At 42.0% G+C, this 230,686-nt stretch carries 215 protein-coding genes, 1 tRNA gene, 2 pseudogenes and 1 riboswitch (1 of these 219 cut by a window edge); of the genes and pseudogenes, 178 read left to right on the top strand and 40 right to left on the bottom strand.

All coding sequences use genetic code 11. The features are described 5' to 3' along the window. A protein-coding gene (locus tag V3595_RS15885; protein WP_485908219.1) for a Cof-type HAD-IIB family hydrolase crosses the window boundary here: on the top strand, positions 1 to 771 show its 3' portion. Its footprint begins 96 nt before the window's first position; the window shows 771 of its 867 coding nt (coding positions 97-867); its start codon lies off the left edge, out of view; its stop codon occupies positions 769 to 771. A gap of 27 nt (positions 772 to 798) precedes the next feature. Next, positions 799 to 1,887 (top strand): PQQ-dependent sugar dehydrogenase, encoded by a 1,089-nt coding sequence (locus tag V3595_RS15880; protein WP_485908217.1) that lies wholly within the window; start codon positions 799 to 801, stop codon positions 1,885 to 1,887. Positions 1,888 to 2,033: 146 nt separating this feature from the next. Here V3595_RS15880 and V3595_RS15875 read toward each other — a convergent pair whose 3' ends face one another. After that, positions 2,034 to 2,405 carry a hypothetical protein gene (locus tag V3595_RS15875; RefSeq protein WP_485908215.1) on the bottom strand — a complete coding sequence of 124 codons (372 nt, stop codon included), beginning with the start codon at positions 2,403 to 2,405 and terminating at the stop codon, positions 2,034 to 2,036. A gap of 190 nt (positions 2,406 to 2,595) precedes the next feature. Between V3595_RS15875 and V3595_RS15870 the strand changes: the two genes are divergently transcribed. Continuing rightward, complete coding sequence (locus V3595_RS15870) at positions 2,596 to 3,015, top strand: MarR family winged helix-turn-helix transcriptional regulator (protein ID WP_485908213.1); 420 nt, start codon at positions 2,596 to 2,598, stop codon at positions 3,013 to 3,015. A gap of 18 nt (positions 3,016 to 3,033) precedes the next feature. After that, positions 3,034 to 4,239 (top strand): MFS transporter, encoded by a 1,206-nt coding sequence (locus V3595_RS15865; RefSeq protein WP_402904606.1) that lies wholly within the window; start codon positions 3,034 to 3,036, stop codon positions 4,237 to 4,239. A 149-nt stretch (positions 4,240 to 4,388) separates the two neighbouring features. Here the strand turns inward: V3595_RS15865 and bshB2 are convergent, their stop codons facing one another. The 3 genes from bshB2 to pdxK form a co-directional block, all read right to left on the bottom strand. Then, the gene (bshB2, locus tag V3595_RS15860; RefSeq protein WP_101223880.1) at positions 4,389 to 5,054 is read right to left on the bottom strand and encodes a bacillithiol biosynthesis deacetylase BshB2; all 666 of its coding nucleotides are present in this window, start codon (positions 5,052 to 5,054) and stop codon (positions 4,389 to 4,391) included. A 97-nt stretch (positions 5,055 to 5,151) separates the two neighbouring features. After that, positions 5,152 to 5,499: a YojF family protein gene (locus V3595_RS15855; RefSeq protein WP_096339115.1), complete on the bottom strand. Its 348-nt coding sequence runs from the start codon at positions 5,497 to 5,499 to the stop codon at positions 5,152 to 5,154. A 124-nt stretch (positions 5,500 to 5,623) separates the two neighbouring features. Beyond that, a complete protein-coding gene (gene pdxK, locus V3595_RS15850; protein ID WP_402904600.1) occupies positions 5,624 to 6,451 on the bottom strand; it encodes a pyridoxine/pyridoxal/pyridoxamine kinase in 828 nt (275 codons plus the stop codon). Between the two features lie 367 nt (positions 6,452 to 6,818). On the opposite strand from pdxK, the gene mobA reads away from it, so the two are divergent. From mobA to V3595_RS15830, 4 genes are read left to right on the top strand one after another with little or no spacing between them, the layout of a single operon-like run. After that, positions 6,819 to 7,454, top strand: a complete 636-nt coding sequence (gene mobA / locus V3595_RS15845; RefSeq protein WP_485908211.1) for a molybdenum cofactor guanylyltransferase — start codon at positions 6,819 to 6,821, stop codon at positions 7,452 to 7,454. Then, a complete protein-coding gene (locus tag V3595_RS15840; RefSeq protein WP_260358804.1) occupies positions 7,444 to 7,908 on the top strand; it encodes a molybdenum cofactor biosynthesis protein MoaE in 465 nt (154 codons plus the stop codon). Before mobA ends, V3595_RS15840 begins: the two co-directional genes overlap by 11 nt. Beyond that, positions 7,901 to 8,134, top strand: coding sequence for a molybdopterin converting factor subunit 1 (moaD, locus tag V3595_RS15835; RefSeq protein ID WP_402943257.1), 234 nt, complete (start codon positions 7,901 to 7,903; stop codon positions 8,132 to 8,134). Before V3595_RS15840 ends, moaD begins: the two co-directional genes overlap by 8 nt. Positions 8,135 to 8,158: 24 nt before the next feature. Beyond that, positions 8,159 to 9,178, top strand: coding sequence for a MoeB/ThiF family adenylyltransferase (locus V3595_RS15830; protein WP_485908209.1), 1,020 nt, complete (start codon positions 8,159 to 8,161; stop codon positions 9,176 to 9,178). A 77-nt stretch (positions 9,179 to 9,255) separates the two neighbouring features. Here the strand turns inward: V3595_RS15830 and V3595_RS15825 are convergent, their stop codons facing one another. Together V3595_RS15825 and V3595_RS15820 are read right to left on the bottom strand one after the other, a co-directional pair. Further along, positions 9,256 to 9,603, bottom strand: coding sequence for a YflT domain-containing protein (locus V3595_RS15825; protein ID WP_053536921.1), 348 nt, complete (start codon positions 9,601 to 9,603; stop codon positions 9,256 to 9,258). A gap of 135 nt (positions 9,604 to 9,738) precedes the next feature. Next, positions 9,739 to 11,172 (bottom strand): phospholipase D family protein, encoded by a 1,434-nt coding sequence (locus V3595_RS15820; protein ID WP_485908206.1) that lies wholly within the window; start codon positions 11,170 to 11,172, stop codon positions 9,739 to 9,741. Between the two features lie 151 nt (positions 11,173 to 11,323). Between V3595_RS15820 and V3595_RS15815 the strand changes: the two genes are divergently transcribed. From V3595_RS15815 to V3595_RS15805, 3 genes are all read left to right on the top strand, one after another. Then, entirely contained in the window at positions 11,324 to 12,004 is a 681-nt protein-coding gene (locus V3595_RS15815) for a uracil-DNA glycosylase (RefSeq protein WP_485908205.1), read from the top strand. Between the two features lie 150 nt (positions 12,005 to 12,154). Beyond that, positions 12,155 to 12,532 carry a YwdI family protein gene (locus V3595_RS15810; protein ID WP_485908203.1) on the top strand — a complete coding sequence of 126 codons (378 nt, stop codon included), beginning with the start codon at positions 12,155 to 12,157 and terminating at the stop codon, positions 12,530 to 12,532. 23 nt (positions 12,533 to 12,555) lie between these two features. Then, positions 12,556 to 12,924 (top strand): DUF423 domain-containing protein, encoded by a 369-nt coding sequence (locus V3595_RS15805; RefSeq protein WP_098370223.1) that lies wholly within the window; start codon positions 12,556 to 12,558, stop codon positions 12,922 to 12,924. Between the two features lie 108 nt (positions 12,925 to 13,032). Here V3595_RS15805 and gerQ read toward each other — a convergent pair whose 3' ends face one another. Together gerQ and hemQ are read right to left on the bottom strand one after the other, a co-directional pair. Continuing rightward, positions 13,033 to 13,548, bottom strand: coding sequence for a spore coat protein GerQ (gerQ, locus tag V3595_RS15800; protein ID WP_485908201.1), 516 nt, complete (start codon positions 13,546 to 13,548; stop codon positions 13,033 to 13,035). 413 nt (positions 13,549 to 13,961) lie between these two features. After that, positions 13,962 to 14,711 (bottom strand): hydrogen peroxide-dependent heme synthase, encoded by a 750-nt coding sequence (gene hemQ, locus V3595_RS15795; protein WP_063234194.1) that lies wholly within the window; start codon positions 14,709 to 14,711, stop codon positions 13,962 to 13,964. Positions 14,712 to 14,968: 257 nt separating this feature from the next. Here hemQ and pta point away from each other — a divergent pair, with 257 nt between their 5' ends. From pta to V3595_RS15780, 3 genes are read left to right on the top strand one after another with little or no spacing between them, the layout of a single operon-like run. Continuing rightward, positions 14,969 to 15,955: a phosphate acetyltransferase gene (pta, locus tag V3595_RS15790; RefSeq protein WP_485908198.1), complete on the top strand. Its 987-nt coding sequence runs from the start codon at positions 14,969 to 14,971 to the stop codon at positions 15,953 to 15,955. Positions 15,956 to 15,990: 35 nt separating this feature from the next. Beyond that, positions 15,991 to 16,839, top strand: a complete 849-nt coding sequence (gene lipL, locus V3595_RS15785; RefSeq protein WP_137023604.1) for an octanoyl-[GcvH]:protein N-octanoyltransferase — start codon at positions 15,991 to 15,993, stop codon at positions 16,837 to 16,839. Between the two features lies 1 nt (position 16,840). Further along, positions 16,841 to 17,014, top strand: a complete 174-nt coding sequence (locus V3595_RS15780) for a hypothetical protein (protein ID WP_485908196.1) — start codon at positions 16,841 to 16,843, stop codon at positions 17,012 to 17,014. 62 nt (positions 17,015 to 17,076) lie between these two features. On the opposite strand, the gene V3595_RS15775 is transcribed toward V3595_RS15780, so the two are convergent. Further along, entirely contained in the window at positions 17,077 to 17,823 is a 747-nt protein-coding gene (locus V3595_RS15775; RefSeq protein ID WP_485908195.1) for an RsfA family transcriptional regulator, read from the bottom strand. Between the two features lie 269 nt (positions 17,824 to 18,092). Between V3595_RS15775 and V3595_RS15770 the strand changes: the two genes are divergently transcribed. The 3 genes from V3595_RS15770 to V3595_RS15760 all read left to right on the top strand — a co-directional run bounded on the left by V3595_RS15770 (position 18,093) and on the right by V3595_RS15760 (position 20,400). Continuing rightward, positions 18,093 to 18,314, top strand: coding sequence for a YuzB family protein (locus tag V3595_RS15770; protein ID WP_048683566.1), 222 nt, complete (start codon positions 18,093 to 18,095; stop codon positions 18,312 to 18,314). 236 nt (positions 18,315 to 18,550) lie between these two features. Continuing rightward, positions 18,551 to 19,858, top strand: a complete 1,308-nt coding sequence (locus V3595_RS15765) for an HD domain-containing protein (protein WP_485908193.1) — start codon at positions 18,551 to 18,553, stop codon at positions 19,856 to 19,858. Between the two features lie 32 nt (positions 19,859 to 19,890). Continuing rightward, positions 19,891 to 20,400, top strand: coding sequence for a YwgA family protein (locus tag V3595_RS15760; RefSeq protein WP_098185024.1), 510 nt, complete (start codon positions 19,891 to 19,893; stop codon positions 20,398 to 20,400). 29 nt (positions 20,401 to 20,429) lie between these two features. Here V3595_RS15760 and V3595_RS15755 read toward each other — a convergent pair whose 3' ends face one another. Continuing rightward, the gene (locus tag V3595_RS15755) at positions 20,430 to 20,615 is read right to left on the bottom strand and encodes a 2-hydroxymuconate tautomerase (protein WP_034315897.1); all 186 of its coding nucleotides are present in this window, start codon (positions 20,613 to 20,615) and stop codon (positions 20,430 to 20,432) included. 139 nt (positions 20,616 to 20,754) lie between these two features. Between V3595_RS15755 and V3595_RS15750 the strand changes: the two genes are divergently transcribed. Next, entirely contained in the window at positions 20,755 to 21,429 is a 675-nt protein-coding gene (locus V3595_RS15750) for a site-2 protease family protein (protein ID WP_485908191.1), read from the top strand. Between the two features lie 41 nt (positions 21,430 to 21,470). Continuing rightward, a complete protein-coding gene (locus V3595_RS15745; RefSeq protein WP_230176101.1) occupies positions 21,471 to 21,980 on the top strand; it encodes a YwhD family protein in 510 nt (169 codons plus the stop codon). Positions 21,981 to 22,130: 150 nt separating this feature from the next. Here the strand turns inward: V3595_RS15745 and V3595_RS15740 are convergent, their stop codons facing one another. Next, entirely contained in the window at positions 22,131 to 24,200 is a 2,070-nt protein-coding gene (locus V3595_RS15740) for a transglycosylase domain-containing protein (RefSeq protein ID WP_485908189.1), read from the bottom strand. Positions 24,201 to 24,407: 207 nt separating this feature from the next. Here V3595_RS15740 and speE point away from each other — a divergent pair, with 207 nt between their 5' ends. The 4 genes from speE to argS all read left to right on the top strand — a co-directional run bounded on the left by speE (position 24,408) and on the right by argS (position 28,523). Further along, entirely contained in the window at positions 24,408 to 25,235 is an 828-nt protein-coding gene (gene speE, locus V3595_RS15735) for a spermidine synthase (RefSeq protein ID WP_101223866.1), read from the top strand. 14 nt (positions 25,236 to 25,249) lie between these two features. After that, positions 25,250 to 26,128, top strand: coding sequence for an agmatinase (speB, locus tag V3595_RS15730; RefSeq protein ID WP_106027204.1), 879 nt, complete (start codon positions 25,250 to 25,252; stop codon positions 26,126 to 26,128). Between the two features lie 280 nt (positions 26,129 to 26,408). Beyond that, positions 26,409 to 26,849 carry a YwiB family protein gene (locus V3595_RS15725; protein WP_402904572.1) on the top strand — a complete coding sequence of 147 codons (441 nt, stop codon included), beginning with the start codon at positions 26,409 to 26,411 and terminating at the stop codon, positions 26,847 to 26,849. 3 nt (positions 26,850 to 26,852) lie between these two features. After that, complete coding sequence (argS, locus tag V3595_RS15720; protein WP_485908186.1) at positions 26,853 to 28,523, top strand: arginine--tRNA ligase; 1,671 nt, start codon at positions 26,853 to 26,855, stop codon at positions 28,521 to 28,523. Positions 28,524 to 28,571: 48 nt separating this feature from the next. Here the strand turns inward: argS and uvsE are convergent, their stop codons facing one another. Continuing rightward, on the bottom strand, positions 28,572 to 29,525 hold the full coding sequence (gene uvsE, locus V3595_RS15715) for a UV DNA damage repair endonuclease UvsE (protein WP_485908184.1): 954 nt from the start codon (positions 29,523 to 29,525) through the stop codon (positions 28,572 to 28,574). Positions 29,526 to 29,553: 28 nt separating this feature from the next. Continuing rightward, a complete protein-coding gene (gene cls, locus V3595_RS15710) occupies positions 29,554 to 30,756 on the bottom strand; it encodes a cardiolipin synthase (protein WP_485908182.1) in 1,203 nt (400 codons plus the stop codon). A 292-nt stretch (positions 30,757 to 31,048) separates the two neighbouring features. Here cls and V3595_RS15705 point away from each other — a divergent pair, with 292 nt between their 5' ends. The 10 genes from V3595_RS15705 (at position 31,049) to pyrG (ending at position 44,961) form a co-directional block, all read left to right on the top strand. Further along, positions 31,049 to 33,178, top strand: coding sequence for a (Fe-S)-binding protein (locus tag V3595_RS15705; RefSeq protein WP_485908293.1), 2,130 nt, complete (start codon positions 31,049 to 31,051; stop codon positions 33,176 to 33,178). A gap of 201 nt (positions 33,179 to 33,379) precedes the next feature. Beyond that, positions 33,380 to 34,570 carry an acetyl-CoA C-acetyltransferase gene (locus V3595_RS15700; RefSeq protein ID WP_485908180.1) on the top strand — a complete coding sequence of 397 codons (1,191 nt, stop codon included), beginning with the start codon at positions 33,380 to 33,382 and terminating at the stop codon, positions 34,568 to 34,570. Positions 34,571 to 34,610: 40 nt separating this feature from the next. Further along, a complete protein-coding gene (locus V3595_RS15695; RefSeq protein ID WP_485908178.1) occupies positions 34,611 to 35,462 on the top strand; it encodes a 3-hydroxybutyryl-CoA dehydrogenase in 852 nt (283 codons plus the stop codon). Between the two features lie 35 nt (positions 35,463 to 35,497). Next, positions 35,498 to 36,634, top strand: coding sequence for an acyl-CoA dehydrogenase (locus V3595_RS15690; RefSeq protein WP_485908177.1), 1,137 nt, complete (start codon positions 35,498 to 35,500; stop codon positions 36,632 to 36,634). A gap of 27 nt (positions 36,635 to 36,661) precedes the next feature. Then, positions 36,662 to 37,801, top strand: a complete 1,140-nt coding sequence (locus V3595_RS15685; protein ID WP_485908175.1) for an acyl-CoA dehydrogenase — start codon at positions 36,662 to 36,664, stop codon at positions 37,799 to 37,801. 112 nt (positions 37,802 to 37,913) lie between these two features. Next, positions 37,914 to 38,564 carry a TetR/AcrR family transcriptional regulator gene (locus V3595_RS15680; RefSeq protein WP_101223857.1) on the top strand — a complete coding sequence of 217 codons (651 nt, stop codon included), beginning with the start codon at positions 37,914 to 37,916 and terminating at the stop codon, positions 38,562 to 38,564. Between the two features lie 11 nt (positions 38,565 to 38,575). After that, positions 38,576 to 41,842 carry a fused isobutyryl-CoA mutase/GTPase IcmF gene (icmF, locus tag V3595_RS15675; protein WP_485908173.1) on the top strand — a complete coding sequence of 1,089 codons (3,267 nt, stop codon included), beginning with the start codon at positions 38,576 to 38,578 and terminating at the stop codon, positions 41,840 to 41,842. Between the two features lie 138 nt (positions 41,843 to 41,980). After that, positions 41,981 to 42,142 (top strand): hypothetical protein, encoded by a 162-nt coding sequence (locus V3595_RS15670; protein WP_241589609.1) that lies wholly within the window; start codon positions 41,981 to 41,983, stop codon positions 42,140 to 42,142. A gap of 210 nt (positions 42,143 to 42,352) precedes the next feature. Further along, positions 42,353 to 42,943, top strand: a complete 591-nt coding sequence (gene rpoE, locus V3595_RS15665; protein ID WP_485908171.1) for a DNA-directed RNA polymerase subunit delta — start codon at positions 42,353 to 42,355, stop codon at positions 42,941 to 42,943. Between the two features lie 410 nt (positions 42,944 to 43,353). Continuing rightward, the gene (pyrG, locus tag V3595_RS15660; protein WP_485908169.1) at positions 43,354 to 44,961 is read left to right on the top strand and encodes a CTP synthase; all 1,608 of its coding nucleotides are present in this window, start codon (positions 43,354 to 43,356) and stop codon (positions 44,959 to 44,961) included. A 46-nt stretch (positions 44,962 to 45,007) separates the two neighbouring features. Here the strand turns inward: pyrG and V3595_RS15655 are convergent, their stop codons facing one another. Then, positions 45,008 to 45,535 carry a DUF2529 domain-containing protein gene (locus V3595_RS15655; protein WP_485908167.1) on the bottom strand — a complete coding sequence of 176 codons (528 nt, stop codon included), beginning with the start codon at positions 45,533 to 45,535 and terminating at the stop codon, positions 45,008 to 45,010. Between the two features lie 300 nt (positions 45,536 to 45,835). Between V3595_RS15655 and V3595_RS15650 the strand changes: the two genes are divergently transcribed. The 47 genes and pseudogenes from V3595_RS15650 to spoIID all read left to right on the top strand — a co-directional run bounded on the left by V3595_RS15650 (position 45,836) and on the right by spoIID (position 89,427). After that, the gene (locus V3595_RS15650; protein WP_485908165.1) at positions 45,836 to 46,207 is read left to right on the top strand and encodes a response regulator; all 372 of its coding nucleotides are present in this window, start codon (positions 45,836 to 45,838) and stop codon (positions 46,205 to 46,207) included. 247 nt (positions 46,208 to 46,454) lie between these two features. Next, the gene (locus V3595_RS15645; RefSeq protein ID WP_350300693.1) at positions 46,455 to 47,312 is read left to right on the top strand and encodes a class II fructose-bisphosphate aldolase; all 858 of its coding nucleotides are present in this window, start codon (positions 46,455 to 46,457) and stop codon (positions 47,310 to 47,312) included. 185 nt (positions 47,313 to 47,497) lie between these two features. Then, positions 47,498 to 48,148, top strand: coding sequence for a fructose-6-phosphate aldolase (gene fsa, locus V3595_RS15640; protein WP_034315855.1), 651 nt, complete (start codon positions 47,498 to 47,500; stop codon positions 48,146 to 48,148). Positions 48,149 to 48,357: 209 nt separating this feature from the next. Beyond that, entirely contained in the window at positions 48,358 to 49,641 is a 1,284-nt protein-coding gene (locus tag V3595_RS15635; RefSeq protein WP_352924087.1) for a UDP-N-acetylglucosamine 1-carboxyvinyltransferase, read from the top strand. 99 nt (positions 49,642 to 49,740) lie between these two features. Then, positions 49,741 to 50,703, top strand: a complete 963-nt coding sequence (gene glpX, locus V3595_RS15630) for a class II fructose-bisphosphatase (RefSeq protein WP_214744235.1) — start codon at positions 49,741 to 49,743, stop codon at positions 50,701 to 50,703. A 318-nt stretch (positions 50,704 to 51,021) separates the two neighbouring features. Then, the gene (rho, locus tag V3595_RS15625) at positions 51,022 to 52,311 is read left to right on the top strand and encodes a transcription termination factor Rho (RefSeq protein ID WP_034315849.1); all 1,290 of its coding nucleotides are present in this window, start codon (positions 51,022 to 51,024) and stop codon (positions 52,309 to 52,311) included. Positions 52,312 to 52,460: 149 nt separating this feature from the next. Beyond that, on the top strand, positions 52,461 to 52,661 hold the full coding sequence (gene rpmE / locus V3595_RS15620; protein WP_034315847.1) for a 50S ribosomal protein L31: 201 nt from the start codon (positions 52,461 to 52,463) through the stop codon (positions 52,659 to 52,661). A gap of 138 nt (positions 52,662 to 52,799) precedes the next feature. Beyond that, positions 52,800 to 53,405: a thymidine kinase gene (locus V3595_RS15615; protein ID WP_101223848.1), complete on the top strand. Its 606-nt coding sequence runs from the start codon at positions 52,800 to 52,802 to the stop codon at positions 53,403 to 53,405. Positions 53,406 to 53,596: 191 nt separating this feature from the next. Next, positions 53,597 to 54,052, top strand: a complete 456-nt coding sequence (locus V3595_RS15610; protein WP_485908163.1) for a hypothetical protein — start codon at positions 53,597 to 53,599, stop codon at positions 54,050 to 54,052. Positions 54,053 to 54,211: 159 nt separating this feature from the next. Then, entirely contained in the window at positions 54,212 to 55,282 is a 1,071-nt protein-coding gene (gene prfA, locus V3595_RS15605; protein ID WP_485908161.1) for a peptide chain release factor 1, read from the top strand. Further along, positions 55,275 to 56,144 carry a peptide chain release factor N(5)-glutamine methyltransferase gene (prmC, locus tag V3595_RS15600; protein WP_402904543.1) on the top strand — a complete coding sequence of 290 codons (870 nt, stop codon included), beginning with the start codon at positions 55,275 to 55,277 and terminating at the stop codon, positions 56,142 to 56,144. Before prfA ends, prmC begins: the two co-directional genes overlap by 8 nt. A 151-nt stretch (positions 56,145 to 56,295) precedes the next feature. Further along, positions 56,296 to 57,231: a stage II sporulation protein R gene (gene spoIIR / locus V3595_RS15595; RefSeq protein ID WP_485908159.1), complete on the top strand. Its 936-nt coding sequence runs from the start codon at positions 56,296 to 56,298 to the stop codon at positions 57,229 to 57,231. Between the two features lie 290 nt (positions 57,232 to 57,521). Further along, the gene (locus tag V3595_RS15590) at positions 57,522 to 58,571 is read left to right on the top strand and encodes an L-threonylcarbamoyladenylate synthase (RefSeq protein WP_485908157.1); all 1,050 of its coding nucleotides are present in this window, start codon (positions 57,522 to 57,524) and stop codon (positions 58,569 to 58,571) included. Positions 58,572 to 58,646: 75 nt separating this feature from the next. Then, positions 58,647 to 59,213 (top strand): manganese efflux pump MntP, encoded by a 567-nt coding sequence (locus V3595_RS15585; RefSeq protein WP_485908155.1) that lies wholly within the window; start codon positions 58,647 to 58,649, stop codon positions 59,211 to 59,213. Between the two features lie 136 nt (positions 59,214 to 59,349). Continuing rightward, the gene (locus V3595_RS15580) at positions 59,350 to 59,790 is read left to right on the top strand and encodes a low molecular weight protein arginine phosphatase (RefSeq protein WP_485908153.1); all 441 of its coding nucleotides are present in this window, start codon (positions 59,350 to 59,352) and stop codon (positions 59,788 to 59,790) included. A 73-nt stretch (positions 59,791 to 59,863) separates the two neighbouring features. Then, positions 59,864 to 59,992, top strand: coding sequence for a hypothetical protein (locus tag V3595_RS15575; protein WP_485908152.1), 129 nt, complete (start codon positions 59,864 to 59,866; stop codon positions 59,990 to 59,992). A 175-nt stretch (positions 59,993 to 60,167) separates the two neighbouring features. Beyond that, entirely contained in the window at positions 60,168 to 60,614 is a 447-nt protein-coding gene (gene rpiB, locus V3595_RS15570; RefSeq protein ID WP_101223842.1) for a ribose 5-phosphate isomerase B, read from the top strand. 69 nt (positions 60,615 to 60,683) lie between these two features. Next, the gene (locus tag V3595_RS15565) at positions 60,684 to 61,277 is read left to right on the top strand and encodes a TIGR01440 family protein (protein WP_485908150.1); all 594 of its coding nucleotides are present in this window, start codon (positions 60,684 to 60,686) and stop codon (positions 61,275 to 61,277) included. 372 nt (positions 61,278 to 61,649) lie between these two features. Then, positions 61,650 to 62,891, top strand: coding sequence for a serine hydroxymethyltransferase (locus V3595_RS15560; protein ID WP_063595710.1), 1,242 nt, complete (start codon positions 61,650 to 61,652; stop codon positions 62,889 to 62,891). Positions 62,892 to 63,127: 236 nt separating this feature from the next. Further along, the gene (gene upp, locus V3595_RS15555) at positions 63,128 to 63,757 is read left to right on the top strand and encodes a uracil phosphoribosyltransferase (RefSeq protein WP_101223839.1); all 630 of its coding nucleotides are present in this window, start codon (positions 63,128 to 63,130) and stop codon (positions 63,755 to 63,757) included. A 23-nt stretch (positions 63,758 to 63,780) separates the two neighbouring features. Then, positions 63,781 to 64,923, top strand: a complete 1,143-nt coding sequence (gene wecB, locus V3595_RS15550) for a non-hydrolyzing UDP-N-acetylglucosamine 2-epimerase (protein ID WP_485908148.1) — start codon at positions 63,781 to 63,783, stop codon at positions 64,921 to 64,923. Positions 64,924 to 65,009: 86 nt separating this feature from the next. Beyond that, positions 65,010 to 67,235, top strand: a complete 2,226-nt coding sequence (locus tag V3595_RS15545) for a S8 family serine peptidase (RefSeq protein WP_485908146.1) — start codon at positions 65,010 to 65,012, stop codon at positions 67,233 to 67,235. Between the two features lie 272 nt (positions 67,236 to 67,507). Beyond that, positions 67,508 to 67,698, top strand: a pseudogene (locus V3595_RS15540) (AtpZ/AtpI family protein). 6 nt (positions 67,699 to 67,704) lie between these two features. Further along, positions 67,705 to 68,073 (top strand): ATP synthase subunit I, encoded by a 369-nt coding sequence (locus V3595_RS15535; protein ID WP_305158707.1) that lies wholly within the window; start codon positions 67,705 to 67,707, stop codon positions 68,071 to 68,073. A gap of 22 nt (positions 68,074 to 68,095) precedes the next feature. Further along, positions 68,096 to 68,791, top strand: a complete 696-nt coding sequence (gene atpB, locus V3595_RS15530; protein ID WP_133350965.1) for a F0F1 ATP synthase subunit A — start codon at positions 68,096 to 68,098, stop codon at positions 68,789 to 68,791. Between the two features lie 64 nt (positions 68,792 to 68,855). Further along, the gene (gene atpE / locus V3595_RS15525) at positions 68,856 to 69,080 is read left to right on the top strand and encodes a F0F1 ATP synthase subunit C (protein ID WP_305158418.1); all 225 of its coding nucleotides are present in this window, start codon (positions 68,856 to 68,858) and stop codon (positions 69,078 to 69,080) included. A 165-nt stretch (positions 69,081 to 69,245) separates the two neighbouring features. After that, positions 69,246 to 69,767 carry a F0F1 ATP synthase subunit B gene (gene atpF / locus V3595_RS15520; RefSeq protein ID WP_485908291.1) on the top strand — a complete coding sequence of 174 codons (522 nt, stop codon included), beginning with the start codon at positions 69,246 to 69,248 and terminating at the stop codon, positions 69,765 to 69,767. After that, positions 69,764 to 70,300: a F0F1 ATP synthase subunit delta gene (locus tag V3595_RS15515; RefSeq protein WP_485908144.1), complete on the top strand. Its 537-nt coding sequence runs from the start codon at positions 69,764 to 69,766 to the stop codon at positions 70,298 to 70,300. The genes atpF and V3595_RS15515 overlap by 4 nt, the downstream gene beginning before the upstream one ends. Before the next feature lie 24 nt (positions 70,301 to 70,324). Next, positions 70,325 to 71,833, top strand: a complete 1,509-nt coding sequence (atpA, locus tag V3595_RS15510) for a F0F1 ATP synthase subunit alpha (protein ID WP_048685849.1) — start codon at positions 70,325 to 70,327, stop codon at positions 71,831 to 71,833. Between the two features lie 39 nt (positions 71,834 to 71,872). Next, positions 71,873 to 72,733, top strand: coding sequence for a F0F1 ATP synthase subunit gamma (locus V3595_RS15505; RefSeq protein WP_101223833.1), 861 nt, complete (start codon positions 71,873 to 71,875; stop codon positions 72,731 to 72,733). 87 nt (positions 72,734 to 72,820) lie between these two features. Next, complete coding sequence (gene atpD / locus V3595_RS15500) at positions 72,821 to 74,218, top strand: F0F1 ATP synthase subunit beta (protein WP_061465696.1); 1,398 nt, start codon at positions 72,821 to 72,823, stop codon at positions 74,216 to 74,218. 25 nt (positions 74,219 to 74,243) lie between these two features. Beyond that, on the top strand, positions 74,244 to 74,645 hold the full coding sequence (locus tag V3595_RS15495) for a F0F1 ATP synthase subunit epsilon (protein WP_034315803.1): 402 nt from the start codon (positions 74,244 to 74,246) through the stop codon (positions 74,643 to 74,645). A 346-nt stretch (positions 74,646 to 74,991) separates the two neighbouring features. After that, positions 74,992 to 75,366: an NADH-quinone oxidoreductase subunit A gene (locus tag V3595_RS15490; protein ID WP_137017336.1), complete on the top strand. Its 375-nt coding sequence runs from the start codon at positions 74,992 to 74,994 to the stop codon at positions 75,364 to 75,366. A gap of 26 nt (positions 75,367 to 75,392) precedes the next feature. Then, positions 75,393 to 75,869 carry a NuoB/complex I 20 kDa subunit family protein gene (locus tag V3595_RS15485; protein ID WP_170946902.1) on the top strand — a complete coding sequence of 159 codons (477 nt, stop codon included), beginning with the start codon at positions 75,393 to 75,395 and terminating at the stop codon, positions 75,867 to 75,869. After that, complete coding sequence (locus V3595_RS15480; protein ID WP_485908142.1) at positions 75,870 to 77,207, top strand: NADH-quinone oxidoreductase subunit C; 1,338 nt, start codon at positions 75,870 to 75,872, stop codon at positions 77,205 to 77,207. Between the two features lie 5 nt (positions 77,208 to 77,212). After that, entirely contained in the window at positions 77,213 to 78,310 is a 1,098-nt protein-coding gene (locus tag V3595_RS15475; RefSeq protein WP_485908140.1) for an NADH-quinone oxidoreductase subunit D, read from the top strand. Further along, positions 78,311 to 79,318 carry an NADH-quinone oxidoreductase subunit NuoH gene (gene nuoH / locus V3595_RS15470; protein WP_485908138.1) on the top strand — a complete coding sequence of 336 codons (1,008 nt, stop codon included), beginning with the start codon at positions 78,311 to 78,313 and terminating at the stop codon, positions 79,316 to 79,318. 33 nt (positions 79,319 to 79,351) lie between these two features. Then, a complete protein-coding gene (gene nuoI / locus V3595_RS15465; RefSeq protein ID WP_048685828.1) occupies positions 79,352 to 79,771 on the top strand; it encodes an NADH-quinone oxidoreductase subunit NuoI in 420 nt (139 codons plus the stop codon). Beyond that, positions 79,768 to 80,286 (top strand): NADH-quinone oxidoreductase subunit J, encoded by a 519-nt coding sequence (locus V3595_RS15460; RefSeq protein ID WP_402904513.1) that lies wholly within the window; start codon positions 79,768 to 79,770, stop codon positions 80,284 to 80,286. The genes nuoI and V3595_RS15460 overlap by 4 nt, the downstream gene beginning before the upstream one ends. Beyond that, a complete protein-coding gene (gene nuoK / locus V3595_RS15455) occupies positions 80,283 to 80,597 on the top strand; it encodes an NADH-quinone oxidoreductase subunit NuoK (protein WP_098371643.1) in 315 nt (104 codons plus the stop codon). The genes V3595_RS15460 and nuoK overlap by 4 nt, the downstream gene beginning before the upstream one ends. 34 nt (positions 80,598 to 80,631) lie before the next feature. Next, positions 80,632 to 82,503, top strand: a complete 1,872-nt coding sequence (gene nuoL / locus V3595_RS15450) for an NADH-quinone oxidoreductase subunit L (RefSeq protein WP_485908136.1) — start codon at positions 80,632 to 80,634, stop codon at positions 82,501 to 82,503. Beyond that, on the top strand, positions 82,500 to 84,023 hold the full coding sequence (locus V3595_RS15445; RefSeq protein WP_485908134.1) for a complex I subunit 4 family protein: 1,524 nt from the start codon (positions 82,500 to 82,502) through the stop codon (positions 84,021 to 84,023). Before nuoL ends, V3595_RS15445 begins: the two co-directional genes overlap by 4 nt. 3 nt (positions 84,024 to 84,026) lie before the next feature. Next, positions 84,027 to 85,553 (top strand): NADH-quinone oxidoreductase subunit NuoN, encoded by a 1,527-nt coding sequence (gene nuoN / locus V3595_RS15440; protein WP_485908132.1) that lies wholly within the window; start codon positions 84,027 to 84,029, stop codon positions 85,551 to 85,553. 149 nt (positions 85,554 to 85,702) lie between these two features. Continuing rightward, entirely contained in the window at positions 85,703 to 85,945 is a 243-nt protein-coding gene (locus V3595_RS15435) for a DUF1146 family protein (protein WP_101223821.1), read from the top strand. A 158-nt stretch (positions 85,946 to 86,103) separates the two neighbouring features. Further along, the gene (locus V3595_RS15430; RefSeq protein ID WP_485908130.1) at positions 86,104 to 86,853 is read left to right on the top strand and encodes a YwmB family TATA-box binding protein; all 750 of its coding nucleotides are present in this window, start codon (positions 86,104 to 86,106) and stop codon (positions 86,851 to 86,853) included. A 32-nt stretch (positions 86,854 to 86,885) separates the two neighbouring features. Then, positions 86,886 to 88,187, top strand: coding sequence for a UDP-N-acetylglucosamine 1-carboxyvinyltransferase (gene murA / locus V3595_RS15425; protein WP_034315774.1), 1,302 nt, complete (start codon positions 86,886 to 86,888; stop codon positions 88,185 to 88,187). 202 nt (positions 88,188 to 88,389) lie between these two features. Then, a complete protein-coding gene (spoIID, locus tag V3595_RS15420; RefSeq protein WP_226990485.1) occupies positions 88,390 to 89,427 on the top strand; it encodes a stage II sporulation protein D in 1,038 nt (345 codons plus the stop codon). A gap of 20 nt (positions 89,428 to 89,447) precedes the next feature. On the opposite strand, the gene V3595_RS15415 is transcribed toward spoIID, so the two are convergent. Next, positions 89,448 to 89,873 (bottom strand): VanZ family protein, encoded by a 426-nt coding sequence (locus V3595_RS15415; RefSeq protein ID WP_485908128.1) that lies wholly within the window; start codon positions 89,871 to 89,873, stop codon positions 89,448 to 89,450. Positions 89,874 to 90,026: 153 nt separating this feature from the next. On the opposite strand from V3595_RS15415, the gene spoIIQ reads away from it, so the two are divergent. The 8 genes from spoIIQ (at position 90,027) to V3595_RS15375 (ending at position 96,604) form a co-directional block, all read left to right on the top strand. Continuing rightward, the gene (gene spoIIQ / locus V3595_RS15410; RefSeq protein WP_485908126.1) at positions 90,027 to 91,004 is read left to right on the top strand and encodes a stage II sporulation protein SpoIIQ; all 978 of its coding nucleotides are present in this window, start codon (positions 90,027 to 90,029) and stop codon (positions 91,002 to 91,004) included. A gap of 434 nt (positions 91,005 to 91,438) precedes the next feature. Further along, positions 91,439 to 91,711 (top strand): sporulation transcriptional regulator SpoIIID, encoded by a 273-nt coding sequence (spoIIID, locus tag V3595_RS15405; RefSeq protein WP_034315767.1) that lies wholly within the window; start codon positions 91,439 to 91,441, stop codon positions 91,709 to 91,711. A 309-nt stretch (positions 91,712 to 92,020) separates the two neighbouring features. Beyond that, entirely contained in the window at positions 92,021 to 93,022 is a 1,002-nt protein-coding gene (gene mreB, locus V3595_RS15400; protein WP_076368333.1) for a rod shape-determining protein, read from the top strand. 279 nt (positions 93,023 to 93,301) lie between these two features. Beyond that, entirely contained in the window at positions 93,302 to 94,141 is an 840-nt protein-coding gene (locus V3595_RS15395) for a flagellar hook-basal body protein (protein WP_485908124.1), read from the top strand. 54 nt (positions 94,142 to 94,195) lie between these two features. Then, positions 94,196 to 95,038, top strand: a complete 843-nt coding sequence (locus V3595_RS15390; protein WP_485908122.1) for a flagellar hook-basal body protein — start codon at positions 94,196 to 94,198, stop codon at positions 95,036 to 95,038. 167 nt (positions 95,039 to 95,205) lie between these two features. After that, positions 95,206 to 95,460 carry a DNA-directed RNA polymerase subunit beta gene (locus V3595_RS15385; RefSeq protein WP_137016469.1) on the top strand — a complete coding sequence of 85 codons (255 nt, stop codon included), beginning with the start codon at positions 95,206 to 95,208 and terminating at the stop codon, positions 95,458 to 95,460. A 129-nt stretch (positions 95,461 to 95,589) separates the two neighbouring features. Continuing rightward, a complete protein-coding gene (gene fabZ / locus V3595_RS15380) occupies positions 95,590 to 96,018 on the top strand; it encodes a 3-hydroxyacyl-ACP dehydratase FabZ (protein WP_034315755.1) in 429 nt (142 codons plus the stop codon). 304 nt (positions 96,019 to 96,322) lie between these two features. After that, the gene (locus tag V3595_RS15375) at positions 96,323 to 96,604 is read left to right on the top strand and encodes a hypothetical protein (protein WP_485908120.1); all 282 of its coding nucleotides are present in this window, start codon (positions 96,323 to 96,325) and stop codon (positions 96,602 to 96,604) included. A gap of 116 nt (positions 96,605 to 96,720) precedes the next feature. Here V3595_RS15375 and V3595_RS15370 read toward each other — a convergent pair whose 3' ends face one another. Further along, positions 96,721 to 97,155: a YwpF family protein gene (locus V3595_RS15370; protein WP_350300666.1), complete on the bottom strand. Its 435-nt coding sequence runs from the start codon at positions 97,153 to 97,155 to the stop codon at positions 96,721 to 96,723. Between the two features lie 359 nt (positions 97,156 to 97,514). Between V3595_RS15370 and ssb the strand changes: the two genes are divergently transcribed. From ssb to V3595_RS15330, 8 genes are all read left to right on the top strand, one after another. Then, positions 97,515 to 97,877: a single-stranded DNA-binding protein gene (gene ssb / locus V3595_RS15365; protein ID WP_485908118.1), complete on the top strand. Its 363-nt coding sequence runs from the start codon at positions 97,515 to 97,517 to the stop codon at positions 97,875 to 97,877. A gap of 436 nt (positions 97,878 to 98,313) precedes the next feature. Continuing rightward, positions 98,314 to 99,318 carry an ABC transporter ATP-binding protein gene (locus V3595_RS15360; RefSeq protein WP_157831068.1) on the top strand — a complete coding sequence of 335 codons (1,005 nt, stop codon included), beginning with the start codon at positions 98,314 to 98,316 and terminating at the stop codon, positions 99,316 to 99,318. Continuing rightward, the gene (locus V3595_RS15355) at positions 99,299 to 100,267 is read left to right on the top strand and encodes an ABC transporter ATP-binding protein (RefSeq protein ID WP_485908116.1); all 969 of its coding nucleotides are present in this window, start codon (positions 99,299 to 99,301) and stop codon (positions 100,265 to 100,267) included. The genes V3595_RS15360 and V3595_RS15355 overlap by 20 nt, the downstream gene beginning before the upstream one ends. A 42-nt stretch (positions 100,268 to 100,309) precedes the next feature. Then, positions 100,310 to 101,926 carry an ABC transporter substrate-binding protein gene (locus tag V3595_RS15350; RefSeq protein WP_485908114.1) on the top strand — a complete coding sequence of 539 codons (1,617 nt, stop codon included), beginning with the start codon at positions 100,310 to 100,312 and terminating at the stop codon, positions 101,924 to 101,926. A gap of 115 nt (positions 101,927 to 102,041) precedes the next feature. Continuing rightward, entirely contained in the window at positions 102,042 to 103,046 is a 1,005-nt protein-coding gene (locus tag V3595_RS15345; RefSeq protein ID WP_137016483.1) for an ABC transporter permease, read from the top strand. A gap of 12 nt (positions 103,047 to 103,058) precedes the next feature. Beyond that, positions 103,059 to 103,961: an ABC transporter permease gene (locus tag V3595_RS15340; RefSeq protein WP_485908112.1), complete on the top strand. Its 903-nt coding sequence runs from the start codon at positions 103,059 to 103,061 to the stop codon at positions 103,959 to 103,961. 207 nt (positions 103,962 to 104,168) lie between these two features. Continuing rightward, entirely contained in the window at positions 104,169 to 107,906 is a 3,738-nt protein-coding gene (locus tag V3595_RS15335) for a S8 family serine peptidase (protein WP_485908110.1), read from the top strand. A gap of 752 nt (positions 107,907 to 108,658) precedes the next feature. Next, on the top strand, positions 108,659 to 109,084 hold the full coding sequence (locus tag V3595_RS15330) for a hypothetical protein (protein WP_485908109.1): 426 nt from the start codon (positions 108,659 to 108,661) through the stop codon (positions 109,082 to 109,084). Between the two features lie 124 nt (positions 109,085 to 109,208). Here the strand turns inward: V3595_RS15330 and V3595_RS15325 are convergent, their stop codons facing one another. After that, the gene (locus V3595_RS15325; protein ID WP_485908107.1) at positions 109,209 to 110,654 is read right to left on the bottom strand and encodes an aminotransferase-like domain-containing protein; all 1,446 of its coding nucleotides are present in this window, start codon (positions 110,652 to 110,654) and stop codon (positions 109,209 to 109,211) included. A 124-nt stretch (positions 110,655 to 110,778) separates the two neighbouring features. Between V3595_RS15325 and V3595_RS15320 the strand changes: the two genes are divergently transcribed. After that, the gene (locus V3595_RS15320; RefSeq protein WP_485908105.1) at positions 110,779 to 111,387 is read left to right on the top strand and encodes a LysE/ArgO family amino acid transporter; all 609 of its coding nucleotides are present in this window, start codon (positions 110,779 to 110,781) and stop codon (positions 111,385 to 111,387) included. Between the two features lie 159 nt (positions 111,388 to 111,546). Here V3595_RS15320 and V3595_RS15315 read toward each other — a convergent pair whose 3' ends face one another. The 3 genes from V3595_RS15315 to V3595_RS15305 form a co-directional block, all read right to left on the bottom strand. Further along, on the bottom strand, positions 111,547 to 114,519 hold the full coding sequence (locus V3595_RS15315; protein ID WP_485908103.1) for a DEAD/DEAH box helicase: 2,973 nt from the start codon (positions 114,517 to 114,519) through the stop codon (positions 111,547 to 111,549). Further along, complete coding sequence (locus V3595_RS15310; protein ID WP_485908102.1) at positions 114,512 to 116,137, bottom strand: hypothetical protein; 1,626 nt, start codon at positions 116,135 to 116,137, stop codon at positions 114,512 to 114,514. The genes V3595_RS15315 and V3595_RS15310 overlap by 8 nt, the downstream gene beginning before the upstream one ends. Before the next feature lie 699 nt (positions 116,138 to 116,836). Then, entirely contained in the window at positions 116,837 to 117,730 is an 894-nt protein-coding gene (locus V3595_RS15305; RefSeq protein ID WP_485908101.1) for a helix-turn-helix domain-containing protein, read from the bottom strand. Positions 117,731 to 118,275: 545 nt separating this feature from the next. On the opposite strand from V3595_RS15305, the gene V3595_RS15300 reads away from it, so the two are divergent. Then, on the top strand, positions 118,276 to 118,593 hold the full coding sequence (locus V3595_RS15300) for a hypothetical protein (protein WP_101223795.1): 318 nt from the start codon (positions 118,276 to 118,278) through the stop codon (positions 118,591 to 118,593). A 28-nt stretch (positions 118,594 to 118,621) separates the two neighbouring features. Here V3595_RS15300 and V3595_RS15295 read toward each other — a convergent pair whose 3' ends face one another. Beyond that, positions 118,622 to 118,765, bottom strand: a complete 144-nt coding sequence (locus V3595_RS15295; RefSeq protein ID WP_157831067.1) for a hypothetical protein — start codon at positions 118,763 to 118,765, stop codon at positions 118,622 to 118,624. 458 nt (positions 118,766 to 119,223) lie between these two features. On the opposite strand from V3595_RS15295, the gene V3595_RS15290 reads away from it, so the two are divergent. From V3595_RS15290 to V3595_RS15280, 3 genes are all read left to right on the top strand, one after another. Next, positions 119,224 to 120,660 carry a hypothetical protein gene (locus V3595_RS15290; protein WP_485908099.1) on the top strand — a complete coding sequence of 479 codons (1,437 nt, stop codon included), beginning with the start codon at positions 119,224 to 119,226 and terminating at the stop codon, positions 120,658 to 120,660. A gap of 371 nt (positions 120,661 to 121,031) precedes the next feature. Beyond that, the gene (locus tag V3595_RS15285; protein WP_485908097.1) at positions 121,032 to 123,038 is read left to right on the top strand and encodes a penicillin-binding transpeptidase domain-containing protein; all 2,007 of its coding nucleotides are present in this window, start codon (positions 121,032 to 121,034) and stop codon (positions 123,036 to 123,038) included. 263 nt (positions 123,039 to 123,301) lie between these two features. After that, positions 123,302 to 125,377: a SpoIID/LytB domain-containing protein gene (locus V3595_RS15280; RefSeq protein WP_485908095.1), complete on the top strand. Its 2,076-nt coding sequence runs from the start codon at positions 123,302 to 123,304 to the stop codon at positions 125,375 to 125,377. 82 nt (positions 125,378 to 125,459) lie between these two features. On the opposite strand, the gene V3595_RS15275 is transcribed toward V3595_RS15280, so the two are convergent. Next, on the bottom strand, positions 125,460 to 125,681 hold the full coding sequence (locus V3595_RS15275) for a hypothetical protein (protein ID WP_485908093.1): 222 nt from the start codon (positions 125,679 to 125,681) through the stop codon (positions 125,460 to 125,462). Positions 125,682 to 125,806: 125 nt separating this feature from the next. Further along, the gene (locus tag V3595_RS15270) at positions 125,807 to 127,222 is read right to left on the bottom strand and encodes an alkaline phosphatase (RefSeq protein ID WP_485908091.1); all 1,416 of its coding nucleotides are present in this window, start codon (positions 127,220 to 127,222) and stop codon (positions 125,807 to 125,809) included. A 256-nt stretch (positions 127,223 to 127,478) separates the two neighbouring features. Here V3595_RS15270 and secA (V3595_RS15265) point away from each other — a divergent pair, with 256 nt between their 5' ends. The 3 genes from secA (V3595_RS15265) to V3595_RS15255 all read left to right on the top strand — a co-directional run bounded on the left by secA (V3595_RS15265) (position 127,479) and on the right by V3595_RS15255 (position 132,345). Beyond that, positions 127,479 to 129,857: a preprotein translocase subunit SecA gene (gene secA / locus V3595_RS15265; protein WP_485908089.1), complete on the top strand. Its 2,379-nt coding sequence runs from the start codon at positions 127,479 to 127,481 to the stop codon at positions 129,855 to 129,857. Continuing rightward, entirely contained in the window at positions 129,854 to 130,303 is a 450-nt protein-coding gene (locus V3595_RS15260; RefSeq protein ID WP_485908087.1) for an SLAP domain-containing protein, read from the top strand. Before secA (V3595_RS15265) ends, V3595_RS15260 begins: the two co-directional genes overlap by 4 nt. Positions 130,304 to 130,548: 245 nt before the next feature. Continuing rightward, on the top strand, positions 130,549 to 132,345 hold the full coding sequence (locus tag V3595_RS15255) for an LTA synthase family protein (RefSeq protein ID WP_485908085.1): 1,797 nt from the start codon (positions 130,549 to 130,551) through the stop codon (positions 132,343 to 132,345). Between the two features lie 20 nt (positions 132,346 to 132,365). On the opposite strand, the gene V3595_RS15250 is transcribed toward V3595_RS15255, so the two are convergent. From V3595_RS15250 to tagD, 4 genes are all read right to left on the bottom strand, one after another. Next, positions 132,366 to 133,292 (bottom strand): LCP family glycopolymer transferase, encoded by a 927-nt coding sequence (locus V3595_RS15250; protein ID WP_485908083.1) that lies wholly within the window; start codon positions 133,290 to 133,292, stop codon positions 132,366 to 132,368. Positions 133,293 to 133,580: 288 nt separating this feature from the next. Then, positions 133,581 to 134,621 carry a C40 family peptidase gene (locus tag V3595_RS15245; RefSeq protein ID WP_485908081.1) on the bottom strand — a complete coding sequence of 347 codons (1,041 nt, stop codon included), beginning with the start codon at positions 134,619 to 134,621 and terminating at the stop codon, positions 133,581 to 133,583. 281 nt (positions 134,622 to 134,902) lie between these two features. Further along, complete coding sequence (locus tag V3595_RS15240) at positions 134,903 to 136,066, bottom strand: CDP-glycerol glycerophosphotransferase family protein (RefSeq protein WP_485908079.1); 1,164 nt, start codon at positions 136,064 to 136,066, stop codon at positions 134,903 to 134,905. Then, on the bottom strand, positions 136,059 to 136,457 hold the full coding sequence (tagD, locus tag V3595_RS15235; RefSeq protein ID WP_057278149.1) for a glycerol-3-phosphate cytidylyltransferase: 399 nt from the start codon (positions 136,455 to 136,457) through the stop codon (positions 136,059 to 136,061). The genes V3595_RS15240 and tagD overlap by 8 nt, the downstream gene beginning before the upstream one ends. Before the next feature lie 925 nt (positions 136,458 to 137,382). Between tagD and V3595_RS15230 the strand changes: the two genes are divergently transcribed. From V3595_RS15230 to tagH, 5 genes and pseudogenes are all read left to right on the top strand, one after another. Continuing rightward, positions 137,383 to 140,712, top strand: coding sequence for a CDP-glycerol glycerophosphotransferase family protein (locus tag V3595_RS15230; protein WP_485908077.1), 3,330 nt, complete (start codon positions 137,383 to 137,385; stop codon positions 140,710 to 140,712). A 102-nt stretch (positions 140,713 to 140,814) separates the two neighbouring features. Continuing rightward, the gene (locus tag V3595_RS15225; RefSeq protein WP_485908075.1) at positions 140,815 to 142,353 is read left to right on the top strand and encodes a glycosyltransferase family 2 protein; all 1,539 of its coding nucleotides are present in this window, start codon (positions 140,815 to 140,817) and stop codon (positions 142,351 to 142,353) included. A 137-nt stretch (positions 142,354 to 142,490) separates the two neighbouring features. Beyond that, positions 142,491 to 143,696 (top strand): annotated as a pseudogene (locus V3595_RS15220) (CDP-glycerol glycerophosphotransferase family protein); the annotation flags it as partial. Between the two features lie 3 nt (positions 143,697 to 143,699). Then, the gene (locus V3595_RS15215; RefSeq protein WP_101223780.1) at positions 143,700 to 144,497 is read left to right on the top strand and encodes an ABC transporter permease; all 798 of its coding nucleotides are present in this window, start codon (positions 143,700 to 143,702) and stop codon (positions 144,495 to 144,497) included. Positions 144,498 to 144,514: 17 nt separating this feature from the next. Beyond that, a complete protein-coding gene (gene tagH, locus V3595_RS15210; RefSeq protein WP_485908074.1) occupies positions 144,515 to 145,312 on the top strand; it encodes a teichoic acids export ABC transporter ATP-binding subunit TagH in 798 nt (265 codons plus the stop codon). A 39-nt stretch (positions 145,313 to 145,351) separates the two neighbouring features. Here tagH and V3595_RS15205 read toward each other — a convergent pair whose 3' ends face one another. Genes V3595_RS15205 through V3595_RS15195 form a run of 3 tightly spaced genes read right to left on the bottom strand, consistent with a single transcriptional unit; the run spans position 145,352 to position 149,504 of the window. Next, positions 145,352 to 146,518 (bottom strand): glycosyltransferase family 4 protein, encoded by a 1,167-nt coding sequence (locus tag V3595_RS15205; protein WP_485908072.1) that lies wholly within the window; start codon positions 146,516 to 146,518, stop codon positions 145,352 to 145,354. Between the two features lie 24 nt (positions 146,519 to 146,542). Then, complete coding sequence (gene murJ / locus V3595_RS15200; RefSeq protein WP_485908070.1) at positions 146,543 to 148,069, bottom strand: murein biosynthesis integral membrane protein MurJ; 1,527 nt, start codon at positions 148,067 to 148,069, stop codon at positions 146,543 to 146,545. Between the two features lie 4 nt (positions 148,070 to 148,073). Then, positions 148,074 to 149,504 (bottom strand): O-antigen ligase family protein, encoded by a 1,431-nt coding sequence (locus V3595_RS15195; RefSeq protein WP_485908069.1) that lies wholly within the window; start codon positions 149,502 to 149,504, stop codon positions 148,074 to 148,076. Positions 149,505 to 149,615: 111 nt separating this feature from the next. Here V3595_RS15195 and V3595_RS15190 point away from each other — a divergent pair, with 111 nt between their 5' ends. From V3595_RS15190 to V3595_RS15180, 3 genes are all read left to right on the top strand, one after another. Beyond that, positions 149,616 to 150,359: a WecB/TagA/CpsF family glycosyltransferase gene (locus V3595_RS15190; protein WP_137016528.1), complete on the top strand. Its 744-nt coding sequence runs from the start codon at positions 149,616 to 149,618 to the stop codon at positions 150,357 to 150,359. Positions 150,360 to 150,377: 18 nt separating this feature from the next. Then, positions 150,378 to 151,481: a glycosyltransferase family 4 protein gene (locus V3595_RS15185; RefSeq protein WP_485908067.1), complete on the top strand. Its 1,104-nt coding sequence runs from the start codon at positions 150,378 to 150,380 to the stop codon at positions 151,479 to 151,481. Between the two features lie 94 nt (positions 151,482 to 151,575). Then, on the top strand, positions 151,576 to 152,634 hold the full coding sequence (locus V3595_RS15180) for a glycosyltransferase family 4 protein (protein WP_485908290.1): 1,059 nt from the start codon (positions 151,576 to 151,578) through the stop codon (positions 152,632 to 152,634). Between the two features lie 152 nt (positions 152,635 to 152,786). On the opposite strand, the gene V3595_RS15175 is transcribed toward V3595_RS15180, so the two are convergent. Next, entirely contained in the window at positions 152,787 to 153,809 is a 1,023-nt protein-coding gene (locus tag V3595_RS15175) for an LCP family protein (RefSeq protein WP_485908066.1), read from the bottom strand. A gap of 178 nt (positions 153,810 to 153,987) precedes the next feature. Next, positions 153,988 to 154,623: a YigZ family protein gene (locus V3595_RS15170; protein ID WP_241594678.1), complete on the bottom strand. Its 636-nt coding sequence runs from the start codon at positions 154,621 to 154,623 to the stop codon at positions 153,988 to 153,990. A gap of 615 nt (positions 154,624 to 155,238) precedes the next feature. Here V3595_RS15170 and V3595_RS15165 point away from each other — a divergent pair. From V3595_RS15165 to V3595_RS15065, 21 genes are all read left to right on the top strand, one after another. Beyond that, a complete protein-coding gene (locus V3595_RS15165) occupies positions 155,239 to 156,381 on the top strand; it encodes a sensor histidine kinase (RefSeq protein WP_101223771.1) in 1,143 nt (380 codons plus the stop codon). A gap of 47 nt (positions 156,382 to 156,428) precedes the next feature. Beyond that, positions 156,429 to 157,112 (top strand): response regulator, encoded by a 684-nt coding sequence (locus V3595_RS15160; protein ID WP_101223770.1) that lies wholly within the window; start codon positions 156,429 to 156,431, stop codon positions 157,110 to 157,112. A gap of 192 nt (positions 157,113 to 157,304) precedes the next feature. Continuing rightward, positions 157,305 to 158,147 (top strand): DegV family protein, encoded by an 843-nt coding sequence (locus V3595_RS15155; protein ID WP_485908063.1) that lies wholly within the window; start codon positions 157,305 to 157,307, stop codon positions 158,145 to 158,147. Positions 158,148 to 158,270: 123 nt separating this feature from the next. Then, positions 158,271 to 159,662, top strand: a complete 1,392-nt coding sequence (locus tag V3595_RS15150; protein ID WP_485908288.1) for an ATP-dependent helicase ComFA — start codon at positions 158,271 to 158,273, stop codon at positions 159,660 to 159,662. After that, positions 159,655 to 160,347 carry a ComFC family protein gene (locus V3595_RS15145; RefSeq protein ID WP_485908061.1) on the top strand — a complete coding sequence of 231 codons (693 nt, stop codon included), beginning with the start codon at positions 159,655 to 159,657 and terminating at the stop codon, positions 160,345 to 160,347. The genes V3595_RS15150 and V3595_RS15145 overlap by 8 nt, the downstream gene beginning before the upstream one ends. Positions 160,348 to 160,446: 99 nt before the next feature. Continuing rightward, positions 160,447 to 160,866: a TIGR03826 family flagellar region protein gene (locus V3595_RS15140; protein WP_485908059.1), complete on the top strand. Its 420-nt coding sequence runs from the start codon at positions 160,447 to 160,449 to the stop codon at positions 160,864 to 160,866. A gap of 219 nt (positions 160,867 to 161,085) precedes the next feature. After that, on the top strand, positions 161,086 to 161,349 hold the full coding sequence (gene flgM / locus V3595_RS15135) for a flagellar biosynthesis anti-sigma factor FlgM (protein WP_063595755.1): 264 nt from the start codon (positions 161,086 to 161,088) through the stop codon (positions 161,347 to 161,349). 76 nt (positions 161,350 to 161,425) lie between these two features. Continuing rightward, entirely contained in the window at positions 161,426 to 161,914 is a 489-nt protein-coding gene (locus V3595_RS15130) for a flagellar protein FlgN (RefSeq protein WP_485908057.1), read from the top strand. Between the two features lie 30 nt (positions 161,915 to 161,944). Next, entirely contained in the window at positions 161,945 to 163,504 is a 1,560-nt protein-coding gene (gene flgK / locus V3595_RS15125; RefSeq protein ID WP_485908055.1) for a flagellar hook-associated protein FlgK, read from the top strand. A 15-nt stretch (positions 163,505 to 163,519) separates the two neighbouring features. Beyond that, complete coding sequence (gene flgL / locus V3595_RS15120; RefSeq protein WP_485908053.1) at positions 163,520 to 164,398, top strand: flagellar hook-associated protein FlgL; 879 nt, start codon at positions 163,520 to 163,522, stop codon at positions 164,396 to 164,398. A 44-nt stretch (positions 164,399 to 164,442) separates the two neighbouring features. Continuing rightward, positions 164,443 to 165,027 carry a DUF6470 family protein gene (locus V3595_RS15115; protein WP_485908051.1) on the top strand — a complete coding sequence of 195 codons (585 nt, stop codon included), beginning with the start codon at positions 164,443 to 164,445 and terminating at the stop codon, positions 165,025 to 165,027. After that, positions 165,028 to 165,471, top strand: a complete 444-nt coding sequence (gene fliW, locus V3595_RS15110; RefSeq protein ID WP_485908049.1) for a flagellar assembly protein FliW — start codon at positions 165,028 to 165,030, stop codon at positions 165,469 to 165,471. It begins immediately after the preceding gene. Beyond that, positions 165,471 to 165,704, top strand: coding sequence for a carbon storage regulator CsrA (gene csrA, locus V3595_RS15105; protein WP_485908047.1), 234 nt, complete (start codon positions 165,471 to 165,473; stop codon positions 165,702 to 165,704). The genes fliW and csrA overlap by 1 nt, the downstream gene beginning before the upstream one ends. 137 nt (positions 165,705 to 165,841) lie before the next feature. Continuing rightward, positions 165,842 to 167,107, top strand: coding sequence for a flagellin N-terminal helical domain-containing protein (locus V3595_RS15100; RefSeq protein ID WP_485908045.1), 1,266 nt, complete (start codon positions 165,842 to 165,844; stop codon positions 167,105 to 167,107). 776 nt (positions 167,108 to 167,883) lie between these two features. After that, on the top strand, positions 167,884 to 168,231 hold the full coding sequence (gene flaG, locus V3595_RS15095) for a flagellar protein FlaG (protein ID WP_485908043.1): 348 nt from the start codon (positions 167,884 to 167,886) through the stop codon (positions 168,229 to 168,231). Positions 168,232 to 168,245: 14 nt separating this feature from the next. Further along, positions 168,246 to 169,757, top strand: coding sequence for a flagellar hook-associated protein 2 (locus V3595_RS15090; protein WP_485908042.1), 1,512 nt, complete (start codon positions 168,246 to 168,248; stop codon positions 169,755 to 169,757). 24 nt (positions 169,758 to 169,781) lie between these two features. Further along, a complete protein-coding gene (fliS, locus tag V3595_RS15085; RefSeq protein WP_485908040.1) occupies positions 169,782 to 170,183 on the top strand; it encodes a flagellar export chaperone FliS in 402 nt (133 codons plus the stop codon). Then, positions 170,183 to 170,527, top strand: coding sequence for a flagellar protein FliT (fliT, locus tag V3595_RS15080; RefSeq protein ID WP_485908038.1), 345 nt, complete (start codon positions 170,183 to 170,185; stop codon positions 170,525 to 170,527). Before fliS ends, fliT begins: the two co-directional genes overlap by 1 nt. Positions 170,528 to 170,779: 252 nt before the next feature. Continuing rightward, the gene (gene hpf, locus V3595_RS15075; RefSeq protein ID WP_137016562.1) at positions 170,780 to 171,337 is read left to right on the top strand and encodes a ribosome hibernation-promoting factor, HPF/YfiA family; all 558 of its coding nucleotides are present in this window, start codon (positions 170,780 to 170,782) and stop codon (positions 171,335 to 171,337) included. Between the two features lie 301 nt (positions 171,338 to 171,638). Continuing rightward, a complete protein-coding gene (locus V3595_RS15070; protein ID WP_485908036.1) occupies positions 171,639 to 171,839 on the top strand; it encodes a hypothetical protein in 201 nt (66 codons plus the stop codon). Positions 171,840 to 171,990: 151 nt separating this feature from the next. Beyond that, positions 171,991 to 172,076: riboswitch (cyclic di-GMP riboswitch) on the top strand. 31 nt (positions 172,077 to 172,107) lie between these two features. Further along, positions 172,108 to 172,248 carry an anti-repressor SinI family protein gene (locus V3595_RS15065; RefSeq protein WP_485908035.1) on the top strand — a complete coding sequence of 47 codons (141 nt, stop codon included), beginning with the start codon at positions 172,108 to 172,110 and terminating at the stop codon, positions 172,246 to 172,248. A 149-nt stretch (positions 172,249 to 172,397) separates the two neighbouring features. On the opposite strand, the gene V3595_RS15060 is transcribed toward V3595_RS15065, so the two are convergent. After that, positions 172,398 to 172,721, bottom strand: a complete 324-nt coding sequence (locus V3595_RS15060; RefSeq protein ID WP_063233922.1) for a helix-turn-helix domain-containing protein — start codon at positions 172,719 to 172,721, stop codon at positions 172,398 to 172,400. Between the two features lie 420 nt (positions 172,722 to 173,141). Between V3595_RS15060 and secA (V3595_RS15055) the strand changes: the two genes are divergently transcribed. The 9 genes from secA (V3595_RS15055) (at position 173,142) to V3595_RS15015 (ending at position 184,652) form a co-directional block, all read left to right on the top strand. Next, the gene (gene secA, locus V3595_RS15055) at positions 173,142 to 175,655 is read left to right on the top strand and encodes a preprotein translocase subunit SecA (RefSeq protein ID WP_485908033.1); all 2,514 of its coding nucleotides are present in this window, start codon (positions 173,142 to 173,144) and stop codon (positions 175,653 to 175,655) included. A 169-nt stretch (positions 175,656 to 175,824) separates the two neighbouring features. Continuing rightward, positions 175,825 to 176,923 (top strand): peptide chain release factor 2 gene (prfB, locus tag V3595_RS15050; RefSeq protein WP_485908031.1). Its coding sequence is split into 2 segments (ribosomal slippage): positions 175,825 to 175,887 and positions 175,889 to 176,923, totalling 1,098 coding nucleotides; the frame shifts between segments, so codons are not numbered across the junction. 154 nt (positions 176,924 to 177,077) lie between these two features. After that, positions 177,078 to 177,941 (top strand): YitT family protein, encoded by an 864-nt coding sequence (locus V3595_RS15045; RefSeq protein ID WP_485908029.1) that lies wholly within the window; start codon positions 177,078 to 177,080, stop codon positions 177,939 to 177,941. Positions 177,942 to 177,990: 49 nt separating this feature from the next. Further along, complete coding sequence (gene cccB / locus V3595_RS15040; protein ID WP_427653828.1) at positions 177,991 to 178,332, top strand: cytochrome c551; 342 nt, start codon at positions 177,991 to 177,993, stop codon at positions 178,330 to 178,332. 291 nt (positions 178,333 to 178,623) lie between these two features. Then, the gene (gene ftsE / locus V3595_RS15035; protein ID WP_063233927.1) at positions 178,624 to 179,310 is read left to right on the top strand and encodes a cell division ATP-binding protein FtsE; all 687 of its coding nucleotides are present in this window, start codon (positions 178,624 to 178,626) and stop codon (positions 179,308 to 179,310) included. Beyond that, positions 179,300 to 180,193: a permease-like cell division protein FtsX gene (gene ftsX / locus V3595_RS15030; RefSeq protein WP_101223748.1), complete on the top strand. Its 894-nt coding sequence runs from the start codon at positions 179,300 to 179,302 to the stop codon at positions 180,191 to 180,193. The genes ftsE and ftsX overlap by 11 nt, the downstream gene beginning before the upstream one ends. A gap of 95 nt (positions 180,194 to 180,288) precedes the next feature. After that, positions 180,289 to 181,677: a murein hydrolase activator EnvC family protein gene (locus tag V3595_RS15025; protein ID WP_137016572.1), complete on the top strand. Its 1,389-nt coding sequence runs from the start codon at positions 180,289 to 180,291 to the stop codon at positions 181,675 to 181,677. A 143-nt stretch (positions 181,678 to 181,820) separates the two neighbouring features. After that, positions 181,821 to 183,245, top strand: a complete 1,425-nt coding sequence (locus V3595_RS15020; protein WP_485908026.1) for a S41 family peptidase — start codon at positions 181,821 to 181,823, stop codon at positions 183,243 to 183,245. Positions 183,246 to 183,428: 183 nt separating this feature from the next. After that, complete coding sequence (locus tag V3595_RS15015) at positions 183,429 to 184,652, top strand: PDZ domain-containing protein (protein ID WP_485908024.1); 1,224 nt, start codon at positions 183,429 to 183,431, stop codon at positions 184,650 to 184,652. A 68-nt stretch (positions 184,653 to 184,720) separates the two neighbouring features. Here the strand turns inward: V3595_RS15015 and V3595_RS15010 are convergent, their stop codons facing one another. Next, on the bottom strand, positions 184,721 to 185,710 hold the full coding sequence (locus tag V3595_RS15010; RefSeq protein ID WP_413019963.1) for an ABC transporter substrate-binding protein: 990 nt from the start codon (positions 185,708 to 185,710) through the stop codon (positions 184,721 to 184,723). Between the two features lie 180 nt (positions 185,711 to 185,890). Here V3595_RS15010 and V3595_RS15005 point away from each other — a divergent pair, with 180 nt between their 5' ends. Both V3595_RS15005 and V3595_RS15000 read left to right on the top strand, forming a co-directional pair. Next, the gene (locus tag V3595_RS15005) at positions 185,891 to 186,895 is read left to right on the top strand and encodes a FecCD family ABC transporter permease (RefSeq protein WP_402904369.1); all 1,005 of its coding nucleotides are present in this window, start codon (positions 185,891 to 185,893) and stop codon (positions 186,893 to 186,895) included. Further along, positions 186,892 to 187,947, top strand: a complete 1,056-nt coding sequence (locus V3595_RS15000; protein ID WP_402904366.1) for a FecCD family ABC transporter permease — start codon at positions 186,892 to 186,894, stop codon at positions 187,945 to 187,947. The genes V3595_RS15005 and V3595_RS15000 overlap by 4 nt, the downstream gene beginning before the upstream one ends. A 55-nt stretch (positions 187,948 to 188,002) precedes the next feature. On the opposite strand, the gene V3595_RS14995 is transcribed toward V3595_RS15000, so the two are convergent. Next, complete coding sequence (locus V3595_RS14995) at positions 188,003 to 188,536, bottom strand: YceI family protein (protein WP_485908022.1); 534 nt, start codon at positions 188,534 to 188,536, stop codon at positions 188,003 to 188,005. 472 nt (positions 188,537 to 189,008) lie between these two features. Further along, positions 189,009 to 191,198 carry an MMPL family transporter gene (locus V3595_RS14990; protein WP_485908286.1) on the bottom strand — a complete coding sequence of 730 codons (2,190 nt, stop codon included), beginning with the start codon at positions 191,196 to 191,198 and terminating at the stop codon, positions 189,009 to 189,011. Positions 191,199 to 191,518: 320 nt separating this feature from the next. Here V3595_RS14990 and V3595_RS14985 point away from each other — a divergent pair, with 320 nt between their 5' ends. From V3595_RS14985 to V3595_RS14940, 10 genes are all read left to right on the top strand, one after another. Then, positions 191,519 to 193,102, top strand: coding sequence for a catalase (locus tag V3595_RS14985; RefSeq protein WP_485908284.1), 1,584 nt, complete (start codon positions 191,519 to 191,521; stop codon positions 193,100 to 193,102). A 191-nt stretch (positions 193,103 to 193,293) separates the two neighbouring features. Continuing rightward, complete coding sequence (locus V3595_RS14980) at positions 193,294 to 193,524, top strand: CsbA family protein (protein ID WP_101223739.1); 231 nt, start codon at positions 193,294 to 193,296, stop codon at positions 193,522 to 193,524. 218 nt (positions 193,525 to 193,742) lie between these two features. Next, on the top strand, positions 193,743 to 195,728 hold the full coding sequence (gene uvrB, locus V3595_RS14975) for an excinuclease ABC subunit UvrB (RefSeq protein WP_485908020.1): 1,986 nt from the start codon (positions 193,743 to 193,745) through the stop codon (positions 195,726 to 195,728). A 6-nt stretch (positions 195,729 to 195,734) separates the two neighbouring features. After that, positions 195,735 to 198,614 carry an excinuclease ABC subunit UvrA gene (gene uvrA / locus V3595_RS14970; protein WP_485908018.1) on the top strand — a complete coding sequence of 960 codons (2,880 nt, stop codon included), beginning with the start codon at positions 195,735 to 195,737 and terminating at the stop codon, positions 198,612 to 198,614. Between the two features lie 230 nt (positions 198,615 to 198,844). Next, positions 198,845 to 199,945, top strand: a complete 1,101-nt coding sequence (locus tag V3595_RS14965; protein WP_485908016.1) for a DUF4097 family beta strand repeat-containing protein — start codon at positions 198,845 to 198,847, stop codon at positions 199,943 to 199,945. Positions 199,946 to 200,497: 552 nt separating this feature from the next. Beyond that, positions 200,498 to 201,433 carry an HPr(Ser) kinase/phosphatase gene (hprK, locus tag V3595_RS14960; protein ID WP_137016681.1) on the top strand — a complete coding sequence of 312 codons (936 nt, stop codon included), beginning with the start codon at positions 200,498 to 200,500 and terminating at the stop codon, positions 201,431 to 201,433. A gap of 27 nt (positions 201,434 to 201,460) precedes the next feature. Then, positions 201,461 to 202,273 carry a prolipoprotein diacylglyceryl transferase gene (lgt, locus tag V3595_RS14955; protein WP_485908014.1) on the top strand — a complete coding sequence of 271 codons (813 nt, stop codon included), beginning with the start codon at positions 201,461 to 201,463 and terminating at the stop codon, positions 202,271 to 202,273. Positions 202,274 to 202,300: 27 nt separating this feature from the next. After that, positions 202,301 to 203,245: a nucleoside recognition domain-containing protein gene (locus tag V3595_RS14950; protein ID WP_485908012.1), complete on the top strand. Its 945-nt coding sequence runs from the start codon at positions 202,301 to 202,303 to the stop codon at positions 203,243 to 203,245. Next, positions 203,235 to 203,903, top strand: coding sequence for a pyrophosphatase PpaX (ppaX, locus tag V3595_RS14945; RefSeq protein ID WP_485908010.1), 669 nt, complete (start codon positions 203,235 to 203,237; stop codon positions 203,901 to 203,903). The genes V3595_RS14950 and ppaX overlap by 11 nt, the downstream gene beginning before the upstream one ends. After that, on the top strand, positions 203,900 to 204,418 hold the full coding sequence (locus V3595_RS14940; RefSeq protein ID WP_485908009.1) for an acyltransferase: 519 nt from the start codon (positions 203,900 to 203,902) through the stop codon (positions 204,416 to 204,418). Before ppaX ends, V3595_RS14940 begins: the two co-directional genes overlap by 4 nt. Before the next feature lie 36 nt (positions 204,419 to 204,454). On the opposite strand, the gene V3595_RS14935 is transcribed toward V3595_RS14940, so the two are convergent. The 3 genes from V3595_RS14935 to V3595_RS14925 form a co-directional block, all read right to left on the bottom strand. Next, positions 204,455 to 204,598: a YwzD family small protein gene (locus V3595_RS14935; protein ID WP_485908007.1), complete on the bottom strand. Its 144-nt coding sequence runs from the start codon at positions 204,596 to 204,598 to the stop codon at positions 204,455 to 204,457. Between the two features lie 77 nt (positions 204,599 to 204,675). Then, positions 204,676 to 205,305, bottom strand: a complete 630-nt coding sequence (locus V3595_RS14930; protein WP_485908005.1) for a class D sortase — start codon at positions 205,303 to 205,305, stop codon at positions 204,676 to 204,678. A gap of 1 nt (position 205,306) precedes the next feature. After that, positions 205,307 to 206,365 carry a processed acidic surface protein gene (locus V3595_RS14925; RefSeq protein WP_485908003.1) on the bottom strand — a complete coding sequence of 353 codons (1,059 nt, stop codon included), beginning with the start codon at positions 206,363 to 206,365 and terminating at the stop codon, positions 205,307 to 205,309. A 487-nt stretch (positions 206,366 to 206,852) separates the two neighbouring features. On the opposite strand from V3595_RS14925, the gene V3595_RS14920 reads away from it, so the two are divergent. The 15 genes from V3595_RS14920 (at position 206,853) to V3595_RS14850 (ending at position 220,428) form a co-directional block, all read left to right on the top strand. Further along, a complete protein-coding gene (locus tag V3595_RS14920) occupies positions 206,853 to 208,037 on the top strand; it encodes an ATP phosphoribosyltransferase regulatory subunit (RefSeq protein WP_485908001.1) in 1,185 nt (394 codons plus the stop codon). Then, the gene (hisG, locus tag V3595_RS14915; protein ID WP_485907999.1) at positions 208,030 to 208,659 is read left to right on the top strand and encodes an ATP phosphoribosyltransferase; all 630 of its coding nucleotides are present in this window, start codon (positions 208,030 to 208,032) and stop codon (positions 208,657 to 208,659) included. The genes V3595_RS14920 and hisG overlap by 8 nt, the downstream gene beginning before the upstream one ends. Positions 208,660 to 208,685: 26 nt before the next feature. After that, positions 208,686 to 209,972 (top strand): histidinol dehydrogenase, encoded by a 1,287-nt coding sequence (hisD, locus tag V3595_RS14910; RefSeq protein WP_485907998.1) that lies wholly within the window; start codon positions 208,686 to 208,688, stop codon positions 209,970 to 209,972. A 93-nt stretch (positions 209,973 to 210,065) separates the two neighbouring features. Then, positions 210,066 to 210,653 (top strand): imidazoleglycerol-phosphate dehydratase HisB, encoded by a 588-nt coding sequence (hisB, locus tag V3595_RS14905; RefSeq protein WP_063233950.1) that lies wholly within the window; start codon positions 210,066 to 210,068, stop codon positions 210,651 to 210,653. A 2-nt stretch (positions 210,654 to 210,655) separates the two neighbouring features. Next, complete coding sequence (hisH, locus tag V3595_RS14900; RefSeq protein WP_485907996.1) at positions 210,656 to 211,288, top strand: imidazole glycerol phosphate synthase subunit HisH; 633 nt, start codon at positions 210,656 to 210,658, stop codon at positions 211,286 to 211,288. Next, complete coding sequence (gene hisA, locus V3595_RS14895) at positions 211,285 to 212,019, top strand: 1-(5-phosphoribosyl)-5-[(5-phosphoribosylamino)methylideneamino]imidazole-4-carboxamide isomerase (RefSeq protein WP_144478118.1); 735 nt, start codon at positions 211,285 to 211,287, stop codon at positions 212,017 to 212,019. The genes hisH and hisA overlap by 4 nt, the downstream gene beginning before the upstream one ends. After that, entirely contained in the window at positions 212,020 to 212,778 is a 759-nt protein-coding gene (gene hisF / locus V3595_RS14890) for an imidazole glycerol phosphate synthase subunit HisF (protein WP_485907994.1), read from the top strand. Continuing rightward, complete coding sequence (hisIE, locus tag V3595_RS14885) at positions 212,775 to 213,431, top strand: bifunctional phosphoribosyl-AMP cyclohydrolase/phosphoribosyl-ATP diphosphatase HisIE (RefSeq protein WP_241593139.1); 657 nt, start codon at positions 212,775 to 212,777, stop codon at positions 213,429 to 213,431. Before hisF ends, hisIE begins: the two co-directional genes overlap by 4 nt. 208 nt (positions 213,432 to 213,639) lie before the next feature. Next, entirely contained in the window at positions 213,640 to 215,142 is a 1,503-nt protein-coding gene (locus V3595_RS14880; RefSeq protein ID WP_485907991.1) for a tetratricopeptide repeat protein, read from the top strand. A 103-nt stretch (positions 215,143 to 215,245) separates the two neighbouring features. Further along, a complete protein-coding gene (trxB, locus tag V3595_RS14875) occupies positions 215,246 to 216,193 on the top strand; it encodes a thioredoxin-disulfide reductase (RefSeq protein ID WP_350300537.1) in 948 nt (315 codons plus the stop codon). 556 nt (positions 216,194 to 216,749) lie between these two features. Then, on the top strand, positions 216,750 to 217,208 hold the full coding sequence (locus V3595_RS14870; RefSeq protein ID WP_063233957.1) for an NUDIX hydrolase: 459 nt from the start codon (positions 216,750 to 216,752) through the stop codon (positions 217,206 to 217,208). A gap of 45 nt (positions 217,209 to 217,253) precedes the next feature. After that, complete coding sequence (rapZ, locus tag V3595_RS14865) at positions 217,254 to 218,168, top strand: RNase adapter RapZ (RefSeq protein WP_485907990.1); 915 nt, start codon at positions 217,254 to 217,256, stop codon at positions 218,166 to 218,168. Next, the gene (locus tag V3595_RS14860; protein WP_063233959.1) at positions 218,143 to 219,129 is read left to right on the top strand and encodes a gluconeogenesis factor YvcK family protein; all 987 of its coding nucleotides are present in this window, start codon (positions 218,143 to 218,145) and stop codon (positions 219,127 to 219,129) included. Before rapZ ends, V3595_RS14860 begins: the two co-directional genes overlap by 26 nt. A gap of 67 nt (positions 219,130 to 219,196) precedes the next feature. Further along, positions 219,197 to 220,150: a DNA-binding protein WhiA gene (gene whiA / locus V3595_RS14855; protein ID WP_101223718.1), complete on the top strand. Its 954-nt coding sequence runs from the start codon at positions 219,197 to 219,199 to the stop codon at positions 220,148 to 220,150. 20 nt (positions 220,151 to 220,170) lie between these two features. Further along, a complete protein-coding gene (locus V3595_RS14850) occupies positions 220,171 to 220,428 on the top strand; it encodes an HPr family phosphocarrier protein (RefSeq protein WP_101223717.1) in 258 nt (85 codons plus the stop codon). 96 nt (positions 220,429 to 220,524) lie between these two features. Here V3595_RS14850 and clpP read toward each other — a convergent pair whose 3' ends face one another. Continuing rightward, entirely contained in the window at positions 220,525 to 221,130 is a 606-nt protein-coding gene (gene clpP / locus V3595_RS14845; RefSeq protein ID WP_034309977.1) for an ATP-dependent Clp endopeptidase proteolytic subunit ClpP, read from the bottom strand. Between the two features lie 289 nt (positions 221,131 to 221,419). On the opposite strand from clpP, the gene V3595_RS14840 reads away from it, so the two are divergent. From V3595_RS14840 to eno, 9 genes are all read left to right on the top strand, one after another. Then, positions 221,420 to 221,491 (top strand) — tRNA-Arg (locus V3595_RS14840). A gap of 317 nt (positions 221,492 to 221,808) precedes the next feature. Further along, positions 221,809 to 223,146 (top strand): RNA polymerase factor sigma-54, encoded by a 1,338-nt coding sequence (gene rpoN / locus V3595_RS14835; RefSeq protein WP_485907987.1) that lies wholly within the window; start codon positions 221,809 to 221,811, stop codon positions 223,144 to 223,146. A gap of 5 nt (positions 223,147 to 223,151) precedes the next feature. Continuing rightward, complete coding sequence (locus tag V3595_RS14830; RefSeq protein ID WP_137023278.1) at positions 223,152 to 223,403, top strand: glutaredoxin family protein; 252 nt, start codon at positions 223,152 to 223,154, stop codon at positions 223,401 to 223,403. Between the two features lie 139 nt (positions 223,404 to 223,542). Then, the gene (locus tag V3595_RS14825) at positions 223,543 to 224,577 is read left to right on the top strand and encodes a sugar-binding transcriptional regulator (protein WP_402904291.1); all 1,035 of its coding nucleotides are present in this window, start codon (positions 223,543 to 223,545) and stop codon (positions 224,575 to 224,577) included. A gap of 32 nt (positions 224,578 to 224,609) precedes the next feature. Beyond that, complete coding sequence (gene gap, locus V3595_RS14820; protein ID WP_485907985.1) at positions 224,610 to 225,617, top strand: type I glyceraldehyde-3-phosphate dehydrogenase; 1,008 nt, start codon at positions 224,610 to 224,612, stop codon at positions 225,615 to 225,617. 248 nt (positions 225,618 to 225,865) lie between these two features. Then, complete coding sequence (locus V3595_RS14815) at positions 225,866 to 227,050, top strand: phosphoglycerate kinase (protein ID WP_485907983.1); 1,185 nt, start codon at positions 225,866 to 225,868, stop codon at positions 227,048 to 227,050. 45 nt (positions 227,051 to 227,095) lie between these two features. Further along, entirely contained in the window at positions 227,096 to 227,857 is a 762-nt protein-coding gene (tpiA, locus tag V3595_RS14810; RefSeq protein ID WP_458343139.1) for a triose-phosphate isomerase, read from the top strand. Beyond that, complete coding sequence (gene gpmI / locus V3595_RS14805) at positions 227,850 to 229,385, top strand: 2,3-bisphosphoglycerate-independent phosphoglycerate mutase (protein ID WP_241593149.1); 1,536 nt, start codon at positions 227,850 to 227,852, stop codon at positions 229,383 to 229,385. The genes tpiA and gpmI overlap by 8 nt, the downstream gene beginning before the upstream one ends. A gap of 30 nt (positions 229,386 to 229,415) precedes the next feature. Continuing rightward, a partial coding sequence (gene eno / locus V3595_RS14800; RefSeq protein ID WP_485907980.1) for a phosphopyruvate hydratase occupies positions 229,416 to 230,686 on the top strand: 1,271 nt, incomplete at its 3' end.

Below are 230,686 nucleotides of genomic sequence, written 5' to 3'. Positions count from 1 at the left end.
AGTGAGGGAGTGGAAGTGATCATTGCTACTGGAAGATCTTATGTGGAAGCAAGGTTCGCTTTAGATGAAGCAGGCATCGTTTGCCCTGTCATCTGTGTAAATGGGGCTGCCCTCTTCACGGAGGACGGAAATATTGCCGCTTCCAATCCAATGTCAGCTGCCACTGCTAAAATGGTCGCCGGATTCCTAGAAGAACAAGGGATTTATTTCGAAATATATACGAGTCAGGGAATTTATTCTAAAGACTATGAAAACGCAATATCTGTTTTGGTTGATGTATTCGTTACAGCCAATCCGGACATTGACCCTGAGAATATGCGGAAATATGCGGAGGAGCGTTTACAGCTTGGACAGGTAACTTCCATTTCCGATTATTCCGAGTTATTCAGCCGTTCGAATGAGGAATATTATAAAATTCTCAGCTTCTCAAAGGATTTAAATTTATTAAATGAAATTGCTTCGAAATTGAAAGGACAGGGAGTTACAGTCACTTCATCGGGACGTGAAAATGTGGAAATCATGAGTGAAACAGCTCAAAAAGGTACGGCACTTGAAACATATGTGAATGGAAAATCCGGCTCGATGCAGGAAACGATGGCTATTGGGGATAATTATAATGATGTATCCATGTTTGAACGGGTAGGATTGTCTGTCGCAATGGGAAATGCCCCGCTTGAAATAAAAAAACTGTGTGATGAAGTAACAGGCAAGAATGATGAATCCGGTGTAGCGGAGGCCATTTTAAAGGTACTTAAACAGTCAGCCTATTAAACTCATGAATCGAAGGGGGAAAGACTTTTGAAAAAATTGCTCTTATTTTTCCTTATGGCTGCATTGATTTTAACTGGCTGTAACATGAATGATGATGACAGTAAAACCGAGCCGAATCCTGACAAGGAAGTGACAGGCACTTTAGGTGAAGATCCGGATGTGCTGGTAACGAACTTGCATGTCCCATGGTCGATTCAGAAGAATGGGGACACAATGTATGTTTCGGAGCGGACAGGAACTATCGTTGAATGGGACAAGGGTGAGATGACACGGCAAAAGGTCAACCTAAAAAAGACATTGTCATCTAAAGCGGAAGCTGGGTTGCTTGGATTTTTATTAGCTCCCGATTTTTCTAACAGTGGGCAAGCTTTCGCTTATTATACGTATGAAGAAGGCGGGAATTCCATTAATCGAATCGTCATTTTAGAAAAAAATGATGATGAGTGGCAGGAGATGGAGACCTTAATCGACGGAATACCAAGCGGGGACTTCCACCATGGCGGCAGGATCATGATTGGTCCGGATGATAAGCTATATGCAGCGACAGGTGACGCAAGAAGGGCTGAGATCGCACAGGACACAGATTCTTTAGGCGGGAAAATTCTGCGCATGAACCTGGATGGCACCATTCCGAACGATAATCCTTTCGCGAATTCATACGTCTATTCATACGGTCACCGCAATCCACAAGGCCTTGCTTGGGACGAAGCAGGACAGTTGTATGAAAGTGAGCATGGAGATTCGGCTCACGATGAATTAAATAAAATTGATCCGGGTAAGAACTATGGCTGGCCAGAGATACAGGGCGATGAGCAAAAAGCTGATATGGTAAAACCATTGATTCATTCCGGTGAAAATACATGGGCTCCTTCTGGCATGGCCTATTTTGACGGAAAGCTCTATTTTGCAGCCTTAAGGGGCGAAGCACTTAAGAGTTATGATGTGAAAAGCGGAAAACTGACTAATATCATCACAGGCTCAGGAAGGATACGCGATGTATTCGTTGATGAAGAATTTCTTTATTTCATAAGCAACAATACGGACGGCCGAGGAAATCCTGATGAAAAGGATGATAAACTTTATCGTTTGCCGCTATCTCGGTTAAATATGCCTTGATGTAATTAATGAGAAGAAAGGAAGCATATAATCGGAAACCTAGCTAATAGCGGGGTTTCCTTTTTGGTTTATGTCCTATAAACTTACGAGTAAAAGCGCGAAACTCACGAGTATTTGCGCAAAATTCACGAGTAAAAGCACCAAACTCACGAGTAACGCCCAAATTCACGAGTAAAAGCGCAAAACTCACGAGTAAAAGCGTGAAATTCACGAGTAAAAGCGCAAAACTCACGAGTAAAAGCGCGAAACTCACGAGTAAAAGCGTGAAACTCACGAGTAACGCCCAAATTCACGAGTAAAAGCGCAAAACTCACGAGTAAAAGCGCAAAATTCACGAGAAAAAGCACCAAATCACGAGTAAAAGCGTGAAACTCACGAGTAACGCCCAAATTCACGAGTAAAAGCACCAAATCACGAGTAAAAGCGTGAAATTCACGAGTAAAAGCGTGAAACTCACGAGTAACGCCCAAACTCACGAGTAAAAGCGCAAAATTCACGAGAAAAAGCACCAAAATCACGAGTATTTCCTCCAAACTCTCAAATAAAAGCCCGAACCTCCTGAAAAGAGGTTTTTTTTGTTGTGTTTGAAGCGGTGGAGAAGCTTAGGAAACAGTGTGTCTACGATTATTTTCGTTCATCCGAAGGCTAGACATTTTTAATGAATAGGTGTATAGTTACCTAGGTAACTACTTTACAGGAGGAATACCTTTGTCCTTTCAAAATGGTTTTTTTCATCATAACTTACAATTTTCAAGGTCATTTACCAAAAAGTTAAATGAACAATTGGCCAAGGTTGATCTTTTTCATTCCCAATGGTCGATTGTATATTATCTGTATCAGTTTGGCTGTTCTACGCTTGTTGAAATAAGCACTTATCTAGATGTGGAGAAACCGACGGTAACCAGGACGGTAAACCGGTTGGAAGAACTTGATTTGATTGAACAAGTCCCAGGAAAAGATAAACGGGAACGGAGAATACAGTTAACGGAGTCAGGTTTAAGGACTTATCAAGAGGCCAAAAAGGTAGTTGAAGAATTTGAACTTCAATTAATGAGCGGTTTGGCTGAAGAAGACCGGGAGGCAACGTTACGTACGTTGATTTTCCTGAAGGAAAAATTAAAACAATAGTAAGGAAGAAGGATTGAAATGAATCACAAACCGAAATTGTGGACGAAAGACTTTCTGATTGTCTCGTCTGCGAACTTTTTTCTATTTTTAACTTTTTATGTCTTGATGGTGACATTGACCATTTACACGATGGATAACTTTCATGCGTCGCAAGCACAAGCAGGGCTTGCTTCGAGTATTTTTGTTCTTGGGGCTGTGCTTGTCAGACCGATTGCAGGGAAAAAAATTGATAAGATCGGCCGCAGAAGGATGTTGCTTGGCTCGTTGGTGCTATTCCTGATTGCATCCATTGGCTATTTCCTGGTGAATGGTTTATCCCTCTTATTGATCGATCGGCTTATTCACGGTTTTGCTTTTGGCCTTGCCACTACGGCAACTGGAACGATTGCTGCAGATATCATTCCGAATGAAAGACGCGGGGAAGGCACAGGTTACTTTGCCATGAGTACAAACTTGGCAATGGCTTTCGGTCCGTTTATTGGATTGCTGATAACACAGCATTTCAGTTATTCCATCATTTTCTATGCAGCCTCCTTATTTGCCGCGTTTTCTTTAGTCGCATCGTTATTCATGAATGTGCCTGAAGGGGAAAAGGTCGGAGCTTCACCACAAAAAGGATTTAAAATCAGTGATTACTTTGAAAAAAGGGCACTGCCCATATCCATTTTTATCGGATTTGCCGGATTTACCTATTCGAGCATCTTGTCCTATTTAACGTCTTTTGCAAAAGAAATGGATTTAATGGATGCGGCGAGCTTTTTCTTTGTCGTATTTGCTGTATTCCTTTTGGCGTCCCGTCCGTTTACAGGCCGGATGTTTGATGTGAAGGGGGAAAATGCAGTTATTTATCCATCGCTCTTGCTATTTGCCGTCGGTATGGTCATCCTGAGCCAATCCCATCATGGTATCACGCTTCTGATTGCCGGCGCCTTTATCGGAGTGGGGTATGGTACGTTCCAATCAAGCAGTCAAGCGATTTCCATCAAGGAAGCCCCCTCAAATCGGATGGGATTAGCCACATCCACGTTTTTTACAATGTATGACTTCGGTATTGGTGTGGGCCCATTCCTATTGGGATTCCTTATTCCATATACAGGGTTCAAAGGGTTATTCATAGGAATGTCGATCTTTGCGTTCATACTTATTGGCATTTATTACTTGGCGCATGGAAAAAAAGCCTCGGCAAGAGTGAAAATGCAGCATGAGGAACGCTTGTCTGCCTAATTTTTTGAATATGATTGTATAAAATGAAGAATTTTGGGGATGCTTATATTATGATTGATTTTCCAAAGTATCCCCCTTTTCTCCGCCTGTATCCCACAGGCGTTTTTTTTATGCCATAAACAAAGAAAACCGCCATATTGGCGGTTTCTTTAAAACTTATAGGTCCATAATCGTTCTTTGCGGATCCAGTCTAGAAAATCGGCATCCTGATTTTCGAATTTCTCTTTCCAGTCGATCACCATTGCCTGAGTTTGTGAACGGTGGGCAGTGAATGTGGCTACCTTTTTTTCTTCGACGGCAGAGATATCATGGATGATGTCAGGTTGCCCTAATTCGTCAATGCAGTTATTCGAGAAGGCGACACAATGAAGTTTAGGCCTCTCTTTCGCTTCCATTCTTTCAACGGCCCTAACCACAGCCCGTGCTGTCGCTTCATGGTCTGGATGGACACTGTATCCTGGGTAAAACGTAATGATCAATGAAGGATTCAATTCATTGATGGCATCGGTAAATAATGAAGTCAGCTTTTCATCATCTTCGAATTCAATTGTCTTATCACGCAATCCAAGCATGCGTAAATCTTGGATGCCAATCGCATTTGCTGCATCGATTAATTCCTTTTTACGAATTTTAGGGAGCGATTCCCTTGTTGCAAATGGAGGGTTTCCTAAATTACGTCCCATTTCTCCTAAAGTTAAGCATAAATAGGTGACAGGAGTGCCCGCTTCTCTATGAAGGGCAAGCGTTCCGGAGACCGAGAAGGCTTCATCATCGGGATGTGGGAATATAACTAATACATGGCGTTCTTTTTCCAAGGTATATTTCTCCTTCCGTTCTACTTACAGTGAGTATGGTTATCGGTGAATGGGAGTTTTCATCGGAATTATATGATATATATCAAGCAAGTTGTCATCATTCAAAAGGAGTGGGACTGAGCTGCATGGAGACAGCAAGCTTTCCGGAAAAATCAAGGCCTGCCAATAGCAATCTCCCTTGTTCATCCATTTCGAAGTGGTTAACGCCTTCTGCATATACCCAGCCAATATTGAGCTTCAAGCCGATGCGGTAGGGTCCATCCCCAACTATCTTCCCATGTTCATACTGTATAAGAGCATTACGAATATAAGCACCTGCCGAAAAGAAAGCTTCATCTACATGAGTGGCATAGGCACCATTTGTCGTTTCAAGGTGAAGATATACATCTTGTCCGGCGAAAGAATCAATGGCATTTTGCACCTCTGTACGGTCTATAGGTTTCATTCTATAATTTCCTCCTTAACTGGGCGGCTAGATAAGCTTTTCCTTCTTTCTATTTTACTAAATAAAAACAAAAAAAGCGAAAAAGGCCGCTCGATGAATTTGAGCGGCCATTAAACTTGATGTTTTATTTTTGTGTTTTTTCAGCGATTCCATATTTATGGTATGCACCATGATTGACAGGTCCAACATAGTCATTCATCTTCCAAGAATGGCGAACGGCCTCGGTGATGAAGTCTTTAGCAATGAGGATAGCCTCACGCGGGCTTTTCCCTTCAGCCAATTGAGCTGCAATGGCTGCTGAAGATGAACAGCCGGCACCATGTGTATTGGTCGTTTCGATTTTTTCTGATTCAAGGATTTCAAATTCAGTTCCATCATATAAAAGGTCAATGGCTTTATCATGATCCAGCTTATTACCGCCTTTGATCAAGACATATTTTGCACCAAGTGCATGAATCTTTTCGGCTGCAGCCCTCATATCGTCAATCGTCTTGATAGGCGCAGTTCCCGCTAACTGAGCGGCCTCGAACAGGTTTGGCGTGACTACAGTTGCACGTGGAACAAGCAGTTCGCGCAGAGCTACAGCTGTTTCAGGGTGCAACACTTCATCTTCACCTTTACATACCATAACTGGATCGATTACGACCTTGTCCAGCTTCAACTCGTCTATTTTACGGGCAACAAGTTCAATGATTTCCACTGATCCAAGCATTCCCGTTTTCATGGCATCAATGCCGATTGATAGAATCGTTTCGATTTGGGCTTCCAAAACCTCGACCGGTGTAGGGAATACATTATGGGACCAGCCATTCTTAGGATCCATCGTCACGATTGTCGTTAAAGCGGACATACCGTAAACGCCGAATTCTTGGAATGTCTTTAAATCTGCTTGAAGACCCGCACCGCCGCTCGAATCCGATCCGGCAACTGTCATAGCTCTTTTCATAGTCATTATGTGACCTCCTCAGGAGAATTAGATATCGATATTATCAGCATACCAGTTAATATCCTATTTTTAGAATATACCAAAATTTCTTTTATGTAAAACTTAGTTTTCACCTTAATATGAGTACCTTAAGAAAGGTAATGGAATTGCCACGCATGAGTCATTTTTCGGACCTGGAATTCAGAAAATAAAATGGGTGGGTGGCCTGCTTTTTAGCTTTTTGATCCTACTTTCCACCTTTTATTACAAAGCAAAGTTTGTGAAGGTGTCATTATTTTCAAAGTTGATTTAAAATATTTAAATATAGTGGATACATTTAGTATAGCTTTACCGTTCGATGCAGGATTAAACCCAAAAAAGGAGGGTGATTTCTATGGAATGGACAATGTTGCTTTTAGCTGGTGGGAAATCAAGCCGTATGGGCGTGAATAAGGCCCTGTTGACCATAGGCGGCGTTGTGAACATTTCAAGAGTGGCATCCGAATTGAAAAAGGTGTCAGAAAACATTATGGTCATTACGAATACAGTTGAAGAATATCGTTTTCTGCAGCTGGCGCTAATTCCGGATTTACATAAAGATCAAGGACCTCTTGGAGGATTGCATGCAGGGTTGACCTCATCGAAAACGGAGCTTCAGTTCCTTGCAGCCTGTGATATGCCGTTTGTGAATGCAGATGCCATAAAGGATATCATTTCCCATTATGAACCTGAATTCGATGCTGTCATTCCAGAAATAAATGGCAGGCTCCAGCCGCTTTTTGCTGTTTACCATAAAAGGTGTCTTCCTGTACTGACGGAGTGTTTATTAAAACATGAATTGAAAATGAGACTATTTTTGGAAAAGATTTCGGTGAAAATCATGAAAGAAACCGAATTTAAGTTATATCGCGAGAATCCTGAACATTTTCACTACCTTTTTTTCAATATGAATACGATGGAAGATTATAAAGAGGCAGGTTATATTGATCAAACTGAATTATATATAAAGGATGGTAGACATGAATTATAATATTTCAAAAGAGCCGATTGTCATCCAGGAAGTGATTGATAAAGTAGTCAGTCGAAATGCAGGTGCCGTCACGACCTTTATTGGTACGGTGAGGGAAATGACGAAAGGAAAAAAGACTCTCTTCTTAATATACGAAGCGTATGAACCGATGGCCATCAAGAAATTGGAGCAAATCGGATCTGAGATCAAGGAGCGTTGGCCTGATGCAGAAACGGCGATCACCCATCGTGTAGGTAAACTAGAAATCACGGATATCGCAGTGGTTATTGCCGTTAGTACGCCACACCGAAATGATGCATATGAGGCAAACAGGTATGCGATTGAAAGAATTAAAGAAATCGTCCCGATTTGGAAAAAAGAACATTGGGAAGATGGGGAGACATGGGTCGGAAACCAGTTGGAAACCGTTCCATATCCAACGGGGAAACCGGAAGAGGGGGATATTGATGATTAATGTACTTTTATTTGCCCAATTGAAAGATGAGCTAGGCAAAGAGACTGTTACTATAGAAGGAAATGGAATGAGTGTGGCCCAGCTAAAAGGAAAACTGAAGGTGGATTTTCAATTGGAAGGTCTTGAAACTGTGATGACAGCGGTCAATGAAGAATTTGCCGATGATGACACAATTCTATCTGATGGAGATACCGTAGCTTTCATTCCGCCTGTCAGTGGAGGCTAAAGCATTCGGAAGGGAGGGTTCACGGTGAAAGAGCGATTTTCAAGGCAGACTTTATTCGCCCCCATTGGTGAAGGGGGCCAATTGAAAATTATGAAGAAGCATGTATTGCTTCTTGGTGCAGGGGCTTTGGGATCTGCTAATGCCGAGGCCCTTACTCGTGCAGGAGTAGGGAAGCTTACTATTGTCGACAGGGATTATGTCGAGACCAGTAATTTACAGCGCCAACAAATGTATACGGAACGGGATGTCGAGGAGAAACTGCCAAAAGCAGAAGCGGCAAAGCGTCATTTATTTGATATCAATCATGAAGTAGAAGTGAATGCCATCATCATGGACGCAAATGCCCAGAACCTCGAGCAGCTGCTTAGTGATGTTGATTTGATATTGGATGCAACCGATAATTTTGAGACACGGATGATCATTAATGATTTATCACAAAAGCTTCATATACCGTGGATTTATGGGGCATGTGTGGGGAGTGTGGGGATGACTTTGACGATCCTTCCCGGACAGACTCCATGTTTGCACTGTTTGCTGAAAGCGATCCCCATTCAAGGTATGACCTGTGACACAGGAGGAATCATATCACCAGCTGTAACGATGGTAGTGGCACACCAAACTGCCGAAGCTTTGAAAATCCTTGTGGAAGATTGGGAATCGGTACGACCTGCACTTGTTTCTTTTGATCTGTGGAGAAATCAATACCAGACCGTTAAATTGACAAAAGCGAAAAAGAAAGATTGTCTCTCATGCGGGGAGCGAAGGACATACCCCTTTTTAACACTGGAAAATGCAACGAAAACGGCTGTTCTTTGCGGGAGGGATACTGTACAGGTAAGACCTCCAAAACCTTTGAAACTGCAACTCGAGAAATTAGCCAAGGATCTGGACGGCAGCGGCTATTCGGTGAAATTCAATCCATTTCTTCTCTCTTGTGAAAAAGCTGGGGAGCGTATCGTCATTTTCAAGGATGGAAGGGCGTTGATTCACGGTACGAAGGACATGGTCCATGCAAAGGCCACGTACCAAAGAATCCTGGGATAATAGATTATAAAAAACGAGGCTGCCTGTTAAGGAGCCTCGTTTTTTATGAATCCATATAGGGTAATGGCCATCGGGTTTTAGTGTGTAACCCCGTCTTTATTATCTTGTTTGGAAGCGACGATGACTACTTTTCCTTCGTCCAGAACTTCCTCGTAACGTTCTGCCTCCATATCACTAAGGCCAAGGTTGCTCATTCGATTACGAAGTTCATCTCCGCGTGATTTAAAGAGATTTCCGACGGTATCAAGGAAACCTTGTTCCTTCATGCCTACACCTTCTGTATTTGTATTCTCGGTAAGGTGTTTTGAACGGGTTTTGTCATGGGCAAACAAATATACATCGTCTTTCGTATAACCTGATGTAACTAATTCATCGATTTTTTCCTTTGCTTGTAAACCGTTTTCTACTACATGTACTTGATACATATAAACTCCTCCTTGAATTTTAGTAAGATTCTCTTGAAAATAGGTAAATGGAATCTTGCTTATTACAGTTGCTGATTGGCTATAGTAGTATATAACCTTGTTTGGGCACGGATAAACATTTTTATCGAAGAATATTTAGTAAGTGGTGAAGCGGAATACCTTTTGAATGCGGTAGGTCAAGTATTTGAAGACAGGCAGTTTCTTTTGGTATTCACTGTAATCCACCGTGTAAGTTCCGTTTTGATTTGTCCAAAGTCTTTGAAAATAGCTATCGACATCCTTGGAAACGTCAGCATCATTTGGAGCATGGATTTCAACATTCGCTTCAAGATTATAGTCATCTAGATTGCGGGAGGTATAATTAGCCGATCCTCCAAGGATAACCGTTTCATTAGCCTTTTGGATCATCATCAATTTTGTATGGAACTGTTCTTTATCTGTTTTGTACCAGCGGATCGAGATGTTTTCATCCCCCAGTTTTTCAAATTCGGCGGCAACCGGAAGGTTGGGAAGCCCGATTTTCTCACTTCCGAAAGCGTTTTGATTCGGATCCAATATCATTTGAATCTTCACACCCCGTTCAGCTGCATCCGTTAATGCCTCGACAACCTCGCGATCGGCAATGTAGAACATGGCAAGATGGATCTTGTCCCCCTTTTTTGCATCCTTAATTGCCTTAAGGACATGTTTATTGATTTTTCCTTCCGTTAGCAGTTGTACCGATATCGGTCCTTTATCTGCCGATGTCCCTTTGAACTCAGGAAATGACTTTGGTCCTCCCGAGAATTTCGAAGCGGCTTCTTCGGCTTTAAGAAAATCGCCGATGATATTCCCATCCATCTGGAACGCGATATTGGAATGGAATCCACTTGCGTCATGAGGATTGGCAGATGAGATGATGGCCGTTTTTTCAGTAGCGACCACTTTTCTGTGATTGGCTTTGATATTCATCAGTCTAAGATAAGAACGCAAGGTGACCTTTGGTGCGCTTTTGGCCATTGGATTCACAATCCAGCCTTTTCCGCTTTCACCGAACCATTGGAAAAAGGTCCGATACACACCTGAATAGAGAGGATTCGGATCCCGGAGGCGGTCTAAGTTGGTAACAATGACATCAATTCCATTTTTCTTCATCGTTTCCAATGCCTCTAATTGGTAGGCATTATAGGAAGTATTCACTTCATCTGTAATGAATATAACCTGGAGATCAGGTTTCCTTTTCTTCTGTTTCACCAGATTATCCTTCAGAGTCTCGGTTAACTTCGGGAAGTTTATCTTTTCATCATAAAAAGCATTAAACAAAAACATATCGATTACGATATAAGAATCAGCCTCTTCTATCGCTTGATTTATGGTTTGGAAAATTCGCTGCTCATGTTGCAGATTCCCTTGTTCATCGTGATAGGAAAGGTCATAGATGAAATCGATATCCTCGACATGATGAACTTTTCCTTCATAAGAAATACCATCGGGGAGAGGCTTGTAGCTGTTATAGACGATTACGATTGCAATGACGATCAAAATGCTGACAAGCAGATAAAATCGTTTTCTTTTGTACCATTTTTTCATAGGGAATCCTCCAACATGGTTAAATTGCTTGCTAACTTTCTTATTTCCCACTTTTGGGGTATATAGAAACATAAATCGTAATCTATGGAAAAGGCAAGGCGATTAAGTTTGATATAATATAGTTTCAAAAAGTGGAAAGGGGCTGTGGCAGATGGAAAAGCAGTTATTGACAAATGATTGGTGGCCTCTATTGAAAGAGGAATTCAAAAAAGAATATTACCAGGAGCTAAGGGGATTTATAAAGCAAGAGTACAGCCAGCAAGTCATTCATCCTGATCAGGACGATATTTTCAATGCGCTTCACTATACTCCTTATGAAGACGTAAAGGTTGTCATCCTTGGACAGGACCCTTACCATGGCCCTGGTCAAGCGCATGGCCTTAGTTTTTCAGTTAAGCCGGAAGTTCGCATCCCACCCTCTTTAAGAAATATCTTTAAAGAGTTAAACACCGATCTAGGCTATGATGTTCCGGATAATGGTTACCTTGTTGAATGGGCAAAACGGGGAGTGCTTCTATTGAATACCGTCTTGACTGTGCGTGAGGGAGAGGCGCACTCACACCGCGGAAAAGGATGGGAAATCTTTACGAATCAAGTTATTCGCCTATTGAATGACCGTCCGAAATCGGTTGTATTCATCCTGTGGGGAAAACCTGCTCAAACCAAAATCCCTTTAATTGATGAAACCCGCCATAAAATCATTAAGTCCGTACATCCAAGTCCGTTGTCGGCTTCCCGTGGTTTCTTTGGCACAAAACCTTTTTCCAAAACAAATCAATTGCTGTTGGAAATGGGGGAATCCCCAATTGATTGGGAAATCACGAACCGATGATATGGGCAGGAAAACGAAACGGGTGAATTGTATGGCGTGCAGTCATTTCTATATAACTTGGGATCCCAGTTTTCCAAAGGGCTGCCGTGCTTTTCAATTCAAAACATCAAACCAGCCTTCTCTTGATGTCTTTCATTCTTCAGGACAGCTATGCTTGAAATTTCAAGCCAAGCCAATGAAAAGGTAGGAAATATGCAAGGTGTTTTCTTCTCTGATTTTTGCTATGCTAGTTATGATAGTTTTGACCTGTATATAGACGAGGTGGTAAAGTTGGTTATTTCATCAAGACAAATGTTAGATAAAATCGAAGAGCTTGTTTTAAAAGCGAAACAGGCAAATTCAGAGGATAAGGTGCAGGGGTATGTAATCGCCATTAAGTCCCTTTGTGAAGTAATGGTGGATGAAAAAGCAGCGAACATCAGCATGCCGAAGCCAATCACATTGACCCAGCCCGTTATGTCGGCTACACCGAATGTAGAACCGGTTAAAATGGATGAGGCCAATGGGGAGTCCTTGTTCGATTTTTAAATTAGGGAAGGGGAGCGAAATAATTGAAACTGTTCATCATTTTAGGTGCATTGAATGGGTTTATTGCTGTGGCACTAGGTGCATTCGGTGCACACGGGCTGGAAGGGAAAATTCCTGATAAATATTTAGAAACCTGGCAAACCGCTGTTCAATATCAAATGTTCCATGCGGTTGGTTTATTGGTAATCGGAATATTGGCTGGGAAGATTTCAAGTCCGCTGATCAACTGGTCCGGCTGGCTTATGCTAATAGGAATTATCCTGTTTTCCGGAAGCCTATTCGTTCTAAGCGTTACGCAAATCAAAGTCCTAGGGGCCATCACACCGCTTGGCGGGGTTTCATTCTTGGTTGCTTGGGTCTTAATGATCATTGCTGCATATAAATACTTGTAATGAAGGTAGCTGATCTTCTGGGTCAGCTCTTTTTGGGAAAAAGTCATTCCAATATAAGAAGAGCCTCAGAATCAAATAGATTCTGAGGCTCTTCTATATAGGATTTTTTTACCTTGGCGAATAGGTGGTAAGCCCAGTGCCTCCAAATGGATATTCATATTCGATTTCTTCATCAAACGTTATATAATCTAAGTATACCATCGGGATTAAGTATCGTTTTCCCGTTTGAGGATCGCTTATGATTAAGTGATCGCGTCCTGCAGCCTCGATGATTCCTTTGAAGATCTTGGCATTCCATTCCTTGTTGTTTTCAAACGTTGTATAAACAGTGGCCAATTTCCCTTTATTCAAACGCAAGATGTTCTCGATGTACGACTGTTCGACCGGAAGCATGCCAGGTATCTGTGGTCCGGAAGGGGGTTGACCCATCGTCATCGGCACTTGTTGTGGTGTGCCTGCCATAGTGGGCTGTTGTTGCTGGTATGATGGCTGTTGGTATCCTTGCTGCGGGTAACCTTGTTGCTGATTAGGATTTTGCTGCCTTAGTTCAGGCACATTATTTTCATAGGGGTAATAAGGGCTTCCTCCGTACGGATAATTACCATAAGGATTATTTTGTGACATTACATTCCCTCCTAAATTCAAGGTTTAGTTGATGCTGTGGAATTTGGACAATCCGAGAGTGTGGACTGGGAGAACAGTGCGATTTATAGCGACCGGTAGTATTGTATATGTTTTCTGGACAATCCCCGGGTGGCTTAAAAAACCACAATGAATGTTAAGCGATACATAACGGCTGCCGTTCATGATATAAACCATATCCTCTTGCCGGCTAATGAATAGAAGTAACGTTCCTTCACCTCGCTGGAGTCAGGAATTGCCTTGATCAATTTTCCTGAAGCTGAATGGGACTGTGAAAAAATAAATTCATCACTATTGAAAATGTATGGGATGTGGATTGGATTTATTCCACAGCCGGGGAAAAATAAAAAGGAGGGGACGTAAAAAAAGCTTCCGGAAACCGGAAGCCCATCGTCTTATACGTATAGGAATGAAGGTACGTTTTCTTCCGGCAGGATATTGCCTACAAAGAAAGAACCAAATGCAGCGTAACGTGCACTCACTTCATCAAAACGCATTTCATAGATTAATTTTTTAAATTGAAGGACATCATCTGCGAACAGTGTAACGCCCCATTCATAATCGTCAAAACCGACAGAACCCGAAATGATTTGTTTTACTTTACCGGCATAACTGCGGCCAATCAAGCCGTGGGAACGCATTAAGCCTTTGCGCTCTTCCATGGAAAGCATATACCAGTTATCATCGCCATCACGACGCTTGTCCATTGGATAGAAGCATACATGTTTCGCTTTTGGAAGTATCGGATAAAGTCTGGAACGGACATGAGGGTTCTGGTAAGGGTCCTCACCATCTCCTCCAGCTAAGTAATTGCTTAATTCCACGACGGAAACGTATGAATAAGCGGGAACTGTATATTCGGCAAGCTTCGTTTTGTTGAATTCGTTTTCAATTGCATTCAATTCTTCCATGGTAGGGCGGGCAAACATAAGCATGAAGTCCGCTTTCTGACCTACGATGGAATATAGGGCATGGCTGCCTTCATTGTCGCTTTGTGTCATATTCCATTTATCCAGTAAACCTTGGAATTCTGAGATGGCCAATTGGCGTTCGTCGCTTGATAACGTTTTCCAAGAAGCCCAGTCGATCAGACGGAAATCATGTAAACAATACCAGCCGTCCAGTGTTTGTGCTGCTTCACTCATTACGATCACTCCTAAGTCTTATTATAACTTTAATATAACATAGTTTCAGTATAAGGAAATTTATATCAACCCGCAAACACCATCACTGTTTTTCGGTGTTCAAACAATTTTCAAATTTGCGGATTGGCAGGGTACCAAAGTGGCTGGAAATTACCTGGCTGCTAGAGTATTCTTAAAAGAAGACGGCAATGGATTTTCATCGAATGGTTAAATATAAAAAAAATGGGGGAAACGTATCTAAAAAGGAGGAAGAGCCAATGAGTGATTTATTTGAAATATTGGAATCGAAAATTATGGGGCATAATTTAAAGATCGTTTTTCCAGAAGGGTTAGATGAACGGATTTTGGGAGCGGCAGGCAGGCTTGCCAAAGCTAAACTGGTGACACCGGTATTGATCGGGGATATCGGGTTGATTCAAGAGAAGGCAAAAGATTTAAAGATCTCCCTTGATGCAATCGAAATATATGATCCGAAGAATTATATCATGATGGATGAAATGGTTGAAGCGTTCGTGAAGGTCCGTGATGGTAAAGCGACCGATGTACAAGCACGTGAAATCTTAATGGATAAGAACTATTTTGGAACCATGCTCGTCCATATGAAACTGGCACATGGAATGGTCAGCGGCGCAACTCATTCGACTGCCGATACGGTTCGGCCCGCCCTAAGGATCATTAAAACAAAGCCAGGCGTCCAAAAAACATCGGGAGTATTCATCATGGTCCGGGATGAAGAAAAATATGTGTTCGCCGATTGTGCGATCAATATAAACCCCAATTCCCAGGACCTGGCTGAAATCGCCATAGAAAGTGCGAAGACTGCACTAATGTTCGATATCGAACCGCGTGTGGCGATGCTGAGCTTTTCGACGAAGGGATCCGCAACATCCCCCGAGACCTTAAAAGTGGTTGATGCCGTCGATTTGGCAAAAGAAATGGACCCTGAAATCATCCTTGATGGGGAATTTCAGTTTGACGCGGCCTTCGTTCCTTCGGTAGCAAGAAAAAAAGCACCGGATTCCCTTATTCAGGGGGATGCGAATGTTTTTATTTTCCCAAGTCTCGAAGCAGGGAACATCAGCTATAAGATGGTACAGCGCTTGGGCGGCTTCGAAGCGGTCGGTCCGATCCTTCAGGGCCTGAATCGTCCGGTGAATGACCTTTCGAGGGGATGCAGTGAAGAGGATGTATATAAACTGGCTGTCATTACAGCGGCACAGGGGTTTGTGGCGCAGTATCAATAGGCAGCTTGAGGATTAAATGTTAGAGGGAGATTCGTATGGGTGAAACAGATTCATTATTAATGCAGCAAGAGTGGAGGATTATTGATCAATCTTCCGTCGGACCTCAGTTTCCTGCTCTGGAGTCCTTTGCGATGGATGATACATTTTGCGCTTCCGTGGGGTCAGGTAAATCAGCGGCCGTAGCCAGGGCGTGGGTACACCATCGAACCATCGTCATGGGTATACAGGATACGAAGTTGCCTTTTCTTAAAAAGGGTTTGGATCATTTAGAAGAACATGGCTTTCAGGCCATCGTGAGGAATTCCGGAGGACTGGCAGTCGTGCTGGATGAGGGTGTCCTTAATTTGTCGCTCATTTTTCCTGAAAACGAGCGGAAAATTGAAATCAATCGTGGATATGATGCGATGTGGGAGCTTGTCCAATTGATGTTTTCCGATTTCCCAGTCACGATGGAAGCAAGGGAAATCGTCGGTTCCTATTGTCCTGGAAGTTATGATTTAAGTATCAATGGGCAAAAATTTGCCGGTATTTCCCAACGCAGGATCCGCAATGGCGTAGCGGTGCAAATCTATTTGTGTGTCAATGGAAGCGGGGCTGAACGTGCCAGTCTGGTGAAGGGTTTTTATGATGCAGCTAAAGGAAATGCAGAAACCAAATTCGTTTATCCTGATATCGTCCCTTCGGTAATGGCGTCCCTAACTGAATTGTTGGGCGTGCAATTGAGTGTTCAGGACGTGATGCTCAGATTCCTGCATGTATTGAAGGAACATAGCGAAAGGATATTCTCTGACACTCTTTCCGTTCAGGAATGGCCGATGTATGAGGCATACTTGACAAGAGTGGTGGAACGCAATGATAAAGTATTTGATGCATTAAAGGATTGAAATGAAAGAAGCCGTTCCATTAAGTCAGGAACGGCTTCTTTCATTTAATACGACTTTAGTATTCACTGAAACTGTAAAAGGTCTGGATGATAGGCAGCAACGTCCGGGGAGATATTATTCCTTCTATCTTGAAACAATGAAAAAAAGAGCCTTATTGGCTCCCTTTTTCGGATAAACATGGGTGAAACGGCCTTAATCATGTGGTTGATCTATGTAACTTATCCCCACATTATCTTATTACTCGGCCATTTTTTCCAAATTGCCATTCCGGTCCATCTTGAATTTAGTTGCCGGACGTTCCTCTTCCTCTAACAAAACCAGCTTTCTTGCCCGATTCATGATATTCATCAAAGTTTCATAATCTTCCTGCATCAAGCCGCTGTTTTGTTCTAGGTGGCTGATTTTATTCTCCAATTCTTCGTTTCGCTTTTTCAGCCCTTTAATTTCAAGCTTCAATCTTTCATTTTCGGTTTTTAATACTTCGGCTTGAAGCATGCGGCCGTTCATAGATTCCAAATAGGCGATGACGGTATCAAGGCTCATGACCGTTTCCAAAGTTACTGGTGTGTGCTGTGTCTTAGGAGCGAGGGCTTCTGCCACAACGAATTCCTCTGCTGCTTCATAATTGGTAGTATCGACTTCGGATTTCAACTCTAGTTCCTCTTCTTGTACATGGGGAACCATTATGTCGGAAATCGTTGGGGATGGCGGTGTATAAAGAAGCCGTTTTTTCCCTCCTTGATCTTTTCCAAGGATCCTTTGCCGCTGCTTACGCTGTTTCTTGGCAAGGGAAAGCGCTTTATCATAATTATGGCGGACAACTGCATTCCAGCGGAATCCGCATGCTGCAGAGGTGCGATTCAACTTATCTCCTACCTCTTCAAAAGCATTGAGCTGAGTGCTGCCTTCCCGCACATGGCGCAATACCGTTTCTGCCAAAAGCAAATCATCTTCTTCTGTCCAGGCGTCTTGACGAACCTTCATTTCTACATACTCCCTTTCTGGTAATTTTTAAAATAAATAACTATATAAAATATCGTGTGGCAGTGATTTATGGAGTGTTCTACTAGCATTTTGGACAAAATATGGATTTTTTATACAAAAAGGTTAAAAGGATACTAGTTTTTTGATTATTTACATCCTTTTCACATCATCCAGCCCTCTTGATATTCATAAGTAGAAACGGTAAAATACCCTTTAGTCGTATAAATGGATGAAAAATAGTTTGTTATGGAAAGGATGGTGACCGGAGGATGTCCAATGAATTCAGAGTGTGCGATGACTGCTTGGCGGTAAACATTAAAACGTTGATCCCGCGTCTTGAAAAGCTTGATCCCGACGCGAAAATTGAAGTGGGCTGTCAATCCTATTGCGGTCCTGGCAGAAAGAAGTCTTTTGCCTTTGTCAATAACCGTCCAGTTGCTGCACCGACAGAAGACGAGTTACTAGATAAAATTAATAAAAAACTAAAGTAGGATCCATGATATATAGTTAGAGTGGATTGTTTGCTTATGATAAATGAAACAAGTAATCATCACCCAGATTCGACACACTGCGGTGATTTTTTATTTCTTTAATTTCAAGACAAAATCGGACTGAAACTTCCGTTTTCTTACAAAATGACCCCTCTTACTAGCAAGGTGGAAGTTAGGGTTTTTTGTCAAAACACGCTATAATGAGTGCATCGAGATTACGAAAAAGAGGGTAGTTCATGGAATATTCCGGCGAAAAATTACAAGAAGAAAAAGTATTCAAGGACCCGGTGCACCGATATATACATGTTCGCGACCGGGTTATATGGGATTTAATAGGGACGAAGGAATTTCAGCGTCTTCGAAGGATCAAACAGCTGGGAACGACTTATTTAACCTTTCATGGTGCGGAACATAGTCGGCTTAGCCATTCGCTTGGAGTATACGAGATTGTTCGGAGAATCGTGGATGATGTTTTCGAGGGCAGACCCGAATGGAAACCTGAGGAACGGTTACTATCCTTGTGCGCAGCACTTCTGCATGATTTGGGTCATGGTCCTTTCTCTCATTCTTTTGAAAAAGTGTTTGACCTGGATCATGAGCAATTCACGCGGCAGATAATCCTCGGCGATACGGAAGTGAATAAGATCCTCCTTAGGGTTGGACGTGATTTTCCTAAAAAAGTGGCAGAAGTCATAGCGAAAACCTATAAAGGCAAATTAGTAGTCAGCCTGATTTCAAGTCAGATCGATGCTGATAGAATGGACTATTTACAGCGTGATGCTTACTTCACTGGCGTGAGTTATGGACATTTCGATATGGAAAGGCTTTTGCGTGTAATGAGGCCAAGGGAAGAACATGCCGTCATAAAACAAAGCGGGATGCATGCGGTTGAGGATTATATCATGAGTCGCTACCAAATGTATTGGCAGGTTTATTTCCATCCAGTTACGAGAAGTGCGGAGGTCATACTTACCAAGATTCTACATAGAGCGAAACATTTATATGAATCCGGTTATGAGTTTGCCCAAGAACCACACCATTTTTATTCATTGTTCAGGGGAGAAGTGACTTTAACGGACTACTTGAAAATGGATGAATCGGTGATGCTCTATTATTTCGAAGCATGGGAAGACGAAAACGATGCGATTTTAAAAGATTTATGCACTCGCTTCGTTAACCGTAAACTATTTAAATATGTGGAATTCCATCCATCGAACAGTCAAATGAACAGGTTGATGGAGTTAAGGACGCTATTCAAGAAGGCAGGCATCGATCCGGATTATTATCTTGTCGTCGATTCTTCATCAGATCTGCCGTATGATTTTTACCGGCCAGGTGAGGAAGAGGAGAGACTGCCGATTCACTTGCTGAAAAATAATGGCGAAATTCGTGAATTATCGCGTGAATCCGAAATTGTCGATGCAATTTCAGGGAAAAGAAGAACGGATCATAAGTTGTATTATCCAGCGGATTTATTGCGTGATGAATCTACGAAGAAAAATATAAAAAAACAGATTCGAAAGCTTTTGGAGCTATCGGATTAAAGTGGTACATTTTTGGTGAGGAGTGACGAGCCTTGTTTAAGGATCATGCAAACATTATCAATGCAATTTCTACTGCCGGTGAAATCTCGGGTCGAAAAAAATTACAAAAGATCGTTTATATCGCGAAGAAGCTGTCCTTCCCATTTCATGAAAAGTTTCAGTTTCACTTTTATGGACCGTACTCGGAGGAGTTGACCTTACGTATCGAAGAGCTCTGCGAAATGGGCTACTTGAATGAAGTAAGGGAAAAAAAAGCAGGCTATTATCAATATTGTTATTCGATAACGGATGCAGGCCGGGATTTCCTATCCATACAGGAAGTGGAGATGCCGGCACTTGAGGCATGCTTACAGGATATGAACGAACAGAATGCCAGGTTTTTGGAGCTGGTTTCAACGGTATTATACTTCGACACGCTTGAAAAAGAGGAAGTCACCGAGAAAATTTTCACGCTGAAAAGCAAACAAAAATATACGCTTGAAGAAATTGATGAGGCATATGAATATATTGAGCAGCTAAAAACAAAAGCTAAGCCGAATTGATGGCTTAGCTTTTCCCCATTATGTAAATCTTATAAATCGCTTTTACGGACACCGGCTACTGCTAAATGATTTTTTGACATTTCTTCAATGAAAATCGTCACGGCTTCAGCTGGTGCTCCAGTTGTTTCCGTAACGGCTGCGGTCACCTTTTCGACTAAAGCCTTTTTTTGTTCGTCTGTACGGCCTTCAAGCATTTTGACTGTTACATATGGCATCTCTTTTCCCCCCTTCCTCTCTTATCTTGTAGTGTTTCACAATGGAAAAAGAAATGCAAGACACGGAAGTCAGAGTTTTTTCACTTCTTGCACTTTTGATGTATACTAACGGTAATAAACAATGGGGGAGAAGCTATCGATGGAATTCTTTGATCAAATAGGACGGTTTTTGGCTTATCCTTTGGAACAGCTTCCATATGTCATTGTGTCACTTTTAATAGCCTTTACGGTTCATGAATTTTCCCATGCTTATGTGGCCTATAAGTTCGGTGATCCGACTGCAAAGAATGAAGGAAGAGTCACATTGAATCCGATTTCCCATTTGGATCCGATCGGAACATTGTTGATATTAATTGCCGGATTTGGTTGGGCGAGACCTGTACCGGTTAATCGTTTTCATTTCAAGAATCCAAAATTGGCAGGAGTGCTCGTCTCTTTTGCCGGTCCGTTCAGTAATTTGATTGTTGCAATTTTGGGGTATTTAATTTTCTACGGATTGCTTGCCGCAGGCGTTGGACCTGATTTACCATTTTTCGTCGAGCCATTCTTAAGTATGCTCATAAATTTAAATGTCCTTTTATTTGTATTTAATCTGATACCGCTGCCGCCGCTCGATGGTTATAGGATCGTACAGGATCTTGTTTCAGCAGACTTGCGGGCAAAAATGACCCAGTATGAACAATACGGCTCCCTTATTTTTTTGATCCTGATCATCACACCTCTGAGTCAATATACAATTAGACCGATTTTGGATACTGGCATTAAATTTGTAGGAGGCACCTTGAATCAATTTTTTTCACTTTTGTTTTTTTAACCAATAATAAGGAATGACAAACAATAAAGGGGGATATAAGCATGGATGAACAACCAAAGAAAAAGGTAGGCTTTAATATTATAAAAAACGACCCAACAGAAGGTCATGGCGGATATGGAGCAGGGGTTTTAACGCTCGATAATATTTCCCCGGTCATCATCGATGTGGATGCAGGTGAAGCAGAGGTCGATATCGGCGCGATGCATGCAAGAAGTGCAGTGGAAAAAGGGATCAAGTTTTTAAAGACTAAAGAGGAGGTCCCGAATGCCAAACCTTACTGGCTTGTTTGGGTGACCATTGAAGCCACTCAAAATGGTCCGCACTATGCAGGTGTGACAGCATGTGAAATGATGGTCGACAGGTCAATTAGACGCGGTTACAAATCGCTCCCGGAGCATGTTAACCGGATGGATAAATCGCTAAAACGAAAAATCATCGTCGAGGACATGGACGATAAATCAAAACGTGTGCTTGCAGACTTCCTGAAAAATCATGATGCAGGAATGTGGGAGCGTTCTTCAGATCTGCTGAAGGAGTCATTGACGGTTTGAAACTCGATTAATGGGTGAAATGTTAAGTTTAGTGAAAAATGCACTTGTAGGAAAGCGATAAAATCAGTAAACTTAAAGACAGCAGTTTAGTCACTGTGGAACTAGGACAGAAAAACCCCCGAAGCCGCTGCCGGCTTCGGGGGTTTTTCGTTATCCCCAAGGTTTTAAGACTTTTTTGTACCATGGGGCCTTTTTATGTTCTTCTTCTTTTGGGGCATGTTTCGGACTCTCACCCTTAAAGTGCTCGGCACAGTATTCGACAGGTTCGGTTCCTTTAACATAATAAGTCAATCTTGAGGCAGGGCAGTCCTTTGTGGCCAATTTTCCGCTAACGGGGTTCACGTTTACCCCGATTACGTTTTCGGTTTCCTTAAACGATTTTGCCGGTTTCCCTTGCAGGCCCTTTTCCATATAGGAAGCCCAGATTTTCTTTGCAAAGCCTTTTTCAGCAGGGATCTCGATCTTTTTGCCTTGATCATATCCAGTCCATACTCCTGCTACAAGCTCCGGTGTGTAACCGATCATCCAACTATCCGTCGGGGTGGAGCCTGACTTGCCGGCATATGGGCGGGTCAGCTGGGAACTGATGGTGCTGCCGGTCACTTTCGTATAGCCATTTAAGGTTTCATCGAAAACACCTGTAAGCATCTGGGTCATGACAAATGCCTTGTCCTTATCCAGAATCTGTTCCGGTTTCTCATTTTCATCAAAAATCACTTCACCTTTTTGATTTTCAACCTTTTTGATAAACACGGGTTCAACCTTCTTGCCGCCGTTAGCCAGAATGCTGTATGCGTTCACCATTTCAATCGCCCTTACACCTGACGTACCAAGTGCCAGGGAAGGGACTGCATCCATCTTTGCTGTGATTCCGAAACGATGCGCCGTATCGACCAATGTCTGTTCCCCAAGGAACAAGTGCGTTTTTACGGCGAAGATATTATCGGAAAGAGCAATGGCCTGAGCCATCGTGATTTCGCCTTCCGCATATTGATGATTGTAATTATGCGGTGTGTAAGATGAGTGACCGTCATCGAAAGAAAATGTAGTTGTCTCGCTTTTTAAGGTGGTGGATGGTGTGAAACCATTCTCCAACGCTGAATAGTATAGCAATGGCTTCATGGTTGAACCAGGCTGGCGAACGGCCTGTGTAGCCCGATTGAATGGCGACTCGGAATAATCTTTACCGCCGACCAGCGCACGGACCTCCCCGGTATCCGGATCCATTGCCACTATCGAGGCTTGGATGCCTGAAGACTTGGGTATGGTATTGGAGAGAACCTCTTCGGCAGCATCCTGTTGGGTCTCGTCCAGTGTGGTATAGACCTTAAGGCCGCCGAGCTCGATCGTCCGGTCATCTAAATGAAGCTGAGACTTTAAAGCTTGTTTGACGGCATCCTGGAAATAGGGAGCGGTCTTCTTGGTGACCGTTCCATGCTCCCCTTTTAATGTAAGGGGTGTTCGTACCGCTTCCGCGATATTTTTTCCTGAAATGTAGTTTTTGTTTTTCATGGCTTGCAGGACAACTTTCTGCCTTGATTTGGCTTTTTCAAAGTTATCCAATGGAGAATAGTTTGACGGCCCTTTTGGTATTCCGGCCAGCATGCTCGCTTCAGGAAGGGTCAAATCCTTGGCATCCTTGCCAAAGTAATATTGACTTGCAGCTTGGGCTCCATATGCGCCATGGCCGTAGTAAATCGTATTTAAATAGCCTTCTAGAATTTCCTTTTTGGAGTAGTTCATTTCTAAACGTATCGTATAAAAGGCCTCATTAAGTTTTCGCGACCATGTTTTGTCATGCCCAAGAAACAGGTTCCTGGCATACTGCTGGGTAATGGTGCTTGCACCCTGGACTTTGGACATTGCCTTAATATCAGCAAGGATGGCACCGCCGATCCGCTTTATATCAAATCCATAATGAGTGTAAAATTGACGGTCCTCAACGGCGACAGTCGCTTTGATGAGCTGTGGTGAAATCGACTCCATACCGGCCCAATAGCGCTTCTGGCCATTATCGGTTTCACCGATCACATTTCCATTATCACTATAATAGAGAGTGGACTGCGGCACGACCAAAGGAGGCGGACCTAATATTTTTGCATAAATCAGTAAAGAGAGAAGCAATACAAAGAGTATTGTGAGCCCGATTGTGGCAAGGATAATGAAGGCCCGTACATATTTAGTTGTCCTTTTAAATCGTTCGCTTGGAATCAATTCCATTGCTTTCACCTCTCTTATCACGTAAGAATCTAGTATCTATTACTATTATGGAAAAAAAAGAAAATTTTAAACATAAGAACTGCATTTAAGAAATTTATCTTGCAATTCTGCTAGATTCGTCTATAATTTTTCTAGCTAATGACTATACCGATTTTGGGGAACCTATAAGGTGACTGACAATATGAAATGGAAAAGGAGCGTTAATAAATGAGCATTTGGTTTACTGAAAAACAAACAGAGAACTTTGGTATTACGATGAAAGTGAATCGTACTTTACATACGGAGCAAACTGAGTTTCAAAAGCTTGATATGATTGAAACGGAAGAGTGGGGCAATATGCTGTTGCTGGATGACATGGTAATGACTTCACAGCGCGATGAATTCGTTTACCATGAAATGGTAGCCCATGTTCCTTTATTTACCCATCCTAATCCAGAAAACGTTTTGGTTGTAGGAGGAGGGGACGGAGGAGTTATCCGTGAAATCCTAAAACACCCAAGCGTAAAAAAAGCTACATTGGTGGATATCGATGGGAAAGTCATCGAATACTCAAAGAAATTCCTGCCTGAAATTGCAGGCATGCTTGAAGATCCGCGTGTAGACGTACAAGTTGGGGATGGCTTCATGCACATCGCCAAAAGTGAAAATGAATATGACGTGATCATGGTTGACTCAACTGAACCAGTCGGACCTGCTGTCAATTTATTTACTAAAGGTTTTTATGCCGGGATTTCCAAGGCTTTGAAAGAAGACGGGATTTTTGTGGCACAATCCGACAATCCTTGGTTTAAAGCGGATTTAATTCGTGATGTACAACGTGATGTAAAAGAGATATTTCCAATCACCAGCTTGTATTTAGCGAATATCCCGACGTACCCAAGCGGTCTTTGGGCGTTCACGATCGGATCGAAAAAATATAATCCATTAGAAGTGACTGAAGATCGCTTCCATGAATTAGAAACGAAATATTATACAAAAGAACTTCATAAAGCAGCTTTCGTTCTGCCTAAATTCGTTCAAGATTTAGTGAAATAAGGGAGGCATGGACCATGAAATTCGATGAAGCCTATTCAGGCAATGTATTCATTAAAAGCCATCCTGTTTTTGAGGAATCGGAAGCTGTGCTATACGGCATGCCGATGGACTGGACGGTAAGCTTCCGTCCGGGTTCCCGCTTCGGCCCTACCCGAATTCGTGAAGTTTCGATTGGTTTGGAAGAGTACAGCCCGTATTTAGATCGTGAATTAGAGGAAGTTAAATTCTTTGATGCCGGGGATATTCCATTACCATTCGGCAATCCGCAGCGCAGTATCGATATGATTGAAAAATTCGTCGACAGCTTGTTGGATGCAGGTAAGTTCCCAATAGGTATGGGAGGGGAACATCTTGTAACATGGCCTGTCATCAAAGCCATGTTCAAAAAGTATCCCGATATGGCCATCATCCATATGGATGCCCATACAGATTTACGTGAGGATTATGAAGGAGAGCCGCTTTCCCATGCGTCAATCATCCGTAAATCCGCAGAACTTATCGGTCCAAAAAATGTTTACTCTTTCGGCATTCGTTCCGGTTTGAAGGAAGAATTCCAATGGGCAAAAGAAAATGGCATGCACATCTCTAAATTTGAAGTTCTTGAACCTCTGAAAGAAGTACTGCCGCAGTTAGCTGGCCGTCCTGTATATGTGACGATCGACATCGATGTTCTTGATCCTGCGCACGCGCCGGGAACAGGCACCGTAGATTGTGGAGGCATCACCTCCAAAGAGCTTTTAGCTTCGATTCATGAGATAGCACGGTCTGAAATTAATGTAGTCGGCTGCGATTTGGTAGAAGTGGCACCGATTTATGATCCATCCGAGCAAACTGCGAACACTGCGAGCAAGCTGATTCGCGAAATGATTTTAGGTTGGGTTCAAAAAGGTTAATGGATGTAAGACTTTGACTTGACTGTTCCTGTTTTTTAGCGGGAATGGTCTTTTTTATCCATTCCGGAAAAGAATTTTACGTCTGATGGACTCTATTTGAATAATTCCGCCCCGATGAGTCATTATTGTGTTAAATTCAAATGAATTGCAACAACATGATTTCGACAGTTTATCCTCACTTTTTTTGATTTACACTTTATTTTCCGCTCCAAGTTGAAACTTCCTTGAAGAATATTTATACTTATAAAGTTAAGAACGACATGATGAAGGAAGTGTAGCTTTGACTCTTCATGATATAGATAAGCAAGCGATTAAAGTGACTTTACAGACAAAAATCAAGCACGGCTCAGAAACGGAAACGTATGAGCTGGTCACATTTGGTACAAAAATGTATAAAGGTGCAGATTTATATTTGCAATATAAAGAGGAAAATGAAGCCGGTCAAACACAAACGACGATCAAGCACAAACCGGATGAAACGATCCTGCTTAGAAATGGTGCCATTAAAATGAGGCAGCTTTTCCGCCTGAAGGAAGCGACAAATGGACATTACGAAAGTATATATGGCAGGTTAGGATTACGGACGACCGCGAAGAAGATACATCATCAATGGGATGAGCAGACCAAACAAGGGAAACTCGTCCTTAAATATACGTTACATATGCAGGGAAGCGAACCCGGTCAATATGAGATGACGATTTCCTACAAGGAGGAAGCATAGCGCATGAATATAGTAAAAGAGGTACAGGAAAAACTGAAAGAAGAGATTAAAGCGGCAGTCATTAAAGCTGGTTTAGCAACGGAAGAGCAGATTCCAAATGTTGTATTGGAGCTGCCAAGAGATAAGACACATGGAGATTATTCCACGAACATGGCCATGCAATTAACGAAGATTGCAAAGAAAGCACCAAAGATGATAGCAGAGGCAATCATCGAAAACTTTGACAACTCAAAAGCATCCATCGAAAAAATTGAAATTGCAGGACCAGGTTTCATCAACTTCTACATGAATAATGCCTATTTGACAGAATTGGTTCCTGTCATTTTGAAAGTGGATGAAGCATATGGGGAAAGTGACTTTGGAAAAGGAGAAAAAATCCAAGTGGAGTTCGTTTCCGCGAATCCAACCGGTGATCTCCATCTTGGTCATGCACGTGGTGCAGCAGTAGGTGATACGCTATGTAATATCCTTTCTAAAGCAGGTTACGATGTTTCACGTGAATACTATATCAATGATGCAGGAAACCAAATCAATAATTTGGCCATTTCCATAGAAGCCCGCTATTTCCAGGCACTTGGCCTCGAAAAGGATATGCCTGAGGGCGGTTATCATGGCGAAGATATCATTGGCATCGGTAAGACGCTTGCAAGTGAATATGGGGATAAATATGTAAATGCCGATGAGAAGGAACGTTTTGAATTTTTCCGTGAGTACGGCTTGAAATATGAAATGGAAAAACTGAAAACGGACTTGGGTAATTTCCGTGTCGGATTTGATGTATGGTACTCCGAAACATCCCTCTATCAAGACGGTAAAATTGATGAAGCACTTAAAGTGTTGAGGGAAAGGGGCCATGTTTACGAGGAAGATGGTGCTACATGGTTCCGCTCTACGGAATTAGGCGATGATAAAGACCGGGTGCTTATTAAGCAGGATGGGTCTTACACATATCTGACACCGGATATTGCCTATCACCGTAATAAATTGGAACGCGGCTTTGAAACACTAATCAATATCTGGGGTGCAGATCACCACGGCTATATCCCGCGTATGAAAGCGGCGATCGAAGCATTAGGGTACAATCGCGAGCAGCTTGAAGTCGAAATCATCCAGCTTGTTCACCTGTACAAGGATGGCGAGAAAATGAAGATGAGCAAGCGTACAGGTAAAGCAGTTACGATGCGTGACCTTATTGATGAAGTAGGTCTGGATGCAACACGTTATTTCTTTGCGATGAGAAGTGCGGATACTCATATGGACTTCGATTTGGATCTTGCGGTCTCACAATCCAATGAAAACCCGGTTTATTATGCACAGTATGCCCACGCCCGTATTTCCAGCATTTTGCGCCAAGGTGTGGAACAAGGAATCAGCTATGAAGGAGTCACTGATTTCTCTGCCCTATCTACTGAAAAAGAAGTGGAACTTTTGAAGAAATTAGGAGAATTCCCGCAGGCAATAGCGGAAGCAGCCGAAAAAAGGATGCCTCACCGCATGACGAATTATATATTTGACCTGGCTTCTACATTCCACAGTTTCTACAATGCAGATAAGGTTCTGGATGTTGAAGAGATGGAAAGAAGTAAGGCGCGTCTAGGACTGGTCAAATCCGTCCAAATTACTTTAAAGAATGCATTAGCCATCATCGGGGTTTCGGCACCGGAAAAAATGTAATGGCAAAAGCGGCTGTTTCTTGCGAAACAGCCGCTTTTTTTAGGTTAATTAACACTCGACGGCACCGCCGCTCACCCTTTTTACACCACGAACCTTAGCTATATCTTCAATCAGCTGCAGCATTGCCCGGTCCTTCATCTTGGCCTCGATCATGAAATCCACGTCCTGTCCAAGATCCTTAAGCACTTTAAAGAGGGGCATGATGAACTCCAAATCGATATAATCTGCATGTGAGCGAAATTCACCTGCCGATTTTGGGGATGAAATATGAATCTTTGGTACCGCCCCTGCCTGACCCCAAGTGGTGAACACCTCGGTGAGCAGCTCGTTAAGCGGCACATCTGAAAGGTTTGCGAGATGATGGTGGTAATCGAAGACAAGTGGGATGCCTTCCATCTTACATACGCTCAGGGTTTCAGATGCTGTATAGGTTTTATCATCATTTTCCAAAGTCATTCTTTCCTTGACGTGCATAGGCAGCGATTTAAGGTTGTCATGAACCCTTACAAGGGCGGACTCTTTATCACCATAAGCTCCACCGACATGGATATTGATGAAAGAGGTGTCCGCTATGCCCATTGCATCAAGCATTTTATAATGGAACTCCATATCTTTTACGGCATTTTGTGTAATCTCGGGTTTTGGGCTGGTAAACAGCGTAAACTGATTCGGATGAAAGCTGAGCCTCATCTTGTGTGCAGTGGCCCAATCGCCAAGCTGTTTCCATTCTTTTTTAAAAGGCGTAACGAAGTCCCATTCTATTTCGGGATGTGTGGCTAAAGGAACAATGGAACTGGACATCCGGTATATTTCTATTTGGTGTGCCGTGTTATATTGAAGGACCCTTAAGGTATTTTCAATGTTCTGCCTTGTCACATCCAGGAGTTTTTCCATTCCTTTTTCTGGGCCTAGTGTGCTATATCGCTTGAAAGTAAGTGTCTTAGCCGGAGAAGCTTCCCATAAACAGGTGGCATTGGATACGAATCCAAATCTTATTTTCATTTTATTTTTCTCCTTGAGCAACAGGATGTCAAAGAAAAGGAGAAAGGATGGAAGCCAGCGATTCTTTTGCTGAACGGACTACATTCATGCTGGAAAGCGCGTCCCCGTTTAGGGGCTTGGATTCGGCCAGGTCCACTGCCAATTCCTTTTCTACATCTTTTATAAATGTCCGGTCAAATACGATGCAGTTCATTTCACAATTTAAAAAACAACTGCGTTTATCGAAATTAGCCGTACCGATATCACACATTATATCATCAATCAGTATCACTTTAGAATGGTAGAACCCTCTTTGAAATTGCATGATTTCAGCCCCGTCTTTTATTAGTACCCGGAAGTAGGGAAAAGAAGCTTCCTTGACAAGGGCATGGTCTGAAATTTCAGGTACGATGACCGTAACGGAAACATTGCGTGCAAGGGCTTCCCTTAATTCTTTAAATAAAGTTTCACTGGGAATGAAGTATGGAGTCCCGATAATGATTTTTTTAGTGGCTTGCCGAATCATGTATGACAGTGACTGTTCAAGATCACTGCCATTCGTGACGACAAACTGATGTGCCTGCGTCCCGGGAATCAATGTCGGGAAATAGGCAGGTGTTCCTCTGTAATCCTCATTTGTAGCATAGAACCAATCCGAGAGAAAGACTTCCTGAAGGTCCTTTACACCCTCACCGGTCATTTTAAAATGGTAATCTCTCCATGGGTTCAGCTTCTCCCCTTGGTTTATATACTCCTTACCGATATTAAAGCCGCCAAGATAGCCGATTTTTCCATCTATCACCGTGATCTTACGGTGATTTCTTTTTTGTATTGTATAGAAAAGGAAGGGGAGTTTCGGTTTAAAGCTGAAAGAAAAATGAACGCCGCTTTTAGTCAGCTCCTGGATGGTTTGGCGGGACATCTTTTTACTTCCTACCCAATCGACTAAAAGCCGCACTTCCACGCCTGCTTCCGCTTTTGACTGCAGTAACTTCAAAAAGTCCTTGCTGAATTTATCATTTTTTACTATATAAAAAAGGATATGGATGGAATCCTGAGCTTGCCTGACTTCCTTAATATAATCTTCAAACAGGATTTTCCCTGATGTGAATACAGTCATTTCGCTTTTCCGAGGCGGATATTTAATGTTGGTTGCGTGCTTCAAATAACGCTTATGCCCTACCTTAAGATCAACCCAGCACCAAGAGAAGATCAATAAAAATATAGAGGCAATCGTAGTGATTATCTTCAAAAAAAATCCCCCCTAAATGATTATATTTAGTTTGGCTCTAATTCCCTGTCAGTAACCATTAAAAAGCGGAGAAAGGGTCCTCATTTTTTTTGAATGAAGAAGGGTAATACACAGAATTGTCGAATTATATATTAAGTAACCGAAAAATTAAATTGATTTAGAAAGAAAAAAGTTGACTGAATGCTCATTCATTATATAATGGAGTTAATTAAATTTCAGAAAAATGCCAAATTTCCCATAATGGTACCTGGCATTTTGCAATTTACTAAAGAGGGGGAAAGACTGCATGGAAATGAATGGCTTACTGTGGATCAACTTAGTTGCATTCCTGCTTGTAACCGCTTACGCCGCCGGTTTATTTGTCTATTTGATAAAGACTCGTATAGCTTATATAAAACTTGGCAAAAAAGTGGAATTCGATAACCGTGTGAAAGATCGTCTTGTTAAAATTGGGGTTTATGTATTTGGACAGAAGAAGCTCTTTAAAGATAAAAAGAGCGGGATCATTCATGCCTTGTTATTTTATGGTTTCATCTTAGTGCAATTTGGCGCACTTGACTTTTTCGTTAAAGGCTTAAGACCGGGGTGGCATTTACCGTTTGGCCCTGTTTATCCGGCCTTTACTTTCTTCCAGGAAATTGTGACGCTTACCGTTCTTGTTGCAATCCTATGGGCGGCATACCGTCGTTATGTCGAAAAGCTCGTTCGCTTGAAAAGGGATTTCAAAGCAGGCCTGGTTGTCATCTTCATTACCGGTATCATGATTACCGTATTGCTGGGGAATGGAATGGGAATGATCTGGCATGGACACGATGCGACTTGGTCAGAGCCAGTCGCATCAAGCATCGCTTTCCTATTCGGCTGGATGGGGACAACAGCGGCAACCGTCGTTTTTTATGTAGCTTGGTGGCTGCATTTACTGATCATATTATCTTTCCTTGTTTATATCCCGCAATCCAAGCACGCTCACTTGATTGCCGGTCCGATAAACGTATTCCTGAATCGCCTGGACAATCCCGGGAAATTGAAACCGGTAGATTTGGAAGAAGAGATTCTCGACAAAGAAGGAAATCAATATTATGGTGCAAAATATATCGAAGACTTGACGCAATATCAAATGGTGGACCTCTATGCCTGTGTGGAGTGCGGGCGCTGTACGAATATGTGCCCGGCTACAGGTACCGGTAAAATGCTGTCACCGATGGATATCATAATCAAGATGCGTGACCATTTGACAAATACAGGCGCTGCCGTTACTACGAAGCAGCCATGGGTGCCATCTTTTGTTTTTGGAAATACGAAAGGAAATAAGATCGCTTTGGCTGGTGCCGCGCAGGGGGCGCAGGAATCAGCTTCAGCAATAGAAGCTTACAGTCCGAGCCTGATTGGCGAAGTCATTACGGAAGAAGAACTTTGGGCTTGTACCACATGCCGGAACTGTGAAGATCAATGCCCGGTAATGAATGAACATGTTGACAAAATCATCGATATGCGCCGTTATCTAGTGTTGACGGAAGGCAGACTTGATCCTGATGCGCAACGTGCCATGACGAATATTGAGCGTCAAGGGAACCCGTGGGGACTGAACCGTAAAGAGAGAGAAGATTGGCGAAGCCTTCGGGAAGATGTCAGCGTCCCAACCGTGAAGGAATTAAAAAAGGCAGACGAAGAATTCGAGTATTTATTTTGGGTGGGGTCAATGGGGTCGTATGATAACCGAAGCCAGAAGATTGCCCTTTCCTTTGCTAAATTATTGAATGAAGCAGGCGTTAAATTTGCAATTCTCGGAAATAAGGAGAAAAACTCAGGGGATACTCCGCGTCGATTGGGTAATGAGTTTGTTTTCCAGGAGCTTGCAATGAAAAATATAGAAGAATTCCAGAAGAATGAAATAAAGAAAATCGTTACGATCGATCCGCATGCATACAATATCTTTAAGAATGAGTATCCGGATTTTGGCTTGGAAGCGGAAGTGTATCACCATACTGAATTGTTAGCCAAACTTGTCAGTGAAGGCAGGTTGGTCCCTCAGTATCCGGTGAATGAGACGATTACATTCCACGATTCCTGTTACTTGGGAAGGTACAATGAAGTTTACAGCCCGCCGCGGGAAATCTTGCAATCCATTGCTGGTGTGAAACTTATTGAAATGGAGCGTAACCGTGAAAAGGGTATGTGCTGTGGAGCTGGAGGCGGTTTGATGTGGATGGAAGAGGAAACAGGAAACCGCATTAATGTGGCCCGTACCGAACAAGCTCTGGCCGTCAGTCCAACAGTGATCAGTTCAGGATGTCCTTATTGCCTGACCATGCTATCCGATGGGACGAAAGCAAAAGAAGTTGAGGAAAATGTTAAAACGTATGATGTAGCAGAACTACTCGAAAAAGCGGTCATTGGTGAAAATAAATCGATTGCCTCTTAATTTAAATGGAAATGCCTGCTTCTTTTATAAAGGATGAAACACAAAAGGGAGCAGGCAATTTTTTTCAATATTCATAAACTAAATATTTTAATTTTTGAGAAAAATGTGTAATATATTATAATATTAAGCGCTTACAACACTATTTTTTTACTCCAAATTGAGCGAGCGTTCAATCAATGTTACTTATAGGGGGAAATAATGATGGCGAAAACAGTGATTATTAGCGGTGTGAGAACACCTTTTGGTAAATTTGGGGGTGGTCTTAGCAGTTTGACGGCATCACAACTTGGTGGAATAGCAATCAAAGAGGCACTTGTTCGGGCAGGGATTGAAGGCAGCCAAGTAGATGAGGTCATCATGGGGAATGTGCTTCAGGCGGGCCAAGGCCAAATACCGTCCCGCCAGGCAGCCCGTCATGCTGGAATACCATGGGAAGTGAAAACGGAAACCATTAATAAAGTATGCGCATCAGGACTTCGCAGTGTGACATTGGCAGATCAGATCATTCGCTTAGGTGAAGAAGAAATCATTGTTGCCGGCGGAATGGAATCGATGAGCAATGCTCCTTATATCCTTCCGAAAGCAAGGTGGGGCCTAAGGATGGGTGATGGAGAGCTTAAGGATACGATGATTTCGGATGGACTTAGCTGCAGCTTTACAGGCGTGCATATGGGGACTTACGGAAACAGTACTGCCGAGGACCTTGAAATCACCCGTGAGGAACAAGATAGCTGGGCTTACGAGAGTCATCAAAAAGCGATAAAAGCAATCGATGGCGGTATCCTTGCAGAAGAAATCATTTCCGTACAGGTGCCGGTGCGGAAAGGCGAACCAATTACCGTTGAACATGATGAAGCCCCAAGAAAAGATACATCTGCCGGGAAGTTAGCTAAATTAGGTCCAGCTTTCAATAATGAGGGGACCATTACGGCAGGTAATGCACCAGGTGTCAATGATGGGGCAGGTGCACTCGTATTGATGAGTGAGGAACGTGCGGAAAAGGAAGGGAAAACGCCTTTTGCCTATATTTTAGCTCATGCAGAAGTGGCAGTTGAAGCAAAGGACTTCCCTAAAACGCCAGGTTTGGTCATAAATGAACTCCTGAAGAAGACAGGTAAATCGATAGAGGAAATTGATTTGTTTGAAGTGAACGAAGCATTTGCTGCGGTTGCGCTGGCCAGTGGGAAAATTGCCAACATCGAGCCGGGAAAAGTGAATGTAAACGGAGGGGCTGTAGCATTAGGTCACCCGATCGGGGCGAGTGGTGCCCGCATCATCATTACGCTGATGCATGAACTGAAACGCCGCGGAGGGGGATTGGGCATCGCAGCGATCTGCAGTGGCGGCGGTCAGGGAGATGCCATTTTAATTGAAGTGCCTAAGCAAGGATAATAGTTTCATAGATAAATAGATACATGAGGAGGGATTTTTCATGGGCATTCAAAAAGTGATGGTCATTGGTGCTGGACAGATGGGATCTGGCATTGCCCAGGTCTGTGCAATGAGCGGTTATGAAGTTCTTTTACATGACTTAAAAGATGAATATGTAGAAAAGGGGTTAGGGACAATTACCAAGAACCTTTCCCGGCAGGTTGAAAAAGGAAAAATGGAAGCCAAGGAAAAAGATGCAATCCTTTCCCGGCTGACTTCATCGACGGATTTGAATAATGCGGCTGCGGTGGATTTGGTGATTGAAGCGGCAGTGGAAAACATGGAAATAAAAACAAAAATATTCGCCGATTTGGATGAAATCACGCCACAACATGTCATTCTTGCATCCAATACTTCTTCGCTTCCGATTACAGAGATAGCCGCTGCCACGAAAAGGCCGGAAAAGGTAATTGGCATGCACTTTATGAACCCCGTTCCAGTCATGAAGCTGGTTGAGATCATCCGTGGCCTGGCTACAGCGGATGAAGTTTATAAAGAAGTTGAAGAGATGGCTGAATCCTTGAACAAGGTACCGGTGGAAGTCAATGATTTCCCGGGTTTTGTAGCGAATCGGATTTTGATGCCGATGATCAATGAGGCCATTTATACCCTTTATGAGGGCGTTGCCACTAAAGAGGCGATTGACGACGTGATGAAGCTGGGAATGAACCATCCGATGGGCCCGCTTACGCTAGCTGACTTCATTGGACTAGACACATGCCTGTATATAATGGAAACCCTTCACCAAGGGCTCGGAGACGATAAATACCGACCGTGTCCGCTGTTAAGGAAATATGTAAAAGCTGGATGGCTAGGCAAGAAATCAGGACGGGGCTTTTACGAATATAACTAATCTTAGAAAGATGTGCAGCTAGGGAGGAATGAAGGATGGATTTCAAGTTTACAGAAGAACAGGAAATGATGCGGAAAATGGTAAGCGCTTTTGCGGAGAATGAGATTACCCCTCATATTGAGGCAATGGAAACAGGCGTGTTTCCAAAAACAATTCTGCAAAAAATGGGTGAGCTTGGTTTGATGGGAATCCCGATTTCAGAAGAATACGGTGGCGCGGGTATGGACTTCATGTCTTATATCATCGCCATCAATGAGATTTCCAAAGTTAGTCCAACTCTCGGTGTTATATTGTCCGTTCATACTTCTGTTGGAACAAATCCAATCGTTTATTTTGGAACGGAAGAGCAGAAGCGAAAGTATGTGCCTAAGTTAGCCGCTGGTAAATATTTAGGCGCCTTTTGCTTGACTGAGCAAAGCTCAGGTTCCGATGCTGCGAGTTTGAAATCGAAGGCAGTGGCAGTAAAGGAAGACGGAAAATATCGAATAAATGGGTCCAAGGTTTTTATCACCAATGGCGGGGAAGCGGATGTATTCATTGTTTTTGCCTCGACCGACCCTCAGAAGGGAAGCAAGGGAATCTCTGCTTTTATTGTAGAAAAAGGGACGCCAGGCTTAATCATCGGTAAAGATGAACGTAAAATGGGCCTTCATGGCTCGAGCACCGTACAGGTGACGTTCGAGGATATGAAAGTGCCTGCAGCCAATCTCCTTGGCAAAGAAGGGGAAGGCTTTAAGATCGCAATGGCCAACTTGGATGCTGGAAGGATAGGCATTGCTGCTCAAGCGCTGGGAATTGCAGAAGGCGCCATGGAACATGCTGTCCAATATGCAAAAGACAGAGTTCAATTCGGCAAACCTATTTCAGCACAACAGGGGATTGGTTTCAAGCTTGCTGAAATGGCAACGAGTATAGAAGCTTCAAGGTTACTTGTCTATCGCGCGGCGTTTTTACGCTCACAGGGATTGAAGTGCGGTAAAGAGGCGGCAATGGCTAAGCTATTCGCTTCGAGGACGGCTGTTGATGTGGCGATAGAAGCAGTCCAGGTGTTCGGAGGCTATGGATACACGACGGAATATCCTGTCGAACGCTATTTCAGGGATGCAAAGGTAACTGAAATTTATGAAGGAACCAGTGAAATACAGAGAATGGTCATCAGTAAGAATCTATAATTCACGAAATATTTAGGAGGCATAGACATGCAATTTAAACTAACGGAAGAGCATGAAATGATCAGGAAAATGGTGCGCGATTTTGCCCAGAATGAAGTGGCTCCGACAGCTGCCGAGAGGGATGAAGAAGAACGATTTGACCGTGAAATCTTCGATAAAATGGCTGAACTTGGATTGACTGGGATTCCGTGGCCTGAGGAATACGGCGGAATTGGAAGTGATTATTTAGCGTATTGCATAGCGATTGAGGAACTTTCCCGCGTTTGCGCTTCCACTGGGGTGACTTTATCAGCCCATACTTCCCTTGCAGGATGGCCAATATATAAGTTTGGATCTGAAGAGCAAAAACAAAAATACCTTCGTCCAATGGCACAGGGTGAAAAAATCGGTGCATATGGGCTGACCGAGCCTAGCTCAGGCTCTGACGCAGGCGGTATGAGAACGACTGCAAAGCTTGTAGGTGATGAATATATTATCAGCGGTTCAAAAATCTTCATTACGAACGGCGGGATTGCGGATACATATGTCGTCTTTGCATTGACGGATCCAGCATCCAAACAAAAAGGAACGAGTGCATTTATCGTTGAAAAGGACTTCCAGGGTTTTAGTGTCGGCAAAAAAGAGAAGAAGCTTGGAATCCGTTCATCACCGACCACGGAAATCATTTTTGATGAATGCCGAGTGCCTAAAGAAAATCTCCTTGGAAAAGAAGGAGAGGGCTTTAAAATAGCGATGATGACGCTTGATGGCGGCCGTAATGGAATTGCAGCCCAGGCTGTAGGGATAGCCCAAGGTGCATTGGATGCCGCGGTTGATTATGCAAAAGAGCGCGTCCAATTCGGCAAGCCAATTTCTGCACAGCAAGGAATCGGTTTTAAATTGGCGGATATGGCAACGGGTGTTGAAGCTTCAAGGCTATTAACCTATCAGGCTGCCTGGTTGGAATCAGCGGGCCTTCCTTATGGGAAAGAGTCAGCCATGTCCAAACTTTTTGCTGGAGATACAGCCATGAAAGTGACGACGGAAGCCGTGCAGGTCTTTGGAGGTTATGGATATACAAAGGATTATCCTGTAGAACGGTATATGCGTGATGCGAAAATCACCCAAATCTATGAAGGTACACAGGAAATTCAAAAGCTGGTCATCTCACGGATGATTACTAAATAGGATTGAAATTGAGGTTTTCCGATGAGGCATTGCCTTTACCGGAATACCCTTTTCAATTTCTTCAGAATGTCTTTGGCAATTAAATGATGGGCTTATTAAAAGGAGTTTGAAAATGGAAAAAAGAGAGGTTCTTGCATCTGTAAAGGATGAACGGCTGGTTGAAAAAAGACGTACACAAATGATTAAAGGAGCGGTGACCCTTTTTAAGGAAAAGGGATTTCATCGTACGACTACCAGGGAAATTGCCAAAGCGGCCGGCTTTAGTATTGGCACGTTATACGAGTATATCCGAACAAAGGAAGATATATTATATCTCGTTTGTGACTTTATCTACGATGAAGTCCAGGAAAAGCTTCAGAAAGAAATAGATCAGAGCGATGGGACACTTGAAAGCTTGAAGCTTACGATCGCCTATTTTTATAAAGTGATGGATGATATGCAGGACGAAGTGCTGGTCATGTATCAAGAGGTGAAGGCACTGACGAAAGATGCTTTACCGTATGTATTGAATAAAGAACTTCGGATGGTCGGCATGTTTGAAAAGGTGATAACGAAATGTGTTGAGAATGGGGAGCTATCGTTGACTGCAAAACAAATAAGCCTTGTTTCTCATAATATTTTCGTTCAGGGACAGATGTGGAGTTTTAGAAGATGGGCTTTGCATAAAGAGTATACGCTTCAAGAATATGTTGAACTGCAGACGCAATTATTGATTCAAAATATATCGCTTCAGAAAAATACTGAGTTAAATTCGTTTCAATAAGGAGGAGCTCAATGGGTACAGTAGAGGTGTATAAACCAAAGAACCATATTAGATTCGTTACTGCTTCGAGTTTATTCGATGGACATGATGCATCAATCAATATTATGAGGAGAATCCTTCAGTCCAGCGGTGCAGAAGTCATTCATCTAGGTCATAATCGTTCGGTGGAAGAGATCGTGAATGCGGCGATCCAGGAAGATGTTCAAGGCATAGCCATGTCATCTTACCAAGGCGGACATGTGGAATATTTTAAATATATGTATGACCTGCTGAAGGAAAAGGGAGCCGAGCACATTCGTATTTTTGCCGGCGGCGGCGGCGTCATCATCCCAAGGGAAATTAAAGAACTCCATGATTATGGGATTGCCCGGATCTTTTCTCCTGATGAAGGGCGGGAATATGGGCTTCAAGGAATGATAAACGTATTGATGGAGGAGTGTGATTTCTCGACAGTCAAACCATCTTTACAGGAACGTTTTGATGAATTGATTGCTGGGGGAACAAATGCCATTGCTCAATTCATTACCTTTGCCGAAAACAGACTCGATGCTTCACAGGAATCAGCGGCAGCGGTGGAGAGTCTTTTTGAGCAGATCAAGACTTCCGAAAAGAAGGTTCCTGTTCTAGGGATTACAGGGACTGGCGGTGCTGGAAAAAGTTCATTGACTGATGAATTGATACGAAGGTTCATTAACGAAATTCCAGACGAGAGAGTCGCCATTTTATCTGTAGACCCGACCAAACAGAAAACGGGCGGTGCCCTGCTTGGTGACAGGATTAGAATGAACTCGATTTTTTCAGAGCGTGTTTATATGCGTAGCCTAGCCACGCGCCATTCAAAAAGTGAGTTGTCTTTGGCGATAAAAGATGCCATTTCAGTCGTGAAGGCAGCTGGCTTCGATTTAATCATCGTTGAAACGAGCGGAATTGGTCAGGGAGATGCAGAAATTGCCGAGATATGCGATGTATCCATGTATGTAATGACGAGTGAATTCGGTGCTCCTTCGCAACTTGAAAAAATCGATATGATTGATTATGCAGACTTGATAGTCATTAACAAATACGAGCGTAAAGGCTCAGAGGATGCAAAAAACCAAGTTCAAAAGCAATACCAAAGAAGCCGTACACTTTTTGATCAAGATCCATCTGAAATGCCAGTATACGGTACCATCGCTTCCCAATTCAATGACCCAGGCACCAATGCATTGTTCGCTGCACTGATTGAAAAGCTTAATGAAAAATCAGGGACGGGTTGGAGTACCGCCTTTTCGAAAGAAGCGGATGTTTACAAGCAAAATGTCATCATCCCTACTGACCGTCGGTATTATTTACGTGAAATCAGTGATACGGTCAGATCTTATCATAAGCGTGCGGCTGAACAAGTACGTATTGCCCGCAGGCTTTTCCAGCTTGAAGGAGCAATTGATGCAATTAAGGAAAATGATAACAACGAAGGTATGGTGGCTTCTTTAGAAAAACTGAAAAAGGAAACCGCTTCGAATTTATCACCTGAATCTAAAAAAATACTTTCTGGATGGATGGAATTAAAAGAAAAGTATGCAGGAGAGCAGTTTGTAACGAAAGTCAGGGATAAAGAAATCGTCACAAAGCTGAAAACTAAAAGTTTATCAGGTTTAATGATTCCGAGAGTGTCACTGCCTAAATATGTGGATTATGGAGAGATCTTAGGATGGGTATTCCGAGAGAATGTTCCGGGCTTCTTTCCTTACACAGCCGGGGTATTTCCATTCAAGCGTGAAGGGGAGGACCCGAAGAGGCAATTTGCCGGTGAAGGATCACCCGACCGAACCAACAGGCGTTTTCATTATTTGTCAAAGGATGATAATGCAAAACGGCTAAGTACGGCTTTCGATTCGGTAACTTTATATGGCGAGGATCCCGATCACCGGCCTGATATCTATGGAAAGGTAGGGGAAAGCGGAGTCAGCATCTGTACGTTGGATGACATGAAAAAGCTGTATGCAGGCTTTGACCTTTGCCACCCCTCAACCTCAGTATCGATGACCATCAATGGACCGGCACCAATCATTTTGGCCATGTATATGAATACGGCAGTCGATCAGCAGATTCAACGGAAAGAAGAAGAGTTAGGCCGTCCCCTTACGGATGCAGAAGCTGAAGAAGTGCAGGCTTATACCCTTCAAACGGTACGCGGAACTGTTCAAGCGGATATTCTGAAAGAGGACCAAGGCCAGAATACATGCATCTTCTCTACGGAATTTGCTTTAAGGTTAATGGGGGACATTCAAGCATATTTCATCGATCGAAAAGTCAGGAACTACTACTCTGTATCCATTTCCGGCTATCACATTGCAGAAGCGGGTGCCAATCCCATTTCACAGCTTGCTTTTACATTAGCGAATGGCTTTACTTACATCGAATATTATTTAAGTCGCGGAATGAATATTGATGACTTTGCCCCGAATTTGTCGTTCTTCTTCTCAAATGGGCTCGATCCGGAATATACGGTTATCGGGAGAGTGGCAAGAAGGATTTGGGCTACGGTCATGCGGGATAAATATGGTGCGAACGACCGCAGCCAGAAGCTCAAATACCATATACAGACTTCAGGGCGCTCCCTTCATGCGCAAGAAATTGATTTCAATGATATCAGAACGACACTTCAGGCTTTAATGGCGCTACAGGACAACTGTAATTCCCTGCATACTAATGCGTACGATGAAGCCATCACGACGCCTACTGAAGAATCCGTGCGCCGGGCAATGGCCATACAAATGATCATTACAAAGGAGCATGGGCTCTCAAAAAATGAAAACCCGATGCAAGGAGCCTTCATCGTAGAGGAATTGACGGATCTCGTTGAAGAGGCCGTACTGCAAGAGTTCGATCGCATCAATGATCGAGGCGGTGTGCTGGGTGCAATGGAGACGCAGTATCAGCGCGGGAAAATCCAGGATGAATCGATGCATTACGAAATGAAAAAGCATACGGGAGAATTGCCGATCATTGGTGTCAACACGTATTTGAATCCAAATCCTCCTTCCGAAGAAGCGGTGAACAGCATGGAAATTGCCCGTGCAACAAAGGAAGAAAAGGAAGGGCAAATCATAAATCTCCGGGCATTCCAGGAAAGAAATAAGGAGTTCACGGATGAGGCGCTAACTAAACTGAAATTGGCAGCCATGAATGGGGAAAATATCTTTGCTGAACTCATGAACTGCGTCAGAGTGGCCAGTCTTGGTCAGATAACGAGGGCGCTATATGATGTAGGCGGTCAATATCGAAGGAATATGTAAACTGAGAAGGGGGCTCTGAACGTTTAGGGGCCCCTTTTTTAAATAATTTCCCTCTTTTTTAACAAAATGAAGATTTTACCTTATAATTATTTGGAAAAGGGGCAAAAATGAAGAATCAGCCCTATTGGAGTTGAGAAAATGAACCTGAAAATGATTGGATTGATCATAGGGTACATTCTTGCCATCATTATTTTATTTGAGCTGTATGAGCATCAATTGGGTGCCATCTCTTTTTTTATCCTGACTATTGTCTTTTTTACGGCAGCCTATCGACAGAAGTCGAAAAAGGAAAGTGAATGATTTTTAGCTTTTGGTTTCCTGAATGATAGACAATAAGGTAAATCTGTGAAAGTATCAGATAGAACTAGCATAAACCCATTTAGATTGTTTATAATGGAGTATATGTCTAGCAGGAATTGTCGTTATTTTATCGAACTACTGTTTTAGATTATTTTTTTATGTGAAAAAACACGGAATTCAGTGTTTGAATAGAGAAGGGAAGTGCGGAATTTGAGTTTAAAACAATACTCAAAAGAGCAGTTATTGGAAATGTCCTTAATAGAGATGGCATATGATTTGTTAGTGGAAAGAAATGAACCGATTCCATTTAAAGACTTAATAAGTGAATTAGCTTCGCTGCACCATTTATCTAAAGCGGAAGTGGAAAAGAAAATTGCACAATTCTATACGGATTTAAATGTGGATGGCCGCTTCACTTCACTTGGGGACAACCGCTGGGGATTGAAAACATGGTACCCGGTTGACCAAATCGAAGAAGAAGTCGTACATGTTGTAAAACCTAAAAAGAAAAAGAAAGCCAAAAAGGCTGCTGCCGTTATCGACGATTTCGATGAACTTGAAGACGAAGATCTTGACTTTGAAGAAGATATCGATGATCTGGACGAGGATGAAGATGATGACGATGACGATATTCTAGGTTCTCCAGTCATCGACGAAGTGCTTTTGGATGATGACGTGGATGACGACGACGATCTGGAAGAAGAAATAATCGAAGATGATGCATTTGTCCTGGAAGATGATGAGGACGAAGATGAAGACGAAGATGACTTGGATGACTTGAATGAAGAGGATGAGAAATAAATAATCGCCCTTGACTTTTTAAGGCGAAATTTGTAGAATCATTTTTGGGCTCCTTAAAAAAGGACACAATGATTAAATTATATCGCTCCCTTACTTTTTTGTAAGCGGAGCGTTTTTGTTTTTAATGATGGAATGAATAAATGACATCATTTTTTTATTTTTAAAAATGATTTCTCGTAGAATTGTAAAAACTATAGAGAACATATTTATGTTAACTGTCATTTAAGGAAATTTATTCTTGTTCATGTATCCTGCATGACTCTCACTAAAGACCTTTAAGTGATTAATGGTTTGTACTGGTTTACGGTTTTTAGCTTTTAACCGCTCATGTGGCGGAAGATTTGATTCAGTTCCGATTTAATGATGTGAAGAACAGAATTGGAAGAAAACATTCTATAGGAGGATATAAAATGACAAAATATATTTTTGTGACAGGTGGAGTAGTTTCTTCCTTGGGAAAAGGGATAACGGCCGCTTCTTTAGGCAGATTATTAAAAAATAGGGGATTGAATGTTACGATCCAGAAGTTTGACCCTTATATCAACTTGGATCCAGGTACGATGAGTCCATATCAACATGGTGAAGTGTTTGTAACGGATGATGGTGCTGAAACGGATTTGGATTTGGGGCACTATGAGCGTTTCATCGATATCAACCTTGGCAAACACAGCAATGTGACTACAGGCAGAATTTATTCAACCGTCCTGAGAAAAGAACGCCGTGGCGATTATCTAGGTGGAACGGTTCAAGTCATTCCCCATATCACGAATGAAATTAAAGAACGGGTTTTCCGTTCAGGCAATGAAACGAATGCCGACATAGTCATCACTGAAATTGGCGGTACTGTAGGGGATATCGAGTCTCTTCCATTCCTTGAAGCGATTCGCCAAATCAAGAGTGATATCGGCATCAATAATGTTATGTATATCCACTGTACATTGGTTCCTTACATCAAAGCTGCAGGTGAAATGAAAACAAAACCGACACAGCATAGTGTAAAAGAATTACGCAGTCTTGGCATTCAGCCAAATATAATCGTTGCACGTACAGAAAGCCCGATTTCACAAGATATGAAGGATAAAATCGCTTTATTCTGCGATATCGATAAAAATTCTGTTATCGAATGTCTTGATGCGGATACACTTTACTCCATCCCTCTAGCGCTTCAAGCACAAAATATGGACCAAATCGTTTGTGATCACTTGCAATTGGACTGTGGCGAAGCGGATATGGAAGATTGGAAGGAACTAGTCAAAAAGGTTACTTCTTTATCAAAGAAAACAAAAATCGCCTTAGTTGGAAAATATGTTGAATTGCAAGATGCTTATCTTTCTGTAGTGGAAGCACTTAAGCATGCTGGTTACGCATTTGATGCAGATGTTGAAATCGACTGGGTGAATTCCGAAGATGTAACTAAAGAAAATGTTGCAGAACTTCTTCAAGATGCAGATGGAATCCTTGTCCCTGGAGGTTTTGGAGATCGTGGAATCGAAGGGAAAATTGCAGCGACTGAATTTGCCCGCACGACAAAAAAACCATTCTTCGGAATTTGCTTAGGCATGCAGTTGGCGTCCATTGAGTATGCACGCAACGTCCTGGGATTGCCAGAAGCACATTCAGCTGAAATCAAGGAAGATACTCCAGATCCAATCATCGATCTTCTTCCTGAGCAGAAGGATGTAGAAGATTTGGGCGGAACACTGCGTCTTGGTCTGTATCCATGTAAGCTTATCGAAGGTACTAAAGCATACGAAGCTTATAATGACGAGGTTGTTTATGAACGTCACCGTCACCGTTATGAATTCAATAACCACTACCGTCAGGCAATGGAAGAGGCAGGATTCATCTTCTCCGGTACTAGTCCGGATGGCCGTCTAGTTGAAATCGTTGAATTGAAGGATCATCCTTGGTTTGTGGCTTCTCAATTCCATCCGGAATTCACGTCACGCCCTAACCGTCCGCAGCCGCTATTCCGTGACTTTGTCGGTATGTCTTTAAAGCGCAGCGAAAAACTTTAATAAACAAAAAAACAGCCCATGTGGCTGTTTTTTTTTAGATGAATAATCATTCTTCTTCATACTCTTTTATGATTTCTTCAAGAGTGAATTTAATCCCGTAATAAGCGAAAAGAGCGGCAATGAGGGTAGGATACCCAAATCGATTTCCGGTTTCATCAGGAATCAATCCCCGTTGGATACGTAAATCAATATGAACGTCTGCCAACTCCAAAAGAGAATCTTCTTCAGAAGGGACGGATGTAGAAACCGCAACAAATGGGATATCCTTTTCCTTAAGTTGTTTTGCCAGCAACAATGCTTCTGCATCATCCGAATAGCGGCTGAATATGAGAAATCGATCTTCCCTGGAAATAGTTTCTCCTGATTCATATCTTTTTACCTTGGGAAAGGGTTCTGCCCCATCCAAAGCCTCAGCAGTGACGCCCTGCATTTCACCAAAACCGTGAATGTACACAGAACCGTCCCCAACCGCAGCCTGAGCTAGCAAGCGTCCGGCATCCTCCATTTCAAAGGCTTCATTTTCAATCATTTTCTTAAATAAACCGCTTATCTGTGTCGAAAAAATTTTTAACATGGTCAGGGACTCCTTTAAAAAATAATATACTTATTATAAAGGACTTTCCTTTGCAATGACAGGTTGCTGGGGTTTTGATCCGGAAGGGCCGAATTTACTAAATCGGTCGAAAAAACAAAAAAATTAAAATTCCTCTTAGCCATACAGCAGGAATTTTGTTACAATTATCGAATATGAACAATAAATGCGTTGGACTTAAAAGTCATATGACGCAATCTATGTAACTACCCTTTTTCGGGTAATATGGCCGAGTAGGCCAATATATTTAATGGATGAATCGGGAAGGGGAGAGGTGATAAAATGCCAGGGAAAATATTGATTGTTGATGATCAATTCGGGATTCGTATTTTATTGAACGAGGTTTTACATAAAGAAGGGTATGAAACATTTCAAGCCGCTAATGGCATTCAAGCCTTGGATGTGCTAAATAATCATTCACCTGATCTTGTATTGCTGGATATGAAGATTCCGGGAATGGATGGCATTGAGATCTTGAAAAGGATGAAAGTCGTCGATCCGGACATTCGGGTCATAATCATGACGGCATATGGTGAACTTGATATGATTCAAGAAGCAAAGGATTTAGGTGCAATGACACACTTTGCAAAGCCGTTTGATATTGATGATATTAGAAAAGCCGTTCGTGAATACTTATCGATTCAATCAAGTTAAATGTCTTGAAAATTTAATATTACTGATGGAGTAATTGCTGCGGCTATCTTTTTTTAGATGGGCCGTGTTTTTTTGGAATAAAATTTGAGGCTCGGTATAGTGTATTTGTTGCTGTTTTTTTGATGTATTGATATGCTAAAAGAGGAGAGATATTCTGATTTATAAGCGTATGCTACTTTCGTTTTAGGGAATATCTAGAAAGAATTAACTTTAAAAATAATAACATCCACTAGTAGGAGGAAATCAAATGCCTTTAGTTTCTATGAAAGATATGCTGAATAAAGCCCTTGATGAAAAATATGCAGTAGGTCAATTCAATATCAACAACCTTGAATGGACACAAGCTATTCTAGCTGCTGCAGAACAAGAAAAATCTCCAGTCATCCTTGGTGTTTCCGAAGGTGCTGCCCGCCATATGGGTGGTTTTAAAACGACTGTGATGATGGTTCAAGGATTGTTGGAAGACATGAAAATCACTGTTCCTGTGGCCATTCACCTTGACCATGGTTCAAGTTATGATAAATGTAAGGAAGCTATCGAAGCCGGATTCACTTCAGTAATGATCGATGCTTCACATCATCCGATCGAAGAAAATATCGAAACAACCAAGAAGGTTGTCGAATTCGCTCACGCACGGAATGTTTCTGTCGAAGCGGAAGTGGGCACGGTTGGCGGACAAGAAGATGATGTAATTGCTGATGGAGTCGTATATGCAGACCCTCAAGAATGTGAACAGTTGGTTAAAGAAACAAATGTCGACTGCTTTGCTCCAGCTTTGGGATCCGTTCACGGACCATACAAAGGTGAACCTAACCTTGGGTATAAAGAAATGGAAGAAGTGCGGGATTTAACGAATAAACCTCTTGTTCTTCATGGCGGTACAGGCATCCCTACGAAAGATATCCAAAAAGCGATATCGCTTGGAACTTCAAAAATCAATGTGAATACGGAAAATCAAATTGTATTCACAAAAGCGGTTCGTGAAATTCTGAATAACGATTCTGAAGTGTACGATCCTCGTAAATACATCGTTCCTGGCCGTGAAGCGATTAAAGAAACTGTCATCGGCAAAATCCGTGAATTCGGTTCAAACGGCAAAGCATAATTCAAACGTAACTTAAGGGTTCCATCCCTTTAAATGTAAGATGATAAAGGCAATATTTCCATTGGGGGGCTCCCCCCTAATGGTTTCTTTTAGATGCAGGGTTGAATCCGGGCTCTATTTTTAGAACAATTAGAATTCAGATGCTTAAAGGGAAATAAAAATCGATTACATACGGAGGATATTTTATGAAATTCTTTATAGATACAGCAAACATGGAAGAAATCAAACAAGCGCATGAACTTGGCGTTTTAGCAGGTGTTACGACTAACCCATCCCTTGTTGCTAGGGAAAAGGGAGTTTCTTTCCATGACCGGCTGAAAGAAATCACAAGCCTTGTTAAGGAATCCGTTTCTGCTGAAGTCATTGCGCTTGATTTTGAAGGAATGATGGCTGAAGCCAAGGAACTAGTTGCGATTGCACCGAATATCACGATTAAAGTGCCAATGACTCCGGACGGCTTGAAGGCTGTTTCAGCACTTACAAAACAAGGTGTCAAAACAAATGTCACCCTTATTTTCAGTGCAAACCAAGCATTATTGGCAGCTAGGGCAGGAGCAACTTATGTATCGCCATTTTTAGGTCGCTTGGATGACATCGGCCAAAATGGTTTGGATTTGATTTCAGATATTGCTGACATTTTTGCGATTCATGATATCAATGCCGAAATCATTGCAGCTTCCATCCGCCATCCGATGCATATTACTGAAGCGGCTCTTAAAGGGGCACATATTGCAACGATCCCTTATAAAGTTTTAATGCAATTATTCCACCACCCATTAACGGATAAAGGAATTGAAGCTTTTTTGAACGATTGGAATTCACGTACTGAAGCATAATGCCTTGCCGCTAAGTCGCTATAGATTGCACCGTTTAAATAAAATTAACATAAATTAGAAATTTTTCTCTTTTTTTTACATGAATTTTCTACTTTTGTGTAAACTAAAGAACTAGATAGTAAATGTTGTCGGATTATGCAATTTTCTTGTGGTAAAATATTACTTTTTGGAAGTAGCTTCTAAGTGCTTAGCGTGGAAGGGAGTTTATTATGGAAAAACTTAAAATTGCCGGTGGCTATCCTCTAAAAGGAAGCATTCGTGTCAGTGGAGCAAAAAATAGTGCGGTCGCCCTTATTCCTGCAACAATTTTAGCGGACTCTCCCGTAACGATTGAAGGCTTGCCTGATATCTCGGATGTACAGATGCTGAAAGCGTTAATGGAGGAGATTGGCGGTGAGGTATCCTTTGATGAAGGAGAAATGACAGTCAACCCCAGCAGGATGATTTCAATGCCTCTTCCCAATGGAAGGGTCAAGAAGTTACGTGCCTCTTATTATTTAATGGGAGCAATGCTTGGTAAATTCAAAAAGGCAGTGATCGGTTTGCCTGGTGGCTGCCATTTAGGACCTCGCCCGATAGATCAGCATATTAAGGGGTTTGAAGCACTGGGCGCACAAGTGACGAATGAACAAGGAGCCATTTACCTTAGGGCGGACGAGCTAAGGGGAGCACGCATATATTTGGATGTCGTTAGTGTAGGGGCAACGATCAATATCATGCTTGCCGCCGTTTTGGCCAAAGGCCGCACTGTGATAGAAAATGCTGCGAAAGAACCTGAAATCATCGATGTTGCCACATTGTTGACCAATATGGGAGCGAAAATAAAGGGTGCAGGAACGGATATCATTCGTATTGATGGTGTGGAAAGTTTGCATGGGTGCAAGCATACGATCATACCGGATCGGATTGAAGCCGGCACTTTCATGATTTTAGCGGCTGCTGTCGGAGAAGGAATTCTGATTGATAATGTCATTCCCCAGCATTTGGAGTCATTGACTTCCAAATTGAGGGAAATGGGGATTAATATTGAAGCGGGTGATGACCAGATATTTGTCTCACCGGGAGAACAATATAAATCCGTTGATATCAAGACATTGGTTTACCCTGGATTCCCAACGGATCTTCAGCAACCATTCACTTCCCTCTTAACAAAAGCAACCGGTTCTAGCATGGTCACCGATACGATATACGGGGCACGATTTAAGCATATTGATGAACTGCGACGCATGAATGCGAAGATAAAAGTCGAGGGCAGATCGGGCATCGTCGATGGTCCTGTCCAACTTCATGGGGCAAAAGTGAAGGCAAGCGATTTACGTGCCGGAGCGGCTCTTGTAATTGCCGGTTTAATGGCTGAAGGGATTACAGAAGTGACCGGGCTTGAACATATAGATCGCGGATATAGCCATCTTGTTGAAAAACTTTCAGGTTTGGGAGCAACGATTTGGCGTGAAGAAATGACGCAAGAAGAAGTGGAGCAGCTTAAAAGCTGATCCCTTTTCTTGTTACCTCATTGTGTTACTATATATGATATAATGTGTTATACTAATATATAAATAAATCATGCTAGTGTACATGAGGGGGAACCGGAAATGGAAAGAAGTTTATCGATGGAGCTTGTCCGCGTAACAGAGGCGGCGGCACTGAATTCAGCTCGTTGGATGGGAAGAGGAAAGAAAGACGAAGCAGATGATGCAGCAACAACTGCAATGCGGGATGTTTTCAACACTATTCCCATGCAAGGAACGGTTGTAATCGGTGAAGGGGAAATGGATGAAGCGCCAATGCTTTATATTGGCGAAAAACTTGGTACCGGTCTTGGGCCACTAGTGGATGTTGCGGTTGATCCATTAGAAGGAACGAACATCGTTGCATCCGGCGGCTGGAATGCATTGGCTGTATTGGCGATAGCCGATAAGGGGAACTTGCTTCATGCCCCGGATATGTATATGGATAAAATAGCTGTCGGACCAGAGGCTGTTGGTCAGATTGATATCAATGCCTCCGTGTTGGACAACCTGAAAGCGGTAGCCAAGGCAAAAAATAAAGATATCCAAGACGTGGTTGCAACAGTATTGAACCGCGATCGTCATTCGAAGATCATTCATGAACTTCGTGAGGCAGGGGCACGTATTAAGTTGATCAACGATGGAGATGTAGCGGGAGCCATAAATACGGCCTTCGATCTTACCGGTGTTGACATCTTATTCGGATCTGGCGGAGCTCCAGAAGGAGTTATTGCAGCCGTTGCCTTGAAATGCCTTGGAGGGGAAATTCAAGGCAAGCTCGTTCCTCAAAGTGATGAAGAAGTGGAACGCTGTGGAAAAATGGGCCTTGATTTAGGAAGAGTCCTCAGAATGGAAGACCTTGTTCGCGGAGATGATGCAATTTTTGCTGCAACAGGTGTGACTGATGGAGAACTTTTACGCGGTGTACAATTTAAAGGGCATTACGGCGAAACACAATCCGTAGTCATGCGTGCTAAATCTGGTACCGTTCGTTTCATTGATGGTCGTCACAGTCTTAAGATTAAACCGAATGGTTTGATTGACTGATAGCGTTTTTTAGAAAAATCACTTTTAAAAAGCGAGCGGTTTCATCGCTCGCTTTCTCTTTTAAAAAATTTAAGTTGAATAATTAAAATAAAAAAAGTAAAATAAAGCTTGGTCTACTATTAATAATTTAAAATCTGCCCTTTCACTCCAAACTTCAAGAAGCCTTCAATTAATTTTCTTCTTTACATGTAAAAATGTATCATCCTTTCTAAGAAAACTCTGGTCGGGTACATGGATTGCGGTTTTTCTTCCATCTAACAAACCATTTCTTTTTCAGTATGGGTGAAAACGTTTAATTAATAAAAGTGTGGTGTCATAATGAATTTAACTATTTCTAATTTAGAAAACATGAAACTAAAGGATCTCTATGAGCACGCGCGTGAATATAAAGTTTCCTATTACAGCAAACTTTCAAAAAAGGAACTTATTTTCGCTATCCTGAAAGCACAAGCTGAGCAGGATGGTCTCCTATTCATGGAGGGCGTTTTAGAGATCATCCCTTCAGAGGGCTTCGGTTTCCTGCGTCCAATTAATTATTCTCCTAGCTCGGAGGATATTTATATTTCTGCTTCACAGATCCGCAGATTCGATTTGCGAAATGGAGATAAAGTGTCCGGTAAGGTAAGGCCTCCAAAAGAAAACGAGCGCTATTATGGATTGCTGCATGTTGAAGCGGTCAATGGCGATAATCCGGAATCAGCAAAAGAGCGTGTCCACTTTCCAGGTTTAACACCGCTGTATCCAAACAGGCAAATTAAACTGGAAACGACACCGAAGAACTTATCAACCAGGATTATGGATGTCCTGGCACCGGTCGGTTTTGGACAGCGTGGGCTGATCGTCGCACCGCCAAAAGCTGGTAAAACGATGCTCATCAAGGAAATTGCCAATGCGATAACCACAAACCATCCCGAATCGGAATTGATTGTGCTGTTGATTGATGAACGCCCGGAAGAAGTGACTGACATTGAACGTTCCGTTGCTGGAGACGTGGTAAGTTCAACGTTCGATGAAGTGCCGGAAAACCATATCAAGGTGGCTGAGCTAGTGTTAGAACGAGCCATGCGCCTTGTGGAGCATAAACGTGATGTCATCATTTTAATGGACAGCATCACTCGACTTGCCCGAGCTTACAACCTTGTCATTCCGCCGAGCGGACGTACACTATCAGGGGGTATTGACCCTGCTGCATTCCACCGTCCAAAACGCTTTTTCGGTGCGGCGAGGAATATCGAAGAAGGCGGCAGCCTGACGATCCTTGCTACAGCATTGGTAGATACGGGTTCAAGAATGGACGATGTCATTTATGAAGAATTTAAAGGTACGGGTAATATGGAGCTGCATTTAGATCGTGCTCTTGCCGAAAGACGCATCTTCCCGGCAATCGATATTCGCCGCTCAGGCACTCGTAAAGAAGAATTGTTAATTCCGAAAGATCGCCTGGATAAACTATGGGCCATCAGGAAAACGATGTCGGATTCGCCTGATTTCTCGGAGAAATTCCTTCGCCGTCTAAAACAGACAAAGGGTAATGAAGAATTTTTCAGTAAGCTGGATGAAGAGATGTCAGAAATGAAAAAAGGGCCGGCGAGCGTAAAACGTTCTTAAACCCTGTAAGAAACAAACAGTTGCACAACTAGTCTTAAGTTGTTATAATGAGTTCATGTGTTTTTACAATAAATGTGAGGGTGTTTTTCCCTCAACTTGAAGTATATAACTCTGTTTCGAATGATTCAGGGCATAAGGAGCTGAAAAGAATGAAAACTGGAATTCATCCAAATTATAAGCTTTCAAAAGTAATTTGCTCTTGCGGAAACACTTTTGAAACTGGTTCAGTTAAAGAAGAGATCAAAGTTGAGACTTGTTCAGAATGCCATCCATTCTACACTGGTCGTCAAAAATTCGCTGAAGCTGGCGGACGTGTTGATCGTTTCAACAAAAAATACGGTATTAAATAAGCCGGACTTTTTAAAAAACAGGCAAGTATTTTTCTTGCCTGTTTTTTCTTTTCCATAAACAAGTAAGAATATATATAAAGCCGGGTCGACTTCAATTATGGCCAAGGGATCGACAGGTGGAAGGGAGTAGCTGTTTCCATGTATGTAATGAAACAAACAGGCTGGATCGAGCTTATTTGCGGAAGCATGTTTTCAGGTAAATCTGAGGAATTGATTAAACGAGTCAGCCGTGCTCAATTTGCTAAAGAGCAAATAGCTGTATTTAAACCAGCTATTGATAATCGCTATGCGGAAGAGGCTGTCGTATCACACAATGGCTCTTCTGTGATGGCAAAACCGATTGCCCATTCAACGGATATCTTTAAGTATTTGGACAAGCCCCTGGATATCATTGCAATAGATGAAGTGCAATTTTTTGATCATGAAATTATCGGGGTTGCCCAGCATCTTGCGGACAGCGGTTATCGAGTGATTATGGCTGGACTCGATCAAGATTTCCGAGGTGAACCATTCGGTCCTATGCCTGTTCTATTATCGCTGGCAGAATCGGTGACTAAGCTGCAGGCTGTGTGTGAAGTGTGCGGTTCACCTGCGAGCAGGACACAGCGCTTGATAGATGGGGAGCCGGCCTCCTATGATGAGCCGATCATCCTTGTGGGTGCATCGGAATCATACGAGCCCCGCTGCCGCCATCATCACGAAGTTCCGGGTAAGCAGCCTGTTGGGATTAAAGAACGTATTTGAATGATGGTGCCCTATGATCCAATGAGGTCGTAGGGTGCTTTTTTTGTTGGGAATAATAGGTGGAAAACTGCTGGACTTATTCAGGTGGTATGACCAATACATGGAAGCGAAATAAAAGATAAATATTGCCCTGTTTTGGGAAGGCTAACGAGGAAATGTTCTTCTTAATCAATCAAAATGGAGGTAAAAATATGAAATCAAAACTGCTTATCATGACAGCCTTTATACTTGCTGCACTAACGGCATGCGGTCAAAATGACAATGCAATAAATAATGATTCGGAATATGGTGATCAATCCCGGGATGGCAGGGATTTTGTTGGCAATGGTTTAAATCAAGTATCCAATAATGATTGGGACAATGAAGCGGAACGGCCATCGGATCAAATCCTCAACACACCGCATCACACATCCAATAATTCTCCATCCATGGGGCAGCAAATTGATGAAATCCGCGGAGTCATTGAATCGGAAACTAATTATGAGGCAGGTTCCGTTTGGTTTAATGGAAATACCATACATGTTACGGTCCATGATAAAGGCAAAATCAAGACGGAAAAAGAGAGAAATAAGGAAATGCAGCGAATACAAGGCATGATAAACAGGGTTGTGCCTCAATATAATGTAGATGTCAAATTAAACAAATAACGACATTTTTGAATCTCTTTGACGTTGATTATTCACCTATACTATAATTAACCTAGAAGTGAACTGAGCTGGGGCACTGAGCTACTTATTTATAGTTAAAAAAGATGGATTACTTCCAATTCGTTTCAGATGTTTTGGAAAATTTATGAGGTGAATAATTTGTTTGATCGATTGCAAGCTGTAGAAGATAGATATGAAAGATTGAATGAACTATTAAGTGACCCGGAGATCATTAATGACTCCAAGAAGCTAAGGGAATATTCTAAGGAGCAATCCAGCATACAAGATACCGCATCGACTTATAAAGAATACAAAGCGGTTCGTGAGCAACTCCAGGAAGCAAAGGCGATGCTGGAGGAGAAACTTGATGCGGATATGCGTGAAATGGTAAAAGAAGAGATCAATGAACTTGAAGATACCATACAAGACCTTGAGGATAAACTGAAAATATTGCTTATTCCGAAGGACCCTAACGATGATAAAAACGTAATCATGGAGATCCGCGGAGCGGCAGGCGGAGATGAGGCGGCCTTATTTGCAGGCAGTCTATACCGAATGTATAGCCGTTTTGCCGAGGTGCAGGGTTGGCGGACTGAAGTCATTGAAGCAAGTCCTACAGGGCTTGGCGGCTATAAGGAAATCATATTCATGATTAATGGCAATGGCGCTTATTCAAAATTGAAGTTCGAAAATGGGGCACATCGCGTTCAGCGAGTACCTGAAACTGAATCAGGCGGACGGATTCATACATCTACAGCCACGGTTGCCGTTTTACCCGAAGCTGAGGAAGTGGAAGTTGAAATTCATGATAAGGATATTCGTGTCGATACCTTTGCATCGAGCGGTCCTGGAGGGCAAAGTGTCAATACGACAATGTCCGCGGTGCGCTTGACTCATATTCCGACGAATACGGTTGTTTCCTGTCAAGATGAAAAATCACAAATCAAGAACAAAGAAAAAGCAATGAAGGTTTTGCGTGCCAGGGTGTACGATAAAATCCAACGCGAAGTACAGGCGGAATATGATCAAAATAGGAAGCTTGCTGTTGGAACGGGCGATCGATCTGAAAGGATTCGCACTTATAACTTCCCGCAAAACCGCGTTACCGACCACCGTATTGGTTTAACGATTCAAAAGCTGGATCAAATCATGGAAGGTAAGCTGGATGAAGTGGTTGATGCATTAATCATGGAAGACCAATCTTCAAGGCTGGAAAATGCAGATGAGTAATTCTGCCGTGAAAGTGTTTGAAGCCCTTAAATGGGCTTCTTCTTTTTTAAAGGAAAATGATCGTGATGCCAATGCTGGGGAAATCCTGTTACAGCACTTTTTAAAACAAACTCGTTCCCAAATGCTGGCCAACCTTCATGATGAGCTTAGTGAAGCGGATTTTGGGCAATTTAAGGCCGCTATTGAGCTGCATGCTGAGGGAACGCCCATCCAATATATAATCGGCAGTGAAGAATTTTATGGACGGACCTTCTTTGTTAATGAAGAAGTGCTCATACCGAGACCGGAAACAGAAGAATTGATTTATTATACATTACGTAAACTCCCGGCCATTTTTATGGAGGGACAGAAGCTTCATTTAGCTGATATTGGGACCGGCAGCGGCGCAATCGCCATAACAATGAAACTTGAAAAATCAAACCTGTTGGTGACGGCCACGGACATAGCGGAACCATCGCTTGAGGTGGCGAAGAAAAATGCAGAATCACTTGGTGCCGAAGTGCAGTTCATGCAAGGTGATTTGCTTTTGCCTTTCATGAACATGAATCAGAAGGTGGACATCCTTTTATCGAATCCGCCATATATACCAGATGATGATCATAAATCCATGTCAGTAGTCGTGACAGGACATGAACCACATCGTGCATTATTTGCCGGTATCGATGGGCTGGATTTTTACCGACGCTTTATGGAGCAGTTACCTTTGATCATGAAGGTGCCTGGGCTGATCGGTTTTGAGGTGGGCACTGGACAGGGTAAGGCGGTTGCCGATTTATTGAAACGAACCTTTCCAGCCGCAGAAGTATCCATTGTAAATGACATAAATGAAAAAGATCGAATGGTCTTTGCTGCATTAAAGTGATCCGTCTCCCTTCTGTGAGACGGATTTTTTTATGGGCACCATCCCCATTATCCTTTGGAATCTATATTTCCAGCTATCAACTTTTTTTATTTTTGCTAGTTTAAGATAGCTGGAAAATGGTGAGACTAATTCATGTGAGGGGGCGAAGGCGATGAAAACAAAACATTTAGCCATTATCTATCTATTAATCTTAACTATAGGAACGATCGTAAGTATATATATGCCTAAAGCGGAGGTGGTCGGTGCAGAAGATATGAAGGTGATCCCGGATGAGGCGATTCGTCTGCGGATACTTGCTAATAGTGATGAAGAAAAGGATCAAGCGGTTAAACGGCTTATTAGGGATGAGGTAAATGAAGATATCACAAAGTGGGTCGAGGAGCTTACTTCTTTGGATGAAGCGAGGGATGTGATCACCTCGCATCTACCGGATATCCAAGCGACGGCTGAGGCAGTTATAAAGGAACAGGGGTTGGAGCAGTCAGTAAAAGTCGATTTTGGACAAGCGGAATTTCCGACAAAACTCTACGGGCAGTATTTATATCCGGCAGGGGATTATGAAGCAGTGATTATCACACTTGGTGATGGGGAAGGCGCTAATTGGTGGTGTGTTCTATTTCCGCCATTATGTTTCTTGGATTTTTCAAATGGGACGGCTGTAAGTCAAAGTCCGATTGTCGAGGAAGAAGATGAAGGATCCCTGACTTCGGAAGGGAAGGCGTATGCTGCAACGAATGAAGAGAGTAAACCTGTTGCAGAGGGAGAAATTGAAGAAGAAGTGTTGGCTGAAAAGGAAAAAGGGCCCGAGGAAGAAGTTGAAGAAGAGGTAATGGAGGAGAGCGTAAAAGAGGAAGTAACGGAAGAAACGGTAAAAGAAGAGGTTATAGAGCAAGAGGTAAAAGAAGAAGTGATGGTAGTAAAAGATAAGGAACAAGTGGCAGAGGAAGTCAGTGATGGGAATGTTGAAGAAAACAAGGTTGAACTTGCGGCATCCAATGAACAAGGTCAACAATTATATGAAGGGGATAAGGAGCCTGAGGTGGAAGTGAAGTCCTTATTTGCAGAAATATTCAATGATCTATTTTAAAAAGGGGGCAGCGGCCCTTTTTTTTTACTTTCAGATAATTATAAAAACATATCCACAGGGTTATTAACAAAAAATCAAAAAAATCTGTCATTAATCATTAATATCCACAAACTTATCCACGGATTCGATATGGTTATCCCCAATTTGTGGATAACACTTGAATTATGTGTATACTTCTTTTATACTTTCAAAGTATCTTTTAAGTGAAATTAGTACGTTAAATTGAAAATATCGTTCATATTAAAGCGATTATATAAAATAAGAAATGTTAAAAGGCGATGATGTTCAAGATGAAAACGAAAATTTGGTCAGTGGATAAAAATGTGGATAATTTACAAAGTTATCCCCAGATTACACAATCAGCTGAATTATTAAAGGCTAACCAAGTGGTTGCTTTTCCTACAGAGACTGTTTATGGACTAGGTGCGAATGCCAAAAATGACGAGGCGGTCAAAAAAGTGTTCGAAGCAAAGGGGCGTCCGAGTGATAATCCTTTAATCGTTCATATAGCCTCTGAAGAGCAGTTGTCAGGTATTGTAGAAGAGATTCCGGAACAGGCCAGGAAGCTAATGGCAGAATTTTGGCCGGGTCCTTTGACTTTGATCATGAAACGAAAACCGGGCCAGCTATCAAATCTTGTGACAGCTGGATTGGACACGGTGGCTGTCAGGATGCCGGATCACCAGGTTGCCCTCGGCCTTATTCGTGCGAGTGATTTGCCCATTGCGGCTCCAAGTGCAAATACTTCTGGGAAACCAAGTCCCACTTCAGCTAAACATGTTGAAGATGACTTAATGGGCCGGATTGCAGGCATAGTCGATGGCGGGACTACGGGTGTGGGCGTAGAATCCACAGTACTTGATTGCACTGTTGAAGTCCCTGTTATATTAAGGCCCGGCGGAGTGACCCTGGAACAGCTGGAAGCTGTAATAGGGGAAGTCCGGCAAGATGTCGCTTTGAAGAATCAGGAAACGGCGCCAAAAGCCCCGGGCATGAAATATACCCACTATGCTCCGAAGGCCCCTCTATATTTAGTCAAGGGTAATCAAGCTTTCCTTCAGAAGCTTGTGGATGAGAAAAGAAGTGACGGGTTAAAGGTGGGCATCATAACGGCTTGTGAACATCAACAGGATTATAAGGCGGATTATGTGGTTGTCCCAGGTTCATTAGCTGATTTACATACTGTTGCGACAGGCTTATATGATGCTTTAAGACAGTTTGATGAGCTGGAGGTCGATGTCATTTTTAGTGAAATGTTTCCTGACCATGGAATAGGAGCTGCGGTCATGAACCGGCTTGAGAAGGCTGCAGGTCATCAAATCATCAAGGAACATGTGTAATAAGGACTGATTTATTCTTCTATTTCTTTTCGGACATGCATAACATGTAGTAGGCACGTCCGAGGGAGGATTGGAATGAATACATTTGCTGGAGAAATCATCACCTTATTGCTAATGGCATTCGCGTTGGGAATGGATGCCTTTTCAGTCGGCCTTGGAATGGGAATGTTTAAGCTAAGGTTGAGGCAAATTCTTTTTATAGGGCTGACAGTTGGCTTTTTTCATATTTGGATGCCCTTGCTTGGAATGGGGACAGGCCGTTTCATTTCAGAAAAATTCGGGACCTTCGCTACATACGCCGGCGGTCTATTGTTGATCATTCTTGGTATACAGATGTTTATCCCTGGTAAAAAGGATGGAGCTGGTGTCAGGGAAAATAAGATGCTGGCTCCTGTCGGGAAAGGTCTATTCATTTTTGCTTTAGGGGTAAGCCTGGATAGCTTCTCGGTAGGATTAACCCTGGGGATTTACGGTGCAAAAACGATTTTAACCATTCTTTGTTTTGGGTTTGCTGCCACCCTATTAACGTGGGCAGGGCTTTTGCTGGGTAGAAAAATGCAGGGTTTGCTTGGCGTGTATAGTGAGATTCTTGGCGGAAGCATCCTATGTGCGTTTGGATTGAAATTATTGTTCTCTTTTTGAGCCGCGTGACTTCATATCTATCCTTCCTCAACTGTTCCGATTACCGGGGCGGTTTTATTTTTTCCTAAGACATGATGAGAGTGATTTTTAATAAACGGGCGATAGCTTATAATGAATAAAAAAGGAGGCGTCATAAATGATCCGAGTATTATTTGTATGTACAGGCAACACATGCAGAAGCCCGATGGCAGAAGCGATATTGAAAAATAAGAATATTGCGGGCGTTGAAGTGAAGTCCGCTGGCGTGTATGCTTCATCAGGCCAGGATGCTTCGACGCATGCTAAAAATGTATTGGTTGAAAATGACATAGTGCATAATCATCATTCAACGCCTTTATCCGAGAAGGAGATGGAATGGGCGACTCATATTTTCACCATGACGGAAGGGCATAAATCTGTCATTACCCGTGCATATCCCCAGATGTCCGATAAGACTTTTACTTTAAAAGAATTCATTATTGACGATAAATATGATAAAGACATAATAGATCCGTTTGGCGGTTCTGAAGGCATTTATCGGGAAACGTTCAGGGAGCTGCAGGAATTAATTGAAGAATTAGTCTTAAGGCTTAAATAGTAAAGAGGATACATAATGTGGTCGCTGCAGTAAAAGATATTACTAAGCTTGTTGACCATCAATTGGAAAGTGTATGATCAAGGCAGCACAAGAAGTTGCTGCTATTGCAGAAGAAACATCTGCTGGAGCGGAAGAAGTGACAGCTGACAAGCGAACAAGCGTTGGTCATGGAAAACGTCGAAAAATCGGCAATGGAACTTAAAGTGCAAGCGGAAAAGTTGAACAGGACCATTACCCGCTTCACACTTGACATTTTACAGCAGGAAACCCAAGGCGGTTTCCTGCTTCTTTAAGGGGAAAAAAGGATGGACATCCTTTATCTTTTCATAATTTTGTGACACAATAAAATCAATTGAAAAAGCTAGAGGAGGATTATGATGAAAGTTGCGATTGCTTCGGATCATGGTGGTATACATATCCGTGAAGAAATAAAGAATTTAATGAATGAGTTACAGATTCCATTTGAGGACTTTGGCTGTGAATGCACTACTTCTGTGGATTATCCTGATTATGCCTTGCCGGTTGCTGAAAAAGTGGCACGCGGTGAGTTCGATCGGGGCATTTTAATCTGTGGAACTGGAATCGGAATGAGCATTGCTGCTAATAAGGTCAAAGGAATTCGATGTGCTTTGGTTCATGATGTCTATAGTGCGAAGTTGACCCGCCAGCATAATGATACCAATATGTTAGCGATGGGGGAACGTGTCATTGGCCCGGGTCTGGCCAGGGAAATTGCACAAACATGGCTGACTTCGGAATTTGAAGGCGGACGTCATCAAAACAGGATCGGTAAGATCGCGGAGTATGAAGGTAAACAAAGCTAATTTTTATGGTTTTTGGAGAGACCCCTTTTCTTTTGAAAGCAAGTTTTCTTATTGAAAGGATGCGTTTTCATGACAAGTGCTGCTACATTTTCAAATGAGCTTGAGATATGGGAAAACCAGTTTCGGGAGCTTTTACATGAGTTTCAAGAACAGACGGCTTTAAAAGAGAAACAGCTACTGGTAATCGGCTGCAGTACAAGTGAAGTGATCGGGAAAAGGATCGGTACTGAAGGGACGCTCGATGTTGCGGGGATGATTTTTTCCGTAGTTAGGGATTTTCAAGAAAAAACAGGTGTTCAGGTTGCATATCAATGTTGTGAGCATCTAAACAGGGCCTTGGTTTTGCGAAGGGAAACCGCGGGTCGATATGATTATGAAGAAGTTTCGGTTGTACCTGTAAGAACAGCTGGGGGATCGATGGCGACTTACGCCTATCGGCAATGGAAAGATGCTGTCGTCGTTGAACATATCAAAGCGGATGCGGGAATAGACATCGGGGACACCTTCATTGGTATGCATCTGAAGCATGTGGCGGTTCCAATTCGCTCTGCCATTAAAGAAATAGGACATGCACATGTGACCATGGCAAAAACCCGCCCTAAACTGATTGGCGGGGAGCGGGCCGTTTATCAGGACATCTCTGAAAACAAGAGTTGTACTTAATGGGTAAGTTATACAGCATTTCTCGGATGGGGAATGCTGTTTTTTAATAGAATCTGAGCAAAACCGTAAAGCTCAAGATAAGGTTCACAAGAAAAATCTTTACTTTGTAGTACTAATAGAATGGCGATTTCGCTCATGAAATATAGGGTGAAAGAGCTATTTACCATGATTTTGATGTTAAATACGAACGTTTTTAAATAAAAAAACATTTAATGTTCGATAAAAATAGACTATCACTTCTAAATTAGACATGTTAAAATGGAGTAGAATTTTCTATTAATTATTGGTAAGGCTTTTTCATGCTTATTTGATAGCATGTTGCACATAAATACTAAAAAGCGAATCACGCACAATTTGAGGAGGAATTACGGAATGAATCGTTTAGCAAAGCAAGATGAGCAAGTGTTTAACGCAATTCAACTGGAATTAGGGCGTCAAAGAAGTAAAATTGAGCTTATTGCTTCTGAAAACTTCGTGAGTGAAGCTGTCATGGAAGCGCAAGGGTCGGTCTTGACTAATAAGTATGCAGAAGGATACCCTGGAAAACGTTACTATGGCGGATGTGAGTATGTAGACATCGTTGAAGATCTAGCACGTGAGCGTGCGAAAGAAATTTTCGGAGGGGAGTATGTGAACGTACAGCCTCACTCTGGAGCTCAGGCCAATATGGCCGTTTACTTTACAGTGCTTCAAACCGGCGACACAGTGCTTGGGATGAACCTTTCGCATGGTGGTCATTTAACACATGGAAGTCCAGTTAACTTCAGTGGTGTTAACTACAATTTCGTTGAATATGGTGTAGACGAAAAAGATCACCGTATCGATTACAATGATGTATTGGAAAAAGCGCGTCAGCACAAACCGAAATTGATCGTAGCGGGTGCAAGTGCATATCCACGTGAAATTGACTTCAAGCGATTCCGTGAAATTGCTGATGAAGTCGGTGCTTATTTAATGGTCGATATGGCGCATATCGCAGGTTTAGTTGCGGCTGGATTACATCAAAGCCCAATTCCTTATGCTGACTTTGTAACGACAACTACTCATAAAACACTTCGCGGACCACGCGGAGGGATGATCATCTGTAAAGAAGAATTCGGTAAGAAGATCGATAAATCCATCTTCCCTGGAATTCAAGGCGGTCCATTGATGCATGTTATATCCGCTAAGGCTGTTGCATTCGGCGAAGCGCTTCAAGCTGATTTTAAAGTGTATGCACAACAAATCATCGACAATGCTAAACGTTTGGGCGAAGGTTTGAAGAAAGAAGGATTCACCCTTGTTTCTGATGGAACGGACAATCACTTGATTCTACTTGATGTGCGCTCTACTGGACTAACTGGGAAAATCGCAGAGCATGTTTTGGATGAAATCGGTATTACCGTGAACAAAAATGCGATTCCTTATGACCCGGAAAAACCATTCGTTACAAGTGGTATACGTATTGGGACTGCGGCAGTGACTTCACGTGGCTTCGGATTGGAAGACATGGATGAAATAGCTGCAATCATCGGACTTGTTTTGAAGAATAATGAGGACGCAGCTAAACTTGAAGAAGCAAAACAGCGTGTTGAATCATTAGCGAACAAATTTGAATTATATCCTTCATTGTAATATCGGAGCCGCTCCCTTTTTAAAGGGAGCGGTTTTTTGTGCCTTAAGAAGGTCTGTGTGTTTAGAAGAATCCGAATAGTGAAAATAGGTCTGACATCTAAACCTTTATTGAAGATTGAAACATTTTTCTGTAAAATAGGTTGAAGTGAATTTTAAAAGACACGAAAATTTTTCTATTCGATTAGGGAAATCATAAAAGAGCGCAAAACTAAGCAATGGAATTGGAGAGATGCTAAATGGGAAAAGTTTATGTTTTCGATCACCCGTTAATTCAACACAAATTAGCCTATATACGTGATATAAATACAGGAACAAAAGAATTCCGGGAACTAGTGGATGAAGTTGCATCATTGATGGCATTTGAAATCACGAGGGATATGCCGCTGGAAGAGGTGGAAATCCAAACGCCTGTAAGCACAGCGAAAGTGAAAATGCTTTCTGGTAAAAAAGTGGGGATCGTCCCGATTTTACGTGCAGGCATAGGCATGGTGGACGGAATCATTAAGCTGATTCCTGCTGCAAAGGTCGGACATGTTGGTCTTTACCGTGATCCTGAAACATTGAAACCTGTTGAATATTATGCGAAAATGCCAAGTGATTTGGCAGAAAGGGAATGCATTGTCGTTGACCCGATGTTAGCCACTGGCGGATCAGCCATCGAAGCGATCCATTCCATTAAAAAGCGCGGTGCAGTCAATATTAAATTCATGTGTTTGATTGCAGCTCCAGAGGGTGTGGACGCATTAAAAGAAGCCCATCCTGATGTTGATATTTATATTGCTGGCCTTGACGAAAAACTGAATGAACATGGTTATATCGTTCCAGGTCTTGGAGACGCAGGAGATCGTTTATTCGGCACAAAATAAGGAAAGAAGCTGAGGTGTCAAGAATGAACAAACCGATAAAAGTCATGACCATTTTCGGGACGAGACCAGAAGCTGTCAAAATGGCTCCGTTAGTACTCGAATTTCAAAAACACCCAGAACATTTCAAGCCGATCGTTGCTGTTACGGCTCAGCATCGTCAAATGTTAGATCAAGTTCTCGAACTATTTTCCATTCAGCCGGATTATGACTTGGACATAATGAAGGAAAGGCAAACGCTTGCTGACATTACAACAAGAGCATTAAATGGTCTTGATTCCGTAATGAAGGAAGCTAAGCCTGATATCGTTCTTGTACATGGAGATACAACCACAACGTTCGTCGCAAGTCTGGCTGCTTTTTATAATCAGATTGTCATTGGTCATGTAGAAGCAGGGCTGCGCACCTGGAATAAGTATTCCCCTTATCCGGAAGAGATGAATCGACAGCTTACCGGTACGATGGCGGATTTGCATTTTGCGCCGACTTCGAAAGCGGAGGAGAATCTGCTGAACGAAAACAAGAAGGATAATATCTTCGTGACGGGAAATACGGCAACCGATGCTTTAAAAACGACTGTACGGTCCACTTATTCCCATCCGGTTTTAAATGGACTTGGAGAAGACAGGCTCATTCTGCTTACCGCCCATCGCAGGGAAAATCTAGGGGAACCCATGAGGAATATCTTCAGGGCCGTTAAGAGAATCATTGCTGAACATGATGACGTTCAGGTGGTATATCCAGTCCATTTAAATCCTCTTGTTCAAGAATTGGCAAACGAAATTCTCGGGGACGATCCGCGGGTTCATTTGATCGAACCGCTTGATGTATTGGATTTCCATAACTTCGCTTCAAGAGCCTATCTGATTTTGACTGATTCTGGAGGAATCCAGGAAGAGGCACCGTCACTTGGTGTACCTGTCCTGGTTTTAAGGGATACGACTGAACGTCCTGAGGGGATTGCGGCTGGAACCTTAAGATTGGCGGGTACTGATGAACAAACCATATATGATTTGGCACATGAATTGCTCACGGATCAAGAGGTGCACAAAAAAATGTCCAAAGCTTCAAATCCATATGGGGACGGAAACGCTTCGGTCCGCATAGCTGAAGCCATCCGTTACTATTTTAAGCAAATAAATATGCCGCCAACTAGATTTGACTCATAAAAAAGGAAAAGCCATGCGCTTTTCCTTTTTTTATTTGCATACTCCAAGGTTGTTGAGAAAAGATAACTGCTAAGGGGATGATTATGTTGGGAAAGAAAACGTTTCTAGTGTTTGTTTTCCTTTTTGTATTTATTTATCAAAATGAAAAGGGATTGGCATCCGTCATTCTGCCGCCTTTACCAAAACTATCAGAATCTAAGGAAGTAACGGTTGTTGTCACGATGGATAAGGCGTTTCAACGGAAAAAGATCGATAAACTGCTTGGAAAATATCCATCCCTTCAATTACGGAATGTTTATTCGGTTGCCCTGAATGGATTTTCCCTTCATGGGAAGATGAATGAGATAGAACAACTTAAAAAGGAGGACGAAATTCAGGCTGTAACGGAAGTATCTGTTTATCAAGCCGTGTTGGATGAAAGTGTCCCGTACATAGGAGGAGGCAGGGTCAGGGGTTTCTTTGATAAGGAGAATCACCGGATTACCGGGAAAGGGGTAAAAGTAGGGATAATCGATACTGGCATCGATTATACACATCCAGATTTGCAACGAGCTTATAAAGGTGGGAAGGATCTGGTTGATGGTGATGAAGACCCGATGGAAACCAAAAATCAAGGCGACCTGAATACATTACACGGTACTCATGTGGCAGGAATCATTGCAGCCAATGGAAAAATGAAAGGTGTCGCACCAGAGGCGGAGATATATGCATATCGAGCCTTGGGACCAGGTGGAGCAGGAGATACGGATCAAGTCTTGACGGCTATTGAGTCAGCCATGAAGGATAAGGTGGATGTATTGAACCTCTCTCTTGGCAATAACGTCAATGGCCCTGATTTGCCTATCTCCCTTGCATTGAATAAGGCTGTGGAAAGCGGAATAGTTGCCGTGACATCAAATGGGAATTCCGGTCCGGCTGTATGGACCGTCGGCTCACCCGGAACAGCGGAAAAAGCGATTTCCGTTGGGGCATCGACTCCTCCCTTAAGGGTTCCGTATATGATTTACGGACTTGGATCGAAAAAGCACCAATCGCATTTAACCTTGTTTCAAGGCTCTAAAAAATGGAACCTGACGTTTTCCGAGGATGTCATATATGGGGGACTGGGTAATGAAAAAGAACTGAAACATGTTCGGGATAAGATTGTTTTGATGGAACGTGGCACACTTACCTTCCAGCAGAAAGTATCCAATGCAGAAAAGGCAGGTGCAAAGGGGGTAATTGTTTATAATAATACGAGCGGTACCTTTACTGGAAGCTTGGAAAAAGAAATGAACATCCCAGCTGCTTCTATTAATAGAAGAGATGGATTGCAGCTTAAGCAAATCATGGAGCAAGGGCAAAGCAAAACCGTTCAATTTATTTATAAGAACGAGCAGGATAGGCTCGCGGATTTTAGCTCAAGGGGCCCGGTAACCGTATCATGGGGAATAAAGCCTGACGTATTGGCACCGGGAGTGGAAATTGAAAGCACCGTTCCTAAAGGATATATGTCCTTGGATGGAACAAGTATGTCCGCACCGCATGTTGCAGGAGCAGTCGCATTAATCCTGCAAAAACACCCGGATTGGAATCCTGATCAAGTGAAATCTGCATTGATGAGCACTTCCAAGCCATTGAGGAAATCTGCGAATCAATTTTATCACACATATGAACAGGGGGCTGGACGCATTCAGATCGACGAAGCATTAAAAGCGGACACGCTCTTGAATCCAAGCTCATTGTCCTTTGGGATGTATACAAAAAAAGAAGGAATTGAAGAGCATCATGAAACGATAGTCATAGAAAATACCGGAACGAAAAGGAGGAAGTACTCTTTTATGGTCCCATTAAAAGAGACGGGACTCACTTGGGAATTGCCAAAATCCCTTACTTTGAATCCGAAGGAAAAGAAACGGATAAAAGTGGGACTGCAGGTTAACCCAGCCGTGCTTAAAAAGGGAGTCTTTGATGGATACCTCATTATAATGGAAGGAGCCAAAAGAATATCCCTTCCTTATTTATATGTAAAAGAAGAGCCTGATTATCCAAGGATAATGGGATTTGATTTTGGCCAAGGGGACAAGGAAGGCACATATCGGTACGAAATGTACCTTCCGCGTGGGGCTGAAGAATTCGGTATTGCCCTTTATGAGGAAGATAGCTTGAAATTCGCTGGATATTTGGATTGGTCGAGATCGGCACCTTCCGGATTGATCAAAAAAGATGTATTGAAAAAGGACTTGCCGCCCAAAGGAGTGTATAAAGCGATAATCTTTGCGAGGAGGGGCGGAAGGGAAGATCGGATAGAAAAGACGTTACTTATTGAGTGAACAGATGACAATAAGTAAAATAAAACGGATGTCAATAGAAGAAAAAAGATAATTTGTGAACAATTCGTTAATAATTACAAACCTGTGACAAATTTCACTAACCACTCATTGACAATGATTCTAGCCTATTGTATGCTAACAAAGGATGTAAAATGAGAGGGTTTTCAGTAGCCCGGCATGCAGATTTTTACAGCATGAAATGTTTTCTATCCTCCACCAAATTCAACCGCGAGGATGCAACTTGCGTCAAATGATCGCCGTCTAAAATGGCTATGACTTTGATGTCAGCGATTCTTTCTCAAATAGTCGGATCAGTTTTGATCGGTATCTTCTTTTTAGAAAGATGATTTGACAGAACCTTTGATTCGAACCGCTGCTATTAGTAATTGGCCTTCTTTGTGGACTTGCATTAGGTTTACAAGCAATGCTCCATTCAGTTCGAAAATATTTCTCAGGAGATTAAATGAAAATGCCAGAAATGAAAATCATATTCAACAGGCAGAGTAAATATATAATTTTTCTTCTGGCGGTTTATGTTGTTGGATGGGGACTTACGAGTTATCAAGCCGTTTTTGCTGGGCTTATACTGGGTACGAGTTTGAGTTTATACAATTTATGGCTGATCAATCAGAAAATGAAAAAATTCAGTCAGGCGCTTGATGAGGGAAAGAAAACTAAATCTCTTGGGACGATGACACGAATGGCATCCGCAGGTCTAGCGGTACTCATTGCATTGGAATTTCCGGAGCATTTTCATCTGATTAGTGTTGTATGGGGATTAATGACAGCTTATATTGTCATTTTTATAGATTTTTTCATCCAATTAATACGTCGATAGCGGGGAAGAGAGGTGAATATAGTTGAATCATGGAGCACCCTTATACGATTTTATGGGTCTAACCTTTAACTTGAGTAACGTCCTAATGATTACAGTTGCCAGTCTAGTTGTGTTCATACTTGCTGTGCTTGGTACACGTAAGCTGGCAATGAAGCCAACTGGGATGCAGAATTTCATGGAATGGATTATGGATTTTGTTAAGGGTATTATTAATAGTAACATGGACTGGAGAACAGGTGGTCAGTTTCAACTGCTTGGTATGACTTTGCTAATGTACATTTTTGTGTCCAATATGCTAGGTCTTCCGTTTGCAATTAGTTACGATGGAGTGCTTTGGTGGAAATCACCAACAGCCGACCCAGTTATCACATTGACTCTTGCAGTCATGGTTTTAGGTTTAACGCATTATTATGCTATAAAAATGAAAGGCGCCAAGGGTTACTTTAAAGCTTATAAAAACCCAATGACACTTGTAGAGGAATTTACAAACTCCTTGACACTTGGTCTGCGTCTATATGGTAACATTTATGCTGGTGAAGTTTTGCTGAGTTTATTAGCGGGAACCCTAGCATTTAGTGGAGCTGCCGGATTTATTGGTGCAATTGTGCCTACATTAGTATGGCAAGGCTATAGTATTTTCGTCGGTAGTATCCAAGCGTTTATCTTTGTCACGTTAACAATGGTTTATCTGTCTCATAAAGTCAGTGACGACCATTAATTATAAGTTCATTTAGAACTAAAAAAATAATAAATTTTGATACAATCTAAGGAGGATATTTATAATGACAGGTTCAGTAGGTCTTCTTGCAGCAGCAATTGCAATTGGTTTGGCAGCACTAGGTGCAGGTATTGGTAATGGTATGATCGTTTCAAGAACAGTAGAAGGTATCGCTCGTCAACCAGAAGCTCGCGGTATGCTTCAAACAACAATGTTCATCGGGGTAGGTTTAGTTGAGGCGATGCCTATCATCGCGGTAGTAATCGCATTTATGGTATTTGGTGCTTAATAGAACCTTTAAAAAGTTCAAAAATGGCGAAGTTCGTTCCATGTGAACCTTCGCCTTTCCTTTATGTCCACAATCCTGTTTTTATACAGTTTAAGAGCATAGTTTTCTAAAGTTCATATAATGAACGCTTTAAGAAGTGAAACTCGTGAAGGGAGTGAACCAAGCGTGTTAACAAGCAGCTTTGTACTTGGGTCAACGTCTCAGGGCTTTAATGGCGGAGACATGTTATACCAATTAGTAATGTTTATCATTTTGTTAGCGTTGCTGAAGAAATTTGCATGGGGTCCTCTAATGGGCATCATGACTCAACGTGAAGAACATGTTGCAAATGAAATTCAAGCAGCTGAAGCTAGCAGACAAGAAGCACTTAAATATTTAGAAGAACAACGTGAAATCGTAAAACAATCTCGCACTGAAGCGGGACAACTTATAGAAAACGCAAAACTTCAAGGTGAAGCACAGCGTGAAGAGATCGTGAATCAAGCACGTCTTGAAGCTGACCGCGTCAAAGAATCAGCTAAGCGTGAAATCGTACAGGAAAAAGAAAAAGCCATTACGGCATTACGCGAGCAAGTGGCATCTTTATCCGTACTTATTGCTTCTAAAGTAATAGAAAAAGAACTATCCGAAGCAGATCAAGAGCAATTGATTAATGACTACATTCAAGAGGCAGGAGAAGGGAAATGAGCGATATAACAGTAGCAAAGCGTTATGCCGTTGCCCTTTTCCAAATTGCGAAAGAGCAAAATCTCATTAACCAACTTGAAGAAGAGCTTCGCATAGTGAATGAAGTTTTCACAAATGATAATGAGCTATTAAGCTTCCTGGCTCATCCTAAAATGACTAAAGATGCAAAAGGCGCTTTGATTGCAAATGCTTTTGCAAGCCTTTCTTCTTCCGTTCAAAACACTGTGATGTTAATGGTGGAACGTCATCGTACAGATGATGTGACAGCAATGGCACAAGAGTTCATCGAACATGCGAATGAAGAAAACTCAGTAGCTGATGCAACGGTCTATACAGTTCGTCCATTGACTGAAACGGAAGTGGAAGCTGTGTCTACATCTTTTGCTGCAAAAATCGGCAAAAGAAATTTACGCATTACTAATGTTACGGATAGCAATATCCTTGGCGGCATCAAACTACAAATCGGTAACCGCATATATGACGGGACGATTAGCGGTAAGCTAGATCGCCTTAGCAAACAACTATTAGGTTAATATTCACAGATAGGGGTGAAATTCATGAGCATCAAAGCTGAAGAAATCAGTGCGCTGATTAAAAAGCAGATTGAAAACTATCAGTCGGAAATTAAAGTAAGCGATGTTGGTACGGTTATCACTGTTGGTGATGGTATCGCACGCGTTCATGGTTTAGATAATGCAATGTCTGGGGAGCTCTTAGAATTTTCCAATGGCTCAATGGGATTAGCACAAAACCTTGAGCAAAATAACGTGGGTGTTGTTATTCTTGGACCATTCAGAGACATTAAAGAAGGCAGTGAAGTTCGCCGTACTGGCAGAATCATGGAAGTGCCAGTTGGAGAAGAATTAATCGGACGTGTCGTGAATCCGCTTGGACAGCCATTAGATGGTCTTGGCCCGATCGCTACGACAAAAACTCGTCCAATCGAAAGCCCTGCAACAGGTGTAATGGACCGTAAATCAGTTCATGAACCTTTACAAACAGGTATTAAAGCAATCGATGCATTAGTTCCAATCGGTCGTGGACAACGTGAGTTAATCATTGGTGACCGTCAAACTGGTAAAACATCAGTTGCGATCGATACAATCCTTAACCAAGCTGACCAAGATATGATCTGTATCTATGTTGCTATCGGTCAAAAAGAATCAACGGTTCGTGGAACTGTTGAAACACTACGTAAAAATGGTGCTTTGGATTACACAATCGTTGTATCTGCATCAGCTTCTCAACCAGCACCACTTTTATACCTAGCTCCATATGCTGGTGTGACTATGGGTGAAGAGTTCATGTTCGCTGGCAAGCACGTTCTTGTGGTTTATGATGATCTTTCTAAGCAAGCATCTGCATACCGTGAACTTTCCTTGCTACTTCGCCGTCCTCCAGGTCGTGAAGCATTCCCAGGGGATGTATTCTACTTGCACTCCCGTTTACTTGAGCGTGCAGCAAAATTGAATGACACTTTAGGTGCCGGTTCAATCACTGCGCTTCCGTTTGTTGAAACACAAGCAGGCGACATCTCTGCTTACATTCCAACAAACGTAATTTCCATCACTGATGGACAAATCTTCTTGCAATCCGATTTGTTCTTCTCAGGTGTACGTCCTGCGATTAACGCTGGTCTATCCGTATCCCGTGTTGGTGGATCTGCACAAATTAAAGCGATGAAAAAAGTTGCCGGTACTTTACGTCTTGACTTGGCTTCATACCGTGAATTGGAAGCATTCTCTCAATTCGGTTCTGATCTGGATGCTGCAACACAAGCAAAACTTAACCGTGGTGCTCGTACAGTTGAAGTTCTAAAACAAGACCTAAACAAACCGATCAAAGTTGAAAAACAAGTCATGATTTTCTATGCATTGACTAAAGGTCATTTAGATGATATTCCAGTATCGGATATCCTTCGTTTTGAAGAAGAATACTATGTGTTCCTAGATCGTTCTCATCCGGAATTATTAGATCACATTCGCACAACTAAAGGTCTTCCTGAAGACGCTGCTATCGTTGCTGCAATTAACGAATTCAAAAAGAACTTCGTTATTTCTGAATAATAAAGGTCTAACTAATTTATAAAAGGGTGGTGAGAATGAATGGCCTCTTTACGCGATATTAAGTCTCGGATTACTTCAACGAAAAAGACGAGTCAAATTACAAAAGCGATGCAGATGGTATCTGCTTCTAAAATGAACCGTGCAGAAGCTAATGCTAAAGCATATGTTCCATATATGGAAAAAATTCAAGAAGTGGTATCTAGTATTGCGAACGGAAGCACGGATGCATCTCATCCAATGCTTACTTCACGTCCCGTTAAGAAAACCGGTTACTTGGTAATCACATCGGACCGTGGATTGGCTGGGGCTTACAATAGTAGCATCCTTCGCCACGTTCATAAAACCATTCTTGAACGCCATAAATCCAATGATGAGTTCGTCATTATCGCAATCGGAAGGGTTGGCCGTGATTTCTTTGTCAGCCGTAACATGCACGTAGAGCTTGAAGTAATTGGGGTTCCTGATCAGCCGTCTTTCGCTGACATTAGCTCCCTTGCAAAATCGACAGTGAATTTATATCTGAATGAGCTGTGTGATGAGCTTTATATGTACTATAACCATTATGTCAGCCCAATCCAGCAGGATGTAACGGAAAAGCAAGTCCTTCCGTTAGCTGACTTTAATACTTCCAATGCAACATTGACTTCTTATGAATTTGAACCGAATGCAGAAGAAATCCTTGAGGTATTACTGCCTCAGTACGCAGAAAGTTTGATTTATGGTGCTTTGTTAGATGGTAAAGCAAGTGAGCACTCTGCACGTATGACTGCAATGAAAAATGCGACCGATAATGCAAAAGAATTGATCGACTCACTTTCATTACAATATAACCGTGCACGTCAGGCAGCGATCACTCAAGAAATTACAGAGATTGTCGGCGGTGCAGCAGCTTTAGAATAAAATCATTAAAGGGGCGGTCGGCCCGGACGAAGCTTGGCCGTTCCATAAACTCGATAGTCGTTATAAGCAACGTTAGGAGGGAAAACGATGAATATAGGACGCGTTACTCAAGTTATGGGTCCGGTTGTTGACGTGAAATTCGAAGACGGACAACTTCCTAAGATCTATAACGCGTTAAGAATCGAAAATACAGCGTCTGGTACAGGACTAACTCTTGAAGTGGCCCTTCAACTAGGTGATAATACAGTTCGTACTGTAGCAATGTCTTCCACTGATGGTTTAACCCGTGGTGCAGAGACTGTTGATACAGGAGCTCCAATTTCAGTACCTGTAGGTGAAGTTACTCTAGGTCGTGTTTTCAACGTATTAGGGGAAAACATTGACCTATTTGAACCACTTACAGCAGAGGTGCGTCGTGATCCAATTCACAGACAAGCACCAACATTCGAGGAATTATCAACATCAGTTGAAATTCTTGAAACGGGTATTAAAGTAGTAGATTTACTTGCTCCTTACATCAAAGGTGGTAAAATCGGTCTCTTCGGTGGAGCCGGTGTTGGTAAAACTGTACTTATCCAAGAACTTATCAATAACATCGCACAAGAGCACGGCGGTATCTCGGTATTCGCTGGTGTAGGTGAGCGTACTCGTGAAGGTAATGACCTTTTCTACGAGATGACTGATTCTGGTGTTATCAAGAAAACAGCGATGGTATTCGGACAAATGAACGAGCCGCCAGGTGCACGTATGCGTGTCGCTCTAAGCGGTTTGACAATGGCTGAATATTTCCGTGACGAACAAGGACAAGACGTTCTTTTCTTCATCGATAACATTTTCCGTTTCACACAAGCAGGTTCTGAGGTTTCCGCCCTACTAGGACGTATGCCTTCAGCGGTAGGTTACCAACCAACTCTTGCTACTGAAATGGGCCAATTGCAAGAACGTATCACTTCAACAAATAAAGGTTCAGTTACATCCATTCAAGCGATCTATGTACCTGCCGATGACTATACGGATCCGGCTCCAGCTACAACTTTCGCTCACTTGGATGCAACAACAAACCTTGAGCGTAAACTTTCTGAAATGGGTATTTACCCTGCAGTTGATCCATTGGCGTCTTCTTCTCGTGCCCTTAGCCCGGAAATCGTTGGCGCTGAGCACTATAAAGTGGCTCGTCAAGTGCAATCGACTTTACAGAAATATAAAGAACTTCAAGATATTATTGCCATCTTGGGTATGGACGAATTAAGCGAAGACGAAAAAGTAATCGTTGCCCGTGCTCGTAGAATTCAAAACTTCTTGTCACAAAACTTCCACGTGGCTGAACAGTTCACTGGTCAAAAAGGATCTTATGTACCAGTTAAAGAAACAGTCCAAGGATTCAAAGATATCCTAGCTGGAAAATATGACGAACTTCCTGAAGATGCTTTCCGTCTAGTTGGCCGCATCGAAGAAGTTATTGCTAAAGCAAAAGAAATGGCTTAATTAAAGGGACCTAGGAGGGAATGAAATGAAGACCATTAAAGTCAATGTTGTTACTCCCGATGGCCCAGTATATGATGCAGAAGTTGAAATGGTAAGCACTAAAGCTAAAAGCGGTGAGCTGGGAATCATGGCTGGACACGTTCCAACTGTAGCCCCGCTTACCATTGGTGCTGTCCGTCTTAAAAATGGAAGCAACACAGACTATGTAGCTGTAAATGGTGGCTTCTTAGAAGTTCGCCCTGATGTGGTAACCATTTTGGCTCAATCTGCTGAAAGAGCTGAAACTATCGATCTTGCACGTGCTCAAGCAGCAAAAGCCCGTGCTGAACAAAGATTGCAGAACAATGATGGATCAAATGATGCCAAAAGAGCTGATTTAGCGCTTAAACGTGCCATCAACCGAATCCAAATTGCAGAAATGCGATAACTTTAATTGATGAAAACACCTGATCGAGCCATTCGTGGTAAGATTAGGTGTTTTTTTTAACCAAAAGGTTTTTGAGGATAGTAATATTTAATAAAAAAGGTTGTAGAATGAAAAAAAAGTCGAATTATAGAGTAAAGTATTTTCCATTTTAATCCTTAACTCGTCGACATGCTTTTAGCCTAATGTTATAATGTATACGCTTACAATTATTGCTTCATACCCCCTCCTTTCACATTGCTTCTAAAAGAATGTCACCCTGCATAATATTTAAAAGGTATCCAAAAAGAAGACAAGCAAATCTAAATTGAACCCATTTAACATGATTTATCCATAAAGGGAGATGAACATGGGACAGCTGCATATTTACCAAAATAATTATTTAATTGTATTTGTTTTCCTTTGTCTCGGCATTTTATTGCCTGTGATCGCTTTATTTCTTGGTAGACTGCTAAGGCCTTATAAACCGACAGATATGAAATATACGACTTATGAAAGTGGAATCGATCCTTTTCAGGATTCAAGGGTTCAATTCAATGTCAGGTATTATCTATTCGGATTGATGTTCGTCATATTTGACGTAGAAACGGTTTTTCTTTACCCATGGGCGGTCGCTTATGATGAACTCGGACTGTTTGCATTGATTGAAATGCTGTTTTTTGTCCTGATCCTTATGCTAGGGCTAATCTACGCTTGGAAAAAGAAGGTGTTAAAGTGGAATTGAAATTAGATGAACTTACCCCTGCAGAAATGGAAGAAATGCGACACAGTATTTTTTTATCCACACTTGAACAAATAAAAGGCTGGGCTAGAAGTAACTCACTCTGGCCAATGACTTTCGGTTTGGCATGCTGTGCAATTGAAATGATGGGTGTCGGCTCCTCTCATTATGATTTGGACCGATTTGGATCATTTTTTCGGACATCACCCAGACAATCGGATGTCATGATTGTTTCAGGAACTGTAACGAAAAAAATGGCTCCAATAATAAGCAGATTATATGAACAAATGCCAGAACCTAAATGGGTAATTGCAATGGGATCCTGTGCAACGGCTGGTGGGCCTTATGTTCACTCATACTCAGTGGTCAAAGGGGTAGATCAAATTGTACCTGTCGATGTATATATACCGGGTTGTCCCCCAAACCCAGCTGCACTTATTTATGGAATCAATAAGTTAAAAGAAAAAATCCGTTACGAGGCGAAAACCGGAAAGCGGGTGATATAGATGAGTGAAAAGGAAGACTTAGCGAAGCAAAAGGCAGCGGCAGCTGCCAAGGCGAAGGCTGTAGCTTTGGCCCGAAAACAGGCGAAAGCTGAAAGTGCGGATGCGGAAGATGAAACGGATATAGCGAAGCAAAAGGCGGCGGCAGCGGCCAAGGCGAAAGCGGCAGCACTGGCCCGAAAACGGGCGAAAGAGGAAGCTGCGGAGAAGCCGGAAGATGAAACGGATATAGCGAAGCAAAAGGCGGCGGCAGCGGCCAAGGCGAAAGCGGCAGCACTGGCCCGAAAACAGGCGAAAGCTGAAAGTGCGGATGCGGAAGATGAAACGGATATAGCGAAGCAAAAGGCGGCGGCAGCGGCCAAGGCGAAAGCGGCAGCACTGGCCCGAAAACAGGCGAAAGCTGAAAGTGCAGATGCGGAAGATGAAACGGATATAGCGAAGCAAAAGGCGGCGGCAGCGGCCAAGGCGAAAGCGGCAGCACTGGCCCGAAAACAGGCGAAAGCTGAAAGTGCGGAGAAGCCGGAAGATGAAACGGATATAGCGAAGCAAAAGGCGGCGGCAGCGGCCAAGGCGAAAGCGGCAGCACTGGCCCGAAAACAGGCGAAAGCTGAAAGTGCGGAGAAGCCGGAAGATGAAACGGATATAGCGAAGCAAAAAGCGGCGGCAGCGGCCAAGGCGAAAGCGGCAGCACTGGCCCGAAAACAGGCGAAAGCTGAAAGTGCGGAGAAGCCGGAAGATGAAACGGATATAGCGAAGCAAAAGGCGGCGGCAGCGGCCAAGGCGAAGGCAGCAGCAGCTGCTGCTGCGAAGAACAGGACCGCTGTAAAGGAAAGCGAAGAAGTTATCGTCCCTAGCGAGCTTTCCCCAAATCAGTCGAAACTCGATCAAATTGTTTCTGCTATTGAACGCCATTTAGGACAAGGGGCATTATTAGAGCACTATATTAATAGATTATCAAAAGATGTACCCACTTTAGTGGCTAATCCGGATACATATTTCTCAATAGCGAAATTTCTGCGATACGATGAACAGCTTGACTTTTCGTATTTATCGGAACTTCATGGTACGGATTTTGAATCCCATATGGAAATCTATGTACATTTACATTCATTCAAAATGAACCAATCAGTTGCCTTGAAGGTGAAGCTTGATAGGGAATCTCCCGTTATTCCATCATTGGTCTCATTATGGTCAGGAGCAAATTGGCCAGAATGTGAGGCATATGATTTATTAGGTATTAACTTTTATGAACACCCTGATCTAAAACGGATTTTACTTGGTGATGATTGGAAAGGGTATCCCCTTAGAAAAGATTATCAGCCTTATGATGTGGAGGTGTAAGCCCAATGTTAAGGACGGAAGAAATGCTTCTCAATGTCGGGCCGCAGCATCCGAGTACACATGGTGTTTTTCGGCTTGTCATCAAGATTGACGGTGAAATTATAAAAGAGGCTACACCTGTTATTGGGTATCTGCATCGCGGTACGGAAAAATTAGCGGAAAATCTGCAATATACACAAATAATCCCATATACCGATCGGCTCGATTATCTAGCGGCAATGACAAATAATTATGTGCTTTGCCATGCTGTTGAGACAATGATGGGGGTGGAGATTCCCGAAAGGGCAGAATATTTGCGGGTTATCGCAATGGAATTGGGCAGAGTTGCAAGCCACCTTGTCTGGTGGGGTACATACTTGCTGGATATAGGTGCGACGAGCCCTTTCCTATACGCCTTTCGAGAGCGTGAAATGATCGTTAATTTATTGACTGAATTGTCAGGGGCACGCCTTACATTCAATTATATGCGTGTCGGAGGTGTGAAATGGGATGCTCCTGAAGACTGGATTGCGAAGGTTGCCGAGTTTGTCCCTTATATGAGGGAGCAGCTTGCCGGTTACCATGAGCTTGTGACAGGGAATGAAATCTTTGTGAATCGGGTTAAAGGGGTGGGCATCTATACGAAGGAAGAAGCCTTGCAGTATTCGCTTAGCGGTGCCAACTTAAGGTGTACAGGTGTGAAATGGGATTTACGAAAAAATGAACCATATTCGATTTATGACAGGTTCACATTTGATGTTCCTACAAGGGAAGAGGGTGATGCCTTTTCTCGCTATCACTGTAGAATGGAAGAAATCGAAGAATCACTGAAAATCATCGAGCAGGCGGTTGAGCAATTTCCAGAAGGGCCAGTCCTTGCAAATGTCCCCAAAATAATAAAGGTTCCTAAGGGTGAAGCATTTGTCAGAATTGAATCACCAAGAGGGGAAATCGGCTGTTATATCGCGAGTGAAGGGAAAAAAGAGCCATACCGTTTGAAATTTCGCAGACCTTCATTTTATAATCTGCAAATACTTCCGAAATTATTGGAAGGGGAAAATATGGCGAACTTGATAACGATATTAGGTGCAATCGATATAGTTTTAGGGGAGGTGGATGGATAAATGATCAAGGACCTTCTCCACTCCGCTCCAAGCCTGCTGAATTTTGGCATTTTTTTTGGTTTGGCAGTCCTGCTCCTGTTCGTCGTATTAGGGTTTGTAACCTATGGAATCCTTTCAGAGCGAAAAATCATGGGATTCATGCAGATGCGTGTCGGCCCAAACCAAATTGGGGGGAAATGGGGTCTCTTGCAGACCGTTGCCGATGTTTTGAAACTTCTGATCAAGGAAGATACGATACCGAAAAAAGCTGATAAGCCGTTATATATTTTAGCTCCGGTGATTGCTTTTGCCCCTGCTTTCATGGTCCTTGCCACCTTGCCGTTCACCGATGCCTTTCAATTTGCTGATATAGGTGTCGGATTGCTTTATTATATGGCGATTTCCGGCATATCGACCATCGGCATCGTCACAGCGGGTTGGGCATCCAATAATAAATATTCTTTGATTGGCGGAATGAGGGCAGCCGCGCAAATGATATCTTATGAGATCCCTTTGGTGATGTCGCTAGTGGGAATCGTCCTCATAACAGGCAGTTTAAACTTGAATGATATAGTTGCAGCCCAGGAAAGGGTTTGGTTCATTTTTCTTCAGCCGATTGCGTTTATCGTTTTTTTTATTGCATCGGTTGCCGAGTTGAACAGGGTTCCTTTTGATCTTCCGGAAGCGGAATCCGAACTTGTTGCTGGCTATCATGTTGAATACTCTGGATTTCGCTGGGCATTCTTTATGTTATCCGAATATGTGTATATGTTTGCAATGGCAACGCTAACCACTGTATTATTTTTAGGGGGATGGAATTCTATTCCGTTTTTGGATTTTATTCCGGCAGCCATCTGGTTCGGTCTGAAGTTCAGTGCCGTATTCTATGTATTGGTCTGGATTCGTGTAACCTTTCCTCGTATAAGGGCCGATCAATTGATGGAATTCGGATGGAAGGTGCTGCTTCCGGTTGCATTGGCTAATATATTTTTGACGGCACTTATAAAAGAATTGATTAACCTTTTTTAGAAACTTAAGCTGGTCGGAAAGCGAGGGATTTATATGCTTGGTTTAGCAAAAGGTTTAACCTATACATTAAAGAACTTGACGAGGAAAAAAGTGACCTATGACTACCCGAATGAGCCGCTTCCACTTCCTGACCGATTCCGCGGAATCCAGAAATTCTATCCTGAAAAGTGTATTGTATGCAATCAATGCGTGACAATTTGCCCAACGGATTGTATTCAATTAACTGGTAAGAAACATCCGGACCCGTCGAAAAAAGGGAAAATCATCGATACGTATGACATCAATTTCGAGATTTGCATTTTATGTGATTTATGTACGGAGGTCTGCCCTACAGAAGCAATCGTGATGACGAATCAATTCGAGCTGGCCGAGTATAGTCGTGATCATCTATTTAAAAATCTGGAGTGGCTGGATGAAAATGATGAAAATATCCGGAAGGTGAATAAAGTATGAGTTTGTCGGGTGAATTAATTGCCTTCATTGGTTTGGCACTCGTCTCGATATTAGGCGGGGTGCTGCTGATTACCTTAACAAAAGTGGTGCACATGGTAATTGCACTTGTTTTTACTTTCTTGGGCATTGCAGGCATTTATATGTTGCTTTCGGCCGAGTTTGTCGCCATTGTCCAAATCCTTATTTATTCAGGAGCAATTACGATCGTGATGCTATTCGGGATTATGCTGACAAAACACCAAGAAAATGAGGCACCCGCTAAAGGGGGCTGGGGGAAGTTCTCCTTGCTGGCGGCGATTGCTGGATTTGCCGTGGCGGTTTATCTGGGGATTTATAATCTGGATATACCTGTTCAGCCAACGGCCTTGCATGAGGAAAATACAAAGCAAATAGGAATCGAACTTTTTTCAAAATATGTAATTCCTTTTGAAGTGATGTCGGTACTCTTGCTTGTTGCTTTAGTCGGTGCCATCGTATTGGCTAAAAAAGATGATGAGGAGGGAGATCGATCATGACGGGAGTTCCCTTGTCGGCTTACCTTGTATTGGCACTCGTTTTATTTTGTATAGGGCTATATGGTGCCTTGACGAAAAGAAATGCGGTCATTGTGTTGATTTCAATCGAGCTGATGTTGAACGCTGCAAATATCAATTTAGTTGCCTTCAGTAAATTCGGGGTAACGCCATCCATTACGGGTCAAGTTTTTTCCTTATTCACGATTACGATCGCTGCGGCCGAGGCGGCAGTAGGGCTGGCTATACTAATGTCCCTTTATCGCAATCGGAAGACGGTCAATGTCGATGAAATGGAAATTATGAAGAATTGAAGGTTTATATAAATGAAGAAGGGGATTTGATACGATGATGGAGTACGCATGGCTCATACCGGTCTTTCCACTCGTCACGTTTCTGGTTCTGCTTCTATCAGGCGGGCGGTTGCGGGAACGAGGGGCTTTTATAGGAATAATATGTACATTGGCTTCGTTTGTTTTATCTTTGCTCGTCCTGATGGAACGATTTAAAGAACCTACATATAATATATCGATAGATTGGCTTTCCTTCGGGGGGACGCAACTTTCAGCTGGATTCGAAATCAATCAGCTTAATGCCTTGATGCTTGTGGTCGTTTCCCTTGTCAGCCTGCTTGTCCAGATATATTCGAAGGGGTATATGAAGGGTGAAGTGCGATTCTCCATTTTTTATGCTTATCTGGGCTTCTTCACCTTTGCCATGCTTGGACTTGTCATGGCACCAAATTTATTACAACTTTATATCTTCTGGGAATTGGTCGGGATGGGTTCTTTCCTGCTCATTGGGTTTTACTTTTATAAACTTGAAGCTAAGGCTGCAGCGAAGAAGGCATTCATCATGACCAGGATTGGGGATGTAGGGCTCTTAATCGGCATCATTCTGCTATTCTGGGAAACAGGCAGCTTTGAATATGGAGAGATCTTTCAAGCCGTTCAATCGGGCATGATATCAAGTGAAAAACTGACTTTAATCGCTATTTTGATTTTTATCGGAGCGGTTGGGAAGTCTGGACAATTTCCACTTCACACATGGCTTCCGGATGCAATGGAAGGCCCGACTCCGGTTTCCGCATTGATACACGCAGCAACCATGGTTGCTGCAGGGGTTTACCTAGTGGCGGCCATGTTTCCGCTATTCATGGCAAGTTTTGCTGCGATGCAGGTCGTAGCTATAACAGGCGGAATTACAGCCATATTTGCCGCAAGCATTGCCATCGTGCAAAAGGATGTTAAGCGTGTATTGGCCTATTCGACAATCTCTCAGCTTGGCTTTATGATGCTTGCTTTGGGTACTTCGGGATATGTGGCCGGTGTGTTTCATTTAATGACCCATGCCTTTTTTAAAGCATTGCTGTTTTTGGCAGCAGGCAGTGTTATTCATGCTATACATACACAGGATATGGAAAAGATGGGCGGCCTATGGGGTAAGTTGAATTGGACTGGGCCGCTGTTCTTGACTGGCACGTTGGCGATATCGGGGTTTCCGTTGCTCTCAGGTTTTTTCAGTAAAGATGAAATTCTAATGGCAGCCTGGGAGAATGGTAGTTATATATTGTTTGGTCTAGCGGTGGTTACCTCCTTTTTAACTGCGTTTTATATGTTCCGGCTGTTTTTCATGATGTTTGCAGGCGATTCGCGCAGTCAAGTAAAACAGGTCAAGGAATCACCTTCCATCATGCTAATTCCCATGCTCGCATTGGCTTTGCTTGCTGTAATCGGCGGGTATATCCAAACACCGTGGTTTGGAACTTTCCTTGGGGAATGGCTTGTGGAGGGAAATGAAGCTGTTCTAGGCGCCAGCCATAGTGAGGGACCCGTTTGGATAATGTTGCTGGCCGTGCTTGTATCGCTGGCCGGGATATACCTTGCTTATATGATATACGCTAAAAAGAAGTTACCTCGGGACTGGCTTGTCAAAGAAAACTCCGAGGTATATCGGGTTTTAGAAAATAAGTATTATATTGATGAGATTTACCATTACACTGCAGGCTATGCAGTCAAAGGCTTTAGTATATTCCTATCTTATATAGAAAGGTTCATTGTCGGCGGCCTGGTTTCCACTGTAACAAGTTCGATAGAAGGATTGGGGAAAATAGGGTCTAAACTGCAAACAGGACAGGTACAGCAATATGGCATGATAGCCTTTCTGGGACTTGCGGTACTGTTGGTGATTTTTGCAGTAACTGGGGGGTATCTAAGATGAATGTCTATTTGCTCTCGCTTTTAGTGTTTTCACCGCTGCTGGGCATAGTGATGGTTGCCCTCATGCCGAAAAAAGAGGAAAGGACGATTAAACAATTTGGCTTTTTCGGAACACTGCCTCCTCTTTTCCTATCGTTCTTTCTATGCAGCCAATATTATTCGGGTGTGGCCCTATCCTTATTTGACATTAAGTTGAATTGGATCAGGTTTGGGAATTTGGAGATGTATGATCCCAAGCTCTTCACGGTTGACTTTGAGTTGGGGCTGGATGGATTAAGTCTCATCTTCATATTACTGACAACAATCATTTCATCACTGGCCGCAATCGCATCCATTTATATAAAAAAGGAATGGAAAGGGTATTATTTGTTATTTTTGATCCTGGAGATTGGGATGCTCGGTGTCTTCACCGCAGAAAATTTGATCCTTTTTTTCATCTTCTTTGAAATGACTTTGATTCCTGCTTTCTTTTTAATTGGCAGATGGGGCTTTCTGGAGAGGGAGAAAGCTTCTTATAGTTTTCTGATTTATAATGGCATTGGTTCGGCTGTTTTATTAGTGGCTATTTTGATTTTGTTTGCCAGGACAGGTACGACCAACATTGCAGCATTGACACAGATGATGACAATGGGCGGTGTTTCACTTTTTGCACCAATATCCGGTTCGATGAAATATGGTTTATGTCTCGCCTTTCTCGTAGCATTTGCGATAAAGCTGCCCGTCTTTCCCTTTCACAGCTGGATGGTGCGGGTCCATGCAGAAGCACCTCCATCTATAGTCATGATACATGCGGGTGTCCTATTGAAAATAGGGGCGTACGGAATCATCCGGTTTGGAATGGGGATATTTCCTGAACAATATAAAAGCTTGGCCTTTACCATTGTCCTATTTGGGGTCCTCAGTTTTTTATATGGTGCATTTCTAGCTTTGGTACAAACGGATTTCAAGCTCGTTTTAGCCTACTCGTCGATCTCACATATGGGTATCGTCATGATGGGGCTGGGAGCCTTGAATGAAGCGGGCATTCAGGGAGCTATTTTTCAAGTCATCTCACACGGACTAATTGCTGCTTTGTTGTTTTTCTTGGTGGGTGTTTTGTATGAGCGGACGGGAACCACCATGCTTCCTAAGCTAGGGGGATTGGCCAAGTCGATGCCGATTTTTTCAGGGTTTATGTTAGCCTGCGGGATGGCTTCACTCGGTTTGCCTGGCATGTCCGGCTTCATCAGTGAATTCATGGTATTTCTTGGCTTATTCAAGAGTCAGCCGTTGCTTGCGGCAATAGGCGTGATCGGGCTTGTATTAACCGCTGTCTATGTACTGAGGGCGGTCATGCTGATGACTTTCGGGAAAAATGCTAGCTTGATAGAAAAAGAGAAGCGGGACCTTGGAAGCTGGGAGTTTGTCCCTGCATTGGTTCTTCTCGGTTTGATAATATCTATTGGGGTATACCCAAATTTGTTAGGCGGGCCTCTTCAAGGAACGATTGAAGCCATGATGCTAGCTCTAGGGGGGCGATGAAGGATGGATTGGAACACGATGCTTTCTTATGATTGGGGAGCGATGATGCCGGAATTCATCATCCTTGGAACGACCATGATTCTTTCGATATTGGATTTATTCTGGCCGAAGCACTTTAATCGGAGAAAACTGGCATGGCTCGCGCTAACCGGAATCATTTTGGCATGTTTGTCACTGATTAGCCTGCTATCCTTTGAGACAGTCAGTATCTTATCCGATACGTTTCGTTTAGATTCATTTGCAAAAGCTTTTAAGCTGCTACTGTTATTCGGAGCTGCCCTAATCATCCTTCTGGCTGAAGGATATGAACCGCAAGAGGGGCTGCGGGAGCACCGGGGGGAATTTTATTATCTGTTCCTGACCGCTTTGCTTGGAGCGATGGTCATGTCCTCAAGCGGTGATTTGATAACGCTGTTCGTTGGACTGGAACTTCTTTCACTTTCATCTTATATATTGGTCGGAATACGCAAGCATGATCGGAAGTCCAACGAAGCGTCCATGAAGTATGTGATAAACGGAGGCATTTCCACAGCGATCACTTTATTTGGGATGAGCTATTTATATGGAGTGACCGGTTCGGTCAATCTAGGCGAAATGAGCCGGACGATGGCTGCGATGACGGACGGACAGCTGCAATACATCATGGGCCTAGCTTTCTTCATGGTGTTTGTCGGAGTAGCCTTCAAGATAGCTGCCGCTCCATTTCATATGTGGGCGCCGGATGTGTATGAGGGGGCACCGACACCGGTCGCAGCCTTCTTGAGTGTAATTTCGAAAATGGCGGGTTTCGTCATCATCCTGCGCATTTTTCTCTCGTTGTTCCTAACAGCTTCCGGTGATACGTTCGGAGCGCTCGACTTTTTGGAAAAAAATAATATCTATATAGCTTCGTTGGCGGGCCTGACGATCATCATTGGAAATGTGGTTGCGTTAAGGCAGCAAAATTTAAAACGATTATTCGCTTATTCAAGCATCGCCCATGCGGGTTACCTGCTTGTAGCGGTGGCTACATTGGGCGGGGGATATTTTCTCCTAGATACTGTCTGGTTTTACCTAATGGCTTATGTATTAATGAATATCGGTGTATTCGCAGTCATTCAGCTGTTATCCAGCCAAAGTGGGTCAGAAGATATTAGCATTCTTGCAGGACTGGGGAGGAAATCACCTTATCTTGCCATTGCATTCACCGTATTTATCCTGTCGCTTGCTGGAATCCCCGGAACGACAGGTTTCATTGGCAAACTTAATATTTTTCTTGGAACATTCATAACGGAGCCTGGACATTTTGTCCTTGCGGGAATCATGATTGCAGGTACCATTGTATCCTATGTGTATTATTTCGGATTATTGGTTCAGGTCTTTTTCCGACCCATTCATTCAGAGAAGGTCATTAAAATCCGTCCGGGTCTTTACATTGTGTTGATCATTTGCGTAATAGGCACCATACTTTTCGGGGTGGCGCCAAATATTGCCTTTGATTTTATTCATGATCAATTTGGCGAATTTACAGACTTTATTTCAAGTAAATGATATAATGCCTGTATCAGAGGCTTGTTCCATTGGATCAAGCCTCTATTTACAGTTTTAAAAAGATATTTTGCAATTCTTCCTTTTAAATTCCAAATATGAAGGGGTTTTGTGTTAGAATAGAATTCGGGTGTCTGTTAGGAGGTATGTACATGTTTTCAGCAATGGGACAGCAGGCTTTAACAGGAATAATTGCACACTTGTTTTTCATCGCAGTTACCTGGTGGGCTCTCCAGGCATTACATTTTGATAAAATATTAAGATCCAATTCTGTCATCAAGGCCAGGGTTTTATATATTTTATTAACGGTTGCCATCGGTTCAGTTGTAAGTAATTTCTTCCTCGACTACCTGGGATTTGCAAACCAACTTCCGTATATGTTTAGTAATGACTGATAAGCTGTAAGAATTTTCTTATAGCAAAATATGATTCTACTCTTGTATTCGCTTTTGCTTCCTGCCAGTTTAAGGGGAAGTTGTCACCAATTGTCGGAAAACTCGAAGTATGATCTCTCTCCTTGTGGAAAGAATGTGTAAAAGGGGAGGGATTTAACATGTTTAATTTAAACAAAAAAATGTTAACATACATAGTATTTCTTGGTTTGATGGTGATTTTAATTGGGAATAGTACGATTGTGGCAGAAAGCAAACCAGATATAGTTAAATTGGTGGGACTGTTACAAAAAGATAAAGATTTAGACATAGGGGATTGGTCTGTACTCACTAGAGAAATAAATAAAGAGATTACAACTAAACAAGAGTTTGAAAGCGAAGTTACAGCTTTAAAACGAAAATACCCTCAATTTCAATGGCACCGGAAAGATGATGCTTCCGGCTGGAAGGCAGAGGCGTTAACTTACAATGTCGATTCAGGTCTGACCGAGTCTATCAAAATAATGACAACGGAAGAGAAATTTGATAAAGTTACCTATGTTATTTACGAAGTGAAGGGGAAAAAGTGGAAGAAAGCCAATGCGGCATTTTTTACTGCTACGTTCCGAAACAGGGTGAATGACCTATTTATAGGAACTCCTTCAATTTTTTCTTGTATTAAAGGGTCTATCAATGATAATATGGATTCGGTTTTAAACTCTAAAACTGAAGACCTGTTAGATATGTTCCAAGCAAGGGAAATTGAGAGTGTGCACGAAACAAACTTTACATCTATATCTGCACATTCAACTTTGTTTAAACAACCTTTGACTAAAGAAAAATTAAATTTGCAGTTTGGGCTACGGACAGAAGGATTGGGTGACCGAACGAACTTTGTAGTTGGCACACCAATCATAACGTTTGAATATTAATATAGAGAAAATGGACGCGGAGGGGAATACTTTTGGAAAAAATCATCGTCCGCGGCGGAAAAAGGCTTAGCGGGACAGTTAAAGTAGAAGGTGCTAAAAACGCCGTTTTGCCAGTTATCGCTGCAACATTATTAGCAAGTGATGGGAAAAGTATCATTAAAGATGTTCCTACGCTCTCCGATGTATATACAATCAATGAAGTATTGCGCAACTTAAATGCAGATGTTGCCTTTCATGACAATCAAGTAACTGTAGATGCATCAAGAGAGTTATTAGAAGAAGCACCATTTGAATATGTACGTAAAATGAGAGCTTCCGTTTTAGTGATGGGCTCATTACTAGCAAGGAATGGCCGGGCCCGCGTTGCTCTTCCTGGTGGCTGTGCCATCGGATCACGTCCTATCGACCAGCATTTAAAGGGCTTTGAAGCGATGGGAGCAAAAGTGAAGGTCGGCAATGGTTTCATTGATGCCGAGGTTGAAGGCAGACTTAAGGGTGCAAGAGTGTATCTTGACTTCCCGAGTGTGGGTGCCACTGAAAACATCATGATGGCAGCAACACTTGCTGAAGGTATCACTATTCTTGAAAATGTGGCCAAAGAGCCTGAAATTGTAGATCTTGCGAATCTCCTTAATAAAATGGGTGCCAAAGTCAGAGGTGCCGGTACTGGTACGATGAGAATCGAAGGTGTCGATAAATTATATGGCACTGAACATACGATTATACCTGACCGTATCGAAGCTGGTACATTCATGACAGCGGCCGCTCTTACTGGCGGCAATGTTCTTGTTCAAGGAGCTGTACCTGAACACCTTACTTCCCTTATTGCTAAAATGGAGGAAATGGGCGTTAAAATTCTTGAAGAAGAAGATGGATTACGCGTTATCGGTCCAAAAACCTTGAAGGCCATTGACATCAAAACAATGCCGCATCCTGGTTTCCCGACTGATATGCAATCGCAAATGATGGCATTATTACTGCGTGCTGAAGGAACAAGTATGATTACGGAGACCGTTTTCGAAAACCGTTTCATGCATGTTGAAGAATTCCGTCGCATGAATGCCAATATTAAAATAGAAGGCCGTTCCGTTATCGTTAATGGTCCAACTAACATTCAAGGTGCTGAAGTAGCTGCAACAGATTTACGTGCCGCAGCAGCGCTCATCCTGACTGGATTGGTTGCAGATGGCATTACACGTGTTACAGAATTGAAGCATCTTGACAGAGGTTACGTGAATTTCCATGGTAAATTGGCATCTCTAGGTGCTGATGTGGAACGTATTAACGAAGATGTGCCTGCTGAAACAAAAAAAATTGCAGATTTAAACGCATAAGTAGCTTATAAAACCATTCACGTTCGAGTCTCCGAACCGTGAATGGTTTTTTTTATCATGTTCCGGATTCTTGGCCGACAGTTAAATAGTTGTCGTTTTTCTATTCATAAATGCTTGTCCTTCGACATACATTTGTTATGTAAAGATACCTGCTGGATACGATTATACGGCAGAGAAAACAAGTGTAGGGAGGCTCAGGAATTTGAAAGCAATCAAACCGATGGTCGTACTATTCATAGCAGTAGCATTCGTAATTATCATGATTCCGGCAGTGCTTGTGCTTCCATTTTCAAATGATAAGACAAGTGGGCAGTTGACCGAGCAATTGGAAAGTAAAGGCAAGAATGAGGGTAAAGAGGTAGCAGCAAATGAAATGAGTTCCGTAGAAGTTGCCGTTTATCGCACATCTGCAAAAAAGATTGAAAAACTGCCGATTGAATCGTACTTGAGTGGTGTGGTTGCAGCTGAAATGCCAGCAGATTTTGAAGAAGAAGCGCTGAAAGCACAAGCGTTGACGGCGAGAACCTATATTGTCAATCAGCTCATAAGCGAAAGTCGATTAGGCTTGCCGGATGGTGCCGATGTAAGCGATACGGTCATGCACCAAGTTTATAAGAATAATGATGAGCTGAAAAAACAGTGGGGCTCTGATTATAAATGGAAGATGCAAAAAATTAACAAGGCCATAAAAGAAACGGCGGGTCAAATCTTAACCTATGAAGGAAAACCGATTACTGCCACTTTTTTTTCGACAAGCAATGGCTATACGGAGAATTCCGAGGACTATTGGCAAGCTGAATTTCCCTATTTAAAAAGTGTATCCAGTCCATGGGATAAAGAAGAATCACCAAAGTTTTATAATAAAGTAGTAGTCGACACTGCAGATTTTGAAAATAAATTGGGTGTAAGTCTTTCTTCGGGAGCATCCATAGGAACTGTCATTGAAAGAACATCAGGTAATCGCGTAGGTGTAGTGGATATCGGAGGAAAGAAAATGACAGGAAAACAGATTCGTGAGAAGCTCGGGCTGACATCTTCCGATTTTGACTGGGAGCGTCAAGGCAACCAGATTGTGATCACGACAAAAGGATCTGGACACGGAGTTGGAATGAGCCAATACGGTGCTAACGGCATGGCCAGGGAAGGGAAAACCTATGAAGACATCGTGAAATATTATTATAAAGGCGTCAAAGTCCAGTCTTCAAGTAAGTGGCTGAATACGATGACGGCAAAAAAATGAGAGATGGGAATTCCCATCTCTCATTTCTTTTCGTTTAATTTTTCTATCAAGGTCAAAAAGCCCCGTTTACGTTTGAAATAATGATATTGGACATGAAAATAAACTGCAGCTACTCCAATAATATCTTTAATGACATCTATTAAGCTAGAGGAGCGGTACGGGACGAAAGATTGATGGTATTCATCAATCACTCCATAAAGGCAAGCTACAAGGGCAGCCAACAGGCTTAAACCAGGTCTCAGTTTTTGGTGTGCAGCAAGTGCCGAAACAAATAATATATACAAAAGGGCAAATTCGACCAGATGAAGTGCCTCTTTGATAAATCGGTCAAATGAGGATGAGGGAAGATCAAGAATCATATCATCGGGGTTGCTCGACATTATCCAAACGGCAATCATATATAGAAAAGGCAATAACGTTAACACAAGTTTAAAAGCTTTTTTCATGATTTAAACATCCTTCAACAGTAAGATACCAAACATTTTACCATTCTACGAATAAAATCGGTTTCATTTCCACAAAATAAATCCAAAAAAAATTTTTTCCTGAATGTATATAATTTTAACAAAATGTTCAGAATGATTGCTGAGGTGATTAATATGAGAGAGGAAGAAAAGAAACCAACTTCCACAATCCGACGTATACTAAAACAACGTTGGGCATTATCAGCAATCTATATCGCAAGTGCAGCCATAATCTTAGCCGCGGCCTTCTTATTACAAAATAGTTTTGATGATTCAGCTAAAGATGGCAAAGAGGAATCGGCTGAAACAGGAAAAAACTATGGTGAGCCTTCTGTAGAGGTTAATAGCAATCTTGAGACAATCAAGATGCCTGTAGCCGATGCAGACAAATCGGTTATCAAGAAACAGTTTTATGATGTGAATGCGGATGAAAAGGCACAAGAAGAAGCATTGGTTTTCTACAACAATAGATATGAGCAAAACAAAGGTATAGACATTGCAATGGAAGATGGAAAGTCTTTCGATGTAAAAGCTTCCTTAAGTGGAAATGTAACGAAAGTCCAAGACGATGCGTTACTTGGAAATTTAGTTGAAGTAGAGCATGAAGATGGCGTCGTTACTCGTTATCAATCTGTTAAAGACATTAAGGTTGCAGTCGGTGACAAAGTGAAACAAGGACAAGCAATAGCTACAGCTGGAAAAAGCCAAATCAATGAAGAGGCTGGCGTACATGTCCACTTCGAAATCAGAAAAGATAACATTGCGTTAAACCCACTTGATTTTGTTGATAAACAAGCTTCTGCGATCCAATCGGCAACTGAAGCCGAAGGCAGCGAACTTGAAGATTCAGGTAATAAAGAAGAAACACCTGCAGTCGAAGGATCTGAAGCTGATAAAGAAGAAACGCCTGCAGTCGAAGGATCTGAAGCTGATAAAGAAGAAACGCCTGCAGTCGAAGAGTCTGAAACTGGCACAGAAGAAGCGCCTGCAGTTGACGAGTCTGAAGAGGGCACTGATTTAGAGAATGGTACTGATGAGGAAGGCTCTGTCCCTGGTGAAGATACAACTGAAGAAAGCGATTCCTTAAAAGATTCGTTAAATCAATCTAATTAAAATTAAGATTTTTAATAAAATCAAAACAAAAACCTAAAGCGTTACGAATGACAACAACTGAAAATTTGGTAAAAGGAAGCCGTTCACTTTGAACGGCTTCCTTTTTTCTTTCGAGGAAATATTGGACAATATGCTGAAACCTTTGAATTTCTGACAAATTTCTCGGGAAATAATTTGCTCTTAAGGAAAAGAAACAGATGAAAATCAGAAATAAATCCAAACCTCCTGTCCCATTAGGCATATATTCTTAACCAAGCTAATAAGATGTTATAAACCATGCAAAGAGAGTGTTTGAGGTGAGGAATCGTTTATTACAAATTATCTAATAGGTGAATAATTCTATCTTTCATTGTTTATAGGGCAGCGGTATTCGATTCGAAAAATACGAATCTCATTTCACACTTCTCACATCCAATTTGGGGAGGTCGAGTGGTGTGCACGATTACATCAAAGAAAGAACTATCAAGATAGGAAAGTATATCGTGGAAACTAGAAAAACAGTCCGCGTCATTGCAAAAGAGTTCGGGGTCTCTAAAAGCACAGTGCATAAAGACTTAACTGAGAGGCTGCCAGAAATTAATCCTGATTTGGCTAACGAAGTGAAGGATATATTGGATTATCATAAATCCATTCGTCACCTTAGAGGTGGAGAAGCGACAAAATTAAAATATAAACGTTCTGAAAGAGAAGAAGAAATCGTTAAATGATACTTGAATCATTCCGGCAATTGGAAGTGAATCGGGCAATCGGGGAATGAATGAGGGGACATGAAAGTGAGTGTCAGCTCTTTTCTCAACCTTGATTGCGGTTCCATGCCGGGGTTTTTTTTATGGAAAAATGAGGAAAGGTAGTACATAAGGCACCGGATTTTTTTACATATTGGCAAATTAGGAAATAATAGTCTATATTAGTGTTTATTTATAATTCATACTTACTTGTGTCAATGCAATATGGTAAAATAAACAATTAGGACAGAAGTAGGTTATATGTGAGGATATTCAAGGAGGATTTAAGAAATGTTTGCTAGAGATATTGGGATAGACCTTGGAACAGCCAATGTTCTTATACATGTCAAAGGTAAAGGAATTGTGTTAAATGAGCCTTCGGTAGTTGCGATTGATAAGAATACGAACCGTGTTCTTGCCGTCGGGGAGGAAGCTCGTAAAATGGTAGGCCGTACTCCAGGAAACATCATCGCAATCCGACCTTTAAAAGACGGTGTCATTGCGGATTTTGATGTAACAGAATCGATGCTTAAGCATTTTATCAATACATTGAATGTGAAAGGCTTCCTTTCAAAGCCTAGAATTTTAATCTGCTGCCCGACCAACATAACAAGTGTCGAACAAAAGGCGATTAAAGAAGCTGCCGAAAAAAGCGGCGGAAAGAAAGTATTCCTTGAAGAAGAACCAAAAGTGGCTGCAATCGGTGCCGGCATGGATATTTTTCAACCAAGCGGCAATATGGTCGTAGACATTGGCGGGGGTACAACAGATATTGCCGTTCTTTCAATGGGGGATATCGTTACATCTTCTTCTATCAAAATGGCCGGTGACAAATTCGATAATGAAATTTTAAATTATATCAAACGGAAGTATAAGCTCCTCATTGGTGAACGTACAGCGGAAAACATTAAAATCCAGGTTGCAACCGTCTTCCCTGGATCTCGTAATGAAGTCATCGATATCCGTGGGCGCGATATGGTATCCGGATTGCCTAGAACCATTTCGGTCAATTCAGAAGAAATTGAGGAGGCTCTCCGCGAGCAGGTTTCCATCATTGTACAAGCTGCAAAAAGCGTACTTGAGCGGACGCCGCCAGAACTTTCTGCTGATATCATCGACCGCGGCGTCATTTTAACAGGCGGGGGAGCATTGCTTCACGGGATTGATTTACTTCTTGCTGAAGAGCTTAAGGTCCCAGTGCTCGTTGCCGAGCAGCCAATGGATTGTGTAGCAATCGGAACCGGTATCATGCTTGATAATATGGATAAATTGCCACGGCACAAATTCAACTAAAAAGCGGATGGAAATCCGCATCATAAGATAGGGGTCTAAGGTTCAGACAAACGTGAGGCATAGTGAAAGTGCGTGCAGTTCTAGTACTGTTGAGCAATAGGCCCTCTTCTTTTAGTCGAAAATTTAACACCATTCCTTTGAATCTGACCTAGCCTACGATATAGAAAAATTCTTCTGCCTAATGCTTTTCCTTTTCCTTAAGATACTGATGTTCATGTCCGATAAGATAGATATGAGAAATTGAACGGGATAAGTTATGTAGATTGAGGAGTGAAGAAGATGTTAAGAGGTTTTTATACAGCTGCTTCCGGGATGCTTACACAGCAAAGGCGCACAGAATTGCTCACAAACAGTATGTCCAATGCGAATACAACAGGGTATAAAGCGGATCAAATGAGCGTAAGGTCTTTTCCGGAAATGCTCATAAGCAACATAAGTGGTAAAACGGTTCCTACGGAGAACAAATTGAGCATGACTAACTTATCCCAGGTTGGAGGGCTCAGTACGGGTGTTTACGTACAGGAGGCGAATCCTTTATTTACCCAGGGTACATTGGAGGAAACTCAGCTTAATACGGATATTTCCTTAGTTGATGAAAATCTGCCGATCAATGAAGAAACGGGTCGGCAAGGATCGGTGTTTTTTACTGTCCAGGATGGTGATGGTGCTATCCGTTATACGCGTAACGGCAGTTTCACCCTGGATGGGCAAGGTTATCTGACCACACCTTCGGGTCATTATGTATTGAACGAAAATAATGAAAAGATCAAGCTTGATAGCGATCAGTTCACAGTAGCGGAAAACGGTGTTATTTTAGAAGGAAATGTTCAAACCGCACTTATTGGCATCGGTTATTCGGATGATCCGTCATTACAGCTCATGAAGGATGGGGAAGGCCTGTATAAGGCTGTGAATGATGGGGATTTGCCTAGCGCATACGCGGCTGCAGATGTCGGTTTTTCTACTAAGCAATGCTTTCTTGAAGGCTCCAATGTTGACCAATCGAGAACGATGACAGAAATGATGTCGGCATACCGCTCTTTTGAAGCGAATCAGAAGGTTCTTCAAGCCTATGATAAAAGTTTGGATAAAGCAGTCAATGAGGTTGGCAGGCTTTAATTGAACAGTAGGAAAAGATGATTTTGGAAATTTGAACATGTAAGGGGAAAAACCATGAATCGGACGATGATGACGGCGACGAATACGCTGAACCAACTTCAAAGTAAAATCGATCATATAAGTAATAATATCGCGAATGTGGACACGACTGCCTACAAAAAGACCCAAACGAGCTTCAATGACTTATTGACACAGAGTTTCAATAATCAACCGAGTGAGACCAAGGAAAAAGGAAGGTTGACCACGCCTGGCATCCGGCAGGGAACAGGTGCCATGATAAGCCAATCTCAATTGGTGCTTTCACAGGGAGCCTTAAAGACGACGGATCGCAACCTTGATGCTGCATTCACCCGGGAGGACCAATTCTTCACCGTAAGCGTTCAGGACGATAATGGGGTCAATACAAGGCTTACAAGGGATGGGGCCTTTTATTTATCTCCTAATGCTAACGACCAAATGATGCTCGTTACCTCTGCAGGACATAAAGTCCTTGATGAAAATGGTGAACCGATCCACATTGAGGGAAATATTAAAGACATTAAGATTTCGGAAAATGGCTTATTGATAGTGGATACGGAAGAATATGGCGAAAAGAATTTTGGACTCGGGATCGTTTCGGTAAAAAAACCCCAATTTCTTGACCGCTTAGGCGGAAATTTACTTGGCCTGCCCGAAAACTTCAATGCCTTGGGTGTTACTGAAGACGATATCATGACCGCATTAACAGGGGATTCCCGCAACCAGGCAGCAGTCCGTCAAGGCTCTCTGGAGTCCTCCAATGTCGATCTTTCCAAAGAAATGACGGATCTGATCAATGTTCAGCGGTCTTACCAATTTCAATCCCGGGCGGTAACGATGGCCGATCAAATGAGCGGATTAGTCAATGGAATCCGTTAAGGTATCTGGTAAATAAAATGTCTCCCTGCGGAATTAGAGCAAATCGGTTATAATGAAATCATAACAAAGGAAATCATTCGTGCCGATCATTTTGCATAGCTGCTGAATTTCTGGTTATAGGGAAAATCAGTCGGCGAGTTTTCTTAAAAGGAGCTTTCACATTCTATATGGAACAAAATCGTGTAATGAGACAACAAATTGAAGAAGAGATAAAGGAAGTTGAGGCGAAACCGAATCGTAGAATCAAGGTCCGTCTTTTACCGATTTGGCTTCGTTTACTCATTGTTATCGGATTGATTTTCATTGCTGTATTATCCGGGGCACTATTAGGATACAGTGTGATTGGTGGAGGACATGCAATGGATGTTTTCCAAAAATCCACATGGACCCATATTATTGATATAGTGAACAAAGGCGCGTAGTTCCATGTTTTTTTTGAAGTAGTTGCTGTCGTTAGCGGATTTATATTACAGTGCAACTACGCCTCTGTCATCATGACAGGGGCGAGTTTACGTTATGTTTGAAATATTTAAGTCATAGGAGGAAAAAGTATGCTTGATATCACACAAATAAAGGAAATTATTCCGCATCGTTACCCATTCTTATTAGTCGACCGGATCATTGAAATAGATGAAGGGAAAAGAGCGGTAGGATTGAAGAATGTCTCAGCAAATGAAGAATTCTTTAATGGCCATTTCCCCGATTATCCAGTTATGCCTGGAGTTTTAATTGTAGAGGCATTAGCGCAAGTTGGCGCTGTAGCCGTTTTGAAACAGGAAGAATACAAAGGACGGCTTGCATTTTTCGCTGGGATTGATAATTGCCGCTTTAAAAAGCAAGTAAAACCAGGTGATCAGCTGCGTCTGGAAGTGGAAATAGTGCGTATGAGAGGGTCAATGGGTAAAGGGAAAGCAGTGGCAACGGTAGATGGAGAGACAGCATGTGAAGCCGATATCATGTTTGCTTTTGGTGACAAATAAGAAATTCATTCATTTTCAGTGAAAAGGAAATGGAGTAAATTAACTAAATTAATTATTTTTCAAAAAATGGTTTAAGGAATCGTGAAGCTGTGTATATAAATAGCACTGCATGCTTTTTTAAAGCAAGCGCGGTTTTAAGAACTATCTATTCTCCCTTTGAATGCCGGACATTTTTATGTCCGGCATTTTTTAATGATTAAATTCAAATTAGAGAATTTTATTTTTAAATTTAAAATAGGACGCAAGTTATTTTCACATTCGGGCAAAATAGCTAATGATAAAGAAAGAAGGGAGGTTGCCAAAAATGATGAAGAAAATTTTTGCACTAATTGGGGGATCTTTATTATCTATTATGTTCCTTGCTGGATGTGGAACGGATAATGATGACAACAACAATCCCGCACCAGAAGAAGATAACAACATCATAGAAGATGATAACAATGGTGTAAATGATAACAACGGTACAGATGATAACGGCATGAATGGCAATGATGATGGATTGCTTGAAAACGACGATAATAACGTCGATAATGATGCCGATGAATTGATTGAAGACGCTGATAAAAATGACGACAAAAATAAGTAATTAGCACAGAATGACAAAGACTGGCTTAGGAAAGAAGAGGATCAATATCCTTCTTCATCTAAGTCAGTCTTTTTTATGTGCATTCGATTAGGGGATGGGCATTAAGGGAAGGGTTTTTATTTATTGGTTGCTAATTTAGGCTTTGAGCGGATTTTTTGCTTGAACTCATTTATTAATTCATCGCCGACGAGACCTTTTTGGACCAAATCTTCAAGAAGGAGTTCTGCATATTTGCTCCGTGTTTTTTGGATGTGACCAACGAATAGAAGGCTATAATGGCTGCCGACTTTTCTTATTGTGCGTAGTACAGTGTGAAACAAAGCCGGTTCATTATCCTTGTTGGTAATGACGGCCTGGATATACACCTCTCCGTTTATATCGGGAAGTGAAGGTTCAAGCTCTTTGAAATGATTTTCTTCTACAAAGGCTTCCAGTAACCACGATCTAGCGTCGTTTTCTTTATTTATAATCAATCCATCTGTTAATGCAATATCAATCAAGTTAAAATTTTCAGTTACAATTTGCAACGAGATCAATTTAAATGATTTCATCTAATTCCTCCGTTTCTTGCAAGAAAGAGCGGTAATTACCTCTCTTAAACGTAAATTTTGAAATGGTACATATCGATTAATCCTTTTAAAGGTAATTATATCATACTAAAAAAAAGTCCCTAAATGAAATGAATACCCAACATTTGTCTAAATTATGAAGGATTGAATAAAAATTTGCAAAATATTTAATTTTGTTAACTATTCGTTTTTTACCTGATTTTAATCAATAAAAAATGATTTTGCATCAATTAAACGGTTTTTTATAAAGAAAAATGGTGTAACAAGACCATTTCCTCCATTTTTTAATCGATGGAAGAAAGAGTATGATTAAAGCATATTAAAGAGGAAGGGGTGAAAAAATGATTAACCAAGTTACCCTCGTCGGCAGGCTTACGAAGGATCCCGAATTAAGATACACACCCGATGGCAAGGCTGTTTCCAATATCACTTTAGCAGTTAACCGGAACTTTCGTAATACTGTCGGTAACTATGAGGCCGACTTTGTACAGTGTATCATATGGAAAAAGTCTGCTGAAAATACTGCTCAATATTGTAAAAAAGGTGCCATAATCGGCATAACTGGCAGAATACAAACAAGGAGATATGAAAATCAGGAGGGTAACTATGTATATGTAACTGAAGTGGTCGCCGATAGGGTTCAATTCATTGGGTCTAAACAAAATGATGTTAAGCCCAAGGAATTTGAACATATTGGTTTATAGTTTTGGACATGACGGTCCGAATCAGGACAGAAGCAAGAGTGTTTTCAATAAAAGTGGAAAAACCATTAGTGATTTATTCCGTTATATGACCATAATGAATAATAAATGGACAGAATTTCAGCACTATTTAGTGAATATTGACAGTAGTATATAGAATTCATTTTCATCCATTCATTCCCCAAAGCTAATATAGCTTCTTCCTCGGCTGGAAACCCCGATTTACCCTCAATAAAGTCGATTTACCTGTTTCCCCTCTTGTAATGACTGCAATTTTGCAGTCTTTTTTTTGTGCCAAAAAGTGCGTAAATAGAAAAAAATAAAAAATAATTCTGTTAAATTAGAATTTTTAGAAAATATATTGTAATATCTTAATTTTGATGCAATAATAAACCCAATAATATAATTGGAAAAAAAGTTATATATAGGAAGTGATTTGATGGACGAACCAATTATTAAGGTGAATGGGCTGCAAACCAGTTTTCGTACGGACGATGGGGTGATCCCTGTCGTGAATTCAATCGATTTTCATGTCAATCCTGGTGAGGTTTTAGGGATAGTGGGAGAATCGGGGTGCGGAAAAAGCGTTACTTCTCTGTCCATCATGGGTCTGGTTTCTTCACCGGCTGGTAAGGTGGAGGGAGAAATCCTTTTTAAAGGAGAGAACATCGCAAATGCCTCTGAAGCGAAAATGAGAAAAATTCGCGGGAATGATATAGCGATGATATTTCAGGAACCGATGACAAGCTTGAATCCCGTGTTCACTATTGGCGAGCAGTTGGTCGAGACGCTTCGGATACATAAAAAATGGAACAAAAAACAGGCCCGCCAAAGAGCGGTGGAAATGTTGAAGCTGGTTGGGCTTGGCCGTGCCGAGGAATTGCTCGATGAATATCCGCATCAGCTTTCAGGCGGAATGAGACAAAGGGTCATGATAGCCATGGCCATGATTTGTGAGCCGAAACTCCTTATAGCCGATGAACCTACAACGGCTTTGGATGTAACGATCCAGGCACAAATCCTAGAATTAATGAAGAATTTAAATAAAGAAACAGACACGGCAATCATGATGATTACCCATGATCTTGGGGTAGTTGCGCAAATGTGTGAACGTGTCATTGTCATGTATGCCGGCAAGGTAATAGAGGAAGGAAATGTGCAAACGATTTTCCAAAATCCTAAGCATCCTTATACGGTCGGTTTACTTCAATCGATTCCGGATATGCGAATAAAGAAAGAACGCCTTTACTCAATACCTGGTAATGTGCCAAAACCTGGGACAAGCAACCTCGGGTGCCAGTTTGCCCCTCGGTGCTCCCATGCCATGGAGCAATGTATAAATGAGACCCCGTCTCTATTGAAATTCGATGAGGGTCAGCATGTTCGCTGCTGGCTGTATGAAGATGGGAAAGGAGCGGCCTTGCATGAGTCAAACATTGGTTAAGGTAGAAAACCTAAAGAAGCATTTTCCGATTAAAGGAGGGGTTCTGGGAAAGACCATTGGAGAGGTCAAGGCAGTTGATGGTTTGTCTTTTTCCATTTATAAAGGGGAAACTTTAGGACTTGTCGGTGAAAGCGGTTGCGGAAAGTCGACGACGGGAAGATTATTGCTTCGATTGCTTGAGCCGAGTGAGGGTAATGTTTATTTCGAAGGAAAGGACCTGACGGCTTTATCTGCCGGTGAAATGAGAAAGATGCGCCGTGAAATGCAGATGGTCTTCCAGGACCCATTCGCTTCCCTCAATCCCAGGCATACAATTGAAAAAATATTGGAAGAACCGCTCATCGTTCATGGGGTTAAAGATAAAAAGGCACGAAAAGCCCGTGTACAGGAACTTCTTAAGGTTGTTGGCTTAAGCAGTTACCATGCTAAAAGGTATCCGCATCAATTCAGTGGTGGCCAGCGGCAGCGTATTGGCATCGCGAGGGCACTTGCAGTCAACCCCAAGCTGATCATTGCAGATGAGCCGGTATCTGCACTGGATGTGTCGATTCAGGCCCAGGTCTTGAATCTGTTGCAGGATTTGCAGGAAGATTTTGATTTGACCTACTTGTTCATTGCCCATGATCTTGGAGTGGTAAGGCATATCTCCGACCGTGTCGGCGTCATGTATCTTGGACATATAGTTGAATTGACGGAAAGTGAAGGACTTTATGAAGATCCGCTTCACCCATATACGCAGGCTTTATTATCAGCCGTGCCCATCCCGGATGTGGAATACAAGGGGGATAGGGTAATCCTGCAGGGAGATGTTCCAAGCCCATCAAACCCGCCCGGCGGCTGCCCATTCCATACGAGGTGTCCGAAGGCGATGGCAGAATGCAATACGGAAAAGCCAATCCTGAATGAACATAAACCTGGTCACTACGTTGCTTGTCATTTATACAATTGACACGACGTATACATAAATTCGCAAATAATAAGGGGGAAGAATATGAAGAAAACTTTGGCATTATTGCTGACTGGTATCCTGGCTCTTTCACTAGCGCTTGCGGGATGCTCCTCGTCTACATCAAAAGAGAAAGATGATGGTAAAGGGGGATCGAGTGAAGCGAAGGGCGGCGTATTGATATACGGTAAAGGCGGAGACGCTGTCGGTCTTGACCCAGCCATCGTAACCGATGGTGAATCATTCATCGTCACACAGCAGATCTTTGAAACGCTTGTGAAATATGGGGAAGATGATACGGAAATCAATCCGGGTCTTGCAGAATCATGGGAAGTGTCCGATGACGCAAAAACATACACATTCAAATTGAAAACCGGAATCAAGTTCCATGATGGTACGGATTTCAATGCAGATGCTGTCGTAAAAAACTTTCACCGTTGGGCACAAAGTAAGGATGAGGGTAAATTTGCGTATTATGCCTCCATGTTCGGAGGATTTGAAGGTGATGAAGGCCATGTTATCAAAGAAGTAAAAGCGATCGATGCCAGCACGGTGGAATTCACTTTGAACCGTCCGCAGGCGCCGTTCCTGAAAAACCTTGCCATGCCTACATTTGCAATAGCCAGTCCGGCTGGAATTGAAAAAGAGGGTGACGACTTCACTAAAAATCCATCTGGTACAGGTCCTTTCAAATTCAAATCATGGAAACCTGGCGATACGATTGAAGTGGTGAAAAACGATGACTATTGGCAAGATGGACTGCCAAAACTTGATGGAATCACGTTTAAGGTCATTAAAGATAACTCTGCGCGTTTAAATGCTGCAATCAAGGGTGAAATCGACCTGATGGACGGGTTGAATCCAAGTGATATCAGTAAGGTTACAGGAGATGAAAAACTGCAAATATTCGAACGTGCATCCATGAACGTCGGGTACTTTGCTTTCAATGTTGAGAAAGCACCATTCGACAAGAAAGAAGTGCGTCAAGCAATCTCGCATTTGATCAACAAAAAGGAAATCATTGATAATTTTTATGAAGGCACAGCAGAGCCTGCCAAGAATCCTATGCCGCCATCCGTTTCTGGCTACAATGATAAAGTAGTAGACTATGATTACGATGTAGAAAAAGCGAAAGAACTGCTGAAAAAAGCTGGACTTGAAGACGGATTTAAAATGGACCTTTGGGCAATGCCGGTACCGCGCCCGTATATGCCAGATGGTCAAAAAGTGGCTGAAGCCATTCAAGCAAGCCTAAAACAAGTCGGCATCGAAGCGAATATCGTTTCATACGAATGGGCTGCATATTTAGAGAAAGTGCAGGCTGGTGAAGCCCAATCCTTCATGATGGGCTGGACAGGCGATAATGGAGATGCGGATAACTTCCTTTATACATTATTGGATAAAGATAATATCGGCTCCAACAACTATGCCCGTTACGCAAACGATGAAGTCCATAAACTGCTGATTGAAGCTCAGTCCACGGCAGATGAAGCCAAGCGTAATGAGTTGTATGGAAAAGCACAGGAAATCATCCATGATGAAGCTCCATGGGTTCCGCTTGTACACTCTTTACCGCAGTTAGCCGGATCTAAGACGGTCAAAGGGTTTGTTCCACATCCGACTGGTTCACAATCCCTTGTTAATGTTTCTCTAGAAAATTAACCGTACGAACCGGGTAGTATGGAGTCTTGCATGCTTCCCGGTTTTGTTATGGAATGCATTTCAAAATGATCGAGGGCGCTTTTAAGGCCCCTTATTTAAAAGGCGGGTGATTATTTTGTTTTCCTATACCGTACGACGTTTAGGATCTCTCATTCCAGTATTACTAGGAATGGCGTTTATTGTATTCATGATGATTCGGGCGATTCCTGGAAATCCAGCACAGGTGATTTTAGGGCAGCAAGCAACGGAAGAGGCAGTCGCTGCAATGACAAAGGAACTGGGTCTGGATAAACCTTGGTTCATTCAATTTTGGGATTATTTATCAGGCCTGTTAAAGGGAGACCTGGGTGTTTCCTTAAAAACGAATAGTCCGGTTTCTGAAGAGATTGGGCCATACCTCATGGCTACGATAGAACTGGCCTTGATCGCCATGATCATCGCCGTGGTCATAGGCGTTAATGCAGGGATAATATCAGCTTGGTTCCAAAACTCATGGTTTGATTATGTCGCCATGGTGATTGCGTTGATTGGTTTGTCCATGCCTATTTTCTGGCTGGGATTAATGGAGCAATATATCATTTCAATTCAATGGGATTTACTTCCGACGACAGGGCGGGACAATATCAGGGATCCTGTTGAGGCCATAACCGGACTGTATTTGATAGATACACTCATGGCTGGTAGGGTGGATCAGTTTTTCGAAGTGATCAAACATCTCATTTTGCCGGGAATTGCGCTGGCGACCATTCCGATGGCCATTATTGCAAGGATGACACGTTCGTCCATGCTGGAAGTTATGAGATCGGATTTCATTCGTACGGCTCGTGCTAAAGGAATGAGAATGTTTTGGGTTGTTTACAAGCATTCCTTTAAGAATGCCCTGATTCCAGTGGTGACGGTTATCGGACTGCAGACAGGATTACTTTTAGGCGGCGCCATATTGACGGAAAACATTTTTGGGTGGCCAGGTATCGGTACATATATTTATGATGCAATCCTATCTCGGGATTATCCGGTGATACAGTCCGGAATTCTCGTCATCGCCTTTTTGTTTGTCATGATCAATCTAGTTGTGGACTTGTTGTATGCAGCGATCGATCCTAGGATTAAGTATAAATAGGGAGGGAAACTCATGCCTGAAATAGCAACGAATACTTCGCCAATCCTTCCTCCAAAAGAGGCAGAGGAAAAAGTCATCTCTCCCTGGAAGGAAGGTTGGAAAAGCTTTAGGAAAAATAAGGTAGCCCTTGTGGGTCTGGGGATTGTTTCATTTTTCATCTTAATCGCCATCTTCGCGCCCGTTATAGCACCTTATTCATTTGAGGGGCAAAAGCTAAGTGATAAACATTTGGCACCGTCTGCGGAGCATTGGTTCGGAACGGATGAATTTGGCCGGGATATTTTGAGCAGGGTCATTTATGGCTCGCGCATATCGATAGGGGTCGGCTTTTTATCTGTTGCCGGATCTGTTGTGGTTGGCTCTTTTTTGGGAATCATTGCCGGTTATTACGGCAGGTGGATAGATACGATCATATCGAGGATCTTTGATATTATTCTTGCCTTTCCAAGTATCTTGCTTGCCATTGCTGTCGTTGCCGTTTTGGGGCCCTCCCTTCGCAACGCACTTATTGCCATAGCCATCGTCAATGTCCCGATATTCGGCCGGCTTTTACGTTCAAGGGTCTTAACGGTGAAAGAAGAGGAATATGTAACGGCTGCAAAGGCAATTGGAATGGGGGATGGCCGCATTCTCCTCCACCACGTCCTTCCGAATAGCCTTGCACCGATTATCGTTCAAGGTACCTTAGCGATTGCAACTGCTATCATTGAGTGTGCAGCACTCGGCTTTCTCGGTCTCGGTGCACAGCCGCCAGCGCCAGAGTGGGGAAAAATGCTCGCCGATTCCAGGGCGTTCATCATTCAAGCACCATGGACGGTTCTTTTCCCTGGGCTTGCGATCATGCTTACGGTACTCGGCTTTAACCTAATGGGGGATGGGCTGCGCGATGCCTTGGATCCAAGAATGAAAAACTAGAAGTAAAAGGGTGATGTTAGTTTAACATCACCATCTTTTTGTCGTTTATCTTGTAAATCTATTAAAATATGAAAAATAATAACAAAATCCTAGTTCGGAATAGGAAAATAGTGACTATTATCTCTTAAAATCACCCCAAAAGTTGTGATACTTTTATACTCAGTAAGAATATTCCAAAAATTGCTTATTTTAGAGGAGGAAAGTTCATTGATTAAACGTAGCTTGTCCATTCTAGCAATCTTTTTATTAGTTTTTACTGCAAGCGTTTCCGCAGCCAAGCCCCCAGATCCCCCGACAGGTTCGGGCGGTGCAGGTAAGAAGAATCAGGAAAGTATTATAAAGCTGAAGAAAAATGATTTGGATAAGAAATACAAAAGCAATGAGAAGGTCAGGGTCATCGTAGAGATGAAGGAAGCCCCGGCAATAGAAACAGCTTCGAAAGAAGGGAAACTTTTTAAACAGTTATCGAAAAATAAGAAACAACAATTAAAATCCGAAAAGCTAGCTAATCAGAAGAAATTGAAAAAAAAGGTGAAAGAGAAAAAAATAGCTTTCAAGGAGCTTGAAAGTTTTACGACAGTCGTCAATGGATTCAGTGGTGAACTTCAGTATGGTGAAATTAAAAAGGTGGAAGCCATGCCTGAAGTTGCTGAAGTACATATTGCGAATGAATATGAACGTCCTGTAGAAAAACCCGAAATGCTTTATAGTAAAGAACTAGTCCAAGCCCAGGAAGCTTGGCGGGAATATGGATATAAAGGGGAAGGGATGGTCGTCGGGATTATCGATACTGGAATCGACCCATCTCACCGTGATATGGTCCTGAATAATGAGAATAAGGCAGAACTGACTGAAAATGAAATTAGCGGGATGAAGGAATCTAACCATCTATTAGGCAATTATTATACGGCGAAGGTTCCTTATGGATACAATTACATGGATGAAAATGAAGAAATCCTTGATCTTGGTGAAGGTGCATCCATGCATGGAATGCATGTAGCAGGTACGGCCGGTGCCAATGGAGATGAAGAGAATGGCGGCATTAAAGGGGTTGCTCCTGAAGCCCAGCTGCTAGCTTTAAAGGTCTTCGGGAATGATCCCGACATGCAGACAACATGGGGCGATATATATATCAAGGCGATTGACGATGCCATCATCCTTGGGGCGGATGTGTTGAATATGAGCCTTGGCTCGACTGCAGGTTTTGTATCGGCAGAAGATCCGGAGCAGCAGGCGGTATCCAGGGCTGTTGATAATGGGATCCTCATGTCGATTTCAGCAGGAAACTCGGCACATTTTGGAAATGGATTTGCAAACCCATCAGCCTCGAACCCGGATATTGGCGTTTCAGGTTCACCTGGACTTGCATACGATTCTGTACAAGTGGCATCGGTAGAGAATAACTATATGGATTTGGATGCAGCGACTTATGATATAAACGGACAAGTAGGGAAAGCTCCGTTCATGTCGGCTTCAAGCGTACATCCCAATACTTTAAAGGATAAAACGCATGACTTGGTGGCTGCAGGTCTTGGGACGCCAGAGGAGCTTTCCAAAGTGGATGTTAAAGGCAAGTTCGCCCTCATCGAGCGCGGCACGCTTTCTTTTATAGAAAAGGCGCAAAATGCCCAGGCAGCAGGAGCGACAGGAGTCATTATTTACAATAATGCTGACGGATATATTTCCATGGCCACTGATCCAAGCATCACCATTCCCCAGCTGTTCATGTTGAAATCGGATGGTGCAAAGCTGAAAGCGGCCTTAACGGATGGCGAAAAGGTGAAGATTACCTTTAATGGTGATAAAACAAAAGCTGTAAATCCAGAAGCAGGGAAAATGAGCTCATTCAGTTCATGGGGAGTCGCACCGAACCTGGATTTCAAACCGGAAATCACAGCTCCGGGCGGACAAATTTATTCGACGCTGAACAACGATGAATATGGAATGATGAGCGGTACTTCGATGGCGGCACCACATGTTTCCGGCGGCTCGGCACTGGTTCTTGAAAGAGTGGATAAAGAATTTAAATTAAACGGATCTGCCCGGGCAAATCTAGCGAAGAACCTGATGATGAATACTTCAAAACCATTAGCGGATCAAGGTGTCGTCAATAAGGCCCTCGACTGGGAAAACCCTTACTCGCCTCGCAGGCAGGGAGCCGGGGTCATGCAGCTGCAATCCGCATTGTCCACACCTGCTGTCGTGACAGAGGCATTCACGAAAGAAGCGAAGGTTGCAATGAAGGAGATCGGCAATAAGTTCGCCTTTACTTTAAAGGTTGAAAACTTCAGCAACAAAGCGGTCAAGTATGATGTAAAAGGAAATATCCAAACAGACTATGCAATCCAGGGACAACTCGGTTATACCGCTAACGAGCTGGAAGCACAGGAAATTAAGAACGCTTCGATTAAAATCAATAATAAAAGCACAAATAAGATTACCGTTCCTGCAAAAAAATCGGTTACATTCGAAGTGAAAGTTGACATAACCGATGCAAAGGTACTCGGTGATGACCTTCAGACTCTTGTAGACATTGACGAGGTCTTTCCAAACGGATATTTTGTTGAAGGGTTCATTTCATTGAAGGATCCAGCCGATACGAATCCGGAACTGAATGTACCGTATGTAGGATTTAAAGGGGAGTGGGACAAAGCCCCGATCCTGGATGGCACTAAATATGACAAAGAGTCCTTCTATGGCATGGCAGGAGGAGTTTCTACAGCAGGTGAAGATTTCACTTATCTTGGCTATGACCCTGCGGGGAAAACATTCAATGGCAAAAATATTGCGATTTCCCCAAATGGTGATGGTGCACAGGATGACTTCGTGCCTGTCCTATCATTCTTAAGGAATGCGAAAAAGGTAGAATACAATATATTGAATGGTGAAAACAAATCAATCCGGAAACTTCGCACAGAGAATAATGTACGTAAGGACTATTATGATGGCGGACAAGGGACCGCGTACACCCTTGATCCGGCCCGTAAATGGGACGGTAAAATCAATAATGCACTCGCTAAGGATGGGGTCTATTATTTTGAAATCAAAGCGATGATAGATTACGAGGGTGCAAAATGGCAGACGTTTAAAATGCCTATCAAAATCGATACGGTAAAGCCGACAGTCAAGATTTCGAAAAAAGGCAATGTATTAACCATCCAAGGCAAGGATAATTTGAATGGTTCAGGACTTGCTTATTACGATGTACAAGTCGATGGAGCATCCATCATGGAAGAGCCGCTCCCGGCGAATGCGAAACAATTCACTTTACCTGATGTAAAAGGGGAAAAGGTTCAGGTTGTGGCAATTGACTATGCAGGTAATGAAAAAACGGCGGAAACTGAATTAGCAAGTGATTCAGCTCCAATCGATAATCATGCACCAGCTGTAAAGATCAAGAGTCCTGAAGCCTTGAGCGTGAACAATAAAAATAAAATCAAAATAACAGGAGAAATTGAAGAAGCGTCGGGAATAAAGGAATTTAAAATCGACAATAAAACGGTACCTGCAACGTATAACAAGGCGAATAACAAATATGAATTCTCATATGAAAAGAAATTTGAAGAGGGTGTTCAAAGCTTCACGGTTAAAGCAACAGATAAATGGGATAACACGGTTTCCTTTAAACGGACGATTATGGTCGATGCAACAAAGCCAGGTTTAAAAGTGAAGGGTGTACCGAAAACTGTGGGAGCCAAAGGCAAAAATCCAAAAGTGGACGTGACGGTGGAAGATAATTTTGATGAAATCCGCCTTTACCTGAACGGAAGCGAAGTATTCTATCATGAATTCAAGGAACCATACAAAATGCGTACCTATAAGAAGAAGATAGAGGATTTGGAGCTGCCGCTTAAAACAGGCAACAATAAGATTGAGTTTAAGGTGACCGATCTTGCAGGAAATGAATCGAAGAAATCCTTTAACATCAATAAAGCAAAAAAATAACGAAAGGAAGCCCTCTTACCCAAGAGGGCTTCAGTTTGTAGACATAATTGATTTTACCTACAGTTTTTTGAGGGTTTGTACAATTCTAACGTTGATTGGAACGTAGGGCACTCGCTTTCCGCGGGCGGTCCGGGAGCCTCCTCGGCGCTCTTTGCACTTGTGGGGTCTCCCTTGGACTCGCTTTTCCCGCAGGAGTCTCGAACACCCGCTCCAATCAACTGGAATGTTTTTTTAAAGAATACTGTAGGCAAACTCGCTTTTCTTCATACATAATGGGGTTCGGAATGGACTACCCCGAAGCATGATTATAAAAAAAAGACTTGGTTATCCTTCATGAATTTTTACCTTTAATATGGAATGAAACCCTCATTAAATTGAAGAAATTTGCGACACTCCTGCCGAATAACTGGCTAGCCGAGACCCCACAGACGCTTGCTTTGATGCGGCTTGGCAGACAGTCGGCGGAAAGGGAGTGGATTTCTGAAATAAGCTGGAACGTTTTTCAAAGAAAAAACTGTAGGCAAACTCGCTTTCTTCGAGTTTCTAAAGTATGAGCCCTCTTACCCAAGAGGGCTGTTTTGGCGTTATAAGATTTCCGGATTTTGAATTCTTTCGTGATGATTATGGAGTAGTTTGCTGCGTTTTCACCGTGCTAATATGGAAATCTATTAGTGAGGAAGTTTTTTTATTATCCGGCAGGTATATCGAATAGGATAAAAGAATTAGGTATAAAGATTGAAAGGAGGGTATCTATGAATTATAAGAAGAAATCTAGCAATAAAGTAACTAATATTGCAATTACAGTGAAATTCGAAAGGAGAGGAAGCGACAGGTCATATCTTACAAAACCGAGTTTCTTTGATGCACTTCAGCACGTCCATTCTCCCTTTGAAAAGGATCCCCGCTCAGATTCACCTTATCAGGATTTTCCTCTATGTCAGGAGGTAACCCTTTCTTTTTTTGAAGAAGGTGCTAAAACATCTATTAATTATGACCCCCACCAAGAAAAAATCATCATTGAGGAAAGTTCAGAGACATATCAGCCGAATAAGGGTGAAGCGCTTACTGCAATCCTCGATCATATCATGATCAATCATGGCTATCACCATTCTTTTTTCATCATCCAGCAAAAAGAGCGGAACGTAAAAATGAAAGCCGCTACGCCATCAAATCCCTAACATTTTTAGGCAGGGCGTTGTAAGGTATGAGATTTCCGAATAATCCATACGAAAAGTTACTTTACTCAATAAGGATGGAGCTGCCACGGCAGCTCCATTAATGCGTCTCCAATCCTTCAAGATGTCAAACCAACCGCCGAATGATCTTTGAAAGGGTTTGGATGCCATAAGCTAATTGTTCCTCCGAGGCGTATGAATATGAAAGCCGTATATGTGTATGGTTATTTGGTTCGTATATGTATCCCGGATTAAGAAGTATGTTCTCCTTTATCGCTTGCTTGAAAAGGTTTGGATTCACGATGGGTTTACATAATTTTAACCATATATAAAATCCGCCTTGAGGTATTTGCCATTCAGCCAGTCCCTTAAAATATTGATTGAGAAGAGTTAATGTAAAATCTCTGCGTCCTATCAACTCATGCCTTAGCCACTCTAAATGCTTTGAATATTGCCCATTTGCTAACCATTCTGCCACAAGGTGTTGGGAAAGTGCACTTGAACCGTAATCCATTTGCATTTTAATGTCCGCTAAACGTTCAATCACAGTTATTGGGCCAGCAATCCATCCGATACGCAATCCTGGGCTTAATGTTTTGGACATACTGCCAATATGCAATACAAGGCCATCTGCATCAAGGGATTTTAATGGAGGCGGTGGTTCATTATCAAACCACAAATCACTATATACGTCATCTTCAATAATCGGGATCTGTTCCTTTTTGCATAGTGATAGGAGGTTAAGTCTTTCTTCTTTTGACCATGTAGTATTCGTTGGATTGTTAAACGTTGGAACAGTATAAAACAGTGACGCTTTCTTCCTTCCGTTGAGGTGCTTTATTTGTGTCGGGATACTTTCCCGGCCTTGTATTGATAAACCTACTAAGTGCATGCCCGCAGATTGAAAAGGGTGAACGGAATTTAAATAGGAAGGGGATTCATGTAAAATCATTGATCCCTTTTGAAGTAAACCAACTGATATCAACTGGAGTGCCTGAAGCCCACCAGAAACGACCATGAGGGAGCTGGGACTCGCGTTGATCCCTTTTGTTTCTAAATAAGCACTTATACATTGACGAAGTCTCTTATCACCCTTGGGTTCGGAATAGCCTAATGAGTGGGCATCAAAAGAAGTGGATCGCAACGTCTTTTCGATTTGTTTTGCAGGCAATAGAGCTGGAGATAGTTCGCCCGTGCCTAATCTGATGATGGCAGTGTCCGTTTCATACTGATTAATGTCCTGAATCGTTTTTAAATTAGGTTCATGAAGGCCATTCCGGACATAGTTTTTCCAGTCAGGCTGTTTGCTGGAGACGAGCACATTCCATGAATTATTGGAAACGAATGTGCCGGAACCAACCTTAGTTTCCAATAATCCGTCTGCAATCAACTCATCTATGGCTGTGATGATGGTACTTCGGTTTACGCCAAATGAGTCGGCCAATGAGCGTTGTGATGGAAGCTTGGTACTAACTGGCCATTCCCCTCGTGTAATTTGTTGTTTTATCCAATCTACTATTTGCAGGTGAAGTGATTGGTCGGAAGTCCGGTTTGGTCTCCATTCGATAAACATACGAAAACCACTCCTTTCATGTTCTATATTCATTATAAATTGGTTGGTTTGAAAACCAACCAATTGGATGGTCAATTCCTTTGTTTTTTTAATTATACTGAATTTGAAGGGAGGGGGTATTCGTATGGGGCCATTTTTTCATGGATTATTATTGGCATTAGGGCTGATACTTCCGTTGGGAGTGCAAAATGTATTCATTTTTAATCAAGGAGCAATCCAACCTACAATAAAAAAAGCATTGCCAGCAACGATAACAGCTGCAATTTGTGATACAGTGCTCATTTTATTAGCTATTTTAGGTGTTTCGTTGGTTGTCATGCAATATGATTGGTTGCGCCTTACATTAATCATAATCGGAGTTATATTTTTATTGTATATGGGTTTTCAGATTTGGTTTGCCAAATCGAACTCACAGTTAGGTGCCCAATCCATGCAAATGTCGACCAAAAAACAAATTGTATTTGCTCTATCCGTATCATTACTGAATCCGCATGCAATCTTGGATACGATAGGTGTAATCGGTTCGAGCTCACTTGTTTATTCAGCAAAAGATAAAATGATTTTCACCGTAACGTGCATCTTTGTGTCATGGTGCTGGTTCCATGGATTATGTCTTGCGGGACGATTGCTGAAAAAGGTTGATACATCTGGTAAATTCCTTGGAATATTAAATAAAATTTCTGCAATCATCATTTGGATCACAGCTCTTTATATGGTTAAATCGATTTTTTGATAAAAGACATGTATTTGAACCTGGCTATACCAGGTATTCAATAAAGTTACAGGACGCTTATGTATAAAAAAGGGGAATGCATATCGAATTGCATTCCCCTTTTTTTACCTTATAAGTTAACAACCTGCCCTCATTCATCTTCAAACCGTGAGAGCGGGTTTATTGAAGAGCAACCAGGTCCTTGATTTCCTCTGTGGAAAGTTCGGTGATCCAGTTGTCACTGCTGATGATCTCGTCGTTCAGGGCTTGCTTTTTATCAAGCATCTGGTCGATTTTTTCCTCCAGGGTCCCTGTGCAGATTAGCTTATGAACGTGAACGAAACGCTGTTGCCCAATTCGGTAAGCACGGTCAGTGGCTTGATTTTCAACAGCTGGGTTCCACCAGCGGTCATAGTGAATCACGTGGTTTGCTTCTGTAAGATTAAGCCCAGTGCCGCCTGCTTTCAACGAGAGTATGAAAATAGGGAAATCCCCATCTTGGAATCGGGTGATCATTTCATCACGCTGCTTCTTGTTCGCACTCCCGTTCAGGAATGGCACTTCAAAGCCATATCGTTTTTCCAGCAATTCTTTAATCATATTGCCCATCCCGATATATTGTGTGAAAATGAGACAGCTTTCATCCTGTTCGCGGACAGCATCGATAAGCTCGGTCAGCTTCTCGAGTTTGCCAGATCGGTTAGGTGCCTTCATGATATTTTCCTTTTCCATTTCTTTTAAGTAAAGAGCTGGATGATTGCAAAGCTGCTTTAGCTTATTCAGCATCTGGAGGATGATGCCTTTTCTTTCAAAGGCAGATAGTTGTTCGATATCAGTGAATGTATCTTTAATCAGTTGCTCATACAACGATGCTTGTTCGGTGGTAAGCGGTACGAATTCCTTTTGTTCTTGCTTATCCGGAAGATTAAGAGCGACTTCTTTATCACGCTTTGTACGGCGAAGCAAAAATGGCTGTATCAAACGCTGCAATTCCTTGATTTTATCCTTCTGATCATCACGCTCGATGGTCGCCACATATTTTTCCTGAAACTGACCTAGCGTTCCGAGATAACCTTTGTTGATGAAGTCGAAAATCGCCCATAGCTCACTTAAACGGTTTTCCATCGGCGTACCCGATAGGGCGATATGATGTCTGCCATTTAGCTTGCGGACCGCTTTGGATTGCTTCGTTTGGGCATTCTTGATGTTTTGTGCTTCATCAAGGATAACACTGCTCCAATGGATGGAGGTCAGTTCAGCCACATCTTGGTGGGTCAGTCCATATGATGTTAAGACAATATCATGATCGGCTGCCAGTTTAGTAAATGCCTCACCTTTAGCACGATTCGATCCGTAGTGTAGGTGAACTTTAAGTGATGGAGCGAATTTTTCCAATTCTTTTTGCCAGTTGCCAAGTACCGATGTCGGGCAGACGATGAGCGCCGATTGTACAGAGACGGATTCGGGGGCAGTGGTAATGACCTCACCCTCATCACTGCTCTCTGCGCTACTATCCTCTTCGACGATGATCGGTTCACTCTTTTGTTCATCCCTAGGCGCAGTGAGCAGCTCTTTACCGGCCCTTTCTTTGCCTTTAACATGAAGTAGGTAGGCAATCATCTGGACGGTTTTTCCAAGTCCCATATCGTCGGCTAGACAAGCACCGAAACCATGCTCCCTTAAAAAAAGGAGCCAGCTCATGCCCAGTTTTTGATAGGGGCGTAAATCACCTTGAAGTGCATTAGGGACGGGCAGGATGGATATGTTTTTGGTTTCCCGGAGCCTTCCCACCATTTTACGGAGCTCTTGGTTCAATTCAAATTGAATCCGGAGCATTTCGTCGTTTTCAGAATCGACATCGCCATCTTCATTTACGCCATTCAACAGTTCCTGCTGCAGCAAGTCAGTCAGTTGGATGCCTTTTTCATTAGCTGTTTCCATCAGCTCCTGAATTTGCTTAATGAAAGCAGGGTCAAGCTTGACCCATTGGCCGCGGATGAAGACAAGCCGCCTTTTTTCATTGACGAGCTCCTCGAACTCCGCCTCAGTGAGCTCCTTGCCATTTAATGAGAACCGCCAATCAAAGTCCATTAAAGCTTTTAACCCGACATAAGAAGGGCCGCGGTTCGAATGGCTCTTCACTTTCGCCTTGACCTTCAATGAGGACTCCTTCAAGGCAAGCCACCACGATGGAAGGAGAATTTCGACGCCAAGAAACAAGAGCTTTTCGCTTGCATCGGTCAAGAACTCCCATGCATCCGTTTCTGAAATCTCCCTTTTCAGACGGCCATTCTCCCCAAGCCATGGCACGACGAGCTGCCAGCGTTTCGTAGCACGCACCACATCACTTGCATACTTATTCCAGCCGCGCGGAAGTTTTTTTCCTGTATATGTTTCAATGATATTCTCATCCCTTTTGGAACGAAGGGTAACATCGAGCATCCAAGGCCCGTTGCCATCAGGAGGCTCAGTTAAACGGAGACCTATAGTGAATGGTTTGGGATCGGGCAGGGTGCCGAGCCATTCCTGCCAGCTGTCTTTGTCAAAAAAGGCCTGCAATTCTTCGGGAGAAAGCCGTGTATCCTTTAATGCCCCGACGGCTTCACTCCATTTATGCTGCATGGGTGAATATTGTTTTAAATACATATTAGCGGCACCGTTATACCATTTTTCGATAAAAGTACGGTTGGTTTCCAGTTCAGGTGAAGGAAGATCCAAAGATATTTCTTCTTCCCAAAAGGAAGGGACGAATTCCTCTTCCACTTCTTCCGGCAGCTTCCAGCCGATGGAGTCCAATTGAAGATTAGTGAAATCCGGTACGGGGATTCCCGCTTCAATGGATTCATGAAGAACGGGCGCTGCGGACAGGCAAAGGGAGGATATCTCGGACCATTCCCATTCTATGAAGGAGTTGAAGCTTTCCCTCGCAAAAAAATTGAGAAGTCCCCAAGCGTCAAGAATGAATACTTGATTTCCATCCACTATATCCGTAGTCATTTTAGTACCATAGAAGCTTGCGTCATCCCAGTTGAATAACAGCCTGCGTATATAATTCGTAGTGAGGAAGGTATTCTCTTCATTGACGACACCAAGGGCGTAAGTTCCGTTTTCGAGAGCCGCTATTTTGATTTTTAATTTCCCTGGATTAAACATCGATAAGCTTACCCCTTTTTAGTTCTTCTTGGAAAGCGCGAAGCCGTTTAGTCGAATCTGCTACATAAAGTATATAACTTTCGAATACGTCTTCCTTTTTGCTCTTTTTATAGATGGTGCGCATCCTTTTCAAATAACGGACAGCTTGCTTATAAGCAGGCCGATTTTTTAAAGAAACTTTTTCCTGGACCGCATGATAATAAAGGGGCAGGATTAGTTCTGGTTCTTTTGAGACCACTTCTTTGATGGATTCACTGCTGATTAAGTCAATGCTGATTTCTGAGTAAATATGCATCTCCACCCATTTTTTATATTGTCCTTGTTCAAAAAGGAAGTTTGCATAGTTCCAATAGCTGTGCGGAAGGGTGGCCCTGTAAAATTTCTCAAGCAAATCGGTCCGTTTTAATTTATAACAGCAACTGTTAATTAAAGTCGTAAAGGTCCGGACGAAATCCACCCGTTTATAATAATCGGATAAACCGGCAAGGAACTCCTGGACATTATTATTGATGAATTCAATGAAAGGGATAGCCCGTGCCCGGTTGTCGGATTCAGCCAGGAGATTTAGCCAATAAAAAATGTATGGACAGGCTTCTTTCTTCAATTCATGAAGAAGCCCAATCGCTTGTTTATCATGGTTCTCCAAAAGGGATAGGTGAATCGCTGCGAGGGAATAGGACGTCCTCTCAGTGGTGCCCATATACTTCTCGGGAAGTTCTTTATGGATTCGTTCCAGTTCCTCTTTACGCCATGAGGAGTTGGAGAATAAGTAGCTCCATATCTCCCGGTAGAGGTCGATCTTTTCGTATTCGAGGCCTTCTCCTCCATCTAACAGTTTAGCTACATCTTCCTTGATGCTGAAAACGAAGGGATCAAAGGCGAAGGGCCTCGCTTGCCTGCTAAGCGGCTGTACCGTTTCATGAAGCTCCTCTGCCAGGTCGACGGCAAGTGCATAAAAGACCCGGATCGTTTGCGTCTCACTTTTATGCAGCTGAATCATTCTCAGTGTCTGCTGCATCGTGCAAAATTGGGTAACGAAATGATAAAGCAATTTCCATTCCCTTTCCATTGGAGCTTTTGAGCTAAGGCGTTTAAAGTAAGTTTGTATGTGATTTTCAATCATATAAGTAGCCTCGCCTATATGAGGCTCGACATGTTCAGCAAATGCATCATTCACGAATTGCTTCCATGATGGATAGCTTTTATCTAAGATGATGGATTTCCCTGCCGCCTGTTTAAGTAATTCACTTGCCGGTTTCACTTGCTGCAGTGCTTGGGCCGTTGAGGTGTTTTTTGGTGCTTTCCAATCGCTCAGCCATTCGGAAACACTAGCGTGTTCAGAATATGCAGAAAAGAAAACGGCCATTTGATGCCGGCAAATGAACCTTGAATCACATGTACAGCTTCCATCCTGAGGGAAGAGCAGATTCAGCCTGGCCTTAAAGCGTGTCACATCCTGTATCTCAGCCGCGATCGTATCCGCCGCTTCTTCTTTAATATCAACGAGCCCCTGACGGTATAACTGGAGCCCTTGATTCACCACATCCGAATCTTCCGGATCCCCGGCCTCCAAAAATTCCGCCAGCCGCTCCCCAACTAACAACAACTCCCGCTCCATACTCTCCTCCTTCAGGGACAAGCCCTGTATACCAAAATTATATTTTTGTATGATCATGAACCATCAGTTCTTTAACTTATCGTAATCCCGCCTTGGCTTATTTCTGGGGGTGCATATATTACATCCCAGATCGAATGCCGGACTATGGCCGTTCTCTTTACGTTCTAATCCATTTAATCGAACAAACCATCACTGCTTCTAGCCGTATATTCATAAAAACCCTGTAAAAGTCAATATCGTCAAAAATCCCCTTGAATATAAGCGGTTCTGATATAAACAGGAATAACTGGCAATCACTTTAACATGCCTCAAATCCTTCATCCTCATCACGCTTCACAATACCAAGTGATGAGGGCAGGAATCTTTTTTAAAATTGCTTTTTTGAAGCATCTCTTTATTATACTTCATTTTGGCTTGGAATTTAAAATGTAGATTAGAGGTTTTGGAAATGATGAGTGTGAGAAATTATATACTCCTGGTGAATTGCTCAGTTTGTAGACAAAAGGGGTTCTATATAAAAATTAATACAAAGTAGATTGGAACAATGTGCGAGACTCCTGCGGGGAAAGCGCGTCAAGTGGAGACCCGCAGGCGCATAGGACCCGAGAACGGACCGCCCGCGGAAAGCGAGTGCCTGGAGGCATCGAGTTTGTCTATAATTTGGAGCCATTCCCGGGGAAATGGCTCCAAATTATAGAATTAGTTTATTTTCATTTCGTTCTTCCAACTGTCCAGCTTTTTGTTGATGAATGTAACAAAGGTATGGTTTTTTTGTAATTTGAATAGAAACGCAGATTTTTCCAAGTAATCTTTTGCCTCTTCAAAGTTACCTACGAGTTCAAAATTGTATCCTAAATGGTAATGTAAATCCGCTAAAGCATATAATTGATCATGTTCGAGGCACCACTTTATGGCATCTTGGCAGCAGGCAATGGACTCTTCGTATCGGCCAAGGCGTGTTAGCACTCTGCCAAAATTATAGGATAGGCGCGTCTTTAGCGTTTTATCCGTCAAGAAGGGCAGGGCTTTCAAGTGATCTAAAGCTTTCCTTAACAAGGCAAATGCATTTTCGTATTGTTCTTCGGCAACATACATTACACCAAGACTGCTTAAGATTTCAAGCTCCCGTTCCGAATAAATTTTATCGGTCGTATGAGTAATGGAGATGGCCTTATTGATGAATTCTATGGCTTTATCTAAATCTTTATTTTTTTCATATTCGTATATTCCCTTGTGCCAAAGAATCAATTGATGATTCTTTTTATTTTGAAGAAAGAGGGGACTGTTTTCCTCAGCCTTTACAATTTGCTGCATTTCCTCATAATTTCGGGTTCTTCTGGCTATTTTTAATTGATAAATCACTTCTTCCACGTAATCCAGCCTAGGGGTCATTCCAATATCGAAAAAATAGTTTACATCAACGCCTAAACGTTGGGAAATTAAGTAGAGAGTGGATGCATATGGATAGACATCGCCCTTTTCAATCTTACTGATCTGTGCTTGTGTACAAATACCGGTTGCCAACTCTTCCTGGGAAAGCCCGATTTGTTTACGTAGCTCTTTGATCTTTTGTCCAACTGCAAAAAAATCCATTTTGATTCTCCTTAAAATATGCCTAGAGTTATATTTTGTTATGAAAAATCGGTGAAAGCGGTATGTACAGGTCCTGAACGGTTTAAATAGATTCTTTAGTCGAAATATATGATTTTAAGAATTGTGGTTAAATATAACTATAGAATTATTTTCTATTTTAACCAATATTTTTTTAAAAGAAAAGGAGGAATGACCTATGAAAAAAAGTACTAAAGCATTAGTCGTATCTTTTCTTATCATCGCTGCTTTTGTTATTGTCCCAAGCGAATTACCAGGCCTTTACGCAGAACTTCCAGGTTTATATAAATAAGTAAATGAAGCTTCCTATCAATCATTCAAGCATCTTCAATTGAAGATGTTTTTTTTATTATTATTAAATGATTATTCTTTTGCGCATATTCCTGTAGTTATAATTATCTATGAATGGGGAGTGTAAGGTCCATTTGGTAGGTGTTGAAGAAACGTGAGCGTAGTTTGTAACGCCTATTTCCTTTTAATGATTTTGTTATAGTGTATATAACAAAACGGAGAGAGGTGTAAGGTTAATGATTGATATTAATATGAAAGTTCAACCCTCTTTTTACGATGATGAATGTGCCATTGTGTTTTCTTTTTATTTTGATAAGGCAACCAGGAAAATTGGTGAAGCTGTGGTGTACACATGCAAAAAATCAGATGATAAAGAATCCAGCCAAGATCATATAGATACAGATGTACAAGAAAAAATCGCTTATCTTAAAGAGTTTTCCATTGTAGATGAATATCAGGCGACCTCGATGAAGAAGATTCAACATTTTTTGAATGTAATCGGTATCAAGAAATGTGTGAAGCACAACCTTCAAGGTAATGAAATCGCATTTTAAATGATAAAAACTCATGACATCCCATATGTCATGAGTTTTTGCCATTTAAATGACTGTTTTGAGCATTCATTTTCTTTTTGATGAAATCGCTCATTTGTTTCCGCTTACTTGGTTTAGCGTTATTTGTTCTTTCAAAAAATTTAAAGTGTTGTTTATTGCTATCGGATTTCATGATGTCTCTCCTTTGCTTTTTTTATTTACCCATTTTTTTCTTAGTTAAAACGTGATTTTAATGATAAAGGGATGAACAAAAGATCTTGCAATTATTCCTGTAGTTATATTTTCTTCTGTGAATCCCTGCATATAAGGATTTATTAGATGTTAATAAGAGGTAAAGCCCAAATATGGAGGAATTTCGTATTTTATCATACTTAAAATAAATGTTAAAATGGTCCGAATATCGGATTTTTCATTAGAAACATCAGTTTCTAGTACCCTAAAGTGAAGAGGGTTGAAGAACTCTTTTCGATGGCCCCCGTGCATATGCTTGGGGGATCTTTTTTTATTTGGATAATTTGTCCACTTTTTTCTATAATATGTTTCGTTTTGTTTGTATATACATGGGTAAATATAAGAAACAAGATGAATTAAACCTGTGTTCATCGCAGTTTAATCGGAGGAATATATTTTATGGATGTGAAAGTAAAGAGTGATCCCACGAAGCGAACTTTCCAGCAGTACATTTTTCCATTTACGCTTGAAGGAAATAAGATTGAAAAGTTTGTGGAAAAGTTGTTTGAGGACAATTTCGTTTTTTTGAACTTGAAAGATATGGAACAACAATATCAATTTTACGGTGGCCATAAAGTTTCGCACCGTAAACTGGAAAAGTATTTCATGCCTTACATCGAGCCGATTTTATTTCCGAGTAATGCCAAACAGAAGGAAGGCATGCGGCGTTTCACGAAAAAACTGGATATTGATTGTACCTTCGAATCACCCTATCTAAATACCCCATTTATTATTAACTCTATCGATATCTTCATATGCCCATTTCATATTGGCATGATGAATCTTCGTGTTACTTTACCTGAAGGGCTTTCACATGATGATGTACTCTATTTTGGCGATACATTCCGAATCCTTGAACCGATTGCTGATGATGAGGAAAAAACGAAAGTCGGCTGTCGGGAAAATCAGTATGAACAAGTTAAGGATTTCATCTTCAATGAACTATTGCCGCCAATTGAGGAATATATGGATGAAGAACAAGCGGACCCGACCTATTTTGGCAGTCTGCCCTTCTTCATCGATGAAAGAATGTACGTGATCAGTTATACGGCATTCCCTGAGGATCGTGATATATCTAAAAATGACTTATTCCGGATCAGTGAACTGAACGGGTATGACAATGATGGTGAGCCATATATAGGCTCATTAAATCCTGATTATATAGAAAAGTATTATCAAGAAAGAGTATATGACAGGTGGGGCAAGGAAACCTATTATGTAACTAGCATGTATCATTTCGCGTGTGTCACGAAAGCGACAGGTAAACTTGAACGGGAATTGGCAAGTGAAATGTATGGCCAGCATTTTTATACATTGTTGCTTTTCTTCTATTATAAGATCGTACTGCTTAAATTGGCTCATGAACATTCCCAGATTGATGTGGAAAAAGATCAATCGGATACAGAACAGCTGATTTTCATGATCACTCAGTTTTCTGCAAAGTACTTATTCACTGAAGTGAATAGTACGGCAATCGGTAAAGAGCTTTTCAAAAAAACGGATGAAACCTTCAGGATTGCCCCTCTCTACAGTGAAGTGAAGGAAACACTTTCCTACCTTTATCAAAATCAGGATAAACTGTCTGGGAAAAGAAGTAATTATCTTTTGCAAATACTAACGATTTATACGGTTGTCTCCGGGATATTCGGAATGAATCTATATATTGAAGATTGGAAAGGGAAATTACCCTGGAAAGCGTATATGGATTACACCTTATACGAATGGGTAGCTGTCATTGTAACGACAAGCGGACTCATCATTTCGGCCATCCTCGGCTTCATCTTCCTGAAAAAATGGCTGCAAGAGAAAAAAAGCCGAAAAAAAAGAATGCTTTAGAATCCTGAACATTATGTACAGGACTAGAATGTAGGCAAACTCGATGAAAATCGAGTTTGCCTACGTTTTTTTAAGGTTTGTACAATTTGAACGTTGCCTCCTGGCACTCGTTTTCCGCCTGCGGCTCTCCTTGGGTGTAGACAGCGGCGGAAAGGGAGTGGATTCCTGAAATCAACTGAATCTTTTTGCGAACTGGCCCTTCTTCTATTTTTCTAAAACAAAAGTCCTGTACATAATGTGCAGGACTTTTGTTTTAGAAAAAACATGGTTAATTAGAAAAATGAAGAAATTCGGCATGCAAAATCCCCCATTCCCCTAATATTTTGCTAAACTATAGGTATATCATTCTAACTATTCATTAGGAGGAAATCATGAAGAAACTAGCTTTATTTTCCAGCTTATTGTTGATGAGCGTATTGTTTCTGGCCGGATGCTCGGATGAGCCAAGTCCGGAAGATCGCTTTGCGGCATACACGAAGCTTTGGAATAAACAGGATTTTGCGAAGATGTACGAGTATCTGTCGCCTGAGACCAAGAAGAAAATCAGTGCGGATGAATTTGCGAAGCGTTATGAAAAAATCTATACGGGCATAGAAGCCGACCAATTAAAGGTGGACTATAAACAGCCAAAAGAAGAGAAAGACCATAAAGATGGAGAAAAGGTAAGCCTTTCATATACTGTTGATATGTCCACTATGGCGGGTGCTGTCAGCTCTGATCATAAAGCGACACTTGTCAAGGAAGGGGAAGGCGAGGAAGAAAATTGGTACATCAGGTGGGATGAAAGCTACATATTCCCTCAATTGAAAGCTGGCGAGAAGGTATCGGTTGAATCGTATCCAGCCATTCGCGGGGAAATTGTCGATAGAAATGAACGCGGCCTTGCCATGAATGGAACGGTTGCAGAAGTGGGAATCGTGCCAGAGAAAATGGCCAACGAAATCGAAACGGTTAAAAAGGTTGCTGGAATCCTCAATATGTCCACCGACGAAGTGAATCAGAAATTAAAACAATCATGGGTAAAGCCAAGCTATTTCGTGCCCATCAAGAAAATGTCAAATGATAATACTGCAACCTTGGAAAAGCTATTGAGCATTGCTGGTGTATCTGTCAATAATACGGAAGAGCGCATATATCCATATAAAGAGGCTACTGCCCATCTAATTGGATATGTCGGTGAGGCATCGGCCGAAGATCTGGAGAAATTGAATGGAAAAGGATATACCGCAAGTGATGTTATTGGCAAGCGCGGTCTTGAGGAAGTGTTGGAAGAGCGGCTTAAAGGCAAACCTGGCGGTAAAATTTTTATTAAAACCGAAGATGGCGAAGAAAAAGTGATTGCTGAAAAGCCTGCTGAAGAGGGAGAAACAATTACATTGACCATCGACGCCGAGCTTCAAAAGGATATCTTTGAACAATATAAGAACGAAGCCGGATCGGCATCGGCAATTGATCCGAAGACAGGCGAAACGCTTGCACTTGTTTCAAGTCCGTCATTCGATCCTAATAAATATATTTTCGGAATAACGAAAGCGGAACAAAAAGCGCTTGAAGAAGACCCGAAAAAACCACTTCTGAACCGCTTCAGTTCGACGTTTGCACCTGGTTCAACCATTAAGGCCATCACTGCGGCAATCGCTTTGAAAAATGGTGTGGATCCGAAAGAGTCGATCAATATTCAAGGGAAAACATGGGCCAAATCGACATGGAAAGATCATTCTATTACAAGGGTTTCGGACCCTGGGGTTCCAATCGATATGGAAAAGGCATTAATTTATTCAGACAATATTTACTTTGCCCAAAAAGCTCTGGGGCTTGGTAAGGAAAAATTCACAAATGGACTCAAGGCATTCGGATTTGATGAGTCTTTGAATTACGATTATCCGATCAAAGCATCGAGCATCGGTAAGATCGACAGTGAGGGACGTTTGGCGGACGCTGGATATGGTCAAGCGCAAGTCCAAATGAGTACGCTTCATCTCGCCATGACCTATTCAGCTTTCTTGAATGAAGGAAACATCCTGGCACCTTCGTTAATAACAGGAGATAAAATAGAAAAGAAAATATGGAAAGAAAATGCGATATCAGCAGACCAAGCAAATCAGGTCACCAAGATGCTGACACAAGTAGTGGAACATCCTAAGGGAAGCGGACATGGAATAGATGATCTTGGCATCAAAATCGCTGCTAAAACGGGAACTGCTGAAATCAAGGCATCCAAAAATGCGGACGGAACAGAAAATGGCTGGTTCGTTGCCATGGACACAGAAGACCCGGAACTTCTCATGGCATGGATGATTGAAGATGTAAAAGGCCGAGGCGGCAGCCATGTCGTTGTCGATCAAATGAAACCGGTGTTGAAGAAGTATTTGAAGTAAAGAAAAAAATCACCCATAAGCAAGCATTTACCAAAATAAAAGCAGGACATGGTTTCTTCCATGTCCTGCTTTTATTTTGGTTGTGGATTCCAATTTGTTACGACAATAAAGCTGGATTTGAAGGATAATGAGTCGTACATACAGAATGTAAAAAGAGAGTTCAGTAACCTACAAGTAAACAGTTTTCTCATGCCAATAGATTGAACAGGATTAATTCAAAAGTCTTTGAAAGATAAATAGAAAAGGAATGAGGATGAAAGGGAATGAGAAATTTAAAGTATTTGTTTATCGCTTTCTTTATCACTTTTTTTGCATTTCCTTCTCATGAATCAACGGCAGCGGAAGAGAATATAACGATGGAAGTGAAACTGAAGAATTATTTGGGGAATAGAACAAGTGTTAAAATAACGGCAACCGGGGACTACCGTAATTCAAGGGGAGAGATATTCATCAAGGCGGGTGAAAGTCTGACTTTGAAAGCGGAGTCGGCTAAACTTGCCGTTTACAAAGGTTCTAAGAAAACGGGGTCTTATGCTTCCTTTAAGGTAATGCCAGTTAAACCTGAAGCTTCATTGTCCATAAACGGCCGTCCGTATCAAGGCTCATTGTCAATTACAGTGGAGGACGGTTACATCCGGCCAATCAATGCTGTTTACATTGAAGATTATCTAAAGGGTGTTGTCCCGCTGGAGATGCCCGCACTATGGCATGCCGAAGCCTTAAAAGCACAGGCGATTGCCGCCCGGACGTATGCACTTCGCCATCAATCGACAATCATTGATGATACAGTTTCTTACCAAGTATATGGCGGGGCTGCCGGTCACTATCGAACTGATTCAGCCATTGACCAGACAAAGGGCATGGTAATCAAACATGATGGCGAAATAATCGAAGCGTTCTTTTCATCAAGCAATGGAGGGATGACCGAATCGAATTCAAATGTTTGGTCAAGAGGCAACCCTCTTGCATATTTATCTATAAAAAAAGATTTCTATGATTCGAAAACCAATTGGGCGATAACGCTGGACAAGCAGCAAATCGACCTGTCAAAAATGAATTTATCTAAACCTGAAGAATGGTGGACAAGTGTAGAGGAAAAAGATAAAACGGTTGTGCCGAAACTGAAGGCTTGGCTGAAGAATAATGGATATGCGAAGAAAGATATTAAAATAACGGAGATTCCCTTGTTAACTTTTACAGATGAAAAAACGGGAGGCCGTGTTACGAAAGGCTCCATCCAAATGAATTTCTATGTAAGGGATCTCGTTGATGACAGGGGAAAACTTTTGCAGCAAACGGTTAAGCTTACTAATGTAGCGGCTTCCAAAATCAGGGGCATGGTGGGGCAAGAGGTGATGAAAAGCTATTTGGTTGACCATTCACCTTCCGATCCTTCCAAAATTGCAATCGAAGGATCAGGATATGGGCATGGGGTCGGACTAAGTCAGTTTGGAGCGAAAAACAGAGCGGAAGCAGGACACTCATATCAAGATATTTTGGGTTTTTATTATCCTGACACAACTATAGAAAAGGAATATGGACCAAGTGCCGGATCTAAAACGGATATTGTTGTAAAGGAGGAACCGAATTCAGTAAACATGAAAGCGAAGACGAAGACGGATCATTTAAATGATGAGGTTGGAATCACATACACCCTAAAAGAAGATGCTGTGGTAACTCTCACGATTAAAGATAGTAAAGGTAATGCCTTAGCTACCCCAGTCCGTGATCAAAAAATGAAAAAGGGTACCCATTCAGCTATCTGGAACACAAAAGCGGTAAGTGACGGGAAATATGAAGCGGAATTATCAGCAATGGACCGAGGCGGGAATGAAGGTTTGGAAACAATGGCGATAAAAATCAGTAGAGATACGTCGGCACCTAAAATCACCGATGTCAATACATCGGGTGATTACAGTACCGAGAAAGCGAACATAACGTATACAATTAATGAAAACGCTAATGTAACGGTGGAAATCAAGAACAGTAAAGGTAAGGTTGTCGGCATCCTTTCTGAAAGGCAGTTCAATAAAGGCAGTCAATCGGCAACCTGGGATTTCAAAAATATGTCCAACGGGATATTTACTGTAAAGATCTCCGCTAAGGATAAGAGTGACAATCAGAAAACCATTTCAACGAAAATCCCGATTAGGAAGACGGCGGGAAAAGTGACAGCAAACGAATTATCTATTAAAGAAAGTAGAAATGCATCTTCTGAAACGATCGGCAATCTATACAGGGACCAAGCCGTAACGATACTGGCTCAACAAGATGAATGGTATAAAGTGAAAAAGGGAAGCCAAATTGGATATGTATTAAAAAAACACATAAAAAAATGAATGAGTAGGACGTCACGTATGGCGTCTTTTTTTGACCTAATAAATAGTAAATGCACCACACTTACAAGAAAACAGCACGAATTCACAAGTAAATCGCAAACTCACGAGTAAAAGGCGCAAACTCACGAGTAAAAGCACTAAACTCACGAGTAAAAAGCGCAAACTCACGAGTAAATGCGCTAAACTCACGAGTAAAAAGTGCAAACTCACGAGTAAACTCACGAGTAAAAAGCACAAACTCACGAGTAAAAGCACGAAACTCACGAGTAAATCGCAAATCAACGAGCAGATTCACCAACCTCATGAGTAAATGCTCCAAAACTTCAAAGAAATGCCCCAAAACTTGAGTAAACGCACCTCAAAAGAAAAGAATACCGAAAAAATCCAGACGGTTAATGAGAAAGAAACTTAAAAGAGGATGTAATGATTTCATTCCTCTTTTGTTTTATGCTGACCGGGTGTGAACGGAACGCCGGCGGCTTTTGTGATGATTTTTGAAATATCGGTATTTTCAATGACTCCATCAAAGGCTTCACTGCCTGGACCCGAGGCGAAAATGGGAATCATATTGGCTGTGTGTCCTCCTGTGGAACTGGCCGCCCGTATGCTTCGATCAGCTACCCCCGCCTTATAATGCCTGGCGATGGTGCTTCCGATTTCCCAATCTATTTGATGCTGGGGATAGACAAGCGTTTTATTTTTTCTTACGTTATCGATGAATTGATCGACTTCCTGTTCAGTAAGGGATATATTTGCATAATTCTTGAATGTGGAAACGACACTTTCTGGATTGATTTCATTATTTTTATCGAATGTGAGTTGTTTTGACATATATTCAGATGAAACCCTGATTTTTTTCAAAGCAGGGATATCCATTGTTTCAGAAGCGGATGTCCCCATTGTTTCGTGGTCTGCAAGGACAATAATCAAGGTATCATTACGTTTTTTTGCCCAATTGACAACCTCTTTCACGGTTTGGTCAAATTCAATCGTTTCTTTCCATATTCCAGTGATATCGGCTGCATGCTCCATATGGTCAATACGCGCACCTTCGGCCATCAAGAAAAATCCCTTACCACCCCGTGATAAAATATCCAACGCTTTGGATGTCATTTCGGTTAGAGATGGCTCTTGAGAATGTAATACTTCTTTATCCAGTTTAAAATTCATATAGGTAGGGTGAAATAATCCTAAAAGTTTTTCCGGTTTATTTATGGAACTAAGTTCTTCTTTAGTCGTCGTAATCCCATAGCCAGCTTGTTTAAATTTACCGATTAAATCCTCGCCATTCTGCTTATCCGCCTCGAAATAGCTGGCACCTCCGCCGAGGATGACGTCGATACGGTTATCAAAGAGCTGCCTCGCGATATTTGCGCCACCTGTCCAGCGGTTAGGAACACTTGCACCAAAGGCAGCGGGTGTGGCATCGACTACCATATTGGTTGAGATGATCCCGACTTTTTTTCCATTGTTCTGAAAGGCATCCAATACACTATCGACCTCGGAACCATTGGCATCGACACCGATCGATTCATTGTTCGTTTTTATACCAGTGGCAATCGCGGATCCTCCTGCTGCCGAGTCAGTGACGTAATTATTGGCGGAATACGTGCGCATCAGGGCAATATGCTCCAGTTTTTCCAAATGCAGTACACCTGTCTTTCCATATTCCAATTGCCGGGCAATTTCTATCGCCCCTAACCCCATGCCGTCGCCAATCAGCAATATGACATTCTTGGGGGTGTTTTTTGTTTCTGCTTGAATAGGGGAGATCATGCAAATAAAACAAATTATAAGAACGAATAATCCAAAGCGATGCGGTTTATGTCTGGATGTCTTATTCATCTGTAATCCTCCATTGGGTGAAAGTCTTCCTATTATTTGTCTAAATCGATAAAAAAACCCCTCCCTGATATTAAGGATGGAGCTAATCTTTTTAGCACTGTTGGCGGCATCCAGTCGGTTTTTGCGTAATTTATCTTTCAAAAAAAGAAAGAATTTCTATATAATTACAATATGAAGGTGATAATTTATAAACAGTAAATACTTAACTGATATAATTTCACTAAAGTTCAATTGAAATAATAGGAGAGAAAACCCTATGCTATCCAGTGTGAAAAAGTTCTTCAAAGAAGGTTCTAAAGACTTGAAGAGAATTTATAAGTTGGTAGAAGAAGTGAATCGGCTAGAGGGTAAATATGAAAGATATTCAGACTTAGAATTAAGAGGAATGAAGGATAGATTTAAAAGCGTATTGGATGCTGGTGATAATATATTGGATATACAAGCTGAAGCTTTTGCGGTCGTGAGGGAGGCTTCCAAGCGAGTATTGAATCTTAGGCACCATGATGTTCAGCTTGCAGGCGGTTTTGTCCTGAGTGAAGGGGGCATTGCACAAATGAACACGGGCGAGGGGAAGACGCTTGTCTCCACTTTGCCTAGCTATTTACATGCACTGTACGGTAATGGTGTGCATATTATTACGGCCAATGAATATTTGGCCAGACGTGATAAAGAGTTGATGGGACAAATTCTAGAATTTCTAGGATTGACGGTTGGTTTGAACATTTCCCAAATGGGACCTTCCGCGAAACGTGAAGCGTATGCGGCAGATATCACGTATGGGACGGCAACAGAGTTCGGTTTTGATTATTTGCGAGATAATATGGTTTACCGAAGGGAAGACAAGGTTCAAAGAGGACACCGATTTGCCATTGTCGATGAGATTGACAGCATCTTGATTGATGAAGCGAGGACCCCATTAATCATTGCGGGCAGGGCAAACGACGGAACCGAGCTTCACCAGATCACGGCGCAAATCATGAAGACATTTATAGAAAAGGATGATTACGAGATTTCCATCGAGTCAAGGTCCGCCTTTTTCACGGATCAAGGGGCTTCCAAGATTGAAGAGGCCTTTGGCATCGACAATCTGTATGCAATGGAGCATCAAGAGTTGTTACATAATGTTACACAGGCGCTGAAAGCCCGGGCAATCATGAAAATGGATGTGGACTACATTGTCATCGATAAAAAGATTGCAATCATCGATAAATTCACAGGCAGGGTGATGGAAGCGCGAAGCTTCAGTGAGGGGCTTCATCAAGCGATTGAGGCAAAAGAGGGCTTGGAGATTTCCGAAGAGAATGAAACACAGGCTATGATTACCGTTCAAAATTATTTTCGATTATATCATTCAATGTCTGGGATGACAGGCAGTGCCATGCCATCAAAGTCTGAATTCTGGGAAATATATCAGCTCCCCGTCATTGAAATTCCAACTAATGAGCCTATTATTCGAGTTGATGAGGTTGATTTGATTTATAAAGATGAAACAAGCAAAATCAACAAAATCGTCACGGAAGTAAAACGGATTCATGATGGAGGCAGACCCATTCTGATCGGAACGACCTCCATTGAGCAATCTGAAAAAATTTCGGTTCAACTAGAGAAGGGGAAAATTAAACATCAAATCCTTAATGCGAAGACGGAAGAGGATGAAGCGGAAATCATCGCGAATGCCGGGCAAAAAAATCAAGTGATGCTGGCTACGAACATGGCTGGGAGAGGAACGGATATAATACTTGGAGATGATGTCAAGGAAATGGGCGGCCTTCATATTATCGGTACGGAGCGACACGAGAGCCGTCGGATCGATATGCAGCTAAGAGGACGTTCCGGCCGGCAGGGTGATCCTGGTTCAACACAATTCATCATTTCTTTGGAAGATGATTTGTTTAATTACTATGATGAAGAAGAAATCGGACGTTATATCAAGAAAATCAAAACGGATGAAAATGGATTGGTGCTGAGCCCTGCACCCGATAAATTCGTTAAAATGGTTCAGGAAACGGTAGAGCAAATGCATCAATCAAGCCGTTACCATTTATTGAAGTTAGAGCATGCATTAAATGAGCAGAGTAAAATCATCTATGCAATGAGAAATCGGATTCTTGATATGGAGCCTGGACGGATGTCGGCCATTTTACTTGAATATATTGAAAAATACATTACTCGGCTCACAGTGAAATATTCCCCTGAACATATGATGGAACCTGATTCCTCTGCCTTTATTGAAGAGGTTTCACCTGTTTTCCAGTCGTTGGGTTGGCAGGCAAGTGATTTGCAGGATTTAGAAGGCCAAATCGAAGGAAAAGTGTTGGATGCTTTAGGTGAATTTGAATCGAGACTGGTGATCTTTCAGAACGATGCAGAATGGGGAAACCAGTTGCGCGCTTTCATACTGCAGCATATCGATACAAATTGGATGAATCACCTGGATAAAATGAACAGTGTGAAGGAAGGCGTTGGTTTAAGCGGATATGGTCAGCAGGACCCATATACGTTGTTTGAAAAAGCAGCCCTCAGTCAATTTAACCTTCTATTAAGTAAAATTGAGTCGGAGATAAGCATCCGCTTTATGGAATATATGAAAAGCAATCAGGAAGATGAAGCTGCTTTGGAGGGTGAGGAACGATGAGTTTATTTGAAAAAAGGGATAATACACAAAAGTTATCAGATCAGGATGACATCGTTCATACTGCCCTGATGTTTCACAAGGGGTGGGAAGTTTCCAAGCAAGAGGAATATGTATATAAATTCCACCATCAAAGGCTTCCTGCATTAAAACCGAACCAAATTTCATTATCCGGCATCAAGCTGACTAGGGTGGAAGATGATGTAATCATAGAGGCTTTTCTACGAAATTCAATAGAGAAAGCTGTCAGTTTTGATATCGTGGATTTACTGTTAGTTGATGGAGATGGAAAATTCCTCGCAAAAAAGGCATTCGATCTTTCAGAGCTTGGTGAGCTTCCAGCACTTTCAAGCATCCCCTGGCGTTTCTTATTCGAGGAAGGGGATATGTTGGCGGAATCGATTCCTGATGAAGGTTGGAAGATTGCTTTCGAATGGAAGAGAAAATAGGAAAACACCCGCATGAGTCTAGCGGCAACCGGCAGCTATTTTTACCGGAGATCCAAAGCAAAGCCCTCATCCTTTTAGTGATGAAGGCTTTTTGTTTATAAAGGAAGTCATTAGTGCCAAATATTTATGCCGTTTTCTGTGTGCAATTTCTCATAAATGGCAACGCTAAGTAATATTTATAAGTAATCTTCCGCAATCAGGCTTAACTAAGGCTTGGAAATAATGAAGAGGAAAGTGGCAGGAGCATGAAGAATAACCGTAATCAACGCTTGAAGGAGAGGCTATTTGAGTTATTGTCATTCTCAATCGTGGCCATACTTTTCATTTATACGAATGATAGGATGGGTAACGATCTTTCTATTGGGATAATTACGATAATCATCGGTGTTGCCGGTTTTATTGTTTATCTGAAGGAATGGATATCGAATCGAATCGTAAAAGGCATCATTTTTTCAGTTTTCCTTCTTTCGATTATGGTCTTTTTCCTTGGGGACATCTGGTTTTACCGTTATTATTCGACACCTATAACATCCTATATGTGGATGCAAAAAAGCAACCTGAATGGGCTTGGTGAAAGTATATTCAGTATGATGGAAATGAAGGATGCAATCTTTCTTCTGTTAGGCATTCCAATTGCTGAGTCATTTGTGAAGAAAAAATACCCCCTCAAGCATATGGCGCTTGTACCGGCCGTAATATTCCTGATGATAGCAGGATTGAAGCCGGTCAAGAACATCTTTATCGACAAAGTAGATATAACCAGGCGTTATGAGGCGAATACCTTCTTGCGAAACTGGGGTCCGATCGGCCATCACGCATTGGATACGTATGCCTACTTTACTGACTCGGGAAGGCATGGAATGTCTTCGCAGGAAAAGAAGGCCGTTTCTGATTACTTCAATAAAAAGAAAAGAAAGGAAAATGGGCATTCAGGCTCCTTGGAGGGGAAGAATCTCATTATCATCCAGGTGGAATCTTTACAGGCGTTTCCGCTATTTCAAAGCAGTGCCGGGCAGGAGGTCACGCCATTCATGAATGAACTGGCGAAAGGGGGTTTGTACTTCCCCCATGTTTATCCACAGACGGTATTTGGGAATTCATCTGACGGAGAGCTTATCGTGAATACCGGATTATTTCCTTTAAAGCAGGGTGCGACCTTTTTTCGATTCCCATATAATGATTTTCCGGGTCTTGCTAAGGAATTAAAAAAGTCGGATTATCAAAGTTTTGCTTTCCACGGAGATGAAGAAGACTTTTGGAATAGGCAGCATGCATATCCCTCGCTAGGGTTTGATGACTATCTTTCCATAGAGGATATGTCGCAAGATGAGATGATTTCGATGGGATTGGGAGACCGCAGTTTCTTCAAGCAAAGCTATGATTTCTTAAAAGATAAACAAAATCCCTATTACGCTTTTTTCGTTACATTGACCAGCCATGTACCTTTTTCACTGCCGAAGGAACAGATAACATTGAAGCCTGAAGTTGGAAAAGAGAACAGTTACCTGACTAAATATTTTGAAGCAATTCATTATACAGATTCAGCCATCGGGGATTTCGTAAAGAGGTTGAAGGATGACGAGAAATTGAAAGACAGCGTGATTGTCATTTACGGAGATCATGATGGGCTATTTTTAAAAGATAAACACGAGGTAGAAGCGTATTACGGTAGTAAAATTAGCGATGAAGAGTGGATTGAGAAATATATGCCCATTCCCGTGATCATTTATCAGGAGGATATGGAAGGAAGAACGATTGATAAGGTAGCGGGCCAAATCGATATTTTACCAACTCTATATGATCTGTTCAATATTAAAAGTTCTGCATATTTTGGAGAGAGCATGCTGAATGGTGAAGAGGGCGATGCTTTGATATTAAAAGGGGATTATGGTTCTCAAATGAAAATAAATGGGGAAGGCAAGGTCGAAGAATTTTCACCTGAAGAGCAAAAGGAGATTGATTTGAGTGATCAAGTGATACGCTCCAATTACTTTAAACAAATGAAGGAAGAGAAAAAAGGTGAAAAAAAAGAGGATGACTGATAAAAGCCATCCTCCCTTCATTATAATCCCAGATGCGTTTTCACACGGTTTTGGGCTTCAAGCTTTGTATCTTCCGGAACGATGTTGTACCAAACGCCATCTACCCGTTGATTGTCACCTTCAAGTGTATATTGTTCAATATTTTTGAGGGATGATTTGTAGTTATTTTGGATGCTCAACATTTCATTGAAGCTTAAGTTGGTTTCCACGTTTTTACCTAGAGCTTCGAATATATCGTCATAATTGGTAAGTGTCGATAGGCTTGCCCCTTTTTTCATGACAGCTTGGATAACCTGGCGTTGCCGCATTTGCCGTCCATAATCCCCACGGGGATCTTCCTTACGGATTCGGGAATAAATCAAGGCCTCTTTACCATTTAAGTCGATTGTGCCTTTATTGAAAGTATAGCCTTTATAGGCAAGGTCCATATCATTATCGACTGTGACGCCACCAACAGCATTCACAATATCCTGAAAGCCTTCCATATTCATTTTGACGTAATAATCAATCGGAATATCCAAATAAGCTTCCACTGTATTTATCGACATGGCAACTCCGCCATATGCATAGGCATGGTTCATTTTATCATTTATACCTTTACCGATGATCTCTGTACGAGTATCCCTCGGTAAACTCAATAACTCAATCGATTCTTTTTTAGGATTAACCGTCATGACAATCATCGTATCTGATCTACCTGAGTCATTTTCTCTTTCATCCACACCAAGAATCAGCAATGAAAATGGATCTTTGCTTTTAAACTTGATGTCCTCTACCCGTTTATCCGTTTTATGGGCTGTACCCTGCATAGTGCTAATCGCACCAGCAAATGATTGATAAACTGAAGCGCCATAAACACCTGCGCCAATGAAAAGGATAAGAAGGGTGAAGCCGATTATTTTAAACGTTTTGCGTTTCTTTTTCTTTTTTTTATGTTCGGATCTCATTTAATATTCCTCCCTTAACCATCCCACAAAATGGAAGGTGTGAAAAAGTACCTAGTCGGTATTTTTAACTATACCTTTTTTTTGTCAAAAATAGAATAGTTTCTTTTTGTAGTTAGAGTGCATATTTACCATTTTTTATCCAAAAAAAACGAAGGATTCTAGAGAAACCGAATTCCTTCGTTGGCACATCATTCGATTGTTTCGTAATTTGTATAGCCAGAGATAAAGAAGCTATGATTCTTTTACATGAAATTGCCAGACTTTAAGAGAAAGTCTGGCAAGTAAATCTTATAGACTTCTATAACCGATGATTTTACTCTTGAAATAAGAGTTTGAAGTAGTACTGATTGTTACTCCCTTGCTTGATGAGGCATGAATGAATTCCCCGCCGCCCAAGTAGATTCCCATATGGCTTACCACTGATTTATTGGAACCTGTTGCAAAGAAGATAAGATCGCCGCTTTTCGGTGAAGTAACCTTTTTACCCATATCATAATATGTGGAAGATGAAAGCCTCGGTACGTCATACCCAGCCTTCTTGAATGTATAGTAAATGAATCCGCTGCAATCGAAACCTGATGGGGAGGAACCCGCCCACGAATATGGTGTACCAATTAATTTTTTTGCTTCGGAAACGAGCTTGGCCACTTTGTTCCCCGAACTTGGGGCTTCCACTTTTCCCTCATCGTTTTTATCCGCTGGGGCAGTACTTGCCGATTTACTTAGTTTTAGCTTTTGACCCACTCTGATTAAATCGGACTTTAAAGAGTTGATTGATTTAAGCTGAGTTACAGTCAAGTTGGTTTTTCTGGAAATCTTGGAAAGGGTGTCACCTTTTACCACAATGTATGTAGACGAATTGACTGGGGTCTGTGTAACATTGGATGGTTTGGAGCTGCCGGGTAAATCAATGGTAGTGGTAGTGGTTGATTTAGATACGATAAGTTTGTTACCTGCATAAATTCTATCGGATTTTAAGTTATTCAGTTTCATCAATTCAGCAAGTGTAAGGTTATGCTTGTTTGCTATCCTGGTTAAGGTGTCACCTGAAACAATGGTATATGTGGTTTTCTTAGTTTTTTTCACGGAAACTGAAGAAGCATTGGATGTTGTTTTGGAGTTGGGTGTAATTAATTTTTGATTGATTTTCAAAAAGTCTGATTTTAAGTTATTAAGCTGTTTTAAGTCTTTTACCGTCGTATGATGCTTCTGGGCGATTTTACTTAAGTTATCACCGCTTTTGACAGTATATGTACCGGCAAGGGCAGGAGAAACAAAAGTCGAAGATAAAATGGCTAATGTCGAAAATGCGACAACACTTTTTTTCACAATTTTCCACCTCTAATATGTCTTTTTCCCTATTCTAACAAAATAAATAGGTTTAAACATATTACATTTTTGTTACAAGGGGAAAATAGTAGTATTTTACTGGTTTATATTGGTGAGGTTTGAGTAATGTAATCTACAATATTTTCTATATTGTGAGTCTTTTTTCACATTGAGGAGTTTTTCTTTTTCGTTTGTCATTATATGTAAAAATAAACCTGTTTTTGGATGTGCATCTCCATTGGAAAAAATGAAAACCCACTTCGTTTTACGAAGTGGGTGTTTTATTTAAAAAGGAAATCGACTAAATTCCTGCTTGAATTTCCTGTGGAGTATTCATTCCATTTTTGGTTAAAGGAAGCGATCATCAGTAATGAATGATCGGCGGCACGGATTTTCTTTAAGAGCTCTTCTGTGGTAGATACCACTGGTCCGGGCATGGAAGAGGAGTAATCCTCCCAGAATCCCCGTTCCTGCACATACTTTTCTAAGTCATATGCAAAGAATATCATGGGTCTTTCCAAGAAAGAGAATTCAAATGGTATCGAAGAGTAATCGGTTATTAAAAGATCCGTACTGATAAGCAGTTGATTAACGTGAAATTCACTATCGACAGGGTAAATGAATCCCGGGAATTTATCTTGTAAATCATGCTCTGCATTAACTGCTGGATGCAGTTTTAGTAATAACGCATAATTTTCGCCCTGAAGTTCCTTGTAGAGCAATTCCAAATCAAGTGCAATCTCTCCGCTGTTCAAGCCGTCATTACGGAATGTAGGGGCATACAGGATTATTTTCTTATGCTCAAGTTCTGGATACCTGTCCAGCAAAGCATTACGGGCATTTCTTCTTGATTCATCATTGAAAAAAAAATCGGTCCGAGGTATCCCGGTCCTTAGGATATGGGATGCCGGCAGTTGAAAACTTTCTTGAAAAATCTCGGCCATTCTCTCTGAACCTGCCGTAACATAATCGAATTTGTCATATACATCTAAAAATCTTTTCCTTGCACCGGCTGAACGGTTTTGAATGGAAGGGTCTTTTGCCCCGAATTGCTTAACGGCACCGGCCGCATGCCAAACTTGGACACATGTCACTTGCTTTTTGAATGCAATAGCTGAAAGAAAGCCAAAATAATTATCGATGATAATCCATTTTGATGTAGCCAGATGATAAACCGATCGGATCATGGCAACGATATTTTTTGATTCAAACGGAAGGACGATGGTTTCCCCATCGTCCTTAACTTGTATGGAACTGCTCGATTTCATTAAAAACACTTTTTGAACGGAAATGTCCTGCTTGTCCATTTCATCTGCGATATATTGGCAATTGTCCCCGAATGATGTGACAAAGGTCGTTTTGTCATATAAAGGGAAAAGTTTAAAGATAGAGAATAAAACTTTGAAACAAAAAAGATAAATCCCTATCGCGAATTCTTTAGCCATTAGTAACTTGTAAAAGGTCATCTTTAATTTGGGAAGTCGAAATGCCGATTGTTCTTGGAAGGTAGACCACTTCACAAACTTCGGATAATTCATCGAATTGGCCTTTCCAGTCATCACCCATTACAAAGATATCTACACCTTCACGAACGATGTCTTCCCTCTTTTGTTCCCAATTGTCTTCCGGTATAACTTCATCCACATAGCGGATTGATTCAAGGATCATTTTTCTGTTTTCAAAGCTATGATAAGCTTTTTTATCTTTTAAAGCATTGAATTCATCCGTGGAAATGGCAACGATCAGATAATCCCCTAAATCTTTAGCGCGTTTTAATAGATTGATATGACCCCAATGAAGCAAATCAAAGGTTCCGTAAGTGATTACTTTCTTCATTTTTATTCCTCCTTTAAAACTCTTAAACTGTTATTTAATCAAATTAATATATATTTGGTCTATTAGAATATGAAATGGAACAATAAAACAGGCAACTAGCATTTCAATTCTGCTTGTTGTTTTCCTATATTTTTAGGCAATGACTTTCTCTAACTAATTATAACTTAATAGCTTTACAAATAAACCACAATTTTTTTACAAATAAACCACAATTTTTACATTGATGATTATTAAATATTATTTTTTAAGCTAAAATTAAATGTTGAATAATTTGTAGGGCATAATAAGGTGTCTATATGGATGTATGGTTTATACTGAATGGTATTTAAAAATAATTTTTTTCACATTACTTGAAGTAAGCTGATGAACGATAGATAAGAAAAATTTCATTATTCTTGCTGCAATCAGAATAAGCCATTCACAATTTTACCACGTTTAGGAGAGAACAACTAGAGGAGCTTCATTAATCCCTGTTTTCTAATAGTGAAGGTGAAGCGGCAGAATTGTATGAAGGACAGATGATGGGCATGTATAGGCAATAAATCTATCGCCTAACATTTTTTAAGGATCCAATTAATGAAGTGCAAGTATTGTTTTGAAAGCGTTAACTTTGATGTCAAGAAGACTTCTATGCAATTAAGAGAATTGTTTTTGCTATTCCCTTTCCATTCTGGCAACATGGAAGAACGGCAGTCCTTCCTTGGAAGTCTTATATTTACGGAATGTTTTTTAGTTTTAGTATGTTCGTTTTCGACTATGAGCTAACCAATATTGTCTTTTTTGTTTATTAGAGGATTTATAGGTAATATACGGCAGTTCACCTGTTTGTTTAATGATATTGAGGAAAAAGCCAAAAAAGTTTATGATTTTAAAGTACATTGAATGATTCGTTTCTATTTAAATAATTTGTAATAGGTGGTCTAAAATGATTAAAAAGCTTCTTGGAAAAGGGAAAGCAAAAAAAACTCCTAAAATTAAGCTGAAACAAGTTCTGACCATTGCGCAAGAGAAAGATACACTGTTGATAAAAGGGGAATTTTCAATAGAACATTATTGCGCAAAAGAACTATGGCTATATTCTAGGGAGTACGAAGATCAAAAAATAAAAATAGCTGAATCGGTGAGTTCATCTAAATTTGAGTTTAAAGTAGATTTGAAAGATTTAATGCGGAAATTAGAAGGTGATGAACCGACTGTTTATGACTGTTATATAAAGGTTTCCGTTCCAGTTGAAAAGCTGAGCAAAAAAACGATACTTAATATCGAGCATAAAGCTGAATATGTAGAAGAGAACGAACAAGTTAATATCGAATATCCAATTCGTCTAGGGCGTTTTCAGGAAACGTACATGAACAATTTGAGTATTTATAACTATGAAGATAAACAAAGTATATTCTCTATAACAAATAAAGGGAATTTATCTCTTTACTTCAATAAAACCCCTAAAATTTCGATTAAGTCTCAAATTGAAAAAATCAAAAACAAATCGAAGACCATGCAAATTAATGGTCAAATTTTCACCAAGCATTCAAGGATCATAAAAGGTGAGGGCCTTGTAAAAGGAAGACAAAGTGACAAAGAATATCAGGCAAATATCTCTTTTATTCATAATAAGGAAATGAATATCAAGAAATATGGACTGAATCGTTATATATATGATTTGAGATTGGATTTAGAACAATTAGTCAGTGCGGATTTGGTAGATGATGTATATGACATTTACATGAAATTACATTTGCATGATCAGGAAGAGCCGAAAATGGTACGCGTCGGAAGACCAACCACCAGAACTAAATTATTTACTAAAGAGACCGATGTCAGCTCGAATAATGGAGTTGCTATCGTCAATCCATACTATACCTTTAAAGCATCCAATTTATCATTGGAAGTGTTTAACTTCTCTACGGAAAGTTATCGATATTTAAAAAGGATGATGGGGTGGAGGCGATTTTTGGCTTTATTTAAAAAGAAAAAGGATGTCTGGCTAATTGGAGAAAGAACGTATAAAGCCCAGGATACCGGATATCACTTTTTTAAATATATGAGGGAAAACCACCCAGAAAAAGAAGTGTATTATGTAATAGAAGAAAATTCAGTGGAAGCCAAGAATGTCGAGCCCTTTGGAAATATACTTTATTTCAAGTCAAAGGATCATATTAAAAAGACTATGGAATCGACCCGTATCATTTCATCACATCATCCGGATTATTTATATCCTTTAAGAACATCTGAATTTAAAAATCGTGTTAAGGGAGTTAAGGTATTTCTTCAACATGGTGTTATGGGCACGAAGAATATGGTGGCAAACTACGGGAAAAATGCAGTCTCAGGCTTTAGTACGGATGTTTTTCTGGTAAGTTCAGACTTCGAAAAGGATATGATTGTAACAGATTTTGGATACAACGAAAAAGAAGTATTCACGACGGGACTTTCGAGGTTCGACTCGCTGTTCAAGGATGATGTTTTAACAAAGCGGCAATTATTGATCATTCCAACATGGAGAGATTGGATTACATCCGATGAAATATTTTTGGAAAGCGAGTATTTTGAAAGGTATCAGAAATTGGTGAATCACCCGGTTTTACATGAGTTATCTAAAAACAATGGGTTTGAAATCATTTTTTGCCTTCACCCTAATATGCAGAAGTTCACGTCTTATTTTAAAGATGCCCCTGTCAGGGTGATCAGTCAGGGTGAAGTGGATGTCCAAAGATTAATTAAGGAAAGCGCGATTATGATTACGGACTATTCAAGTGTAGCTTTTGATTTTAGTTTCCTGCATAAACCGGTAATTTACTATCAATTTGATAGAGATCGTTTCATAGGGAAAAGACCGTCACATTTGGATTTGGATAACGATCTTCCGGGTGAAATCGTTGATGAATTGGATGAATTGTTAGGTGTATTAGCCGAATATGCCAACACTGATTTTGTCATGAAGAAAAAGTATATGGATAAGGCTAACCGTTTTATTAAATATCGTGATGTCCATTCTAATTCAAGGATATTCGAAGTGATTCAAAATGCAGAAAAAGATCAAAATTCACTAATTAAATTATATAACCATCCGATATCGAAACTCATTATGAATCGGTTCAGGAAAAGTGATAAGTATTTCCCTGTCATGAAAAAAGTTTATAAAATCATGTCCAAGGTTATCCCGGTTGACCGGAACCTTATTCTTTTTGAAAGTGGGATAGGGAAGCAATTTGCCGATAGCCCGAAGTATATTTATGAAGAACTGGTCAAAAGGGATAATAAATATAAAAAAGTTTGGGTGTATAATGGCAATTTACCGATAAAAGGTAAGAATACAAAGCTGATTAAACGCTTAAGTCCGGAATACTATTATTATTTAGCCAAAGCAGGTTATTGGATAAATAATCAAAACTTCCCTACCTATTTAAGCAAACGGAAGGAAACGACATATATCCAGACTTGGCATGGTACCCCTTTGAAAAAAATGCTATTTGATATAGACAATATTCAAGGAAGAGACGAGGGGTACTTAAATCGAGTGCATGGTGCAACGAGAACTTGGGATTATTTAGTATCACCAAGTCCATACGCATCCAAGGCCTTCAGAAGTGCCTTCAAATATGAAGGGGAAATATTAGAAACGGGATATCCAAGAAATGATTTGTTTTACAGGGACGATTCTTCGATAATCGCCAAGTCAGTGATGGAAAAATTGAAGATACCAAAAGGAAAAAAAGTCATCTTATATGCTCCTACATTCCGGGATAATCAAACTTCGAAAAACAATAAATTTATTTTCGAGCTGAAATTTGATTTGGAAAGAATGAAGGAAGAACTTGGGGATGAATATATCCTGTTGTTAAGGATGCATGTTGTTATAAGTAATAATCTCAGCATCCCGAGCGAATTTGAGGATTTCGTGATAAATGTATCCAATTATTCTGATATTCAGGAACTTTATCTGATTTCTGATATATTGATTACGGATTATTCTTCAGTAATGTTCGATTTTGCTAATACTGCTCGGCCGATTTTGTACTACACTTATGATTTGGAAGATTACCGAGATAACATCCGTGGATTCTATATGGATTTTGAACAGGAAGCACCAGGTCCATTTTTAAAAACAACTGAAGAGATTATCGAAACTATTACCAATATCGATGATATAAACATGCAATATAAAGAGAGATATGGTTTATTTAGAGAGAAGTATTGTGGAATAGAGGACGGTAAAGCTACACAGAGAATCGTGGATAAATTTTTTAATGATTGATTCCTAAAATAAAGGGTATTGTTGCTTAAGTAACTGGTGAATTTGGCTGCCTGAGTCGAAACGTCTATGTTACCTCTAGATATATAAAAGGAGAGGAATCGTATGAATTTCTTGGTGCGTCAAAAAGCGAGGGAACTTTTAAAGAGCGGCAATATCCTTATAAAAAATAATCCTGTAAGCTTAAGAAATAAATTTTTAGGAAAAGAAAAAAAAGTCACTGTAGTCACTGCTGCATATAATGCTGAAAAATTCATCAGGAAAACGATTGAATCAGTAATAAATCAAACCATGGGCCTAGATCAGATTGAATATATCATCATTGATGATTGTTCGACAGATGGCACCAATAAAATCATTCAAGAGTATACAGCTAAATATAACAATATCTGTTCAGTCACCCTTCAAGAAAATAATGGGTCACCTGGGACCCCGAGAAACATTGGAATAGAATTGGGAACATCCAAGTATATAACTTTTTTAGATGCGGATGACTGGCTTGCCCATGATGGACTGGAAAGCCTCTATAACATCCTGGAGGAATCCGGTGATGATTATGTGGTGGGCAAAACGGTAAAAGTCGAATCCGGGTCAGAGAGTGTTATCGGTGAGTTTGCTTCCGTTAAAGAAAGAAGAAGCATCACCCCTCTGGATGTTCCGCACTTTTTTTATCATATGGGTCCAACGGCCAGGATGATGAATCTGCCTATGGTTAAAGAAAATGAAATTGGTTTTCCGAATATGAAATTCGGTGAAGATAAATGGTTTTTTACTGATGTTTTCTTTAAAGTCAGAGCAGTATCAACTACTAAAAAACCTATTTATTATGTCAATAGGACTTCAGAAAATCCCTCTTCTTTAACACGTGTTACGAATGTGTTGGAAAAAAGAAAAGCGGATATCGACATAATAAAGTATATTCAATCCAAGGACATTGCCATTGAATTGAAAAAGGTGGCCCTTAACCGGATTTATGAGTACGATATTGTAAAAACGTTCGACAGCCAAACCTTTGTGAAATCCAAGAATAAAGAAGATTTTATAGAAATATTAAGGGAAGCTGTCGAAACTGCTAAAAACTTGTCATATGACTTTAAGAATGAATTTAAGGTGCCTATTTATAAATTGGCTCTTGAAATATTCATGGGCGATCGCATTGAGGATTTCGTAAAGTTATTTGAATGGTTAAAGCGAGATTCCAATAAAAAGTATCATATTAAAGATGGTTTACCATATTATGAACTTCCATTTCTGAAAGGCGAATATCGCTTTGTCAGGATACCGATGCTTGCCCGTGCAATGGATTCCTTTATCATGGATAATGTCTATCACCAAAGTTTTGAGATTTATGGTGATGATATAGACAACATAGATTCTGTATTGATACGTGATAGGACAAGAATCGATAATGAAATCAATTGCGGAGTTCAAATAGAAGGTAATAGAGGCCATTTCACTGTTTCATTGGATGAAATTGATAAAATGGAAAAGTCCTTATTTACGTTGTTCATTCGCTACAATGATTATCAATTGGTGAATATTAAAAGGATCCTGAAAAATAAGATGACGTATAATAAGAAAAATGTGGAGTTTTATACAACAGTGGCAAATAATTTGGGACTGGCAATTAAGTCTTTGGAGTAGCTGTTAGAAGTACGCCAAAAATAAGCTCTCCCTTTTATTGGGTGAGCTTATTTTTAGTTTGAAATTAGCATGGTTCAATGATCATTAATCAATAAAAAGGGAGATCGGATATGTCAAATGGAAAAGTACAAACCTCAAAGAGACCTTCCTTTCTATCACTAGTTAAAAATAAGGCTAAAGCAATTATTTTAAGAGGATATAAAATGGCTTTTGCATTGGCTGGCACAGTGTTGCCAGTGGACCAGAAGCTTGTCATTTTTGAGAGCTTTTTGGGCAAGCAGTATAGCTGTAATCCCCGGGCGATTTATGAATACTTGCAGAGTAACCATCCTGAATATAAAATGTATTGGAGCGTAGATAAAAAATATGCAGCTCTTTTCGAAGAGGCAGGCATTCCATATCTCGATCGTTTTTCATTCAGTTGGCTGCTCAAAATGACAAGGGCCCGTTATTGGGTGACGAACAGCAGGCTCCCGCTTTGGATTCCGAAGCCGAAGCACACGATCTATTTGCAAACGTGGCATGGTACTCCACTAAAGAAACTTGCGGCGGATATGAATGAAGTTCATATGCCTGGAACGACGACGGATAAATATAAAGAAAATTTCCATGCCGAATCAAGTAAATGGGATTATTTAATTTCACCGAATGCTTATTCAAGTGAAATCTTTGCCCGGGCCTTCAATGTCGATACCTCTAAAATTCTGGAAACCGGTTATCCTCGTAATGATATCCTTTACAACGGGAATAATCGTGATACAATCGACTCATTGAAACAGAAGTTGGGTATACCAATAGAGAAAAAGATCGTTTTATATGCCCCGACTTGGAGGGATGATGAGTTTTATAGCAAGGGAAAATATAAGTTCGAAATAAAACTGGATCTGGATCGAATGAAACGGGAATTGGGGGAGGAGTATGTCATTTTGCTCCGTCTTCATTACTTGGTTTCCGAGAACTTGGATTTATCGGCGTATCAAGGATTCGCCTATGATTTATCCAGTTACGAAGATATTAGTCATTTGTATCTTATTTCGGATTTATTAATAACTGATTATTCCTCCGTATTCTTTGATTACGCAAATTTACAGCGTCCGATGCTTTTCTATGTATATGATATTGAAAATTACAGGGACAAGCTTCGCGGGTTTTACTTTGATTTCGAAAAGAGTGCACCTGGTTTGTTAGTCAAAACATCTGATGCGGTCATTGATAGTATCAAGACGATGAAATATGAAAATACCAATGATATCAATCATTTTCACGAGCGGTTTTGTGCACTCGAGGATGGCCAGGCTTCACGCCGTGTCGTAGAAAAAGTGTTTTTAGGAAGGTCTGTGTAATTTATGAGTTCAGCTTTGACCGTTTTAAAAGAACAAATCAATAATTTTTATTTGGTAAGGCGTTTATCTGTTTATGAGATGAAAAGTGCCAACAGCAATAACTACCTGGGAGTCTTATGGGAAATCATCAATCCAATGATACAGATTGCGATTTATTGGTTTGTATTCGGATTTATAATCTTAAATCGAGGGGAAAATTTCCTTCCATGGCTGATGGCAGGGATCGTCGTCTGGTTCTTTGTGAATCCTTCGATAACCCAAACGTCCAAATCCGTCTATTCCCGACTGAATATGGTATCCAAGATGAGCTTTCCGATGAGTGTCATTCCATCGTATGTCATCTTTGCGAAGTTGTATCAGCACCTCATGCTGCTGGGAGTCATCATCATCCTATTAGGTTTTACTGGATACCTCCCTACAGTTTATATCATACAACTGCCGTATTATGTTGCCGCGACGGTCTTGCTGTTATTTTCAATTGGGTTAATCTCTTCAACATTATCAACCATTATTCGTGACGTTCATAATATAATCGTGTCCTTAATGAAAGTCTTGTTTTATTTAACACCAATCCTTTGGGTATTGGATGCTAAGGAGCACCCTATCATACTAAACATCATGAAGCTGAATCCGCTATATTATATTGTGGAAGGGTATCGGGCTTCATTGTTGGGGGAATCATGGTATCTGATAGCGCATTGGGAATATACCCTTTATTTCTGGGCAGTCGTTATCATCTTATTTTTGATAGGTTCCTCGCTGCATGTCAGGTTTAGAGATCGCTTTGTTGACTTTAAGTAAACTGGAAGTGAGAAAAATTGGAAAAATCGGTAATTGTCAAAGATATAACGAAAAAATATAAATTATATAATAAAAACTCGGAAAAATTATTGGATCTTCTTTTGCCCAAAAGCTATGGGGAAGAGTACTTTGCTCTGAGGAATGTAAGTTTTGAAGCAGAAAAGGGCGATGTAATAGGATTTGTCGGGGTCAACGGGTCAGGTAAATCCACATTGTCCAATATTATTGCAGGCATTATCCCGCCCACGGATGGAAATGTTCAAACTAACGGGAAAACGGCTTTGATTGCCGTTGCATCGGGCCTGAATAATCAGTTGACGGGCAGAGAAAACATCGAACTGAAAATGCTGATGCTCGGATTCGATAAAAATCTGATCAAAGAACTTGAGCCTGAGATCATTGAGTTTTCGGAACTTGGTAAGTTCATTGACCAACCGGTGAAATCCTACTCAAGCGGCATGAAGTCCAGGCTTGGTTTTTCCATTTCCGTGCATATCGATCCAGATATCCTGATTATTGATGAAGCCTTATCAGTCGGGGATAAAAACTTTGCTGAGAAGTGTTTAGAGAAAATGAACGAATTTAAGGCAAAGGGTAAAACGATGTTCTTTGTCAGCCATTCAATCGGTCAGATGAAGAAATTTTGCCAAAAGGCTTTATGGCTTGAATATGGAGAGTTAAAGGCATACGGTGCCATGAACGAAGTAATGCCGCAATATGAAGCATTCTTAAAAGAATATAACGCCATGTCTAAACAAGAACAGAAAAAATACCGTGAAGAACAAATGAAAAGGCGCAGTTCCGCACTGGTATGAAAGTGAAAAGCAGACCCAGGCTTCGGGTCTGCTTTTTTTTTAGTTAAGCACTTTTTCATAAGCTTTCTCAAACCGCTCGGCAGCTGAAAGATGGGAGTATTCGCATTCCATTTTATATCTTGCTTTCGAAGCTAACTTTGTTGCATATTCAGTATCATTAAGCAGGTTGGAGATGGCTTGTGCAAGTGCTTCTTCATTTTTTTCCGCTACTAACAGACCATCTTCACCATCAATCAGAATCTCCTTTAAACCTCCGATTGCACTTGCGATGACGGGTGAGCGGCAACTCATCGCTTCTAAAGCAGAAATGGAAGTCGCTTCTTCCACCCCGTGGGAATGAACGCTTGGGATGAGTACGATGTCCGATGCTTCATAGAGGTTATGCATTTTCTCGAACGGCACTGAACCGAGAAAAAGTACGGAATCTGATATTTTGAGCCTGGTTGCGGTTTCCTCAAGCCGGCTTCGCTGTTCACCCGTACCTGCATAGACCAATACTGTTTCAGGATGGTTTTCCAGCACCTCCGGGAGAGCAAGAAGCGGGTAGATGACACCGTTCTTTTCCGTCATTCTTCTCGGAACGAAAAGCATTTTTTTATGTAGCGGTATTTGAAAGTCCCGGCGAGTTTGCTCCCGCTTTGCTCTTTCCGGTTTGAAAGCAGACACGTCAATGAAGTTCTTGATTGTATCCGCCTCTATATGTGCCAAATGATTGATATAGTCTTTGATCCTTTGATCGACCGTCACTACTTTTGCAGCGGACTGATAAGCTTTTCTTTCTAGTTCGCGAATGATCAAATCTTCTTCACTGTCCGGAAGAAGGGCGCCCCTGCTGACTGCCTCGAATGAATAATACCCATGGACGGTTTGCACCGTCGGTATCCCGGATTCGATGGAGGCAAGCGTTGCGAAAATGTCTTGAGCATTAATGACATCATAGTTCTTTTTCAAGGCTTTAATAGATGAAGCCAATAATTTTTGGCGTTGCCGGTCATTGAAAAGCTGACCGCTCCCCTGTTTTACTTTATTTAATAAAAATCCTGGGGCCTGGGCGAGCATCTTCCTCTTGAAAGGGGGTAATTGAGAGAAAGATAATATGTCCACATTATGGCCCCGTGACATTAACCCCTTTTTTAACGTAGTGATATGACTCGATAGCCCTCCTTCATGAGGGTAGTTGAAAATCGTTGTGATTAAAATGTCCATTGTGGCACTCCTTCTTCTAATGCATTAATTTGATGATCTGATCCTTTTCAGCGCTTGCAGGCTGCTTACTTTAAAAAGAATGGATAATGCGAGATATAGTCCGAATACCAGCAGCGAGATGATCACTAATTCCATGATGATGGGCAACTTTAGGGTAAGCGGGTGGATCCAGAGAGCCATTCCGTAAATGACGGCTCCGATGATGGTAAGTTTGCTGCTTTCCTGAAAAACATCCCTGAAAGCGGCCTTGTCCGCTCTTGCTGTCTTCAGCCATAGGTAGACGAAAAGGTAGAGAGATTGCAGGAGCATGGAAATACCCGATGCTAAAGCGATTCCACCGACGCCGAGATAACGTGATAGGACCAAGCTGAGCAGGACGTTAAGCAATACGGCAATAAGGCAGGAATACATCGCCACTTTCGTTTTCTTCAAGGCGTAGAAGGCGTTCATCAAATAATCCCTCAGTGCAAAGAACGGGAGGCAAGCTGAATAAAAGATGAATGCCCTATAAGTCATTTCGGTTGCTGAAGCATCGAAAGCCCCGCGTTGGAAAGCCAGAGTGATTAAGCTGTTTCCGCTGATTAACATGACGACCATGAACGGAATCGCTAAAAATAACAGCGATTTCAACCCTTTTAAGGTCAAATTAAGGAAAGATTGATAGCCTATAAGCGCGCGCTCGACGATTGAAGGGTACAATACGGTAATCAGCGGCGTGAGGACAATGCTTAATGGCAGCCACAGCAGGCGATTCGCATAGTTCAGGGCCGATACGCTTCCGGTTTCGAGCGAGGTCGCAATAATCCGATCGACGACACTATTCAACTGGATCGCCAAAGCGGCGATAATGATTGGATAAAAGGTGTACAGTGTTTGTGCGATCTGCCGTTTATGAGGCAGGAAAGAGACGATGGGCCGGATTCCGTACTGCTTCAATGATGGGTATTGGATAAGGAACTGGCTTGCTGCACCGAACACAAACCCCCAAGCCAACCCTTCAATCCCAAACGGAGCAGCGAACAGAATGGTGGCTGCGATAATTACTGTGTTTTGTGCAGTTGAAGTGAGTGCCGGCAGAATAAAACGCTTATTCGCATTGAGGACCCCCGTCGCCATGTAAGAAAGCGTGAAAAATAGTAAACTTGGCAGCATGATCCGGGTAAGTGACTCCGTCAGGGCCAGCTCCGAATCAGAGAAACCCGGGGCCGTCAACATGACGAGCGGCTTTATGAAAATCATGCAGGCAATGGTCATGACTGCGGCTACCAGCATAAAGAAAGAACCTAAAACACTGATGAATTCATCAGCTTTCAACTGGTTATCCGCCTTCTTTTCCAAGTAAATGGGAATAACGCCGGCCTGAAGACCGCTGCCGAGAGCCGTAAAAAGAATGGTTGGTATGAGGCTTGCCACGAAAAAAACATCAGCCATCGATGATGCCCCGAAATAGGCGGCTATGATAGATTCCCGCCCGAATCCGAGGACTTTTCCAATGGCTGCAATAATGGTGACGAGCCCGACCGATTTAATGACATGTGAAAGAGTAGGCATATTTTCAATCCTTTAAAATGATGTCCTTCTGTAAACAGAATCCTAAACAACTATAAAATATCAGCGTAAACGTTTTATCTTCGAGAATATTGTAGAAAAGTCCTGCTAATAATGCGGCCAACATCAAGCAGATGGTGAACGCTGCCAAAGTGCCATTTCCCGATTTCAGGATTGTACGGCAGGTGAAAAAGATGAATGCAAGAACCGCAAGAAAGCCCAGCATACCAGTTTGGACCAGAATCTGGATATATTGATTATCGGTATACATCCTTTCACCAATTTGGTATTCCTGATAAATTGGTGAGGAAAAGGATAGTGTGGCAGAATCTCCGAAGGTTGCTAACCCTGTACCGATTATCGGGTGTTCTTTGAAAATTTCAATTCCCTTGATCAGGACATATAACCGGCCCCACTCTGTACTCTGGTGCAGAGTCTTATCAGAGAACATATCTGAAAAACGATTGGAGAGGGCATGTTCGTGTTCAGCAGAGGGGGTGCTGCCGATTATCACATTTTCCATGGGAATCGATGCGGATACCTCCACTTTACTTGATGCAAATAAAACTGGGTAATAAATAAGAAGCAGGCCGAGACAAAATGCTCCTACAGCATATTTGAGAAATGGTTTATTTCTGGTCCATATTATAAAGACAAGCGCCGCGAACCCGAATGCAATCATCGTGCCCCGTGAATAGGTAAGCAGTAACGTTCCGGAAAGCAGGATGGCAGCGAGAAAGACGATCCATTTATATTTTTTCAGCGACTGAAATAGAAAGAAACTAAGGAATAACTGGATGCTTAAGAATAAGGCGAATACATTGGGATTGGCAGGTGCTCCATAAATCCTCATCCGGTTTGTTGGAGAAAGATTCCACATTTCCCATGAGTGTGGAAGCAGGAACGTGCGTAAAAAGATTTTCTCCACTATGCCATGCAGGCAAAGTAACATTGTAAATATTAGGATAACCTTCAAAAAGCGAAAGATATCCTTTCTTTCTAGATTTAATTCACCGATAATGTAAAGAAGCAAGAATGTAACAAGCAATGCACGAAGTTCAAATAGGGTGGGGAGGATTCCCACTCCGTTCAAGAGTGCAGCTGCGGCGCCAATTAAACAAAACAACCAAAATGGCACAGTAAAATGATATTTCGAAAATTGCCATTCGTCCTTTTTGAATCTTTCAATAAGCAAGGAAATGAATAAGGTAAGGATGATCAGGTCACCTGTATAGGTTAAGCCGCTATTCAGTTCCATCAATAAGGGACGGGCAGGGAAATAAATGAATAGAATTAATAACAGGTTTTTTTTATTTATACCGATAAAAACGAGCATCAACGCCGTTGCCATGTAACCGGCGATAGGGTGAGGCACTGCCGATGGGACGAGCAGGCACAGTAATAGAATGGGTAATGATTGTTTTTCTATAAACTTCAATTGATTAACCACCTTTGAATCAAAAATCACGTTCTATGATGTGTATGAAAAAATTTCTTGAATAATACCCCACCCTTTAGATGTATAGTACATATGAAAGGCTGAAGTGAAATGACAGAAAAGTTTGTTGAGATACTATCCATACCATTCATTGATAGCAATATGGATGAATTCATGAATGGAATGATATATCCAAGATTGATGAATCAGGAAAAAACGTTTGTCGTTACGGCAAATCCGGAAATAGTTGAGTATGCAAATGAACATCAGGATTATAAAGGCATCATTTTATCGGCTGATTACATCACTCCTGATGGCGTTGGTATTATTATGGCCTCTAAATGGCTAAATCAACCTTTACAAGAGCGGATTACAGGATTCGACTTGATGAATGAATTATTTCGGGTCGCTGATGAAAAAGCGCTGAAGGTATACCTGCTTGGAGCGGAGGAAAACGTGATTGAAGCAGCGGCCCAGAAAGTAAAAGAACTATACCCGGCTCTCGAGTTGGTTGGATACAACCATGGTTACATTGATATCAAGGATGATACCCTGCCTAAGTCGATAGCGGAACTTGAACCTGACATCATTTTGACTGCATTGGGGTTCCCTAGGCAGGAAAAATGGGTTTCCAGGCACTATGCATTATTCAATAAGGGGTTATTCATGGGAGTTGGGGGAAGCTTTGATGTCCTGGCGGGTAAGGTGAACCGCGCCCCGGTTTTCTGGCAAAAGATGCGTCTTGAATGGTTGTACCGACTTATCCAGCAACCTTCACGGTGGAAACGGATGCTTGCGCTGCCAAGATTCGTATTAAAGGTTAGGCGGTTGAGGAAATCGGTGCAGCGTTCCTGAACATAAGGAGTGGACTGGATGAGGATCTTGCATTTAAACGCCGGTAATGAAACCGGAGGCGGTATGTTTCATATTATGTCCTTACTGAACCAATTGAATAAAGAGGAGTGTTTGCTTGGTTTATTTGAAGATGGTGAACTTTACCGGCGGGCCATGTCCTCCGGGATACAAACCGAACTTTTCAAGCAACATTCCAAATATGACCTTTCAATTTTGAAACCTTTACGGGACTTTATCCGTCTAAATAATATAGACATCATCCATACACATGGTCCTCGGGCGAATATATATGGTGCCTTTATAAAGCGCCTCATTAAATGCCCTTGGCTCCTTACTGTTCACAGTTCACCCCATCATGATTTTTTGGGGCAGGGTGTAAAAGGGAAATTTTTTACGGGCCTTCATGTAAGGTCATTTCAATATGCCGATCATATACTGGCAGTTTCCGACCGCTTTAAGCAGGACTTGATTGACCAAGGAATCCATTCGTCCAAAATAACAAAGATCCTAAACGGAATTGACTTTGAAAAGGAATTGCCTTTCCCGTTTCAAAGGGAAGATTTCGGGTTTGGGCAAGAGGATTTCATCATCATCATGCCAGCAAGGCTTGAACGTGTGAAAGGTCATGAATTTGCTTTTGCGGCATTAAGTGAAGTGGTATCGGAATTCCCCCATGTAAAGCTGCTGCTTGCAGGGGACGGGAGCAGGAGATCGGCTTTGGAAGAGATGGTCACGGAAAAGGGATTATCCGATCACGTGCACTTTTTAGGGTATCGTGAAGATTTAGATCGAATCTACCCATTGGGGGACATCACACTATTGACTTCCTTGAGTGAAAGTTTTCCACTGGTTTTACTTGAGGGAGCAAGATCGGGTCTTCCGGCAATCACAAGTGATGTCGGCGGTGTACAGGAATTGATTCCCGATCGGAGCAAGGGCTGGATTACGGATATCGGCAATGTCGAACAGCTGAAATTGGCCATCTGCAATGCTTTAGAATTAAAAAAATCCGGGGACCTGACAAAGATAGGGACGGATTTACAAAAATTTACAAAAAACAACTTTTCTATAGAGATTTTAGCCAATAACGTATATAATGTTTATTTGAGGATGAAAAATTAAAATAAGCATTTATATATAGGTTTTCTTATAGATCGTTACGGGTATTAGATTTTTAGTTGAATTGAGGTGGTTCTTGATGTTCTTGATGTTCTTGATGTTAACAGGGGCCTTGTTGGTAGCCTTTCTATTATCCATTTTTTTGACTCCTTTTGTCGGAAAGCTGGCCTTTAAGTTAGGAGCTACCGATAAACCGAATGAGAGAAAAGTGCATAGTAAAATTATGCCGCGCATGGGCGGTTTAGCTATATTTTTGAGTTTTTTCATTACCTACATTACCTACTCGCTTTTCATGAATGATTTTGGGGAGCAGCTGCCCCTTCTGGTGGGAGCCCTTGTCATCATTTTGATCGGGATGGCTGATGATATTTTTGAATTAAGAGCTGCACCCAAATTCCTGGGCCAGGTTTTGGCTGCCCTCATCATCGTATTATGGGGCGGTCTTGAAGTGAAATTCATCAATTTGCCGTTCTTTACCGATACACTTGAATTTGGTGTTTTAAGTATACCGATCACCATTTTGTGGATTGTCAGCATCATTAATGCAATTAACCTGATAGATGGACTGGATGGTCTTGCAGGCGGTGTTTCAACGATCGCATTAGTGACAATTGCAACAATGGCCCTCATTAAAGGGGACCTGTTTGTTGCCATGGTCGCATTGATCGTGATTGGAAGCACTCTTGGCTTTTTGAAATATAACTTTCATCCGGCAAAGATCTTCATGGGAGATACAGGCGCATTATTCTTAGGTTACATCATTGCCGTTCTATCCCTGCTAGGGTTTAAAAACGTTACGATGATTTCATTGATCGTACCGATCATCATTTTGGGTGTTCCCATTTCGGATACATTTTTCGCGATCATCCGCAGGATCGTCAATAAACAGCCGATCTCGGCTGCTGATAAATCCCATTTACATCACTGTTTGATAAATTTGGGATTCACTCATAAACAGACTGTCTTGCTCATTTACGCTTTAGCTGCATGCTTTGGCTTAGCGGCCATAATCTTTTCATTTGCAACGATGTGGGGAGCATTGATCCTGGTAACGGGACTCCTGCTGATCATAGAAATTTTTGTGGAGAAAATTGGTTTGGTCAATTCAAACTATCAGCCGTTGCTCAAGATGCTCAACTTTAAAAACAAGCCATGATCGTTTTGGAAATAGATTGCTAGATTAGCCAATTTATATAAAAGCCACCAGCCGTTTAAAATAGCGGCAGGTGGCTTTTTTGCTCCTAACTGGAGGGGGCGCAAAGATAACAAAAAAGGAAACCCCCACTCATGACGAGTGGGGGTTTCACTTTATTCTTGTATTTGTGATTGAACCGCTTCAGTTTGATTGCCTTCAGCTGGTCCCAGGTTCAAGTGGGATTGTAGCAACAGCTTAGTGTTCGCTAATGATGTTTCGTTCAGCTGATAATAATAGGTTCCGTTAATGGTAGAATCCTGACCTTCAAGTTTGATGGTTTCAAGATTGAGGCCTTTATCGGTAGTTACATATTTTATGAAACCTTTCATTTGTGAGAATTGAAGGTTCGTTGTCATATTGTCACCGACAGCTTCCATTACATCTGTATATTTCGTTAGTGATCCAGCCGAGGTTGCTTTGGCAATGATGGCTTTCAGGACTTCCTGCTGACGCTCACCACGTTGGATATCACTGTCCTTTTTACGTGTCCGTGCAAACGCCAATGCTTCTTCACCATTAACGGTCTGTAATCCTTCTTCGAGATGGATGGCATTCTTTCTGTCATGTGAATCAATTTCATACATTTCATAAGGGACGTCGACTTCGATACCATCCAATGAATCTACGACATCTATGAAAGCATTAAAGTTCATGCGGACATAATAATCGACAGGGACATCGAGTAACTCCTCTACGGTATCCATCGTCGCTTTTGGTCCGCCGGCTGCATGGGCCGCGTTGATTTTCGTGGTTACGCCTTTGGCTGGCACGTACACATATGAATCACGTGGAATGCTTAATAGTTTTATAGATTTTTGATCTTTATTGAATGTGGCCAGCATTAAAGCATCCGAGCGGGAATTTCCTTTTAAGTCACGGTCCTTACTATCATCGATTCCTATGAAAAGGATCGAGAAATTATCTTCGAGCGGGTCGATCGCTGCACTTCGCTTTGCTGATGCTTCCACAGGGTCATAGGAATCATTGAATACATTCTGGGCTTTCATATACAGGGTTGCAGCATACGTAGAAGCCCCCAGACCAAGTACCAGCAGGGGAACAAGCAATAACCAAAGCCTCTTTCGCCTTTTTTTCTTTGTTTTTTTAATTTTATAAACACGCCTAGTAGTAGACATCTTTTTCTTCTCCTTTTAAATAACGAACATCAGACATAAATCGCTATTTTTCAATTCCTGCAGTTTATATTTCGTCATATATTACTCCTAATTTTACAATGATTTAATAATTTCGTAAAATAAATATTTCTTTTCAATTATATTACAGCAAAAAAAAGGAAAAATATGCAGGAGTATATCAGGCGAATTCCTCTTCCAAATAAAGCATTTCTTCCTCAGTGATGTGGCCTTGACCATTTGTCAGCTCTGTAATCCAAGCGGTATATGTCTCTTTTTGTGTTTCCTCAACATATACAAGGATATTGACCTGATCCAGGTACTGAATTTCCTTTATTTGATAAATGGAAGATCGCAATTCGTTTTCCAATTTTCCAAGCCAGGTATAGTCGACGGTTGTCGAAATGACCCGCATTAGTTTTCTGATGACCACACCAGTGGTATTTATCCCTTCTGAAGTCGCTTTGCTGTAAGCGCGAATGAGACCGCCAGCACCAAGTTTGATGCCGCCAAAATACCGTGTGACCACAACAGCGGTGTCTTTCAGTTCTTTTTTCTTAAGCACTTCTAGGATAGGGACGCCTGCCGTTCCGCTCGGTTCTCCATCGTCGAGGGCTTTTTGGATTTGGTTTTGTTCCCCGATCATATAGGCAGAACAATTATGTGTGGCATCTTTGTGCTTTTTCTTGATTTCCTGGATAAAGGCCTGTGCGGCATCCTCGGTTTCGACCCGGGCGATGTGGGAAATAAAACGGGATTTTTCAATGACGATTTCGTGTTCGCCGCGACCTGCCACCGTTAAATATTTAGTGAGCATTGCTATTCCACCTTCGTACTTCCTATTAGTTGATTTATTATAAGGCTTTGCGGAAAAAGTGGCAATGACGATTCATTTACAAACAGCATGTGTAAAGAAACTTTAATATAAGATAAAGCTGTACGTGTTATAATTAATTTCATTGCCTGTTATTGTTATTAGCTGGTCATATATGCTTAAAAGAATAACATTGTAGGAAAAACATGAGTTCTGTGCCATTATCCTGGCTTTACCTTAACGTGTCCTCTCATTTCAAGGATTTTGCCATTTAATAAATGCATCTGTTTCATATGATAATCAATGGAAGGGAATATCCCATTTGATTGAAAAGGATAATTTGTATTAGGATAATAGAAATGGCTTTCTGCCTTTAAAAGGCAGACATAATGGCCAGAATATGAGATGTATAGTAAATATGTACATTTTATGGAAATCATAAAAGGGAATTAACGTATTTTTAATCTATTTTTGGTACAATATGTTCATGAAGGTTACTTCATACAAAAGTTTCCTGAAATTTAACCATTCATGAAAAAGGAAAAAGGAATTTTTTCCATATACATAGTCTTTAAGACAATAAATTGTTTAAGTCTTTTGGTAAGTGGAGGGATCTTAATGTCCATAAAAAAGGTTGATGCTAAAGCATTGGACAAGATCTTAGAAACAATGGTGAGCACTGTTAGTGAAAGTAAGGATGAAGTCTTTGATATCGGCGAACAATGCCGAAAGGATTTCGAGTCATTATCAAAAGAGCTTGATGATGTGAAAATCAGGGTTGCCATTGTGATAACCGACAGCGATGCACTGGATTCAAAAGCCAGGTTTGCTCGAAAAAGGCTTTCAGAAGTCAGTATGCACTTCAACCATTTTTCTGAAGAACAGGTGCGCGATGCTTATGAAAGGGCACATAAGCTGCAAGTCGATCTACAAATTAACCGGCAATTGGAGAAAGAGCTCCGTAATCGCCGGGATGAGCTTGAGTTAAGGTTAAGGGGTTTACAGCAGACGATCGATAAAGCGGTGCATCTCGTCTCGCAAATATCGGTAGTACAGAATTATTTGACACAGGATCTTAAATTTGTCGGGGAAGCACTTCAAGAAGCGAAACGCAAACAGGACTTCGGCCTGAAAATAATCGAAGCCCAGGAGCAGGAACGTAAAAAGCTCTCACGTGAAATTCATGATGGTCCGGCGCAAATGCTGGCAAACGTCATGATGCGCTCAGATCTGATAGAACGAGTGCAACGAGAGAGAGGTCCTGATGAAGCGTTAGTGGAAATCCGCAGTTTAAAGGTCATGGTAAGGAATGCTTTATATGAAGTGCGCAGAATCATCTATGACCTTCGTCCTATGGCGCTTGATGATTTAGGACTAGTTCCTACCCTCAGAAAGTACCTGCAAACGACGGAAGACTATAATAATGGCGTGAATCTGAATTTCGTCAACCTTGGGCAGGTCAAAAGGCTTCCTTCCGATATGGAGGTCGCTTTATTCAGGCTGGTTCAAGAGGCAGTACAAAATTCATTGAAGCATGCGGACCCAAAACAGATTCAAGTTAAACTGTCCATTTCCAAGGAGATGGTGACCGTCGTCGTCAAGGATGATGGAAAGGGGTTTGACTCTTCGATTCAAAAAGAAGGTTCATTTGGCTTGGTAGGAATGAGAGAAAGAGTCGAGCTGCTGGAAGGTGAAATGACGATAGATTCACAACCAGGGGCAGGCACTTTAGTATTTATACAAATTCCCTACCATATATAAACTATAGAGAATAGACTTTTTAAATAGAAACTAGGAGGAAGAAGCCGTTGAAGACTAGTATCATCATTATCGATGACCATCAGCTTTTCCGTGAAGGCGTAAAGCGCATATTAGATTTTGAATCATCATTTGATGTTGTTGCCGAGGGTGATGACGGAAGCGAAGCTATGGATCTCGTTGAAACACATAAACCTGATGTTGTTATCATGGATATCAACATGCCGAACATGAATGGGGTCGAAGCGACAAAAATGCTCGTGAACCGATACCCTGAAACAAAAGTCATCATCCTTTCCATTCATGATGATGAAAACTACGTACAGCACGCATTGAAAACAGGAGCACAAGGCTATCTGTTGAAAGAAATGGACGCAGATGCGTTGATTGATGCTGTGCGTGTAGTAGCTGAAGGCGGCTCATACCTTCATCCGAAGGTGACCCATAACTTGGTTAAAGAATATCGCCGATTGGCAGCTGAAGAGGGTGCTGATCGTGATTCCGTACATACAATAGAAATCAGGAGGCCGCTTCACCTATTGACTCGACGCGAATGTGAAGTGCTCCAGCTTTTAGCGGATGGGAAAAGCAACCGTGCCATCGGTGAAACACTATATATCAGTGAAAAAACAGTCAAGAACCATGTAAGTAACATTCTTCAGAAGATGAATGTGAATGACCGTACACAAGCGGTTGTCCTAGCTATCAAAAACGGCTGGGTAGAAGTGAAGTAATTAAAGCGTTCGATAAGTCCGGCTCTTCAGATTCCGCAATGCGTGCTGAAGGGCTGGATTTTTTTGTTGGAAGGATGACTAACTGGATACATATTTTTGGTAATGCAGAAAGCGATTTAATGCAAATAAAGGCATTTTCAGATAGAATGGTGAGTATGATATGAAGTAAATTTTTATAAGGATGGTACTATTATGAAAACCGCAGTCGTAACAGATAGCACTGCATATATACCTGAGGAAATGCGTGATCGTTTACATATACATATGATGCCGCTTAATGTCATTTTTTCCAATGAAGCCTACCGGGAGGAAGTTGATATCACTGCGGATGAGTTTTATGAGGAAGTAAAGAGGCAGGAGAAATTGCCGACCACTTCACAGCCTCCAATAGGGAAGTTTGTCGAGAAGTTCGAGGAGCTGCAAAAAGAATATGATGATGTTATTTCCATTCATTTATCGAGCGGCATCAGCGGAACGTTTCAAGGAGCGGTATCGGCGGGTGAAATGGTCGAGGGAATTAAGGTTCATGCCTTTGATTCGGAGATCAGCTGCATGGTACAAGGGTTTTATGTGATCGAGGCGGCAAAGATGGCACTTGATGGTAAAAGTGCAGAAGAAATCATGGTCAGGCTTGAAGAGATGAAGCCATCGGTCAGGGCATACTTCATGGCAGATGACCTTTCCCATCTGCAGCGCGGGGGACGCTTAAGCAGTGCCCAAGCATTGATTGGCAGTTTGCTTCAAGTGAAGCCGGTTCTCCATTTTGTTGATAAGGTCATCGTCCCATTCGAAAAAATCCGTACAAGAAAAAAAGCGATGAAACGGATTGCCGATTTGCTTGGAGAAGACGCTACGAGCGGCGAGAAATATAAAGCCGTCATTATTCATGCAAAACGGGAAAGTGAAGCTAAAGACTGGAAAGCAGAACTTGAAGCCCGGTTCCCGAATGTCGAGTTCGACATCAGCTACTTCGGTCCAGTAATCGGAACTCATCTGGGTGAAGGCTCGATGGGGATGGGCTGGTATAAAATTTAAGCTATAACGCCTTTCCTAAGTGGAAGGTGTTTTTTTATGAAGCAAAAGGGAATTCGGAAGTAAAAAGCGAATGATAAGGGGGAGCGTAATATATCAAGAAAAGGAGGTTGCAGTTTGGAAAAAATGAGTATTTCCCCGCCTTATTCCCCGGAACTTCAGAACCATCTCACCGGAAAACATCTTTTGGCATTCGAAATCCCCTTCTCTCAAGAACTCCTCGCAGAGCACCTCAAGAATGGGTATGTCTCGGAAACTTGCGGGGTGCAATCCGGGAACGGCAGTTATCACTGTGTACGCTGCGGTAACAAAGATCAAACTTTGTTTTATACTTTCCCTTGCAAGATTTGCGATCAAGATTGCACTTACTGCCGCTCATGCATCATGATGGGACGTGTCAGTGAATGTGCAAAGCTATATAGGTGGACCGGACCCGGCATTCAGTTTAAGATTCCTGACATTGTGATGAGGTGGGAAGGCACTTTATCGGAAGGTCAACAAACTGCCTCCGACCGTGTCGTTGAAGCCATAAACGGAAAAGGTGAACTCCTGGTATGGGCTGTATGCGGGGCAGGAAAGACGGAGGTCCTATTCCCGGCGATCGAGGCAGCCTTGCATGCCGGGAAACGGATTTGTTTGGCAACACCCCGGACCGATGTCGTTCTCGAACTATCCCCAAGGTTAAAAAAAGCCTTTCCTGCCATTGAAGTCGCGACCCTCTATGCCGGCAGTGCCAATCGACATGGATTTTCGCCACTAACCGTTTCCACGACACATCAGCTTTTCCGTTTTATTGAAGCTTTCGATGTCATCATCGTTGATGAAGTCGATGCGTTTCCCTACTCAATTGATGATTCGCTGCATTATGCGGTCAATAAATCAAAAAAAGTTTCTGCGGCAACCATCTACTTGACCGCCACACCTTCGAAACGGATGCAGCGGCTATACCGCAGCGGCAAATTGAAAGCCGTCATAATCCCGGCCCGTTATCATCGTCAGCCAATCCCTGTCCCTGAAATGAAGTGGAGCGGCAATTGGCAAAAACGCTTTCTTCAAAAAAAGATTCCCCCCGCAATCAACGGATGGGTAAGTGAACGCCTTAAGCGGAACATCCCCTTCCTCTTGTTTTTTCCAAGCATTGAAATGATGGAGCAGGTCATTCCGCTGTTTCAAATGCTGTCCCCAAAATTAACGATTGTCCACTCCCGGCACCCTGATCGAAAGGAAAAAGTAATGGCACTAAGAAATGGATTGGTTCCAGGATTACTGACCACGACCATCCTCGAACGCGGCGTGACTATTGAGAGGTTGGAGGTAGCCGTGATTGGTGCTGAACATGAAGTGTTTTCTGATAGTGCCCTCGTTCAGATTGCCGGCAGGGTAGGGAGAAGCTTTGCTAATCCTGCCGGGACGATCACCTTTTTTCATTACGGTAAAAGTAATGCGATGGTCGAGGCGGTTCACCATATACAAATGATGAATAAAGATGCCGCGAAAAGGGGGCTGCTCTATGAATAGATGTCTTGTTTGTGATGAAGGACTGAAGCAGGCATTGACATGGAGGAGCTTGCTTAAGCAGGCCGAGGCAAGAGCAATCTGCGGAGGATGTGAGGGGAAACTTAATAGGATTACCGGAGAAACATGTACAATGTGTTCAAGGGAGCTTGGTGGGGTTCATATTAACGGTGACCTCTGTCTGGATTGTTCAAGATGGGAAAGGAATAAGGAATGGCGCGGCTATTTGTCGAAGAACCTATCGCTATTTCATTATAATGAATACTTAAAAGATATAATTGCTAAATATAAGTACCGTGGGGATTATGCATTAGCTGAGGTTTTCGTCCCTTTTTTGAAAGAAGGGTTAAAGGACATGGAGTTTGACCTGGTAACGGTCATCCCGCTTAGTCATGAACGGCTTAGGGAACGTGGATTCAACCAGGTACAGGCAATGGCAGACCTTCTTGAACTTCATACGGTTGAGATCTTGACAAGAATCCATACGGAAAAACAATCAAAAAAATCACGTCAAGAGAGAATGTCATTACCGCAGGTTTTTCAGGTCATGCAATCAGATTTGCTGGAGCATAAATCAATTTTGATCATCGATGACATTTACACGACAGGCACAACTCTCAGGCATGCAGCCAAAGCCTTGATAATGTCTGGGGCCAAAGAAGTATCATCCATCACCCTGGCTAGGTGAAACAGCTTATTTTATTAAAACATCCTAAAGTATCGCCGGTATTATTCGATATATACAGTACTGAAGAATAATCGCTGTGATGGTGAAGGAGGGGCCTCGATGGAAGTGTTCAACTGTCCAAGCTGTAATTCGTTATTCGTTATGACGAAATTCCGTGATGTATGCGATGCCTGTTATAAAGAAGAAGAAGACCAATATGATAAAGTGTATGCATATATTCGCAAGAAAATAAATAGAACGGCGTCCATGATGCAGGTGGTTAAGGACACCGGCGTTGAAGAAACGTTAATTATTAAATTTGTGAGAACAGGAAAGCTGAGAATTTCGCAGTTTCCCAATCTAGGAATTCCATGTGAAAAGTGTGGCGCTAACATCAAGAGCGGAAGGCTATGCGGCAAATGCAGCGATTCACTGCGTACGGATTTGCAGGCATTTGAATATGAAGAAAAGCGCCTGACTGAAATTCAAGGAAATGATAAAAAAAATACGTACTACATGAAGGATGATCAAAAAGGATAAATCATGGAAACATGATGCGGTATTTGTTAAAATATTCGATATTGAGAACAAGATTCGACAATGGTTGTCGAAGGAAAGATTACACGAAACAATTAAAGAAATCCATTCCTTGTCGATAATAACGATAGGGAGAATAACACAGTCCAGAGCCATTTCATGTGTTAAGGAATCGAAACATTATGGGAATTATAAAATCGACCGAAGGAGAGGATCTGGAATATGAAAATCAATAACGTCGGTATGACAGGTGTTAACCCTTATAATCTTCAAGCCAATAAAACGGGGAATATCAAAGAATCCAAGGTCAAATCCTCGGATAAAGTTGAAATTTCTTCAGCGGCAAAAGAAATGCAGCAATCATCACCGATTCTTGCTGCAAGACAAGCAAAAGTGGATGAACTGAAAATCCAAGTTGAAAAAGGAAATTATAAATTGAATGCACAAGCGACGGCTAAGGGTCTCATCGATTTTTACCGGAAATGAATTTTCAATGAAAAAGCTTGAATGAGTGGACGGAGCCATTTTCCGTCCTTCATTTATGAGTGGAGGAGGCAGCAAAATGTCTGCACGGAACATCATCGGATCGCTTGAAAAATTGATAAAGCTTCATAAAAGCTTCAATCAATTGGCGATAAGAAAAACGGCCATTTTGAAAGCAAATGATACAGAGGCAATTACTGCCCTGCTGATTTCAGAACAAAAACATATTAAAGCGATCAGTCAGACGGATAAGGAAAGAGAAAGGGCAGTCGAGGAATTCCTTTCAGCCAATGGAACGGCGGGACAGCCTGCCTCCATCCATACCGTAACGGAACTGACAGGACCTGAAGAAACGGAAATCCTTGAAATGCTAAAAGCGGAATTGGTTGATGAAGTGGCAACGCTGAAGGAGCGGAACGGTTTAAATCAGCAATTGATCTATCAGTCCCTTCAATTCATCAATGTCTCTTTGGATATTTTGAGGCCGCAGCACCAGAACCTGAATTATGGGGATTCGGTTAAGAAAACGGCCAAAATCGGCATGGGAATGTTTGATTCCAAAGCATAATAAACAGAAAAAAGTTGGAGGTGCGAGCAAATGATTTCAACCTTTATGGGTCTTGAGACTGCCAAACGCGGATTATCCACCTCTCAAGGGGCCTTGTATACAACAGGAAATAACGTGGCTAATGCCAATACATTAGGATATTCAAGACAGCGGGTCAACCTGGTCCAGACGTCGGGCTTTCCTACTGTCGGTTTGAACAGCCCGCGCGTTGCCGGCCAAATCGGGACAGGGGTGGCAGCTGAAACGGTTCAGCGGATCCGGGACAGTTTCCTGGACGCACAATACAGGACACAAAGTAATAAAATCGGTTATTACGGGGCCATGAGCGAATCCCTGACGAAAATGGAAGGCGTCATGAACGAGCCGACTGACAGCGGATTAGCCGCTACGATGGAGAAGTTCTGGAATTCTCTGCAGGGGCTGACGGCGAATACGGAAAACTCCGGGGCGCGTGAGGTCGTTGCCTCGACTGGCGTCATGGTCGCGGATACCCTAAATTACTATTACAACTCGCTTACGAACGTTCAAACGGATATCGGAAATCAGATAAACGTCAAAGCGAACGAAATCAATACGCTCATCAGCAGTATTGATCAGCTTAACCAACAGATCAGCAAAGTGGAGCCTCATGGTTATATTCCCAATGACCTTTATGATAAACGTGATGTACTCGTGGACAATCTCTCACAGCTTGTCAGCATTAAAGTGAATAATGTCATTCCGACGGATTATGGCAGAGCAAGCGATGTGGCCACAGGGCTATACAACATCGAATTGATGCAAGAAGACGGTTCGTCTTTTGTGCCGCCCATCAATCTAGTCAGTGTTAACCATACCGGGATGGTGGGAACTTCGAAAGTTGAAGTTAGCCATGATAAAACGACAGGTATGGTGGACGGATTGAAGTTTGGTTCGAAAACATTGACGGATTACAATTTCTCCGGAGAACTGTCCGGTTTGATCAACAGCTTCGGCTATAAGAAGGCTGATGGCACAATCGGCGGCGCTTATCCTGATATGCTGAAAAAGCTCGATAATATGACGGCGGCTTTTGTGAATGAGTTCAATGCCATCCATAAACAAGGTTATGCCCTAGGTGATGATAACACTTCCACATTGAACTTCTTTGAACTTGAACCTGGTAAAAGTGCCGCCCAAAGCATCAAGGTGAATGGTGAAATCGTTAAGGACCCCACAAAAATTGCCGCAGGCGGTAAAGGCGGAGGGGCATCCGGTGATAATGAAAATGCCAAACTCCTGGCTGACCTTAAAAAGAGGGCGTTCAGTGAGTACTCGACTAAAGACCAAAACTCCGATGAATTGACGGGAAGCTTCGACACCTATTATTCCGGTATCATCGGAAAGCTTGGTGTGGATTCCCAAAGCGCCCAAAAGAACCTTTCCAACTCTGTCGTGCTTGCTGCCTCAGTCAATCAAAATAGGGAGTCTGTCAGTTCCGTATCCCTTGATGAAGAAATGACTGACATGATCAAATTCCAGCAGGCATACAACGCATCTGCAAGAATGATGACGATGATGGATGAAATGCTCGATAAAATCATAAACGGAATGGGTACAGTAGGCCGATGATAGGAGGAGACGAATATGCGGGTAACGCAATCGATGCTAACCAATAATATGCTGAGCAATTTAAGCAGCAGTTACGAAAAGATGTCCAAGCTGCAAGAGCAGGTTTATTCTCAAAAGAAGTTCTCCAAGCCATCCGATAACCCTGTTGCGGCCATGATGGGAATGGGGTACAGGACAAACCTCAATCAAATAGGGCAGTATCAAAGTAACATTGCCGAGGCGACCAATTGGATCGACAGCACGGATGATGCCATTACTGAAAGTGTTTCCGCCCTGCAGCGGATTCGTGAATTAACCGTTCAAGGCAGCAATGGCACGTATGAAGGGGAACAACTTAAAACAATTACTGAAGAAATTAAACAATTAAAAGAACATCTCATAACTCTTGGCGACACACAGATTGGCGGGAAGTATATTTTCAACGGCCAGGATACGAATGTGAGACCGTCGTCCGTTAAAGATGGGAATGGAAATACCGTGTATGGCACGGGGGACATAAACCTTGAAGTGTTTTCGGGGATTTCCCTTAAAATCAATACGGACGGTTCCAAGATTTTTGGTGATGCACTAGCTGCCGGCGGAAGCATCGACCAGACAATCGAGGCACTCGAAAACGGCGGGGGCGTGAGCGGCACACTGGAAGGACTTGACGCAACGATAAATACTTTCTTAGGCATGCAGGCACAGGTTGGCGCAAGGCAAAATCGGATTGAGCTGATGACGGACCGTCTCAAGCAGCAGGAGGTTTTTGCCACTGAAATCCTTTCGAAAAATGAGGATGTCGATATCGAAAAGGCGATCATGGATTTGACGACCCAGGAAAGTGTCCATAGTGCTGCTTTAAGCATCGGAGCAAAGATCATGCAGCCGAGTTTATTGGATTTTCTTCGCTAAGCTATTCTTAAATGGATAGCTTTTTTCTATAAGGAGTGTTGATGATGCAGATTCCGCAAATTAGATTGCAAACCACCCCAATGAAGATTGGAGTGAATATAGAGCAGCCTGTACAGCAAATCGAACAGAAGGCTGCGGTCCAATCAATCGAACAGCCGCAAGCGATCCTCGAGATTCAAATGACCCCAGGCAAGCTGACGATCGATCAGTCACAAGCAAGGGAAGACGTGGATTTGAAAAGTCTCTCAGTAAGAGTCGATGAATTTGCGCAGCAGGGATATCAGGATTGGCTGGCGGGTATGGCAAGACGTGCCCAGCAGGGAACTGAGCTAAGGCATATTGAAAATGGCGGTAATCCACTTGCTGAACAGGCCAGGCAAAACAGCAAAGGACCTGAGAAGCAATTCAATCTCGGCTGGATTCCCTCTCCATTCAGCGTGAAGCTTGACTACCAGCCAGCGGAAGTGAAGATTGAAGCAACCGCCCAAAAACCGATCATTGATGCTCAAATCAATAGGGTGAACCATACATACACACCAGGCAGTGTTGATGTTGAAACTCTACAAAAAAATGCGCTGGATATAGATTTCATCAATTTATTTCCGGATGAGAGGGAAGTGAAAACATAAATGATTCTACAAACAAAATTTCATGGCGAACTTGAATTGGAAGAGAAAGAGATTTATGTATTTGAAAGCGGGATACCAGGATTTTTGGGAGAAAAACAGTTTTGCTTGCTAGCTTTGGATGACACGCCATTTTTCGTCCTGCAATCGACAGAAACAAAAGAGCTTGCCTTCATTGTGACGGATCCTTTTGAAGTGTTTCCTGATTACGAAGTGAAGCTTACTGATGAGGTATTATCTTCTTTACAAATAGAAACGGAACTGGAAGTCATTACTTTGGTTATATTAACGATCCAGGACCCTTTCAATGAAACGACGGCGAATCTCCAGGCCCCCATCATCATAAATAGTTCTAAAAAAACGGGAAAGCAATTCATCATGAACGCTAGTGAATACCGTACAAAGCACAAACTTTTTGAACCTTCAGCAGAACAGGGGGGGAAATGATGCTCGTATTGACCAGAAAACCAAATGAAGCGATCATGATTGGCGATGATATCGAAATTACGATCCTGTCCGTCGAGGGAGAACAGATCAAACTGGGTATCAATGCCCCTAAAAACGTCGATATCCATAGGAAGGAAATTTACCTGTCGATCCAGCAGGAAAATAGAAAAGCCTCTATAACAGAAACCAATTTTCTGGAAAATATAAATGAGTATTTCAAGAAAAAATCTTAAAATCAGCTAAATATGTTTCCAAGCAGGTCGATATTAAGTATACAACGATGGGCAGTGAAATAGGCGGCCGACTTATTCACTGTTTTTCGTAACAACCACATGGACGTGGGAACTTAAAACTCAAGGAGGAAACATAAATGATTATCAATCACAATATCTCAGCTTTAAACACGCACCGCCAATTATCAAGTGCAACGAATGCACAATCCAAATCAATGGAGAAACTAGCATCGGGCATGCGCATCAACCGTGCAGGCGATGATGCAGCCGGTCTTGCAATCTCTGAAAAAATGCGTGGACAAATCCGCGGATTGGATCAAGCTTCCCGTAACTCACAAGATGCCATCTCATTGATCCAAACTGCTGAAGGTGCATTAAACGAAACGACTGACATCCTTCAACGTATGCGTGAACTTGCTACACAAGCATCAACGGATACTAATACAACTAGTGACCGTGGAGAAATCCAAAAGGAAATGGATTCATTAACATCCGAAATCAACCGTATCGGTAACACTACTGAATTCAATACTCAGAAACTATTGAATGGTTCTAAGGATTCAGCAACTGTAGCTCAAGCTCCAGTAGAAGCAGAAGATGCTGTTGCTGGTAGCGTAACATCAACAGGAACTTTAAGTACAACTTTAGGCGAAACAGTAGTAGTAGATGGAAAAACATTTACAGTTTCCGCTGCTGATGATGCTGCTGCAGGAGAGTTCACGGATCTTGATGGATTAGTTGCTGCTATTGGAGCAGATGCCGAATTAAGTGCTAAGTACACTGCAACTAATGATGGCGGAAAACTTAAACTTGAACAAAAGCCTGGAAATGAATCTGCAACAGCAGCAACTATCGCTGGAACTGGCGGTCTATCTGTAGATGCTGCTGCAACTGTAGATGGATCTGCTGAAGTAAAAGCTAAAGAAGCTGTTGAAGCTGGCGCAGGTCTTCAATTCCAAATCGGTGCAAACGAAAATCAAAGCCTGACACTTGAAATTGGTGACATGCGTGCAAGTGCTCTTGGATTGACTGGTACTGGAACAGGGTTCACAACTGGAGCAAATGTAAGCAATGGTACAGATTCTACAGGTGTTGAATCCGGCCTGGATGTTTCTAATGCTAAAAATGCATCAGCGGCTATCACAAAAATCCAAACTGCAATTGACACTGTATCAGCTGAACGTTCTAAACTAGGTGCTAACCAAAACCGTTTAGAGCATACTATCAACAACTTAGGTACTTCTTCTGAAAACCTGACTGCTGCTGAATCACGTGTTCGTGATACAGATATGGCTAAGACTATGATGGAGCAAACTAAAAACTCTATCTTGGCGCAAGCATCTCAAGCAATGTTGGCTCAAGCCAACCAGCAACCGCAGGGCGTTCTTCAGTTACTTCGTTAATTGAATAGTTAGCCTAACAAGAAAGGGTCTGACACTTTGTGTTAGGCTCTTTTATTTGTACTAATTGAAGTGTGCAAGGAACACTACGATGTGGAAAAAGAGATTACTGACCCTTAAAAAGTAAGGGACCATTCGTTTATGTCACCAAGGAATCTTATGGCTACAATCCTAATAGAGTATGATGGTACTACAAAATACATAGTTGAAGATATCAGTAATGTGTATGGTGAAATGACTGGTGAATACAGCTATTAATCACAAGCTGGATGGGATATATCGATTCCTAGTATGTTCGCTGATTCATTTGAATAAAAAGAGAAGTCCTATAATTAAATAGTCAGTCATAATTTTTTCCAAAAGTAGAGAAGTGATTATCACCTCAGTTTTAATCCTTCTATTTTAAAAAAAGACTTAGGTAAAAGGAGCAATCTAACTGTTAAAACAAAGTTGATTGGAACGTAAGGTGCGAGACTCCTGCGGGAATGCGAGTCCAAGGGAGACCCCGCAGGCGCAAAAGCGCCGAGGAGGCTCCCGGACCGCCCGCGGAAAGCGAGTGCCTGGAGTGGAAATCAACGGTCAAAATTTAAAAACCTAAAAAAACTGAGACTCTAGATATTTTTCTGGAGTTTTTTTAGTAGAATCTCTTTTATAGCAAAGGAGCCATTCATGAAAGTCTGCAGTTGAAACCAAAATCAAAGCTTGACTAAATATAAAACTGTAAGAACCGATATAAAAGTAAAGAGATCATATTGGGGGCTATTTAGAAGCTGGAGAGTTTGTCCACAAATATTCTTTCCTCACAACTTAGAACAGCAATTTCGGAAGGAATCAGTTCATATTATCAGCGAGAAATAAATTCTGTTGCTTATTCGGAACAAAGTGTTGAATCCAATCAGCCTACAAAGGAAAAGGTTCAAGAAGTGGTGGAGAGTTTAAACACCTTCCTGAATCCTACACATACGGCGGTTCGTTTTGAATATCACGAGAAGCTGAATGAGTATTATGTCAAGGTAGTGGATGACGTGACGGATGAGACGATCAGGGAAATTCCTCCGAAGAAGTTATTGGATTTCTATGCGGCAATGACGGAGTTTGTCGGCTTAATGGTGAATGAAAAAATATAAGCGGGTGATCAATTTTGGTACGAATCAGTGGTTTAGCAAGCGGGATGGACATTGATGAATTAGTTAAGAGCATGATGCAGGCAGAACGGGTGCCATTGGATAAATTAACACAGAAAAAGCAGTATTCCGAGTGGCAGCGGGATGATTACCGCTCGATAAATACAGCTTTATCAGAATTGGATACTCTCATTCGTGATGGAATTGGGAAGCAGTCTTCCTTCATTAAAAAGAAGGTGTCGGTATCGAATCTAGCTGCTGTATCAGTGAGAAATGTGAATTCGACCAGTGATTTTTCAGGGAATATACAAGTGAATGGACTTGCCAAAGCAGCAACCATGACAAGTACAGAAAAATCAGCTGTTACTGACCCTAAAAAGAAACTATCGGAATTGGGTTTCACGACACCACAAGATATTACGATACTGGCCATCAATAAAGATGGCGGTTTTGATACGGAAGTAAAAGATGGAGCAACAGTGGAAAAACCGTATACTCTTACCCTTAATGCGGACGATACGTTAGAGAGTGTCATAAATAAAATAAATGCTAGCTCGGGAGTGACTCTATTTTTTGATGAAACGTCCCAGAATTTTTCGATCACTGCTAAGAATACCGGTGATGTTAAAGATCGGCCTGAAATTGAATTGGGTGGTGCCGGAGATTTTTTCAATACGTTAAAAATGGGCAGTAACAACGAAGGGGCTGGCGGCTCAAAAGGGGAAAATGCGTCCATTGTTTATAATGGACTGGAAATTTCCAGGCCTTCGAATACGTTTCAGATTAATGGAGCGGAAATAACGGTAAAGCAAAAAAACACCGATACAGTCACATTTTCATCAACATCTGATGTGGATGCCATCTTGGACACAATCACACAGTTTGTGAATAAATACAATGAAGTCATTAAAAAGGCTCAAGATAAAACGGGTGAAGCGAAATATCGCTCATTTACCCCGCTTACCTCTGAGCAAAAGAAGGCAATGACAGAAGATGAAGTGAAGCTGTGGGAAGAAAAAGCGAAGAGCGGAACGTTAAAAGGCGATTCGACGTTAAAAAGCCTCCTGACCACAATGAGGTCATCCCTATACACCTCGGTGGATGGGATCACTGGAAAAAACAATCTCAGCAGTTTGGGAATCACCACCACCAAAAATTATTTGGAGGGCGGTAAATTAACGATTGATGAGGACAATCTCCGGGCAGCCATCAGTGAGGATCCCAATGCGATTTATGATATGTTCATGGCCAATGGTTCGGAAAAGAGCGACAAAGGCCTCGCGCGCCGGTTAAGGGATGATATAGAATCATCCATGAAGGCGATTACTGAAAAAGCCGGAAAGGCCGGATATGTTAATAACAATTTTACAATCGGAAAATTGGTTGATGGGCTGGATAAGAAGATTTCAACATTTGAAGCAAAGTTAACGAAATTGGAATCGCGCTATTACAACCAGTTCACGGCGATGGAAAAAGCGATTCAAAAGGCAAACAGCCAAAGTGCATCGTTAGCTTCTTATTTTAGTTAAGGTATGTCGGAAAGGAAGTTAAATATGGCAACAAGTAACCCATATCAATCGTATCAGCAAAATTCAGTCAATACAGCATCCCCGGGAGAGCTTACATTAATGCTTTATAATGGCTGTTTGAAGTTCATTATGCTTGGGAAGAAGGCCATTGAAGTAGGAAATATCGAAGCGAAGAATACGAACATCATCAAGGCGCAAAATATTATCCGCGAATTGATGGTGACGCTGAATATGGATGCGGATGTATCCAAAGATATGATGAGTCTGTATGATTTCATGAACCGGCGTCTGATAGAAGCGAATATGAAAAATGATGTTTCTGCCTTGGAAGAAGTGGAGGGCCTTGTTACTGAGTTCCGGAATACTTGGAAGGAAGTAATTCAAATCAATCGGAAAAAACAATTTACCCAAAGCGGTCAAGTGTAATGGTGATTAGGACCTTTCATGATTTGACTGCTGAATTACTTGTCGTTCTGGAAGATCACACGATCACAGAGCGTGATGATAAAATAGAAAGGATCACAAAGCTGATCGATCAGCGAGATGGACTTCTTTCTCAAATCAAACCGCCTTTTACTGCTGAAGAGCAGCGGCTGGGATGTGCAGCACTGTTGCTCAACCAAAAGGTCGATCACTTGCTGAAGCTCCAAAAGCAGGAGATACAGCGGGATATCCAGAAAATAAATAAGAAGAAACGATCCTCCAATAAATACACGAACCCGTATGAAAGTCTATCAGTGGATGGTATGTTCTACGATAAAAGAAATTGATTACACGACCGTTTGGATTCCAAACGGTTTTTATGTTAAATATTTTTAAATTTTCTGTAAATAAAATAGGCTTAATTTTTTCTTTATAGCATAGCATTTGATATAATGAAGCTAGGGCAGACATCAACCCTTTCCAAACCTTCCGACAATTGTTTCATTATTTCGACATATTTCATGATGTGTTTCTAAAAGGAACCGGAGGGGTATTGTAGAATCTAACTGTATAGTCTTAATTTAAGGAGGACTCACTTTATGAATTACAACGTACGCGGTGAAAACATTGAGGTAACTCCAGCAATTCGAGAATACGTCGAAAAGAAAATTGGCAAGTTAGAACGATATTTTAACAATACACCAGATGCAAATGTGTTAGTGAATTTAAAAGTGAACAATAATACATCAAAGGTCGAAGTGACGATTCCCATGCAGAATTTGGTTCTTCGTGCTGAAGAGGAAAATGCGGATATGTATGCTGCCATTGACTTGATCAATGATAAGCTTGAACGCCAAATTCGTAAACATAAAACGAAGGTCAATCGTAAGTTCCGGAACAATCTATCGGCTGCACCAGATGCATTCGCCTTCAATATGGAAGTTGACGAAGTGGTGGATGAATTCGAAGACGATAATGATATTGAAGTGGTCCGCAATAAGCGCTTTGATTTAAAGCCGATGGACAGTGAAGAAGCGATTTTACAAATGAATATGCTTGGTCATAGTTTCTTCGTTTACACGAATGCGGATACTAATACAACTAACGTAGTGTACCGCCGAAAAGATGGACGCTATGGATTGATTGAACCTAGTTAATTATTATTCTAAGATCACAAGCACAGCCCAGCCTTTGGGTTGTGCTTTTTTAATGCCTGTTGATAGAATTCGTTTGAAACGGAAAAAAAATGATTGCTTCTTTTGTTCTCTAAAGAATCCAAATCAACGAAAAAAATCCTTTTTAAAGAACAGTTTTTGTTCTTTATTAAGATAAATAGTCAGTTTTACCTATTTAATAACCCCCACCTTTTGCACTATACTCAAATTGTTAGTTCTTTAAAAAGAACAATTGGTTTTTTATAATAAACAATTTGATTAAGGTGCAGAGGGGTTGGATTACTTGTATCGAAAGAATTGCCATACTTGCCATAGGGCTTCTTTTAGCAGTGCGGAATATGGAAAGTGGCTTTGCCCGACCTGCGGTGAGGATTTAACTGCGCAAAAAGCCTTGGATGCACTTACAATGGAGAGAATCAATACACAGCAACGAAATATTAAGAAGAGCAATATTTACTATTATATAAAAAAAGAAATTAAATAAAAAATCACCTGGAATTCGAATTTTCTTAATATTGTAATATTTTGTCGGATAAAAGTTTTTGCATTTAGGTAGATTACCGACATAAAATAGCAATATATGGAGTGGGTATCCGTTATAATATGATTATAAGTAATGTATTTGGTAATAAATACCACGACAAAGGCAAACTTATTGAAAGATGAGGGCGCAAAGGCACAGGTCTAAGGTCCTCGAGACTATGATGGCTGGTCTGCCTGAAATACAAAGAGTATTTTAGGAGGTAGAAGAGGTGGCTAATGTGGAAATAGATCAAGAATGGGTGAAATTGATTTCAGAAGCAAGGAGCTTGGGTTTCAAAAAAGAGGAAATCAGTGCTTTTTTGAAACGGGAAAGCCTTGAGGTAACATTAGAGGAGAACAATGGAAAATAGCTTCCGAACAAGATCGTGAACATCCCTATAAACAGTAATTCGATTCATTAGCTGTTTATAGGGTTTATTCTTCCTTGAGATTCTAACAATTCTAGCTTATTCAAACTGTATTCTTCAGGATTATGTAGGTAAACTAGTGCACTACCACTCTACTCTTCTTTATCTTTTCTCCATTTATTAAACTCGATGAATTCCCTGAATTGTTGTTTTGAAACACCCGAATTCATGGCCTCCTCAACGATTTTCATCCAGTCAGTGTCCAAGGTTTCCTTATTTGGTGCATCATAAAGCAGGGCATCAACAGGAATGTTAAGTACGGCGGAGATTTTTTCAAGAAATTGAATAGAAGGATTCGTTTGTAAGTTCCGCTCGAGCGAACTTAAATAAGACTTTGCCACACCCGCTTTATCGGCAAGTTCAGTCATCGACATTTTCTTTTCTTCTCGCAGTTTTTTTACACGTTCACCAATCATCAATACCACCTCGAAACATGTTCTATTTATCTTCCGCTAATAAGTGTCAGTAGCCAATCTTATCATTCAAAACAAGACGACTGTAAGGTTGGATTACCTTGACATGCTATCGCTAGAGAGGACACACAGCATCTAGTGATGGAAGGTTATGGATAATTCTCATTTACATATGGAATAGTGGGGAGTTTGAAACATATTTTTTATACTTCCTTCTATTTTAACAGTTTTACTCCTCATTTATCCATTGTTTTTCGCAAGAATTGAATTCAGGTCTATACCAGGGAAGTGACATGAAGTTGTACCTCTATGATAGAAGTGGTAAAATTAAGCGTGCATTAGTAATAATAGAAGTGTGTTTCTTCTTACTTATATGAATTTTGTCATTGAACGATCATTACCATAATAGAGGAGCGTTATTGAATGCTTAATATATTAAATAAAGTTTTTGATCCGAATAAGCGAGAAATCAAACGTTTAGAAAAAATCGCCGATCAGGTCGAAGCGCTGGCTGATGAGACGGCGGCGTTATCGGATGAACAGTTGCGTGCCAAAACGGGTGAGTTTAAAGAGCGTTATCAAAATGGGGAAACCGTTGATGATTTGCTTGTTGAGGCTTTTGCGGTTGCACGTGAAGGGGCAAAGCGTGCTCTGGGCTTATATCCTTACCGTGTTCAAATCATGGGTGGGGCATCACTTCATGATGGAAATATCTCCGAGATGAAAACAGGGGAAGGTAAAACCTTAACATCCACCATGCCGGTTTATTTAAACGCGCTTACCGGTAAAGGTGTACATGTCGTTACTGTCAATGAATACTTGGCACACCGTGATGCCACCGAGATGGGTGTATTGTATGATTTCCTCGGTTTGACCGTCGGGTTGAATTTGAACAGTCATTCTAAAGAAGAAAAGCAGGCGGCGTACAATGCGGACATTACGTACAGTACGAATAATGAGTTAGGTTTTGATTATCTTCGTGACAATATGGTGTTATATAAAGAACAAATGGTACAGCGTCCGCTGCACTTCGCTGTCATTGATGAGGTCGATTCGATTTTGATTGATGAGGCAAGAACGCCATTGATCATTTCCGGTTCCGCACAAAAATCGGCTCAGCTTTATATCCAGGCCAATGCGTTTGTAAGAACCTTAAAAAAAGAAACTGACTACACATATGATGAAAAGACAAAAGGTGTTCAGCTGACGGAAGATGGGATGAATCGAGCTGAAAAAGCGTTTAATATCGATAATTTATTCGATATTAATCACGTTACTTTGAATCATCATATCAATCAGGCGTTAAAGGCGCATGTTTCCATGCATTTGGATGTGGATTATGTTGTCCAGGAAGGCGAGATAGTCATCGTTGACCAATTCACTGGCCGTTTGATGAAAGGCCGCCGTTACAGTGAAGGTCTCCACCAGGCGATCGAAGCGAAAGAAGGACTTGAAATTCAAAATGAAAGCATGACTCTTGCGACGATTACATTCCAGAACTATTTCAGGATGTATGAAAAACTTTCAGGTATGACCGGTACAGCCAAAACGGAAGAAGAGGAATTCCGCAATATTTATAATATGAATGTCATTGCGATCCCGACAAACAGGAATATCATCAGGGATGACAGGGCAGATCTTATATACGCGACAACTGATGGGAAATTCAAGGCTGTTGTGGAAGACATAGCCGAACGCTATACAAAGGGTCAGCCTGTGCTTGTCGGTACGGTTGCCATCGAAACATCTGAAGTCATATCTGCCTATTTATCCCAAAAAGGAATCCCTCACGATGTTTTGAATGCCAAGAACCATGAGCGTGAAGCGGAAATCATTGCGAATGCAGGTAATCAAGGCTCAGTTACGATCGCTACGAACATGGCAGGGCGCGGTACGGATATCAAGCTTGGTGAAGGTGTCAAGGAGCTTGGGGGCCTTGCTGTAATCGGTACGGAACGTCATGAAAGCAGGCGTATAGATAACCAGCTGCGTGGTCGGTCCGGCCGTCAGGGAGATCCAGGGGTCACTCAATTCTATTTGTCAATGGAAGATGAATTGATGCGTCGCTTCGGTTCGGATAACATGAAAAACATGATGGCACGCCTTGGTATGGATGATTCCCAGCCAATTCAAAGCAAAATGGTGACAAGGGCCGTTGAATCCGCACAGAAACGGGTCGAAGGCAATAACTTCGATTCACGTAAGCAATTACTGCAGTATGATGATGTTCTCCGTCAACAACGGGAAATTATCTATAAACAGCGTTTCGATGTCATGGAAAGTGAAAACTTACGTGAAATCGTCGAAACGATGATCACGGCATCCATCCAGCGAAATGTTGTCGCGTTTGCACCAATGGGAGATGAGGAAGGCTGGAATTTACAAGGCCTTGTCGATTACCTGAATGGTAACCTATTCAATGAAGGTTCAATCACCGTAGCTGATTTGGAAGGGAAAAATGAATCGGAATTGGTTGAGTTCATTTTAGCAAAAGTGAAAGAAAGCTATGACCAAAAAGAAGAAGAGTTATCTGAAGACCAAATGCGTGAATTCGAAAAAGTAATCGTTCTTCGTGCAGTCGATAGTAAGTGGATGGACCATATTGATGCGATGGAGCAATTGCGCCAAGGGATCCACCTTCGTGCTTATGGTCAGATTGACCCGCTTCGTGAATATCAATCAGAAGGTTTCGCAATGTTTGAAGCGATGATTGCTTCAATGGAAGATGAAGTCGCAAAATACATCATGAAGGCCGAAATCCGAAACAATTTGGAACGCAAGGAAGTCATAAAAGGACAAGCGGTCAATCCGAAGGAAGAAGACGGGGGAAAAGTGAAAAAAGCCCCTGCCCGTAAAAAGGAAGACGTTGGCCGAAACGCGTTATGCCCATGCGGCAGCGGTAAAAAATATAAGAATTGCCATGGCAATTTAGGCTAAAGTTAGGTGTATAATGATTATGGGACGGTTAAGTGTAAGGCTTGCCGCCTCTTTTCATGTTTAGTTTGCATAAAGCAATACATTTGCATATAGTTTGAAGAGGTTTATTTGTAATGAAGGAATCCCTCTTCAGGGATTTTTTTTAACATACTTAATGAGGTGAAGAGAAATGGAATTAGCAGAAATAAGAAATGAACTTGAACGGACAGCGCAACGATTAACGGACTTTAGGGGGTCTCTTTGACTTAGATGAAAAAGAGGCACGAATCGCACAGCTTGAAAATGAGATGACACATCCCGATTTTTGGAATGATCAGCAAAAAGCACAAACTGTCATCAATGAAACGAATGCTTTGAAAGAACAAGTCAATCAATTGTCAAACCTGAATGAATCATATGAAAATCTGGATTTGACATATGAATTAGTGAAAGAGGAGAATGATCAAGAGCTTTTGGCTGAGCTGGAAGAAGAAATCACGATTCTTTCACAAAAGATGAATGACTTTGAACTTCAACTATTACTAAGTGAAGAATATGACTCGAAAAATGCCATTCTTGAACTGCATCCTGGTGCAGGCGGAACGGAGTCCCAGGATTGGGGTTCCATGCTGCTTCGTATGTATACAAGATGGGGTGAAAAAAGAGGCTTTAAAGTGGAAACCCTTGATTACCTTCCAGGTGATGAAGCTGGAATCAAGAGTGTCACTTTAATTTTCAAAGGCCATAATGCCTACGGTTATTTGAAAGCAGAAAAAGGGGTACACCGTCTTGTCCGAATTTCTCCTTTCGATTCCTCAGGGAGACGCCATACTTCATTCGTTTCATGTGAAGTCATGCCGGAATTTGATGAGACAATCAATATAGAAATACGCACGGAAGATTTGAAAGTCGATACGTACCGTGCAAGTGGTGCAGGTGGTCAGCACATCAATACAACGGACTCGGCAGTCCGGATCACCCATATACCTACGAACACAGTGGTAACGTGCCAAAACGAGAGATCACAAATCAAAAACAAGGCCCAAGCCATGAATATGCTGAAAGCCAAATTGTATCAACGTGAAATTGAACAGCAACAAGCGGATTTGGATGAAATCCGTGGTGAGCAAAAGGAAATTGGCTGGGGAAGCCAAATTCGTTCTTATGTTTTCCACCCGTATTCCATGGTTAAAGATCACCGTACTAGTGCGGAGACCGGAAACTTGGGAGCTGTCATGGATGGCGATATCGATATGTTCATTGACGCGTACTTGCGTTCAAAATTATAAAATCAGCCAGTCGGACCGGTTTCCCGGTCCGGCTTTTTTTTTGATTTCCTTTTTAACGAATCTTCTGGCTGACATTTACAGGATTGAAAAGGGATGCTCTACCTCGTTCGGCCAATACTAGATAATAATGATGGTTCGAGGAGACTTATGCAAAATGAAGAAAAGGTACTGGGAGCAAAAGCACCCTTTAATTCAAAAGTTAACGGAGTATGGATTGGTGATTGTCGGTTCATCCATAATTGCCATTGGTTTTAATGTATTCTTACTGCCTAACCAGGTCGCATCTGGCGGGGTCAGCGGGATTAGCACGATTCTCGATTCAACTCTCGGTTGGGAGCCAGCATACGTTCTTTGGGGTTTTAATATCCCTTTGTTCATTGCGGGTCTTATTATCCTTGGTAGACATTTCGGTGCCAAAAGCCTGATTGGAACCCTGTTTCTGCCTTTAGTGGTATTTCTGACAAATGATTGGGATGCATGGACGAATGATGCATTGCTTGGTTCGATTTGCGGGGGGATGATGGTCGGACTTGGGCTGGGGATCGTCTTTCGCGGGAAGGGTTCCACAGGGGGGACCGATTTGGCGGCACAAATTTTCCATAAGTATACCCATCTGTCATTGGGGACCTGTGTGGCTGTCATTGATGGAATCATCGTTTTAAGTGCTGCAATCGTTTTTGATATTGAAAAAGGGCTTTATGCATTGATTGGATTGTATGTGACAAGCAAGACGATAGACCTCGTCCAGATTGGATTGAACCGTTCGAAAATGTCGCTAATTATCACGAATAAAGAATTGGAAGTAAGGGATGCTATCATACATGAGCTGGACCGGGGCGTAACAGGCATATCCGGGTATGGCGGCTATACGGATGATACTCGTCCAATTTTGATGTGCGTCATAGACCAGTCGGAATTCACCAAATTGAAACAATTGGTGAAACTCGTTGACCCTAAAGCGTTTGTAATTGTAATGGACGCATCGGAGGTACTCGGGGAGGGTTTTAAACTAGATTGAAATTGGTATAATGTTCTTGTGCTGGTATAAATCAGAGGGGGTAAATTCAATGAAAATGAAATGGTTAGCCTTAGTTTTGGGTACTTCTTTGGCCTTGGCTGCATGCGGTGGAAACGATGATGCTGCAGATAAAGAGCCTGCAGGTGAAAATAATGAAACGACTACGGCAGGTGCTGGTGACGCCGCAAAAATTTATGAAAACAAATGTTCAAGTTGTCATGCAGTGAATCTTGAAGGCGGCGTTGGACCGAATTTAACGAAGGTCGGTTCGAAGCTATCGAAAGCAGACATCGAAAAAGTTATTGCTAATGGCCAAGGTGGAATGCCAAAAGGAATAATCCAGGGCAAGGAAGCGAGCATGGTCGCTGAATGGCTTGCTGGACATAAGTAATGATTAATGAAACGTTCTGCTTAGCAGGCGTTTCATTTAGCCTCCATTAAACCTCGAAAAAACTCACATTTAACCCCTTATCAAGCAATCAAATCTTGGAATTATTACATAGATGTTGATATATGTCTAACTGAAATGAAACTGTAATATTTTTTATGCTTAATTTGACAAAATATGATGTTATAATGTTCCTGTGCTCAAGTAAGAGAGTTTCCTGTCAGATTTCAGTGAAAATTGTCGAAAAAGCTGTAGGTACATAGTGATAATCCAAGCAAATTAGGTGGTTTTAGAATGATAGAAATGATAGATGTGAAAAAGACATATCCAAATGGCGTAATTGCCATTAATGGAATCAATGTGAAAATAAAGGCAGGCGAGTTCGTTTATGTAGTGGGTCCGAGCGGTGCCGGAAAATCGACCTTCATCAAAATGATGTATAGGGAAGAAAAGCCTACAAGCGGTAATATCTTGGTCAATGGCCTTAGCCTGCCAAGTATCCGCAATTCGAAAGTTCCTCTATTCCGCCGTAATATCGGTATGGTATTCCAAGATTTTAAACTCCTTCAAACATTCACTGTATATGAAAATGTTGCTTTTGCCATGGAAGTTATTGAAAAGGAACCAGAAGAAATCAAAAAGAGAGTCATGGAAGTCCTTGATCTGGTTGGCATTAAACATAAAGCAAGAATGCTGCCTTCCGAGTTATCTGGTGGGGAACAGCAAAGGGTTGCAATAGCACGTTCGATCGTCAATGATCCCAAGGTAGTCATAGCCGACGAGCCTACAGGTAATCTTGATCCCGAAACATCATGGGAAATCATGAACATATTTGAAGAAATTAACAAACGCGGAACTACACTTGTCATGGCCACTCATAATAGGGACATCGTCAACAATATTAAACGACGTGTCATTGCCATTGAAAGTGGAAAAATAGTTCGCGATGAACATCGAGGTGATTACGGATATGAAATTTAGAACATTGCTCCGTCACTTCCGTGAAAGTTTTAAAAATATTGGCCGTAATGGATGGATGACGTTTGCTTCAGTCAGTGCAGTAACGGTCACTCTAACTTTGGTTGGCGTCTTTTTAGTGCTCATGATGAATTTAAATCATATCGCGGGAAATGTGGAGAAAGATGTCGAAGTTCGTGCACATATTGATAATGCGGCGAATGATGACGATATAAAAGCTATAGGTAAGCAAATTACGGAGATAAACGGCATTGAATCAGTGATTTTCTCTCCAAAAGATGAAGAGCTTACTAATTTAATAGATGATTTAGGAGATAATGGTGAGGCTTTTAAACCATTTGAACAGGATAACCCATTAAGGGACGTTTATGTTATCAAAACGAAATCTCCGCAAGATGTCATCAAGGTGGCAAAAAAAATCGAAGGTTTTGAGTATATCCAAAGTGTTAAATATGGACAAGGCTACGTCGAGAAACTATTCAGCTTTGTTAATATTGCTAGAAACATAGGGATCGTCCTTATTGTAGGTTTACTATTTACTGCAATGTTCCTGATTTCGAATACGATTAAAATTACCATTGTAGCCAGAAGGAAAGAAATTGAGATCATGAGATTGGTAGGAGCAACGAATACATTCATCCGTTGGCCATTCTTCTTGGAGGGACTTTGGTTGGGAGTCCTCGGTTCCATTATTCCGATAGGTCTGATTGCAGTACTCTACTATAATCTTTATAAATATGCAGCACCGCAGATTACGTTCAAATTCATAGATTTCTTGCCTGCAAATCCGTTTATTTATCAAGTTTCGGCCATCCTCATCGTAATTGGAGCCGTTATCGGTATATGGGGCAGCTTGATGTCCGTCAGGAAGTTCTTGAAAGTATAAAAGTGTATCTTTGCTCGAAAGCCAAAAGAAGACAGACATAAATAGAGAGACGTTACAAGGCACCGGATGTAACGGGTTGAAAGGGGAAATGAAACGTGAAAAAAAATATCATTGCCATGAATGCCTCCATCATGATCGGGTTGGGAAGCATTCTAGCGGCACCTTCGGTTTATGCTGAGTCGATTTCGGACTTAGAAAAACAGAAAGAATCCATCCAGGAAAAACGTTCGGGTGTTGAATCGAATATTTCCGACACGGAAAAGAAAATCGATAACCTGCAGGATAAGCAAATGACTGCAGAAGACCAAATCGCTGCCATTGAAGCGAAAATTGCAGAGTCCGCAAAAAAAATCGATGCTAAAAATGCTGAAATTACACAAACGAAAAAAGAAATCGAGGCATTGAAAGAAGAGATTAAAGTATTAAAAGAGCGGATCGCCAAACGTAATGAAGTACTGAAGGAAAGGGCACTTTCTTTCCAGGAGACTGGCGGGGACGTGAACTACCTTGAAGTATTATTCGGATCATCCAGTTTTGGGGATTTAGTTGACCGTGTCGGAGCTGTAGCGACAATCGCTGAAGCGGACCGCGATATTTTAAAGCAGCATGAGCTGGATAAAAAGGATCTGGAAGAAAAGCAAAATGCCGTTGAAACGAAGCTTGCCAGTTTAGAAGTGGCAAAAGCTGAACTATTGGAAATTCAAAAGCAACAAAAACAGCAGAAGCAAGAAAAGGATGCTTTAGTTAAGAAATTAAAGCAACAAACTGAAAAGCATGAACATGAGAAGATGGGTCTAGAGGAAGAAAAAGCGAATCTTGCTGCTCAAGAAAAAGCCATCAAATCAGCCATCAGCTTAGAGCATCAACGTCTTGCCGAATTGGAAGCAGCTCGTAAAAAAGCGGCAGCCGAAGCGAAAAAACGTGCAGAGCAAGAAGCTGCTCAAGCGGCAGCACAAGCAGCATCACAAGCATCCGAATCAAAAAAACAATCCACTTCTTCAGGATATAGTGCAAAAAGCAACAGTTCATCATCATCTTCACAACCTTCGTCTAATGTAAGTCAGGCGCCAGCGCCAGCAGTATCATCGGGTACTTTCACTAGACCAAGTGCAGGATATGTATCTTCAACAATGGGTGAACGTTGGAATAAACAGCATGCCGGTATCGATATCGCTGCTAGCGGGACGGTTCCAATTGTGGCTGCAGCCGACGGAGTCGTAAGCCGTTCTTACTTCTCAAGTTCATACGGTAACGTCATCTTCGTCACGCATTCGATCGGCGGTCAGCAATGGACTACGGTGTATGCACATTTAAACTCTAGACAAGTAAGTGAAGGTGCTGTTGTCGCCAAAGGTCAACAAATTGGCATCATGGGGAACACTGGACATTCGTTCGGTCAGCATTTACACTTTGAGCTACATAAAGGCGCATGGAATTATAGCAAGTCAAATGCTGTTAATCCATTAGACTATATACCTAATTAATACCCAATATATCAATTAAAAAACAGACCAGGATAAATTCCTTGTCTGTTTTTTTTTTTTTGGTGTCACCATTTTCTATAAGCATATTCTTTCCATTCCCCTCATATAGTGAAATACATATCAGGTCAGAAATGGGGATAAATATGGTCAAAAAATGGGTACTTCCTCTAGCAATCATCATGTCACTAGCCATTGGAGCAGTGGGGGGCATATATTGGACAAGCCTTCCGGCTAAGAATGAAGCAAAGGATGAAAGTCAAGAAATAACGAAGGATAAGGAATGGGCAAAAGTGGAACAAGCTTACGGTTTGATCGTAAGTCAGTATGTAGAACAGGTGGACGGCTCCAACCTTGTGGAGGGTGCCATCCAGGGCATGCTGTCAGCTTTGAAAGATCCTTATTCCGTATATATGGACAAGGAGACCGCCAAGCAATTCAATGAAACCCTGGACTCCTCTTTTGAAGGGATCGGGACTGAAATCGGAATGGAAGATGGTAAGGTCATAATTGTTTCTCCTTACAAAGACTCGCCTGCTGAAAAAGCTGGATTAAAGCCGAAAGATCAAATCCTTAAGGTGAATGGTGAAAGTGTAGAAGGTTTGGATCTGTATGAAACACGCCTGAAAATCCGCGGCGAAAAAGGGTCACCCGTCAAAATGGAAATAAAGCGGGCAGGGGTTGATAATCCACTTGAATTCAGTATGGTGCGTGCTGAAATTCCATTGGATACCGTATTTTCATCAATTAAGGAAGTCGCCGGAGAACAAATCGGTTATATCGAGTTGACCACATTCTCGGAAAATACTGCGAGTGATTTCAAAAAGCAGATGAAGGAGCTGGAAAAGAAGGGAATCAAGGGCTTGGTGATAGATGTACGAGGCAATCCAGGTGGCCTTCTTTCTAGTGTGGAAACGATTCTTGGCGAGTTTATCACGAAAGACAAGCCCTATTTGCAAATTGCAGAAAGGACGGGGGAAACACAATCGTTTTTCACAAGCCTTAAGAAAGCGAAAAGTTATCCCATTGCCGTCTTGACGGATAAAGGCAGCGCCTCAGCCTCGGAAATCCTGGCCGGCGCTATGCAAGAGGCGGGAGGCTATCCATTGGTTGGCGAGAAGACCTTCGGGAAAGGCACAGTACAGCAAGCTGTACCAATGGGTGATGGCAGTAAGATTAAACTTACATTGTATAAGTGGCTGACGCCTTCAGGGAATTGGATCCATAAAAAAGGGATTGAACCGACAATCAAAGTGAAACAACCGGAGTATTTTGATGCCCATCAGCTGGCCATTGAGAAGGTCTTGGAGCGGGATATGAATGATGAACAAATCCAGTATGCCCAAAGCATTCTGAAAGGACTCGGATTTGAACCGGGTCGTGAGGATGGATATTATGATTGGAGTACAGAAATCGCGGTGAAGGCATTCCAAAAACAATTTGGCCTGGAAGTGACTGGTAAGCTGGACGCTAAAACCGCAGCACATTTGGAATCCGCCATTCTGGAAAAGATCCAGGATGAAGATAATGATATTCAATTGCGCACGGCTTTGAATTATCTAGTGAAATAACTTGATGGCACCGTTCCCCTTGGAGCGGTGCCTCTTTTGCATTTGATCAGGCCCCGCCTGCTAACATGAGGCAGTATAGGGGAAACTTAAGATAAAGCTACTTTTTCTGCATCTTAATAGGCATGAAGGCCACATTTTTGATAGAATAGGAGGTAACTGACCAGAACGAAATTTGACAAAATTTTGATTACTTTTGAGGATGGTGGAAAGAAATTGACAACGGATTGGCTGATTGCATGCTTAATGGGATTAGGAAAACTTTTCCTTCAACCTTTACTTTATGTTTCGATTGCCTATTGTTTATTCATCGGCTATCTTCGCGTTAAACGGGAACGCCATGATTTTAATACGAAGATCTACAGTTTTTCCATGGAGCTGCGTTCCATGTTACCTCAAGGATTGATATGGGGATTGATCCTTTCCTTCCTAACGCTGGCAACTGGACTCGCCATTCCTTTGGCGGCACTGTCCATCATGGCAGTGGTTACGGTTTTGTCCATGCTATCCATGAAGAAGAGGTTTGTTTCCCCCGTTTACACAATGGGGTTCACCTTCTTTATCCTTTTCTTTTTATATGATAGAGATATCAAGCTGCCGTTACTTCAGGATGCTCTTAATCAGCTGGATCGGTCCGTATATCCGACACTTGTTATTTTGATAGGGTTATTACTGATTGCTGAAGGGTTTTTGATTGTTGCTAATGGAAGTAAAAAGGTTTCTCCTCAGTTGGAGGTATCCAAGAGGGGGCAGCCGATAGGTGTGTATGTTTCACAGCGAATCTGGCTAATTCCCATGTTCGTTATGATTCCTGGAGGACAACTTCCAGTGCCTTTCGAATGGTATCCGGTTTTTTCAATCGGAGACATGTCCCTGTCGCCGATCGTACTGCCCATTTTAATCGGCTTTAAGCAAAAAGTTCATGGGACGCTTCCGGAACTGGCCATTAGGGCGCAAGGCAAAAAGGTAGGGGCATTGGGAATTGTGATTACACTATTGGCGGCAGTTGGTTACTGGTACCCTCCATTGGCAATCATAACGGCTGTTTTAGCAATCCTTGGTCGTGAATTCCTGCATTATTCCCAAAAGGCAATGGATCAAAAGCTTCCTTTTTATTTTTCGAAAAGTAAGCTGGGTGTCCAGATCTTAGGCGTTATCCCTCAATCTCCGGCAGATAAAATGGGGTTGCTAAAAGGCGAGGTCATTTCGAAAATAAATGGGGTCGTCGTCAGGGAAGAAGAAGAGTTATACAGGGCGCTCCAAATAAACCGGGCACATTGCAAGCTTGAGGTCATCGATAATAATGAACAGATTCGTTTTGTGCAAAGAGCTCTATTTGACGGGGAGCATTACGAATTGGGCCTCTTATTCGTTGACGATCAATTGAAGGAAAGCGGACAAGTGGGTTAATGACAATATAAAAAAACGGCCTTTCTCGAATTATATCGAGAAAGGCCGTTTTCAATAGAAACGTGTTATTACTTTTCAAGCATGATCTTTTCTATATCTTCAAGCATTTTATTAGCTGCAATAACTCCGCCAGATGTATTCCATGTGGCGTCGCTAACCTCATGGGCATTTCCGTTTTTGACTGCATCAAGGTTTTTCCAAAGTGGATCATTAGTCCATTCTTTTGCTGTGCTTAGGGCTTGTTTGTCCCCTTCAGGAGCGTAAGTGAAGTAGAATAGAATATCTCCATCCATTTTAGGGATGACTTCTTTCCCAACCTCAATGGCAAGGTTGCCTAATTTATTATCTGCCGTGAACAGTTCCTTCTGTTGTTCTGCACGTTTAAATCCTAATTGATCGAAAATAACTCCAGAGAATGAATCTGTGTAATAAATACGAGTAGTTCCAGCCATGAAACGAACAATGGAAACTTCTTGATTTACTTTATCACCCAATTTAGCTTTAAGATCTTCTGTTTGTTTATCGAATTCTGCAATTACATCGTTCCCTTTTTCTTCAAGGTTCAAGGCTTTTGCATATAGTTTAAAGTTTTCTTTCCAATCTCCTCTTAGCGTTTCCGAAAAAACGGTAGGGGCGATTGCATTTAATTTATCATAAACAGCTTCTTGGCGTATCTTGCTTCCGATAATCAAGTCAGGCTTCAGTGATGCGATTTTCTCTAAATTAACTTCATGTTCAACACCAACAACTTCGACCCCATCCATATCATCTTTAATATGGTCGTACCAAGGGTCACCAAGCCATGATTGAACGGCACCAACAGGTTTAATTCCTAAAGCAAGCAATGCTTCAGTGCCTTCATTTGTTAGAACGACCACTCTTTTAGGTGTTTCTTTCAACTCGGCAGTACCCATGGCATGCTCAATTGTGTAGCTTTTTTCCTCTTTCTTGTCTTCAGCTTTATTTCCATCGGCTTTCTCATCCGAATTCCCGCAAGCTGCTAGAAGGAAGACTGCAAATATTGTAAAAATCGTTAATAATGACTTAAATCTAAACATCTATGTATCCCTCCCAATTTTCCGGCAAATGATAATCATTCGCACTTAACAGCCTCATCATAAAATGAATATACTTTTCTGTCAATATATAATTGAAAATGATTCTCAAATTCGTTGACATAATCCTGTTTAGACCAGTAAAATATTACTATACAAACGTGATTGGAAAGGTAACTGGATATGTTATTAAAAAATTCATGGCAGAAATGGATGGGGCTGTTCATTACCATTCTTTTGCTGCTGTTTTTACTGTGCTCAAGCATTGTATACGGTTATACAGATACAACATGGAAAATGGCCATCGATGCTTTTACCGATTTCAATGGGACGAATGAACACATTGTCATTCAATCAGTCAGACTTCCGCGGGCCCTGATCGCTTCGGCAATCGGTGCAAGTTTGGCCATTTCGGGGGTGTTAATGCAAACGCTAACTAAAAACCCCCTCGCATCTCCGGATATATTCGGGGTCAACGCCGGGGCAGGATTGGCGGTTGTCACTGGGGTCACCGTTTTTGGAATAAGCAATCTTCAAGTATTCACATGGCTTTCATTCATAGGGGCGGCCATAGCCGCGATAAGCATATATATGATTGGAAGCATGGGACGAGGCGGCTTGACACCTATGAAGCTGACATTGGCTGGTGCAGCCATGACGGCCATGGTAGCTTCACTTACACAAGGTCTTCTTGTTTCTAATGAGGCTCTTTTAGAGCAAGTCCTATTCTGGCTTGCCGGATCCGTCTCCGGTAGAAGTCTGGACAATTTAGTTGCCGTCCTGCCTTATCTTGTCGCAGGTTGGGGCCTTGCCTTGATCATGTCCGGTAAAATGAATGTGTTGTCCATGGGTGAGGATGTTGCAAAAGGTCTTGGATTGAATATAGTTTTCCTTAAGCTGGTTCTGGGGCTGGCAATCATCCTGCTCGCTGGCGGATCAGTGGCGGTTGCGGGTCCGATTGGCTTTATAGGAATCGTCGTTCCGCATCTTACCCGTTCTATAGTAGGCATCGATCATCGCTGGCTGATTCCCTTCTCTGGACTTTTTGGGGCGGTGCTTTTGATTGCAGCCGATGTCATATCGAGGTATATCCTGATGCCTCGAGAAGTTCCGGTCGGAGTCATGACAGCCATAATAGGGACCCCATTCTTTATTTATATAGCTAGAAAGGGGTTCAGCGGTCGATGAAGTCATATAAGAGCTTTCGTTTGTTTAATGAAAAAATATCATTCTTGATGGATAAAAAAGCTATGATCGTGATTTTCATATTATTTGTTGTCACTTCACTAGTGTTTGTGATCAGTACTGGAGTGGGTGAAATGAATATAAATCCGCTAAGTGTCCTTCAGGTCCTTTTCGGAGGGGGAGCGGAGAGCGATCGGCTTATCATCCAATCTTTCCGCCTGCCTAGAATAATTGTTGCCCTGTTGGTGGGGATGGGCCTTGCTGTAGCTGGCGGAATCCTTCAAGGGATGATTCGGAATCCACTTGCTTCGCCTGATATCTTGGGGATAACGGGAGGAGCGACAGTGGCGGTCGTTGGATTCTTGGCCATTTTTAGCGATAAGAATCATTCATTAACGGTGAGCATCAATTGGCTGCCGTTAGCTGCGTTCATTGGGGCGACAGTCGTGGCATTACTTGTTTATTCCTTAGCCTGGAAAAATGGAGTCCCCCCGATAAGGCTTGTATTGATCGGGATTGGGGTAATGGCTTTAATGAAGGCACTCACTACGATGATGATGATTCTTGGCCCAGTCTATCAAGCGAGCCAGGCAAACCTTTGGATCACGGGGTCAGTGTCTAACTCCACCTGGAATAATATCGCTGTTCTGGCACCATGGACGATTCTATTCCTGTTAATCGCCTTCCTGTATGCCAGAAATATTAATTTACAGGAGCTAGGCGATGACCTTGCAACGGGTCTTGGGGGTCATATCCAAAAACAGCGGTTTACATTATTGATGATCAGTACGGCCTTGATTGGCGGTTCCACAGCTTTTGCTGGAGGAATAGGCTTTGTTGGATTAATGGCACCCCACATGGCCAGAAGGCTTGTTGGTTCTAGTTTTGGAGTGTTACTGCCCACTTCAGCTTTGCTTGGCGGCATCCTGGTTATGGTGGCGGATTTGATTGGACGGACCCTATTCTCACCTTTGGAAATACCGGCTGGTGTCTTCACAGCGAGCATCGGGGCACCATACTTCATTTATTTACTTTATAAAACGAGGAATTCGTAACTTCGGTAAATGTAGAAAGAAGCAGCCATCCTAGGGATGGCTGCTTCTTTATTAATTAAGCTTCTTTAGCAACTTCGATTTCGATGGTAAGCGTGATTTGATCGCCGATCAGTACGCCGCCTGTTTCTAAAGCTGCGTTATAGGTTAAACCATAATCACTGCGTTTGACTTTACCTTTTCCGCTAAAGCCTGCTTTTTCATTTCCCCATGGATCTTTTCCTTGGCCTTCGAAGGTGATGCTGAAAGTTTCTTCTTGTGTGATTCCATTAAAAGTCACATTTCCAGTTACATCGTATTCATCTTCATCCGTTTTCACAATTTTTGTTGATTTGAATGTTAATGTAGGATTTTTTTCTACATCAAAGAAGTCAGCGGAACGCAAGTGATTATCCCGGTCTGCATTGCGTGTGTCAATACTGGCCACATCAACGGTAAAATCGATCTCTGCAGTTGTTAGATCCAATGGGTTTGCTAGAATGTTTGCTTCGAACTTATTAAAACTTCCTTTTACTTTAGCGATCATCATATGTTTTACGGAAAATTCAATAGCACTGTGAGTCGGGTCGACTGTCCATTTTGTATTTGTCATGATTATTCCTCCTAATTATTAATCTTGAATTTATATATCTTTAATTTGAGATATCTTAACTTAATGTAATTATAAGAGGTGGAAGCAATAGTGTCAACTGAAAGTTTTCCTTAATTTTGAAAACATGAAAAACCCTGTGCATTTATGGGGTGCAGGGTTTCAGACTGTAGACAAACTCGATGAAATTCAAGTTTGTCTCAGTTTTTATGAAGGTTTATTAAACCTCGAACGTCGATTTCAACTCCAGGCACTCGCTTTCCGCGGGCGGTCCGGGAGCCTCCTCGGCGCCTTGCGCCTGCGGGGTCTCCCCTCGACGCGCTTTTCCCGCAGGAGTCTGGCACCTTCCGTTCCAGTTCCAATCAACTTTGTTTTGGGGATTTTAGGTAAAACCCCTTTTGTCTACAAACTCAAACCCTGTGCATTTAGGCACAGGGTTTTTAATTATGAAGAAAAGTAAAGCTTACTACTTTTATTAATTGGCATGTTCTTTCTCTTCTTGATCGGTCACTTTACTTGGCCAAAAGGCACGGCGGCCAAGCAGGGCGGTGATCGCAGGAACAAGGAACGGGCGCACAATGAATGTGTCCATTAACACACCAAGAGCAGTAATGAGCCCGAATTGAACCAATACTTGAATCGGAAGTGTGGCTAGGACGGAAAAAGTGGCTGCCAAGATTATTCCGGCGGAAGTGATGACACCGCTAGTTTCGGTAACGCCTTTTCTGATGGCCTGCTTGATTGGCATCGTTTCTTTCTTACGCCAAATACTTGAAACCATGAAAATGTTATAGTCTTCTCCAAGTGCAACAAGGAATACGAAAGAATAAAGTGGAATCGTCCCCTCTATGGCATCGACACCCATGAAATAGTGGAGGATTATCCAACCTAAGCCCATAGCTGCAAAGAATGAGAGAATCACTGTCCCCATTAAATACACCATGGCTGTCACAGATCGCAAGTAGGCTAAAAGAAGCAAGGAAATCAGGACGATGATGATCGGGATGATCATGAATTCATCGGCTTTTACTGTATCCCTTTTATCGAATTGCGTCGCAGTTTGCCCGCCAATCCAAACCTTATCTTCGACGGAAGATATATTGGCTGCCTTCAATTCTTTCTCCGCAATTGTGCGGATTTCCGGAATGGAATCAATTGCCTCGATATCATATGGGTTGATGTTGAATTTGACCTCATAGGATTGCAGATCTTCATTGGATTTACTTGTGACTGGATCGGCCACACTTTCAACAATATTCATCCCTTCTAATGCCGGCGCTAAATCGATATCTTCACCATCCGTGTCGACAACCACTGTGGCTGGTGCCAGTTCACCCGGTGAGTACGAGTCGGAAATGACAGAATAGCCTTCACGGGAGTTCATATCTTCAGGAAAGGAAGAGAGAATATCATATGAATATTTTATTTGTGAAGAATATCCAGCTAATACACTGAAGATGATCAAGCATGTAAGAATGACGGTCCATGGCTTGGTTGTGACGATATGACCAATCCAGTTACCGATGCGGCCTTCTTTATGCTTTTTGACGGCTTTTCCCTTTTTCTTGGCCTGTGTTTCTTCCATTTCTGGTGTACGCGGAACGATTGGGTAGAAGGAAGCCCTTCCGAATACAGAAAGCAATGCCGGTACAAGTGTTAAAGCTGCCAGCATCATGATTAAAATGGACAAGCTGAATGGTACAGCGAAACGGTGGTAGGCTCCGTATTTCGCTACAAGCAATGTTAGCAGCGAGATGACGATCGTAAGGCCGCTCATCGCAATGGCGCCTGATGAATCTTTAAATGCGGCGATCATGGCTTTCCGCTTGCTTTCATGATTTCTTAATTCACTTCTGTAGTGAGAAATTAAAAATAGACAATAATCCGTTCCGGCACCGAATAATAATACGGTCATGATCGAAATGGCCTGTGAATCGACTGTAATCCAACCATGATCAGCCATGGATCCAAGGATCGGGCTTGTGACAATATAGGCGAAGCCTACTCCGATTAAAGGAATGATGGCTAAAAGCGGGGAACGGTAAATGAGTAATAATACGACAAGTACAAGTATTACGGTCGCTAATAGCAATTTGAAATCAGCACCCGAAAATAATCCCGTTGCATCGACGGATATCCCTACAGGGCCTGTCACTCGAAGTGATAATTCATCTGAATCTGTCGGGACCTTGAATGGGTCCGATCCAATGCGTTCCGATACTGTTTCATTAATGCTTTCAAGATTTTTTTCAAGAATTTCAGTCTCGGTCTTTTCTTTAAAGAAAAGCGGCTGTACGAAAGTCTTTCCATCTTCTGAAACCGATCCTTGAAGAGCAGGCAACGGAATTTCATGAAGCGGCGGTAAAAAAGATTGCTGTGTCAATGGGTTATCTGTCAGTTCCTTGGAAAGGTACTGGATTTCGGCCAAGTCGGCCTCTGTGAGTCCACCTTCCCGATGCCATGTAAGCAGGGCAGGTATTCCAGAGGAATTTGGAAACTCTTCTTTAATAAATTCATCAGCCACGAAGGAAGGTGAGTCTTCAGGCAAGTCAGCGGCATTATTTGCTGTTCGAGAATTAACGGCAGGCAATGTGATGGTTAATCCGATTGCTGCAATTATCCATACAGCAATGACAACCCAACGACTGATTTTTCCCGTCATCATCCTGCCAAGTCTTCCTAATATTGATTCGTCCAATGAAGGCACCCCGCTTTTTGAAATTTTTATCCTTAGTTCATTATAATGGTGTTCTGTTGACATATACAAAAATGGGTATGCTCACTCCATTTTTCTACTAAATGCTTCAAAGCTTTCTTATCATTATATGATTCAGACAAGTTGTTATTGGCATGAAATATGCACATCGATACATAGGGGAAAAGTACTTTTTTAACTAATTTCAATTAAATTCGAAGATTGAGGAGTGAAATATAGGGAATAGGGGAAAGTATAGTGGTATTGTGGAATTTATTAACAGAGGAGGGATTTTTTTGTCTGATAAATCTAAAAAAACAAATGATGAATCGAAAGAAACATTAACGAACAGGCAAGGACACCCGGTAACGAATAACCAGAGTATTAGAACTGTAGGGAACAGAGGACCTAGTACACTTGAGAACTATGATTTCCTGGAAAAGATCAGCCACTTCGATAGGGAGCGCATTCCTGAACGGGTCGTGCATGCCCGTGGTGCAGGTGCACATGGTTATTTCGTTCCGACCGGTAAAGCGGGGGACGAGCCTATTTCAAAATATACGAGAGCGAAGGTTTTTCAGGAAGAAGGTAAAAAAACCCCGGTATTCGTGAGATTCTCATCTGTTATTCATGGAGGGACGTCCCCGGAAACGTTACGTGATCCCAGGGGATTTGCCGTTAAATTTTATACGGAAGATGGCAACTGGGATCTTGTAGGCAATAACTTGAAAATTTTCTTCATCCGTGATGCCATGAAATTCCCGGATTTGATTCATGCCTTCAAACCGGATCCGGTCACGAATATTCAGGACGGCAGGAGGATTTTTGATTTTTGCGCGGGTTCGCCTGAAACATTCCATATGGTTACCTTTGTGTTTTCCCCATGGGGCATACCAGCTAACTACCGCATGATGCAGGGGTCAGGGGTCAATACTTATAAATGGGTGAATGAGGAAGGGAAAGCAGTGCTTGTCAAGTATCATTGGGAACCGAAACAAGGGATCAAGAACCTGACACAGCAAGAGGCCAATGAAATTCAAGCTACGAATTTCAATCATGCCACACAGGATCTATATGAAGCGATCGAACGCGGGGACTATCCTGAATGGGATCTCAACGTACAGATCATGAGTGATGATGATCATCCTGAGTTGGATTTTGATCCGCTGGATGATACGAAGATCTGGCCGAAAGATGAGTTCCCTTGGCTGCATGTCGGTACGATGGTATTGAATAAAAACCCTGAAGACTATTTCACTGAAGTCGAACAGGTTGCATTCGGCACAGGTGTCCTAGTGGATGGACTGGACTTTTCTGATGACAAGATGTTACAGGGACGTACATTCTCTTATTCCGATACACAACGTCACCGTGTTGGAGCGAATTATCTGCAATTGCCAATCAATGCTCCGAAGAAACGAACAGCCACGAATCAGACTGGCGGACAGATGCAATATGAAGTTGGCAGAGGCAGCCAAAGCCCCCACATCAACTACGAACCATCAACTGTCGGCGGCTTGAAAGAAGCCAAGCAGACGGGCAAGGAGTATACACCTATGGTGGAAGGGAAACTTGTTCGTGAGACAATCGATCGCCAAAACAATACGAAACAGGCCGGGGAAACATTCCGTGAATTCGAGGATTGGGAAAAGGACGATTTAATTTCCAATTTAGTGGCGGCATTGGCTCCTGCCGACAAGCGCATTCAGGACAAAATGATAGCACTTGCCGAAGAGGCCGATGAAGAGTATGGCCGCAGATTGAAAGAGGGACTGGCCTCGGCATCTGAACATACGGAATCTTCAAAACCACTTGGTGGGACGGATAACCCTGAGGCCGCCGTTAGTAAAGGACATGAAGCGGATCCATATTGATTGGACTAAAAAAGAAGCAAACTTCCCTTTAAAGGGGTTTGCCTCTTTTTTTTAATGGGCATAATTGATGGATGTGTGGAATGTTCTTCTGATGATGCCTTGAAAATCAAGTGGGAAATTGATTGGCAAAAAACTTGATAATCATTTAAACTGAAACTACTCTATTTTTCTCTTATAAAGGAGATGAAAAAATGATTAAATTTCTTTCTGCCCTTTTCCTTCCTTGTCTACTTGTCATGCTATTTTCAAGAGTCACCTATAACAATGTCGTGGGCCTTGTTTTAACTGTTGCCTTGATTACAGCTTCCGCATATAAAGGTTATACGCATACAAACTTATTGATCATCGTCGATGCCTTATCCCTAACAGTGGGATTTTGGTTATCAAAAAGAATGATGAAACGTACATCCAAGAGCGCCTGACACAAAAGGTGCTTTTTTTGTACCCAAACTTTTCATTCCCCTAAACACATCATGAAGTCCATAAAACAAAAATAGAATGGATGTTCGCTTATTGCTGGTTTGTTTTAAGGCTATTGTGGTAGAATGTGTATATATGCTTTATCAAACCGGAATAAATAGAAGGGATATAGGCATGTCCCGTTTTCATATAAAAATATTTCAATAGGAGGCTATGCTTGGTGAAGGATAAGTTTGAGTTAGTCTCAAAATACTCTCCTCAAGGAGATCAGCCGGCAGCAATTGAAATGCTGGTCGAAGGGATTAATGAAGGCAAGGAAATGCAGACGTTATTGGGGGCAACGGGGACAGGGAAAACGTTCACCGTTTCCAATGTGATTCAAAGAATCAATAAACCGACTCTTGTCATTGCCCACAATAAAACGTTGGCAGGGCAGCTTTACAGTGAGTTCAAAGAGTTCTTCCCTAATAATGCTGTTGAGTACTTCGTTAGCTATTATGATTACTACCAGCCAGAGGCTTATGTTCCATCCACGGATACATTCATCGAAAAAGATGCAAGCATCAATGATGAAATCGATAAACTGCGTCACTCGGCAACCTCGTCTTTGTTCGAAAGGAAAGATGTCATCATCATTGCCAGTGTTTCGTGCATATATGGACTCGGTTCTCCTGAAGAGTACCGGGAGATGGTTGTTTCCCTCCGAACAGGCATGGAGATAGACCGGAATGCCTTGCTGCACAGACTCGTGGATATTCAATATGAACGTAATGATATTGCTTTCCAACGGGGGACCTTCCGCGTTCGCGGCGACGTGGTCGAAATTTTCCCGGCCTCACGTGATGAACATTGCGTACGGGTCGAGTTTTTCGGGGATGAGATTGACCGTATTCGGGAAGTCGATGCCCTGACTGGCGAAATTACCGGTGAACGAGATCATATCGCCATTTTCCCGGCTTCCCACTTCGTAACCCGCGAAGAGAAAATGCGGATAGCCATTCAAAATATCGAAACGGAACTGGAAGAGCGATTGAAGGAATTAAGGGAAGATGAAAAACTCCTTGAAGCGCAGCGCTTGGAGCAGCGGACCCGTTATGATCTGGAAATGATGCGGGAAATGGGCTTTTGTTCAGGGATCGAGAACTATTCCCGCCATTTGACGCTTCGTCCCTCAGGTGCGACACCATACACTTTAATGGATTACTTTCCAGAGGATTTCCTATTGGTCGTGGATGAATCACACGTAACCCTCTCGCAAATCCGCGGAATGTTCAATGGAGATCAGGCGCGTAAGCAAGTGCTCGTCGATCATGGCTTCCGTCTGCCGTCTGCGAAAGACAACCGCCCGCTAAGATTTGAGGAATTTGAAAAAAAGGTCCATCAATCCATATTCGTTTCGGCAACTCCGGGACCATATGAACTCGAACATACCCCGGAAATGGTTCAGCAGATCATCCGTCCTACCGGATTGCTGGATCCGACGGTGGAAGTGAGGCCGATTGAAGGGCAAATAGATGACTTGATCGGTGAAATACAGGAGCGCGTCAAAAAGAACGAGCGTGTGCTCATAACGACCTTGACGAAAAAGATGTCTGAGGATTTAACTGATTATTTAAAGGAAATCGGCATCAAGGTCCAATATCTTCATTCGGAAGTGAAGACCTTGGAAAGGATAGAAATCATCCGGGAACTTCGAATGGGTAAATATGATGTTCTTGTTGGAATCAATCTTTTAAGGGAAGGCCTCGATATTCCGGAAGTGTCGTTAGTGACCATTCTGGATGCCGATAAAGAAGGGTTCCTTCGCTCGGAACGTTCGCTTATTCAAACAATGGGCCGTGCAGCCCGTAATGCCAACGGCCACGTCATCATGTATGCAGACCGCATCACGAATTCGATGGAACTTGCTATCAATGAAACGAGGCGGCGCCGTGAAATCCAGGAAAATTATAATAAAGAGCATGGAATAATGCCTCAAACCATTCAAAAGGATATCCGCGACTCCATAAGGGCGACTCATGTAGCCGAAGAAGGTGAAGAGTATAAGGAAGACCTTGCACCAAGCCTCGCGAAGCTTCCTAAAAAAGAGCGTTTAAAAGTGATGGCAAGCATGGAAAAAGAAATGAAGGAAGCGGCAAAGGCACTGGACTTCGAGCGAGCTGCCGAGCTGCGTGATTTATTACTAGAGTTAAAAGCGGAAGGGTGACGAAACATGGCAATGGATAAAATTGTGATAAAAGGCGCCAGGGCCAACAATTTAAAGAATATTGATATCACGATACCGAGAGACAAACTTGTTGTGCTGACCGGATTATCCGGATCTGGAAAGTCTTCCTTGGCTTTTGATACGATTTATGCAGAAGGGCAAAGACGTTATGTAGAATCACTGTCCGCTTATGCTCGTCAATTCTTAGGCCAAGTGGATAAACCGGATGTCGATGCGATCGAAGGTTTGTCACCAGCCATTTCCATAGACCAGAAAACGACCAGTCGAAATCCTCGTTCAACCGTAGGGACTGTTACGGAGATCTATGATTATTTAAGGCTGTTATTTGCACGGGTCGGCAGGCCGACCTGTCCGATCCATAATATTGAAATTACCTCACAAACGATTGAGCAAATGGTGGACCGCATTCTTGATTACCCTGAGCGAACCAAGCTTCAGGTATTGGCACCGCTAGTCTCAGGCAGAAAAGGGACACATGCGAAAGTTTTGGAGGAAGTTAAGAAACAAGGATATGTCCGCATTCGTGTGAACGGGGAAATGCATGATCTCAGTGAGGAGATCACTCTCGAAAAAAATAAAAAACATTCGATTGAAGTCATCATAGACCGGATCGTCATTAAAGAGGGTATCATGGCCAGGCTTGCAGATTCATTGGAAAGTGCTTTGCAGCTTGGCGAAGGCAAAGTCATCATTGACGTCATGGGTGAGGAAGAGCTGCTGTTCAGTGAACATCATGCTTGTCCATACTGCGGATTTTCGATTGAAGAGTTAGAGCCTAGAATGTTTTCCTTCAATAGCCCGTTTGGGGCCTGCCCGGATTGTGATGGCTTGGGGGCAAGGCTTGAGGTGGACCGTGATCTGGTCATCCCGAATAACGAATTAAGCCTCCGTCAACATGCAATTGCGCCATGGGAGCCGACGAGTTCTCAATATTACCCTCAGCTCCTTGAAGCGGTGGCCAACCATTATGGGATAGACATGGATGTGCCCGTTAAAGATTTACCGGAAGAGAAGATGGATAAGGTCTTGCTTGGTTCAGGTAAAGATAAGATATATTTCCGTTATAAAAATGATTTTGGAAGAGTGCAAGAAGGATATATTCCTTTTGAAGGAGTTTTAAGAAACATCGAAAGGCGCTTCAAGGAGACGAGTTCTGACTTTATTCGTGAGCAAATGCAGAAATACATGTCAGAACATCACTGTCCAACCTGTAAGGGTCATCGATTGAAAAAAGAGAGTCTTTCCGTGCTCATTCAAGGGGTCCATATAAGTGAAACGACAGCTTTATCAGTGGAAGATGCGTTAGTATTTTTCGATGAGCTTGATTTGACTGAAAAAGAAGCTGCAATTGCGAGATTGATTTTACGTGAAATTCGTGAGCGGCTCGGTTTCCTGGCTAATGTAGGTTTGGAATATTTGACGTTGAGCAGGGCAGCGGGAACATTATCAGGCGGTGAAGCGCAGCGTATAAGATTGGCGACACAGATTGGTTCCCGATTGACGGGAGTCCTATATATTTTGGATGAACCTTCAATAGGGCTGCATCAGAGGGATAACGATCGATTGATCGAAACATTGAAGAATATGCGCGAAATCGGTAACACACTCATTGTTGTCGAGCACGATGAAGATACGATGATTGCTGCGGATTATTTGATCGATGTTGGTCCTGGAGCAGGAGCGCATGGAGGAGAAATAGTGGCCGCTGGAACTCCAGAAGAGGTCATGAATAATCCTAAATCCTTAACGGGGCAATATTTAGCAGGGAAGAAATTCATTCCATTGCCATTGGAACGCCGGAAAAATGATGGCCGTGTCATTGAGATAAAAGGTGCCAAGGAAAATAATTTGAAAAACGTTAATGTGAAATTCCCGCTTGGGGTCTTTACAGCCGTAACAGGAGTCTCGGGATCAGGGAAAAGTACATTGGTGAATGAGATCCTCCATAAGTCATTGGCTCAAAAGCTGAATCGGGCAAAAGCCAGACCAGGTGATTTCCGTGAAATCAAGGGAATTGAGCATTTAGATAAAGTCATTGATATTGACCAATCACCGATCGGCAGAACTCCACGATCGAATCCAGCTACCTATACGGGTGTATTCGATGATGTTCGTGACGTGTTTGCCTCGACTAATGAAGCGAAGATCCGCGGTTATAAAAAAGGAAGGTTCAGTTTTAATGTGAAGGGCGGTCGCTGTGAAGCATGCCGTGGTGATGGCATTATCAAGATTGAAATGCATTTTCTCCCAGATGTCTATGTTCCATGTGAAATCTGTCATGGTAAACGTTATAACCGGGAAACTCTAGAAGTGAAATATAAAGGGAAAAACATATCCGACATTCTCGATATGACAGTTGAGGAAGGCGTTAGTTTCTTTGAAAATATCCCAAAAATCAAACGGAAGCTACAAACGATTTATGACGTTGGTTTGGGTTATATCAAGCTTGGACAGCCTGCCACCACTTTATCAGGCGGTGAAGCGCAAAGGGTGAAACTTGCTTCTGAATTGCATCGCCGATCCACTGGGCGCTCCTTCTATATCTTGGATGAACCAACTACCGGTCTACATGTCCACGATATAGCAAGGCTGCTTCAGGTTCTGCAGCGGCTGGTTGACAATGGGGATACCGTTTTGGTGATCGAGCATAATCTGGATGTCATCAAGACGGCGGACCATATTATTGACCTGGGACCGGAAGGCGGAGATAAGGGCGGTACGATCGTCACTTACGGAACACCTGAAAAAATATGTGAAGTTTCCGAATCGTACACGGGAAAATACTTAAAACCTGTACTTACCCGTGATCAAATCCGCATGGAAAATTGGATTGAAGAAAAAGAAACGGAGCATGAACATGCTTAAAGGAACAAGCCATCAGGCTTGTTTTTTTGTAGAAAAATGACGGTGTGCATTTAATCAATCATTTGATTAAAGAATAGGAAAAGGAGATATTTCCGGGGAAATCATACATCTTCTTTTTCGGAAATTGTCATTTTCCTTTGTCGAATGATGGGAAAAACGGTATTTATGAAACTTTTTAGATATCTAGGCGTATGTATGAATAAAATGATAGAAGAAAGCGAGGAATGTTCATGCAGGAGGAAAGAAAGAAGATTTTAGAAATGATTCAGGATGGAAAGTTATCAGCGGAAGAAGCCATGGGCCTTTTGGAAGAATTAGAAAAAGCCAGTCAGGAAAGTGAAGCTAAGGAGCAGAAATTGCAAAACGAATTATCGACGGTAGTCGTGGATAAGAAAAGCGAAGGAAGCACTCAGGATACGTTTAAAAAGAATATCCAGTCATCGAAAGAAAAGATTATTGATTTCGTTGAAAGTGCTTTTAAGAAAATCAAAGAAACGGATCTTGATTTCAATTTCGGGAAATCTGTGGAGGTCAGTCATATTTTCCAGCATGATCATGATTTCCTGGATGAGATTGATGTAGATATAGCAAATGGGAAAATAAAAATCGCCGCATGGGACCATAATGATGTCCGGGTTGAATGCCAAGCTAAGGTATACCGTGTGGAAGAAATAGAGGAAGCCAGGAAAAACTTTTTGGAAGAAGTCGATTTCACGATTGAAAATGGAAAATTGAAGTTCAAGGTTCGTGAAAAATCCATAAAGGTTGATACGATCATGTACATTCCAAGAAAGGAATATGAGGACATCCATGTAAGGATGTTCAATGGCGCAATCACGACTGAATCACTGAAATCAGAGAAGCTTAAAGCGAAAACGGCGAATGGTGCCATTCATATCATGCAGGGTACGGGTGATTTCTGTGAGCTTGAAACAGGTAATGGGATGATCACCATTTCAGATACCAACTTTAATGACTTGGAAGCCGAGACCCTGAATGGAGCGATTAATGCCGATGGATACTTCAAGAAATTGGATGTCCAAACGTTCAATGGGGAAATAATCTGTACGAATTCAGGGATGGATTGCGATTCGATCCATGCTAAGTCAGTCACTGGAAAAGTTCAGCTGACCCTGCCGCCAGGTAAGGCGATCGAAGGAGAATTGAAATCAAATTTAGGAAGCTTTAATGTAACTTTGGAAGGGATGACAATCATCGAAGAGAAAAGTGATGTGGTTCAGAAGGTCCTTAAGTTTAAGACGGTTAAAGAAGAGGTTCCTGTGCTTCATGTTTTTGCAGAAACCAAGACTGCAGCGATAACGGTTTCCTGAAGAAAGGGAAAGCCCGTTGATACCACTGGCGGCTCAAACTGTAGGCAAACTCGATGGAAAACGAGTTTGCCTGCAGTTTTTTTATGGCTTGTTCTAAATTTAATAACAAGGTTGATTGGAGAGAAAGGTACGAGACTCCTGCGGGAAAAGCGCGTCTAGGGGAGACCCCGCAGGCGCAAGCCGAGGCTGCTCCACGACCGCCCGCGGAAAGCGAGTTTCTTGAGCGGAAATCAACATCCAATTTGTATCGGAACCATACCTAAGGAGTTGCTTTGGAGTTGGTTCGGGAACATCATTTGATGAAAGATACGTTTTCCGACTCCTTTTGTCTGCAAAGTGAGCCTGCCAATATAAATTGGCGGGCTTTCTTTTATTTGGATGTAAGGATTCATGTATGTTCCTCTCATCTCTTTCCTGTTCACGTGGCCAATCCGGGTGGAGTGAATAAAAAAACAATAAATCGATAATGCTTTGTTTGGTTATTAACAGAAAAATGCTAAAATAGAAAAAGTATCTCAAAAAATAGCATCGCTCCTAAAGGAGGAAAGATATATGGCAAAAGTCCGTACAAAGGATATAGTAGAAGCGTTCGGTCTAGAACTTATCAGTGGGGAAGAAGGAATTAACAGACCAATCGTCACGAGTGATTTATCTCGTCCCGGACTTGAAATAGCCGGTTTTTTTGATTATTATCCCGCAGATCGAGTACAGCTTTTAGGTATGACGGAGATGTCCTTTTTTAATCGGCTGAATGAACCGGATCGAGTACAGAGGATGGAAGAGTTATGCAGGGACTTTACTCCAGGCATCATCATTACGCGTGGTCAGGAAGTGCCGATAGAATTGATCGAAGCTTCTGAGCGGGAATCAGTTCCTGTGATGAGATCTAATATGAAGACAACAAGGTTATACAGCCGTCTGACCAATTTCCTAGAAAGCAGGTTGGCACCAACTACTGCTGTTCATGGTGTATTGGTGGATATCTATGGGTTAGGTGTGTTGATCACCGGGAAAAGCGGCGTCGGTAAAAGTGAGACAGCCCTGGAATTAGTGAAACGGGGTCATCGTCTCGTAGCCGATGACTGCGTCGAAATCAGGCAGGAAGACCAAGATACGCTGGTCGGGAATGCCCCGGATTTAATCGAACATCTTCTAGAAATAAGAGGATTGGGAATCATTAATGTAATGACACTTTTTGGAGCTGGCGCAGTCCGCAGCAATAAAAAGATCTCAATCGTCATCAATCTGGAACTATGGGAAAAAAACAAGCAGTATGACCGGGTTGGCCTTGATGAAGAAAAAATGAAAATCATCGATACGGAAGTGACGAAAATTACCGTACCTGTCCGTCCAGGGCGAAATTTAGCTGTCATAATTGAAGTGGCAGCCATGAATTACCGCCTGAAGCGAATGGGAGTAAATGCAGCGGAACAGTTTTCAGATCGATTGAACCATGCAATTGCAGATCCGGAACATGATGAATTTTAAAAGGTTATAGGAAAAGAGGGGAACAAAATGGAACAAGGAATACAGCCGCTGAATCCGATAGCAATTGATCTAGGTCCCATCCAGGTACATTGGTATGGGCTAATCATCGGTTTCGGTGTGTTATTGGGTCTTATTATCGCATTAAGGGAGTCTGAGCGAAGAGGTCTTGATAAGGAAATATTTACTGATTTGATTTTGTTTGCTGTCCCGATCGCGATCATTAGTGCTCGTATTTATTATGTGATCTTCCAATGGGAGTACTATTCACAAAACCCGGGGGATATCATAAAAATATGGAATGGCGGAATTGCCATACATGGTGCGTTGATTGGATCGGTGCTGACTGCAATCGTTTTTGCAAAGGTCAAGAAGGTCTCATTTTGGAAGCTGGTGGATATTGCTGCACCGAGCTTATTGTTGGGGCAGGCAATTGGCCGTTGGGGTAATTTCATGAATCAGGAAGCGCATGGTGGAGAAATAACAAGGTCATTCCTTGAAAATATGCATTTGCCTGAATTCATCATAAATCAAATGTACATAAACGGTACGTATTATCACCCGACCTTTTTGTATGAATCGATTTGGAATATCCTCGGTGTCATTATTCTCTTAAGTTTACGGAAAGTGAACTTGCGCAGGGGGGAACTGTTTTTAACCTATGTAATATGGTATTCCATCGGACGTTATTACATTGAAGGATTGCGGACCGACAGTTTGATGCTGACGGATTCACTGCGTATCGCACAAGTGATCTCGATTGTATTGGTAGCTGTAGCCATCGCTTTGGTGGTCTATAGAAGGGTCCGCGGGCATGCAGACAAAAGATATTTAGATGCATAGGTAATATGTGAAAAGGGAGAGGGCATAGTGATAGTAGATTCGGTTAAAAAGGGACTTCTTTCAGGCTTGAATACAACCTGGTCTTTGGGGAAAGTGATATTTCCGGTTACTCTGATCGTCACTGTGCTTCAATATACGCCTGTATTGCCATTCATCATCAACTTGATAGCGCCTTTGATGAATCTCATCGGTCTTCCAGGGGATGCTGCAATTCCGCTTGTATTAGGGAATTTCCTGAATTTATACGCAGCGATCGCTGGCATATTAACGCTTGATTTGACTGTGAAAGAAGTTTTTATCATCGCTATGATGCTATCTTTTTCACATAATTTATTGATCGAGTCAGGTGTGGCGATGAAAACCGGTGTCAAGCTGTGGGTCATCCTAACAGTACGGATCGGGCTTGCGCTTTTGTCCGCGGTCGTCATCAATCTTGTTTGGCAGGGCGGATCTGAAATGGCCCAAGGAACGGCTATCGGGGAGGCTGCAGAGATTAACGGAGCGGGTGCAATCCTATTACATGGGGTCATCCAGGCCCTTTCAGGAATTGGCCAGCTGGCGGTCATCGTTATTCCGCTCATGGTGGCGGTTCAAATCATGAAAGATTTAAAGTGGCTGGAAGCCTTCTCGAAAGCCCTTGCTCCCTTCATGAAGGTCCTGGGGATGAAGCCGAATGCTTCCATGCCTTTCGTTACAGGCCTGACTCTCGGTTTGGCATATGGCGCAGGCGTTATGATTCAAGCGGCTAAAGAGGATAATGTTTCGAAGAAGGATATGACGATTGCATTCATCTTTTTAGTTGCCTGCCATGCTGTTGTAGAAGACACACTGATTTTTATTCCGCTGGGGATTCCGGTCTTGCCGCTGTTACTTATTCGGCTACTCACTGCCATTGTTTTAACGATGGCCGTTGCGTATATATGGAATCGGACTGATAGGGTACAGAGAAAGGAAGCTGTATATGAACAGTAACATAACTACATTATTATTTGATCTTGATGGTACGTTGATCAATACAAATGAATTGATCATCGCCTCTTTTACAGAAACTTTAAACCACTTTTGTCCTGGAAAGTTCAATCGGGAAGATATCATTCCATTTATCGGACCGACTTTGGTCGATACGTTTTCTTCCATTGATCCAAAACGTGTGGATGAAATGATTGCATACTATCGGGAGCATAATTGGAGGAACCATGATTTGCTTGTCACACAATTTGACGGGGTGTTCGAAACCGTTCAAACGTTGAAGCAAAGCGGTTATAAATTGGCAGTCGTTACGACAAAGAAGCGTGATGTCGTCGAAAAGGGCCTGCGTTTAAGCAAACTGGATCAGTTCTTTGAAGTGGTGGTCACACTGGATGAGGTGGAAAAGGCAAAGCCGGACCCAGAGCCTTTGGTAAAAGCTTTAAATCAACTCGGTTCGGTTCCTGAAGAAGCTATCATGATTGGCGACAGTTATCATGATATTATGGGCGGGAAAAATACAGGTACAAAAACGGCAGGGGTCTCATGGTCCATTAAAGGCTGTGGATTCCTGGAAAGTTATCACCCTGACTATATGCTTGAGCAGATGGCGGATTTATTGAATATCGTTGAGGTTGAAAAGCTCACGGAGGCTAGAAAATGAGACGCACGTCCCGCTATCCAGTTGAAGGGGCCAATTCACTATGGCATGTATATAAGACCGTTCCATTCTGGAAAGTCGTAAAGAATTTTATGGTGATACAGCTAGCACGTTATACGCCTTTTCTGGGCATGAAGAATTGGCTATACAGGACTTTTTTACATATGAAAGTCGGGAAGCAAACTTCGTTTGCCTTGATGGTCATGCCGGATGTGATGTTTCCGGAAAAAATATCGGTCGGAATAAATACTGTCATTGGCTATAATACGACGATCCTTGCTCATGAATATTTGATTCATGAATATCGTTTAGGAGATGTAGTCATTGGTGATGAAGTATTGATTGGAGCGAATTCGACCATTCTTCCAGGACTTTCAATTGGTAATGGGGCGATTGTCTCTGCGGGGACGCTTGTCCATAAGGATGTTCCGGAGGGAGCTTTCGTTGGGGGAAATCCAATGAAAATCATATATACCAAAGAGGAAATGCTTGAGAGAGAGCAGAAAACTTCCTTATGAAAAAAGGGACTTGCCCCTATATGCGGCAGGTCCTTTTTAATGGCATTTTGGGTATAACGGAGTCAGTTCATTCTTTAGATGCTCTATCACTTCGTTGATTGATATATTTTCCTGGTTCACCGTCGCTTCATACGTTTCTTTTAAAATTTGAAAAAACCTTTCCTGTTCCTGTTTTTCCATATTTAACTTGTCCTCCTATCATCTATTAAAGACTTATGAAGAGGGAGCTGACAACTTCAGCCCCGCAACTCATTTATCTATTCCGATTTCAATAAATCGGCAACCAATACGTACCGTTCCGGTGCACTACCAATATATGAAAAAGGGTAGCAGGTTGTTACTGTAAGTGTGGCTTTAGGCTTGGGAACGATCACGGTACGGTCATCTGCATCGACGATACGAACCTTCCTCACTTTATATGTAAACGAACCGGCTTCTGTCTTGGCAATCAGCAAGTCGCCTTCGCCGACTTCACCTAGATCTCTGAAAATTGTATCTCGGTGACCGGATAAAACTGAATTATCCTTTTCACCTGGGAGGACGGAGCCCGCATAATGACCGACGCCCTTTTCGAGTTCATCTTCGTCCGTTCCGTGATAAATTGGGAGTGTTGCCTCAATTTTTGGAATATAAAGCTCACCCATCAAATCACCTGTCTCCGGCCGTTCTTCATATAGCTCAAGCCCATCGGGAATATCTGCTTTCGTCTTCGGTTCGGGGAGCTTAGCCGTCACTTCCGTTGTGTCAGATTTCATTTTATATAGGGCATAGCCTTTGAACAGCGTATAGGCGTTTGTCGTTGTAAAATAAAAGCCTAAGGTTAAAAAGCAAACAGCAGTGATAAGTAACCACTTTTTCTTATGCCTGGATTGCCTATTTTTGTTCATCTTAATTAGTGAGTCTCGCTTTTCTAATTAATCCGAAAGCGATACCCATCAACACTAAACCGATTAAAGCATCGAATAAGTAATGACCAGCCGTTTTAGGAAGCACTCCGCCTTTTTCCGTTTTATGTTCAGGTTTTGCGGGTTTCTTCTTTTCTTTTTTTACCTCAACCACTTTAGAAATGACCTCGGTGGACTGTTTAATGTCATTACCGGTTTCTTTCACTAAATCGGAACCGATCATTTTACCTGTCAATATAAAATCGAGCAAAAAATTGCCGTTTAAATCATAAATGGAAACTAGTAAACTAGCATTCGTTAATTCCTTAAGCTGGAATAAAGCCTCAAGGGATAGGTTTGTCGTGACACCATCCTGAATTAAGGCGAATTTGAATTGAATTTGCAGCAAGCTTTGAAGATCATTATAAATAGAAAGCAATTCAGCCACTTGTTCTGCAGACAATTCATCAATTGTTTCAAAATACTCAAGTTGATTCATTCTATCGGAGATCGCCATTAAACGAGCTTCAAAAGAAGGGTCTTCGATGATAGGCAAAAGATGGTTCATGAATCTGTCGAGCTCTTCGTCTGTAAGGCCGATCTCAGTAAAGAGACCATCCATTAAATCGATGATCTCTTCATCATCATATTCTATCTCTTCCTCATCATAACCCATTTCTAAATCGATGATATCCTCAATGTCGTAAATGAAATGGAAGGTATCGATGATGGAATCTCCCTCTTCCAGTTCGCCGTATTCTATTAATAATTCCGTTAGTTCAGCTTCTGTCATTTCATATTGTTTAAGTAGATTCTGTAAGGTCTCAGGAGTGACGGCCGGTCCTAATGTATCACGCAACTCTTCTACCGATTTCAGTTCATTCAATGTTAAGTCGTAATAGGATAAATACTCTTCCAATTCTTCTTGTGTCATTCTAACTTCAGAAAGGTATGCATTAAGCTCATCCTGGTTGATCTTAGTTGCGGCAAAACCCATCGTTCCGCTTGAACCCAGTGAAAAAAGAACGATGAGTGCCACAAAAAATGAAAAATATTTCTTCATTCCCATTTCCCCCTAAAATTTTATAATATTACCAAACTCCTAAATATTATAAAACAGCTAAACCAAAAGGTATACATTAATAACAATGAATGGCTAAAGATAGGAAGAATCATCTGGGTGAAAAGGTATAATTCCTTGCGTTTGGACTTAAACCGATCATGAAGAATATTAAAGACAGCTGTGGTTTGAAGTAATGGAATTAGGCATATTTTCCTTGACGTAAGGTGGGGGCAGGGGTAAACTATTAATAACTTCAACCTGCTACCATATTAGCGAACTAAAGTGATTTGGTGGATTATTGCGAGTATTTATATAATTATGTCATTTAATTTGATACTATTTTTATATGTTATCCGAAATTTGGATTTAAGCGTGAAACCTTGGAAAGATAAAGGGATAAACAAAATAAGGAATGGATGCATCGGTTTTTGCCTACAGGCGGACCGATTGGATATAGATAGTAATCAATTCAAAAGGATGTGCAGTCGTGACAAAGCCATTTATGTTTGAAAAACCGTTAGGCATGAGAGATACATTGCCGGTGCTGTATGAAACGAAAGTGTTGGCCAGAAATAAAATGAGTGATGAAATCAAAAAGTGGGGCTATCAATTTATTGAAACGCCTGCTTTGGAATATTATGAAACGATTGGCGAGGCTTCGGCAATATTGGATCAACAGTTGTTTAAACTTCTTGATGCCCAGGGGCATACGCTCGTACTCCGTCCCGAGATGACAGCTCCCATTGCAAGGGTCGCAGCTTCCAAATTGTTAAAACAGCAAATTCCGCTTCGCCTGGCCTATTCCGCGAATGTATATCGGGCACAGCAGCGTGAAGGGGGCAGGCCGGCAGAGTTCGAACAGATTGGTATTGAGTGTATCGGAAATAAGTCTATAAGTGCCGATGCTGAAATGATTGCCCTGCTTGCGGATGCTCTAAAGGCTGCCGGGCTTCAGGAATTTAAGATTTCCATTGGACATATCGGATTTCTGCAAGAATTTTTCTTGAGCATTCTAGGTACGGAGGAAAGAGCCTCTATATTAAGGAAGTTTTTGTATGAAAAGAATTATGTTGGTTATCGCGAGCATGTAAAATCACTGCCGCTTTCATCCATTGATAAACAACGGCTTATCGAATTTACCTCATTAAGGGGTAGTGAAGGAACCCTGAAAAAGGCGCTAGGGCTGGTTGAAAATAATAAAGGGCAAGATTCTTTGGCTGAACTGAAGGAATTGTCTGCACAGCTGAAAGAATTTGGCGTTGAACAATATGTGAGCTTCGACTTAACATTGGTCAGTCATATGAGTTATTACACGGGAACTTTATTTGAAGTGTATGCCGGACAAGTGGGTTCGCCAATCGGCAATGGCGGCCGGTATGATAATCTGCTTGAGAAGTTCGGCTGGAATGCTTCGGCCACAGGTTTTGCAATCCGGGTGGATCGTCTTGCAGAAGCTCTTGGGGAGCCGATCCAGCCTGTCGCACCAGAATGTATTTTATTCAGTCCCGAACGGAGATTGGAAGCAATTGAATTTGCAAGAATAAAACGCTCCGAAGGGAAATTGGTAACGATTCAAGATATTACAGTCGTCCAAAATGTCGATGCTTTTACACGGACATTTTCTGAAGTTCATTTATTCGTAGGGAATGGGGGGAATGGAAAAGATGAATAATAGCTTTTTAACGATTGCCATGCCGAAAGGGAGAATATTTGAAGAAGCGGCAGAGCTATTAAGAAGGGCCGATTTTCGTCTCCCTCCCGAGTTTGATGATTCCCGGAAATTGATCCTTGAAGTGGAAGAGGAGAATCTGCGGTTCATTTTAGCTAAACCGATGGATGTCGTAACCTATGTGGAACACGGCGTCGCTGACATTGGAATTGCAGGGAAGGATGTCATGTTAGAAGAAGAACGTGATGTCTATGAGTTACTTGATTTGAAAATCAGTGCCTGCTATTTAGCTGTAGCTGGACTGCCTGGTACGAAAATAAGTGACATCGCCCCCAAAATAGCCAGTAAATATCCGAATGTTGCCTCTAGTTATTTTCGCGAGCAGGGGGAGCAAGTCGAGATTATAAAGTTGAATGGGTCTATTGAGTTAGCACCGTTAATTGGTTTAGCTGAACGAATCGTCGATATCGTTTCATCGGGGCGAACATTGAAGGAAAACGGTCTTGTGGAATATGCAAAAATCGCCAATGTGACTTCGAGGCTGATAGCAAACCCTGTCAGCTATCGAATTAAAGAAGCAAGGATTACTGAAATCGTGGAACGGCTAGCAGGAATTATTGAATAGTAAAGAATCGCTAATGAGGTGAAGGTATGAAAATAGAACGGTTTGCTGAAGGGATTTCACTGAAACGCTCGGTTGAAGCAGGTACTGCCGATCAAAGAAAAGCGGTTCAGGATATTATTTATGATGTCAGGAAAAGCGGAAACGCCGCTTTACATACCTATACCGAACGTTTCGATGGTGTTAGCCCAGGGGAATTACTTGTATCGGAACAGGAAATGGAAGAAGCGACAGCGGCATTAACTGCTGAGCAGCTTGATATTATTCAAGAGGCTGCGAATAATATTCGGATGTTTCACGAGAAACAAATTCGAAATTCATGGTTTACGACTGATGATACGGGAACGATGCTAGGACAAAAATTGACACCTCTTGATGCTGTAGGTGTTTATGTACCTGGAGGCACAGCGGCATATCCTTCGTCAGTATTGATGAATGCGTTGCCTGCAAAGGCCGCAGGGGTGGAACGGATCGTTATGGTTTCTCCTCCAGGGAAAGATGGGAAATTATCGCCAGCGGTTTTGGCAGCTGCCAAAATTGCCGGAGTTAAGGAAATCTATAAAGTTGGAGGGGCTCAGGCCATAGCTGCTCTCGCTTATGGGACGGAAACGATTAAGAACGTGGATAAAATAGTGGGTCCGGGAAATATATATGTGGCGTTAGCGAAGCGCGAAGTATTCGGGGATGTCGCCATTGATATGATAGCAGGTCCAAGTGAAATAGCGATATTGGCGGACGAATCAGCCATCGCTGCAGAAGTTGCGGCAGACTTGCTATCACAGGCGGAGCATGATGCCCGAGCTTGCAGTGTTTTGGTCACGACGTCAACGTCTCTTGCAGAAGAAGTGGCAGAAGAAGTGACCAAGCAGGTGGCGTTACTTCCACGCCATGATATTGCTGCAGCATCCATAAGGGATTATGGAAGAATCGTTGTATGCGGGAGTATGGCCGAAGCTGTTGAAGCGATTAATGAACTTGCACCGGAACATTTGGAAATTGTGGCTAAAGATGCACTTGAAATCATGGCTAAAATCCGCCATGCCGGGGCAATCTTCATTGGCCGCTTTAGTTCGGAGCCCGTCGGGGATTACTTTGCAGGTCCCAATCATGTGTTGCCTACCAATGGAACCGCCCGTTTTTCCAGCCCGCTGAATGTGGATGATTTCCAAAAGAAATCGAGTATCATCATGTATAGTGAAACGGCCTTCCGCAAAAATGCAGAAAAAATCGCAGCATTTGCCCGAATGGAAGGACTTGAGGCTCACGCCCGTGCGATTGAATCACGTGGTGTGAATGAATCCGGGAAAAAGTCCTGAATTATTAAATAAGTGAAATCACTGATATAAAAACTTTTGACATGCTTTTACATCTTGGGAAAAGGGGTCTTACCCCGTTGAGGAGGAGTTGTAATGGAACGTTTTGCTAGTGTGGAGCGAAAGACGAATGAAACGGAAATTAGTTTGAAGTTTGGTGTGGATGGGGAAGGTAATTCCTCCATTAAGACGGGCGTTCCGTTTATGACGCATATGCTGGATTTGTTCACGAAACATGGGAAGTTTGATTTGACAGTAGATGCAAACGGAGATACCGACGTCGATGATCACCATACAACTGAAGATATTGGCATTTGCTTAGGTCAGACGTTATTGGAGGCCCTTGGAGACAAGCGCGGGATAAAGCGTTACGGAAATGCTTTCGTACCCATGGATGAAGCACTCGCCCAGGTTGTCATCGATTTAAGCAATCGTCCGCATCTAGAGTTCCGGGCTGAGTTTCCTTCGCAAAAGGTCGGTACTTTCGATACTGAACTCGTGCACGAGTTTCTTTGGAAATTCGCTCTTGAAGCCAGGATGAACCTGCATGTAGTCGTTCATTACGGTCACAACACACATCATATGATCGAAGCAATATTCAAAGCGCTGGGACGTGCATTGGATGAAGCTACGACCATCGATCCACGTGTCAAAGGCATCCCTTCGACGAAAGGAATGTTGTAAAAATGATCGGAATCGTCGATTATGGCATGGGGAATTTATTTTCTGTAAGTAAAGGGCTTGAGCGCCTTGGTGCCGATTCATTCATTTCCGATGACCCAAAAGAACTTTTAAAGTCGAAAGGAATCATACTTCCCGGCGTTGGCTCTTTCAGGGATGCCATGAGTCTCTTGGAAAAACAAAAGCTGGATGAATTCCTGAGGGAATATGTAGCCGATGGAGGTTATCTATTAGGGATCTGCCTTGGTATGCAGCTTCTCTTTGATGAAAGTGAGGAAAATGGACCAGCTAAAGGATTATCCCTCATTCCGGGAAAAGTCGTTCGTTTTAAGGGAGTGGATGCGAATGACCAGGTTTATAAAGTCCCGCACATGGGCTGGAATCGTCTTGAATTTAAACACGCATCACCAGTGAATGAGGGGCTGGAAGAGGAGCATGTTTATTTCGTCCATTCCTACTACGTCGATACCGATGAATCATTCGTCACTGCTTCGGCAAGGTATGATGTGGATGTGCCTGCGATCGTCGGTAAAGGGAATGTGTTCGGCATGCAGTTCCATCCGGAAAAAAGCGGGAAGATGGGCATGTCACTGTTAAAAAATTATCTGTCATTAGTAGAAGGGGAGGAAGAAGCATGAGCAACTTTACTATTTACCCAGCGATTGATATGCGTGGAGGCAAATGCGTCCGCTTAATCCAGGGAGATTACAATCAGGAAACCGTTTATGGCGATTCCCCCTTCGATATGGCAAAAAGCTTTGCGGACCAAGGAGCCGATTGGATACATATGGTCGACCTTGACGGAGCTAAAGAGGGAGTGCGCATCAATGATTCATACGTAATCAAAGCTGCAAGTGAGTTAGGGGCCCGCATTCAAATCGGCGGCGGCATCCGTACGGAACGGGATATAGCCCATTACCTGGATAATGGTGTGGAACGTGTCATTCTAGGCAGCACGGCCGTTTCAGACCCTGATTTCACTAAAGATATGATTAGGAAATATGGAAGCCATATCGCAATCGGGATCGATGCGAAGGATGGCAGGGTTGCCACTCATGGTTGGCTTCAAACGTCTGGGACCCTTGCGATAGATCTTGGTAAATTACTGGCCGATGCTGGTGCAGAGACATTTATCGTGACTGATATCGCGACGGATGGCATGCTTTCAGGTCCGAATGTGAAAGGTATATTGGCCATGGCAGAGGCAACCGGTAAAAACGTGATTGCTTCGGGCGGCATTAGTTCACTCGAAGACCTTATCACCCTCAAAGAGTATGAAGCCCAAGGCATTGCAGGGGCAATCATTGGCAAGGCGCTTTATACCAATCGCTTTACTGTAGAAGAAGCACTAGAAAAGGTGCGTGGTTAAATGCTTACTAAACGAATTATTCCATGTCTCGATGTAAAGGATGGGCGCGTAGTCAAGGGGATACAATTTGTTTCCCTTAGGGATGCAGGAGACCCGGTCGAACTTGCAGCCTTTTACGACAAAGAAGGTGCCGATGAGCTTGTATTCCTGGATATTTCCGCATCACATGAAGGCAGGGAAACGATTGTCGACGTCGTTCAAGCGGTAGCGGGCAGCTTGGCAATCCCGTTCACGGTGGGCGGCGGCATTAATTCATTGGCGGATATGAAGAAGATCCTCCGAGCTGGTGCCGATAAGGTATCCTTAAATACAGCAGCCATTCTGCGCCCTGATTTAATTAATGAAGGTGCTGATTATTTTGGTTCCCAATGTATCGTGGTCGCCATAGACGCCCGATATGAAGAAGAGCTTGGGTCATGGCGCGTATATACTCACGGCGGCCGGAAACCGACTGAATGGGAAGTGATCGAGTGGGCGAAGGAAGCCGTAATCCGCGGTGCAGGTGAAATACTATTGACAAGCATGGATTGTGACGGCGAGAAACAAGGGTTTAATATCGCTTTGACAAAAGCGGTATCTGAAGCCGTTTCGGTGCCGGTCATCGCCTCAGGCGGGGCTGGCAAGGCTGAGCATTTCCAGGAAGCCTTCCAAGAAGGTAAAGCCGACGCAGCATTAGCCGCATCGATTTTTCATTATAAAGAAACATCCGTTAAAGAAGTCAAAGCGTTTCTCAAACAACAAGGAGTGGTTGTACGATGAATCTTGAAACTATTAAATACGATGAAAAAGGCCTGATACCGGCAATTATTCAAGATGCAGGAACCGGCGAAGTGCTGACACTTGCTTATATGAATCAAGAATCACTGCAATTGTCGATTGAAAAAGGTGAAACGGTTTTCTTCAGCCGTTCGCGCAATGAATTATGGCATAAAGGAGCAACCAGCGGTAATACCCAGAAAATCATCGAAATGAAGTATGACTGCGATCAAGATGCATTGGTCGTTCGGGTCGTTCCTGCAGGTCCTGCGTGCCATACAGGGGCAACAAGCTGTTTTAGCGAAACGATTTACCAAAACAGTGAAGCCGGACAAGACGTGAAGGCGAATGTGACTTTCTTGACGGAATTGGAAAAATTAATTGAAAAAAGAAAATCGGAAATGCCTGAAGGTTCATATACTACCTACCTATTCGATAAAGGCGTTGATAAGATCCTGAAAAAAGTCGGTGAAGAAGCGGCAGAAGTGATCATTGCTGCTAAGAACCGTGATGCAGAGGAACTTTCGATGGAAAGTGCCGATCTCCTCTATCACTTATTCGTTCTTCTTCAGGAGCAGGAGCTGCCTTTCCAAGCAGTGCTTGATGTATTGAAGGCTAGACATGCCGATAAGGACGAACCGAAAGAAACCGAATGAATGGTGATTGCCCTCCGTTAATAGGAGGGCTTTTTTGTGTATCTACGACTATGAGCGCAATCTTTACTTCTCATTTGACTAAGTATATTTCAATTTTTTCTAAAAGAAAGCAAGGTAATTCCCATTTTCCATTTTCTTGAATTGTTCGGCAAATTTACACCAATATGTTATAATACTATGGTTAATCAACTTGTAGATGGAGGATTACATGAGTAAAGACTCTAAATTTGGCCAACAGGCAAAAATTCTAACCTTTCACCCAACAGGTGAGTATTATTTCACCAAGGGTTTAAAAGCTTATCATAGACGAGAATTACCTAAATCAAAAAAATACCTGGAACGTGCGCTGGAACTTGAACCCGCTGAACCGATGATAGCCTGTCAATTGGCAATCACTTGCTCGGAAATCGGAGAATATAATTATTCAAACAACCTCTTGGAAAACATCTTGGATGTGATGGATCCCTATATGTCGGAATGTCATTACTTCCTGGCGAATAATTATGCCCACTTAGGCATGTTCAAGGAGGCTTATCGTCACGCCAGTGCTTATCTTGATAAAGAAGAAGACGGGGAGTTCAGCGATGACGCAGAGGACCTTCTTGAACTGATAACTTTTGAGTCGGATGAGTCAGAAGAAAATCCCTTTAAGCATGATGGGCTCATTACCAAACAGGAACAAGCCCGTGAGTACCTTGAATCAGGCAATTTCCCGAAGGCAATCGAAGTGTTGAAAGAAACGATTGCCGAGTTTGAGGATTACTGGTCCGCTTATAATAACCTGGCACTTGCCTATTTCTATCTTGGTCAAGTAAATGAAGCCTTTGAAACACTTGATGAGGTACTGGAAAAAAGTCCGGGAAACCTGCATGCGCTTTGTAACCTTGTTGTTTTTCATCATTATCAACAGGATGAAGCAAAGGTTGAAGAGCTCATACACATGCTGGAGAAAATTAGGCCGATGCTATCCGAACATCGTTTCAAGCTTGGAGCGACCTTCGCTTTGATCGGAAACTATGCTTCTGCATATAAATGGCTGAAAGTACTCCAAAGGCAAGGGTTCGAGGGAGATGGAACCTTCTACTATTGGTTAACCATTTCCGCTTACCACCTAGGCCATGAACAGGCTGCCAAAAAGGCATGGAAAAAGGTCGTGGAAATGAACCCGGAAAAGGAAGGCATGGAGCCGTGGGGAGATATGAATGCAACTTCAGATGGTTTTGAACATCATTTTCCTTCTATTATAAAAAGGCTGGAAAGTGAATTCATCGAAGAAAGGCTGTTTGCCATTTTCCTTCTGAAACATTCGGTTCATAAACAGAAGCTATTGAAAAACCAGGTCCTCAACCTTAATCAGAATTTCACTGATTTGGAACGTGATTATGCCGAACTTGTTCAAGCTCCTGCTAAAGATCGTCAATTAACACCGATTGATTTTGCTGATCGCACAGCTGAGTTATTATATCAGCATTTCCAACCGATACAATTAAATGAAGCCGGGCTCTATTTAATGTGGTTTTCCGTCTTCATCGAAGCGGTGAAATCCGAGCAGAAGCTAAATAATCCAGCAGGATGGGCATCAGCGGTGGAATACGTGTGGTATGAGCTTAAAAATGAGAAGGCGAGCAAACAGGCAATCGCAGACAAACATTTCATATCGGTGTCCACCTTATCAAAGTACGTAAAGTTGGTTCAAACCTTGCTTGGATGAGCAGATATTTGGACGAAAAATTATTTGTTATATAGGATAATAGGTAGGGAACACTAACCGTAGTGAAGGTTCCATTTGTAATGGAATATGGAGGAGTGAAAACATGTCTGAAAAAATTTATGACGTTGTTATTATTGGAGCTGGTCCTGCAGGGATGACGGCGGCTGTCTATACATCACGTGCGAACCTTTCAACATTGATGTTAGAACGCGGAGTACCGGGCGGGCAAATGGCCAATACAGAGGAAGTTGAAAATTATCCTGGATTCGACACTATACTCGGACCTGAACTTTCAACGAAAATGTTTGACCATGCAAAGAAATTTGGTGCGGAGTATGCCTATGGGGATGTTAAGGAAATCATCGACGGTGAAGAGTATAAAACGATCAAAGCCGGTTCCAAGGAGTTCAAGGCACGTTCAATCATCATTTCATCTGGTGCCGAATACAAGAAAATCGGCGTTCCCGGCGAAAAAGAATTGGGCGGCCGCGGTGTATCGTATTGTGCAGTTTGTGATGGTGCATTCTTCAAGCAAAAAGAACTATTCGTTATCGGCGGCGGAGACTCTGCTGTTGAAGAGGGTGTGTACTTAACCCGCTTTGCTTCAAAAGTGACTATCGTTCACAGACGTGACGAACTTCGTGCTCAAAAGATTCTTCAAGATCGTGCATTTGCCAATGAGAAAATTGACTTCATCTGGAATCATACTTTGAAGGAAATCAATGAAAAAGGCGGCAAAGTCGGCGGTGTCACACTAGTTTCCACTGAAAACGGAGAAGAGACAGTGATGGATGCAGACGGTGTATTCATTTATATCGGAATGCTTCCGCTAACTAAACCATTTGAGAACTTGGGCATCTTGAATTCCACAGGCTATATTGAAACGAATGACCGGATGGAAACACGCGTCCCTGGTATTTTTGCTGCTGGTGACGTTCGTGAAAAAACATTGCGCCAAATCGTTACAGCTACAGGCGATGGAAGCATTGCCGCTCAATCCGCTCAGCATTTTGTTGAGGAACTTCAAGAAAAATTGCAGCCTAAGGCTTGATTTCACTAGAATATACAATCGTAATTCCGTTTTAACGATGTTGTAACACGCGTGAAATAATGATTGGGTATAGTATGTATAGAAGTTGACCCCCTTTAATTATAAACGTTTAAGGACACAGATTAAGTTTCTGTGTCCTTTTTTTTGTTTCCTGCTTTAAGACTATATCTTTAGTTCCAATTTTTAGGATGTCCCCAAATGATTTATAATGTGAAGTAAGCCCGCCCTTTGCATTTAGGCAGCGAAAGTGGAGAAGAATAGGAGTTAAGCAGGATAAAGGCTTACCTCCGTGATTCCTTGCGAATGAATATTCCCCCAATGCAGGAAGTTTACTTTATTGTTAGCTCATTTCAAAAATAGTATAATGATAAGATATACTAAACATATATATATCTTTCATAATGGTAAGAAGATGAAAAATACAACTTGTTTGAACTATTAGCATTTGTAAATCGCCAAATGGATATCTAGCGGCGGTTTAAGGATATAAACTGAATCTCTTCAACAAGGGGGTGAAGGTTTCTATAGTCGAGCAGAGCCAATTGAGGTGAAGAACGTGCAGCGTGTCACAAACTGTGTATTGATCAAGGATAATCAAATCCTCTTATTGAAAAAGCCTAGACGAGGATGGTGGGTAGCTCCAGGCGGAAAGATGGAGCCTGGGGAATCTGTACGCGATGCTTGCATTAGGGAATATCGTGAAGAAACGGGCGTTTATTTAAAAAACCCTTCCATCAAAGGTATTTTCACCTTCATTATGAAGGACGGAGATAAGGTATTGTCGGAATGGATGATGTTCACTTTCTTTGCAACGGACTCCGATGGTGTAAATGTGGATGTTTGTGAAGAAGGGGAACTTAGCTGGCATCCGGTCGAAGATGTTAAAAAGCTGATGATGGCTGAAGGTGATTTTCACATCCTGGACTATATGGTTCATGGAAGTGGGATCATTTATGGAACCTTTACTTATACACCTGAGTTTAAGCTACTTTCTTACCGATTGGATCCAGGTTAATTTTCACATATAAAAAAGATTGCTATACATGGGGGCGGAGAAACTATGAGTACAGGGCAGATGAGTGAAACGCAATTGGTCATCATTACCGGAATGTCCGGAGCGGGTAAGACAGTGGCGGTTCAAAGTTTTGAAGACCTCGGCTTTTTTTGCGTCGATAATTTGCCGCCCACGCTATTGCCAAAGTTTTTGGAGTTAATGAAGGACTCAGGGAATAAGATGAATAAAGTGGCTCTTGTCATGGATTTGAGGGGGAGGGAGTTTTTTGATTCCTTATTTCTTGCACTGGATAATTTAACGGATTCAGCTGCAGTATCACCAAGAATCCTTTTTCTTGAAGCTGATGACGATTCCTTGGTCCGCAGATATAAGGAAACTAGAAGGACCCATCCACTTGCTCCATTAGGCCGGCCATTGGAAGGCATTAAAATGGAACGGGAACTATTGGACGAATTGAAGGGAAGGGCTCAGCTGATCTTTAATACTTCCCAACTGAAACCGCGCGAATTGAGGGAGAAAATCGCTTCGGAGTTTTCTGCCGATAAAAGTGTCGGTTTTACAGTCAATGTCATGTCGTTCGGGTTCAAGCATGGTCTGCCCATAGATGCCGACCTTGTGTTTGATGTGCGTTTCCTGCCAAATCCATATTATATTGACCATATGAGGCCAAGGACTGGCTTGGAACAGGAAGTGTCGAGTTACGTTTTAAAATGGAGTGAGACGCAAAAGTTTTTGGAAAAAGTGACCGATCTGCTTGCCTTCATGCTTCCATATTATAAACGCGAAGGAAAAGCACAGCTTGTTGTTGCGATAGGGTGTACAGGCGGGCAGCACCGATCTGTAGCATTGACGGAGTATATTTCAAACCACTTCAAAAAGGATTACAGGGTTCAAGTATCACATCGCGATATCGATAAAAGTAAGGGGAAAGCAGATGTTAGTAAAAAAGAAACAACCTAAGGTTGTGATCATTGGAGGGGGAACCGGCCTTCCCGTTTTGTTGAGAGGGTTAAAGAAGCATCCGGTGGATATAACGGCAATCGTAACGGTAGCTGATGATGGTGGAAGTTCAGGCCGCCTTCGCGAGGATATGGATATTCCCGCTCCGGGTGATATTCGTAACGTGCTGGCTGCGTTATCGGATGTAGAGCCCCTTGTTGAACAAATGTTTCAACATCGCTTTCAGAGTAAAAATGAGTTGTCCGGGCATTCGCTGGGGAATTTGATACTCGCGGCAATGACCTCGTTGACCGGGGATTTCGTCCATGCGATCCAGGAAATGAGTAAATTTCTTAATGTTCGCGGTAAAGTGCTTCCAGCTGCCAACCAAAGTGTGGTTCTCCATGCGGAGATGGATGACGGAACGATTGTTACAGGAGAATCCAAGATCCCCTTCTCAGGAAAGAAAATAAAAAAAGTATTTCTGTCTCCTCATCATATAAAGCCGCTTAGTGAAACTCTCCAGGAAATCAAGCAGGCTGATCTTATTGTCATAGGTCCAGGAAGCCTATATACTAGCATTCTGCCTAACTTACTTGTCCCTGGTTTAGGAGAAGAGGTTGGCCGTTCCAAGGCTAAGAAGGTGTACATTTGCAATTTGATGACACAAGCCGGCGAGACGCTTGATTATAGCGCGAGCGATCATATAAAAGCGATATATGACCATATGGGAAATGCATATATTGACAGGATACTTGTTAATAATGAGGAAATACCAACCGAGATTCAGCAACGCTATCAAGCTGAATATGCCAAACCGGTCATGTATGATGTGGAAAGTTTAAAACAGATGGGGCTTGAAATCATACAAGAACGCATTTTCAGCTTTGAAGGGAATGTAATACGCCATGACACAAAAAAAGTGGCGGATTTGCTTTATAATATGCTTGTAAATGAAACAAAAAGCCACATAGTTCCGTAGATATAAGCGGGGACGGTTTTTTGATTGATAAAAATAGATTACCTGCGTTCGATTGGGGGTGAAATGGATGTCTTTTGCTTCAGAAACGAAAAAAGAACTTACTACATTAGAGGGAAAGGATTGCTGCGGTAAAGCGGAATTGTGTGCGCTTATCCGGATGAACGGATCCCTTTCATTTTCTAATCGGAAGCTTGTTGTGGATATTCAAACTGAGAATGCTGCGATTGCCAGAAGGATTTATACGCTGCTGAAAAAAAGTTATGAGGTCCAGGTCGAGCTGTTGGTCCGTAAAAAGATGAAGCTTAAAAAGAATAATGTATATATTGTCAGGATGTCATCCGGAGGGCAGCGGGTTTTAACCGATTTGGAAATTTTAGGCGATGGATTTGAAATTCTCCATGCTATATCCGATACTATTGTTGGGAAGAAATGCTGTAAGCGTTCTTACCTAAGAGGTGCATTTCTTGCGGGGGGTTCGGTGAATAATCCAGAAACGTCTTCCTATCACCTTGAAATTTTCTCACTTTATAAAGAGCACAATGATGCCCTTTGTGAGCTAATGAATAAGTTTGGCTTGAAGGCCAAGACGCTTGAACGCAAGAAAGGGTACATCATTTATTTGAAAGAAGCCGAAAAGATTGCCGAGTTTTTAAGTATAGTTGGCGCCCATTCAGCTTTATTAAGGTTCGAAGATGTACGGATTGTCCGTGATATGCGTAATTCAGTGAATCGGCTTGTGAATTGTGAAACAGCCAATTTGAACAAAACGATCGGGGCCTCATTACGCCAGGTTGAAAATATCCATTATATCGAGGATACGGTGGGATTAGGCATTTTACCGGATAAGCTTCGGGAAATTGCGGAGCTTAGGATAGCGTTTCAGGATATAACCTTAAAGGAACTAGGGGAAATGGTTTCCGGGGGAACCATCAGTAAATCCGGGATTAATCACCGATTACGAAAGATTGATGAAATAGCTGACAGGCTCCGTGGGGGAGAGGCTATTGCTGCGAAAAAATAAAGCTAACAGGGGAGATCAAGATGGTGGAAAAGCAAGTTGAGGTAAAATTGAAAACGGGTTTGCAAGCGCGGCCGGCGGCTCTTTTTGTACAAGAAGCTAACCGCTTTCATTCAGATGTTTTTCTTGAAAAAGAAGGAAAGAAAGTGAATGCAAAAAGTATAATGGGGTTAATGAGCCTTGCCATCAGTTCTGGCGTGACCGTGAAGTTAATCGTCGAAGGACGCGATGAAAAAGAAGCGTTAGAGGCATTGGAAGAGTTTGTTCAGCAAGAGGGTTAAAAGAAAAGGATGCTTAAAAGAGCATCCTTTTTTTTCATTATGTAAAAAAGCTCCGGAAGCCGCTTATGGCGATCTCCGGAGCCTTTTGTTGCATGATTACTTAGAGTTTTTATCATCAAGAACGCTGCGCGTGATGACTTTGTCGATCAAGCCATATTCAAGGGCTCTTTCGGAAGTCATGAAGTTATCACGTTCTGTATCTCTTTGAAGGACTTCGATAGGTTGTCCCGTACGTTCTGCCAAGATTTGGTTCAGCTTATCTTTCAAGTGAAGGATACGGCGGGCAGCAATTTCAATTTCCGTAGCTTGACCTTGAGCTCCTCCAAGTGGTTGGTGAATCATGACTTCACTGTTTGGCAACGCATAACGTTTGCCTTTTTCGCCAGCGGCCAATAGGAAAGCACCCATGGAAGCGGCCATACCGATGCATACCGTCGATACATTAGGTTTGATATATTGCATAGTATCGTAAATGGCCATACCGGAAGTGATGCTTCCGCCAGGGCTGTTGATGTATAGAGTGATATCTTTTTCAGGATTTTCCGCTTCTAAAAATAGTAATTGGGCAACAATGGAGTTGGAAACATTATCGTCAATTGCACTTCCTAGCATAATGATCCGGTCTTTTAATAAACGGGAGTAAATATCGTAGGCACGCTCCCCACGACTTGTTTGTTCGATAACTGTAGGAATTAAATTCATGTTCATTTCCTCCTTCGATTAAGAGAATCAATTAAATTCTTTATGTATGTATGATACACTTTTTGGTCAATTTAGGTCAAACAAAACAAACCCTATAATGGATAATTTGTTCGACAATTTTCTGGCTAAGGCTCCTTCCCGATAGATTACTTTATATATTATGCCGCACAGGGATGAATTTCCACATTACCCATAATACCCAAATGACGAAGTTTTAAACCTGATAACCCTTGCAAAGGAGGGGAATCTATCATATAATGAAGTCTGTTGAAAAAATATTTTCTATTACGCCCTCGTAGTGCAACGGATAGAACGCAAGCCTCCGAAGCTTGAAATGCAGGTTCGATTCCTGCCGAGGGCATTACCAATCTTCTGCTTAATAAAGTGGGGGATTTTTTATTGGTCATTTTTAAGAGGGTCCCTAAGATTTTTGGCGAATCCACTCGATTTCCGTAATATTCCATCGAACCCTGTAATGTAAGCCCTGTCTTGAAAATATTCGCGCACACTATTGAAAAATGGTGATTTTTCAATAAAAGTAGTTGTTTAATTTGCATTTCTAACATATAGTATTTAAAACAAATAAACTATTCAGAAAAAAATCGTAAGCGTTTTCATGGGTTTTTGTGTAGAATTTTCTCCTGATAATGTAAAATGGAGTGGGGGAGGGATGAATCGATGAGTATGAATATGAAAGCAGGACTTTTTCAACAGCAAACATTAAAGATGGCAATGACGCAGGAGCTTATGCAAGCTATTACATTGCTGCAATACTCCTCGCAGGAGCTATCGGCTTTTTTAGAAAATAAAATGGTGGAGAATCCATTACTGTCCATAGATCAGCCAACATCGGCTTTATTTCAGCCAACTTTTGACCGGAAAAAGGGGAAACGGACTCTTAAGAATACGTATGATGCCAACTATTGGATTGAACAGATCAGTGAAGATACTATATCGCTTGAACAGCATATCATGTCCCAGGTGAATCACCAGCAGCTTACCGGTGAGCAGCAGAAGGCGTTGCTGCTATTAATTCATAACCTTGATGAAAACGGTTACTTGAGGACTGAGCTGGATGATATATGTATCCCAGGTATATCTCCGATCGTTTTGGAAGAAAGCCTCACAATTTTACAGGAACTCGAGCCGCATGGAATTGGAGCGAGAAATCTTCAAGAGTGCCTCTTGCTTCAGGTGCAAGCAGAAGGGGTGAATCTGCTTGCAGAATCGATCATAGAAAACCATTTCCTCGATTTTGCTGAAAAGCGCTGGAAAGACCTAAGTAAGAAAATCGGTGTTACAATGAAGGAGATTCAAGAAGTATTTGATTATGTCCAGACATTGAACCCGCGACCGGCTTCACTCTTTTTTCAGGAAAAACCTTCATATATAGTGCCGGATGTGGTCGTGGAAGTTCGGGATGGCATGCTGCTTGTCGGGAATTATGATGGTAACACACCTAATCTTAATGTGGATAAAGGGTATTTAAACCGTATGAAGAGCCATAAGGATCAGGGGGTTCAACGGTTTATCCAGGATAAGTGGCAGGAATACCAATGGATTTCCAGAGGGATCCAACAGAGGAAAGAAACGATATTGAAGGTCATTCAGTGCATCGTCGATAAACAGCCGGCGTGCTTTCATCATGGCCTGAACTATTTGAAACCGATGACGATGAAGGAAATCGCCGACGAACTTGGTATACATGAGTCCACAGTAAGCCGGGCGGTCAAAGGGAAATACGTGCAGACACCATTTGGCACGATAGAGATGCGGATATTTTTCACTACTTCTTTACAGTCAGTCGGCCTTGATGAGGATATGTCGGGCATGCAGGCAAAAAAGAGCCTGCAGGCAGCAATCAATGGGGAAAATAAACAAAAGCCGCTTTCGGATCAAGACCTGGCAGAACGGTTGAAAGAAGAGCATGGAATTATCCTGGCACGCCGAACCGTTGCCAAATACCGCGAACAATTAGGTATCCCTTCTTCATCTAAACGAAAAAGATATGATTGAAAAGGATGAGTGGTTTGGAATCAAATGCGTTTGTTTTATATAGTAGGGATAAATGCCCGTTATGCGATAAAGCTAAGCAAGTGCTTGAAGAAGTGAAAGAGGAATCAGGCATAGGCTATAAAGAAATCGATATCCATACCGATGATGATTTGCTTGAGAAATTCGGGCTGATGATTCCTGTCGTAGAATGGAAAGATGATATCGTTCAATTCGGGAATGTTGATAAATCAGCTCTAAATCGTCTTTTGGAAAAATAATTTTTCAAATCATTTGAAGAAACATTCCGTTCCTGCTAGAATAAAATATGTAGCAGGAATATTTTTTTGTTTTAAGTGGGACAGAAAATGACTACGCGGGACATTAAAAGTCCAACTTAACTTTTTAGGAGTTTTAAATATGCGTACATTACTCGAGGTACAAAGAAAATTATTACCAGATTTCCTTATGGTTATGCAAAAAAGATATGATATCCTGCGTTATATCAAAATGATGCAGCCGGTTGGAAGGCGCAGTCTGTCCGTGAGCCTTAATTTGACAGAGCGGACGCTTAGAGGCGAGGTTGATTTTCTGAAAAGTCAGAACCTGGTTAACATATTCAGCTCTGGCATGACGCTGACTGATGAAGGGATTGAAATCCTGGATAAGTTAGAAGGAATAATGCGTGAAGTAATGGGTATAGACATAATGGAACGGCAATTGCAGGATTTATTGCAAGTGGATGAGGTCATTATTGTCTCAGGAAATTGTGATGAAACCCCATGGGTGAAAAAAGAATTGGGTAAAGCTTGTGCAATCCGTATGAAACGGGAATGGAACTCAAAGAATATCATTGCGGTTACTGGCGGATCGACAATGGCCGAAGTGGCTGATTCGCTGTCACCTGATGAAGCGTCGAAGAAATTGACATTTGTCCCGGCCCGCGGGGGAATTGGTGAAGCAGTGCAGAATCAGGCCAATACGATTGTCGAAAAAATGGCCCAGAAGGCACAGGCCTCATACAGAGTGTTATATGTACCCGATCAATTAAGCGGTGAGGTTTATGCTTCATTTCAGAAGGAACCTGCAATTAAAGAAGTGATTTCCCAAATCAAATCTGCCGATATGATCATTCATGGAATCGGTGATGCCATGGCGATGGCAGAAAGAAGAAATTCTTCGCCAGAAATGTTAAAGAAGCTGTTAGATGGAAATGCTGTAGGAGAGGCATTCGGTTATTATTACGATGAAAACGGCAAAGTTGTTCATAAAGTTTTGACAGTCGGCATTCAGTTAGATGATCTTAGCCCTGAAAAGCGAGTGATAACTGTGGCAGGTGGTAAAACTAAAGCAAAGGCTATCCGTTCCTACATGAAAGGCGCACCTTCATCAACCGTTTTAATCACGGATGAAGCGGCGGCACAAGAGTTAATTCAGGGGAATTACACCCCTTAATATATTTGCGAACTTAAAAGGAGGAATTTTTCATGGCAGTAAAAGTTGGTATTAATGGTTTTGGACGTATTGGACGTAATGTATTTCGTGCAGCATTGAGTAATCCTGGGGTAGAGATTGTTGCTATTAACGACTTAACGGATGCTAATATGTTAGCGCACCTTCTTCAATACGATACAATTCATGGATCTCTTAATGAAAAAGTAACAGTTGAAGGGGATTACCTTGTTGTTGATGGTCATAAAGTCAAAGTATTGGCTGAACGTGACCCTGCACAATTAGCATGGGGTGAACTAGGAGTAGAAGTAGTAGTAGAATCTACAGGACGTTTCACAAAACGTGCAGATGCAGCTAAGCATTTAGAAGCTGGCGCGAAAAAAGTAATCATCTCTGCTCCTGCATCTGATGAAGATATCACAATCGTCATGGGTGTAAACGAAGACAAATATGATGCAGCTAACCACCATGTAATCTCCAATGCTTCTTGTACAACGAACTGCTTAGCTCCATTTGCTAAAGTGCTTCATGAACAATTCGGAATCAAACGCGGTATGATGACTACTGTTCACTCTTATACAAATGATCAGCAAATCCTTGATTTGCCACATAAAGATTACCGCCGTGCACGTGCAGCTGCCGAGAATATCATTCCTACAACAACTGGGGCAGCAAAAGCTGTAGCACTTGTTCTTCCTGAACTTAAAGGGAAATTGAATGGTATGGCAATGCGCGTACCTACTCCAAACGTATCTGTTGTCGACCTTGTTGCAGAACTTGAAAAAGACACAACAGTTGAAGAAGTTAATGCAGCATTCAAAAAGGCTTCTGAAGGCGAATTAAAAGGAATTCTTGAGTACAGCGAACTTCCGCTAGTATCAACTGACTATAATGGTAACCCATCATCATCTACAATTGATGCCCTTTCCACAATGGTAATGGAAGGAAACATGGTTAAAGTATTATCTTGGTATGATAATGAAACAGGATACTCTAGCCGTGTGGTTGATTTAATCGACTATTTGGCTAAAAAAGGATTGTAATTAGAATAATAAAAAAAACCTCACCAAGGTGAGGTTTTTTTTATCACACCTCTAAAAAAACTTGGCAGAAGATGATATTATTAGTAAGTCATTAATCAGTCAAGCGTTTACATTTCTTGTTTTTGGATAATTTCCTGGAAACCGACTATAATGAAAAAGAGAAAAGGGGAGTTGGGAAATTTACCCTCTCCCTTTTTGACTAAAGAAATCAAAAATATGATAACAATATCTAAGGAGGTTCTTGGATTATGAATAAAAAGTCGATTAGAGATATTGAATTAAAGGGGAAACGCGTATTTTGCCGTGTCGATTTCAATGTGCCGATGCAAGACGGAAAGATTTCGGATGATACGAGAATCAAAGCAGCATTGCCGACGATTTCCTATCTGACAGAACAAGGCGCTAAAGTCATCTTAGCCAGCCACCTTGGCCGTCCTAAAGGACAAGTCGTAGAAGAATTGCGTCTAGCACCTGTTGCGGAAAGACTAAGCGAACTTAGTGGCAAGGATGTGCAAAAGGCAGAAGAAGCTTACGGTGAGACCGTTCAATCAATCATTGATAACATGCAAGATGGCGAGATCCTGTTGTTGGAAAACGTTCGTTTCTATCCAGGAGAAGAGAAGAACGATCAAGAATTAGCGAAGTCATTTGCTGCACTTGCTGATGTTTATGTTAACGATGCATTCGGAGCTGCGCATCGTGCACATGCTTCAACTGAAGGAATAGCGCACCATCTCCCAGCCGTTGCCGGATTGCTGATGGAAAAAGAGCTATCTGTACTGGGAAAAGCCCTATCCAACCCAGAACGGCCTTTTACAGCTATAATTGGCGGAGCAAAAGTAAAGGATAAGATAGGCGTTATCGAAAACCTTTTGGAAAAAGTCGATCACTTGATCATTGGTGGCGGACTGGGTTATACATTCATTAAAGCGCAAGGTCATGAAATCGGTAATTCTTTATTGGAAGAAGACAAAATTGAATTGGCCAAATCTTTCATCGAAATTGCAAAAGAAAAAGGCGTAAAGCTTCATTTGCCTATCGATGCAGTCGTAACGGCTGAATTTTCACCTGATGCAGAGACAGCGAATGTCGATATCGATGCTATTCCAAATGATAAAATGGCTCTTGATATCGGTCCAAAAACAAGTGAGTTATTTGCGGATGTAATCAAAAGTTCCAAACTTGTCATTTGGAATGGACCAATGGGTGTATTCGAGTTCGATAAATTTGCGAATGGAACGAAAACCGTTGCTAGAGCCTTGGCGGAAGCAAAAGATACGTACAGCATTGTAGGCGGAGGGGATTCAGCCGCAGCTGCAGAAAAGTTTGGCTTGGCAGAAAAGATGTCCCATATTTCAACTGGCGGCGGTGCATCTCTTGAGTTCATGGAAGGCAAAGAGTTGCCTGGCGTTGTGGCCTTGAACGATAAATAAGACTGACCGTTACATATTTCAACTTTAGAAGGGATGAGAAACCAAATGCGTAAACCGATTATTGCAGGAAACTGGAAAATGAATAAAACTTTATCTGAAGCTACTGCCTTTTTAGAAGAAGTGAGCAATTTGATTCCGAAGCAAGATGTAATCGATACGGTTGTATGTGCTCCAGCTTTATTTTTGGATCAACTGGTTCAAGCAGCAAAAGGAACCGATGTGAAAATCGGGGCGCAGAACATGCACTTTGAAGAAAGCGGTGCTTTCACAGGAGAAATCAGCCCAATCGCATTGGCTGATCTTGGTGTATCCTACGTCATACTTGGTCATTCCGAACGCCGGGAAATGTTCAACGAAACGGATGAAGCCGTTAATAAAAAAGCTCATGCCGCTTTTGCCCACGGATTGACCCCGATCGTTTGCTGCGGTGAAACACTTGAGCAAAGGGAGGCTGGCGAAACGAATGATTTCGTAGGCAGCCAGATTGAAAAAGGCCTTGCAGGATTATCTGACGATCAATTGAAACAAGCCGTTATTGCTTATGAGCCGATTTGGGCGATTGGAACAGGAAAATCGTCATCTGCTCAAGATGCAAATGAAGTTTGTGCGCATATCCGCTCGGTTGTTGCCGACAAATTTTCAAATGAAGCAGCTGCAGCCATCCGCATTCAATACGGTGGCAGTGTAAAACCTGAGAATATTAAAGAGTACATGGCACAACCTGATATAGACGGTGCGTTGGTTGGCGGTGCAAGCTTGAAATCCGATTCATTTTTACAATTGCTGGAGGCTGGTCACTATGAGTAAGTCGCCTGTGGCACTTATCATCTTAGACGGTTTTGGCTGCCGTAACGAGGAAAAGGGAAATGCTGTTTTTCATGCGAAAAAACCGAACTTTGACCGTTTTTGGGAACAGTATCCGCATTCCCATTTAACTGCAAGCGGGGAAGCGGTCGGCTTGCCTGCCGGTCAAATGGGGAACTCGGAAGTGGGGCATTTGAATATCGGGGCAGGACGGATCGTTTATCAAAGTCTGACCCGTGTGAACCTGGCTATCCGTGAAGGTGAGTTTGCCCAAAACCCAACTTTGGTCGATGCCATGAGCCATGCCAAGAAAAAAGGCACGGACCTTCATCTTTTCGGTCTTCTTTCAGATGGCGGTGTGCACAGTCATATTGATCATATGTATGCCCTGTTGAAATTGGCCGCTAAAGAAGGAGTTAAAAATGTATATGTACATGCATTTTTAGATGGTCGTGATGTCGGGCCGAAAACGGCGCAAGGTTATATTAAGGAAGCGGAAGCGAAAATGAAGGAAATCGGTGTTGGTCAGTTTGCGACCATATCCGGAAGATATTATTCGATGGACCGTGATAAGCGCTGGGAACGTGTGGAGAAATCCTACCGTTCGATGGTGTATGGTGATGGCCCTGCTTACTCTTCCGCGATGGAATGTGTCGAGGATTCCTATGAACATGGTATTTTTGACGAGTTCGTGATACCTTCAGTCATAACGGCGGAAGACGGTAAACCGGTGGCAACGATTAAAAATGATGATGCCGTAATCTTTTATAACTTCCGGCCAGACCGGGCGATCCAGATTTCCAATACGTTCACGAATGAGGATTTCCGCTCATTTGACCGCGGTCCTGGACATCCGAAGCATCTCCATTTTGTCTGCTTGACACATTTTTCAGAAACAGTTGACGGATATGTTGCATTTAATCCGACAAATCTTGATAATACATTAGGGGAAGTACTTTCCCAAAACCAGCTTACCCAGCTTCGTATCGCTGAAACTGAAAAATATCCGCATGTGACATTTTTCATGAGCGGCGGACGTGAAGAGAAGTTTCCTGGTGAAGAGAGGATTTTAATTAATTCTCCGAAAGTCGCTACATATGATTTAAAACCTGAAATGAGTGCTTATGAAGTTACGGATGCATTGGTGGAACAAATTGAGGCTGATCGCTTTGATGCCATTCTCTTGAATTTTGCCAATCCGGACATGGTTGGTCATTCAGGGATGCTTGAGCCTACCATTAAAGCGATTGAAACAGTGGATGAATGCCTAGGCAGGATTGTCGATTTAATCGTCTCAAAAGGCGGTACAGCAATCATTACCGCTGACCATGGGAATGCTGATGAAGTCGTAACGCTTGAAGGCAACCCCATGACAGCCCATACTACGAATCCCGTGCCTGTCATTATAACTAAAAATCAGGTAACATTAAGAACAGGTGGTATCCTAGGTGATTTAGCTCCAACGATGCTTGATTTGCTTGGAGTCGAAAAACCTGTTGAAATGACAGGGAAATCCCTATTATCTAAATAAAATTGTGAATAGGAAAAGGAGAGATTTATAATGCCGTACATCGAACATGTATATGCACGCGAAGTGCTAGATTCCCGTGGTAATCCAACAATAGAAGTAGAAATCCAAACAGAGTCCGGATACTTCGGACGTGCAATCGTACCATCAGGTGCTTCAACAGGAGAACACGAAGCGGTTGAGCTTCGTGACGGAGATAAATCTCGCTACCTGGGTAAAGGGGTACAAAAAGCAGTCGATAATGTAAATGATATCATTGCTGAAGCTGTCATCGGTTTGGATGTAACGAACCAAGCAGGCCTTGACCTTACTATGATTGAATTGGATGGCACTGAAAACAAAGGAAACTTGGGAGCTAATGCAATCCTTGGCGTATCAATGGCTGCTGCCCATGCCGCTGCGGAATTTTCAGGTTTACCATTGTATCGTTACCTTGGAGGGTTCAATGCGAAACAACTTCCGACTCCAATGATGAACATCATTAACGGCGGATCACATGCCGATAACAATGTTGACTTCCAGGAATTCATGATCCTTCCTGTAGGCGCTCCTAGCTTCAAAGAAGCAGTTCGTATGGGTGCAGAAGTATTCCATGCCTTGAAATCTGTCCTTTCTGCCAAAGGCTTGAATACGGCAGTCGGCGATGAAGGCGGCTTTGCGCCAAACCTTGGTTCAAACCGTGAAGCGCTTCAAGTCATCATCGAGGCAATTGAAAAAGCTGGCTACAAAGCAGGCGAAGATATCTACCTTGGCATGGACGTAGCTTCATCTGAATTCTATAACAAAGAAACAGGCAAATATGATCTTGCTGGCGAAGGCCGCAATGGTGTTACATCAGAAGAAATGGTAGCTTTCTATGAAGAGCTAGTGAATGAATTCCCTATTATCTCCATCGAGGACGGCCTGGATGAAAATGACTGGGATGGCCACAAACTTTTAACGGAACGCATCGGTTCTAAAGTTCAGCTTGTTGGTGACGATCTTTTCGTAACGAACACGAAAAAATTGGCTGAAGGCATCGAAAAAGGCATCGGCAACTCCATCCTGATCAAAGTGAACCAAATTGGTACACTGACTGAAACGTTTGATGCAATCGAAATGGCTAAACGCGCAGGCTACACTGCAGTCGTTTCCCACCGTTCCGGTGAAACGGAAGATGCAACGATCGCTGATATCGCCGTTGCAACAAACGCAGGACAAATCAAAACTGGTTCCATGTCCCGTACAGACCGTATCGCTAAATACAACCAACTTCTTCGCATCGAAGACCAGCTTGGTGACTTGGCTGTATATGGCGGCTTGAA

The organism is Bacillus sp. CFBP9009, assembly GCF_036541465.1.
Taxonomy (GTDB): Bacteria; Bacillota; Bacilli; order Bacillales; family DSM-1321; genus Peribacillus.
Note: the sequence above shows the minus strand (reverse complement) of the source record. Positions and strands in the feature narration are given on the sequence as shown.

What these genes read in the sequence shown, in the direction of transcription:
- secA (WP_485908033.1), top strand. Translation starts at nt 173,142, where the DNA reads ATGCTTAATATATTAAATAAAGTTTTTGATCCGAATAAGCGAGAAATC.
- hprK (WP_137016681.1), top strand. Translation starts at nt 200,498, where the DNA reads ATGGCAAAAGTCCGTACAAAGGATATAGTAGAAGCGTTCGGTCTAGAA.
- atpD (WP_061465696.1), top strand. Translation starts at nt 72,821, where the DNA reads ATGAATATAGGACGCGTTACTCAAGTTATGGGTCCGGTTGTTGACGTG.
- V3595_RS15705 (WP_485908293.1), top strand. Translation starts at nt 31,049, where the DNA reads ATGAATGGCTTACTGTGGATCAACTTAGTTGCATTCCTGCTTGTAACC.
- V3595_RS15415 (WP_485908128.1), bottom strand. Translation starts at nt 89,873, where the DNA reads ATGAAAAAAGCTTTTAAACTTGTGTTAACGTTATTGCCTTTTCTATAT.
- V3595_RS15375 (WP_485908120.1), top strand. Translation starts at nt 96,323, where the DNA reads ATGATGAAGAAAATTTTTGCACTAATTGGGGGATCTTTATTATCTATT.
- ssb (WP_485908118.1), top strand. Translation starts at nt 97,515, where the DNA reads ATGATTAACCAAGTTACCCTCGTCGGCAGGCTTACGAAGGATCCCGAA.
- V3595_RS15260 (WP_485908087.1), top strand. Translation starts at nt 129,854, where the DNA reads ATGAGTTTATTTGAAAAAAGGGATAATACACAAAAGTTATCAGATCAG.
- V3595_RS15780 (WP_485908196.1), top strand. Translation starts at nt 16,841, where the DNA reads ATGAAAGAAGCCGTTCCATTAAGTCAGGAACGGCTTCTTTCATTTAAT.
- nuoN (WP_485908132.1), top strand. Translation starts at nt 84,027, where the DNA reads ATGGATTGGAACACGATGCTTTCTTATGATTGGGGAGCGATGATGCCG.
- moaD (WP_402943257.1), top strand. Translation starts at nt 7,901, where the DNA reads ATGATTAATGTACTTTTATTTGCCCAATTGAAAGATGAGCTAGGCAAA.
- V3595_RS15275 (WP_485908093.1), bottom strand. Translation starts at nt 125,681, where the DNA reads ATGAGGTTGGTGAATCTGCTCGTTGATTTGCGATTTACTCGTGAGTTT.
- V3595_RS15775 (WP_485908195.1), bottom strand. Translation starts at nt 17,823, where the DNA reads ATGAAGGTTCGTCAAGACGCCTGGACAGAAGAAGATGATTTGCTTTTG.
- V3595_RS15205 (WP_485908072.1), bottom strand. Translation starts at nt 146,518, where the DNA reads ATGGACATTTTAATCACAACGATTTTCAACTACCCTCATGAAGGAGGG.
- tpiA (WP_458343139.1), top strand. Translation starts at nt 227,096, where the DNA reads ATGCGTAAACCGATTATTGCAGGAAACTGGAAAATGAATAAAACTTTA.
- pta (WP_485908198.1), top strand. Translation starts at nt 14,969, where the DNA reads ATGAGTGATTTATTTGAAATATTGGAATCGAAAATTATGGGGCATAAT.
- V3595_RS15305 (WP_485908101.1), bottom strand. Translation starts at nt 117,730, where the DNA reads ATGGATTTTTTTGCAGTTGGACAAAAGATCAAAGAGCTACGTAAACAA.
- V3595_RS15000 (WP_402904366.1), top strand. Translation starts at nt 186,892, where the DNA reads ATGAAGTCATATAAGAGCTTTCGTTTGTTTAATGAAAAAATATCATTC.
- atpA (WP_048685849.1), top strand. Translation starts at nt 70,325, where the DNA reads ATGAGCATCAAAGCTGAAGAAATCAGTGCGCTGATTAAAAAGCAGATT.
- V3595_RS15390 (WP_485908122.1), top strand. Translation starts at nt 94,196, where the DNA reads ATGAATCGGACGATGATGACGGCGACGAATACGCTGAACCAACTTCAA.
- ftsX (WP_101223748.1), top strand. Translation starts at nt 179,300, where the DNA reads ATGAAATTTAGAACATTGCTCCGTCACTTCCGTGAAAGTTTTAAAAAT.
- V3595_RS15490 (WP_137017336.1), top strand. Translation starts at nt 74,992, where the DNA reads ATGGGACAGCTGCATATTTACCAAAATAATTATTTAATTGTATTTGTT.
- V3595_RS15330 (WP_485908109.1), top strand. Translation starts at nt 108,659, where the DNA reads ATGAATTATAAGAAGAAATCTAGCAATAAAGTAACTAATATTGCAATT.
- V3595_RS15020 (WP_485908026.1), top strand. Translation starts at nt 181,821, where the DNA reads ATGGTCAAAAAATGGGTACTTCCTCTAGCAATCATCATGTCACTAGCC.
- V3595_RS15215 (WP_101223780.1), top strand. Translation starts at nt 143,700, where the DNA reads ATGAGTTCAGCTTTGACCGTTTTAAAAGAACAAATCAATAATTTTTAT.
- V3595_RS15270 (WP_485908091.1), bottom strand. Translation starts at nt 127,222, where the DNA reads ATGAATAAGACATCCAGACATAAACCGCATCGCTTTGGATTATTCGTT.
- fliS (WP_485908040.1), top strand. Translation starts at nt 169,782, where the DNA reads ATGGCAACAAGTAACCCATATCAATCGTATCAGCAAAATTCAGTCAAT.
- uvrA (WP_485908018.1), top strand. Translation starts at nt 195,735, where the DNA reads ATGGCAATGGATAAAATTGTGATAAAAGGCGCCAGGGCCAACAATTTA.
- hisB (WP_063233950.1), top strand. Translation starts at nt 210,066, where the DNA reads ATGGAACGTTTTGCTAGTGTGGAGCGAAAGACGAATGAAACGGAAATT.
- V3595_RS15770 (WP_048683566.1), top strand. Translation starts at nt 18,093, where the DNA reads ATGTCCAATGAATTCAGAGTGTGCGATGACTGCTTGGCGGTAAACATT.
- V3595_RS15475 (WP_485908140.1), top strand. Translation starts at nt 77,213, where the DNA reads ATGTTAAGGACGGAAGAAATGCTTCTCAATGTCGGGCCGCAGCATCCG.
- V3595_RS14965 (WP_485908016.1), top strand. Translation starts at nt 198,845, where the DNA reads ATGCAGGAGGAAAGAAAGAAGATTTTAGAAATGATTCAGGATGGAAAG.
- V3595_RS15565 (WP_485908150.1), top strand. Translation starts at nt 60,684, where the DNA reads ATGACAAGTGCTGCTACATTTTCAAATGAGCTTGAGATATGGGAAAAC.
- lipL (WP_137023604.1), top strand. Translation starts at nt 15,991, where the DNA reads ATGGGTGAAACAGATTCATTATTAATGCAGCAAGAGTGGAGGATTATT.
- V3595_RS15645 (WP_350300693.1), top strand. Translation starts at nt 46,455, where the DNA reads ATGCCTTTAGTTTCTATGAAAGATATGCTGAATAAAGCCCTTGATGAA.
- V3595_RS15175 (WP_485908066.1), bottom strand. Translation starts at nt 153,809, where the DNA reads ATGTCTACTACTAGGCGTGTTTATAAAATTAAAAAAACAAAGAAAAAA.
- V3595_RS15250 (WP_485908083.1), bottom strand. Translation starts at nt 133,292, where the DNA reads ATGAGATCCGAACATAAAAAAAAGAAAAAGAAACGCAAAACGTTTAAA.
- nuoH (WP_485908138.1), top strand. Translation starts at nt 78,311, where the DNA reads ATGATCAAGGACCTTCTCCACTCCGCTCCAAGCCTGCTGAATTTTGGC.
- trxB (WP_350300537.1), top strand. Translation starts at nt 215,246, where the DNA reads ATGTCTGAAAAAATTTATGACGTTGTTATTATTGGAGCTGGTCCTGCA.
- V3595_RS15655 (WP_485908167.1), bottom strand. Translation starts at nt 45,535, where the DNA reads ATGTTAAAAATTTTTTCGACACAGATAAGCGGTTTATTTAAGAAAATG.
- V3595_RS15285 (WP_485908097.1), top strand. Translation starts at nt 121,032, where the DNA reads ATGAAGAAACTAGCTTTATTTTCCAGCTTATTGTTGATGAGCGTATTG.
- V3595_RS15825 (WP_053536921.1), bottom strand. Translation starts at nt 9,603, where the DNA reads ATGTATCAAGTACATGTAGTAGAAAACGGTTTACAAGCAAAGGAAAAA.
- lgt (WP_485908014.1), top strand. Translation starts at nt 201,461, where the DNA reads ATGGAACAAGGAATACAGCCGCTGAATCCGATAGCAATTGATCTAGGT.
- whiA (WP_101223718.1), top strand. Translation starts at nt 219,197, where the DNA reads ATGTCTTTTGCTTCAGAAACGAAAAAAGAACTTACTACATTAGAGGGA.
- V3595_RS15295 (WP_157831067.1), bottom strand. Translation starts at nt 118,765, where the DNA reads ATGAAATCCGATAGCAATAAACAACACTTTAAATTTTTTGAAAGAACA.
- V3595_RS15325 (WP_485908107.1), bottom strand. Translation starts at nt 110,654, where the DNA reads ATGTTTATCGAATGGAGACCAAACCGGACTTCCGACCAATCACTTCAC.
- pdxK (WP_402904600.1), bottom strand. Translation starts at nt 6,451, where the DNA reads ATGACTATGAAAAGAGCTATGACAGTTGCCGGATCGGATTCGAGCGGC.
- hpf (WP_137016562.1), top strand. Translation starts at nt 170,780, where the DNA reads ATGAATTACAACGTACGCGGTGAAAACATTGAGGTAACTCCAGCAATT.
- V3595_RS15170 (WP_241594678.1), bottom strand. Translation starts at nt 154,623, where the DNA reads ATGCTCACTAAATATTTAACGGTGGCAGGTCGCGGCGAACACGAAATC.
- V3595_RS14825 (WP_402904291.1), top strand. Translation starts at nt 223,543, where the DNA reads ATGCGTACATTACTCGAGGTACAAAGAAAATTATTACCAGATTTCCTT.
- V3595_RS15350 (WP_485908114.1), top strand. Translation starts at nt 100,310, where the DNA reads ATGAAGAAAACTTTGGCATTATTGCTGACTGGTATCCTGGCTCTTTCA.
- ppaX (WP_485908010.1), top strand. Translation starts at nt 203,235, where the DNA reads ATGAACAGTAACATAACTACATTATTATTTGATCTTGATGGTACGTTG.
- hisD (WP_485907998.1), top strand. Translation starts at nt 208,686, where the DNA reads ATGAAAATAGAACGGTTTGCTGAAGGGATTTCACTGAAACGCTCGGTT.
- speE (WP_101223866.1), top strand. Translation starts at nt 24,408, where the DNA reads ATGAGCATTTGGTTTACTGAAAAACAAACAGAGAACTTTGGTATTACG.
- V3595_RS15815 (WP_485908205.1), top strand. Translation starts at nt 11,324, where the DNA reads ATGGAAAAGCAGTTATTGACAAATGATTGGTGGCCTCTATTGAAAGAG.
- V3595_RS14940 (WP_485908009.1), top strand. Translation starts at nt 203,900, where the DNA reads ATGAGACGCACGTCCCGCTATCCAGTTGAAGGGGCCAATTCACTATGG.
- hisG (WP_485907999.1), top strand. Translation starts at nt 208,030, where the DNA reads ATGAATAATAGCTTTTTAACGATTGCCATGCCGAAAGGGAGAATATTT.
- V3595_RS15225 (WP_485908075.1), top strand. Translation starts at nt 140,815, where the DNA reads ATGAATTTCTTGGTGCGTCAAAAAGCGAGGGAACTTTTAAAGAGCGGC.
- V3595_RS15650 (WP_485908165.1), top strand. Translation starts at nt 45,836, where the DNA reads ATGCCAGGGAAAATATTGATTGTTGATGATCAATTCGGGATTCGTATT.
- V3595_RS15060 (WP_063233922.1), bottom strand. Translation starts at nt 172,721, where the DNA reads ATGATTGGTGAACGTGTAAAAAAACTGCGAGAAGAAAAGAAAATGTCG.
- V3595_RS15155 (WP_485908063.1), top strand. Translation starts at nt 157,305, where the DNA reads ATGAAAACCGCAGTCGTAACAGATAGCACTGCATATATACCTGAGGAA.
- V3595_RS15690 (WP_485908177.1), top strand. Translation starts at nt 35,498, where the DNA reads ATGGATTTCAAGTTTACAGAAGAACAGGAAATGATGCGGAAAATGGTA.
- V3595_RS15810 (WP_485908203.1), top strand. Translation starts at nt 12,155, where the DNA reads ATGCTTGAAATTTCAAGCCAAGCCAATGAAAAGGTAGGAAATATGCAA.
- V3595_RS15385 (WP_137016469.1), top strand. Translation starts at nt 95,206, where the DNA reads ATGGAACAAAATCGTGTAATGAGACAACAAATTGAAGAAGAGATAAAG.
- glpX (WP_214744235.1), top strand. Translation starts at nt 49,741, where the DNA reads ATGGAAAGAAGTTTATCGATGGAGCTTGTCCGCGTAACAGAGGCGGCG.
- V3595_RS15460 (WP_402904513.1), top strand. Translation starts at nt 79,768, where the DNA reads ATGAGTTTGTCGGGTGAATTAATTGCCTTCATTGGTTTGGCACTCGTC.
- V3595_RS15615 (WP_101223848.1), top strand. Translation starts at nt 52,800, where the DNA reads ATGTATGTAATGAAACAAACAGGCTGGATCGAGCTTATTTGCGGAAGC.
- V3595_RS15010 (WP_413019963.1), bottom strand. Translation starts at nt 185,710, where the DNA reads ATGTTTAGATTTAAGTCATTATTAACGATTTTTACAATATTTGCAGTC.
- V3595_RS14830 (WP_137023278.1), top strand. Translation starts at nt 223,152, where the DNA reads ATGAGTGGTTTGGAATCAAATGCGTTTGTTTTATATAGTAGGGATAAA.
- V3595_RS15590 (WP_485908157.1), top strand. Translation starts at nt 57,522, where the DNA reads ATGAAAACGAAAATTTGGTCAGTGGATAAAAATGTGGATAATTTACAA.
- csrA (WP_485908047.1), top strand. Translation starts at nt 165,471, where the DNA reads ATGCTCGTATTGACCAGAAAACCAAATGAAGCGATCATGATTGGCGAT.
- V3595_RS14990 (WP_485908286.1), bottom strand. Translation starts at nt 191,198, where the DNA reads ATGATGACGGGAAAAATCAGTCGTTGGGTTGTCATTGCTGTATGGATA.
- V3595_RS15560 (WP_063595710.1), top strand. Translation starts at nt 61,650, where the DNA reads ATGAATCGTTTAGCAAAGCAAGATGAGCAAGTGTTTAACGCAATTCAA.
- flgL (WP_485908053.1), top strand. Translation starts at nt 163,520, where the DNA reads ATGCGGGTAACGCAATCGATGCTAACCAATAATATGCTGAGCAATTTA.
- uvsE (WP_485908184.1), bottom strand. Translation starts at nt 29,525, where the DNA reads ATGAAAATAAGATTTGGATTCGTATCCAATGCCACCTGTTTATGGGAA.
- V3595_RS15695 (WP_485908178.1), top strand. Translation starts at nt 34,611, where the DNA reads ATGGGCATTCAAAAAGTGATGGTCATTGGTGCTGGACAGATGGGATCT.
- V3595_RS14860 (WP_063233959.1), top strand. Translation starts at nt 218,143, where the DNA reads ATGTTAGTAAAAAAGAAACAACCTAAGGTTGTGATCATTGGAGGGGGA.
- V3595_RS15180 (WP_485908290.1), top strand. Translation starts at nt 151,576, where the DNA reads ATGTTAACAGGGGCCTTGTTGGTAGCCTTTCTATTATCCATTTTTTTG.
- V3595_RS15310 (WP_485908102.1), bottom strand. Translation starts at nt 116,137, where the DNA reads ATGGAGCGGGAGTTGTTGTTAGTTGGGGAGCGGCTGGCGGAATTTTTG.
- gerQ (WP_485908201.1), bottom strand. Translation starts at nt 13,548, where the DNA reads ATGTCACAAAATAATCCTTATGGTAATTATCCGTACGGAGGAAGCCCT.
- V3595_RS15670 (WP_241589609.1), top strand. Translation starts at nt 41,981, where the DNA reads ATGAACCTGAAAATGATTGGATTGATCATAGGGTACATTCTTGCCATC.
- V3595_RS15580 (WP_485908153.1), top strand. Translation starts at nt 59,350, where the DNA reads ATGATCCGAGTATTATTTGTATGTACAGGCAACACATGCAGAAGCCCG.
- hisH (WP_485907996.1), top strand. Translation starts at nt 210,656, where the DNA reads ATGATCGGAATCGTCGATTATGGCATGGGGAATTTATTTTCTGTAAGT.
- wecB (WP_485908148.1), top strand. Translation starts at nt 63,781, where the DNA reads ATGAACAAACCGATAAAAGTCATGACCATTTTCGGGACGAGACCAGAA.
- fliT (WP_485908038.1), top strand. Translation starts at nt 170,183, where the DNA reads ATGGTGATTAGGACCTTTCATGATTTGACTGCTGAATTACTTGTCGTT.
- prmC (WP_402904543.1), top strand. Translation starts at nt 55,275, where the DNA reads ATGAGTAATTCTGCCGTGAAAGTGTTTGAAGCCCTTAAATGGGCTTCT.
- rapZ (WP_485907990.1), top strand. Translation starts at nt 217,254, where the DNA reads ATGAGTACAGGGCAGATGAGTGAAACGCAATTGGTCATCATTACCGGA.
- V3595_RS15495 (WP_034315803.1), top strand. Translation starts at nt 74,244, where the DNA reads ATGAAGACCATTAAAGTCAATGTTGTTACTCCCGATGGCCCAGTATAT.
- V3595_RS15300 (WP_101223795.1), top strand. Translation starts at nt 118,276, where the DNA reads ATGATTGATATTAATATGAAAGTTCAACCCTCTTTTTACGATGATGAA.
- tagD (WP_057278149.1), bottom strand. Translation starts at nt 136,457, where the DNA reads ATGAAGAAAGTAATCACTTACGGAACCTTTGATTTGCTTCATTGGGGT.
- hisF (WP_485907994.1), top strand. Translation starts at nt 212,020, where the DNA reads ATGCTTACTAAACGAATTATTCCATGTCTCGATGTAAAGGATGGGCGC.
- argS (WP_485908186.1), top strand. Translation starts at nt 26,853, where the DNA reads ATGAATATAGTAAAAGAGGTACAGGAAAAACTGAAAGAAGAGATTAAA.
- hisA (WP_144478118.1), top strand. Translation starts at nt 211,285, where the DNA reads ATGAGCAACTTTACTATTTACCCAGCGATTGATATGCGTGGAGGCAAA.
- V3595_RS15855 (WP_096339115.1), bottom strand. Translation starts at nt 5,499, where the DNA reads ATGAAACCTATAGACCGTACAGAGGTGCAAAATGCCATTGATTCTTTC.
- V3595_RS15360 (WP_157831068.1), top strand. Translation starts at nt 98,314, where the DNA reads ATGGACGAACCAATTATTAAGGTGAATGGGCTGCAAACCAGTTTTCGT.
- V3595_RS15700 (WP_485908180.1), top strand. Translation starts at nt 33,380, where the DNA reads ATGGCGAAAACAGTGATTATTAGCGGTGTGAGAACACCTTTTGGTAAA.
- V3595_RS14880 (WP_485907991.1), top strand. Translation starts at nt 213,640, where the DNA reads ATGAGTAAAGACTCTAAATTTGGCCAACAGGCAAAAATTCTAACCTTT.
- fsa (WP_034315855.1), top strand. Translation starts at nt 47,498, where the DNA reads ATGAAATTCTTTATAGATACAGCAAACATGGAAGAAATCAAACAAGCG.
- mobA (WP_485908211.1), top strand. Translation starts at nt 6,819, where the DNA reads ATGGAATGGACAATGTTGCTTTTAGCTGGTGGGAAATCAAGCCGTATG.
- V3595_RS15290 (WP_485908099.1), top strand. Translation starts at nt 119,224, where the DNA reads ATGGATGTGAAAGTAAAGAGTGATCCCACGAAGCGAACTTTCCAGCAG.
- rho (WP_034315849.1), top strand. Translation starts at nt 51,022, where the DNA reads ATGAATTTAACTATTTCTAATTTAGAAAACATGAAACTAAAGGATCTC.
- V3595_RS15435 (WP_101223821.1), top strand. Translation starts at nt 85,703, where the DNA reads ATGTTTTCAGCAATGGGACAGCAGGCTTTAACAGGAATAATTGCACAC.
- V3595_RS15005 (WP_402904369.1), top strand. Translation starts at nt 185,891, where the DNA reads ATGTTATTAAAAAATTCATGGCAGAAATGGATGGGGCTGTTCATTACC.
- V3595_RS15685 (WP_485908175.1), top strand. Translation starts at nt 36,662, where the DNA reads ATGCAATTTAAACTAACGGAAGAGCATGAAATGATCAGGAAAATGGTG.
- V3595_RS15535 (WP_305158707.1), top strand. Translation starts at nt 67,705, where the DNA reads ATGCCAGAAATGAAAATCATATTCAACAGGCAGAGTAAATATATAATT.
- V3595_RS15485 (WP_170946902.1), top strand. Translation starts at nt 75,393, where the DNA reads ATGGAAGAAATGCGACACAGTATTTTTTTATCCACACTTGAACAAATA.
- V3595_RS15585 (WP_485908155.1), top strand. Translation starts at nt 58,647, where the DNA reads ATGAATACATTTGCTGGAGAAATCATCACCTTATTGCTAATGGCATTC.
- V3595_RS14930 (WP_485908005.1), bottom strand. Translation starts at nt 205,305, where the DNA reads ATGAACAAAAATAGGCAATCCAGGCATAAGAAAAAGTGGTTACTTATC.
- V3595_RS15680 (WP_101223857.1), top strand. Translation starts at nt 37,914, where the DNA reads ATGGAAAAAAGAGAGGTTCTTGCATCTGTAAAGGATGAACGGCTGGTT.
- V3595_RS15185 (WP_485908067.1), top strand. Translation starts at nt 150,378, where the DNA reads ATGAGGATCTTGCATTTAAACGCCGGTAATGAAACCGGAGGCGGTATG.
- nuoL (WP_485908136.1), top strand. Translation starts at nt 80,632, where the DNA reads ATGATGGAGTACGCATGGCTCATACCGGTCTTTCCACTCGTCACGTTT.
- atpE (WP_305158418.1), top strand. Translation starts at nt 68,856, where the DNA reads ATGACAGGTTCAGTAGGTCTTCTTGCAGCAGCAATTGCAATTGGTTTG.
- pyrG (WP_485908169.1), top strand. Translation starts at nt 43,354, where the DNA reads ATGACAAAATATATTTTTGTGACAGGTGGAGTAGTTTCTTCCTTGGGA.
- hisIE (WP_241593139.1), top strand. Translation starts at nt 212,775, where the DNA reads ATGAATCTTGAAACTATTAAATACGATGAAAAAGGCCTGATACCGGCA.
- V3595_RS15820 (WP_485908206.1), bottom strand. Translation starts at nt 11,172, where the DNA reads ATGAAAAAATGGTACAAAAGAAAACGATTTTATCTGCTTGTCAGCATT.
- cccB (WP_427653828.1), top strand. Translation starts at nt 177,991, where the DNA reads ATGAAAATGAAATGGTTAGCCTTAGTTTTGGGTACTTCTTTGGCCTTG.
- V3595_RS15865 (WP_402904606.1), top strand. Translation starts at nt 3,034, where the DNA reads ATGAATCACAAACCGAAATTGTGGACGAAAGACTTTCTGATTGTCTCG.
- V3595_RS15610 (WP_485908163.1), top strand. Translation starts at nt 53,597, where the DNA reads ATGAAATCAAAACTGCTTATCATGACAGCCTTTATACTTGCTGCACTA.
- V3595_RS15370 (WP_350300666.1), bottom strand. Translation starts at nt 97,155, where the DNA reads ATGAAATCATTTAAATTGATCTCGTTGCAAATTGTAACTGAAAATTTT.
- V3595_RS15115 (WP_485908051.1), top strand. Translation starts at nt 164,443, where the DNA reads ATGCAGATTCCGCAAATTAGATTGCAAACCACCCCAATGAAGATTGGA.
- V3595_RS15480 (WP_485908142.1), top strand. Translation starts at nt 75,870, where the DNA reads ATGAGTGAAAAGGAAGACTTAGCGAAGCAAAAGGCAGCGGCAGCTGCC.
- V3595_RS15575 (WP_485908152.1), top strand. Translation starts at nt 59,864, where the DNA reads ATGATCAAGGCAGCACAAGAAGTTGCTGCTATTGCAGAAGAAACATCT.
- V3595_RS15230 (WP_485908077.1), top strand. Translation starts at nt 137,383, where the DNA reads ATGATTAAAAAGCTTCTTGGAAAAGGGAAAGCAAAAAAAACTCCTAAA.
- V3595_RS15430 (WP_485908130.1), top strand. Translation starts at nt 86,104, where the DNA reads ATGTTTAATTTAAACAAAAAAATGTTAACATACATAGTATTTCTTGGT.
- V3595_RS15130 (WP_485908057.1), top strand. Translation starts at nt 161,426, where the DNA reads ATGTCTGCACGGAACATCATCGGATCGCTTGAAAAATTGATAAAGCTT.
- spoIIQ (WP_485908126.1), top strand. Translation starts at nt 90,027, where the DNA reads ATGAGAGAGGAAGAAAAGAAACCAACTTCCACAATCCGACGTATACTA.
- V3595_RS15445 (WP_485908134.1), top strand. Translation starts at nt 82,500, where the DNA reads ATGAATGTCTATTTGCTCTCGCTTTTAGTGTTTTCACCGCTGCTGGGC.
- V3595_RS15145 (WP_485908061.1), top strand. Translation starts at nt 159,655, where the DNA reads ATGAATAGATGTCTTGTTTGTGATGAAGGACTGAAGCAGGCATTGACA.
- V3595_RS15255 (WP_485908085.1), top strand. Translation starts at nt 130,549, where the DNA reads ATGAAGAATAACCGTAATCAACGCTTGAAGGAGAGGCTATTTGAGTTA.
- flgM (WP_063595755.1), top strand. Translation starts at nt 161,086, where the DNA reads ATGAAAATCAATAACGTCGGTATGACAGGTGTTAACCCTTATAATCTT.
- nuoI (WP_048685828.1), top strand. Translation starts at nt 79,352, where the DNA reads ATGCTTGGTTTAGCAAAAGGTTTAACCTATACATTAAAGAACTTGACG.
- mreB (WP_076368333.1), top strand. Translation starts at nt 92,021, where the DNA reads ATGTTTGCTAGAGATATTGGGATAGACCTTGGAACAGCCAATGTTCTT.
- V3595_RS15240 (WP_485908079.1), bottom strand. Translation starts at nt 136,066, where the DNA reads ATGGCTAAAGAATTCGCGATAGGGATTTATCTTTTTTGTTTCAAAGTT.
- gpmI (WP_241593149.1), top strand. Translation starts at nt 227,850, where the DNA reads ATGAGTAAGTCGCCTGTGGCACTTATCATCTTAGACGGTTTTGGCTGC.
- V3595_RS15395 (WP_485908124.1), top strand. Translation starts at nt 93,302, where the DNA reads ATGTTAAGAGGTTTTTATACAGCTGCTTCCGGGATGCTTACACAGCAA.
- ftsE (WP_063233927.1), top strand. Translation starts at nt 178,624, where the DNA reads ATGATAGAAATGATAGATGTGAAAAAGACATATCCAAATGGCGTAATT.
- fabZ (WP_034315755.1), top strand. Translation starts at nt 95,590, where the DNA reads ATGCTTGATATCACACAAATAAAGGAAATTATTCCGCATCGTTACCCA.
- V3595_RS15505 (WP_101223833.1), top strand. Translation starts at nt 71,873, where the DNA reads ATGGCCTCTTTACGCGATATTAAGTCTCGGATTACTTCAACGAAAAAG.
- V3595_RS15140 (WP_485908059.1), top strand. Translation starts at nt 160,447, where the DNA reads ATGGAAGTGTTCAACTGTCCAAGCTGTAATTCGTTATTCGTTATGACG.
- gap (WP_485907985.1), top strand. Translation starts at nt 224,610, where the DNA reads ATGGCAGTAAAAGTTGGTATTAATGGTTTTGGACGTATTGGACGTAAT.
- V3595_RS15750 (WP_485908191.1), top strand. Translation starts at nt 20,755, where the DNA reads ATGGAATTCTTTGATCAAATAGGACGGTTTTTGGCTTATCCTTTGGAA.
- murJ (WP_485908070.1), bottom strand. Translation starts at nt 148,069, where the DNA reads ATGCCTACTCTTTCACATGTCATTAAATCGGTCGGGCTCGTCACCATT.
- V3595_RS15740 (WP_485908189.1), bottom strand. Translation starts at nt 24,200, where the DNA reads ATGGAATTGATTCCAAGCGAACGATTTAAAAGGACAACTAAATATGTA.
- V3595_RS15355 (WP_485908116.1), top strand. Translation starts at nt 99,299, where the DNA reads ATGAGTCAAACATTGGTTAAGGTAGAAAACCTAAAGAAGCATTTTCCG.
- icmF (WP_485908173.1), top strand. Translation starts at nt 38,576, where the DNA reads ATGGGTACAGTAGAGGTGTATAAACCAAAGAACCATATTAGATTCGTT.
- rpmE (WP_034315847.1), top strand. Translation starts at nt 52,461, where the DNA reads ATGAAAACTGGAATTCATCCAAATTATAAGCTTTCAAAAGTAATTTGC.
- V3595_RS14925 (WP_485908003.1), bottom strand. Translation starts at nt 206,365, where the DNA reads ATGAAGAAATATTTTTCATTTTTTGTGGCACTCATCGTTCTTTTTTCA.
- V3595_RS14935 (WP_485908007.1), bottom strand. Translation starts at nt 204,598, where the DNA reads ATGGAAAAACAGGAACAGGAAAGGTTTTTTCAAATTTTAAAAGAAACG.
- fliW (WP_485908049.1), top strand. Translation starts at nt 165,028, where the DNA reads ATGATTCTACAAACAAAATTTCATGGCGAACTTGAATTGGAAGAGAAA.
- flgK (WP_485908055.1), top strand. Translation starts at nt 161,945, where the DNA reads ATGATTTCAACCTTTATGGGTCTTGAGACTGCCAAACGCGGATTATCC.
- V3595_RS14995 (WP_485908022.1), bottom strand. Translation starts at nt 188,536, where the DNA reads ATGACAAATACAAAATGGACAGTCGACCCGACTCACAGTGCTATTGAA.
- spoIIR (WP_485908159.1), top strand. Translation starts at nt 56,296, where the DNA reads ATGAAAACAAAACATTTAGCCATTATCTATCTATTAATCTTAACTATA.
- V3595_RS15745 (WP_230176101.1), top strand. Translation starts at nt 21,471, where the DNA reads ATGGATGAACAACCAAAGAAAAAGGTAGGCTTTAATATTATAAAAAAC.
- V3595_RS15150 (WP_485908288.1), top strand. Translation starts at nt 158,271, where the DNA reads ATGAGTATTTCCCCGCCTTATTCCCCGGAACTTCAGAACCATCTCACC.
- V3595_RS15280 (WP_485908095.1), top strand. Translation starts at nt 123,302, where the DNA reads ATGAGAAATTTAAAGTATTTGTTTATCGCTTTCTTTATCACTTTTTTT.
- V3595_RS15765 (WP_485908193.1), top strand. Translation starts at nt 18,551, where the DNA reads ATGGAATATTCCGGCGAAAAATTACAAGAAGAAAAAGTATTCAAGGAC.
- V3595_RS14850 (WP_101223717.1), top strand. Translation starts at nt 220,171, where the DNA reads ATGGTGGAAAAGCAAGTTGAGGTAAAATTGAAAACGGGTTTGCAAGCG.
- rpoN (WP_485907987.1), top strand. Translation starts at nt 221,809, where the DNA reads ATGAGTATGAATATGAAAGCAGGACTTTTTCAACAGCAAACATTAAAG.
- secA (WP_485908089.1), top strand. Translation starts at nt 127,479, where the DNA reads ATGCTATCCAGTGTGAAAAAGTTCTTCAAAGAAGGTTCTAAAGACTTG.
- V3595_RS15100 (WP_485908045.1), top strand. Translation starts at nt 165,842, where the DNA reads ATGATTATCAATCACAATATCTCAGCTTTAAACACGCACCGCCAATTA.
- clpP (WP_034309977.1), bottom strand. Translation starts at nt 221,130, where the DNA reads ATGAATTTAATTCCTACAGTTATCGAACAAACAAGTCGTGGGGAGCGT.
- V3595_RS15320 (WP_485908105.1), top strand. Translation starts at nt 110,779, where the DNA reads ATGGGGCCATTTTTTCATGGATTATTATTGGCATTAGGGCTGATACTT.
- V3595_RS15340 (WP_485908112.1), top strand. Translation starts at nt 103,059, where the DNA reads ATGCCTGAAATAGCAACGAATACTTCGCCAATCCTTCCTCCAAAAGAG.
- V3595_RS15315 (WP_485908103.1), bottom strand. Translation starts at nt 114,519, where the DNA reads ATGTTTAATCCAGGGAAATTAAAAATCAAAATAGCGGCTCTCGAAAAC.
- V3595_RS14980 (WP_101223739.1), top strand. Translation starts at nt 193,294, where the DNA reads ATGATTAAATTTCTTTCTGCCCTTTTCCTTCCTTGTCTACTTGTCATG.
- nuoK (WP_098371643.1), top strand. Translation starts at nt 80,283, where the DNA reads ATGACGGGAGTTCCCTTGTCGGCTTACCTTGTATTGGCACTCGTTTTA.
- V3595_RS14815 (WP_485907983.1), top strand. Translation starts at nt 225,866, where the DNA reads ATGAATAAAAAGTCGATTAGAGATATTGAATTAAAGGGGAAACGCGTA.
- V3595_RS15045 (WP_485908029.1), top strand. Translation starts at nt 177,078, where the DNA reads ATGAAGAAAAGGTACTGGGAGCAAAAGCACCCTTTAATTCAAAAGTTA.
- hemQ (WP_063234194.1), bottom strand. Translation starts at nt 14,711, where the DNA reads ATGAGTGAAGCAGCACAAACACTGGACGGCTGGTATTGTTTACATGAT.
- speB (WP_106027204.1), top strand. Translation starts at nt 25,250, where the DNA reads ATGAAATTCGATGAAGCCTATTCAGGCAATGTATTCATTAAAAGCCAT.
- upp (WP_101223839.1), top strand. Translation starts at nt 63,128, where the DNA reads ATGGGAAAAGTTTATGTTTTCGATCACCCGTTAATTCAACACAAATTA.
- V3595_RS15515 (WP_485908144.1), top strand. Translation starts at nt 69,764, where the DNA reads ATGAGCGATATAACAGTAGCAAAGCGTTATGCCGTTGCCCTTTTCCAA.
- V3595_RS15755 (WP_034315897.1), bottom strand. Translation starts at nt 20,615, where the DNA reads ATGCCATATGTAACAGTCAAAATGCTTGAAGGCCGTACAGACGAACAA.
- V3595_RS15635 (WP_352924087.1), top strand. Translation starts at nt 48,358, where the DNA reads ATGGAAAAACTTAAAATTGCCGGTGGCTATCCTCTAAAAGGAAGCATT.
- V3595_RS15190 (WP_137016528.1), top strand. Translation starts at nt 149,616, where the DNA reads ATGACAGAAAAGTTTGTTGAGATACTATCCATACCATTCATTGATAGC.
- V3595_RS15165 (WP_101223771.1), top strand. Translation starts at nt 155,239, where the DNA reads ATGTCCATAAAAAAGGTTGATGCTAAAGCATTGGACAAGATCTTAGAA.
- rpiB (WP_101223842.1), top strand. Translation starts at nt 60,168, where the DNA reads ATGAAAGTTGCGATTGCTTCGGATCATGGTGGTATACATATCCGTGAA.
- V3595_RS15840 (WP_260358804.1), top strand. Translation starts at nt 7,444, where the DNA reads ATGAATTATAATATTTCAAAAGAGCCGATTGTCATCCAGGAAGTGATT.